The organism is Pseudomonas sp. FA-1 (genome assembly GCF_056856075.1).
Window position 1 is genome coordinate 281,350 of sequence record NZ_JBWXTH010000002.1, and the last position, 228,245, is coordinate 509,594.

Sequence of the window (228,245 nt, forward strand, 5' to 3'; positions counted from 1 at the left end):
GACCGTGACTTTTGCCCAATCCAGCGCCTCGGTGGCCAGCTTCTCGAGAAACGGTACCGGGCTACGCCCGCCCGACAGCACCACACAGGCCTGGCCCTTGCTGGCGATGGCCTGACGCAGCCGCTCGGCCACGTCCCGGGCCAGCGAGGCCGCCAATGTATTGGAGTCCGCCAGCTGATGCACCTTCACGGTCGCCGGCAATTGCAGGTCAGATATCGCCATACCAAGCCCTCCCATCGCGAGTGATCAGGGCGATCGAACTCATCGGCCCCCAGGAACCGGCCGCGTAGGGCTTGGGGGCGTCCCCGGCGTTCTTCCAGCCGGCGATCAGTTGGTCGCACCATGTCCAGGCGTATTCGATTTCGTCTTTGCGCACGAACAGGTTCTGGTTGCCGCGCATCACTTCCAGCAACAGACGCTCGTAGGCATCCGGGATGCGTGCGCTGCGCCAGGTGTCGGAAAAATTCAGCTGCAAGGGCCCGCTGCGCAATTGCATGCCCTTGTCCAGGCCTTGCTCCTTGGTCATCACCCGCAAGGAAATACCTTCGTCCGGCTGCAGGCGGATGATCAGCTTGTTACCGATCTGCAAACGCTGTTCAGGGGCGAAGATGTAGTGCGGCGTCTCCTTGAAGTGGATGACGATCTGCGACAACTTCTGCGGCATGCGCTTGCCGGTACGCAGGTAGAACGGCACGCCGGACCAGCGCCAGTTGCGAATGTCGGCGCGCAGGGCGACGAAGGTCTCGGTGTCGCTCTGGGCGTTGGCGTTGTCTTCTTCCAGGTAGCCCGGCACCGGCTTGCCGTCGCTGTAGCCGGCGATGTACTGGCCACGCACCACACGGGAGGCCAGCGCCTCGCCAGTGATCGGCGCCAGCGCCTTGAGCACCTTGACCTTCTCGTCGCGGATGCTGTCGGCGGACAGGTCGCTGGGCGGGTCCATGGCGATCAGGCACAGCAGCTGCAACAGGTGGTTCTGGATCATGTCGCGCAGTTGCCCGGCCTTGTCGAAGTAGCCCCAGCGGCCTTCGATGCCTACCTTCTCGGCCACGGTGATTTCCACGTGGGAGATGGAGTTCTGGTTCCACTGGGTTTCGAACAGGCTGTTGGCAAAACGCAGGGCGATCAGGTTCTGTACCGTCTCCTTGCCCAGGTAATGGTCGATGCGGTAGACGCGGTTCTCGGGGAAGAAACGCGCCACGGCATCGTTGACCCGGCGCGAGGACTCCAGATCATGGCCTATGGGCTTTTCCAGCACCACGCGGGTGCGTTCGGCAAGGCCGGCCTTGTCCAGGTTTTCGCAGATCGCGCCATACACGGCCGCAGGCGTTGCGAAATAGGCGATCAGCGGCAGGTCCACCGCCACCTGCCCGGCCAGGTCCTGATAGCCCTCGGCCTGGAGGAAGTCCAGACGCAGGTAGCTCAGCCGGCCAAGGAAGCGCCCCAGTACGCCGGGCTCGATATCGGTATCGGGCACGAAGCGGCGCAGGTGGGCCTCGATGGTGGCCAGGTGTTGCTGGCCCTCGCCCGCTTCGCGAGCCAATGCCAGCAGGCGGGAATCGGGGTGCAGCAAGCCAGCCCGGTCGAGCTGGTAGAGCGCGGGAAACAGCTTGCGCAATGCCAGGTCGCCCAAGGCGCCAAACAGGGCAAAGGTGCAAGGTTCTACACTGATCGCAGCCATGATGTTGGTTCTTTCCTAAAGTTGACCTAGGAATATCGCTTTCAAACGCAGTTTTCAAGGGTTAATGTAGTAAAAACTACAACATTACCGACAAATACCACAGACAAGTGGTGCGACACTGGCACCGACAGTACGATAGACACCGTGCAAACGGCCCGCTGCTCCATCAGCCGGCTGTCTTCCCGACCCAAGGACATACCATGGACCGCGTGCGAAACCTCCTGGAACAGATCCAGGGACGCCTCGACGAGCTGAACAAGGCCGAACGCAAAGTCGCCGAAGTCATCCTGCTCAACCCGCAACAAGCCACCCGCTTCAGCATCGCCGCCCTGGCCCAGGCCGCCAAGGTCAGCGAGCCGACGGTCAACCGCTTCTGTCGCTCCTTCGGCGTCAGCGGCTATCCCGAGCTCAAGCTGCAGCTGGCCCAGAGCCTGGCCAGCGGCGCCGCCTACGTCAGCCGCGCGGTGGAGCCCGACGACGACCCGGCCGCCTACACCCAGAAGATCTTCGGCAGCGCCATCGCCTCGCTGGACAGCGCCTGCCAACAGCTCGACCCGCAACAGGTCAGCCGTGCCGTGGACATGATGATCCAGGCCCGGCAGATCCACTTCTTCGGCCTGGGCGCCTCGGCCCCGGTGGCCCTCGACGCCCAGCACAAGTTCTTCCGCTTCAACCTGGCCGTGTCGGCCCACGCCGACGTGCTGATGCAACGTATGCTGGCCTCGGTGGCCCATACGGGCGACCTGTTCGTGATCATTTCCTACACCGGGCGCACCCGCGAACTGGTCGAGGTGGCCCGCGTCGCACGCGAGAACGGCGCCTCGGTGCTCGGCCTGACCGCCGCCGGCTCGCCCCTGGCCAAGGCCTGCAGCTTGAGCCTGCACATTCCGCTGCCCGAAGACACCGACATCTACATGCCGATGACCTCGCGGATCATCCAGCTCACCGTGCTCGACGTACTGGCCACCGGCATGACCTTGCGCCGGGGCGTGGACTTCCAGCCACACCTGCGCAAGATCAAGGAAAGCCTCAACGCCAGCCGCTACCCCGTCGAGGACGACGAACTCAGCTGAGGCGATGCGCCTGCAGGCTCAGGTGGGCCTGCTGCCCGGGCGCCAGGCTCAGCCCCTCACCACTGCCGCTGGCCGCTTCGACACAGACGAAACGCTGGCACTCGCGCCCGCTGACACCCACCAACGGCCGACGCCCCGGGTGCCAGACCACGGTATCGTCGCTGTCACCGGTATCGATGCACAGCTCGCGCTGCCAAGCCGGGTCCTGCAATTGCACTCGAGGCGTGCCCGGGTAGACCTTCTGGCACCCGCCCTTGAGCTTCAGCGCGCCATCCTCGCGGCAGGCCTGGCGATTCAAGCGGTCATAACCTTCGATATCCTCGAGCCCGGACAGCGCTATCTGCGCAACGTCGCTGATACGCCAATAGGCCAGCAGCGCATGGCTCAGCTGGCACGGCTCACTGTCCTGGTGCTCGGTGGTCAGGCTCAGCTCCATGCGCTGGCCCAACCGGGCATGCAGGTCGACCTGCCAGTCGCACAGCTGCAGGCGCCACGTGAGGGTCACGCCCTCCTCGTCCTCATGGCTGTCCATGAGCTTCCAGTCGAGCAACCGCGCCCAGCCATGGGCCGGCCACAGGTCTTCGCTCGGGTGACGCCCATACCAAGGCCAGCACACCGGCACGCCACCCCGAATCGCCCCCACCTGCGGCCACTGCTCGGCGCACCACAACCAGGGCCGTTCGCCCGTTGGCTGAAAGTGCAGGAGCTGCGCGCCCTGGCGGCTGAAAACCGCCTGGCAGCGGGGGTGGTCGATGATCAGTACATCGCGCTGCTGGTAACGCTCCCACTCGAACGTCGGCCGAGGCCTCTGCGCGCAAAAGAAGCGATGTAGCGGATGTTCGGGCATGGTTCCAAGCTCTTGTTGTTTGAGATAGCGCTATCTCGGCTCAGGCCTCGTTTCCACTGCGGACCAGTGGAAACGAGGAAGCCGGGAATGGATGGCGTAAATTTACAACAATTTTTCTCAGAATGACGACTGAATCTTCAAGCCTGCGACCAGCGCGTTATCCACATCGTCCACGCCGCCCGGGCTCTTGATGTATTGCAAGTTGGGCCGCACGGTCAGCCAGTTGGTGACGTGGAAGCCGTAGTAGAGCTCGGCGTTGTACTCGGTGCGCTGCAGCGGCACGAAGCCTGGGTTGTCGTAGTCATCGATGCCACTGGCTGCGTTGAGCTGCTCGGCACGTTTCTTCACGTCGTCGTTGACGTGGATGCGGGCGATGCCCAAGCCGATGTCATCCTTGGGCCGGGCGTCGAAGGGCCCCTTGTAGACCATGCCGACCTGCTGGTAGTTGTCGATGACGTTGGTGGCCTTGTCATGCACCGTGAAGTTGGCGAACAGGCTCAGGCCCCGATTGACGTCGCCGCCGTGGGCGGTCACCTGCTGTTGGGCCACCACCCACCAGCCATGCTTGCTGGAGTGGGACTTGAAGTCGTTGCCGGTGATGCCCTGGGGCTGGCCGTTGACGTCCTCGTAGACATCGTCGGCATTGGCGGTGCTGTAGTAGTAGCCCAGGCGGTACTCGCCCGGCAGGCCGTTGACCTTGGGCGACCAGACCATCTCCACCGGCAGGATGGCGCCCTTGGTGCCACTGCCGCTGAGCTTGAAGCCATTGCCGGTCTCCAGGTTCGAGGGGTTCTGTTCGAAGGCGCCCACCTGCACGAAGAATTCCGGGTTGATGTTGTACTTGACCCGCAGCGCCCACTGACTGACCGGCCAGTTGTACCAGATGCCGCCCACCCAGTTGCCCACCTGGGAGCCGCAGAACGCCAGGTTCTGGAAGTCGCAGGGGAAGCTGTTGAAGTCCTCGCCTTCGCCGAAGCGGCCGAATTTCACATCCAGGGCGCCGTCGAAGTACTTCTGCTTGATCCACATCTGGGTCAGGCGCCAGGTCTGGCCACGGCCCCAGACCTCCTGCACCGAGCTGAGATGGCCGGCCCGCGGGTCGCCGATGCGGTCGTTGGACAGGTTGCGACCGCTGCGCTCGGTGATCGCCAGCTTGAATTCGGCGTCATGCCAGCCAAGGATCTTCTGCAAGTCCAGGTGCGCGCCGAGGGCGAACTGGTCGCTGTAGCGAGCCGTCTTGTCGTCGTTGTAGCCGCCGTGCAGGTTGCCGGCCGCTTCGCCGACATAGTCAAGGGTGAAGTCGTAGCCTTTTTCCAGCAGTTCGGTGCGAACACCGCCCCAGTCGCCGGTCATCCATTTGGAGTCCGCCGAAAAGGCCTCGGCCGCCTGTGCCCCATTGCTGCCGACGATGGCCAGCATGGCCAGCGACCCCAGTGCCCTGATGCGTATGCGATGATCCATCCCTTGTTCCTCACTGTTCTTGTTATTGATGGTGTAGACGATTCAGCGCCCTTTGAAACGGGCGACATTACCGGTGGCCTGGCACACCGGCCCGGCACGTCCCAGACGCTCGCCGCTTTGTGCGTCGAACAGCAGCACCCGCGCCGGGTCGAACTGCAGGTTCAGGGTGTCACCGACCCGGCAGGCGACATCCGGCGCCAGCCGGCAGCAGACCTTGACCTGATTGAGGGTGACGAAAACCAGCAGGTCCGGCCCAGTGGGCTCGGTCACCTGCACCTGGGCGCGGATACCAGGCAAGCCGGTGCCCTCCCCCACGCCGATCTGCTCCGGGCGTATGCCCAGGACCACATCGCGCCCTTCCCATTCGCCCTCCACTCGCCCCAATGGCAGCTCGCAACGCGCCTGGCCGCTGTCGAGCAGCGCCAACAGGCGCCCTTCTTGTTTCGTCAGGCGAGCAGGGATGAAGTTCATCGGCGGTGAGCCGATGAAGCTGGCGACGAACTGGTTGGCCGGATCGTTGTAGATCTGTTGGGGCGTACCGAACTGCTGGATCACGCCATCCTTCATCACCGCGACCTTGTCGCCCAGGGTCATGGCCTCGATCTGGTCGTGGGTGACGTACACGGTGGTGGTCTTCAGGCGCTGGTGCATCAGCTTGATCTCGGTGCGCATCTCCACCCGCAGCTTGGCGTCCAGGTTCGACAGCGGTTCATCGAACAGGTAGATCTTCGGCCGCCGTGCCAGGGCACGGCCCATGGCCACCCGCTGCTGCTGGCCGCCAGAGAGCTGCCCGGGCTTGCGGCCGAGCAGGTGTTCGATCTGCAGCAGCTTGGCGACCCGCGCCACCTCTTCGTCGATGGCTGCCTGGGGCATCTTGCGGATCTTCAGGCCGAAGGCGATGTTGTCGCGCACGTTCATGGTCGGGTACAGCGCATAGGACTGGAACACCATGGCGATGTCCCGGTCCTTGGGGCTCATGGCGCTGATATCGGTGCCGTCGACCAGGATCTGCCCACCACTGATGTCCTCGAGCCCGGCGATGCAGTTCATCAGGGTCGACTTGCCGCAGCCGGAAGGCCCCACCAGGATCAGGAACTCACCCGATTCGATACCCAGGTCGATGGCCTTGAGGGTATCGGCCAGGCCACTGCCGTAGCGCTTGTTGACGTTGCGAAGTTCGAGCCGTGCCATGTGTCACCCCTTGACCGCGCCGGCAGTCAGGCCGCGCAGGAAATATTTGCCGGCCAGCACATAGACCAGCAGGGTCGGAAGCCCCGCGATCATCGCCGCCGCCATGTCGACGTTGTATTCCTTGACCCCGGTGCTGGTGTTGACCAGGTTGTTCAGGGCCACCGTGATGGGCTGGGCGTCGCCGCTGGCGAACACCACGCCGAAGAGGAAGTCGTTCCAGATCTGGGTGAACTGCCAGATCAGGCAGACCATGATGATCGGCACCGACATCGGCAGCAGGATGCGCCCGAAGATCGTGAAGAACCCCGCCCCATCCAGCCGCGCCGCCTGCACCAGGGCCTCGGGCACGCTGCAGTAGTAGTTGCGAAAGAACAGCGTGGTGAAGGCCAGGCCATAGACGATATGCATCAGCACCAGGCCCGTGGTGGTACTGGCCAGGCCCAGCTTGCCCAGGGTGAACGAGGCCGGCAGCAGGACGGTCTGGAACGGCAGGAAGCAACCGAACAGCAACAGGCCGAAGAACAGCTGCGAACCCCTGAAGCGCCACATCGACAGCACATAGCCGTTGAGCGCGCCGATCAGCGTGGACAACACCACCGCCGGCACGGTGATCTTCACCGAGTTCCAGAAGTAGCCGCCCACGGTGTCCCAGGCCTTGATCCAGCCGATGCCGGTGACCACCTCCGGCCAGCTGAGCAGGTTGCCGGCACGAATATCCTCGGGTGTCTTGAAGCTGGTGAGCAGCATCACCACCAGCGGGATCAGGTACAGCGCGCAGGCGGCCAGCAAGGTGGCATGGATGGCCAGGCGGCTGGGGGCGAACCAACGTGGGCTAGTCATGGCGCTTGTTCCTCAGTTCCGAATACAGGTAGGGCACCAGGATCGCCAGGATGGCGCCGAGCATGAGGATCGCGCTGGCCGACCCCATGCCCATCTGCCCACGGCTGAAGGTGAAGTTGTACATGAACATCGCCGGCAGGTCGGAGGCATAGCCAGGGCCACCTGCGGTCATGGCGGCGACCAGGTCGAAGCTCTTGATGGCGATGTGGGCAAGGATCATGAGGGCGCTGAAGAACACCGGCCGCAGGCTGGGCAGGACGATGCGCAGGTAGATCCTCGGCAGGCTGGCGCCGTCGACCTGGGCCGCCCGCACGATGGACGAGTCGACCCCGCGCAGCCCCGCCAGGAACAGTGCCATGACGAAGCCGGACGCCTGCCATACCGCGGCGATCACCAGGCAGTACACGACCCGCTCGGGGTCTACCAGCCAGTCGAAGCGAAAGCCCTCCCAGCCCCAGTCGCGTAGGAGCTTGTCCAAGCCCAGGCCGGGGTTGAGCAGCCATTTCCAGGCCGTGCCGGTAACGATCATCGACAGCGCCATTGGGTAGAGGTAGATGGTGCGGATGACCCCTTCGCGGCGGATGCGCTGGTCCAGCAACACCGCCAGCAAGACACCGACCACCAGGCTGATGGCGATGAACAGCCCGCCGAATACCAGCAGGTTCTTGCTGGCGACCCACCAGCGGTCGTTGGCCAGCAGCTTGAGGTACTGGGTCAACCCGGCCCACTTGTAGTTGGGCATGAAGCTGGAGTGGGTGAAGGACAGCACGAAGGTCCAGAGGATGTAGCCGTAGAAGCCCACCAGGACGATCAGCATGCTCGGCGCCAGCACCAGTTTCGGGAGCCAGCGTTGCAGGGCGTCCAGGGGGGAGGCCCGCAGGGTTGCGGTTGCTGTGTTCATGAGTGATACCGAGTCAATGGCGGCGCTGCGCACCGCATCGCGGGGCAAGCCCGCTCCCACAAAGTGAGCGCTGCCCACAGGTCATGCGGCACCTGTGGGCGCAGGCCCGTTACTGGGCCGCCTTGATCGCCGCGCCCAACTGCTTGGCCGCCTTGGCCGGGTCGGCCTTGGGGTCGTTGAGGAAGTTGGTGACCACGTCGAAGATGGCCCCCTGCACCGCCAGCGACGAGGCCATGTTGTGCGCCATGCTCGGCTGCAGGCCATCACCCTGCTCGGCTTGCTGGAAGTCCTTCTGCGACTGCTGGGTGCAGGCATCGAACTGGCTCATGTCCATGCCCTGACGCACCGGCAGCGAGCCCTTGGCCTGGTTGAAGGCAGTCTGGAAGGTCGGCTCCAGCGCGACCTTGGCCAGGTCGTTCTGGGCCTTGATGTCGTTTTCATCCTTGAGCTTGAACATTGCCAGGGAGTCGATGTTGTAGGTGAAGCTGCCCTGTGTGCCGGGGAACGGCACGCATTGGTAGTCCTTGCCGGCCACCTTGTGCGCGGCGGTCCATTCGCTCTTGGCCCAGTCGCCCATGATCTGCATACCGGCCTTGCCGTTGATGACGTCGGCGGCAGCGATGTTCCAGTCACGCCCGGCACGGTTGGCGTCCATGTAGGTGCCCAGGCGTTGCAGAGCCTTGAAGGCCTCGACCATCTGGGCGCCGGCCAGGGTGTCCTGATCCAGCTCGACGAAGGCCTTGTGATAGCCCTGAGGCCCCAGGGTCGCCAGTACCAGGTTCTCGAACACAGTGCTGTCCTGCCAGGGCTGGCCACCATGGGCCAAGGGCTGGAAGCCTGCCGCCTTGAGCGTGTCGGCAGCGGCGAACAGTTCGTCCAGGGTGGTGGGCACCTTGGCCCCGGCCTTCTCGAACACCTGCGGGTTGACCCACAGCCAGTTGACCCGGTGGATGTTCACCGGTACGGCTACGTAATGGTCGTCGTATTTCCAGATGGGGGTGAGCTTGGCCGGCAGCAGTTGGTCCCACAGGTTGGCCTGGGCCACGTCGTCGAGCTCGGTGAGCAGACCCAAGGCGCCCCACTCCTGGATATCCGGGCCCTTGATCTGCGCGGCGGCGGGTGGGTTGCCGGCGACGGCGCGGCTCTTGAGTACGGTCATGGCCGCGGCACCACCGCCACCGGCCACGGCGTTGTCCTTCCAGGTGAAACCGTCTTTTTCGACCTGCTGCTTGAGGGTATTGACGGCGGCAGCCTCACCGCCGGAGGTCCACCAATGCAGGACTTCGACAGCGCCCTTTTCTTCGACAGCCAGGGCGGTCAGTGGCATGAATGAGGCGAGGGAAACGACAGCGGCGAGACGAGTGATCGCATTCATCGTGGGGGAACCTTTCTTGTTGTTATGCATAGGCAAGTCATGGTGCTTGCGCTTGCATTGGAGTCTAACCAGACGCCCACGGCGAGCAGGTAACGAAGGGATGCACGAATGTCACTGACTGGTGACATTCGGCGGGTCACTCGGCGCTGCGCGGCAGGCTCAAGGTCACCCGCAAGCCACCCTGGCGCAGGTTCAGCAGGCTCACCTCGCCACCGTGGCTGTGGGCGATGTTGCGCGCGATACCGAGCCCCAGGCCGTAGCCTTGCTGCTGCCCGGCCAAGCGGAAATGCGGCTCGAACACCTGCTCCAGACGCTGTTCGGGAACACCAGGCCCCTGGTCGTCCACCTGCAGGACAAAGCCGGTGGCGCTATCGAGAATGCGCAGGTGCGCCCTTTCCCCATACTTGATGGCATTGTCGATCAGGTTGCCGATGCAGCGGCGCAGGGCCAGGGGCTTGCCCGGATACGGCGCCAGGGCACGGCCCTCGAGGGTGATGCGCCCATCACCCAGGTAGGGCTCGGCGAGGATCTCAAGCACCTGGTTGAGGTCGATGGGCTCGATGTTCTCGTGGATATCGGTGTCCTTCACACATTGCAGGGCCCCCTTGACCAGCAGCTCCAGCTCGTCGAGGTCACGGCTGAACTTGGCCTGCATCCGCTCGTCCTCTAGCAACTCGACGCGCAGGCGCAGGCGTGTGATGGGCGTACGCAGATCATGGGACACGGCGCTGAACAGCTGCGCACGCTCGGTCAGGTAGCGGCTGATGCGCTCACGCATGCTGTTGAACGCCCGCCCTACCTCGGCCACTTCGCTGCCGCCCCCCTCGACGACCGGTGCCACGTCGGCCCCCAGGGACATCTCCCGCGCAGCCCGGGCCAGGCGTTTGAGCGGACGGCTCTGCCAATGCACCAGCAAACCGATGAACAGCAGCAGCAATGCGGTGGTCAGGGCGATGAAGCCGATCTGCTGGCGCGGCAACCGCTCGGCCTCCAGGCTGGTGTAAGGCTCAGGCAGCAACGAGGCGATGTACAGCCACTCGCCTTCGCCCAGGCGGATCTGCGTCACCAGCACCGGCGGGTTCAGCGGCTCCAGGGTCAGCGAGTAGTGCGCCCAGGAGCGCGGCAGCTCGTCGAGTTTCAAGCCGCTGTTGAAGATGCGCAGCTCCTGGGGGCTGACGAATTCCACCGAGATCTCCATCCGCTGGCCCAGACGCTCGTGCAGCACCTGCTCGAACACCTCGATCACCGCCCGCTTGCGCGGGGTGATCGGCAGCACCGGCATGTCCAGCGGCTTGTCGTTGAGCGAGACGAAGAACCGCGTGCCACCCATGCTGCGCAACTGGTCCAGCACCATGGGCCGATAGGCGACTGGCAATGAGCGGAAGTAGCTGACGCTGGCGCTCATCGAATGGGCCAGGCTACGGGCACTGGCCTGCAGGCCCTGGAGCTGGCTGGCACGCAGCTGAGAGACCCAGATCAGGCTCGACAGCCCCTGGGCCAACAGCACCACCAGCAGCGTGAGCAGCAGCATGCGCCCGAGCAACGAGCGCGGCAGCAAGCGCAAGCGCCGCTCAGCAGGCCGGGCAGACATGGGCCGCCAGCAGGTAGCCGCTGCCACGCACGGTGCGTATCAGCCGAGGCGGTTTTTCGGTGTCGCGCAGGCGCTGGCGCAGACGGCTGACCGCCATGTCGACGATGCGGTCCAGCGGCATCGGCTCGCGTCCACGGGTGGCATTGCCGATGGTGTCGCGGTCGAGGATTTGCTGCGGGTGGTCGAGAAACAGCTTGAGCAAGGCGAAGTCGGCCCCGGAGAGGATCACCTCCTCGCCGTCGCGGTGGAACAGCCGATGGCTGATGGTATCCAGGCGCCAGTCATCGAACATCAGCACGGCCTGGCTGGGCGCCGCCTGGCCGAATTCGGCGCGGCGCAGCAAGGCCTTGATTCGCGCCTGCAGCTCGCGCGGGCTGAACGGTTTGCCCAGGTAGTCGTCGGCCCCCAGCTCCAGGCCAATGACCCGGTCGGCTTCGTCGGAGCTGGCGGTGAGCATGATGATCGGCACCCGCGCCAGACGAGGATGCTGGCGCACCCAACGGCACAGGCTGAAACCGTCTTCGTCGGGCAGCATCACGTCGAGGATCACCAGGTCGCAGGGCTCGCGCTCCAGCGCCTGGCGAAAACCCTGGCCATCAGCCTCGGCATGCACCTGGAAACCGGAGCGGCTCAGGTAGGTCTGCAACAGTTCGCGGATTTCCTGGTCGTCGTCGACCATCAGGATCGATTTGCCGGTGGAGCTCACGTTGGCCGTTCCTTTGCTATCGATAGGGGTTGCCTTGCAGCCCATCGCGGTCCGACGTGTCCCGCGATGAAGCCTACGCTTGGTTCAATGATCCAACGCCTGCTGCAGTGCCACCCCGGCTCCCAGCAACCCGGAAAACTCCGCCGTCACCAGCCACACCGGCACCCCGTCGAAATACCCGCTCATGCAGCCCTTGTCGGCGAAGCTCGCAGCAAAGCCGCTGCGCAGGAACAGCTCGGCAAAACGTGGAATCACGCCGCCGACAATATAGACGCCGCCCCGCGCACCCAGGGTCAGGACATTGTTACCAGCGACTCGCCCGAGGAAGCGGCAGAACTGCTCGACCACCGCCAAGGCCCGGGGCTCACCGCCCAGGGCGGCATCGGTGATCTGCGCCGGGGTTTTGTGTCTGGGTGTGTCGCCATCGAGCGCGCACATCGCCTGGTACAGGCGCAACAGGCCTCCGCCACTGAGCACCGTTTCGGCGCTCACATGGCCGATCTGCCCATGGATCTGCTGGTGGATCGCCGCCTCCCGTGCGTTGCCCACCGGCAGGTCGACATGCCCACCCTCCCCCGGCAAGGCCAGCCAGTGCTGGTTGTCCAGGCGCAACAGGCTGCCCACGCCCAACCCGGTTCCAGGGCCGATGACCAGGGCCGGCCGGGCAGGGTTGGCCGTACCTGCGCAGACCTGGCGGTATTCACCGTCCTGCAGGCGCGTCATGCCCAGGGCCATGGCGCTGAAGTCGTTGATCAACAGCAGGCGCTCGACCTGCAGGGCCTGGCAAAAGGCCCTGCGGCTCAGGCGCCAGTGGTTGTTGGTGAAGCGGAACTCATCGCCGCTGACCGGCCCTGCCACCGCCAGGCACACCGCCGCCAGGCCGCCGCGCGGGATGCCTTGCCCGGCGAGATAGGCCTCGATGGCCTGCTCGGGGTTGGTGTAGTCGGCGGTCGCCAGGACCTGTACCGCCTGCAGCTGGTTGTCGTGCCACAGGCCGAAGCGCGCATTGGTGCCTCCGATGTCGCCAACCAGCAAGGCCTTCATTTGAGCTGCTCCAATGCCGAGGTGAAGGCGCTGGCGCCCTGCTCGGCCGAGCTGAACGCCACGCGCATGAAGCCGAACAGCTCGCGCCCCATGCCCAGGTCGTTGCCCTGGGGAGCCGTGGGCAGGTCACGGGTTGCCAGCTCTTCGGCCGACACCATGACCTGCAGCGTGCCTTCGACACCGTCGACCCGCACGATATCACCATCGCGCACCCGCGCCAGCGGGCCGCCATCGTAGGCCTCCGGGCATACATGGATCGCCGCCGGGATCTTGCCCGAAGCGCCAGACATCCGCCCGTCGGTCACCAGTGCGACCTTGTAGCCGCGGTCCTGCAGCACGCCGAGGAACGGGGTCAGCTTGTGCAGCTCGGGCATGCCGTTGCAACGCGGGCCCTGGAAGCGCACCACCGCGACGAAGTCACGCTCCAGTTCACCGGCCTTGAAGGCATCGGCCAACGATTGCTGGTCATGGAACACCCGCGCCGGCGCTTCCACCACCTGATGCTCGGGCGCCACGGCCGAGACCTTCATGACGCCCCGCCCGAGGTTGCCGTTCATCACCCGCAGGCCGCCTTCGGCCGAGAACGGCCGGGCCACCGGGCGCAGGATGCTTTCGTCCAGGCTCTGGCGTGGGCCTTCACGCCAGACCAGCTTGCCCTCCTCCAGGAAGGGCTCCCGGGTGTAGCGGCGCAAGCCGTGGCCGGCCACGGTATTGACGTCCTCGTGCAGCAGCCCGGCGTCGAGCAGTTCGCGAATGAGGAAGGCCATGCCACCGGCGGCCTGGAAGTGGTTGATGTCGGCCTTGCCATTGGGATAGACGTGGGACAGGGTCGGCACCACTTCGGACAGGTCCGCCATGTCCTGCCAGGTCAGCTGGATGCCCGCAGCCTGGGCGATGGCCGGGATGTGCAGGGTATGGTTGGTGGAGCCCCCTGTGGAATGCAGGGCGACGATGGCGTTGACCAGGGCCTTTTCGTCGACGATCTCGCCCAGCGGCATGAAGCTGCCGCTGGCCTTGGTCATACGCGTGACCTGCTGCGCCGCCTCGGCGGTCAGGGCGTCGCGCAGCGGGGTGTAGGGGTTGACGAAGGAGGCCCCCGGCAAGTGCAGGCCCATCACTTCCATCACCAGCTGGTTGGTGTTGGCCGTGCCGTAGAAAGTACAGGTGCCCGGGCTGTGGTAGGACTTCATCTCCGATTCCAACAGCTCCTCGCGGCTGGCCTTGCCTTCGGCGTAGCGCTGGCGCACGTCAGCCTTTTCCTTGTTGGAGATGCCCGACGGCATCGGCCCACCCGGTACGAAGATAGTCGGCAGGTGACCGAAGCGCAGGGCGCCCATCATCAGGCCGGGGACGATCTTGTCGCAGATACCTAGCATCAGCGCCGCATCGAACATGTTGTGCGACAGCGCGATGGCCGTGGACAGGGCGATCACCTCGCGGCTGGCGATGGCCAGCTCCATGCCCGGCTCGCCTTGGGTGACGCCGTCGCACATGGCCGGCACGCCACCGGCGAACTGCCCGACCGAGCCGATCTCGCGCAGGGCCTGCTTGATCTGTTCCGGGAAGTGCTGGTACGGCTGGTGGGCCGAGAGCATGTCGTTGTAGGCCGAGACGATGGCCACGTTGGCGGCGTTCATCATGCGCAGGCTTTGCTTGTCCTGGGCGCCACAGCCGGCCACGCCATGGGCGAAGTTCGCACATTGCAGGCTGGCGCGCATGGGGCCGTCGCTGGCCGCGCCGCGAATCAGCTCCAGGTAGCGTTCACGGGTGGCACGGCTGCGTTCGACCAACCGTTCGGTGACCTCAAGGATGCGCGGATGCATGTACTGGACTCCAGGCTAACTGTGGGGTGGTGTCTTCGGGCATTTCCCCTCCAAACGATTGCGGCCTAGGCTCAAGGTGAGGGTGCCTGACGCGAGCAAGGGGTGGTCTGCCCGACCACTCGTTGTAGGTTTAACAAAATACTGCCATCAAAAAGGCTTGTTTTCTATCCTGCGAGGAATAATCTTGTAATTCCAATAACAAAACCGTTTCAGTGAAGTCACCTTTTTGCCACAGGCTTCACCCGGACCGCCAGAGGTAATGCCATGACCCTTCGCATCGCCATCAATGGATTTGGCCGCATCGGACGCAACGTCCTGCGCGCACTCTATACCCAAGGCTACCGCCAGGACCTGCAGGTCGTCGCCATCAACGACCTGGGCGACAGTGCGATGAACGCCCACCTGCTCAAGTACGACAGCGTGCATGGCACGTTCGAGGCCAGCGTCGAAGCCGACCAGGAGAGCCTGACGGTCAACGGTGACCGCATCTCGGTCAGTGCCATCCGCAACCCGGCAGAGCTGCCGTGGAAGGCCGAGGGCGTGGATGTAGTGTTCGAATGCACCGGCCTGTTCACCGACCGGGCCAAGGCCGCCGCGCACCTGGCCGCCGGGGCACGCAAGGTGATCGTCTCGGCACCTGCCAAGGGCGCCGACGCCACGGTGGTCTACGGGGTCAACCATGACAGCTTGCGAGCCTCGCACCAGATCATCTCCAACGCCTCCTGCACCACCAACTGCCTGGCACCGATCGCCCAGGTCCTGCACCGCGAGTTCGGCATCGAGCAAGGGTTGATGACCACCATCCACGCCTATACCAATGACCAGGTGCTCACCGACGTCTACCACAGCGACCCTTACCGGGCGCGCTCGGCCACCCAGTCGATGATCCCGAGCAAGACCGGCGCCGCCGAGGCCGTGGGCCTGGTGCTGCCGGAACTGGCCGGCAAGCTCACCGGCATGGCCGTGCGGGTGCCGGTGATCAACGTATCGCTGGTGGACCTGACCGTGAACCTCAGGCGCGAAGCCACCGCCGAGCAGGTCAACCAACTGTTCCTCGAGGCCAGCCGGCACTCCCGGGTATTGGGCTACAACGCGTTGCCGCTGGTGTCGTGCGACTTCAACCACAACCCGTTGTCGTCGATCTTCGATGCCAACCATACCCGGGCCAGCGGAAGGATGCTCAAGGTGCTGGCCTGGTACGACAACGAGTGGGGCTTCTCCAACCGCATGCTGGATAACTGTCTGGCGTTGTGCAACGCCCGCTGATCGCGGGCAGGCCCTTGTGGGAGTGGGCTTGTCCCGCGATTAGGCGGCACTGCCAATACAGTTCATGGCAAGAGCTTCGCCCTTGATCGCGGGACAAGCCCGCTCCTACAGGCATCGCCAGCAGATTCGCGCCGATAGCATGTTGGACTTGACCAATAGGGCAGATGATAAGCATTATCATTCGCCTCTCGTTGGTCAGGTTTTCCCGTGAGTCAGTCCCGCTTCGATACCGTCTTCCTCACCCAGCGCCTTACCTTGCTGCGCACACTGCAGCGCATGGTCGGCAACCCCAGCACGGCCGAGGACCTACTGCAGGAAACCTACCTGCGGGTCACCCGTGCCCTGGGCGAGCGGCCGATCGAGCACCTCGAGCCCTTCGTGTTCCAGACGGCGCGCAACCTCGCCCTGGACCACCTCCGTGCACGCAAGGTGCAGGCACGTACATTGGTCGACGATGTGCCCGACGACATCCTGTACAACGTCGCTGCCCCCACCACCAGCAACGAAGATGCCGCCCACGCCGAGCAGTTGCTCGAGCGCTTGAGCATCAGCCTCGGTCAGTTGACCCCGCGCCAACAACGTATCTTCATCCTCAGCCGCCTGCATGGCGCCAGCTACCTGGAAATCGCCGACCAGCTGAAGGTTTCGGCCAGCACCGTGCAGAAGGAGCTCAAGCTGATTATGGCGATCTGCATGGGCGTGGCCGAGCGCCTCGAATAACCGCCACTCGCCGGTCGGCCCCGGCAAGGCGCTTGCCATGGCTTCGCGCAGCCGTGATCATTTGCGAAAAGACCTACAGCAAGGATTCTTCGTGACAGACAGCCCTGCCTCTCGCCCATCACCTGCAGGGCCTGACGCCCGTGCCATGGACGAGGCGATGGACTGGCTCGTGCGCCTGCAGTGCGCCAGCGACGAGGACATCCGGGCCTTCGAAGCCTGGCTGGGTGCGACTGAGGAAAACGCCGCAGCCTATGTACGTGCCGAGGCCCTGTGGAACGGCGCTCCCTTACGCCAGGCCGCCGCGCAACTGCACCAGGCCCAGCGCCGATCCCTGGTCGCACGTCTGCACCCCCATCGCAAGCCCCTGGCTACCGCCGCTGTATTGCTGGTCGGGCTGCTCACCTTCGGCAACCTGCCGATGCGCCTACAGGCCGACCACCTGACAGTGGTCGGCGAACGCCAGCGCCTGCAACTGGACGATGGCGCCAAGGTGCTGCTCAATACCGACTCGGCCTTCGCAAGTGACCTGCGCAACGGCCAGCAGGTCGCGCGCCTGCTCAAGGGCGAGGCCTATTTCCAGGTGCCTGGCAATACCACATCGCCCCTGCAAATCCAAGCCGGCCCTTTGCGCGCGCAGGCGAGCGACACCGATTTCGCCGTGCGCTACCTCGATGGCCAGGCCCAGGTCAGGGTGCAACGCGGCGATGTGGACGTGCAGGCGCCGAGCGATCAACGCATTCGCCTCAGCGCCGGCGACAGCATCAGCGTCGGGCCCCAGGGCTTCGGCGAACGCGAGCGCGCGGACCTGCGCAAGGACCTGGCCTGGGTCGACGGGCGCCTGGTGTTCGAGAATTGCCCGCTGAGCCAGGTGCTCGCTGAAGTGCGGCGCTATTACCCAGGCTGGATCATCAACCGCAACGCACGCCTCGATCAGGTCGCGGTGACCGGCAACTACCGCCTCGACCAACCGCTGGAAACCTTGCGCGCCCTCGCCCACATCACGTCGGCACAACTGCATGAATACCCGGCGCTGGTGATCATCAACTGATCCACTGATTATTTTTACGCGATCAGCACCCTGCATCCGTCTCGTTATGGCCAATGCAACTGATTCTTGTTTGAAAACAAGAACAGTCATCACCTATAACAGTTCGCGCGTCAGGGAGCGCCTTCGATGTCCACAGGTCCAACTCGCCCGTCCAACCCGCCCCGCCGTATGGGGCAATTGTCCCTGCTGACCTTGGCCCTGCTCGCCAGCGGCGCCTGCAGCCTGCCAGCGCTGGCTGCGGAACCGGCCCAAGCCAGCAGCCCACGCATGGGCGACTACCGCTTCGCCATCGACCAGCAGCCTTTGGTTGCAGCGATCAATGCGTTCAGCCAGGTCACCGGCTGGCAGGTCGGCTTCAGCGCAGAGGTGGCCGAAGGTGTTTCCTCGCCAGGCGTGCAGGGCTCGCTGACGCCGCAAACAGCGCTGCGCCGCCTGCTGCAAGGTACCGGGCTCCAATTCCGCACCATCAGCAACGGCAACGTAGTGCTGGAGCGCCAGGCGATCGGCAACACCATTGCCCTGCAACAACTGACAGTCAGCGCCACCCGCAGCGCCCAGGACGTCAGCCAGGTGCCGAGCACGGTGACCGTGCAGACCCGCGAACAGCTCGACCGGCAGAACGTCAATACCATCCAGGACATGGTGCGCTACGAGCCCGGGGTATCGGTCGCCGGCACCGGCCAGCGCAGTGGCTTGAACGGCTTCAACATTCGCGGCATCGACCGCGAACGCATCCTGACCCAGGTCGACGGCGTCTCGATCCCCGACAGCTTCTTCTACGGCCCCTACGCGCAAACCCAACGCAACTATGTCGACCCCGAGATCGTCAAGCGCGTGGAAATCCTGCGCGGCCCGGCGTCGGTGCTGTACGGCAGCAACGCCATCGGCGGTGCGGTGAGCTACTTCACCCTCGACCCGGACGACATCATCAAGCCCGGCCAGGACCTCGGTGCCCGCCTGAAGACCGGCTACAGCTCCGCCGATGAAAGCTGGTTGAACTCCGCCACCGTCGCCGGCCGCCAGGGCGCCTTCGACGGCCTGCTGCACCTGAGCCAGCGCAACGGCCACGAGACCGAGAGCTACGGCAGGCATGGCGGCACCGGCCTGGACCGCACCGAAGCCAACCCGGTGGACGCGCGCACCACCAACGTGCTGGCCAAGCTGGGCTGGAACTACGCCGATGACTCACGCCTGGGCTTGACCTACGAGCGCTACAAGGATGACCGCGACCAGAACATGCTCAGTGCGGTAGGCGGCCCCTTCATCCCAGGCATGGGTGCCATGAACATGTACCGCGCCCGTACCGGTAACGACACCATCACCCGCGAGCGCTTCGGCATCCAACATGAGTTCGGGCTCGACAGCCTGCTGGCCGACCACGTGAAGTGGAGCCTGAACTACCAGATCGCCAAGACCGACCAAAGCACCGAGGAGATCTACGCCCCGAGAGTGCGTGAGGTACTGCGCACCCGCAGCACCACCTACAAGGATCGTCAATGGGTCTTCGATGCGCAGCTGGACAAGGCGTTCAGCCTGGGCGAAACCGAACACCTGCTGACCTACGGCACGACCTTCAAGCATGACAAGGTGACCGGTTCACGCAGCGGTACCGGTACCTGCCTGTCGGTTGGCAGGGGCTGCCCGGCCCCAGGCGCGGACAGCCCGGCAGATGGCCAGGCACTGGTCAGTGATTTCCCGGACCCGACGGTCGATACCTACAGCCTGTTCGCCCAGGATGAAATCCGCTGGAACAACTGGACCTTCCTGCCCGGCGCCCGCTACGACTACACCCGCATGAAACCGAAAATGACCGACGCGTTCCTGCGCGGCCTGGAGAACGGTGACGGCAGCGCACAGAACGTCGACGACTCGACCAAGCACTGGCATCGCCTGTCGCCCAAGCTGGGCGTCACCTATGCCTTCAACGACCATTACACCTGGTACGGCCAGTACGCCGAAGGCTTCCGCACGCCGACCGCCAAGGCCATGTACGGTCGTTTCGAAAACGCGGAGCTGGGCTACAGCGTCCAAGGCAACCCGAACCTGGAGCCCGAAAAGAGCAAGAGCTATGAAACCGGCCTGCGTGGCCACTTCGACGCGGGCAGCTTCGATGTCGCGGTGTTCTACAACAAGTACCGTGACTTCATCGACGAGGATGCGGTCAAGAGCCTGGACCTGCTGCCCACCTACCAGGCCAACAACATCAGGCATGCCACCATCAAGGGCGCCGAGGTCAAGGGCCACCTTGACCTCGGCCACTTCGGCGCGCCGCAGGGTCTGTACACCCAAGGCTCGATCGCCTATGCCTATGGCCGCAACGACGACACCGGCCAGCCATTGAACGCCGTCAACCCGCTGACCGGCGTGTTCGGGCTGGGCTACGAGCAACCGGGCTACGGCGCGCAGGTCAGCTGGACGCTGGTCAAGCGCAAGACCCGCGTCGACGACGACACCTTCTTCGCTCCGGATGGCCAGAGCACCAAGTTCCGTACACCTGGCTACGGGGTACTGGATCTGACCGGTTTCTACAAGGTGACCGACGACCTCACGGTCAACGCCGGTCTGTACAACCTCACCGACAAGAAGTATTGGCAGTGGGACTCGGTACGCCGCTACGACGGCCAGGGCGAGGCCGCCGTGACCCAGCCGGCCAACCTCGACCGCCTGACGGCGCCAGGGCGTAACTTCGCCATCAACTTGGTGTGGGATATCTGAGCCGTTCGCCGCAGCGGCCTGGGTGTCTGTGAAATCGAGCGCCGCGCGGGCGGCGCTCGATCTCACAAACAATACCTACCCAAGAGGTACGCCTCCTAAACCAAACAGAATTTTTACGTCCAGCCACCACCTCGTTCGTCTTGTCACTAGAGCCCAATTTCCCAAGGACCCACCCATGACCGCCACTTCCCTGCGCTCCCAGCGCCTGAACCAGGTCACCCACGGCCCCCACAGCGAACTCGATGCCCTGGTCAAATCCCACACACCATTCGACAGTCGCGAAAGCTTCGCCCGCTTCGTGGTTGCCCAGTACCTGTTCCAGTCCGAGCTCAAGGCCCTGTACAACGACCCGAAACTGATCGCCCTCTTCCCCGACCTGGCCGCCCGCTGCCGTGCCGAGCATGCCCGCCTGGATTTGGCCGACCTGGATACAGAAGTGCCTGCCCCGGTGCCCGGTGCCCTGCACAACCCGAGCCTCGGCCAGGCCTTGGGCTGGATCTTCGTCTCCGAAGGCTCCAAACTGGGCGCCGCGTTCCTGATCAAGCGTGCCGTGGCCTTGGAGCTGTCCGAGCGTTTCGGTGCCCGTCACCTGGGTGAGCCGGAAGGTGGCCGCGCCGAAGGCTGGAAGCAGTTCACCCGGATCCTTGACAGCCTGGCACTGTCGCCCGAAGAGGATGCCGCCGCCGAGCGTGGCGCGGTCGAGGCCTTCGAGCGTTTCACCGAGTTGCTCAAGCACGCCTATGCCGCGGATGCCGCACTGGCCTGACACGCTTCACCCGGCCATCCGCTTCGATGGCCGGGCCGTTCATTGCAGTGAGACCATGACCCGACCTGCCCGCTCGAAACTGTCCCGCCTGTTGTTCGCGCTCCTGGCCTACATCAGCCTGGGCATCGGCCTCGTGGCCATCGTCATCCCCGGCCTGCCGACCACCGAGTTCATCCTGCTCGCCGCCTGGGCCGCCACCCGCAGCTCCCCGCGCCTGAGCGCCTGGCTGGAGAGCCATCGCCTGTTCGGCCCAATCCTGTACAACTGGCGCCATGGCAAGGTGATCCAGCGCCGGGCCAAGGTCAGCGCCACCGCCAGCATGCTGCTGTGTGCCGGGTTGATGTTGGTATTTCTGGAAGCGCGCTGGCCGGTGTTCCTGGCCATCGGCGGCATGACCCTGGGCAATCTGTGGATATGGTCGCGCCCGGAACGTCCCACTCCGCCCACCTCGGGCGAAGGTTCACAAGCTCAGCACTCCTGAATAGAGCGCATAGGCGGCCAGGCCGGCCCCGGCCAGCACCGCTGCGAAGATCAGCTTCTCCCATCGGGTGAACAGCGCCTGCCCCTGCTCATGCTTGGCCCGGGCGAACAGGATCACCCCGGGCGCATACAGCAGCGCCGACAGCAGCAGGTACTTGAGCCCCCCGGCGTACAACAGCCAGACGGCATAGAGCAACGCGACCACGGCCACCAGCAGGTCCTTGCGTCGCAGCCCCTCCTGCCCGGCATAGCCCTCTGCGCGCAGCGCCAGCAGCACCGCATAGGCCGCCGACCAGAAGTACGGCACCAGGATCATCGAGGAGGCCAGGTAGATGAGGCTGGTGTAGGTGCCTGCCGAAAACAGGGTGATCAGCAGGAAGCCCTGGATCATGCAGTTGGTCAACCACAGGGCATTGGCCGGTACATGATTGGCGTTCTCCCGCGCCAGAAAGCGCGGCATGGTCTTGTCCCTGGCGGTGGCGAAGAGGATCTCGGCGCACAGCAATGCCCACGACAGCAGTGCCCCGAGCAACGACACCGCCAGCCCGACGCTGATCAGCAACGCGCCCCAGGGGCCGACGATATGCTCGAGCACCGATGCCAATGACGGGTTCTGCAAGTTGGCCAGCTCCGGCTGGGTCATCACGCCCAGCGACAGCACGTTGACCAGCACCAGCAAGGCCAAAACGCCGAGGAAACCGATCACCGTGGCCTTGCCCACGTCCGAACGATGCAGGGCCCGGCCGGAATAGACGCTCGCGCCCTCGATGCCGATGAACACGAACACGGTCACCAGCATCATGTTGCGCACCTGCTCCAGCACGCCGCCGAACTTCGGGTTGCCCAGGCCCCAGATGTCGCGGGTGAAGATATCGGCACGGAATGCGAAGGCTGCGATGACGATGAACATCAGCAGCGGCACCACCTTGGCGATGGTGGTCACCTGGTTGATGAACGCTGCCTCCTTGATGCCGCGCAACACCAGGAAATGCACCGCCCACAGCAGGATGGAGGCGCAGCCGATGGCCACGGGCGTATTGCCCTCGCCGAACACCGGGTAATAGAAGCCTAGGGTGCTGAACAGCAGCACGAAGTAGCCGACGTTGCCCAGCCAGGCGCTGATCCAGTAGCCCCAGGCCGAGGAGAAGCCCATGTAGTCGCCGAAACCGGCCTTGGCATAGGCATACACCCCGGAGTCGAGTTCAGGCTTGCGGTTGGCCAGGGTCTGGAACACGAAGGCCAGCGCCAGCATGCCCACCGCGGTGATGCCCCAACCGATCAGCACCGCCCCGACATCGGCCCGCGCCGCCATGTTCTGCGGCAACGAAAAGATACCGCCGCCGATCATCGAGCCGACCACCAGTGCGATCAACGCCCCCAGGCGCAGCTTTTGTCCCGGTTCGCTCATAGGCCTCCCCTCGGTGCGCTGTAATACGCATGAAACAACCGTCCCGCTCATATAAAAACCACAGCGCTTTTATAGTAGCCCAAGCGATCAAGACTAAAAGCTTCATAACAAGGGCGTCTATGCACTTGGTATTAATCCCGCGTTTTCCATGCGCCAAATCATTACCTGAAACTTTTAATACCGAATGTTTAGCGGAACTTGCTTCTCGGCTAAAAGCGACTAGCGTCAAAGGTCGCAGGCTACACAGAGTGTTTACTCTAGATGGACATGGAGGTGCCAGTGCGCAAGGTCTGCAGCCGGGTAGTCGGCACGCTCCAGGAGGTTGTGAGAAGGAATTTTCCTACTTCACATCGCCATAAACTGACCCAGGTCAGCGAATGGCGAAGACGTCGGATTTACGCTGAGGTCAACGTTCTCCTGGCATGGAGTTGTTAAATGTCTGATTCTCCCGGAAAACTCAAACTGGGTGCACTCGTTGCACTTGTCGTCGGCTCGATGATTGGCGGCGGCATCTTTTCATTACCGCAAAACATGGCGGCCAGCGCCGGCGTCGGCGCCGTGCTGATCGGCTGGGCCATCACCGCCGTGGGTATGTTGACCCTGGCATTCGTGTTCCAGACCCTGGCCAACCGCAAGCCCGACCTCGACGGTGGGGTATATGCCTATGCCAAAGCCGGTTTCGGCGATTACATGGGCTTCTCCTCGGCCTGGGGCTACTGGATCAGCGCCTGGCTGGGCAACGTCGGCTACTTCGTGCTGTTGTTCAGCACGCTGGGCTATTTCTTCCCGATCTTCGGCGAAGGCAATACCCCGGCCGCCGTGATCGGCGCCTCCATCCTGCTGTGGGCAGTGCATTTCCTGGTGCTGCGCGGCATCAAGGAAGCGGCGTTCATCAACCTGGTCACCACGGTGGCCAAGGTCGTGCCGCTGGCGCTGTTCGCCCTGATCTGCCTGTTCGCCTTCAAGCTCGACATCTTCACCGCCGACATCTGGGGCCAAGGCTCTCCCGACCTTGGCAGTGTGATGGACCAGGTGCGCAACATGATGCTGGTCACGGTGTGGGTGTTCATCGGCATCGAGGGCGCGAGCATCTTCTCCTCGCGGGCGGAAAAACGCGCCGACGTGGGCAAGGCCACGGTCATCGGCTTCATCACCGTGCTGCTGTTCCTGGTACTGGTCAACGTGTTGTCGCTGGGCGTGATGACCCAACCGGAGCTGGCCAAGCTGCAGAACCCGTCGATGGCCGCCGTGCTCGAGCATGTGGTCGGTCACTGGGGTGCGGTGCTGATCAGCGTCGGCCTGATCATCTCGTTGCTCGGTGCCCTGCTGTCGTGGGTACTGCTGTGCGCCGAGATCATGTTCGCCGCGGCCAAGGACCACACCATGCCGGAGTTCCTGCGTCGCGAGAACGCCAACCATGTGCCGGCCAACGCCCTGTGGCTGACCAACGCCATGGTGCAGATCTTCCTGGTCATCACCTTGTTCTCCAACAGCACCTACCTGTCGCTGATCTACCTCGCCACCTCGATGATCCTGGTGCCCTACCTGTGGTCAGCGGCCTACGCGGTACTGCTGGCAGTGCGCAGCGAGACCTACGAACAGGCCCTGGCCGAACGCAAGAAGGACCTGGTCATCGGTGGTATCGCCCTGCTGTACGCCATCTGGCTGTTGTATGCCGGCGGCGTGAAGTACCTGCTGCTCTCGGCCCTGCTCTATGCCCCCGGCGCGATCCTGTTCGCCAAGGCCAAGCGCGAGGTGGGCCAACCTATCTTCACCAGCGTGGAAAAACTGATCTTCGCAGCCGTCGTGGTTGGCGCCCTGGTGGCGGCCTACGGCCTGTACGACGGCTTCCTGACCCTTTGAACCACGTTTTCGCATTCTTGGAGGAATGAACCATGTCCACGGAAAAACAGAAGTACGGTGTCCACTCCGAAGCAGGCAAGCTGCGCAAGGTAATGGTCTGCGCCCCGGGACTGGCGCACAAGCGCCTGACCCCGAGCAACTGCGACGAGCTGCTGTTCGACGATGTGATCTGGGTCGACCAGGCCAAGCGCGACCACTTCGACTTCGTCACCAAGATGCGCGAGCGCGGCGTGGATGTGCTGGAAATGCATAACCTGCTCACCGACATCGTGCAGAACCCCGAGGCCCTGAAGTGGATCCTCGACCGCAAGATCACCCCCGATACCGTCGGGGTGGGCCTGACCAACGAAGTGCGCAGCTGGCTGGAGGGCCAGGAGCCACGCCACCTGGCCGAGTTCCTGATCGGCGGCGTGGCCGGCCAGGACCTGCCGGAGAGCGAAGGTGCCAGCGTGGTCAAGATGTACAACGACTACCTGGGCCACTCCAGCTTCATCCTGCCGCCGCTGCCCAACACCCAGTTCACCCGCGACACCACCTGCTGGATCTATGGCGGCGTGACCCTCAACCCGATGTACTGGCCGGCGCGACGCCAGGAAACCCTGCTGACCACCGCCATCTACAAGTTCCACCCCGAGTTCACCAAGGCCGACTTCCAGGTCTGGTACGGCGACCCGGACCAAGAGCACGGCCAGGCCACCCTCGAAGGCGGCGACGTCATGCCGATCGGCAAGGGCATCGTGCTGATCGGCATGGGTGAGCGCACCTCGCGCCAGGCCATCGGCCAACTGGCACAGAACCTCTTCGCCAAGGGCGCAGTGGAGCAAGTGATCGTCGCCGGGCTGCCGAAGTCCCGTGCGGCCATGCACCTGGACACCGTGTTCAGCTTCTGCGACCGCGACCTGGTCACGGTTTTCCCGGAAGTGGTGCGCGAGATCGTGCCGTTCATCATCCGCCCGGACGAAAGCAAGCCCTACGGCATGGACGTACGCCGCGAGAACAAGTCGTTCATCGAGGTGGTCGGCGAGCAGCTGGGCGTCAAGCTGCGTGTGGTCGAGACCGGCGGCAACAGCTTCGCCGCCGAGCGCGAGCAGTGGGATGACGGCAACAACGTGGTGGCGCTGGAGCCAGGTGTGGTCATCGGCTACGACCGCAACACCTACACCAATACTTTGCTGCGCAAGGCCGGAATCGAGGTCATCACCATCAGTGCCGGCGAACTGGGCCGGGGCCGTGGCGGCGGCCACTGCATGACCTGCCCGATCGTGCGCGACCCTATCGACTACTAAGCCATCCCCCCGGCTGCCCCCACAAGGTGGCAGCCGGGCCGACCCCGAATCCAAGGAGAACCGTCATGGCGTTCAATATCCACAACCGCAACCTGCTCAGCCTCGAACACCACACCACCCGCGAGCTGAAGTACCTGCTGGACCTGTCCCGCGATCTCAAGCGCGCCAAGTACACCGGCACCGAGCAGCAGCACCTCAAGGGCAACAACATCGCCCTGATCTTCGAGAAGACCTCGACCCGCACCCGTTGCGCCTTCGAAGTTGCCGCCTATGACCAGGGCGCCAACGTCACCTACATCGACCCCAACTCCTCGCAGATCGGCCACAAGGAAAGCATGAAGGACACCGCCCGGGTGCTCGGGCGCATGTACGATGCCATCGAATACCGTGGTTTCAAGCAAGAGATCGTCGAGGAATTGGCCAAGTTCGCCGGCGTTCCGGTGTTCAACGGCCTGACCGACGAGTACCACCCGACCCAGATGATCGCCGACGTGTTGACCATGCGCGAGCACAGCGACAAGCCGCTGCACGACATCAGCTACGCCTACCTGGGCGATGCCCGCAACAACATGGGCAACTCCCTGTTGCTGATCGGCGCCAAGCTCGGCATGGATGTGCGCATTGCCGCACCCCGGGAGCTGTGGCCCCATGACGACCTGGTACAACGCTGCAAGCAATACGCCGAGGAAAGCGGCGCACGCATCACCCTCACCGAAGACCCGAAAGCCGCGGTCGCGGGCGTGGACTTCGTCCATACCGACGTGTGGGTCTCGATGGGCGAGCCGGTCGAGGCCTGGGGCGAGCGCATCAAACTGCTGCTGCCCTACCAGGTGAATAAAGAACTGATGAAGGCCACCGGCAACCCGCGCACCAAGTTCATGCACTGCCTGCCGGCGTTCCATAACTCCGAGACCAAGGTCGGCAAGCAGATCGCCGAACAATACCCGCACCTGGCCAACGGCATCGAAGTCACCGATGACGTGTTCGAGTCGCCGGCATGCATCGCCTTCGAGCAGGCGGAGAACCGCATGCACACCATCAAGGCGATCCTGGTGTCGACCCTGGCTGACCTCTGACGGCCATCTCCATACTGTGGGAGCCGGCTTGCCAGCGATGCAGGCAATACGGTGCATGGCACCGGCTCCGCCGGTGATCGCCGGCAAGCCGGCTCCCACAAGGAACGAGATACGCCCCCTATCTCCAAAAGGACATTCACCATGCGTATCGTTGTTGCATTGGGCGGCAACGCCCTGCTGCGTCGCGGCGAGCCCATGACCGCCGACAACCAGCGCGCCAATATCCGTACCGCCACCGAGCAGATCGCCAAGATCCACCCAGGCAACGAACTGGTCATCGCCCACGGCAACGGCCCACAGGTCGGCCTGCTGTCGCTCCAGGGCCTGGCCTATAAACCCGACGAGGCCTACCCGCTGGATGTGCTCGGCGCCGAGACCGAAGGCATGATCGGCTACATGATCGAACAGGAGCTGGGCAACCTGCTCGACTTCGAAGTGCCCTTCGCCACGCTGTTGACCCAGGTCGAAGTCGACGCCAACGACCCGGCTTTCAAGGACCCGACCAAGTTCATCGGCCCGGTCTACAGCAAAGAGGAGGCCGAGCGCCTGGCCAAGGAAAAGGGCTGGGTGGTCAAGGCCGATGGCGACAAGTACCGCCGTGTGGTCGCAAGCCCCAAGCCCAAGCGCATCTTCGAAATCCGCCCGATCAAATGGCTGCTGGAAAAGAGCAGCATCGTGATCTGTGCCGGCGGCGGCGGCATTCCCACGATGTACGATGAAAACCGCAAGCTCAAGGGCATCGAGGCGGTGATCGACAAGGACCTGTGCTCGGCCCTGCTGGCCGAACAGCTGGAGGCGGACCTGCTGATCATCGCCACCGACGTCGACGCGGCCTATATCGACTGGGGCAAGCCCACACAGAAGGCCATTGCCCAGGCCCACCCCGACGCGCTGGAAAAGCTTGGCTTCGCAGCCGGTTCCATGGGGCCGAAGGTGCAGGCCGCCTGCGACTTCGCGCGCCACACCGGCAAGGTGGCGGTGATCAGCTCGCTGGAAAACATCGAGGACATCGTCAAAGGCACCGCCGGCACCCGCGTGAGCACCGAAAAGCCGGGTATCAGCTACCGTTGAATGCAATTGGCGGGCGCATCGCCCGCCGTTTTCAACCTTCCGGAGGACTCCGCCATGGCCCAGTACAAGCCCGGGCACGTACATATCGAGCGCACCGCGCTCAACCCGAATGACCACAGCTACGACCTGAACATCGAATACGAAGCGGCGCAGGACCCCAAGGAAGGCAGAGGCATCCAGTTCCACATGCATGGCAGCATCGAGGGCAAGGCGGTCGACGAGAAGTTCTTCCTGGCCAAGGACCAGGTCCTGCCGAGTTTTCTCATGCAGCTCAGCCGCAAGGCCCAGTCGCACCTACCGCCGCCGAAGAAGTTCGAGAACCTCGGCTCGCCGCACAAGCTCTACGACTATATGTTCGAGGACATTCGCCAGAAGCTGGACGTGAAGTCAGGCGACCCGATCAAGCCTGAGCATCTGGAGTGATGTGAGAAACCTGGGGCCGCGCAGCGGCCCCGACAATGTTGAGGCATACTACCGCCCTCCCCCGGCTACAGCCTCATCAACCCCATGCGCATCCACGTCAGCTTCATCGACCGCGTCGGCATCACCCAGGAAGTCCTGGCCCTGCTCGGTGCCCGCAACCTCAACCTGGACGCCGTGGAGATGGTTCCGCCCAACGTCTACATCGACGCGCCGACCCTGAGCCCCGCCGTGCTGGAGGAGCTTCACGACGCGCTGTTCGAAGTCCAGGGCGTGCAATCGGTCGAAGTGGTCGACATCCTTCCCGGCCAGCGCCGCCACCTGCAGCTCGACGCGCTGCTGGCCGCGATGAGCGACCCTGTGCTAGCAGTGGACAGCGCAGGCCTGGTGCTGCTGGCCAATCCCGCACTGATCGCCCTGTGCGGGCGCGAGTCCGCCGGCCGCTCGGTGGGCGACCTGTTCAACGACCCCGGGCTGCTCGAAGCCCTGCTGGAAAACAACTTCCACCTGCCGATGCGCGAGATGCAGCTCAACGGCCAGAGCCTGCTGCTCGATGCCACCCCGATCACCAACGCCGGCGGCCTGCTGACGCTCTACCCGCCGACGCGCATGGGCGAACGCCTCTCGGCGCTGCGCCACGACCACGCCGAAGGCTTCGACGCCCTGCTTGGCGACTCGCCGGCGATCCGCACCCTCAAGGCCCGCGCCCTGCGGGTGGCAGCCCTGGACGCGCCGCTGCTGGTGCATGGCGAGACCGGCACCGGCAAGGAGCTGGTGGCCCGTGCCTGCCATGCCATCAGCAGCCGCCATGCCGCCCCGTTCCTCGCCCTGAACTGCGCGGCCCTGCCCGAGAGCCTGGCCGAAAGCGAACTGTTCGGCTATGCCCCAGGCGCCTTCACCGGCGCGCAGCGCGGCGGCAAGCCAGGGCTGATGGAGCTGGCCAACCAGGGCACGGTCTTCCTCGACGAGATCGGCGAGATGTCGCCCTACCTGCAGGCCAAGCTGCTGCGTTTTCTCAGCGACGGCAGCTTCCGCCGGGTCGGCGGCGACCGTGAGGTCAAGGTCGATGTACGCATCATCAGCGCCACCCACCGCGACCTGGAGCGCATGGTCGCCGAAGGTACCTTCCGCGAAGACCTGTTCTACCGCCTCAACGTGCTCAACCTGCAAGTTCCTCCCCTGCGCGAGCGGGGCCAGGACATCCTCCTGCTGGCGCATTTCTTCATGCAGCAGGCCTGCACGCAGATCCAGCGCCCACCCTGCCGCCTGGCCCCGGCCACCCATTCGGCGCTGCTCGCCAACCCCTGGCCGGGCAATGTGCGCCAGCTGCAGAACGTGATCTTCCGCGCCGCGGCCATCTGCGAAGGCAGCCTGGTGGACATCGGCGACCTGGACATCGCCGGCACGTCCGTGGCGCGTGGCCAGGACGGCGAAGTGGCGAGCCTGGAGCAAGCGGTGCAGGCATTCGAACGCGATCTGCTGCAGCGCTTGTACCTGAGCTACCCCTCGACCCGGCAATTGGCCGGGCGCCTGCAGACCTCGCACACCGCCATTGCCCAACGGCTGCGCAAATACGGTATTCCGAGCAAGAATTGAATAGTGACGAGTGAAGTTTAACTACGATGCGGCCAAGCTGTACCTTGCCCTGCCTGTCTTCGCCGCCCCTCATCGCCGCGCGTGCTGCCAAGCTGACAAAAATGTAACCATTGCCTCAGGCAGCTGACAGCCGTCGCTGCCTAGGCTAGGACCATGAGCGAGCTGTGGCGCAAAGCCCAGCCCGACAGCCTGACCGCGCCGATGGATCGCGCAGGCTCCATTGACTCATGGGACATACACGGCATGCATTGCAAAACCTCGAGGCGAACCTTCGTCAAGGGCCTGGCCGCAGGTGGCATCCTGGGCGGCCTGGGCCTGTGGCGCAGCCCGGTATGGGCACTCACCAGCCCTGGGCAGCCCACGGTGCTGAGCGGTACCGAATTCGACCTGTTCATTGGCCAGACGCCGGTGAACATCACCGGCGCCCCGTGCACGGCCATGACCATCAACGGCACCCTGCCCGGCCCGCTCCTGCGCTGGCGTGAGGGCGACACGATCACCCTGCGCGTGCGCAACCGCCTGCAGGAAGACACCTCGATCCATTGGCACGGCATCATCCTGCCGGCCAACATGGACGGCGTGCCGGGCCTGAGCTTCCACGGCATCGCGCCGGACGGCATGTATGAGTACCGGTTCCAGGTCAGGCAGAGCGGCACCTACTGGTACCACAGCCATTCCGGGCTTCAGGAACAGGTGGGGGTATACGGCCCCCTGGTGATCGACCCGAAGGAACCCGAGCCCTTCCAGTACGACCGCGACTACGTGGTGATGCTCAGCGACTGGACCGACGAGAACCCGGCCCGGGTCATGGCCAAGCTGAAGAAACAGTCCGACTACTACAACTTCCACAAGCGCACCGTGGGCGACTTCATCAACGACGTGGGCGAGAAAGGCTGGTCGGCCACCCTGGCCGACCGCAAGATGTGGGCCGAGATGAAGATGAGCCCCACGGACCTCGCCGACGTCAGTGGGTATACCTATACCTACCTGATGAACGGCCAGGCACCGGACAGTAACTGGACAGCCATCTTCAAGCCGGGCGAGAAGATCCGCCTGCGCTTTATCAACGGCTCTGCCATGAGCTACTTCGATGTCCGCATTCCAGGCCTGAAGATGACCGTGGTCGCCGCCGACGGGCAGCCCGTCGAGCCGGTGAGCATCGACGAGTTTCGCATCGCCGTCGCGGAAACCTACGATGTGCTCGTGGAGCCTACCGCTGAGCAGGCCTACACGATCTTCGCCCAGTCCATGGACCGCACCGGTTATGCCCGCGGCACCCTGGCCGTGCAGCATGGCCTGAGCGCGGCGGTACCGGTGCTCGACCCACGCCCCCTGATCAGCATGGCCGACATGGGCATGGATCACAGCGCCATGGGCGGCATGGATCATGACATGCAAGGCGACATGGCCGGCATGGACCACAGCCAGATGGCGGGCATGAACCATGGCGCCGCCGGTGGCCAGATGCAGCAGCACCCGGCCTCGGAAAACAACAGCCCGCTGGTCGACATGCAGACCATGACCCCTACGCCCAAGCTGGACGACCCGGGCATCGGCCTGCGCGACAACGGCCGCAAGGTCCTGACCTACGCCGACCTGCGCAGCACCTTCATCGACCCGGACGGCCGCGAGCCCGGCCGCACGGTCGAGCTGCACCTGACCGGCCACATGGAGAAGTTCTCCTGGTCGTTCGATGGCATCAAGTTTTCCGACGCCGAGCCGTTGCGCCTGAAGTACGGCGAACGCCTGCGCATCACCCTGGTCAACGACACCATGATGACCCACCCCATCCACCTCCATGGCATGTGGAGCGACCTCGAGGATGAGCACGGCAACTTCATGGTGCGCAAGCACACCATCGACATGCCCCCGGGCTCCAGGCGCAGCTATCGCGTCACTGCCGACGCGCTGGGCCGCTGGGCCTACCACTGCCATCTGCTGTTCCACATGGAAATGGGCATGTTCCGTGAAGTCCGTGTGGACGAATGAGGAGAGCCGCGATGAACGAATCCAACCTGCGCAAGACCCTGTTCGGCAGCCTGCTGGCCTTCGGCCTGGCCGTGTTGTCGACGCCTGCGGCCCTGGCCGCTGATGAGCATGACGCACACCAGAAAGGCTCGGCGGGCATGATGGAGAAAATGGACCATGGGCAGATGGACCACAGCAAGATGCCCATGGACCACGGCAAGATGCCTATGGACCATGGAAAAATGATGGATCACGGCTCGATGAAGCCTGAGCCGAAAACGGACAAGGCACAAGCGGGCAAGGACAATGATCAGTAGAACCACGGCGTCATCGGCACTGGCAGCGCTTGTCTCGCTCGTGGCCCTGGGCCCGGCAAGCGCAGCCGAAGGCATGGACCACAGCCAGATGGACCATGGCCAGATGCAGGGCATGGATCACAGCCAGATGAATCACGGCCAGATGCAGGGCATGGATCACAGCCAGATGAACCATCGCCAGATGCAGGGCATGGATCACAGTCAGATGAACCATGCCTCGCCAGGCACTTTGCCAACGACCGAAAGCCGCACCCCCATCCCGGTGCTGACGGACGCCGACCGCAAAGCGGCCTTTCCCCCGCTCCCAGGGCATGGCGTTCACGACAGCGCGATCAACACCTTCTTCCTGCTCGACCAACTGGAATATCAGGACGCCGATGACGGCAGCACCGTGAGCTGGGATGCGTCGGGCTGGATTGGCGGTGATGTCGATCGCCTCTGGCTGCGCTCCGAAGGCGAACGTACCAATGGCGTGACCGAGGAAGCCGAGGTCCAGGCGCTCTGGGGCCATGCCATCGGGCCCTGGTGGGACGTGGTCACCGGTATTCGCCAGGACTTCAAGCCTGGCACCCCGCAAACCTGGGCCGCGTTCGGGCTGCAAGGCATGGCGCTCTATGCCTTCGAGGCCGAAGCGACGGCGTTCATTGGCGAAAACGGCCAGAGCGCACTGCGCCTGGAAGGTGACTACGACATCCTGCTCACCAATCGGCTGATCCTCCAACCGACGGCAGAAGTGAACGTCTATGGCAAGAACGATGAAGCACGAGGCGTAGGCTCCGGCCTGGCCAACACCGAAGTCGGCCTGCGCCTGCGTTATGAAATACGGCGCGAGTTCGCGCCCTACATCGGCGTCACGTGGAGCCGCGCATACGGCAATACCGCCGACATACTGCGCGACGAGGGCGAGGATGTGCAAGAAGCCCGCTTCGTGGCCGGTATCCGTATGTGGTTCTGAGACCCTGACATGAAAAGAACAATAAAGACGCTGAGCCTTGCAAGTGCCGCAGGTGGCGCGGCCATCCTGGGGGTGGCCTATTTCGGCCTGGTCAACGTGGGGGCCGACGACCCGCATTTCGCCCCGGTCCATGCCTTCCTGGCCATGGCCCGCGACCGCTCCATCGAGGTACGTGCGCGCAATCTCGAGGTCCCCGACCTCAAAGATCGAGCCTTGATCCGTGCAGGCGCCGGCAACTACAACGCCATGTGCGTCGGCTGCCACCTGGCGCCAGGGGTGGAAAAGACCGAACTGAGCCAAGGCCTGTACCCCGCTCCGCCGAACCTGGCCAAGCCAGGGCTGGATGCAAGCCCTGCCCTGGCGTTCTGGACCATCAAGCACGGCATCAAGGCAACGGGCATGCCGGCCTGGGGCAAGAGCATGGCAGACCCGTACATCTGGGGCCTCGTCGCGTTCCTCCAGCAATTGCCCTCTTTGGACGCCGAGCAATACCAAGCGTTGGTCGCCAGCAGCTCGGGGCACCAGCATGGCGGCGGCGAAACCCGGATGCACGATGCGCCCGGAGGCCACGGCGCCCATCATGGCACCACCCCGGTGCAGGAAGCGACCGCCCCCAACACCCACCACCATGCGGACGGCAAGAAACACGTCCACCATTGAAGGCCGGACAGGGTCTTTCGTATCGATTTCGCTACAGTGTAGCGAAATCACTCCAACGTCTTTCGGCCACCGATACGCAAGGGTTTGATCCACCATGGCTTTTCAATCGCCACCGATCTGTAGCGATTTCATTACAAACCGCTAGGGCAAACCGCCGCGTAAATCGCTGCCCGCCTTGATTTCCGGGGCCTCGCGCTGATTGGCCGCATTATTGCTAAGGGAATCGCGACCAAGAGCGCGGAACCACCGCGCCTACCTCCCCTGCTTCGAGGATTCCCCATGAGCGAGTTGCGTTTCACCGAAGATCACGAATGGCTGCGCGTCGAGGCTGACGGCAGTGTCACCGTGGGCATCACCGCCTATGCCCAGAACGCCCTCGGCGATGTGGTCTACGTGCAACTGCCAGAACTGCAGCAGTACGAAAAAGGCGCTGAAGCCTCCACCGTGGAGTCGGTGAAAGCCGCCAGCGGCGTGTACATGCCCCTGACCGGTGAAGTGATCGCGGTCAATGAAAACCTCAACGACAGCCCTGAATTGGTCAACGAAGACCCACTGGGCGAAGGCTGGTTCTTCCGCTTCGTCCCCGCCGATGCCAACGCTGTCGGCAAGTTGCTCGACCAGGCCGCCTACGACCGCCTGATCAACGAAAACGCCTGAGGAACCGCCAATGACCCTCAACCTCGGCACTGCCAACGAATTCATCGCCCGCCACATCGGCCCACGTAGCGCGGATGAGCAGGCCATGCTCGCCACCCTGGGCTTCGAGTCGCTCGATGCCATGACCGCCGCAGTCATCCCCGACACCATCAAGGGCACCAGCGTGCTCGGCAACGCCGACGGCCAGAGCGAGGCCGATGCCCTCGCCGACCTCAAGGCCATCGCCAGCAAGAACCAGCTGTTCAAGAACTACATCGGCCAGGGCTACTACAACACCCACACGCCAGCTCCGATCCTGCGCAACCTGCTGGAAAACCCGGCCTGGTACACCGCGTACACGCCCTATCAGCCGGAAATCTCCCAAGGCCGCCTGGAAGCGCTGCTCAACTTCCAGACCCTGATCAGCGACCTGACCGGTCTGCCGATCGCCAACGCCTCGCTGCTCGACGAAGCCACCGCCGCCGCCGAGGCCATGACCTTCTGCAAGCGCCTGTCGAAGAACAAGGCCGGCCACGCGTTCTTCGCCTCCATCCATTGCCACCCGCAGACCCTCGACGTGCTGCGCACCCGTGCCGAACCCCTGGGCATCGAAGTGGTAGTGGGCGACGAGCGTGAGCTGGGCGGTGTCGGCAACTTCTTCGGCGCCCTGCTGCAATACCCGGCCAGCAACGGCGACGTATTCGACTACAGCGAGCTGGTACAGCGCTTCCACGCCAGCAACGCCCTGGTGGCGGTGGCCGCCGACCTGCTGGCCCTGACCCTGCTCACCCCGCCGGGCGAATTCGGCGCCGACGTGGCCATCGGCAGCGCCCAGCGCTTCGGTGTACCGCTGGGCTTCGGCGGCCCGCACGCGGCCTATTTCGCCACCCGCGATGCGTTCAAGCGCGACATGCCCGGCCGTCTGGTCGGCGTGTCCATCGATCGCTTCGGCAAGACTGCCCTGCGCCTGGCCATGCAGACCCGCGAGCAGCACATCCGCCGCGAGAAGGCCACCAGCAATATCTGCACCGCGCAGGTGTTGCTGGCCAACATCGCCAGCATGTTCGCCGTGTACCACGGCCCGGCCGGCCTCAAGCGCATCGCCGAACGCACCCACGCCCTGACCGCCATCCTCGCCACCGGCCTGGAGCAGTTGGGCGTCAAGGTCGTTACCCGCGCGTACTTCGACACCCTGACCCTGGCCACTGGTGACGCCACCGCCCGCCTGCACGAGCAGGCCCGGGCCCAGGGCATGAACCTGCGCCAGGTCGACGCCACCCACTTGGGCCTGTCCCTGGACGAAACCTGCACCCAGGCCGATGTCGAGGCCCTGTGGCAGCTGTTCGCCGAAGGCAAGGCCCTGCCGGCCTTCGCCAGCCTGGCCGCCAGCAGCGACTCGCGCCTGCCGGCTACCCTGCTGCGCCAGTCGGCGATCCTCGAACACCCGGTGTTCAACCGCTACCACAGCGAAACCGAGCTGATGCGCTACCTGCGTCGCCTGGCCGACAAGGACCTGGCCCTGGACCGCAGCATGATCCCGCTGGGTTCGTGCACCATGAAGCTCAACGCCGCCAGCGAGATGATCCCGGTGACCTGGGCCGAGTTCGGCAACCTGCACCCCTTCGCCCCGGCCGAGCAGAGCCAGGGCTACCTGCAGATGACCCGCGAACTGGAAGCCATGCTCTGCGCCGCCACCGGCTACGACGCCGTGTCGCTGCAGCCCAACGCCGGCTCCCAGGGCGAGTACGCAGGCCTGCTGGCCATCCGCGCCTACCACCGCAGCCGCGGCGAAGGCCACCGCGACATCTGCCTGATCCCGTCCTCGGCCCACGGCACCAACCCTGCCACTGCACACATGGCTGGCATGCGTGTGGTGGTCACCGCCTGCGACGCACGTGGCAACGTCGATGTCGAAGACCTGCGCGCCAAGGCCGTCGAGCATCGTGATCGCCTGGCCGCGATCATGATCACCTACCCGTCGACCCACGGTGTGTTCGAGGAGGCGATCGGCGAGATCTGCGCGATCATCCACGACAATGGCGGCCAGGTGTACATCGACGGCGCCAACATGAACGCCATGGTCGGCCTGTGTGCCCCGGGCAAGTTCGGCGGCGATGTTTCGCACCTGAACCTGCACAAGACCTTCTGCATCCCCCACGGCGGCGGTGGCCCAGGCGTCGGCCCGATCGGCGTCAAGTCGCACCTGGCGCCGTTCCTGCCGGGCCATGCGGCCCTGGAGAACACCCAGGGCGCGGTCTGCGCCGCGCCATTCGGCAGCGCCAGCATCCTGCCGATCACCTGGATGTACATCCGCATGATGGGCGGCGTGGGCCTCAAGCGCGCTTCGCAGATGGCCATCCTCAACGCCAATTACATCGCCCGCCGCCTGGAAGAGCACTATCCTGTCCTGTATACCGGCGGCAATGGCCTGGTGGCCCACGAGTGCATCCTCGACCTGCGCCCGCTCAAGGACAGCAGCGGCATCAGCGTCGACGACGTGGCCAAGCGCCTGATCGACTTCGGCTTCCACGCCCCGACCATGTCCTTCCCGGTGGCCGGTACTTTGATGATCGAACCGACCGAAAGCGAGTCCAAGGAGGAGCTGGACCGTTTCTGCGACGCGATGATCCAGATCCGCGAGGAAATCCGCGCGGTCGAGAACGGCACCCTGGACAAGGACGACAACCCGCTGAAGAACGCCCCGCACACCGCGGCGGAGCTGGTCGGCGAATGGGCCCACGGCTATAGCCGCGAGCAGGCGGTGTACCCGCTGCCGAGCCTGGTGGAGGCCAAGTACTGGCCGCCAGTGGGCCGGGTCGACAACGTGTACGGCGACCGCAACCTGGTCTGTGCCTGCCCGTCGATCGAGAGCTACCAGGACGCCTGATGGCTTTCGTGCCCGCCACCTGACCTGTGGGAGCGGGCTTGCCCCGCGATAGCGTCAGCCGCCGTGACATGGTTGGCTGTTCCGGCGCCATCGCGGGGCAAGCCCGCTCCCACAAGGCCGCGCAACCCACGCAGGAGGTAGCAGCATGTCACTGAGCGTCTTCGACCTGTTCAAGATCGGCATCGGCCCCTCCAGCTCGCACACGGTCGGCCCCATGCGGGCGGCCGCACGCTTTGCCGAAGGGCTTCGCCGCGATGGTCTGCTCACCCGCACCGTAAGCGTCAAGGCCGAGCTGTATGGCTCGCTCGGCGCCACCGGCAAGGGCCATGGCAGCGACAAGGCCGTGCTGCTGGGCCTTGAAGGCGAGCACCCGGATACCGTCGACACCGAGGCCATCCCCGCCCGCCTGCAAGCGATCCGCGACAGCGGCCGCCTGCGCCTTTTGGGCGAACATGAAATCGCCTTCGTCGAGAAACAGCACCTGGCGATGATCCGCAAGCCCCTGGCCTACCACCCCAACGGCATGATCTTTCGCGCCTTCGACGAAGCCGGGCTGCAAATCCGCAGCCGGGAGTACTACTCGGTGGGGGGTGGTTTCGTGGTCGACGAGGACGCTGCCGGTCACGACCGGATCGTCGAGGACAGCACCGTGCTGGCCTACCCGTTTCGCACCGCCAAGGAACTGCTCGCCCACTGCAGCGAGCAGCACCTGTCGATCAGCCAGGTGATGCTGGCCAACGAAGCGGCCTGGCGGCCCGAAGCCGAGACCCGCTCGGGGCTGCTGCGCATCTGGCAGGTCATGCAGGACTGCGTCGAAGCCGGTTGCCGCCACGAAGGCATCCTGCCCGGCGGGCTCAAGGTCAAGCGGCGGGCGCCGGCGCTGTATCGCCAGCTCAGTCGTCACCCTGAAGCCAGCCTGCGCGATGCATTGTCGGTGCTCGACTGGGTCAACCTCTACGCCCTGGCGGTGAACGAGGAAAACGCCTACGGCGGGCGGGTGGTCACCGCACCGACCAACGGCGCGGCAGGCATCGTCCCGGCGGTACTGCACTACTACATGCGCTTTGTCCCTGGCGCCAGCGAGGACGGGGTGGTGCGCTTTCTGCTCACGGCGGCTGCCATCGGCATCCTGTACAAGGAAAACGCTTCGATCTCCGGTGCCGAAGTCGGCTGCCAGGGCGAGGTGGGCGTGGCCTGCTCCATGGCGGCCGGCGCGTTGTGCGAAGTCATGGGCGGCAGCCCGCAACAAGTGGAGAACGCCGCCGAGATCGGCATGGAACACAACCTGGGCCTGACCTGCGACCCCATCGGCGGGTTGGTCCAGGTGCCTTGCATCGAGCGCAACGCCATGGGCTCGGTCAAGGCGATCAACGCGGTGCGCATGGCCCTGCGTGGCGACGGGCAACACTATGTCTCGCTCGACAAGGTCATCCGCACCATGCGCCAGACCGGCGCAGACATGAAAAGCAAATACAAGGAGACTGCCCGCGGCGGTCTGGCCGTCAACATCATCGAGTGTTGACCCGAATAACAACGAGGAACCATCGATGTCCGAAACACTGCAAAAGACCCCGCTGCACGCCCTGCACCTGGAACTGGGCGCCCGCATGGTGCCGTTCGCCGGCTATGACATGCCGGTGCAGTATCCGCTGGGCGTACTCAAGGAGCACCTGCACACCCGCGAGCAGGCGGGCCTGTTCGACGTCTCGCACATGGGCCAGATCCGCCTGCGCGGCAGCGATGCCGCCAAGGCCCTGGAAACCCTGGTGCCGGTGGACATCATCGACCTGCCGGTGGGCATGCAGCGCTACGCCATGTTCACCAACGAGCAAGGCGGCATCCTTGACGACCTGATGGTCGCCAACCTGGGCGACGACGAGCTGTTCCTGGTGGTCAACGCCGCCTGCAAGGACCAGGACCTGGCCCACCTGCAAAAGCACATCGGCTCCCGCTGCGAGATCGAGCCGCTGTTCGAGGCGCGCGCCCTGCTCGCCCTGCAAGGCCCGGCGGCGGTCAAGGTGCTCGAGCGCCTGGCGCCGGAAGTCGCCAGCATGACGTTCATGCAGTTCCGCCCTGTCACCCTGCTCGGCGCCGACTGCTATGTCAGCCGCTCGGGCTACACCGGTGAAGACGGTTACGAGATCTCGGTCCCGGTAGCCAATGCCGAAGCCTTGGCCCGTCGACTGCTGGCTGAGCCCGAGGTACAGCCGATCGGCCTGGGCGCACGCGACTCGCTGCGCCTGGAGGCCGGCCTGTGCCTGTATGGCCACGACATGAACACCAGCACCACGCCGGTGGAAGCCAGCCTGCTGTGGGCTATCTCCAAAGTACGCCGCGCCGACGGCGAACGTGCCGGTGGTTTCCCTGGCGCCCATGCCATCTTCGAGCAGCAACGGCAAAGTGTTGCTCGCAAGCGCGTTGGCCTGCTGCCACTGGAACGCACTCCGGTTCGCGAAGGCGCACAGATCGTCGACGCGGACGGGCGCACGGTCGGTGAAGTCTGCAGCGGTGGTTTCGGTCCGACCCTCGGCGCACCGGTCGCCATGGGATATGTCGAGAGCGAACATGCCGCGCTCGATACCGCATTGTTTGCTGTAGTGCGTGGCAAGCAGGTGGCCTTGAAGGTCAGCAAAATGCCTTTCGTTGCGCAACGTTACTATCGTGGTTGATTGACTGTGGGCGGGTTCGTCATATTCGTTTTCGAACCTGCCCAATAACTTTTGAACATAGCGCCAGCCCAGGCGCCACGCCGTTTCCGACAATTTTGTCGGTTATCGGCAAAAGCCCGGAATCCGGTGGTCCGCAGGGCTTGTTTTTGTCGACGGAGTTAGCGTAGAGTCACTGCACTGTGTTTGCATGGGTCGCAACAGTTCGTGACCTGGGCCAGTAGCTGAATCTGCTACAACCCGTTCGACGTCTCTTACTTTCCTGCAACCCAGCCCGGTACTCTTTCCTATCCGTTGATACGAAAGAAACTGTCATCAAAATTTAAGCTTCATAGGAAACAAGACAATGGCTGAGCGTCAGAACGGTACCGTCAAGTGGTTCAATGACGAGAAAGGTTACGGCTTCATCACCCCAGAAAGCGGTCCGGATCTGTTCGTGCACTTCCGTGCCATCGAAGGTAACGGCTTCAAGAGCCTGAAAGAAGGCCAGAAAGTCTCCTTCGAGGCCGTTCAAGGCCAGAAAGGCATGCAAGCCGACAAGGTTCAGGTCATCGCCTAAGCGAGATCCAGACTTCAAAAAGCCCCTGCCAAGTGCAGGGGCTTTTTTTTATCCGTAGAATACCGGCTTCGCCATCTGGAGCCGCCCTGCATGTCCAAGCCTTTGCTCACCCCCCAGGGTGACTTCCCTCCGGTCGGCCTGGGCCGACGCCTGGCCGCGATGTTCTATGACTTTCTCTTGTGCACCGCGCTGCTGATCGTCACCGCCGGCCTCTACAAGCTGGTGCAGATGGCGATCATCGGCGAGGCGCGCATGCGCGAGCTGACCGATGCCGGTGCCCTGGATGGCGACCCGCTGCTGTCGACGATCCTGCTGTTCGCCCTGTTCGGCTTCTTCGCCAAGTTCTGGACCCACGGCGGCCAGACCCTGGGCATGCAGGTGTGGGGCGTACGGGTGCAGAACGCCGACGGCAGCGCCATCAGCCTGTGGCAGGCGTTGTTGCGCTTCGTGGTGGCCATTGCGTCGTGGCTGTGCCTGGGCCTAGGGTTTCTCTGGGCGCTGGTCGACAAGCGCAAGCGCGGCTGGCATGACATCTATTCTGAAACCCAGCTGGTGCGGGTACCCAAGCGCAAGTGAAGCCTACCCACCTGTAGGTGCGACACAAAAAAGCCGACCCTGAGGTCGGCTTCTTGTTTCAAATCAGGCACTACCCTGCCCGGCGCAGCAACCATACGCCCGCCAGGGCGCAGATCCCGGCGGGTATCACCACCGCCAGCAGCGGCGGGAAGCCGAACACCTGGCTCGATGGCCCCAAAAGGTCCTGGCCGATACGGAACACGAAGCCCACCAGCACACCGGTGAACACCCGCTGGCCGAGGGTCACCGAACGCAGTGGGCCGAAGATGAAGGAAATCGCCATCAGCACCAGGGCCGCAGTGACCACCGGCTGCAACACCTTGGTCCAGAACGCCAGCCAGTAACGTGCATTGTTCAGGCCTTGCTCGGACAGGTAGTGGATGTAGTCCCACAGGCCGGTGATCGACAGCGACTCGGGCGCCAGGATCACAGTGTTGAGCAATTGCGGCGTCACCGAGACGTCCCAGCGCTCCTGGGACGTCTTCACTACCTCGGTGTGGTCGCCACGGAAGTGGGTGGTGGCGACGTCGCTGAGGATCCAGTGGTCCTGGTTGTACTGCGCCCGGCGCGCGAAGCTCGAGGTCACGATGTGACGCTCGGCGTCAAAGCGGTAGCGGGTCACGCCCAGCAGCAGGCCATTGGGCTGCACCGAGTTGATGTGCACGAACTCCTCGCCCTGGCGGTGCCACATGCCGCGCTTGGAGCTCTGCGCATCGCCACCGCCCTGGGCCAGGGACCGGTCAGCCTGGGCCTTGTTCTCGGTGACCGGGGCCACGTATTCACCGATCAGCAGGCCGACCAGCATGAGCACCAGCATCGGCTTCATCACCGCCCAGACGATGCGCCCGATGGACACGCCAGCAGCGCGCATGATGGTCAGCTCGCTGCTGCTGGCCAGGCTGCCCAGGCCGATCAGGCAGCCGATCAGCGCGGCCATCGGCAGCATCTCGTACAACCGGCGTGGCGCGGTCAGCAGCACGAAGCGGCCGGCGTCCATCACCGTATAGGTGTTGCTCAGGTCGCCCATCTCGTCGATGAAGGCGAACAGCGAGGCCAGGCCGAGGATGATCCCCAGTACCGCCAGGATGGCCAGCAGCACGCTCTGGCCGATGTAGCGATCCAGCTTAGCCATGGGCCACCTCCGAACGACGGGCGGCGAGCTTCAGGCGCAGCGGCTCCCAGTACATCAGGCCCAGGCCTATCAGCAGGAACAGCCCATGTACCCACCACATGCCCAGGGCGATCGGGATCTTGCCCTTTTCCAGGGCGCCGCGTACGGAAATCAACATCGTCAGGTAGGCCATGTACAAAAGAATCGCCGGCAGCAGCTTGAGGAAACGACCTTGGCGCGGGTTGACGCGCGACAGCGGCACGGCCAGCAGGGTCACCACGAAGACCAGCAGCGGCAGCGACAGGCGCCACTGCAGCTCGGCCTGCTCGCGCAGCGCCTTCTTGCCGAACAGTTCGGAGGTGGGGATGGCCTCGCGGTCGGTCACCTCCTCGCTGACTTCAGGCTTGGGCAACAGCACGCCATAGGTGTCGTACTTGATCGCGCGGTAATCGGCCTGGCCCGGGTTGCCGTCGTAGCGGTAGCCGTTTTCCAGGATCAGGTAGCGATTGCCGTCGGCCTGCACTTCCTGGTGGCCTTTTTCGGCGACCAGCACCGACGGCGCGCGGTCCTTGGTCTTGTCCTGGTTGAAGCGCTTCTCGGAGATGAACACACCGCTCAGGTTGATGCGATCGTCGGTCAGCTCCTCGGTGTAGGTCACCCGCGAGCCGTCGCGAAGGGTCTGGAAGCGCCCGGGCACCAGGGTATCGAACTCGGTCAGGGCGTCCTGCTGGTTGATGATCTGCTGCACCTGAGCCACGCCTTGGGGCGCCAGGCTCAGGCTCAGCCAGGCCACCAGCAGGGCGACCAGCCCGGCCGGGGCCAGGGTCAGCAGCAGCAGGCGTTGCTGGCTCATGCCCGTGGCCGAGAGCACGGTCATCTCGCTTTCCAGGTAGAGCCGGCCGTAGGCCAGGAGAATGCCGAGGAACAGGCCCAGCGGCAGGATCAGCTGCAGGAAGCCCGGCAGGCGGAAGCCCATGATCAGGAACAGCACACTCGGGTCGAGCACGCCCTGGGCGGCCTGGGCCAGGTACTTGATGAAGCGCCCGCTCATGATGATCACCAGCAGCACGGCGCTGACGGCGCTCAAGGTCACCAGGACCTCGCGGGACAGATAACGGAAGACGATCAAACCAGACACTCCTGGGTTGTCAGGGGCGCAAAGCCGTTCAAGGGCTTCGGACAGCCAAGACCTATGCCGGTTCGCCGAAGGCGAACCTCCATGTAAAGTGCGCGCATTATCCTGTGATTGGCAGTGCCTGTCACTTGGCCGCGCATGACGGCGCATATCGGGGTTGTCATCGAGGTTGCCGCAGGCTCAAACTGGCAGCTTTTCCACTGGCACGCGAGCACGCGGCCAGGCCCGTTTCGAGCGTGTGCACGAGACCGCGCCAACTGACTGATCATTCGGGGACCCTGACATGGAACTGGTTGTAAAAAGTGTAGCCGCCGCCTCCTTGAAAACCGCCACCTTGGTATTGGCTGTCGGTGAAGGGCGCAAGCTCGGCGATATCGCCAAGGCCGTCGACCAGGCCAGCAACGGTGCCATCAGCACCGTGCTCAAGCGTGGTGACCTCGCCGGCAAGCCCGGCCAGACCCTGCTGCTGCACAGCCTGCCAGGCCTCAAGGCCGAGCGTGTGCTGTTGGTCGGCAGCGGCAAGGAGGCCCTGGGCGATCGCGCCTGGCGCAAGCTGGTCGCCAGCGTCGCCGGCGTGCTCAAGGGCCTGAACGGCAGCGACGCGGTGCTGGCCCTGGACGAGGTCGGCGTCACCGGCCGTGATGCCCACTATGGCAAGTACCGCCTGCTGGCCGAGACCCTGCTCGACGGCGAATACGTGTTCGACCGCTTCAAGAGCCAGAAGCCCGACCCTCGCGCGCTGAAGAAGATCACCCTGCTGACCGACAAGGCCGGCCAGGGCGAGGTCGAACGCGCCGTGAAACACGCCAGCGCCATCGCCGCAGGTATGGCCTTCACCCGCGACCTGGGCAACCTGCCGCCGAACCTGTGCCACCCAAGCTTCCTGGCCGAGCAGGCCAAGGAACTGGGCAAGGCGCACAAGAACCTCAAGGTCGAGGTCCTGGACGAAAAGAAGATCAAGGACCTGGGCATGGGTGCCTTCTATGCCGTGGGCCAGGGCAGCGACCAGCCGCCACGCCTGATCGTGCTCAACTACCAGGGCGGCAAGAAGAGCGATAAGCCCTTCGTGCTGGTCGGCAAGGGCATCACCTTCGACACCGGCGGCATCAGCCTCAAGCCCGGTGCCGGCATGGATGAAATGAAGTACGACATGTGCGGCGCCGCCAGCGTGTTCGGTACCCTGCGCGCGGTCCTGCAGCTGCAGCTGCCGATCAACCTGGTGTGCCTGCTGGCCTGTGCCGAGAACATGCCAAGCGGCGGTGCCACCCGCCCGGGTGACATCGTCACCACCATGAGCGGCCAGACCGTGGAAATCCTCAACACCGACGCCGAAGGCCGCCTGGTGCTGTGCGACACCCTGACCTACGCCGAGCGCTTCAAGCCCCAGGCAGTGGTCGACATCGCCACCCTGACCGGCGCCTGCATTGTCGCCCTGGGCAGCCACACCTCGGGCCTGATGGGCAACAACGACGACCTGGTCGGCCAGCTGCTCGACGCCGGCAAGCGCGCCGACGACCGCGCCTGGCAGCTGCCGCTGTTCGACGAATACCAGGAGCAGCTGGACAGCCCGTTCGCCGACATCGCCAACATCGGCGGGCCAAAGGCCGGCACCATCACCGCCGGCTGCTTCCTGTCGCGCTTCGCCAAGGCCTATGACTGGGCACACTTGGACGTTGCCGGCACCGCATGGATCAGCGGCGGCAAGGAAAAGGGCGCCTCGGGCCGCCCGGTCCCGCTGCTGACCCAATACCTGCTCGACCGCGCCAACGCCTGATGCCACCAGGCCGGTGGTGCTCGTGCGCCACCGGTTGGCAGACCTGACCATGAGCAAAGTCGACTTCTACATCCTGCCCACCGACGACCTGGCGGCGCGCCTGGATTTCGCCTGCAAGCTGTGCGAGAAGGCCTGGCGCCTCGGCCACCGGGTCTACCTGCACTGCCAGGACGCCGAGCAGCGCGCCGCGCTGGACGAGCGCCTGTGGCGCTTCAAGGGCGAAGCCTTCGTGCCCCACGACCTGGCCGAGGCCCATGCCGACGCCGTGGTGGCCCTGGGGCTGGGCGACGATGCCGGCCCCCACCGTGACCTGCTGATCAACCTGGGGGCCGACGTGCCCGGGTTCGTCGGCCAGTTCGAACGGGTGGCCGAAATCGTCGTCGAGGCACCGGCCATCCGCCTGGCTGCCCGGGAGCGATTCCGTTTCTACCGTGAACGGGGCTATGCTCTGCAAGACCACCGCTTACAGCGACTTTGACGACGATGGACAAGCATTCCCCCCTACCTGATTCCGCGCACCTGCTCGACGATCTCGAGTCGATCCGCCAGTTGCTGGGCGACGCCGACCTGCAGCCGCCGCTGCTGACCGAAACGGTCGAGCAGATTCCCCTGCTGCTCGACGAACCCGCCGGCAACCCGGCGCCGCCCGTCCAACCCGCCCCGGTGGCGCAAGAGGACGACCCGCAGACACGCCGCCAGGACACCCTGCTGCACCTGGAAGCCGACCTGCGCGCTGCCGCCCAACAGATCATGCAAGACGTGATCAACGACTTCACTCCGCACATCGAGAACGAGATCAAGCGCCGCCTGGATGCACGCATGGAACGGCTGATCAAACGCTCGGAGTAAGATCCCGGGGCCGCCTGGCGGCCCTTTCGCGGCACAAGGCCGCTCCTACAGACGCCAGGGTCCCTGTAAGAGCGGCCTTGTGCCGCGAAAGGGCTGCAAAGCAGCCCCTGCCCCTGTCGCCTCAACCCCCCAGCTTGGTTATACTTCCCGGCTTTCCCGAATTAATGCCATAGGGTCCCGCCGCGCATGGATAAGACCTACCAGCCGCACACCATCGAAACTTCCTGGTACAACACCTGGGAGTCCGAGAACTATTTCGCTCCACAAGGTGCAGGCGAGTCCTACACCATCATGATCCCGCCGCCGAACGTGACCGGCAGCCTGCACATGGGCCACGGCTTCAACAACGCGATCATGGATGCCCTGATCCGTTTCCGCCGCATGCAAGGCCGCGACACCCTGTGGCAACCCGGCACCGACCACGCGGGCATCGCCACCCAGATGCTGGTGGAACGCCAGCTCGAGGCCAAGGGCCAGAACCGTCATGACTTGGGCCGCGAAAAGTTCCTGGAGAAGGTCTGGGAGTGGAAGGAGCAGTCCGGTGGCAACATCAGCCGCCAGATCCGCCGCCTGGGCTCGTCGGTAGACTGGAGCCGCGAACGCTTCACCATGGACGACGGCCTCTCCGAGGCGGTCAAGGAAGCCTTCGTGCGCCTGCATGAAGACGGCCTGATCTACCGCGGCAAGCGCCTGGTCAACTGGGACACCAAGCTGCACACCGCCATCTCCGACCTCGAAGTGGAAAACCACGACGAGAAGGGCCACCTGTGGAACCTGCGCTACCCGCTGGCCGATGGCGCCAAGACCGCCGAAGGCAAGGACCATCTGGTGGTCGCCACCACCCGTCCGGAAACCCTGCTCGGTGACGCGGCCGTTGCCGTGAACCCGAACGACGAGCGCTACCAGGCCCTGATCGGCAAGTTCGTCGAGCTGCCCCTGGTGGGCCGCCGCATCCCGATCATCGCCGACGACTACTGCGACCCGGAGTTCGGCACCGGCTGCGTGAAGATCACCCCGGCCCACGACTTCAATGACTATGAAGTCGGCAAGCGCCACAACCTGCCGCTGCTCAACATCTTCGACAAGAACGCCCTGGTGCTGGCAAGCGCCCAGGCCTTCAACCTCGACGGCAGTGTCAACGAAAGCATCGACACCACCCTGCCCGCCCAATACGCCGGCCTCGACCGTTTCGTCGCGCGCAAGCAGATCGTCGCCGACCTGGATGCCCAGGGCCTGCTGGTCAGCATCGACGACCACGCCCTGAAGGTGCCGAAGGGCGACCGCTCCGGCACTGTCATCGAGCCGTGGCTGACCGACCAATGGTACGTCTCCACCAAGCCACTGGCCGAGCCAGCCATCGCCGCCGTGGAAGATGGCCGCATCCAGTTCGTGCCCAAGCAGTACGAGAACATGTACTTCTCCTGGATGCGTGACATCCAGGACTGGTGCATCAGCCGCCAGCTGTGGTGGGGCCATCGCATCCCGGCCTGGTACGACGAGGCCGGCCAGGTCTATGTCGGTCGCAACGAGGCCGAGGTGCGCGCCAAGCACAACCTGGGCGCCGACGTGGCCCTGCGCCAGGACGACGACGTGCTCGACACCTGGTTCAGCTCGGGCCTGTGGACCTTCTCCACCCTGGGCTGGCCGGAGCAGACCGAATTCCTGAAAAAGTTCCACTCCACCGACGTGTTGGTCACCGGCTTCGACATCATCTTCTTCTGGGTCGCCCGGATGATCATGCTGACGATGCACCTGATCAAGAACGAGGATGGCACCCCGCAGGTACCGTTCAAGACCGTCTATGTCCATGGCCTGGTGCGTGACGGCCAAGGCCAGAAGATGTCCAAGTCCAAGGGCAACGTGCTCGACCCACTGGACATCGTCGACGGCATCACCCTCGAGGCCCTGCTGGAAAAACGCACCAGCGGCATGATGCAGCCAAAGCTTGCCGAGAAGATCGCCAAGCAGACCAAGGCCGAGTTCCCGGAGGGCATCGCCAGCTACGGCACCGACGCCCTGCGCTTCACCTTCTGCTCGCTGGCCTCCACCGGCCGCGACATCAAGTTCGACATGGGCCGCGTCGAAGGCTACCGCAACTTCTGCAACAAGATCTGGAACGCCGCCCGCTACGTGCTGGACAAGGGCGAGGACTGCGGCCAGAACGGCGAGGCCTACGAGCTGTCGCTGGCCGACCGCTGGATCATCTCGCAGTTGCAGCGCACCGAGGCCGAGGTCACCCGCCAGCTCGAGCAGTTCCGCTTCGACCTGGCCAGCCAGGCCCTGTACGAGTTCATCTGGAACCAGTACTGCGACTGGTACCTGGAGCTGTCCAAGCCGGTGCTGTGGGATGAGAACGCCCCGGTCGAGCGCGCCCGCGGCACCCGTCGCACCCTGGTACGCGTGCTGGAAGTGGCCCTGCGCCTGGCCCATCCGTTCATGCCGTTCATCACCGAAGAGATCTGGCAGCGCATCGCGCCGCTGGCCGGCATCGACGGCAAGACCATCATGCTGCAACCGTGGCCGGTGGCCAACGAGAGCCGTATCGACACTGCTGCCGAAGGCGACATCGAGTGGCTGCAGCAGCTGATGGTCGGCCTGCGCAACATCCGCGCCGAGATGAACATCGGCCCTGGCAAGCCGCTGCCGCTGTTCCTCAAGAACGCCAATGCCGACGACCAGCGTCGTCTGCAGGAAAACGAGGCACTGCTCAAGAAGCTGGCCAAGGTCGAATCGTTCACCGTACTGGGCGAGCAGGACGAAGCGCCGCTGTCGGCCACCGCGCTGGTGGGCGACCTGCAGGTCCTGGTGCCGATGGCCGGCCTGATCGACAAGGATGCCGAGCTTGCGCGCCTGAACAAGGAAATCCAGCGCCTGCAAGGCGAAGTCCAGCGCGTGGGCGGCAAGCTGTCCAACGCCGCGTTCGTCGACAAGGCCCCGCCTGCCGTGATCGAGAAAGAGCGCGCCAAGCTGGCCGAGTCCGAACAGGCCCTGGCCAACCTGACCGAGCAGCATGCGCGGATCGCGGCGCTGTAACATCGAGTGAAGCCATAGCGGGCTGCCCTGCAGCCCATCGCCGGCAAGCCGGCTCTCACAGGTAAAGTGCAAACCCTGAACCTTGCACCTGACCTGTGGGAGCCGGCTTGCCGGCGATGCTTTTTCAGGACCCTACCATGACCCAGAAACCCACCCTGCACCCGCGCAACCGTCACAAGGGCCACTACGACTTCCCCAGCTTGATCAAGGCCCACCCGGACCTGGCCCGCTTCACCCTCACCAACCCCTACGGCAAGCCCAGCATCGACTTCGCCAACCCCGAGGCCGTGCGGGTGTTCAACCGCGCCCTGCTCAAGGCCCAGTACGGTATCCAGCACTGGGACATCCCGGCCGACTACCTGTGCCCGCCGATCCCAGGTCGGGCCGACTATATCCACGTGCTGGCCGACCTGCTGGCCGAAGACTGCGGCGGCGCCATCCCCCGCGGGGCCCAGGTACACGCGCTGGACATCGGCGTTGGCGCCAACTGTATCTATCCGTTGCTCGGTCATAGCGACTATCGCTGGCGCTTCCTCGGTTCGGACATCGACCCGGTCGCCCTGGCCTCGGCCAAGGCGATCGTGCAGGCCAATGGCTTGGCCAAGACGATCACCCTACGCCAGCAAGGCAACCCACGACATATCCTCGACGGGCTGCTGCAAGGCGATGAGCGTTTCGATGTGACCCTGTGCAACCCACCCTTCCATGCCTCCCGGGACGAAGCCACCCGCGGCAGCCAGCGCAAGTGGAAGAACCTGGGCAAGCAGGACCCCAAGCGCAAGCTACCGGTGTTGAATTTCGGCGGGCAGAACAACGAGCTGTGGTGCGAAGGCGGCGAGATCCGCTTCGTTAGCCAGCTGGTGGCCGAAAGTGCGCAATACGGGGAGCAGGTGCTGTGGTTCAGCAGCCTGGTATCGAAGGCCAGCAACCTGCCAGGTATCGAGGCCGCTCTGAAGAAGGCGGGCGCGAAGGCGCAACGTGTGGTCGCCATGGGCCAGGGCCAGAAGCAGAGCCGCATGGTCGCCTGGAGCTTCCAGGACGATGCCGCCCGCCAGGCCTGGCATGCCCGGCGCGAAGGCAAATCGCGGGCATGAAAAAACCGCGCCCGGGCAAGCCGGGCGCGGTTCGTTCAACGCATCAACGCATTACTTGTTGACGGCGTCGTTCAGGACCTTGGCAGGTACGAACTTGACGACTTTCTTGGCAGCGATTTCGATGGCAGCGCCGGTCGAAGGGTTGCGGCCGGTACGGGCAGGACGCTCGGAGACTTTCAGCTTGCCGATGCCTGGCAGGGTGATTTCAGCGCCGTTTTCCAGTTGGTCGGCGACGATCTGGCCCAGTTGCTCCAGGGCGTTGCGCGCGGTGGTCTTCGGCGCGTCGATGGCTTCGGCGATATCGGCAATCAGTTGGTCTTTGGTCAATGCCATGGTGGTGTTCCTTCCCTATCAAATTCAGTGATTATGCAGTGTGCCAGGTCGTAATCGGGCCAGCCCTGGGCGGCCAGGCGGGCCGCGCCAATCGCGTATGTAGATACGAAAATCAGCGTTTGGTTCGACACGGCCAGGCGATCTGCCGGCAATGCGCCACCCAAGGGGCGCAAGACCGCGCAAAGCTACCACAGGAATGGATAAATATCCGCTGCCGGCTTCGATTTTATGCAGGTTTTTCGGGGGCTTTAGCGGAAAACGCAAAAAATTGAACAAAAAACGAACAACAGGCATTTCCGCCAACATCTGGCCACTGCATCACCCCTGCCCTGGGTTAAACTGGGCGACTTTGCAGCGCGGTCCGCTACCGCCCGAGACCTATTCGAGAGATCCATGCCAATCCGTCATTGCATCGTTCACCTGATCGACAAGAAGCCCGATGGCAGCCCGGCAGTACTGCATGCGCGCGACTCCGAACTCGCCGCCTCCGACGCCATCGAAAACCTGCTGGCCGACCTCAACGACAGCTACAACGCCAAACAGGGCAAGGCCTGGGGCTTCTTCCACGGCGAGTCCGGCGCCTACCCGCTCAGCGGGTGGCTGAAACAATACCTGGACGGAGAAAAGGACTTCACCGCCTTCAGCCGTGTCGCCGTCGAGCATCTGCAAAAGCTGATGGAGGAATCCAACCTGTCCACCGGCGGCCACATCCTCTTCGCCCATTACCAGCAAGGCATGACCGAGTACCTGGCCATCGCCTTGCTGCACCACAGCGAAGGCGTGGCGGTGAACGCCGAGCTCGACGTCACCCCGTCGCGCCACCTGGACCTCGGCCAACTGCACCTGGCGGCGCGTATCAACCTGTCGGAGTGGAAGAACAACCAGAACTCCAAACAGTACATCTCGTTCATCAAGGGCAAGAACGGCAAGAAGGTCTCGGACTACTTCCGCGACTTCATCGGTTGCCAGGAGGGCGTGGACGGCCCCGGTGAAACCCGCACGCTGCTCAAGGCCTTCAGCGACTTCGTCGAAAGCGAGGACCTGCCCGAGGAAGCGGCCCGGGAAAAAACCCAGACCCTGGTCGACTACGCCACCACCCAGACCAAGCTGGGCGAGCCGGTGACCCTGGAGGAGCTGTCGAGCCTCATCGATGAGGACCGCCCGAAGGCGTTCTACGACCACATCCGCAACAAGGACTATGGCCTGTCGCCGGAGATCCCGGCGGACAAGCGCACCCTCAACCAGTTCCGCCGTTTCACCGGCCGGGCTGAAGGCCTGTCGATCAGCTTCGAGGCGCACCTGCTCGGCTCCAAGGTGGAGTACGACGAGGAAGCCGGCACCCTGATCATCAAGGGCCTGCCGACCCAGCTGGTCGACCAGCTCAAGCGCCGCAAGGATTGAGGCTGCGCCCTATCGCCGGCAAGCCGGCGATAGCTGACGCCCCCTACCCTTCTGCCCCTTTGGCATAAGCCACCACCAGCGCCTCCTTGGCCGACTTGCGCAGCTTCTTCACCAAGCGCTCCTGGCGCAATGCCTCGGCCTTGTCCGGCCATTGCTCGACATACACCAGCGCCTGGGCCGGGCTGGTCTTGAAATAGCGCGCCCCCTGCCCCTTCTGATGCTTCAGGAAACGCCGCTGGGGGTCATCGCTGATACCGCAATACAACGAACCATTCGCCGCGCGAACCAAGTAGACATACCAGGGCTTTGCTCCCTGGACCGGCATTTCTTCACTCAAGACCTGTGCTCTTTGCGTCATTAGTTTGGTGAGCCCATCCACGAAAGGGCTGCACCATGTTCAAAACCCTACCCATCGCGACCCTCGTCGCAACAACCCTCCTTACCGCCCACGCATCGCCCGGCAAAACGTCGGCACACACATCGCTCGGCCAGCGCACCGCCGCCCAGATGCAACAAAACTACGATGCCACGCCGGCGCGCTGCGAAGGCAATGCAGTTCCGGCCCATGCATGCTCCGGCGTACTGCTCAGGGCCACCAAGCCAGGGCCGGGCTACCACACCTGGCATCATAGCCCCAACACCAAGGCCAAGGGCGGTCTGTCGTTTTCCTACATTCGGGCCGATATACCGACGTCCCGGCTTGCCGCCGACGGCCGCAGCGGCTTCACGCTGTATCCACAGCTGCATCGCCCGCGAGGCTCGTCGTACTACGAAGTGCTATGCGCATGGCCAACCGATGGCGATACCTGGACGCGCAACAGCAATGGCTGTGGCGACAATTCCCAGACCCCTCAGGTGGAGCAGGCCTGCCACCAAAAAGGGATCGACACCGCCGAGCAGTGGATCGCCGAGTTCAGGCGCAGCGGCGACTACAAGCAGCAGTGCGCCTTCGATGTACGTTATGCCCGCATCCCGGGCAGGGCCGATGCGTTCCATCAGAGCCTGCGTGCCAAGCAACTGTTCGGCAAGGAACTGCCTTTCCAGTGGAACGAGCTGATCCTGCGGGCCTGGGATGAATCCACTTCAGCCAGGCTGCCGATCCAGTCGTTCTTCCACATCGAAGGGATGCCCGGGGCCTTGCAACAGGCCCAGACCGATCAGCGCGACTGGTACAAGACCAATGGCACATTCATCCCGGTGATCCGGATACGCCTGCCAAGCGAAGGGAGCAAGCAGGCCAGGTTTACCTACCATGAGCATGAGCAGGCCGTTGCGCGCTGATCTCAGGCCTGCTGGAACCCCCGCAGCCCTTTGAAGGCTTGCCGGCGCACCTTGTCCTGCAGCCATGGCGACCAGCCCAGTACCAGCCCCGGCAAACCCAGGGCCTGGCGAGACCAGCGCCAGAAATCGAAACTGTCGTCATGCTGCAGGATCAGGCCATCGCGGATCACGAAGCGCGCCTGGATGTCGTTGACCACCGTGCGGCCGGTCTGGCTGAACAGGTAGCGCGCCACCCAATGGGCGCTGGCGCTGTCCTGACTGGCTTGGACGTGGTCGAAGGTCAGGGAGAAGTCCTTGGCCCGTGTGGTCAGCATCCGCCACATGTCGCCGACGTCCTGGCCTCGTAGAGTGCCGAACACCGGATCGCTGAAGGTGATGTCTTCGCTGTAGCAAGCCACCATGGCCTCGGCGTCCAAGCGCTGGAAAGCCTGATAGAAACGGGTGATCAATGCTTGGTTGGCGTCGCTCATGGCGCAATCCGTCGAGAAGTGGAAGCCTGAACGATAATCCGTGATGCGCACTGGCGCCATGCCCGTTCGAGCCTTCGGCTAAACCCGCTCGCTGTTCACCTGCACATGCAATGCCCGCCCAGCCCCCAGGCCGAACACGATGGCCCCAATGCCCAACGCCGCAAAGATCCACCCCACGGCAGCCCAACCGCCGGTCAGGTCATGCACCAGCCCCACCGCGAACGGCCCCATGGACGCCAAGGTGTAGCCCACCCCCTGCGCCATGCTCGACAGGTTGGCCGCGACATGGGCATCCCTGGAGCGCAGCACGATCAAGGTCAGGGCCAAGGCGAAGGTACCGCCCTGCCCCAACCCGAGCACCACCGCCCAACCCCAGAGGCCGGACAGCGGCGCATACAGGCAACCGAACAACCCCGCCAGGGTGATCAGCATGACGATGACGATCGCCAGACGTTGATCCTTGCCCCGGGTTGCCAACCAAGGCGCGCTGAGCGAACTGACCAGCTGCACGATCACCGAGCCGGACAGCACCAGGCCCGCTTCCGTCGGGCTCAGGCCACGGCCGATCAGGATCGAAGGCAGCCAGCCGAACACGATATAGGCCAACGACGATTGCAGGCCCATGTACAGGGTGACCTGCCAGGCCAGTGGATCGCGCCACAACCCGCGCACCCGGTAGGCCACCTTGTGCAGGCCATGCCCCTGGCGCGCCTGGGGCAGCCATACCAGCATCGCCAGCAGCGCGGGAAGCAGCCAGAAGCCAAGCCCCACAGGCCAGCTGTCGGCGAAATGGCGGGTCAATGGCACGGTCGCACCGGCGGCCAGCGCAGCTCCCAGGCACAAGGCCATGGTGTAGACGCCGGTCAGGGTGCCGGCATGCTGGGGGAAGTCGCGCTTGACGATGCCTGGCAACAGCACGCCGATGATGCCGATACTCGCGCCGGCCATGACGCTGCCCAGAAATACCCCGGTCACGCCCAGGGCACTGCGCACGAGAATGCCCAACGCCAGGGTCAGCAAGATGCCGAGGATCACGCGCTCGCTGCCAAAGCGCCTGGCCAGCGCCGGCGCCAGCGGCGCGAACAGGCCCAGGCACAGTACCGGCAAGGTGGTCAGCAAACCAGCCTGGGCGGCATTGAGCCCCAGGCTGTCGGAGACTTGCCCCAACAGCGGAGCCAGGCTCGACAATGCCGGGCGCAGGTTCAGCGCCACCAGCACCAGCCCTAGCAGCAACAGCCATGGGCGGCGCAGGGCCACAGGCTGCTGCACCTGTTCGTCGTCGGCCTCGGCGTCGATCAACAGTTCGTCGAGTTCCGTCTCGTGGGGCGGGCTGCGGTGGGTCGTGCGTTCGTCCATGGTTCTCTCGTGGTCAGGGTTCGTTGACGGCGGCGGTGATAGGGGCAGGCTAGAGGGTGAAGATACAACGCAACCCAAGCGCCGCTGCACGAACCTACGCCTGACCCGCCCGCTTATCCAAGCGCATCGAGCAACGCCTGGTTCATCTCCGGCGTGCCGATGGTAATCCGCAGGAACTGCGCAATCCGTTCCTGCTTGAAGTGCCGGACAATCACCCCCTGCTCACGCAACCGCGCCGCGATCCCAGCGGCATCCTGCTGTGGATGCCGGGCGAAGATGAAGTTGGCTGCCGAAGGCAGTACTTCGAATCCACGGGCGCACAATTCACCGACCAACGCCTCGCGGCTGTCGATGACCTTGCGGCACGTCTCGTCGAAGTAGGCTCGGTCCTCGAACGCCGCTGCCGCCCCCACGATCGCCATACGATCGAGCGGGTAGGAGTTGAAGCTGTTCTTGATCCGTTCCAGCGCCTCGATCAGGTCCGGGTGCCCCACCGCCAGGCCAACCCGCAGGCCAGCCAGGGAACGCGACTTGGACAGCGTCTGGGTCACCAGCAGGTTGTCGTAGCGGCCCACCAGGCTGATGGCCGTTTCGCCACCAAAATCGATGTAGGCCTCATCCACCACCACCACCGAATCGCGGTTGGCCTGCAGCAATTGCTCTACCGCCTGCAACGGCAGCAGGCAGCCGGTCGGCGCGTTGGGGTTGGGGAAGATGATCCCGGCGTTGGGCTTGTTGTAGTCCGCGATGCGGATCTGGAACTGCTCGTCCAGCGCCACCGGCTCGAACGGGATGCCGTACAGGCCGCAGTACACCGGGTAGAAGCTGTAGCTGATGTCCGGGAACAGCAGCGGGCCACGGTCGTGCTGGAACAGGCCGTGGAAGATGTGCGCCAGCACCTCGTCCGAGCCGTTGCCGACGAACACCTGCTGCGCCGTCACACCGTAGTACTCGGCTACCGCCTGCTTGAGGCGATCGCCGTTGGGGTCCGGGTACAGGCGCAGGTTGTCGTTCAGTTCCCCTTGCATGGCCGCCAGCGCCTTGGGCGATGGGCCATAGGGGTTCTCGTTGGTGTTGAGCTTGACCAGGCGGGCCAGCTTGGGCTGCTCGCCCGGCACGTAGGGCACCAGGTCCTTGACGAAGGGGCTCCAGAATCGGCTCATGTTCAGTTCCCCTTGTTTTCGGTGAGGATTCGGTATTCGGCGCTGCGCGCGTGGGCGGTCAGCGATTCGCCACGGGCCAGGACCGACGCGGTGCGCCCCAGCTCGGAAGCGGCCTGTTCGGAGCAGAAGATGATCGACGAACGCTTCTGGAAGTCATACACCCCCAGTGGCGAAGAGAACCGCGCAGTGCCGGAAGTGGGCAGCACGTGGTTGGGGCCGGCGCAGTAATCGCCCAGGGCTTCGCTGGTGTGGCGGCCCATGAAGATCGCGCCGGCATGGCGGATGTGCGGCAGCCAGGCCTGCGGGTCGGCCACCGACAGCTCCAGGTGCTCTGGGGCGATGCGGTTGGCGACGTCCATCGCCTGCTGCATGTCGCTTACCTGGATCAACGCACCACGGCCGTTGATCGACTTTTCGATGATCTCGGCACGTTCCATGGTCGGCAACAGCTTGCCGATGCTGGCGGCGACGCGGTCCAGGAACGCCGCGTCCGGGCTGACCAGGATCGCCTGGGCGTCTTCGTCGTGCTCGGCCTGGGAGAACAAGTCCATGGCGATCCAGTCCGGGTCGGTCTGGCCGTCGCACACCACCAGGATCTCCGAGGGCCCGGCGATCATGTCGATGCCGACCTGGCCGAAGACGTGGCGCTTGGCGGTGGCCACGTAGATGTTGCCCGGGCCGACGATCTTGTCTACCTGAGGCACGCTCTGGGTGCCATAGGCCAGGGCCGCGACCGCCTGGGCGCCACCGATGGTGAAGACGCGGTCGACCCCGGCGATGCAGGCCGCGGCCAGCACCAGTTCGTTGACTTCGCCACGTGGGGTCGGCACCACCATCACCACCTCGGACACGCCGGCGACCTTCGCCGGGATGGCATTCATCAGTACCGACGAAGGGTACGATGCCTTGCCGCCCGGGACATACAGCCCAGCACGGTCCAGCGGTGTGACCTTTTGGCCGAGCACGGTGCCGTCGGCCTCGGTGTACTGCCAGGAATCCTGCTTCTGCCGCTCGTGGTAGCTGCGCACACGGTTGGCGGCGGTCTCCAGGGCTTGGCGCTGGGCCTCGGTGATGCGGGTCAGCGCCAGTTCCAGGCGCTCGCGGTCGAGGATAAGGTCTTCGATGCCCTTGGCATCGACCCCATCGAAGCGCTGGGTGAATTCCACAAGAGCGGCGTCGCCGCGCTCGCGCACGGCCTTGATGATGTCGAGCACGCGTTGGTTGACCGCGTCATCGGACACGCTTTCCCAGCTCAGCAGATGATCCAGATGTCGGGCGAAATCCGGATCAGCAGCGTTGAGACGGGCAATTGCAGTGGACACGGTCATGGCGAGGGCCTCGTTTTATTGGCGAATGCTCAGGCGCCCTAGGCTACCAGTCCATCCGCGCGGGCACCCGAGAAAGTTGGCTATGACGCGGATAGACGGGCGCGACGAGAAGTCGCGCGCAAAGGTCAGCCGCGGTGTCGGGACTCGACGGCCTGGCGCAGGGTGTCGATCAGGCTCTGGATGCGGGCGTGCTGCATTTTCATGGAGGCCTTGTTGACCACCAGGCGCGAGCTGATCGTGGCGATCAGTTCCTGGGGCTCCAGGCCGTTGGCACGCAGGGTGTTGCCGGTGTCGACCACGTCGATGATCTTGTCGGCCAGGCCGATCAGCGGCGCCAGCTCCATCGAGCCGTACAGCTTGATGATATCGACCTGACGGCCCTGCTCGGCGTAGTAGCGCTTGGCTACGTTGACGAACTTGGTGGCCACGCGCAGCCGGCCCTTGGGCTCCGGTGCGCCCACGGCACCTGCGGTCATCAGCTTGCAACGGGCGATCTGCAGGTCCAGGGGCTCGTACAGGCCCTGGCCGCCGTACTCCATCAGCACGTCCTTGCCGGCCACCCCGAGGTCGGCCGCGCCATGCTCGACATAGGTCGGCACGTCGGTGGCACGCACGATCAGCAGGCGCACGTCGTCCTGGGTCGTGGGGATGATCAGCTTGCGGCTCTTGTCCGGATTCTCGGTCGGCACGATACCAGCCTCAGCCAGCAATGGCAGGGTATCGTCGAGGATTCGGCCCTTCGATAGCGCGATGGTCAACATGGGAAACGTCGGTCCTTAAGCGGCTACTGCCGGCCAGGTCCTGGACCTGGCCGCATTTGATTCGTGTGTGGGAGCGAGCCTGGCCCGCTTCCACACCCAGCGCCAGTCAGATGACTAGCCCGGTACGCGGCGAATTTTCGCGCCCAGCATCTGCAGTTTTTCCTCGATGCACTCGTAACCACGGTCGATGTGGTAGATGCGATCGATCAGGGTATCGCCATCAGCGACCAGGGCCGACAGGACCAGGCTGGCCGAAGCCCGCAGGTCGGTGGCCATGACCGGTGCGCCCTTGAGTGCCTTGACCCCGGTGACGATGGCAGTGTTGCCCTCGACCTGGATCTGTGCGCCCATGCGGTGCATTTCGTAGACGTGCATGAAGCGGTTCTCGAAGATCGTCTCGATCACCGCACCTGTGCCTTCGGCGATGGCGTTGAGCGAGATGAACTGCGCCTGCATGTCGGTCGGGAAGGCCGGGTACGGAGCGGTACGCAGGTTGACGGCCTTGGGCCGCTTGCCATGCATGTCCAGCTCGATCCAGTCTTCGCCGGCAGTGACTTCGGCACCGGCTTCCTTGAGCTTCTCCAACACCGCCTCGAGGATGGTCGGATCGGTGTCCTTGACCTTCACACGGCCACCGGTCACGGCAGCAGCGACCAGGTAGGTACCGGTCTCGATACGGTCGGGCATCACGCGGTAGGTGGCCGAGTGCAGGCGCTCGACACCATCGATGACGATGGTGTCGGTACCGGCGCCCTGGATCTTGCCGCCCATGGCGTTGATGAAGTTGGCCAGGTCGACCACTTCCGGCTCGCGCGCAGCGTTCTGCAGGACGCTGCGGCCCTTGGCCAGGGCAGCGGCCATCATGATGTTCTCGGTACCGGTCACGCTGACGGTGTCGAAGAAGAAGTGCGCACCACGCAGGCCGCCTTCAGGGGCCTCGGCCTTGATATAGCCGCCTTCGACTTCGATCTTCGCTCCCATGGCCTCCAGGCCACGGATGTGCAGGTCGACTGGGCGCGAACCGATCGCGCACCCACCGGGCAGGGCGACCTCGGCCTTGCCGAAACGGGCGACCATCGGGCCGAGCACCAGGATCGAGGCGCGCATGGTCTTGACCAACTCGTAGGGTGCGACCAGGGTCTTGATGGTGCGCGGGTCGATTTCCACCGAGAGCTTCTCGTCGATCACAGGCTCGATGCCCATGCGACCGAACAGCTCGATCATGGTGGTGATGTCGTGCAGATGCGGCAGGTTGCCCACGGTGACCGGGCCGTCAGCCAGCAGGGTCGCCGAGAGAATCGGCAGGGCGGCGTTCTTCGCCCCGGAAATGCGGATCTCGCCATCGAGACGCGCGCCGCCAGTGATAATCAGTTTGTCCATTGCAATCTCGCCGCCAACGTTGGCTCAGGTGCGCTCAGCCCAGGCTGCGCTGCTGAAAAATTTCATGGTTACCGCATGGATGCTGCCATCGGCGATCCACGGATTCAGGTGAGCATAGATCGCCTGCTGGCGCTTGACCGGGCTCTGGCCGGCCAGCTCGTCGCTGATCACGTTCAACTGGAAGTTGCAGCCTTCGCCTTCAACTTCGACCCGGGTTCCCGGCAATTTCTCTTCAAGGAAGCTTTTAACTTCTACGGCCTGCATGCTCAACCTCAATCGGCGCCCAGTGCGCGCGGGTCGGCCATCATACAAAAAAGCCCCCCGCCTGCGAAGCCCATGGTGGGGCCTGCTGACCGAGGGGCCATCCCTTAACGGCGAGCCATCAGCCCGCCAGCACTTCATCGAGGTCGTAGACCTCGGCAATATCGCGCATGTCGTCGGGCATGCCGCGCAGCTCCCAGCCCTTGCCGGCGGCCTGGGCGTCACGGATGAAGCCCAGCAGCAGCGAGAGGCCGACGCTGGTTGAGCGGGCCACGGACGAACAGTCGAGTACCACCTTCGATTCGCGACAGGCGGCGATCAATGCCTTGCCTTCCTTGCGCAGGGTCGGGCCGCTGCGGTAGTCCAGTACACCGGCCAGACGCAGGACGCCCGGCTCGGTCATGGTCACGCCGGTGTCGCTCATTTCACTTCCTTGTCGGGCGATTTGTCGGCAGCTTCCTTGGCCTTGGCCACTTCGCCGGCCCAGCCGTCGATGGTCTTGTCCAGGTCGTTGCCGTTGCGCTGCATGGCATCGGCGAACTGGTCGCGGAACAGCTTGCCGATGTTGATGCCGTTGACGATCACGTTGCGCACCTTCCACTCGCCACCGAGCTTGACCAGGGTGTACTGCACCGGATAGACAGCGCCGTTGTTGCCGGTGACCTTCATGCCGACGCTGGTACGATCGCCTTCTTCACCCTTGGCCGGGTCGACAGTGATGCCTTGGTTGTTGTACTCGAGCAGCGCATTGCCATAGAACTGTATCAGGCTGCGCTTGAAGTTCTCCTGGAAGCGCTGCATCTGCTCAGGGGTGGCCTTGCGCGAGTACTTGACGGTCATGATGCTCTTGGAGACGCCATCGGCATCGACCACAGGGCCCAGGATGCGGTTGAGGGCGTCGTAGAACGCCTGAGGGTTGCTCTTGTACTGCTCCTTGTTGGCCTTCAGGTCCGATAACAGCTCGGTGGTGGTGCCCTGTACCACGTCACGGGCAGACTGGCCCGGCGCGGCCATGGCCAGCAGGGGGAAGGCCGCCAGGAGAACCAGCAGGCCGCGTCGCAGGATCGAAATCATGGAAACTCCTTAATTAGCGGGTTGGGCTTCTTTGGGTTCCTTGCCCACGGTATTGAGCAGGAACTTGCCAATCAGATCCTCCAGCACCAGCGCCGACTGGGTGTCATGGATGGTGGAACCATCCTTGAGCACGTCCTCTTCACCGCCCACGCTGATACCGATGTACTTCTCGCCGAGCAGCCCTGCGGTCAGGATCGAGGCAGTGGAGTCGGTCGGCAGGTTGTCGACGTTCTTGTCCAGCTGCAAGGTCACCCGACCGGTATAGGAGTCGCGGTCCAGATCGATGGCCGTGACCTTGCCGATGGTCACACCGGCCATGGTCACTTTAGCTCTGACCGTCAAACCGGCGATATTGTCGAAGTACGCATAAACTTTGTATGTGTCGCTGCTCGGGCTGGCGGACAGCCCGCTGACGCGCAGGGCCAGCAGCAGCAACGCCAGGATCCCGGCCAGGAGGAACAGGCCGACACCGATTTCCAGGGTGCGGTTTTGCATCAGAAATCTCCAAACATCAAGGCGGTCAGAATAAAGTCCAGACCCAGGACTGCCAACGAGGCGTAGACCACGGTCTTGGTGGTGGCACGGCTGATCCCTTCTGAGGTGGGCTCGCAGTCATACCCCTGGAATACGGCGATCCAGGTCACGACGAAGGCGAACACCAGGCTCTTGACCAGCCCGTTGAGCACGTCGTCGGTAAAGGAAACACTGTTCTGCATGTTGGCCCAGAACGAGCCTTCGTAGACCCCCAGCCAGTCCACCGCCACCCAGGACCCGCCCCAGATGCCGACCACGCTGAAGATCAGCGCCAGCAGCGGCAGTGAGATGAACCCGGCCCACAGACGCGGGGCAACGATGTACTTGAGCGGGTCGACGCCGATCATCTCCAGGCTCGAGAGCTGCTCGGTGGACTTCATGTTGCCGATCTCGGCGGTCAACGCCGAACCCGCGCGGCCGGCGAAGAGCAAGGCGGTGACCACCGGCCCCAGCTCGCGCAGCAGGGTCAGGGCGATCATCTGCCCCACGGCCTGTTCGGAGCCGTACTTGGTGAGGATGCTGTAGCCCTGCAGCGACAGCACCATGCCGATGAAGATGCCGGAGACAACGATGATCGCCAGCGACAGCACCCCCACCGCATAGAGCTGCTTGACCAACAGCTGGAAGCTGCCGCCGATGCCGCCACGCCCACCCAGGGCATGGACCAGGAACAGGCAGGAGCGACCGAGCACGGCCAGGACATCGATGGCCGCGCGGCCGAACAAGCGGATACGTTCGAGTACGGATTTTCTGCGCATCACCGCGCTCCCAGCAGGTCGGCGCGATAGTCAGGCGCAGGGAAGTGGAAAGGCACCGGGCCGTCCGGGTCGCCCTTCATGAACTGGCGGATGCGCGGGTTGTCCGAGCCCATCAGCTCGTCGGGCGTGCCCTGCCCCAGCACCTGGCCATCCCCCACCACATAGATATAGTCGGCGATGCTCGCGGTCTCGGCCAGGTCGTGGGACACCACGATGCTGGTGATGCCCAGGGCATCGTTGAGCAGGCGGATCAGGCGCACGAGCACGCCCATGGCGATCGGGTCCTGGCCGACGAACGGTTCGTCGTACATGAGAATCTGCGGGTCCAGCGCGATGGCACGGGCCAACGCCACGCGGCGCTTCATGCCGCCGGAGAGTTCGTCCGGCATCAGGTCGATGGCCCCGCGCAGGCCCACGGCCTGCAGCTTCATCAGGACGATGTCGCGGATCATCTCGTCCGACAGCTGGGTATGGACCCGCAACGGGAAGGCGACGTTCTCGAACACATCGAGATCGGTGAACAGGGCGCCGCTCTGGAACAGCACGCCCATCTGCTTGCGCGCATCGAACAGGTCGCCCCGCGACAGGCTCGGCAGGTTCTGCCCTGCGACCCAGACTTCGCCGGCCGAAGGGCGCAACTGTGCGCCCATCAGGCGCAGCAGCGTGGTCTTACCGCACCCGGAAGGCCCCATGATGCCAGTGACCTTGCCACGGGGGATGCGTATGTCCACATTGCTGAAAATGCTGCGCGAACCGCGCTTGAAGGTGACACCCTTCAACTCGACCGCGTAGGCGCTATCCACACTCATCTAGACTCCTTGCGATGCAGCCTCGTCTCAATGGACGCCTGCCCTCTTCGTGAAGGCACACGCGCCACCGGCGGGCCGAATAGCGGCGAACTATAGCACCGCTGCAACGCGCGCCCCAAGGCCATCACGCAGGCTGTTCAGGTCAACGACAGCCAGTACGACAATCGATGGATGAGCCTTTCGCACATTGCAGCTATAATCGGCGCCTTTTTATCAGACATTGCTTTTCGACATGAGCCAATCCAGCGAGCTGATCCAATCCGCCCAGCGCACCCTGCGCCTGGAACTCGAAGCCGTAGAGGGCCTGCTGCCGCGCATCGACGACAACTTCGTCAAGGCCTGCGAGCTGATCCTGGCCAGCACGGGCCGGGTCGTCGTGCTCGGCATGGGCAAGTCGGGCCACATCGGCAACAAGATCGCCGCGACCCTGGCCAGCACCGGCACGCCGGCCTTCTTCGTGCACCCGGCCGAAGCCAGCCACGGCGACATGGGCATGATCACCCGCGATGACGTCATCCTGGCCCTGTCCAACTCCGGCAGCACTGCCGAGATCGTCACCCTGTTGCCGCTGATCAAGCGCCTGGGCATCCAGATGATCAGCCTCACCGGCAATCCTGACTCGCCCCTGGCCCAGGCCGCCGAGGTCAACCTCGACGCCAGTGTCGCCCAGGAAGCCTGCCCGCTGAACCTGGCGCCCACGTCCTCCACCACCGCGGCCTTGGTCCTGGGCGACGCCCTGGCCATCGCACTGCTCGAGGCACGCGGCTTCACCGCCGAGGACTTCGCCTTCTCCCACCCGGGCGGCGCCCTGGGCCGTCGCCTGCTGCTGAAGGTGGAAAACGTCATGCATACCGGCGAGGCGCTGCCCATCGTGCAGCGTGGCACCCTGCTCAAGGACGCCCTGGTGGAGATGTCACGCAAGAGCCTGGTCGGCATGACCGTGGTGCTGGAAGCCGACGGCCGCCTGGCCGGCGTGTTCACCGACGGCGACCTGCGCCGCGCCCTGGAGCGCAACATCGATGTGCACAAGACCATCATCGACCAGGTGATGACCGTGCACGGCAAGACCGCCCGTGCCGAGATGCTCGCCGCCGAGGCCCTGCGCATCATGGAAGACAACAAGATCAACGCACTGGTGGTGGTCGACCAGAACGACCGCCCGACCGGCGCCCTGAACATGCACGACCTGCTGCGCGCAGGCGTGATGTGATGGAGGACAACACGATGAATCCGGATCTGCTGCAACGCGGCAAGGCCATCAAGCTGGCGGTCTTCGACGTCGACGGCGTGCTCACCGACGGGCGCCTGTACTTCCTCGAGGACGGCAGCGAGTTCAAGACCTTCAACACCCTCGACGGCCACGGCATCAAGATGCTCATGGCCTCGGGCGTGACCACCGCTATCATCAGCGGGCGCAAGACCCCGGTGGTCGAACGCCGGGCGCGCAACCTCGGTATCCCGCACCTGTTCCAGGGCCGCGAGGACAAACTCGTGGTGCTCGACGGCCTGCTGGCCGAACTGGGCCTAAGCTATGAACAGGTCGCCTACCTGGGCGACGACCTGCCCGACCTGCCGGTGATCCGCCGCGTGGGCCTGGGCATGGCAGTGGCCAGCGCCGCACCGTTCGTTCGTCAGCACGCCCATGGCGTGACCCAGGCGCGTGGCGGCGAAGGCGCAGCCCGCGAATTCTGTGAATTGATCATGCAGGCCCAGGGCAACCTGGACGCTGCCAACACCAACTACCTCTAAGGCCGCACATGTTCAGCAAGAAAGCCCGAAATATCGTGCTGCTCGGTGCGATCGCCGCACTGCTGGTGGCGGTCGGCTACTGGAACATCAGCCCCGAGAGCTTCCTCGACAAGCCCGTGGCCCAGGTCGACGAAAGCGCCATCGACTACTACGCGATCAACGCCCACAGCGTGCAGTTCATGCCAGACGGCAAGATGCAGTACGAGATGACTGCCGACAAGGTCGAGCACCTCAAGGCCAGCGAAGTCTCCCTGCTGACCAAGCCCGACCTGCACCTGTACCGCGGTACCCAGTACCCGTGGCACGTGCAGAGCGAGCGCGCCGAGGTCAACCCGGACGGCACCGAGGTCGAGCTCATCGAGAAGGTCCGCGTGGCCCGTACCGATGAAAAGCAGCGCGAAATGATCGTCACCACGTCCCGCATGACCGTGTTCCCGCAGAAGCAATATGCGCAGACCGAGCAAGCCGTTAGAATCGACGGCGCCGGTGGGACCACTACGGGCAAAGGAATGAAAGCGTATTTGAAAGACGGCAGGATGGACCTGCTGTCCAACGTAAGAGGACAGTATGAGGCTCGTTAAAACCCTCCCCTTTTTGCTCAGCCTGAGCGCGGCACTGGGAAGCGCGAGCGCCTTGGCCCTGCCCAACGATCGTGACCAGCCTATCCGCATCCAGGCCGACAACGCTCACCTGGACGACAAGCAAGGCGTAGCCACCTATACCGGCGACGTGATCATCACCCAGGGCTCGATGATGATCAAAGGCAACACCGTGACCATCACGCGCGCCGCCTCCGGCGATATCGACGTGGTCACCTCGGTGGGCAACCTGGCGTACTTCGAGCAGCAGCAGAGCGCCGCCAAGCCCGACAAGATGAAAGGCTGGGCCGTGACCATCCAGTACCAGGCGCAGAAGGACCTGGTGATCCTCACCGACCGCGCCAAGGTCGAGAACGAAGGCAACACCACCGAAGGCGAGAAGATCGTCTACAACACCAAGACCCAGGTGGCTACCGCCGGTCGTGGTGGCAATGTGACTTCACCCCGTCAGCGCATCGACATGGTGATTCAGCCGAAGAAGAAGGCCGAGTAAATGGCAACCCTCAAAGCCCAGCACCTGGCCAAGAGCTACAAGGGCCGCCAGGTCGTCCGCGACGTCAGCCTGTCGATCGACAGCGGCCAGATCGTTGGCCTGCTCGGCCCCAACGGCGCCGGCAAGACCACCTGCTTCTACATGATCGTCGGCCTGGTCCGCGCCGACCAGGGCCGCGTGCTGATCGACAACCTGGACGTCAGCCACCAGCCCATGCACGGCCGCGCCCGCGCCGGCATCGGCTACCTGCCCCAGGAAGCGTCGATCTTCCGCAAACTGTCGGTGGCCGACAACATCATGGCCATCCTCGAGACCCGCAAGGACCTCGACCGCGACGGCCGCCGCAAGGAGCTGGAAAGCCTGCTGCAGGAGTTCCACATCAGCCACATCCGTGACAATCTCGGCATGAGCCTCTCCGGTGGCGAACGCCGCCGCGTCGAGATCGCACGAGCATTGGCCACCGCGCCGAAGTTCATCCTGCTGGACGAACCCTTCGCCGGCGTCGACCCGATTTCCGTGGGCGATATCAAGCAAATCATCCATCATCTCAAGGCCAAGGGCATCGGTGTGCTGATCACCGACCACAACGTCCGCGAGACGCTCGATATCTGCGAGACCGCCTACATCGTCAACGATGGACAACTGATCGCCGAAGGCGATGCCGAGACCATCCTGGCCAATGACTTGGTCAAGGAGGTCTACCTGGGCCACGAGTTCCGACTCTGAGCCCGGAGTCTGCCTGGAGCACTGCCGCAAAGGTTGCAGTGCTCTAGGCAAACGCTACAATTTCAGGCATATAACTTGCTTAAAATTGGCGCCCCGGCGCCCTTCGTGTAGTGGATGGCGCATGCGCGCCGGCGAACAAGGTATTAAGCCCCAGCCATGAAACCATCGCTCGTCCTAAAAATGGGCCAGCAACTGACGATGACACCGCAGTTGCAACAGGCCATCCGTCTGCTCCAGCTCTCCACCCTGGACCTTCAACAGGAAATTCAGGAAGCGCTGGAATCCAATCCGATGCTCGAACGTCAGGAAGACGGCGACGACTTCGACAACAGCGACCCCATGGCCGACAACGCCGAGAGCAAGCCGGTCGCCGAAGCCCAGGACAACAGCTTCCAGGAAAGCACGGCCAACGCCGAAACCCTGGAAGAAGGCGAATGGAACGAACGCATCCCCAACGAACTGCCCGTCGACACGGCCTGGGAGGACATCTACCAGACCAGCGCCAGCAGCCTGCCGGCCAGCGATGACGACGAGTGGGACTTCACCACCCGCACCTCCACCGGCGAGAGCCTGCAAAGCCACCTGCTGTGGCAGTTGAACCTGGCACCGATGTCCGACACCGACCGGCTCATCGCCGTGACCCTGATCGACAGCATCAACGGCCAGGGCTACCTGGAGGACAGCCTCGAGGAAATCTGCGCAGGCTTCGACCCGGAGCTGGATATCGAGCTGGATGAAGTGGAAGCCGTACTGCACCGCATCCAGCAGTTCGAGCCTGCCGGCATCGGCGCACGCAACCTCGGCGAATGCCTGCTGCTGCAACTGCGCCAGCTGCCGGCCGACACCCCATGGATGGCCGAAGCCCAGCGCCTGGTCACCGACTTCATCGACCTGCTCGGCAGCCGCGACTACAGCCAGCTGATGCGCCGCATGAAGCTCAAGGAAGATGAACTGCGCCAGGTCATCGAGCTGGTACAGAGCCTCAACCCACGCCCGGGCTCGCAGATCGAGTCCAGCGAGCCGGAATACGTGGTACCCGACGTCATCGTGCGCAAGGACAACGACCGCTGGCTGGTGGAGCTCAACCAGGAAGCGATCCCGCGCCTGCGAGTCAACCCGCAGTACGCAGGTTTCGTCCGCCGCGCCGACACCAGCGCCGACAATACCTTCATGCGCAACCAGTTGCAGGAGGCACGCTGGTTCATCAAGAGTCTGCAGAGCCGCAACGAGACGCTGATGAAGGTCGCCACCCAGATCGTCGAGCACCAACGCGGCTTCCTCGACCAGGGCGACGAAGCGATGAAGCCATTGGTACTGCACGACATCGCCGAGGCGGTGGGCATGCACGAATCGACCATTTCCCGGGTCACCACGCAGAAATACATGCATACCCCGCGTGGTATCTATGAATTGAAATACTTTTTCTCGAGCCATGTGAGTACCGCCGAAGGCGGTGAATGCTCGTCTACGGCGATCCGCGCGATCATCAAGAAACTGGTTGCGGCGGAAAATCAGAAAAAGCCATTGAGTGACAGCAAGATCGCTGGTTTACTGGAGGCACAAGGCATCCAGGTAGCCCGTCGCACCGTCGCCAAGTACCGCGAGTCCCTCGGCATCGCACCGTCGAGCGAGCGCAAGCGACTGATGTAGCCCCTGGCTGTGCCATAGCGTTTCAGTGGCAGGTGCAATACCTGCCCTTTATGCACGGGCAACAAAGGAGAAGCTGTATGCAAGTCAACATCAGTGGACAGCATGTAGAAGTCACCCAACCACTGCGTGAGTACGTACTCGAGAAGCTCGCCCGGGTGGAAGGACATTTCGACAAGATCACCAACGTAACGGTGATCATGAAAGTCGAGAAACTGCAGCAGAAGGTCGAGGCCACGCTCCAGATTCCCGGCGGAGAAGTGGTTGCCAACGCCGAACACCAAGACATGTATGCAGCGATCGATGCCCTGGCTGACAAGCTCGACCGCCAACTGAAAAAACACAAGGAAAAACAGCAAAGCCTGCTGCAAGGTGCAGCCGCCCGCTGATCCCTCTCATCCATGATCCGACTTGAAACCATCCTGACCCCCGGCCGTTCCCTCGTGAACGTGCCGGGCGGCAGTAAGAAGCGCGCCCTGGAAAAGGTCGCCAACCTGATCGCCGAGCAAATTCCCGAACTGGAGATGCAAGACGTCTTCGAAAAGCTGGTTGCCCGCGAGAAACTGGGCTCCACCGGCTTCGGCAATGGCATCGCCATCCCTCACTGCCGGCTCGAAGGCTGCACGGCGCCCGTCAGCGCCCTGCTGCACCTGGATGCTCCCATCGACTACGACGCCATCGATGGCGCGCCCGTGGACCTGCTGTTCGTCCTGTTGGTGCCCGAGGCTGCCACCGATGCCCACCTTGAACTGCTGCGCCAGATCGCCAGCATGCTCGATCGCAAGGAGGTCCGCGATCGCCTGCGTGCCGCCGACAGCAGCGAGGCCCTGTACCAGGTAGTCCTGGACGCACAGAACGAGCACTAACATGCGCCTGATCATCGTCAGCGGCCGGTCCGGCTCCGGCAAAAGTACCGCCCTCGATGTCCTGGAAGACAACGGCTATTACTGCATCGACAACCTGCCCGCCGGGTTGTTGCCGCAACTGGCCGAAAACGCACTGATCAATACCGAGCTGTTGCAACCGAAGGTGGCCGTCTCCATCGACGCGCGCAACCTGCCCAGCCACCTGACCCGCTTTCCCGACCTGCTCGAAGAGGCCCGAAGCCGGCATATCCAATGTGATGTGCTGTACCTGGACGCCGACGAGGAGACGCTGCTCAAGCGCTTCTCCGAGACCCGCCGGCGCCACCCGCTGACCAACGCCAATCGCTCCCTGGCAGAGGCGATCCGGGTCGAAAGCGAGCTGCTCGGCCCGATCTCCGACCTGGCCGACCTGAAGATCGACACCACCAACCTGAACCTCTATCAGCTGAGGGACTCGATCAAGCTGCGCCTGCTCAACCAGCCCGAGCCCGGCACCGCGTTCCTGGTCGAGTCCTTCGGTTTCAAGCGCGGCATGCCCGTGGACGCCGATCTGGTGTTCGACGTACGCTGCCTGCCCAACCCGTACTGGAAGCCGGAGTTGCGCGAGCATTCCGGGCTGGACCAGCCGGTGATCGACTACCTGGCCACCCAACCGGATGTCGAGGAGATGTTCCAGGATATCTCCAGCTACCTGCTCAAATGGCTGCCCCGCTTCGCCGCCAGCAACCGTGCGTATGTCACCATCGCCATCGGCTGCACCGGTGGGCACCATCGTTCCGTGTACCTGACCGAGCGCTTGGGCCAGTTGCTGCAACAATCCCTGAAAAACGTCCAGGTTCGCCACCGCGACCTCTAGCCCAAGGATATCCGCCCCACGATGCCCGCCCGCGAAATCACCATCATCAACAAGCTTGGCCTGCATGCCCGGGCGGCGGCCAAGTTCGTCGGCGTGGCCGGCCGCTTCCCCTGCCAGGTCAGGGTCGGGCGTGCGCCGGACAAGCTGGTCGATGGCAAGAGCATCATGGCGGTGATGATGCTCGCCGCAGGCAAAGGTACCCAGGTACACCTGATGACCGAGGGCGAGCAGGACACCGAGGCCATGGATGCCCTGGTCGAATTGATCAACAACTACTTCGACGAAGGCGAGTAGCCCTAGCCAGCCAAACAACCGGGGCCGCGAAGCGGCCCCGGTTTTTTTTTAGCAATGCGGCAGGTATCAACTCCCCGCGACAGTCATCCGTTCGATCAGCACTGAGCCACTGTGGATGTTGCTGCGGGTTTCGATATCGCTGCCGATGGCCACGATCTGCTGGAACATGTCCTTCAGGTTGCCGGCAATGGTGACTTCCTGGACCGGGAACTGGATCTCACCGTTCTCTACCCAGAAGCCCGCCGCGCCGCGGGAATAGTCGCCGGTCACCATGTTCAGGCCATGCCCCATCAATTCAGTTACCAGCAAACCGCGCCCCATGCGACGGATCAAGGCTGCCTGGTCTTCCACCCCGTGGGTGACGAACAGGTTGTGCACACCGCCAGCATTGGCAGTGCTCGGCAGGCCCAGCTTGCGCCCCGAATAAGTACCCAGCAAATAGGAAACCAGCTCGCCCTTGTCGACGAACGGCTTGGCATAGGTGGCCAGGCCATCGCCATCGAAAGCGGCACTGCCCAAGGCGCGCGGCAGGTGTGGGCGCTCGTCGAGGGTCAGCCAGGTGGGGAACAGACGCTGGCCGATGGCACCATCGAGGAACGATGACTTGCGGTACAGGTTGCCGCCGGAGATCGCCGACAGGAAGCTGCCGAACAGGCCACCGGCCAATTCGGCAGAGAACAGCACGGGCACTTCGCAGGTAGGCACCGGGCGCGCGCCCAGGCGGCTGGCTGCGCGCTGTGCGGCCCGCTGGCCGATGCTGCGCGGGTCGGCCAGCAGGTTGCCCTGACGATTGACGTCGTACCAGTAGTCGCGCTGCATCTGCCCTTCGCCTTCGGCGATCATCACGCAACTCAAGCTATGACGCGTGGAGGCATAGCTGCCGATGAAACCATGGCTGTTGCCATAGACCCGGCAGCCTTGGTGAGTGTTCAGGGTCGTGCCGTCGGCATTGAGGATGCGCGGGTCGGCATCGAAAGCCGCTGCCTCGCAGGCCAATGCCATCTCGACGGCCTTTTCCGGCTCCAGGGCCCAGTCATGATAAAGATCGAGGTCCGGGATCTCGCGGGCCATCAATGCCGCGTCGGCCAGGCCTGCACATTCATCCTCGGAGGTATGCTGGGCGATGGCCAGCGCGGCCGCGACGGTCTCGCGAATCGCCTCCGGGCCGCTGGCCGAGGTGCTGGCCGAGCCCTTGCGCTGGCCGACGTAGAGGGTGATGCCGAAGCCTTGGTCGCGGTTGAACTCGACCGTCTCGACCTCACGCTGGCGCACCGTGGTGGACAGGCCCTGCTCCAGCGACACCGCGACCTCGCAGGCGCTGGCACCTTGGCGGCGCGCTTCTGCGATGATCGCCTCGACCTGCTCCTGCAAGGCTGGCAGGTCCTTGGGGCCTACGCTCTGGACTGCACTCATGGTTTTCTCCACTCAAAATTCTGCGTTCGGCTTGGGTCATTGTACGACCGGGCCGGACAAGCGGCCCCCGACTGGTTATCATGGCGGCGATTTCCAGCGGACTGCCACCATGGTTGATTCTTACGACGACGCCTTCGACGGCGAAAAAAGCAAAACCCAGATCAAGCGCGAGCTGCATGCGCTGGTCGAACTCGGCGAGCGCCTCACCACGCTCAAGGCCGAAACCCTGGCGCGCCTGCCCTTGACCGACGAGCTGCGCAAGGCGCTGGCCGAGGCCTCCAAGCACACGGCTCATGGCGCCCGCAAACGCCATATGTCGTTCGTCGGCAAGCTGATGCGTGTACAGGACATCGACGCGATCCACGCCGTGCTCGAGCAGATGGACAGCTCTACCCGCCAGTACAACGAGCGCTTCCATAACCTGGAGCGTTGGCGCGATCGCCTGATCGATGGCAACGACGACGACCTCGAACGTTTCGTCAACGAGTACCCCGACACCGATCGCCAGCACCTGCGTTCGCTGATCCGCCATGCCCAGCACGAGAAGGCACGGAACAAGCCACCCGCCGCCGCGCGCAAGGTCTTCAAGTACATCCGCGACCTCGACGAACTGCAGCGCGGGTTGCGCTGAGCCCTGCCGAGGGGGCCCGCAGGAGCGGGCCTGCACCGCCAAGCCGGTAATACAGTGCCGGCTGGCACCGGTTTCGCCGGTATTCGCAAGGCGCGCCCGCTCCCATATCGGCCCCCGCTGGCATCACGCGCCGGTACCACCCACAGTGATCGCATCGAGCTTCAAGGTCGGCTGGCCAACGCCCACCGGCACCGATTGCCCATCCTTGCCACAGGTCCCGACCCCGCTGTCCAGGGCCAGGTCGTTACCGACCATCGACACCCGGCTCATCGCCTCCGGACCATTGCCGATCAGGGTGGCGCCCTTGACCGGCGCAGTGATCTTGCCGTCTTCGATCAAATACGCCTCGCTGGTGGAGAACACGAACTTGCCGCTGGTGATATCCACCTGACCACCGCCAAGGTTCGCGCAATAGATGCCCTTTTTCACCGAGGCGATGATTTCCTGCGGGTCGCTCTCACCGGCGCGCATATAGGTGTTGGTCATGCGCGGCATCGGCAGGTGCGCATAGGACTCGCGACGACCGTTGCCGGTGACCGCCATGCCCATGAGCCGCGCATTGAGCTTGTCCTGCATGTAGCCTTTGAGGATGCCGTTCTCGATCAGGGTGGTGCATTCGGTCGGGGTGCCCTCGTCATCGACGCTCAGGGAACCGCGGCGGCCCTCAAGGGTGCCATCGTCGACGATGGTGCACAGCTTGGACGCCACCTGTTCACCGATACGCCCGCTGTAGGCCGAACTGCCCTTGCGGTTGAAATCGCCTTCCAGGCCGTGGCCCACAGCTTCGTGCAACAGCACGCCGGACCAGCCTGGGCCCAACACCACTGGCAAGGTACCGGCCGGTGCCGGCTTGGCCTCGAGGTTGACCAACGCCTGGCGCAGGGCCTCGCGGGCGTAGCCCATGACGCGCTCCTCGGTGAAGTAGCGGTAGTCGGTGCGCCCGCCGCCGCCCTGCCCGCCACGTTCGCGGCGGCCGTTCTGTTCGACGATCACGCTGACATTGAAGCGCACCAGCGGCCGCACGTCGGCCGCCAGGCTGCCATCGACCGCAGCCACCAGGATGCGCTCCCAGACCCCGGCCATGCTCACCGTAACCTGCTGGATACGAGGGTCCAGGGCACGGGTCGCGGCGTCCACACGCTTGAGCAGCTCGACCTTCTCGGCACGGCTGAGCACGTCCAGCGGGTTGTCCTGGGCGTACAGCGCCGTCACCTGCTGGCTGCGGAAGGCCTGCACGCGGCCCTCCTGCCCGGCGCGGGAAATCGAACGGGCGGCACGGGCCGCCGAGGTCAGAGCCTCGAGGTTGATCGCGTTGCTGTAGGCGAAACCGGTCTTCTCACCGGACTGGGCACGCACGCCCACGCCCTGGTCGAGGTTGAAGCTACCCTCCTTGACGATGCCGTCCTCCAGCGCCCAGGTTTCCGAGATCTGGCCCTGGAAATACAGGTCGGCAGAATCGATGCCTGGGCCTGCCAACTCGCCCAGCACAGCCTGCAGGCTGTCCAGGGTCAGTCCGCCCGGGGCCAGGAGCTGTTCGCTGACGGTGGATAACATCTGGCTCATAGTCACTCCGAGGTGTGCGCAGGCCGCAAGGCGTCCTGCGAGAAAAAGCGCCGGTGCTGGGCAACCGGCATTCGCGCCCTGATGGACGCCTGTTCAATGCTGTCGCGCTCGGCCAGCAATACTGCTTCGCCGCGCGCCTGTTCGGCGACGATCCGCCCCCAGGGGTCGATGATCGCTGCATGGCCATGGGTTTCCCGTGGCCCCGGGTGGGTACCGCCCTGGGCGGCAGCGAGCACGTAGCACTGGGTTTCGATGGCGCGCGCACGAACAAGCACCTCCCAATGCGCGGCCCCGGTCACCGCTGTGAAGGCCGACGGTGCGCTGATCAGTTCGGCCCCGGCGGCACGCAGTGCGCTGTACAGCTCGGGGAACCGCAGGTCGTAGCACACCGAAAGCCCGAGGCGCCCCACCGGGGTATCGGCCACCACCACCTGGGCACCATGGGCGTAGTCATCGGACTCGCGATAGCGGCCCCGGTTGTCAGCCACGTCCACATCGAACAGGTGCAGCTTGTCGTAGCGCGCCGCCACTTCCCCATGCTCATCGATCAACAATGAGCAGGCATGGGCCTTCGCGTCAGGCTGACCGACCGGCGGCAGGGGCAAGGTGCCGGCGACAATCCATAACCTGAGGTCGCGGGCGGCACGTTTCAACCATGGAAGGATCGGCCCCTGACCAAGGGCTTCGGCACGACCGATCGCCGCTGTATCGCGCCGCCCCATGGCGGCGAAGTTCTCGGGCAACACCGCCAGCCGGGCACCGCCACTGGCAGCCTGCTCCAGCAGGGCCCTGGCGTGTTGCAGGTTGGTCAGTACGTCGTCCTGGCTGACCATCTGGATGACCGCAGACTTCATTGGCGTTTCTCGAAAGGTTTCACAAAGGTGATTCTAGGCTCTTTCCAGGGCCCCTCGACGCGGTAGTGCACACTGGCGAAACGCGACACCCGATCACCGATCAGGCGATCGACCAGGAACAACGCACCGCCGACGGCCGGTGCACCGACAATCAGGGCAGCCAGTGGCAGGTTGTTGGTGACGGGCAGGCTGACCTGCAGGTTGGCATCGACGCGGTCGCGGACCAAGTCAAGGGTGCCATCGAGCTCGAAGTTGCTCGAGGGCCCGGTGATGGTGATCGGCTCACGGGTCACGTAGACCCCTTCGCTGGCGACCAGCAGGCCCTTGACCCGGTCATAGGCCAGGCCCTTGTCGAACAGGTCGGAGAAGTCCAGGCGCAGGCGGCGGCCGATGGAATTGAAATTGAGCAGGCCGAACACCCGCAGTGCCTGGGCTCCGCCCTCCACCTCGACGAACTGGCCGGAACGCAAGGCGGCATCGAGGCTGCCGGAGAAGCGCTTGAGCCCGACCCAGGCCGGCGAACCCGGCCAGCGGCCATCCACGTCCAGGCGGAAGTCGCGGCTGGTAGCGGTGGGCGCAAAGCCCCAGGCCTTGAGCACATCGGCGAGGTTGTTGCCTTCCAGGCGGCCTTTGTACCAACTGCCCGTGCTCCCCGGCTCCCCTTCCCAGCCACCGCTCCCATCGATGCGCAGCCCCTTGAGATCCAGATCGACATCATCGAATTTCATGCCGCGCGGGGTAGGCCGCAGCTTGACCGCGAAACTGCCGAACAGGTCATCACCGCGGTACAGCTTGTCGACGGTCAGATCCAGGGCTGGCACCTTGCGTGGGTCGAAGCTGCCCAAGGGGTCCGGTGCATCCTCGGGTTGCTGACCAGCAGGCTCGCCGGGGGGCAGGCGCAGGGTCTGCAACCTGACGACCATGGGCGCGGCCTTGGCATCGGGGATGCGCGCATTACCGATGACTTCGCGGCTGTCCAGGCGCAGGTCCCATGTACCGGCCCCACGCACCAGGCGCACGACAGCCTGGTTCAAGTCCATGTCGAACGCCTTGAGCCGGCCGATGCTCAGGTCCACGCCCTGCAGACGCTGCCTGGCGTTACCGCCTGGGTCCTGGCCTGCCAAGCGCTCCATCTGTGCTTGCCAGGGCGCCAGGTCCAGGGCTTCCAGGCGCCCACGAACCCGCACGCCCTGGCCTGCCGGAAGCTGTGCGCGACCGCTGCCCAGCAGCAGCTCGCCTCGCCCCTGGGCAAGGTTCTCGATGGGCGCGGCATAGGCCAGGTGCGCAAGGTCGCCGTAGCTGGCGTCCAGGCGCCGCTCGGGCCCTTGCAGGGTCATGCTGAAGCGGCTGTCCAGGGTATCCTGCGCAGCCTTGGTGAAAGGCGCAGGCAGGTCGATGGCCAGCCCTTTGAGCGAGGAGTTCACGGTCAAGCGGTTGTCGCGGCTTCCCAGGATCACCTGCAACTGGTAGGGCAGCTCGCCCGCAGCCGGCAAGGGCTGATCGAACTTCAACCAATCGGTCAGCGCCTTCAGGGCCACGGCTCCCTTGGCATCGATGCGGGTCTGGATCTGCCCGGGCTGGCCTTCGGCGAAGATCTGCGCCGTGACGGGTTTGCCGAATGCCTGGAAGGCGATGCCCTTGCCGCTCAGGCCTTTATCCAGGTCGAAGCTGAAATCACCCTTGAGCCGGCTCAGATCCAGGGTCGGCGGCGCCACCTTCAGGCGCGCGTCGGCCGTGGCGAAATCGACCACGACCTTGGGCCGCTCGCCACGGGCCAGGGGAATGTCGAGCTTGACCTTGCCCTTGAGCGGCCCCTCGCCTTCCCAGCCGGCGAAGATCTCGCCCGTGCCGATGGGCGCTTGCTGCAGGATCTTCAAACCGTCGCCCAAGCGTCCGTCGAAATCGCCGTTCAGGTACAGGTGGCTGTGCTGGCCCTCGTCGACGTGGGGAATGTCGACGCTGACATCGCGTACCTGGGTATCGAGCAACAGACCGCGCCGGGCCTTGATGCGCACGCCGCTGTCCTCGATGTAGACATCACCGTCGACCTGCTGCACCTGGGGCCAGCCAGGCTGGAAGTCCAGGGCGGCGTCATGCACCTTGAAGAACAAGCTGATGCTGCGGGCCTCAGAGGCCACACCATGGTTCAGGGAGCCCTGGTACTGGAAATAGCCCTCGTCCACGGCGCCCTTGACGATGGCACTGCGCAGCCATTCATTCAGCGCAGGGCTGAGTACTTCAGGCAGGTACTTGGCGGTATAGCGGCCGTCGCCCTCGGTCAGGCCCACCCGCAGGTCCATGTAGTCCTCGCGGCCTTCCTCGAACAGCAGGCGGATGAGGAAGTCGGCAGCGATCCGGCCCTCCTCGCCGAGCACCTTGATATAGGGCGCTACGAGGGTGAAACCTTCCTTGTCCAAGCGCCAGGTAAGCCGTGCGTTGGCCTTCTGGTAGTGCCAGGGTTTGGCGAAGATCGGGTACAGGTGCAGCATGAAGGCGTCGGTGTCCAGGCGCAGCTCGCCCTGGCCGAGATCGCCGCTGATGCTGCCGTTGACGTTTCCGGCCGCCGGGGCGTTGTGGTAGGCATCGAAGCCGACCTTCTCCAGGTTGGCAGCGAACGCCAGGCGCTGGTCGCCTTCGGCCTTGGGGCGGATATCCAGGCGCAGGTTACGCAGCGAGCCGGTGACCTTGAGCCCATCGACCACGGCCATGAGTTTGTCCGGCAGCGGCGCCAGTGCATCGACCAGGGGCGTCAACGGCGTCAGGTCCAGGCGGTCGGCCTGCACCTGCCAGCGGTCCTGGGTCGGGTCCTGCCTGACCTGCAGATGGGTCTCCCAGCGGGTGTCGCCCAGGCTCATGGCGAGCGAATCGACCACACCCTCGACACCTTTCTCGCCCCGCTGGAGCCACGCCGACACCGCCAGGTTATCCACGGTGACCGCCTTGCGCCCGGTGTAGGCACCGCGCAACTGCGGAGCGTTGAGGCGTACCACGGCGCGCTGCAGTTGGCCGTTGCGCCAGTCGACCCAGATTTCACCGCCGGCCCGCAGTGTCTCGGCCTGCCATTGCCCAAGCAAGCGCGGGGGCAGCCAGCGGGCCCAGTCGCTTTGCGGCAGGCTCAGGTAGGCCTGCACCTGGCCATCGCGCCAGGCCTTGGCAGTGGCACGGCTGCGCAGGTTGACCGCCAGGGGTTGACCGTCGGGCAAGGTGCCGCGCAGGTCCAGGGCCTGGCGCGACGGGCCGGCCTCGAGGCCAAGGCTGACATAGGTAAGGGTAAGTGGGTCGCGCTGCCAGGGATGAAGGGTGACCTGGCTGTCGAAGGCATCGACCCTGCCCAGCTGCTGCAGGCGCTGCAGGACCTGCGCGGGGTCCAGGGGAGCATCGTCCTGGCGCGGCAAGCCTTCGAGCGCCCAGGCGCCCTGCTCGTCTTCGCGCAGGATCAGTTGCAGCCCGCCGAGCTGGATACGCGCCAGGCGCAGTTCGCGAGCCTTGAGGCTGGCCCACAGGTCGGGGACCACCTTGACTTCATCCAGGCGCAACGCCGCAGCCCCTTCGCCCACCTGCAGGTCACGCACGTGCAACACTGGCGCCAGGCCGCTCCAGCGCCCCTCCAGGGCTCCCACGTGCACCGGCAGGCCCAGCGCCTGCTCGGCCTTGCTCTGGACATCGGCACGGTACTCGGCCACCAGCGGCACCAGTTCCCGACCGAGGCTGACATACAGCGCCACCAGCACCGCCAGCAGGGCGCAGACTCCCAGCCCCCAGCGGGTCAAGGCGCCTAGAACGTGGGTCAGACGTCCCATGGCCATGGCCCTCCAAGTCGTGCCTTAACTATGGCTCGGTGCCGTGGTTTTACCAGTGCCGCCGAACGCAGAAGGGTTTCAGAACGCGTCAGAGCAGCACCACATCGTATTGTTCCTGGGAATACATGGACTCAACCTGGAAGCGAATGGTTCGGCCGATGAATGCCTCGAGCTCAGCCACGTTGCCGGACTCTTCATCCAGCAGGCGGTCGACCACCTTCTGGTTGGCCAGCACCCGATAGCCCTCGGCCTGGTAGGCGCGGGCCTCGCGGAGGATTTCACGGAAGATTTCATAGCACACGGTTTCTGGGGTCTTCAGCTTGCCGCGCCCCTGGCAGGCGATGCACGGCTCGCACAGCACCTGCTCGAGGCTCTCGCGGGTACGCTTGCGAGTCATCTGCACCAACCCAAGCTCGGTGATGCCGATGATGTTGGTCTTGGCATGGTCACGCTCGAGCTGCTTCTCGAGGGTACGCAGGACCTGGCGCTGATGATCCTCATCCTCCATGTCGATGAAGTCGATGATGATGATGCCGCCGATGTTGCGCAGGCGCAGTTGCCGGGCAATGGCGGTGGCGGCCTCGAGGTTGGTCTTGAAGATGGTTTCCTCGAGGTTGCGGTGGCCGACGAAGGCGCCGGTATTGACGTCGATGGTGGTCATGGCCTCGGCCGGGTCGACCACCAGGTAGCCACCGGACTTGAGCGGCACCTTGCGCTCCAGGGCACGCTGGATCTCGTCCTCGACGCCATACAGGTCGAAGATCGGCCGCTCGCCTGGGTAGTGTTCGAGACGGTCGGCGATTTCCGGCATGAGTTCGGCGACGAACTGCGTGGTCTTCTGGAAGGTTTCCCGCGAGTCGATACGGATCTTCTCGATCTTGGGGTTGACCAGGTCGCGCAGCGTGCGCAGGGCCAGCCCAAGGTCTTCGTAGATCACCAAGGGGGCACCGCAGGTCTTGATCTGGCTGCCGATCTGCTCCCAAAGCCTGCGCAGGTAGCGGATGTCCTGCAGGATGTCGTCGGCCCGGGCGCCTTCGGCAGCGGTGCGCAGGATGAAGCCGCCGGCGTCCTTGATGTCTTCCTTTTCGACACAATCGCTGACCACCTGCTTGAGCCGCTCGCGCTCGGCCTCGTCCTCGATCTTCAGGGAAATACCCACATGGCTGCTGCGTGGCATGTAGACCAGGTAGCGCGACGGGATCGACAGCTGGGTAGTCAGGCGAGCGCCCTTGGTGCCGATCGGGTCTTTCGTGACCTGCACCACCAGGGCCTGGCCTTCGTGGACCAGCGCGGTGATGTTTTCCACCGCCGAGCCTTCGCGCTGGGAGATCTCCGATGCATGGATGAACGCAGCGCGCTCCAGGCCGATATCGACGAAAGCCGCCTGCATGCCTGGCAGCACGCGCACCACCTTGCCTTTGTAGATATTGCCGACGATGCCCCGGCGCTGGGTGCGCTCGACATGCACCTCCTGCAACACGCCGTTCTCCACCACTGCCACGCGTGATTCCATCGGGGTGATGTTGATCAGGATCTCTTCACTCATGGCAGGCTCTCGTCAAAGGTCTTGGGTAATGATGGATCGCCGTCAGGTCGCTGGCTAGCGCGAAGCTGGAACCTCATGTTGCTGCCAGCATGGGATGGAGAACTGCTCCAACAGCTGGGCGGTCTCGAACAGGGGCAGGCCGACGACGGTCGAATAGCTGCCCATCAACTCCCTGACGAACACCGCGCCCAGGCCCTGGATGGCGTAGCCCCCGGCCTTGTCCAGCGGCTCGCCGGTGGTCCAGTAGCGCTCGGCCTCTTCCCGGGTGATGGGGCGGAAATACACGAGGGTCCCGACGCAGATGTCCAGGCAACGCTGGCCGTCGGTCACCGCGATGGCCGTGATGACCTGATGATGGTCATCGGACAGTTCGGCCAGCATGGCCAAGGCATGCTCACGATCACGAGGTTTACCGAGGATCCGTCCGCCGATCGACACCACGGTGTCGGCCCCCAGCACCACGCCAGGCCCGTTCAGCTGCGCAAAACCTGCACCAGCCTTGGCCCGGGCCAGACGCACGGCGTAGGCAGAAACGCCCTCGTCGGGCAGCGGGGTTTCGTCGATGTCGGCCTTGATGGTGGTGAACGGTACGCCGATCTGGGTAAGCAGCTCACGGCGGCGTGGCGAGGCGGAGGCCAGGTACAGCGGCTTCATGTCGACATCTCCCTGTCAGTCGGCGGTGCCGTCAGTTGATGTGCAAGCGTCGGCGCAGGTCGCGCAGGGCGAAACTGATCCAGGGCCAGAGCAAGGCACTGATCACTGCCGACCAGACCAGTGCCAGCGTCGGCAGGCGGTTGCCGGTCAGGGCGCTGAGCCACAGCTGGATCAACTGGGCGATACCGAAGATCACCAGGATCACCAGGCTCTGCTGCCACATCGGGTACATGCGCAGGCGCTGTTGCAGGGACAGCACCAGGAAGGTGATCAAGGTCAGTACCAGAGCGTTTTGCCCAAGTAGCGTGCCGTACAGGACGTCTTCGGCCAGACCCAGGACGAAAGCGGTGGTCATGCCGACCTTGTTGGGCACTGCGAGGGTCCAGAAGGACACCAGCATCGCCAGCCACATAGGACGGAACACTTCCATGAACTGGGGCATCGGCGAGACGCTGAGCAACAGGCCGATCGCGAAGGTCAGCCAGATGGCCCAGCCGTTCTTGCTGCGGGAACGCGCCATCATTCTCTCCGGGGTGGGTTCGGGGCCGCTGGGGCCGATGCCGGGCTGGCAGGCGCCACGGGCGCAGGTGCAGCAGCAGGCACCGCAGGTGCAGTCGAAGGCGTTGCAGGTGCCGCGCCGGACGTTGCCGGTTCAGCGCCAGGTGTAGCGGGCGCCGGCGCGGGCGCGGTCTGCCCGTTTCCACCGGTGGCCTGGCCTTGTTCCGGTGTGCCCTTGCGGTCGGCCTCTTCCTGGGCGAGTGCAGCGTCCGTGGCCCGTTCCTCTGGCGTACGCCGGTCGCTGAACACCAGCAGCATGTAGCGGCTGCGGTTGAGTGCGGCCGTGGGAATGGCGCGGACGATGGCGAACGGCTGGCCGGAATCGTGGATCACTTCGTTGACCGTGGCCACCGGATAACCGGCCGGGAAACGCTGGCCCATACCGGAGCTGACCAGCAAGTCACCTTCCTTGATGTCGGCGGTATCCGCCACATGGCGCAGCTCCAGGCGCTCCGGGTTGCCGGTGCCGCTGGCGATGGCGCGCAGGCCGTTACGGTTGACCTGTACCGGGATGCTGTGGGTGGTATCGGTCAGCAACAACACCCGGGCGGTGTAGGGCATCAGCTCCACCACCTGCCCCATCAGGCCCCGGGCGTCGAGCACCGGCTGGCCGAGAAACACGCCGTCGCGTTCGCCCTTGTTGATCAGGATACGGTGGGTGAACGGGTTGGGGTCGACACCGATGAGCTCGGCCACTTCGACCTTCTCGTTGACCAGCGCCGAGGAATTGAGCAGCTCGCGCAGCCGCACGTTCTGTTCGGTCAGGGCCGCCAGTTTCTGCAGGCGCCCCTGCAGCAGCAGGGCTTCGGTCTTGAGTTTCTCGTTTTCCGCGATCAGCTCGGTACGGCTGCCGAACTGGCTGGCCACACCCTGCCACAGGCGCTGCGGCAGGTCGGTGATCCAATAGGACTCCATCAGCACCAGCCCCATCTGGCTGCGCACTGGCTTGAGCACGGCGAAACGCGAGTCGACCACCATCAGCGCGACCGACAGCACCACCAGTACCAGGAGACGAACGCCCAGCGAAGGGCCCTTGGAGAAAAGCGGTTTAATGGGCCGTTCCTCGTGGACGACGATTCAGGAGGTCATTGGACATGGGGCAATGCACCGGCCTGCTTGCGGGTTGAACGGAAACGACGCCCGGACGGACGCCAGCCCAGCGCATACAGGTAGCACTGTGCGTGCCACCTGTAAACCGGGCGAACACAATCCATGCATGCATGGATGGCGCAGGATCACTCGCTGGAGAGCAGGTCCATGGCGTGCTTGTCCATCATCTCCAGCGCACGGCCACCACCACGGGCGACGCAGGTCAGGGGATCTTCGGCGACGATCACCGGCAAGCCGGTTTCCTGGGCCAGCAGCTTGTCCAGGTCGCGCAGCAGCGCGCCACCACCCGTCAGCACCAGGCCACGTTCGGCGATGTCCGAGGCCAGCTCCGGCGGCGACTGCTCCAGGGCGCTCTTGACCGCCTGGACGATGGTCGCCAGGGACTCCTGCAGCGCTTCGAGCACTTCGTTGGAGTTCAGGGTGAAGGCACGCGGTACGCCTTCGGCCAGGTTACGACCACGGACGTCGACTTCGCGCACTTCGCCGCCCGGGTAGGCAGTACCGATTTCCTGCTTGATGCGCTCGGCGGTGGATTCGCCGATCAGGCTGCCGTAGTTGCGGCGCACGTAGGTGACGATGGCTTCGTCGAAGCGGTCGCCGCCAACCCGTACGGATTCGGCATAGACCACGCCATTGAGGGAGATCAGGGCGATTTCGGTGGTACCGCCACCGATGTCCACGACCATCGAACCACGAGCCTCTTCGACCGGCAGGCCGGCACCGATGGCAGCGGCCATCGGCTCTTCGATCAGGAACACCTCGCGGGCGCCGGCGCCCAGGGCGGATTCGCGAATGGCGCGACGCTCCACCTGGGTCGACTTGCACGGCACGCAGATCAGCACGCGCGGGCTGGGCTGCAGGAAGCTGTTCTCGTGAACCTTGTTGATGAAGTACTGCAGCATTTTTTCACAAACGCTGAAATCGGCGATCACGCCGTCCTTCATCGGACGAATGGCAGCGATGTTGCCAGGCGTACGGCCCAGCATGCGCTTGGCCTCGGTGCCGACCGCGACGACGCTTTTCTGGTTGCCGTGGGTACGAATGGCAACAACCGAGGGTTCATTCAGGACGATACCGCGCTCACGCACGTAAATAAGGGTGTTGGCAGTACCCAGGTCGATGGACAGATCGCTGGAAAACATGCCACGCAGTTTCTTGAACATGGGAAAGTGACCCTAGGCAAAGCGTGGGTAAAAAAGTGCGGCAAACTCTAACAATGGCAGGGATTTTGGGCAAGGAGCCAATATGTTAAATTGGCAGTTTTTCCGAGCACGCCAGCAGATGATCGTCGCCATATGACCATCAAAATGCTGGCATGTTCCTCACTTCGGACCCCATCCGTTCCGTTTCTCCTGGAGATCCCCATGGCGCTTCAACGCTGCGACGTGGAAAAGATCGCCCATCTGGCCCGCCTGGGCCTGAATGAAGGCGAACTGCCACGCATTACCGATGCCTTGAACAGTATTCTCGGGCTGGTCGACCAGATGCAAGCCGTCGACACCAGCGGCATCGAGCCCCTGGCCCACCCCCTGGAGGCCAGCCAGCGCCTGCGCCCCGACCAGGTCACCGAAAGCAACCAGCGCGACCGCTACCAGGCCATCGCCCCGGCGACCGAAAACGGCCTGTACCTGGTTCCGAAAGTCATCGAGTAAGGGAAAGAGCCTGCCATGCATCAATTGACCCTGGCCGAGATCGCCCGCGGACTCGCCGACAAGTCGTTTTCTTCCGAAGAGCTGACCGGCGCCCTGCTGGCGCGTATCAAGCAGCTCGACCCTCAGATCAACAGCTTCATCAGCGTCACCGAGGAACAGGCACTGCAACAAGCTCGCGCCGCCGACGCCCGCCGCGCCAACGGCGAAGCCGGTGCCCTGCTTGGCGCACCGATCGCCCACAAGGACCTGTTCTGCACCAGCGGCATCCGCACCAGCTGCGGTTCGAAGATGCTCGACAACTTCAAGGCACCCTATGACGCCACCGTGGTCGCCAAGCTGGCCGAAGCCGGCATGGTCACCCTGGGCAAGACCAACATGGACGAATTCGCCATGGGCTCGGCCAACGAGTCCAGCCACTATGGCGCGGTGAAGAACCCGTGGAACCTCGAGCACGTCCCGGGCGGCTCCTCGGGCGGTTCGGCCGCCGCGGTGGCCGCGCGCCTGCTGCCAGTGGCCACCGGCACCGATACCGGCGGCTCTATCCGCCAGCCGGCGGCCCTGACCAACCTCACCGGCCTCAAGCCGACCTACGGCCGCGTCTCGCGCTGGGGCATGATCGCCTATGCCTCGAGCCTCGACCAGGGCGGCCCGATGGCCCGCACCGCCGAAGACTGCGCCCTGCTGCTGCAAGGCATGGCCGGTTTCGACGCCAAGGACTCCACCAGCATCGACGAGCCGGTGCCGGACTACAGCGCCAACCTGAACGCGCCGCTCGAAGGCCTGCGCATCGGCCTGCCGAAGGAATACTTCGGCGCCGGCCTCGACCCGCGCATCGCCGACCTGGTCCAGGCCAGCGTCAAAGAACTGCAGAAGCTCGGCGCGGTGATCAAGGAAATCAGCCTGCCGAACATGCAGCACGCTATCCCCGCGTACTACGTGATCGCACCGGCAGAAGCTTCCTCCAACCTGTCGCGCTTCGACGGCGTACGCTTCGGTTACCGCTGCGAGGAGCCCAAAGACCTCACCGACCTGTACAAGCGCTCCCGTGGCGAAGGCTTCGGCGTCGAAGTGCAGCGCCGTATCATGGTCGGCACCTACGCCCTGTCCGCCGGCTACTACGACGCCTACTACGTGAAGGCGCAACAGATCCGCCGCCTGATCAAGAACGACTTCATGGCCGCCTTCAACGATGTCGACCTGATCCTTGGCCCGACCACGCCGAACCCGGCCTGGAAGCTCGGCGCCAAGAGCAGCGACCCGGTCGCCGCCTACCTCGAGGACGTCTACACCATCACCGCCAACCTGGCGGGCCTGCCGGGCCTGTCGATGCCGGCCGGTTTCGTCGATGGCCTGCCGGTCGGCGTGCAGCTGCTGGCCCCGTACTTCCAGGAAGGCCGCCTGCTCAACGTCGCGCACCGCTACCAGCAAGTCACCGACTGGCACACCCGCGCTCCTAACGGCTTCTGAGGAATTCACACATGCAATGGGAAGTTGTGATCGGGCTGGAGATTCATACCCAGCTCGCCACCCAGTCGAAGATCTTCTCCGGCAGCGCCACCACCTTCGGCTCCGAACCGAACACCCAGGCCAGCCTGGTCGACCTCGGCATGCCTGGCGTCCTGCCGGTGCTGAACCAGGAAGCCGTGCGCATGGCCTGCATGTTCGGCCTGGCCATCGATGCCCAGATCGGCAAGCGCAACGTGTTCGCGCGCAAGAACTACTTCTACCCGGACCTGCCCAAGGGCTACCAGATCAGCCAGATGGACCTGCCGATCGTCGGCAAGGGCCACCTGGACATCGCCCTGGAAGACGGCACCATCAAGCGCATCGGCATCACCCGCGCGCACCTGGAGGAAGACGCCGGCAAGAGCCTGCACGAAGACTTCAGCGGCTCCACCGGCATCGACCTGAACCGCGCCGGCACCCCGCTGCTGGAGATCGTCTCCGAACCTGACATGCGCAGTGCCAAGGAAGCGGTGGCCTACGTCAAGGCGATCCACGCCCTGGTGCGCTACCTGGGCATCTGCGACGGCAACATGGCCGAAGGCTCGCTGCGCTGCGACTGCAACGTCTCGGTACGGCCGAAGGGCCAGGCCGAGTTCGGCACGCGCTGCGAGATCAAGAACGTCAACTCGTTCCGCTTCATCGAACGCGCCATCAACAGCGAGATCCAGCGCCAGATCGACCTGATCGAGGACGGCGGCAAGGTGGTCCAGGAAACCCGCCTGTACGATCCGAACAAGGACGAGACCCGCTCCATGCGCAGCAAGGAGGAAGCCAACGACTACCGTTACTTCCCCGACCCGGACCTGCTGCCGGTGGTCATCGAGGACAGCTTCCTCGAAACCGTCCGCGCCGGCCTGCCGGAGCTGCCGCAACAGAAGGTCGAGCGTTTCCAGAGCCAGTATGGCCTGTCGGCCTATGACGCCAACGTGCTGGCCGCCAGCCGTGAACAGGCCGACTACTTCGAAGAAGTCGCTCGCATCGGTGGTGACGCCAAGCTGGCCGCCAACTGGGTGATGGTCGAACTGGGCAGCCTGCTCAACAAGCTGGGCGTGGAGATCGACCAGGCACCGGTGAGCGCCGAGCAGCTCGGCGGCATGCTGCTGCGCATCCGTGACAACACCATCAGCGGCAAGATCGCCAAGACCGTGTTCGAGGCCATGGCCGCCGGTGAAGGCGATGCCGACAGCATCATCGAAAGCCGTGGCCTCAAGCAGGTCACCGACACCGGCGCGATCGACAAGATGCTCGACGAAGTGCTCGCCGCCAATGCCGAACAGGTCGAACAGTATCGCGCCGCCGACGAGGCCAAGCGCGGCAAGATGTTCGGCTTCTTCGTCGGCCAGGCGATGAAGGCGTCCAAAGGCAAGGCCAACCCGGGGCAAGTGAACCAATTGCTCAAGGCCAAGCTCGAAGGGTAACGCGGTATTGGGGCCGCTTGGCGACCCATCGCGGCACAAGGCTGCTCCTACAGGTTCGAAGCCCTGTAGGAGCGGCCTTGTGCCGCGATCGAGGGTAACGCCCTCGCCTACTGCTTCCTTATAACGGAGCACCTGAATTGATACGCCGTTCTTTCAGCGCCCTCGCGCTCTTCTCCCTGCTGGCCGGCTGTGCCAGCCATGACATCGCTTCCCGCGACATCGATTCCCGAGGCTATGACCAGACCGGCGTCGCCTCCTATTATGGCTCCCGCCATCACGGCAAACGCACTGCCAGCGGCGAGCGCTTCAACCAACATGGCCTGACCGCCGCCCACCGCAGCCTGCCCTTCGGCAGCCGGGTGCTGGTCACCAACCTGGCCAACAAACGCAGCGTCGTGGTACGCATCAACGACCGAGGCCCGCATACCCGCGGCCGATTGATCGACCTGTCACGGGCCGCAGCAGAAAAAATCGGCATGATCCGTAGCGGAACGGCGCGCGTCCGGGTACAAGGGCTAAGCGACTGACCTGACAGGAGTCCCGACCATTTTCGACCTGGCCACCCTCCCCACCTTCAGCCTCCTGCAACTGGGCTTCGGCCTGGTGTTGCTGGTGATCGGTGCCGAGCTGCTGGTGCGCGCCGCGCTTCGCCTGGCCCTGCGCCTGCACGTGCGCCCGCTGATCATCGGCCTGAGCCTGGTGGCCTTCGGCAGCACCGCGCCACAATTGACCGTGAGCCTGCAGGCGGCCTTCCAGGGCGCCCCTGACGTCGCGGTGGGCAGCGTGATCGGCAGCAACATCTTCAATGTGCTGGTGATTCTCGGGCTGGCGGCGCTGGTTATTCCCCTGCGCGTTTCCCGGCAGTTGGTGCGCCTGGATATCCCACTGATGATCGCCGCCAGCGGCCTGGTCTACCTGCTGGCCGGCAATGGCCTGCTGGGCCGGCTCGAAGGCCTGCTGCTGGTCCTGGGCTTGCTGGGCTACCTGGGCATGCTGTGGCACCAGTCACGGCATTACGCCCGTACCTACCCTGCCCCGGAAACCGTGCACACCAGTGCCGGGCGCTTCTGGAGCGGCGCAATACTGCAGGTGCTGCTGGGCCTGGGCCTGCTGAGTCTCGCCGGCCATTTGCTGCTCGAAGCTGCCGTAGAAGTGGCCACCGACCTGGGGCTCTCCGAACGCATCATCGGCCTCACGGTGGTTGCCGTCTGCACGTCCTTGCCGGAGCTGGCCGCCGCCCTGATCGCAGCGCTGCGTGGTGAACGGGAGATCGCGGTGGGCACGGTGATCGGCAGCAACCTGTTCAACCTGCTGGCCGTGCTGGGCCTGACCGCAGTGGTCGCGCCAGAGCCTCTGTCGATTTCGCCCAACGCCCTGGACTTCGACCTGCCCGTGATGTTGGGTGTCGCGGTGTTGAGCCTGCCGGTGTTCTATTCCGGCTACCGCGTCACCCGTGCCGAAGGGCTGGTATTTCTCTGCCTCTACCTGGCCTACGGCCTGCATGTGGTGGCCTTCACCACAGGCATGCCTCTGGCCGGGCGGCTGGAACACCTGATGTTGTTCTACGTCTTGCCGGTGCTGGCTGCGGTGTTGCTGTACACCACGGTACGGGCGTGGCGGCGCCAGCACTGATTGATATAGGGCTTAGGCGGGTCTCTTAGGCGCAGAAAACCTAACGACGAACCTGACGCGCCTTCTTCATCCGGAACGCGATCCACAGCACCGCGATCCACAACGGGATCAACATCACCGAGATGCGGATCGGCGGCGTCAGGTACATCACCACCAGGATCAGTACGATGAACGCCAGGCACAGGTAGTTGCTCAACGGGTGCCACAAGCTGCGGTAGAACGGGGTGATCCCAACGGCCAGCTTGGCCTTGCGGAACTTCAGGTGGGTGATGCTGATGCTTGCCCAGTTGATCACCAGGGCCGACACCGCCAGGGCCATGAGCAGGCCGAAGGCTTCGCCCGGCATCAGGTAGTTGATCAGCACGCACAGGCCGGTGGCGAATGCCGAAACGCCCAGCGCCGTCAACGGTACGCCACGGCGGCTGACCTTGAGCAGCTGGCGTGGCGCATCGCCCTGGCTGGCCAGGCCGAACAGCATGCGGCTGTTGGCATAGACACAGCTGTTGTACACCGACAGCGCAGCCGTGAGCACCACGATGTTGAGGACGGTCGCCACCAGGTCGCTGTCCAGTTCATGGAAGATCATCACGAACGGGCTGCCGCCCTGCACCACTTTCTGCCATGGGTACAGCGACAGCAGCACCGCCAGCGCGCCGATGTAGAAAATCAGGATACGGTAGACCACCTGGTTGGTGGCCTTGGGGATGCTCTCGCGCGGGTTGTCCGCCTCGGCCGCGGTGATGCCCACCAGCTCCAGCCCACCGAAGGAGAACATGATCACCGCCAGGGCCATGATCAAGCCAGTGACGCCGTTGGGGAAGAACCCGCCGAACTGCCACAGGTTCGCCACGCTGGCATCCGGCCCGCCATGGCCGCTGCCCAACAACCAGGCGCCGAAGCCGATCATGCTGACGATCGCCACCACCTTGACCAGGGCGAACCAGAACTCCAGCTCACCGTAGACCTTCACCTGGGTCAGGTTGATGGCATTGATCACCACGAAGAAGATCGCCGCCGTGGCCCAGGTGGGGAAGTCCGGCCACCAGTACTGGACATAGATGCCCACCGCGGTCAGCTCGGCCATGCCCACCAGCACGTACACCACCCAGTAGTTCCAGCCAGAGACGAAGCCTGCGAACTCGCTCCAGTACTGGTGGGCGAAGTGGCTGAAGCTGCCGGCGACCGGCTCCTCGACCACCATCTCGCCCAGCTGACGCATGATCAAGAAGGCCATCAGGCCGGCAATGGCGTAGCCCAGCAGCACGGACGGGCCGGCCAGCTGGATGGTCTGGGCGATGCCCAGGAACAGCCCGGTGCCGATGGCCCCGCCCAGCGCGATGAGCTGGATATGGCGATTCTTCAACCCGCGCTGTAACCGCTCGGGCGTGCTCTGGTCTTGCATGAAGTGTCCTCAGGTCGGGAGGCGTGTTGTTGTAGGTGTCATGTGCAGTGAAGGATCTAGATCCAACCTCCCCACTGCAAGATGAAAATGCCGATATTGGTGGTGATCGCGGCGAGCAAGGTGGTGATCACGATGATCGAGGCCGCCAGTTCGTGGTTGCCGTTCGCCGCCCGCGCCATCACATAGCTGGCCGCCGCGGTCGGACTACCGATATAGAGGAACAGGATGCCCAGCTCGGCACCACGGAACCCACAGAGCCAGGCGCCCAACGTGCCGATCAGGGGCAACCAGACCACCTTGACCAGGCTGGCATCGATGGCCAGCCTGCCACTGTCACGCAACGCGGCCATGGACAAGGTCCCGCCGATGCAGATCAAGGCCAATGGCAAGGTCATCTGGGCGAGGTAGTCGCTGGAGGTCAGTAACCAGTTGGGCAGTGGCACCTGGCCGTAGGCCATGGGCGTAGCGAGCAGCACGCTGATGATCAGCGGGTTGCTGAAGATGCTCTTGCAGATGCTCACGGGGTCGGACTTGAGGTCCGGGCTGTAGACGGCGAGCACGATGGTGGACAAGGAGTTGTACATGAGGATCACCAGGCCGGCGAGCACCGCGCCCAGGGAGATGCCGTAGTCGCCGTACAAGCTGGCCGCCAGGGCCAGGCCGATCACCCCGTTGTTGCCGCGAAAGGCGCCCTGGGTGTAGATGCCGCGGTCGGGCCTGGGGCTGCGCCAGATGGCCAGGCCCCAGGACAGCGCGAAACTCGCCAGGGTCGCGATGATGAAATAGAGCAGCACGCCGGGTTTGACGGCAGTGGTAAGGTCGGCGTGGTAGATGCCGAGGAACAGTAGGGCCGGCATGCAGACGTTGAACACCAGCGACGAAGCGACCTTGATGAAGTTGTCGTCGATCAGGCGGATACGCTTGAGGAGCACGCCCAGGAACAGCATGGCGAACACCGGGGCCGTGATGTTCAGCGTCTGGATGAGAAGGGCGAGCATTGCGGGTCCTGAGGGGTTGCCGTTAGGGGGCTGATGATACGCGAACTGGGGGGATTTGCGGGGAACGGAGGCGTTCCGCGAAATTTCACCGGCAACGGTGGCCGCTGCTGGCAGGCTCATGCAGTTGGGTTGGCTGCCCTGGCCCTATCGCCGGCAAGCCGGCCCCCACGGAGGGGCGCCTGTCTTGGTCCCTGTGGGAGCCGGCTTGCCGGCGATGGGCTGCGGAGCAGCCCCATCACCGCCCCCCAACCACTGAACGCCCCGGTGAGTCGATCAGCGCCGCACAGGCCGCTTCTGCAACTTGCGCTGCAGCGTACGCCGGTGCATCCCCAGCGCACGCGCCGTCGCCGAGATGTTCCCATCATGCTCGGCCAGCACCCGCTGGATGTGCTCCCACTGCAACCGATCCACCGACATCGGATTCTCCGGCACCAGCGAATCCAAGTCCGCATGCTCGGACAACAACGCCGCCAGGACATCGTCCGCGTCCGCCGGCTTGCACAGGTAGTTGCAGGCCCCGCGCTTGATCGCCTCGACCGCGGTGGCGATGCTGGAATACCCCGTCAGGATCAGCACACGCATCTCCGGGTCCAGCTCCAGCAGCTTGGGCAGCAACACCAACCCCGAATCGCCATCCATCTTCAGGTCCAGGGTGGCGTAGTCAGGCACGTCCTGCTTGGCCAGCACCAAGCCCTCCTCGGCACTGGAAGCGGTGCTCACGCGGAAGCCGCGGCGGCTCATGGCCCGCGCCATGACACGGGTGAAGGTGGCGTCGTCGTCCACCAGCAACAGGTGCGGCAGCTCTTCGCCTTCGACCAGGTTTTCTTCGCTCATCGTTCATCTCCTCGCTTGCCATGGGGCAGGCGCAGCTCGGTGAGGGTGCCGCCCTGTTCATGACTATAGAGTTTCACCGAGCCGCCAGCACGGGTCACGCTGGCCTTGCTCAGGAACAGGCCCAGGCCGAAGCCTTTGCCCTTGGTGGTAAAGAAGGGTTTGCCGATCGCCTCGGCAATCGCCACGGGAATGCCTGGCCCGTGGTCACGAATGCTGATGATGATGTCCTGCTCGTCCCAGTCCAGCTGTACTTCCAGGTCGTCTGGGCAGGCATCGGCGGCATTGTTCAGCAGGTTCAACAGTGCCTGGGTCAGGTCCGGCGGTGGCGTCAGGCGTGGTACCGCGCCGTCGCGCAGGCGCTGGAAGCGGTACGTGGTCTCCGGCCGCATCAGGTGCCAACGGTTGAGCGCCTCGTCCAGCCAGGCGGTCACCTCCTGCTCCACCACGCTCATCCGGCGGTTGGCTTCGGCCGCGCGCACCAGCTGCTGCAAGGTCTCCTTGCACAGCTTGACCTGGTCCTGGAGCACCTCCAGGTCTTCCTGCAATTGCGGGTCGGTATGGTCCTGGCGCATCTCGTTGAGCAGCACGCTCATGGTCGCCAGTGGCGTACCCAGCTCGTGGGCGGCGCCTGCGGCCTGGGTGGCCACCGCCAGCAGTTGTTCGTCGCGCAGGCTCTCTTCGCGCCGGTCGGCGCGCAGCTTTTCCTGGCGGCGCAGCTCCTCGGCCATGCGCGCGGCGAAGAAGGTGATCACCCCAGCGGCCAGGGCGATGCTCAGCCACATGCCGTAGACCTGCATCTTGTCGCGCGCCATAGGCAAGGTCTCGAGCGGGTAGAACTGCACCAGCAGCAGGCTGTAGGCCACCAACGCGATGCCCGACAGCACCAGCGAGTAGATCCATGGCAAGGTCACCGCGGCAATCGCCAGCGGCACCAGGTAATAGGAAACGAAGGGGTTGGTCGAGCCCCCCGAGTAATACAGCAAGGCGCTGTGGATCAGCAGGTCGCAGGCCAGTTGGAAGGCATATTCCAGCTCGGTGACCGGCAACGACAGACGCAGGCGCAAGGCCGTGAACGCGCACAGCAGCGACGAAAGTGCCAGCGTCGCCGCCAGCGACAGCCAGGGCAACGGCAGCAGCTCGGTCCAGTAGGCCACGCCTACGGAACCGGCCTGGGCGGCCAGGACCAGGATGCGGATGAAGGTCAGGCGCCAGAGGTTCTGGCGGGTAGCGGACAGCGGGTGAACGGCAGCGAGCATGAGCTCTCCTGATGAGTGCTCCAGGACAATCGCCTGGAGTATACCGAAGCCAGGCACCGCACAGCAGCAATGCGGCAAAGCGCCACACTTTGTCACAGGTTCATGATGGCACTTAGGAACCCACTACACTGTTGCCGGTCTGATGGGCCATGCGTGGCAAGGACATCGCCCCCACGCTTTCTTTTTGCCAAGGAGTCAACCATGCAATTACCTCGTCGCAGCACTGCGCTGATCCTGTCCTGTGGCCTGTTGGCCAGCCTGCCGGCGCTGGCAGCCGAAGCGCCCCGCTACAACCAGGTATCGCTGCGCGCCGAAGTCAGCAAGGAAGTGGCACGCGACCTGATGGTCGTGACGCTCTACAGCGAAGCCCAGAACAGCGACCCCGGCAAGCTGGCCAAGGAAATCACCGAGACCATGAACAAGGCCGTGCAGCAGGCGCGCCAGGTCAAGGATGTGAAGATCAGTCAGGGCAGCCGCAACAGCTACCCGGTGTACGACAGCAAGGGCCAGAAGATCACCGGCTGGCGCGAGCGCGCGGAGCTGCGCCTGGAAAGCGCCGACTTCCCTGCCCTGTCCAAGCTCACCGGCGAACTGCTGCAGGACCTGAAGATGGGCGGCATGGATTTCTCCATCGCCCCGGCCACCCGCAAGGCCAGCGAAGACGCCCTGCTCAAGGACGCCGTCGATGCCTTCAAGGCCCGCGCACAGCTGGCCACCGAGGCATTGGGTGGCAAAGGCTACAAGGTGGTCAGCCTGAACCTCAACAGCAGCGGTTACCCACGCCCCTACCTGCGTAGTGCGCCGATGGCCATGAAAGCCATGGCGGCCGACGAAGCAGCCCCAGCACCGGACATCGAGGCCGGCACCAGCGAAGTCAGCATGAATGCCGATGGCCTGATCGAAGTACAGATGCCCTGATCGGACCTATAGGCGAAGCGACAGGTGCAACGCTTGTCGCTTCTCTGTTTACCCACATTGCTGGAACTGTCAGTTCCAAAAGACCTTTCCCACAGCGTTTAAAGCACTTTCCTATTGACTTGCAAATCAACAAATAAACGGCAAATTGCTGGCAAAAAACCATCGCAAACGTACAACTTGCGGCAAAGTTATATGGATGCGACATCCATGTACGTTGGTCCCACTATTTTGACGCCAACTATCCTTCTGCCTGTTGCATTGGCAATCTCGCCTGCATAAGTATCCGCAAGTCGGCTCACGAGGCCACCTCAATCGAAAAAGAACAATGAGGCCACCATGCTAAAACACGCAGTCATTCCGTTTCTGGTCGGCGCAGGCTTGCTCGCCGGCGCACCTTCCGCACTCGCAGCCACCAACCTGGTGTTCTGCTCCGAAGGCAGCCCTGCCGGCTTCGACCCCGGCCAATACACCACCGGAACCGACTTCGATGCCTCGGCTGAGACCGTCTTCAACCGCCTGACCCAGTTCGAACGCGGCGGTACCGCCGTCATCCCGGGCCTGGCCACCAAATGGGACGTTTCCGAGGATGGCAAGACCTACACCTTCCACCTACGCGAAGGGGTCAAGTTCCACAGCACCGACTTCTTCAAGCCGACCCGCGAATTCAACGCCGACGACGTGCTGTTCACGTTCAACCGCATGCTCGACAAGAACCACCCGTTCCGCAAAGCCTACCCCACAGAATTCCCTTACTTCACCGACATGGGCATGGACAAGAACATCGCCAAGGTGGAGAAAATCGACGATCACACCGTCAAGTTCAGCCTCAACCAGGTCGACGCCGCCTTCATCCAGAACCTGGCCATGAGCTTCGCCTCGATCCAGTCCGCCGAATACGCCGATCAGCTGCTCAAGCAGGGCAAGGCCGCCGACATCAACCAGAAGCCGATCGGCACCGGCCCGTTCGTGTTCAGCAAGTACCAGAAAGACGCCCAGATCCGCTTCAAGGGCAACAAGGACTACTGGAACCCCGACGATGTGAAGATCGACAACCTGATCTTCGCCATCAGCACCGACGCCTCGGTGCGCATGCAAAAGCTCAAGAAGAACGAGTGCCAGGTCACCCTCTTCCCACGCCCGGCGGACATCGAGCCGCTGAAGAAGGACCCGAAGCTGCAGATGCCTGAACAGGCCGGCTTCAACCTCGGCTACATCGCCTATAACGTGATGGACAAGGTCAAGGGCAGCAACGAGCCCAACCCCCTGGCCCAGCTGAAGGTGCGCCAGGCCCTGGACATGGCGGTGAACAAGCAGCAGATCATCGAGTCGGTGTACCAGGGCGCGGGCCAGCTGGCGGTCAACGCCATGCCACCGACCCAGTGGTCCTACGACACCACCATCAAGGATGCCCAGTACGATCCAGAGAAGGCCAAGCAGTTGCTCAAGGAAGCCGGCATCAAGGAAGGCACCGAGATCACCCTGTGGGCCATGCCGGTGCAGCGCCCCTACAACCCCAACGCCAAGCTGATGGCTGAGATGCTCCAGTCCGACTGGGCCAAGGTCGGCATCAAGGCCAAGATCGTCAGCTACGAGTGGGGCGAGTACATCAAACGCTCCAAGGGCGGCGAACAAGGCGCCATGCTGATCGGCTGGAGCGGTGACAACGGCGACCCGGACAACTGGCTGGGCACCCTCTATGGCTGCGATGCCATGGACGGCAACAACTTCTCCAAGTGGTGCTACAAGCCCTACGACGACCTGATCAAGCAAGCCAAGGCCACCCCCGACCAGGCCAAGCGCACCGAGCTGTACCAAAAGGCACAGCACATCCTCAAGGAACAGGTGCCGATCACGCCCATTGCCCACTCCACCGTCTACCAGCCGATGAGCGCCAAGGTGAAGGACTTCAAGATCAGCCCCTTCGGCCTGAACTCCTTCTACGGCGTGAGCGTGGAGAAATAGCGCCAGCCCCTGCGCCGCAGGCTTGACGGCCTGCGGCGAACCCAACGCCACGAACGCAATCAGCAACCAGCGCCCTCCTGATGCCGGCCGCATCGGGACAGGACCCCTGTTGCCGCGATTCAACCCATTGCGGCGAAAACAGACGGAAAAAGGACTCGCCATGCGCCACGCCACACTCCTCAGCACCTTGCTCGGCCTCGGCCTGATGACCCAAGCCCCTGCCCTGCTCGCCAAGAACCTGGTGTTCTGCTCCGAAGGCAGCCCCGCCGGCTTCGACACCGCCCAGTACACCAGCGCCACCGACAACGATGCCGCCGAACCGATCTACAACCGCCTGGTCGAGTTCGAACGTGGCGGCACCGCTGTCCAGCCCGGCCTGGCGACCCGTTGGGAGGTCTCCGAAGACGGCCTGCGCTATACCTTCCACCTGCGCGAAGGGGTGAAGTTCCACGGCAACAAGACCTTCACCCCAAGCCGCGACTTCAATGCCGATGATGTGCTGTTCACCTTCAACCGCATGCTCGACGAGAACCACCCGTTCCGCACGGCCTACCCGACCGAGTTTCCCTACTTCATCAGCATGGGCCTGGACAAGAACATCGCCAAGGTCGAGAAGACCGACCCGCTGACCGTGGTATTCACTCTCAACAGCGTCGACGCCGCGTTCATCCAGAACCTGGCCATGAGCTTCGCCTCCATCCTCTCCGCCGAGTACGCCGACCACCTGCTGGCCCAGGGCCGCCCCAGCGACATCAACCAGAAACCGATCGGCACCGGTCCGTTCGTGTTCCAGCGTTACCAGAAGGACTCGCAGATCCGCTACAAAGGCAACAAGGACTACTGGGCGCCGGAGGACGTGAAGCTCGACAACCTGGTGTTCTCCATCAACATCGACCCCTCGGTGCGTATCCAGAAGCTGCGCCGCAACGAATGCCAGGTCACCCTGCATCCGCGCCCGGCGGACCTGCAGTCGGTCAAGGCCGACGACAAGCTGCAGGTGTTGCAAAAGCCTGGCTTCAACCTCGGCTACATCGCCTACAACACCCAGCATCCGCCCTTCGACCGTCTTGAGGTGCGCCAAGCCATGGACATGGCCGTGAACAAGCAGGCGATCATCCAGGCCGTGTACCAGGAGGCCGGCCAAACGGCAGTCAATGCCATGCCGCCGACCCAATGGTCCTACGACACCAGCATCAAGGACGCCAAGTACGACCCGGAAAAAGCCAAGCAATTGCTCAAGCAGGCCGGGGTCAAGGAAGGCACCGAGCTCACCCTTTGGGCCATGCCGGTGCAGCGCCCCTACAACCCCAATGCCAAGCTGATGGCCGAAATGCTCCAGGCCGACTGGAGCAAGCTCGGCTTCAAGGTGCGCATCGTCAGCTACGAATGGGGCGAATACCTCAAGCGCATGAAGAACGGCGAACACGACATCGCCCTGATCGGCTGGACCGGCGACAACGGTGACCCGGACAACTGGCTGGGCACCCTGTACAGCTGCGATGCCATCGGCAGCAACAACTATTCCCTCTGGTGCGACCCGCAATACGACACGCTGGTCAAGAAAGCCAAGCAGGTCACTGACCGCGAGCAGCGCACCCAGCTCTACCAGCAAGCCCAGCAACGTCTCAAGCAACAGGTACCGATCACTCCGGTGGCCCACTCCACGGTCAACCAGCCGATCAGCGCCAAGGTCAACGACTTCCGGGTCAGCCCCTTCGGGCGTAACGACTTTTCCGGTGTGAGTGTCGACTGACCGGACCGCGACCCGCGAACCGGCCGAATCCATCAAAGCGCCGGCCTGGCGAGGGCTTCGCCCTCGATCGCGGGGCAAGCCCGCTCCTACACGGTCTGCGCCAGCAGCCTGATCTACCGGTTCCCCGAATTTGCCCGGCGATCCCGCGGCAAACCTGGCAGTACCGCTGTACCGCAACATGCCCGGCCCACAAGGCACGGGAATAACTAGAAAACAGAAAGGGAGCTTCACCTTGAGACGTACAACCATCACCGCACTGGCCCTGGCCATAAGCGCAGTTTCCACGGCGGCACAGGCCGACCCTGTCAGCCAGGATTTCGTGCCCATCACCCTGAAGTCCAGCAGTGAGCAGGCCGAGGCCAGCGGCTTTCTCGAAGGCCAGAGCCTGACCGGCAGCACGCGCAACTGGTACGCCCGGGAACGCGCCACCCGCGCGCCGCTGTTCAAGTACTACAAGAGCGACGGCACCCGCCACGCCACCCACAGCCGCGACAACTGGGTGCAGGGCACCATCCTCAACTACAGCTCGGGCTTCACCCAGGGCACCGTGGGCTTCGCCGTGGAAGCCGCCGGTTACAATGCCATCGCCCTGGAACGTGGCCGCGCCGCGGTGGCCGGGCCGAACAACCGTACACTCACCCATAGCGACGGCGACGTGATCGGCCAGTGGAGCAAGATGGGCTTGGCCAACGTCAAGGCGCGGGTGTCCAACACCACCCTGACCGTCGGTCGCCAGACGGTCGATACCCCGATGATGGCCTACATCGGCAACCGTGCGCTGCCGTCGAGCTTCCAGGGTGCCTTCCTGCACAGCGCCGAATTCGACAACCTGTCGTTCGACCTGGGCACCTTCGACCGCGTCTCGCCACGTACCGAACAGAGCCTGAGCAAGTTCCGCAGCGAGTACAGCGCCACTGGCGTCGAAACCGACCGCGCCAGCACCATCGGGGTCAACTACCAGCCGTTCAAGAGCCTGAACACCAGCCTCTACGCCACCAAGGTCGAGGATTTCTGGAACCAGTACTACTTCGGTGCCAACCATGTGCTGGGCGACAGCGCGGTGCTGAGCCTGACCACGGGTCTGAACTACTACAAGACCGTGGACGCCGGCAGCCGGAAGATGGGCCAGATCGACAACGACACCTACAGCCTGTCGTTCGGCCTCACCCACCAGGCCCACACGCTGTCCGCCTCCTGGCAGCAGGTCAACGGCAACGAGTACTTCGACTACCTGCACGAGACCAACGGCATCTACCTGGCCAACTCGCTGCTGTCGGACTTCAACGGCCCCAACGAGAAATCCCTGCAGATCTCCTATGTGCTGAACATGGCGCCCTACGGCGTGCCGGGGCTCAAGTTCAACGTGTACAACGCGCGCGGCTGGGGCATCGACGGCACCCATTACCGGGGCACTGCGTATGACGTCAATGGCATGGACGGCGAGACCCATTATGAATGGGGCATCGGCACCAGCTACGCGGTACAGAGCGGGCCGCTGAAAGACACCAGCATCCGCGCCACCTACACCGCGCACCGTGCCAGCAAGGCCCAGGCCGATGGCAGCCTGGACGAGCTGCGTATCGTCACCACCATTCCGTTCAACATTCTCTGAGCCAGGATGCCCGGCCCGCCCCGTGCGGGCCGCGGCAACTATGCTGGAACAATTTGCAGGGAGGTTCCATGACATCGCTACCGCTACGTGCCGCCCTGGCGGCCGTCATCCTCGGCGCCGCGACTCACCTTGCGGCCAAGCCGCTGGTGGTATGCACCGAGGCCAGCCCGGAAGGCTTCGACATCGTCCAGTACACCACCGCGGTCACCGCCGATGCCGCGGCCGAGACGATCTTCAACCGCCTGGTCGACTTCAGGCCCGGCACCACCGAGATCCAGCCAGCCCTGGCCGAACGCTGGGACATCAGCCCGGATGGGCGGGTCTACACCTTCCACCTGCGCAAAGGCGTCAAGTTCCATACCACGCCCTACTTCACGCCGACCCGCGACTTCAACGCCGATGACGTGCTGTGGAGCCTGAACCGCCAGCTGGACCCGAACCACCCCTGGCACGACAAGACCAGCGTCGGCTTCCCCTACTTCGAGAGCATGGCCTTCAAGGACCTGCTCAAGTCGGTGGAAAAAACCGACGACCACACCGTGGTGATCACCCTGACCCGACCGGAAGCGCCCTTCCTGCGCGACATGGCCATGGCCTTCACTTCGATCTACTCCGCCGAATATGGCGACCAGTTGCTCAAGGCCGGCAAGACCGGCGAGTTGAACAGCAAGCCGGTAGGCACCGGGCCGTTCATCTTCCAGCGCTACAACAAGGACGCCCAGGTTCGCTACAAGCCCAACCCGGACTACTTCCGTGGCAAGCCCCCAGCCGATGCCCTGATCTTCGCCATTGCCACAGACAGCAACGTGCGCCTGCAGAAACTGCGCGCCAACGAATGCCAGATCGCCCTGTATCCCAAGCCGGACGACGTGCCGGCGATCAAGGCCGAACCAACGCTCAAGGTCGCCGAGATCGATTCGTTGGTGACCAGCTACATCGCCATGAACACCCAACACAAGTACCTGAGCGATGTTCGCGTACGCAAGGCGATCAACATGGCGCTCGATCGCCAGCACCATATCGACCAACTGTTCGGCAAGGGCAACGCGACCGAGGCAGTCAATCCATACCCGCATACCATGCTGGGCAACAACGTGATGATCCAGAACCCGCCGCGCGACCTCGACAAAGCCCGGGCGCTGTTGAAGGAGGCCGGTGTACCGGAAGGCACCGTGATGACCCTCTTCACCCGCAACGGCGGCGGGCCGACCAACCCCAACCCGCGGCTCTCCGCCGAGATGCTGCAGGCGGACCTGGCCCAGATCGGCATCAAGCTCGATATCCGGGTGATGGAGTGGGCCGAGATGCTGCGACGCGCCAAAGCCGGCGAGGCCGACATGGTCTCCACCGGATGGGCCAGCGACAACGGCGACCCAGACAACTTCCTCGGCCCCCTGCTCAGCTGCGAGGCGGCGAAGAACGGCGAGAACTATGCCCGTTGGTGCAACGAGAAGTTCCAGGAACTGATTACCCGCGCGCGCACCATCAGCAGCGACGAAGAGCGTGGCTGGGTCTATGCCGAGGCCATGAAGGTGTACGATGACGACCAACCCTGGATCAATATGGCCCACCCGAAGACGTTTACCGCCCTGCGTGACAACGTGGAGGGCTACGTGATCAACCCGCTGACCAACAACAACTTCGCCACCACCAAGGTGAAGTAGAACAACAACGACCGCCGGCGCCCCACGAGGGCCCCGGCGGCACCGCCTGACCGGCTGATGAGGTACACCCGACGATGTTGAGTTTTATTGCCCGGCGCCTGGGCCTGCTGATTCCGACCTTCTTCGGCATCACCTTGCTGACCTTCGCGCTCATACGCCTGATCCCCGGCGACCCGGTGGAAGTGATGATGGGCGAACGCAGGGTCGACCCCGAGATGCACGCCCAGGCCATGGAGCGCCTGGGCCTGAACAAGCCACTGCCGGTCCAGTACCTGGACTACATCGGCAAGCTCGCCCAGGGTGACCTGGGCGAGTCGTTGCGCACCCGCGAGAGCGTGTGGAACGAGTTCCTCACCCTGTTCCCCGCCACCCTGGAGCTGGCCTTCGCCGCCCTGCTGTTCGCCGGCGTCGTCGGCCTGCTGGCCGGGGTGATCGCCGCGCTCAAGCGAGGTTCGCTGTTCGACCATGGGGTCATGGGTATTTCCCTGGCCGGCTATTCCATGCCGATCTTCTGGTGGGGCCTGATCCTGATCATGTTCTTCTCCGTGAGCCTGGGCTGGACGCCCGTCTCCGGGCGCATCGACCTGCTCTACGACATCGAGCCCAAGACCGGCTTCATGCTCATCGACACCCTGCTCAGCGAAGAGGAAGGCGCGTTCAAGGACGCGGTCATGCACCTGATCCTGCCGGCCATCGTACTGGGTACCATCCCGCTGGCGGTGATCGCCCGCATGACCCGCTCCTCGATGCTCGAGGTGCTGCGCGAGGACTACATCCGTACCGCCCGGGCCAAGGGCCTGTCGCCTTCGCGCGTGGTGTTCATCCATGGCCTGCGCAATGCGCTGATCCCGGTGCTGACCGTGTTCGGCCTGCAGGTCGGCACCCTGCTCGCCGGCGCTGTGCTCACCGAGACCATCTTTTCCTGGCCGGGCATCGGCAAGTGGCTGATCGAAGCCATCGGTGCCCGTGACTACCCCGTGGTCCAGAACGGCATCCTGTTGATCGCCTGCCTGGTGATCCTGGTCAACTTCGTCGTGGACATCCTCTACGGCCTGGCCAACCCACGCATCCGTCATCAGCGCTGAGGCCCAAGCCATGACTAGCTCGATTCCAAAATCCGTCACCCCGGCAAGCCCGGTGGACCAGAGCCTGCTCTACCCCTCCCCCTACAAGGAGTTCTGGCAGGCCTTCTCACGCAACAAAGGCGCCGTCGCGGGCCTGGCCTTCATGTGCCTGGTGGTGTTCTGCGCCGTGTTCGCCCCGTGGGTCGCGCCGCACAACCCGAGCGAGCAGTACCGCGACTTCCTGCTGACCCCGCCGGTCTGGCTCGAAGGCGGCACCTGGCAGTTCATCCTCGGCACCGACGAGCTGGGCCGCGACCTGCTCTCGCGGTTGATCCAGGGCGCCCGGCTGTCACTGCTGATCGGCCTGTCGTCGGTGGTGATGTCGCTGATCCCCGGCATCCTGCTGGGCCTGCTGGCCGGGTTCTCCCCGCAGATCCTCGGCCCGTCGATCATGCGCCTGATGGACGTGATGCTGGCCCTGCCCTCGCTGCTGCTGGCCGTCGCCATCGTCGCCATCCTCGGCCCTGGCCTGATCAATACTGTGATCGCCATCGCCATCGTCTCGCTGCCGTCCTACGTGCGCCTGACCCGCGCCGCGGTGATGGGCGAGCTGAACCGCGACTACGTCACCGCCGCGCGCCTGGCCGGCGCCGGCCTGCCACGCCTGATGTTCGTCACCGTGCTGCCCAACTGCATGGCTCCGCTGATCGTCCAGGCCACCCTGAGCTTCTCCTCGGCGATCCTCGACGCCGCCGCCCTGGGCTTCCTGGGCCTTGGCGTCCAGCCGCCCACCCCCGAGTGGGGCACCATGCTGGCCTCGGCCCGCGACTACATCGAACGCGCCTGGTGGGTGGTCAGCCTACCGGGCCTGACCATCCTGCTCAGCGTGCTGGCGATCAACCTGATGGGCGACGGGCTGCGTGATGCGCTGGACCCGAAACTCAAGAACGCCGCCTGAGGAGAACGCCATGTCACTGTTGCAGATCAACAACCTGAACGTGCGCTTCGGCGACGCCAACGCCGTGCCCGTGGTGGACGGCCTGGACCTTACCGTGGAGGCCGGCGAGATTCTCGCCATCGTCGGCGAGTCCGGCTCCGGCAAGTCGGTCACCATGATGGCCCTGATGGGCCTGATCGACGCCCCCGGGCGCATCACCGCCGACGTGCTCAACTTCGACGGCACCGATATGCTCAAGCTCAGCGGCCGGCAACGTCGCAAAGTGGTGGGCAAGGACATCGCCATGGTCTTCCAGGACCCGATGACCGCCCTGAACCCCAGCTACACCGTGGGCTACCAGATCGAGGAAGTGCTGCGCCAGCACCTCGGGCTCAAGGGCAAGGCTGCCCGCCAGCGTGCCCTGGAGCTGCTCAAGAAGGTCGAGATCCCGGCCGCCGAAAGCCGCCTGGACGCCTACCCCCACCAGCTTTCCGGCGGCATGAGCCAGCGCGTGGCGATCGCCATGGCCATCGCCGGCGAACCCAAGCTGCTGATCGCCGACGAGCCGACCACCGCCCTGGACGTGACCATCCAGGCGCAGATCATGGAGCTGCTGGTGAACTTGCAGAAGGAGCGCAACATGGCGCTCATTCTCATCACCCACGACCTGGCCGTGGTCGCCGAGACGGCCAGGCGGGTCTGCGTGATGTACGCAGGGCAGGCGGTGGAAGTGGGCCAGGTACCGGAACTGTTCGACATCCCCGCCCATCCCTACAGCGAAGCCTTGCTGGCGGCCATCCCCGAGCACAGCATCGGCGCCGAACGCCTGGCCACCCTGCCCGGCATCGTCCCCGGTCGCTACGACCGGCCCAAAGGCTGCCTGCTGTCACCGCGCTGCCCCTACGTGCAGGAAAACTGCCGCCAGCAGCGTCCGCCCCTCGATCCCCAGGCACACAGCCTGGTGCGTTGCTTCTATCCGCTGAACCAGGAGGTGGCGTGATGACCGTCGTCCTATCCGCCCGTGAACTGACCCGTCACTACGAAGTCTCCCGCGGCCTGTTCAAGGGCCATGCGCTGGTGCGCGCACTCAATGGGGTGTCGTTCGAGCTGGAGGCCGGCAAGACGCTGGCCGTGGTCGGCGAGTCCGGCTGTGGCAAGTCGACCCTGGCCCGCGCGCTCACCCTGATCGAGGAGCCGTCCTCCGGCTCCCTGCAGATCGCTGGCACCGAAGTGAAGGGGGCCAGCAAGGCCGAGCGCAAGCAGCTGCGCCGCGACGTGCAGATGGTCTTCCAGAGCCCCTATGCCTCGCTCAACCCGCGCCAGAAGATCGGCGACCAGTTGGCCGAGCCACTGCTGATCAACACCGCCCTGGGCAAGGCCGAGCGCCGTGAGAAGGTGCAGAAGATGATGGAGCAGGTCGGCCTGCGTCCCGAGCACTACCAGCGCTACCCGCACATGTTCTCCGGCGGCCAGCGCCAGCGCATCGCCCTGGCCCGGGCGATGATGCTGCAGCCGAAAGTGCTGGTAGCCGACGAGCCGACCTCGGCCCTGGACGTGTCGATCCAAGCCCAGGTGCTGAACCTGTTCATGGACCTGCAGAAGGAGTTCAACACCGCCTACGTGTTCATCTCCCACAACCTCGCAGTGGTGCGCCATGTAGCCGACCAGGTGTTGGTGATGTACCTGGGCCGCCCCGCGGAGATGGGCCCGAAGGAGGACATCTACGAAAAGCCCCTGCACCCGTACACCCAGGCCTTGCTGTCGGCGACCCCGGCCATCCACCCGGACCCGCTCAAACCGAAGATCCGCATCGCCGGTGAACTGCCCAACCCGCTCAACCCACCGGATGGCTGCGCCTTCCACAAACGCTGCCCCTATGCCACCGAGCGCTGTACCAAGGAAGTGCCGGCACTGCGCCAGGTGGGTACACGGCAGGTGGCATGCCATTATGCCGAGCAGTTCCTTTAACCCCTGGATAACTGGGGCTGCTTTGCAGCCCTTTGGCGGCGCAAGGCCGCTCCTACACCCGCGATAGCGCTGGCACCGGCAGCGTCTGCCCTGGCCTTGTCACCCACGCCCGGCCAGGGCACTATCCCGCCATGACCCTCCCCGACACCCCCGAGCAAACGCCGCTCACCGCCGATACCGTGCTGCGCTACCACCTGTGTTGGAAGCACCGCGACCTCGACGGCGTCATGGCGCTCTATCATCCCGACATCCAGTACCACGACTTCTTCCAGAACCGCGTACTCGGCTTCGATGAGCTGCGCGACTATGTGCGCGCCAGCCTGCCCCATGCCGCCGGCGAGGACATCGTCCACAGCGACCGTATCCGCGTGGACGGCTGCACGGCTTTCATCCAGTACCAGGTCACGGTCCAGGGCGGCGACGGGCTGGTGGCGTTCCAGTCCAGCGAAGCGATCACCGTTAAGGACGGGCTGATCTGGCGCATCAACGAATACGCCACCCTGGTACGCCGCAACGCCAAGGGCAGCGACCGCAGCAGCCCACGACCGGCCACCAGCCGCCTTGGCCTGTCGCCCCGCCAGCTGTCCACCATGGCCCAGGACCTGGAGCATTACTTCCAGCGCCAGCGCCCCTATCTCGACCCGGAACTGGACCTGCAGCAGGTCGCCGAGGCCAGCGGCTACAGCCGCAACCAGATCTCCTACCTGCTCAACCAGGTGCTGGGGCAAAGCTTCTACCGCTACGTCAACCAGGCACGCCTGCAGCACCTGCTGGCCAGCCTGGACGACAGCTGTACACGCATGCCGGTCGATGACCTGGCCTTCGCCGCCGGCTTCAACTCGCTCTCGGCCTTCTACAAGTGCTTTCGCGAACACACAGGGCTGTCGCCCAAGGCCTATGTGAAGCAAATTTCCCTGCGTGCACGCACGTAAGACAGCCATCGCCCCGTCCCACTAGGATCGCCACAGACCTTTACGGATGTGGAGCCGCAGTACCATGCTACCCTGGCGCACGATCAGCCTCTGGATGGACCAGCTCGACGAGCCCCCTTGCACCCGACCGGCCCTGGGCCAGGACCTGACGGTGGACGTGTGCATCATCGGTGCCGGCTACACCGGGCTGTGGACGGCCTACTACCTCAAGCGCCAGGCGCCGCACCTGAGCATCGCGGTGATCGACGCCCATATCGCAGGCTTCGGCGCCTCCGGGCGCAACGGCGGCTGGTTGATGGGCAACCTGCTGGGCGAGGACCGGATGCTCGCCAGCCTTTCGCCGCAACAACGCCGCGCCAGCATCGAGCTGCTGCACGGTATTCCCGATGAAGTCCACGGCATCCTGCAACGCGAAGGCATCGACTGTGACTATCGCAAGGGCGGTGTGCTGTATTGCGCGGCCCGCTACCCCGAACAGGAGCGCAGCCAGCGCGCCTACCTGGACGATCTCTACCGCCAAGGCATGACCGAGGACGACTACCGCTGGCTGGGCCCAGAACAACTCGACGGCCAGTTGCGGGTGAGCAACGCCTATGGCGCGATCTACAGCCCACACACCGCGACCATCCAACCAGCCAAGCTCGTCCGGGGCCTGGCCCGTACGGTGGAGAACCTCGGCGTTGCTCTCTACGAGAACACCCCCGCCATCGACTGGCGCCCCGGTGAGGTACGCACGCCACAGGCCACGATCCGCAGCCATTGGGTGGTGCCGGCGGTGGAAGGCTACGCCGCCAGCCTGCCCCCATTGGGCCGCCACCAGCTACCGGTACAAAGCCTGCTGGTGGCGACCGAACCGTTGCCCCTATCGACCTGGGCCCGGATCGGCCTGGCCCAGGGCCAGGCTTTCAGCGAAAGCAGCCGCCAGGTCACCTATGGCCAGCGCACCGCCGACGACCGCCTGGTGTTCGGTGCCCGTGGCGGCTACCGCTTCGGCGGGCGACTGCGGGAAGACTTCAGCCTCACCGATGCCGAGATCGCCCTGCGCCGCTACCTGTTCAGCGAGCTGTTCCCGCAGCTCAAGGACGTGCGCATCACCCACTCGTGGGGCGGCAACCTGGGCATGGCCCGACGCTTCCACCCGCACATGCTGTGCGACCGCCAGCGTGGCATCGCCCTGGCCGGCGGCTACGGCGGCGAAGGCGTCGGTGCCACCAACCTGGGCGGGCGTACCCTCGCGGCGTTGATCCTCGACCAGCACAACGCCCTCACCGCACAGCCCTGGGTGTACGACAACCGCCCGCTGTCGAGCCTGGCGACCTGGCCCCCCGAGCCGTGCCGCTGGCTGGGCTACAACGCGATCATCCAAAGCTTCGTGCACGAAGACCAGACCCTCGCCAACCCCGGCAGCGCCCCCTGGAGACGGCGCCTGGCCATCGCCCTTGCCGACTTCATGGAAGGCTTCATGCGCTGATTTCCCAAAACCGCCACACAGGATCCACGGTATGAGCATCACCCAGTTCAAACACACCGCCAGCGTCCCCCTGGCACACAGCAACCCTGTCGCCGCCCCGCTCGGTGAACCGGTCGCGGTCACCTCGGTGACCTGCGTCGAGCGCAACGATGGCGTCGAAACCGGGATCTGGGAGTGCACACCCGGACGCTGGCGTCGGCAGATCGTGCAGCAGGAGTTCTGCCACTTCGTCAAAGGCCGCTGCACCTTCACCCCCGATGGGGGCGAGCCTTTGCACATCGAAGCTGGCGACGCCCTGATGCTACCGGCCAACAGCACCGGCACCTGGGACATCCAGGAGACGGTGCGCAAGACCTACGTACTGATTTTCTGATTCACCACTCGCCTGTCGCCCTTCGATAACAACAAACCAAGCAAGGTATACCGGACATGCGCACGCTTCTTCTCGCCCCCCTGATGCTCGCCGCCTGCGCGGCCAATGCCACCGACTCAGTGAAGATCTACAACTGGTCCAGCTACATCGCCCCCGATACGCTCAAGCAGTTCCAGCACGCCACCGGCATCGTCCCCACCTACGATGTGTTCGACAGCAACGAGACCCTCGACGGCAAGTTGATGACCGGTAATTCCGGCTACGACGTGGTGTTTCCCTCCAACCATTTCATGGCCCGGCAGATCCAGGGCAAGGCGCTGAAGAAGCTCGACAGAAGCCAGCTGCCCAACTGGCACAACCTCAACCCAGTGCTGCTCAAGGCCCTGGAAGTCAACGACCCGGGCAACCAGTACGGCTTCCCATACCTGTGGGGCAGCACCGGCATCGGCTACAACATCGACAAGGTCAAGGCCGTGCTTGGCGACAACGCGCCGATCGACTCCTGGGACCTGATCTTCAAGCCCGAATACATTGCCAAGCTCAAAAGCTGCGGCGTCGCTGTGCTCGACAACGGCCCCGAACTGCTGCCGATCGCACTGCACTACCTGGGCCTGCCGCACCACAGCCGCAACCCGGCCGACTACGACAAAGCCAAGGCGCTGTTGATGCAGGTACGCCCCTACATCAGCTACTTCCATTCGTCCAAGTACACAGGCGACCTGGCCAATGGCGATGTGTGCGTGGTGGTGGGGTTCTCGGGGGATGTGCTGCAGGCGAAGAACCGGGCCGAAGAGGCACAGAACGGGGTGAAGGTGGGCTATTCGATACCCAAGGAAGGTGCACCGCTGTGGTTCGACATGGTGGCCATGCCGGCCGATGCGCCAGACGAGAAAGCCGGCTATGCCTACATGAACTACCTGCTGCAGCCAGAGGTGATGGCCGCGATCAGCGACCATGTGCAATATGCCAATGGCAACCTCAAGGCTGACGCCTTGGTGGCCCCGCAGCTCAAGGCCAACGGCATGATCTACCCCAGTGACGAGGTGCTGGGCAAGCTCTATGCCCTGGAGGCGATGCCGGCGAAGATCGACCGGATCAGGACGCGGATCTGGACCAGTATCAAAGCGGGGAATTGAATCAGAAGGGGCCGCTTTGCGGCCCATTCGCGGCACAAGGCCGCTCCTACAAGGGCATGCGGTCTCCTGTAGGAGCGGCCTTGTGCCGCGAATGGAGGGCAATGCCCTCCCCTGCAATCAATGATGCTCGCGGGTAGCGCGGAAGGTCACATCCGGCCAGCGCTCTTCCATCAGCGACAGGTTGACCCGGGTCGGGGCCAGGTAGGTCAGGTGACCGCCACCGTCGATGGCCAGGTTCTCCATGGCCTTGTTCTGGAATTCCTCGAGCTTCTTCTTGTCGTCGCAGCTGATCCAGCGTGCCGACCAGACGGTGATCGGCTCGTAGGCACACTCGACCTTGTACTCTTCCTTCAGGCGGCTGGCGACCACATCGAACTGCAGCACACCGACCGCACCGAGGATGATGTCGTTGCTGCGCTCGGGGAAGAACACCTGGGTCGCCCCCTCCTCGGCCAGCTGCTGCAGGCCCTGGCGCAGCTGCTTGGACTTGAGCGGGTCCTTCAGGCGCACGCGGCGGAACAGTTCCGGAGCGAAGTGCGGAATGCCGGTGAAGCCCAGCGCCTCGCCTTCGGTGAAAGTGTCACCGATCTGGATGGTGCCGTGGTTGTGCAGGCCGATGATATCGCCGGCATAGGCTTCCTCGAGCTGTTCACGCTCGGAGGAGAAGAAGGTCAGGGCGTCGCCGATGCGCAGGTCCTTGCCCAGGCGCACATGGCGCATCTTCATGCCCTTCTCGTACTTGCCCGAGCAGATGCGCATGAAGGCGATACGGTCGCGGTGCTTGGGGTCCATGTTCGCCTGGATCTTGAACACGAAGCCGGTGAATTTTTCTTCCACGGGCTCGACGGTCCGCTCGTGGGCGACGCGGCCCAGCGGGCGCGGCGCCCAGTCGACGACAGCATCGAGCACATGGTCGACACCGAAGTTGCCAAGCGCGGTACCGAAGAACACCGGGGTCAGTTGGCCATTGATGAACTCTTCCTGGTTGAATTCATGGCAGGCGCCCTGTACCAGCTCCAGCTGCTCGACGAACGACTCGTACTGGTCGCCCAGGTGCGCGCGAGCTTCGTCGGAATCGAGCTTCTGGATGATCTTGGCTTCGGTGCGCTCGTGGCCGTGGCCCGGGGTGTAGACCACGATGTAGTCGCCGGTCAGGTGGTACACGCCCTTGAAGTCGCGGTAGCAACCGATCGGCCAAGTGATCGGCGCGGCCTTGATCTTCAGGACCGCCTCGATCTCGTCGAGCAGTTCGATCGGGTCGCGGATGTCCCGGTCGAGTTTGTTGATGAAGCTGACGATGGGCGTGTCACGCAGGCGGCACACGTCCATCAGGGCGATGGTGCGCGGCTCCACGCCCTTACCGCCGTCGAGCACCATCAGCGCCGAGTCCACCGCGGTCAGGGTGCGGTAGGTGTCCTCGGAGAAGTCCTCGTGGCCGGGGGTGTCGAGCAGGTTGATCATGTGCTCGCGATAGGGGAACTGCATCACCGAGGTGGTGATGGAGATACCGCGCTGCTTCTCCATTTCCATCCAGTCGGAGGTGGCGTGGCGGTCGGACTTGCGCGACTTCACGGTACCGGCAACGGCAATCGCCTTGCCCATCAGCAAGAGCTTCTCGGTGATGGTCGTCTTACCGGCGTCGGGGTGGGAAATGATTGCGAAAGTGCGGCGCTTCGCGACTTCGGCGGCCTGGTTGGTCATGGGAAATCGCCTGACTGGGGATCAAAAAGGGGCAGTATCATACCTGAAGTCGAGCCGCCGGCCAAAATCCGGCGAATGAGCGGCAGCCCTGGACAGGCACTGCTGGCCCAATCGCGGCCCCCCCCCCACAGGGATCGGTCAGGGGCCGTGCAGGCCTGTAGATACAAGGAGCGGCCTTGTGCCGCGAAAGGGCCGCAAAGCGGCCCCGCTCGACATCAGAACCCTACACTGGCCTGCACATAGAACGTACGCGGCTCGCCCACATAGAGCCCGGCGTTGTTGTCGCTGGAGCGGGTGTAGTACTGCTTGTCGAAGAGGTTCTTCACGCCCGCGGCCACTTTGAGGTTCGACGCCTGCGGCCCGAAGTCGTAACCACCCCGCACATGCCAGGTCACGTAGCCCGGGATGTCGCCGTATTGCCCGTCGGCACTCGGCTCGGTGATGTAGTCGCCGTTGAAGCTGCCATCGGAATTGATCCCGGTTCCCGGCGCGCGCTGCTTCGATTGGGCATAGGCGTCGAGGTTCCAGGTCCAGCGGTTGATCTCGTAGCGCAGGCCGGCGGTGGCAACCTGGCGCGAGTAGAACGGCAGGTCGCGCCCCTTGAAGCCTGGGATCTCGCCCTCGTAGGTCGCACGGGTATAGGTGTAGCCGGCATTGGCCGACAGCCCTTGCAGGCGCGGGTCGAGGCCCGACAGGTCGTAGCGCACCGAAGCCTCGATGCCCTGGTGCTTGGTGGCGCCCAGGTTGGTCCAGCCCACATCGTTGCTGATGTACTGCAGTTCGTCGTCGAAGTCGATGTAGAACGCCGTCAGCTCACCGGCCCAGTCGCCGTTGTCATAGCGTGTACCGATCTCGTAGGTCTTGGCCTTTTCCGGCTCCAGGCCATTGGCCGTGCTGTTGCCGGTCCCGCCCTGACCGAGCTGGAAGTACTGCAGGCTGCCGAAAGAGGTCTCGTAGTTGGCGAACAGCTTCCAGGCATCGGAGAGGTGGTACATCACGCTCAGCGCCGGCAGCGGCTCGTTGCTGGTGATGCTGCGCTTCTTCTCCGCCACCGGGCGGCCGTTGGCACCGATCACCGGGCGATCGCGCCAGTCGGTATTGATATGCTCGAAGCGGATGCCCGGCGTGATGGTCCAGTTGCCGACATCGATCTTGTCGTCGATGTAGTAGGCGCTGGCCTCGGTGCCACCGCTGCGGTCCTGGAACACATGGCCGTCGGAGCCGGGTACCGGCGTCGGTACGTTGTCGACCAGCCCCAGGCGGGTCGACTGCTCGCGCATGGCTTCCTTCAGGTAGCGGTAGCCGACGCTGACTTCCTGGGTGGTGGGGCCGGCGAAGAAGATCCGCGACACCCGCGGCTCGATGGCGAAGGTGTGGTAATTGCGCGGGTAGGTCGACAGGGTCTTCATGTCCCGCGAGGCGATGGCGCTGCCGCGGAAGCTGTCGGTGTAGTAGGTCAGCACCTCGAACTGGGTGGCATCGTCGATCTGGCGCAACCACTTGAACGACACATCCTTGCGTCGACCGCTGAAATAGTCGTAGTCACGCAGCGACTGGAACGGGTCCTGGTCGAACTGGGCCTGGGTCAGCCCGCCGGGCATGTCGGCGCGGCCATCGTAGTAATGGAAGTTGAGCCAGAACTCGTCGCTGTCGGTAGGCGCCCAGTGGGTCTTGAGCATGACATCGTCGATATCGTTGTCGTTGTTGCTGCTGCGGTAGCCATCGCCATTGACGCCGGTGTACAGCAGCGCCACGCCCATGCCGTTGTCGGCGGTGCCGCCGACGAAGGCCGACTCGGTGTGCTTCCAACCACCATGCTGGGAAGTTTCCAGGGTGGTGGACAATTCACCGGTGGCCTTCTCGGGGATCGCCCGGGTGACGAAGTTGATCACACCGCCGACGTTCTGCGGGCCATAGCGCACCGAGCCTGCGCCTCGCACCACGTCGATGCTGTCCAGGTTGCCCGAGGAAATCGGCGCCATGGACAGCTGTGGCTGGCCATAGGGCGCGAAGGCTGCAGGGATACCATCGATCAATACGGTCGAGCGTGGCGACAGGCGCGAGGTCAGGCCCCGCACACCGACGTTGAGCGACAGGTCGCTGCCGCCGGTGCCGTTGGAGTCCTGCACCTGCACGCCGGGGATGCCACGCAACACGTCGCGCACGTTCATCGCGCCCTTCTCCACCATGGCCTCACGACGCACCACGGTGCGCGCGCCAGGGTGGTTTTGCACCACGCTCTGCTCGGCATCGCCCAGCCAGTCGCCCACCACCTTGATATCGGTGGGCGCCAGCTCCAGGCTGCCGGTGGTGAGCGTACCGGCGACCGGGGCCGGCTTGACCACCACGGTATCCTGGGACATCTCATACGTCAGCCCGCTGCCCTGCAACAATTGCTGCAGGGCCTGTTCCGGCGCCAGCTCGCCCGACACCGCAGGGGCCTGCTTGCCCGCCACCAGCTCGGGGCTGTAGAACAGTTGCAGGCGGGTTTGCTGGCCGAGCTGGCTCAAGGCCGAGGCCAATGGTTGGGCCTGGATCTGGATGGCCGCCGGAGCTTGTTCGGCGTATGCATTGGCAGTGGCGGCGCTGACCGCCAGGGCCAGGGCAAGAATGCGAAAACGCAGGAAGGGCTTGTTGTTCACGTCGTCGAAAGGTCCTGAAAACCGGGATAAACGCCAACCGCACGCAAATGGAAATGCTTGGCAGTTGCAGCTGGCGAGGAAGACGAACGAGCGGAAAAAAACCTGAATCTATTTCGAAATAATTTCGCTGGAGCCGTCAGGGTGGGCCTTGATCGCCACCGGCAGGATGCTTGGCAGGGCCCGCAGCAAGGCGTCGGTGTCATCGATATTGAAGGTGCTGGACAGCCTGAGCCCTGCCACTTTGCCCGGAGCCACGCGCAACGGCCGGGCCCGGTAGCGGGACACTTCGGCGACCACCTCGGCCAGGGTGGCATCGTCGAACACCAGCTTGCCCTGGCGCCAGGCGGTCAGGGCCGTCGCATTCACCGGATAGGGTTCGGCCACCTGCCCCTGCGCGCCGATGTGCGAGCCCAGGCCCGCCGTCAGTTGCGCCAACGAACCCGAAGTACCCTGCACCCGCACGGCGCCCTGCTCGACCGCCACCCGGGTCTGGCCAGGGTCCAGGCGTACATCGAAGCGGGTACCGGTCACGGTGACCGTGCCCTGGGCGGTTTCGACCACGAATGGCCGCGTGCTGTCGTGGGCGACGTTGAACATCACCTCGCCAGCCTCGAGCACGACCTGACGCTGGTCCGCGCCGAAACGCACGCCCAGGCGGGTACCGCCATTGAGTTCGAGCCGCGAGCCATCCGGCAGCTCGAGCTGGCGGCGCTCGCCCAGTGCCGTCTGCAGGTCCTGCCGGTGATACTCACGCTGGTAGTGCCAGCGCCAGCCCAGCCCCAGGGCGGCAACGCCCACACTGGCCGCCAGGGCCTGTTGCAGAAAGCGCCGGCGCGGCAGCTGCCTGGCCGGGGCAGGCTCGCACAGCGCTCGCAATCGCGCGTGCGGAACCTGGCCTGCGGCCTGCCATAATCGGCCAAGCAGATCGTATTCCTCGCGGTGACGCGGGTCGGCGTCGAGCCATTGCTGCAACTGCGCCTGCAGCCGGCTGTCTGTGGGCGCATCGTTGATGCGGGCGAACCATTCGGCGGCCTGTTCGCGCACGTCCTCGGCGCCGGGCTGTTTCATGCAAAGGGTCTCCTGACTCATCTGGTCGACACATCCAGGTGCTCACGCAGATGCCGGAGCGTGCGGATCATATACTTTTCGACCATGTTCTTGCTCAACCCCATGCGCTCGGCGATCTCGGCCTGGCTCAGCCCCTCGAGCTTCTGCCAGACGAATACCCGCCGGCAGTTGAGCGGCAGTTCGGCCAGGGCCCGCTCGACGCAGTCGGCCAACTCCAGGGCATGCACATAGGCTTCAGGGTCGCCATTGCCTGGGTGGCCGGCGTCGAGCATCCCTTCCTCCAAGGCTTGGCGCCGGTCATCACGACGGTAACCGTCCACTGCGATATTGCGAGCCGTCTGGTGCAGGTAGGCGCGCGGCTGCTCGACGGCCTGGTGTGGGTTTTCCAACACCCGCACGAAGGCATCATGGGCGAGGTCCTCGGCCTGGGGGCGACTGCGCAGCTTGCGCGTCCAGGTGCCGATCAGCTCGTGGTAGTGGTCGAGGAAGCCTTTGGGTCCGGACACAGTCGGGGGTCATCAGGGAGGCGGAGAAGGCTGCGAATAGTAATGTTTCTCATCAAGTACAGCAAATCCGTCAGTCGGCAATAAAAAATTTATGTGTCGATACAGGCACCGACGTACCAGATTGATGTGGCCATAAATATGAACACCTCTGGCTTTTTCGCGGGTGAACCCGCTCCCACGGGGAACTTGAAAACCTTGTGAGATCGGGTTTACCCACGAACAGGCGATCACCCTGCATTCCACAATTTTTTACGCCTTCCAACCCTTGGGGAACATCAGCCGGTCACATGAGTCGGTTATTCCATGAGCTGGTCGTCGATCCGCGGCCAACACGCCGGGATTGCCTGTTGATCTTGCTTTGTTCACGCCCTAAAGTGCGCGCCGAACGTCCATGCTGGAAACGATCCATCCGGCTCAAGTACTGACGACGAGACAGCAAGGTCACCCGCCGCTCCGCTTCACGGGCACGGTTGACCTTTTTGCTTTCGGCGACATGCCTTGGGAAGTAGGCGAACCAAAGTGGGGATACGGAGGACGTTCAGTTTGCTGCCACTTACCTTTTCAGTTTGCCCATGGAGTCCCTCAGCATGTCGATCCAGGTCGAAGACTATTTCGCGCGCGAAACCTTCCAGAAGATGAAGGCGTTCGCCGACAAGCAGGAAACCCCGTTCGTACTCATCGATACCCAGATCATCAGCCAGGCCTACGATGACCTGCGCGCCGGTTTCGAGTTCGCCAAGGTGTACTACGCCGTCAAGGCCAACCCGGCGGTCGAGATCATCGACCTGCTCAAGGACAAGGGCTCGAACTTCGACATCGCCTCGATCTACGAGCTGGACAAGGTGATGAACCAGGGTGTCAGCGCCGACCGCATCAGCTACGGCAACACCATCAAGAAGTCCAAGGACATCCGCTACTTCTACGAGAAGGGCGTGCGCCTGTACGCCACCGACTCCGAAGCGGACCTGCGCAACATCGCCAAGGCTGCCCCGGGCTCGAAGGTCTATGTCCGTATCCTGACCGAAGGCTCGACCACCGCCGACTGGCCGCTGTCGCGCAAGTTCGGCTGCCAGACCGACATGGCCATGGACCTGTTGATCCTCGCCCGTGACCTGGGCCTGGTGCCCTACGGCGTGTCGTTCCACGTGGGCTCCCAGCAGCGCGACATCAGCGTCTGGGACGCGGCCATCGCCAAGGTGAAGGTAATCTTCGAGCGCCTTAAGGATGAAGACGGCATCGAGCTGAAGATGATCAACATGGGCGGCGGCTTCCCGGCCAACTACATCACCCGCACCAACAGCCTGGAAACCTACGCCGAAGAAATCATCCGCTTCCTCAAGGAAGACTTCGGCGACGACCTGCCGGAAATCATCCTCGAGCCAGGCCGCTCGCTGATCGCCAACGCCGGCATCCTGGTCAGCGAAGTGGTGCTGGTGGCGCGCAAGTCGCGTACCGCGGTGGAGCGCTGGGTCTACACCGACGTGGGCAAGTTCTCCGGCCTGATTGAAACCATGGACGAAGCCATCAAGTTCCCGATCTGGACCGAGAAGAAAGGCGAGATGGAAGAAGTGGTCATCGCCGGCCCCACCTGCGACAGTGCCGACATCATGTACGAGCACTACAAGTACGGCCTGCCGCTGAACCTGGCCATCGGCGACCGCCTGTACTGGCTGTCCACCGGCGCCTACACCACCAGCTACAGCGCGGTGGAGTTCAACGGCTTCCCGCCGCTGAAGGCGTACTACCTGTAAAACAGAACGGGGCCGCAAGGCCCCGTTTTTCATTGTGCCGCTTAACGGCGTCGGTATTGGTCGAAGTTCACGAACTCCGGCACGTTCGTTTCCTGGACATCCATCCTGAAGTACAGCGTGTTCGGCCTGCCGATCCCAACATAGTGTTCATCCCATGGCGCCCGGTTGGCCACGCTCATCATCGCCTGCCCAGGCATGGCCAGCGTGACATCTTCGTAGATGCGAACTTCAGGCATCTGCAGCTTCGCCCCCTCGACCCGCACCCGCCACAGGACTGGCTTGTCACTCTTTTGGTAGTACCCTACCGACTTGTTGAAGCTCAGGTCCCAGATAGTGCGATGGGCGCTATCGTCCCCGGACATCACTGTCCGCACCTGGTATCCCGCGTCCTGCCCCTCGTAATACCCGAACCAGAAACGCTGCTGCTCTTTGACACAGCTGGGGGAGCCAATGGTCAGCCAGGCATTCTTGCGCTCCCCGGGAGTACCCTCGACCGAATCGAGTATGCCCAGATAGCCAGGCGTCACGGAGGTGAAGGTTGCGATAAAGGAGCGTTCTTGTATGAAGCGCATGGTCGTTTTCCTCAGTTGCCATGTAGGAGCGGCAACGATCCATGCTTCCCGGCAGCGGATTAAGCCTGAGCGGCTTCCCTGCATGGCAAGTGCGGCCGCAGAACAGATGGATTGCACCGCCCCTGTGGGAGCGGGCTTGTCCCGCGATTGGGCCGACCAGTCACGCTTTGCGCGTTTCCAACTCAGCGGCATAGGCTGCCGCATGCTCAGCCAGCAAAGGCCCGGCGCCAAGCAAGGTGGCCAACGCACTGCGTAAAAAGTTGTGATTGCCCTCGACACGCGCACGCTCCAGCCAAGGGCCGGCTTCATGCATCTGCCCTCGCTCGATGAGGACCATCGCCAGGCTGAACATGCCCCGGAAATCCCCCGCCTCGGCCGACCGGCGATACCAGCGAACCGCCCGTGCCGGGCTGGCTGCGGTGGCAATGCCCTGTTCCAGGTAGCGCCCATAAAGGTTCATCGACTTGGCATGCCCCAGCTGCGCGGCCTTCTCGTAACAGGCCAATGCCTGGGCCTGGTCGGCCGGCACCCCGCGCCCGGTGGCCAGCAGGTTGCCCAGGTTGTAGAGGCCCCAGTCCAACCCGGCATCGGCTGCCCAGGCATAATGAATGGCCGCCTGCGCCAGGTTGCTCGCCCCACCCCAACCCTGTTCCAGGCATCGCCCCAGCATGTTGTGCGCCATGGCACTGCCGGCCTGGGCGGCGATACCAAACCATTGACGAGCCAGGGCAGGGTCACGTTCGATGCCCCGCCCATCGAGCAGGATCTGCCCCAACAACAATTGGGCCTGCACCACGCCCTGCCCTGCTGCCGCCAGGATCGCCTGGGCAGCCTTGCCGGGGCTGTCTTCGAGCATGGCCTGCAGGCTCGCGACATCCACCACTTCCTCACGGCGCAACGGGTAGGACACCGCTCAGACCTCGGCCCAACGACGCAGCAGGTTATGGTAGGTGCCTGTCAGCTGCAGCAGCGAGGGGTGGTCGGGCACGTCGGCGGTCAATTGCTGGATGGCATTGTCCATCTCGAACAGCAGCGCCCGCTGGCTGTCCTCGCGCACCAGGCTCTGGGTCCAGAAGAACGCCGCATAGCGGGCCCCTCGTGTCACCGGGTTGACCTTGTGCAGGCTGGTACCGGGGTACAGCACCATGTCCCCGGCCGCCAGCTTGACCTGCTGCGTGCCGAAGGTGTCCTGGATCACCAGCTCACCGCCGTCGTAGCTGCCGGGGTCGCTGAGAAACAAGGTCGAGGACAGGTCGGTGCGCACCCGCTCTGGGCTGCCCTTGGGCTGACGCAGGGCGTTGTCGATGTGGAAATCGAAATTGCCGCCTTCGCGGTAGCAATTGATCAGCGGCGGGAACACCTTGTGCGGCAAGGCCGCGGACATGAACCGCGGGTTGCGCCACAGGCGCTCGATCAGGGCACTGCCGATCTCCTTGGCCAGCGCATGCCCCTCGGGCAATTGCAGGTTGTGCTTGGCCTTGGCCGACTGGTAGCCCGCCGTGACCTTGCCGTCGGCCCAGTCGGCCTGCTCCAGCGCCACGCGGATGCGAGACAGCTCGTCGGCGTCGAACAGACCGGGGATGTGAAGCAGCATGGCGGCGGCACCTGGCAGGAGGAAGTCGCCAATGATATTGATTACCTTTTACTCCCCACAAGCCCCACTCGCCGCTTCCGACGTTTCAGCTGCTTAAAACCGTAAAGAGAAATTGTAAAGATTGTAAATTCCTCACGAATGTTAACTGTTCTCAATTGTTAGTCACAATTGCTTACATTAAGATCCGCGCAGTTCATACCTTGGGGAAGGTTCATCGAAATGCGTCACGTGCCATCTGCTATGAGTTCACCTCGTCTGCTTGCCTCTGCCATTGGCGTGGCGATCAGCGCCACTTCCGCCTATGCGGCAGACCCTGCTGCCAGCAATGCCATCACCCTGGACGCCACCAGCATCAACGGCAAGGCAGAACAGGCCAATACCGAGTACAAGGTCGACAAAGCCTCCTCGCAGAAGTACACCGCTCCGCTGGTGGACACTCCCCGCTCGATCACCGTGATTCCACAGCAAGTCATCAAGGACACCAATGCCCTGACCTTGCAAGATGCCCTGCGTACTGTCCCGGGCATCACCTTCGGCGCAGGTGAAGGCGGTAACCCCCAGGGCGACCGCCCATTTATTCGTGGTTTCGATGCCCAGGGTGACACCTACCTGGACGGTGTACGCGACACCGGTGCACAAACCCGCGAGATCTTTGCCATCGAATCGGTGGAAGTGGCCAAGGGCCCGAATTCGGCCATCGGCGGCCGTGGTGCTGCAGGCGGCACGATCAACCTGGTCAGCAAGCGCGCGCACCTGGGCAACTCGCTTGATGGCGCCTGGACCTGGGGCAGCGACCAGACCCAGCGCTACACCTTCGATGGCAACTACCAGTTCAGCGACACCGTCGCCGGTCGTCTCAACCTGATGACCCACGAAAGCAACGTCGCCGGCCGCGACAAGGTCAACTATGACCGCTGGGGTATCGCACCTTCGCTGGCCTTCGGCCTCGGCACACCGACCCGGTTGAACCTCGACTACTACCACCTGGAAAGCGACGACCTGCCGGATTCGGGCATCCCATACAGCATTCCACGCGCAGGCAGCAACGCACGCACATCGGCGCACCCGAGCAAGCCCACCGACGGCGGTGACAGCGATAATTTCTACGGCCTGACCGACCGCGACTTCCGCAAGACCCGCACTGATATCGCCACCATCGCCATCGAGCACGACCTGACCGACTCGCTGACAATCAAGAACACCCTGCGCCATGGCAACAGCATGCAGGACTATGTCTTGACCCAGCCTGACGACAGCGCGGGCAACGTCAACAACAACGGTGTCTGGCGCCGCGCCAATACCCGGGTAGGCAATACCGCTACCACAACCAACCAGACCGACCTGTTCGGCGAGTTCTACGTCGGCGGCTTCAAGAACAGTTTCTCTACTGGTGTCGAGTTCACCAAGGAAGAGTCCGACCGCCAAGGTTACACGGTCTCGCCAAACAACAAGCTTACCTGCACTGGACCGAGCAACGGCGGCAGCTGCACCTCGCTGAGTGACCCGAACCCGGACGATGCCTGGGAGGGCACCGTCGAGCGCAACTACAAAGGCACCAAGACCAGCGGCAAAACCCGTGCAGTCTATGTCTTCGACACGCTGGAACTGACACCTGAATGGTTGCTGAATCTGGGCCTGCGCTATGACCATTTCGATACCAAGTTCCGTGGCTACGAGGCTGATGGTTCGACCACGGTGAACAAGGACGGTAGCCTGAATAAAGGCCGCGACAAGAGCGAGTTCTTCACCGGTCAGGTAGGTCTGGTGTGGAAACCTGCTGAGAACGGTAGCATCTATGTTTCCTATGCCACTTCCGCTACTCCGCCTGGAGCAATGCTCGGCGAAGGCGTTGAAGGTAATCAGTTGCCCGGCAGTGCGGACCGTGGCGGCAATCTTCTGAGCAGCGACCTGGAGCCGGAAGAGACCACCAACTACGAGATCGGCACCAAATGGGACCTGCTTGACGAGCGCCTGTCCCTGGCAGCAGCCCTGTTCCGGACCGAAAAGGAAAACGCCCGCGTCCAGGTCGACACCACCAGTTACGAGAACGTTGGCGAAACCCGCGTCGAGGGTATCGAGCTGTCGGCCAGCGGCAAGCTCACCGACAAGTGGCAAGTATTCGCGGGCTACACCTACATGGAAGCCCGACAGATCGATGGTGGCCCACGTGGCAAGGCCAATGATGGCAACCAGTTGCCAAACACCCCGAACAACAGCGCCAGCCTGTGGACCACCTACGCGGTCACGCCAAAGCTGACAATCGGTGGCGGTGCCTTCTATGTGGATGACGTGTACGGCAGCGTTGCCAACACCACCATGGTCGACAGCTACGTGCGCTACGACGCGATGGCGGCCTACAAGCTGACCAAGAACATCGACCTGCAACTGAACGTGCAGAACCTCACCAACGAGGTCTACTACGACAAGGCGTACTCCACCCACTTCGCCAACCAGGCAGCAGGTCGCACTGCCCTGCTGACCACCAGCGTCCACTTCTGAGGAAGCTGACCGAAAGCCCCGCCCATTCCGGTGTGCGGGGCTTTCGCGTACCAAGGCATAATGCACGCCGCGCCCTGCCCGGCGCCAAGACAAGGTGATCGATGTGGTGAAGAAGTCGCTGTTCCAATTGCACTGGTTCTTTGGCATCACCGCCGGCCTCGTGCTGGCGCTGATGGGCATCACCGGCGCGCTCTATTCGTTCCAGGACGAACTGTTGCGCCTGCTCAACCCGCACGCATTGAAGGTAGAGGTGCGCAAGGAAGGCGTGCTGCCACCGGCCGAGCTGGTACGCCGGGTCGAGGCGGCCCAGGGCGACAAGGTGGCGATGCTGTGGGTCGATACCCGCGACGGCAATGCCGCACGCATCTTCTTCACGCCCCCGCCAGGGGAGCGCCGCGGCGAGCTGCGCTATGCCGACCCATACACAGGTGAGCTCAAGGGCGAAGTGACCGGGCTGGGCTTTTTCAACCTGATGTTGCAGCTGCACCGTTTCCTGGCCATGGGTGACACCGGGCGGCAGATCACCGGCGCCTGCACCTTGATGCTGATCTTCTTCTGCCTCTCCGGCCTGTACCTGCGCTGGCCGCGCCAGGCTTTGAACTGGCGCACCTGGCTGACCTTCGACTGGGCCAAGAAAGGCCGCGCCTTCAATTGGGACCTGCACGCAGTGGCCGGCACCTGGTGTTTGCTGTTCTACCTGCTGTTCGCCCTCACCGGCCTGTTCTGGTCCTACGAGTGGTACCGCGAGGGCCTGAACAAGCTGTTGGCCGATGCGCCGGCCGCCGGGCAGCAGCAAAAACGTGGCGAAGGCCGCGGGCGTCACGGCCCACCAAAAGTGGACAAGAACGCTCCGCCATTGGTGGTCGACTACGACGCGATCTGGGCCAACCTCAAGGATGCCGCAGGCCCCGGCCTGGCCATGTACAACCTTCGCCTGCCCCCGGCGGGCGGCCAGCCGGCCAATCTGTTCTACCTGCTGGAGAATGCCGACCACCCGCGTGCGTTCAACACGCTGGTGCTGGACCCTGCCACCGGCCAGGTGAAGCGCCACGACCGCTACACCGACAAATCCTTCAAGGCCCAGCTGCTGCAGAGCGTCTATGCCCTGCATGTCGGCGAATACTTCGGCCTGCCAGGGCGCATCATCGCCACCCTTGCCAGCCTCACCATGCCGCTGTTCTTCGTCACTGGCTGGCTGTTGTACCTCGACCGTCGCCGCAAGAAACGCCAGGTCCTGGCCGCCCGCGGCAGCGTCACGCCCACTGCCACGACCACTGACAGCTGGCTGATCGGCTTCGCCAGCCAAAGCGGTTTCGCCGAGCAGCTGGCCTGGCAGAGCGCCGGGCAACTGCAGGCGGCCGGCCTGCCGGTGCAAGTGCGCCCGCTGGCCGAGCTGGGCGAGGCCGAGCTGCGCCAGGCCAGGCGAGCGTTGTTCGTGGTCAGCACCTTCGGCGACGGCGAAGCGCCCGACAGTGCGCGCGCCTTCGAGCGCAAGGCCCTGGGCCAGCCGTGGGCGCTGGACAACCTCAGCTATGCGGTACTCGCCCTGGGCGACCGCCAGTATCCGCACTTCTGCGGCTTCGGCCGCAGGCTCCAGGCCTGGCTGGCCGAACGCGGCGCCACCCGCGCCTTCAGCCCGGTGGAAGTGGACAACGCCGATCAAGGCGCACTGCAACAATGGCAGCGGGAGCTGGCACAACTGACCGGCGCCCAGCCGATCGATGCCTGGCAACCGCCGAGCTTCAGCAACTGGACCCTGCGCCACCGAACGTTGCTCAACCCTGGCAGCCAGGGCGCGCCGGTCTACCTGCTCGGCCTGCAACCACAGGCACCTCAGCCCTGGGAAGCCGGCGACCTGGTGGAAGTGCTGCCACGCAATGGCCAGCCACGCGTTGATGCCCTGCTCGCCGGCCTGGGCCTGGATGCCGCTACCCCCGTCCAGCTCGACGGCCTGACCGAACCCCTCGGGCAGGCCCTGGCCAGCCGGCAATTGCCCAGAAGCCGCGAACACCTGGTAGGCCTGCATGCCCAGGCCTTGGTCGATGCCCTGATCCCTATCACGGCCCGGGAATACTCCATTGCCTCGATTGCCAGCGACGGTGTGCTGGAACTGATCGTACGCCAGGAACTGCACCCTGACGGCACCTTGGGCCTGGGCTCGGGGTGGCTGACCGAATACCTGCCTGTGCATGGCAACGTCAGCGCGCGCCTACGGCGCAACAGCGGCTTCCGCCTGCCTGATGCGCCAGCGCCGATGATCCTGATCGGCAACGGCACGGGCCTGGCCGGCCTGCGCAGCTTGCTCAAGGCACGCATCGCCGAGGGCGAACAACGCAACTGGCTGCTGTTCGGCGAGCGCAACCGGGCCTACGACCTGTTGTGCGGTGACCAGCTGCAAGCATGGCTGGCCAAGGGTGACCTGCAGCGGCTGGACCTGGCGTTCTCGCGGGACCAGGCGCAGAAGGTCTATGTGCAGGATGTAGTGCTGCAGCAGGCCGAGACGCTCAAGCGCTGGGTCGCCGACGGGGCATGCATCTATGTATGCGGCAGCTTGAAGGGCATGGCGGCCGGTGTGGACGCGGCGCTCAACGGCATTCTCGGGAGCGAAGTGGTCCAGCAGCTGATCGAGGATGGGCGGTATCGGCGCGATGTGTACTGATATAGGCCGTACTGGCCCTGTCGCGGGACAAGCCCGCTCCTACAGGTACAACGCAGTCCATGGCGGCAGCGCGATACCTGTAGGAGCGGGCTTGTCCCGCGACAGGGCCGGTATTGTCGGTCAATGCAACTCGAAGGTATCGGCATCCAGGTTGGCCGGGAACCGCGCCCGGTAAGCGGCCAACTCCGCCGCTCGCAACACCACGGTGAACACCCCGTCGGCCTCGCCCGCGCTGAGCAGGCTCTCACCCTGGAAGTCCAGCACCTGGCTGTCGCCCGAATAGGCAAAGCCCTTGCCGTCGGTGCCCACCCGGTTCACCGCCGCCACGAAGCACAGGTTCTCGATGCCCCGCGCAGGCAACAGCCGGTTCCAGTGCTGACGACGCGCGGCTGGCCAGTTGGCGGTATACAGCAGCAGGTCGGTATCCTGGGCGTCGCGGCTCCATACCGGGAAGCGCAGGTCGTAGCAGATCAACGGGCGCACCCGCCAGCCCTTGAGCTCGAACTGCACTTGGCGCTCGCCCGGGGTGTAGTGTTTGTGCTCGCCGGCCATGCGGAACAGGTGGCGCTTGTCGTAGTGCAGGATCTCACCATCGGGCCGGGCCCAGAGCAGGCGGTTGCGGTGGCTGCCATCGGCCGCCTGGATGATCACACTCCCGGTGATCACGGTATCGTGCTTCTTGGCCTGGGCCTTGAGCCATTTATAGGTCGGCCCGTTCTCCGGCTCGGCGAGACGCTCGGACTCCATGGAAAAGCCGGTGGTGAACATTTCAGGGAGGATCACCAGGTCCGCATCGCCGGCCTGCGCCAGCAGTTCCTCGAAGTGGGCATAGTTAGCCTCGCGGTCGTGCCAGGCCAAGGTCGTCTGCACCAGGGCGATTTTCAGGTTGGGCAGTGCACTCAGATCGCGCATAGTCTTTCCGCTGCCTGACGCAGCGTCTCCTCGCGTTTGGCAAAGCACAGGCGTACCAGGCGTTGCTCGGGAATGGGTTGCTGGTAGAACACCGAGACCGGAATGGCGGCTACGCCATGCTCACGGGTCAGCCACAGGGACATCTCGACGTCGCCCAGGTCCGGGCGGATCTGCGAATAGTCCACCAATTGGAAATAGGTGCCCGGCGTGCGGGTGAAATTGAAACGCGAGCCCTGCAACAAATCGCAGAACAGGTCGCGCTTGGCTTGGTAGAAGCCTGGCAGTTCGTCGATGTGCGCCGGGTGCTCGGCCATGAAGTCGGCCAGGGCGCACTGCAAAGGCGTCACACCACAGAAGTTGACGTACTGGTGGACCTTGCGCAGCTCGGCGCTCAACGCCGGGGGCGCCACCACGTAGCCGGTCTTCCAGCCGGTGACATGGTAGGTCTTGCCGAACGAGCTGATCACGAATGCCCGTGAGTACAGCTGCTCATGGGCCAGCACGCTGGCATGGCGCACCCCGTCGTAGACCAGGTGCTCATACACCTCATCGCTGACCAGGTAGATATCCCGGCCTTCGATCAGCCGCGCCAGCTGGTCCAAGTCCTCGCGGCTGATCAGCGCGCCGCTGGGGTTGTGTGGGGAGTTGAGGATGACCATGCGGGTGCGCGGGGTCAGGGCATCGCTGAATTTCTGCCAGTCGATACGAAAATCGCCGTCGGTGAGCTGCACATGCACGCAGCGGCCACCGGCCAGCTCCACGGACGGCTCGTAGCTGTCATAGGACGGGTCGAAGACGATCACCTCGTCGCCGGCCTGGATTACCGCCTGGATGGCGCAGAAGATCGCCTCGGTGGCCCCCGGAGTGATGGTCACTTCCTGGTCGGCATCGACCTTGGCGCCATAGAGCCGGGCGATCTTGGCCGCCACCTGCTGGCGCAACGCCGGCAGGCCGGTCATCGGCGAATACTGGTTGTGCCCTGCCAGCACATGGCGGCAGACGGCATCGAGCAGCGCCTGGGGCGCGTCGAAGTCGGGGAAGCCCTGGGAGAGGTTGAGCGCACCGGTCTGCACGGCCAACTGCGACATGGTGGTGAAGATGGTCGTGCCGACGTTCGGCAATTTGCTGCGGATCATGACGCCCTCTTTCCTGGACACTGCATTCGGCACGGGGTAGAGGCCGAGCATAGCGGATCGGGCGGTCAGGAAAAAGGTTGAAACCAGATGGGGCTGCTACGTAGCCCAATCGCGGGACAAGCCCGCTCCCACAGACTTACCGCGGCTTGAGCGCGACGGTGAACCTGTGGGAGCGGGCTTGTCCCGCGATTGGTCTGTAGCAGAGCGCTAGGCTTACTTGCGCTTGTCCTTGCGCTTCTTCTCGGCCTTCTTGTGGTGCGACATCAGGCGGCGCTTCTTGTTGACCTGGCGGTCGGTGAGGGTGTTCTTCTTGCCCTCGAACGGGTTGTCGCTGCCCTTGTACTCGATGCGGATCGGCGTGCCGACCAGCTTGAGCACCCGGCGGTAGGTGTTTTCCAGGTAGCGCGAGTAGGAACGCGGGATCTTGTCGGTCTGGTTGCCGTGGATCACGATCAGTGGCGGGTTCGCACCACCGAGGTGGGCGTAGCGCAGCTTGATCCGGCGACCGTTGACCATTGGCGGCTGGTGCTCGCTGATGGCGTCCTCGAGGATCTGGGTCAGGCGGCTGGTCGGCCAGCGGGTGACGGCCGATTTGAATGCAGCCTGCACCGACTTGTACAGGTGACCCACGCCCGTACCATGCAGGGCGGAGATGAAATGGATGTCGGCGAAGTCGACGAAGAACAGCCGGCGTTCCAGCTCGGTCTTGACGTAGTCGCGCTCGCTCGGCTCCATGCCGTCCCACTTGTTCAAGGCGATGACGATGGCACGGCCGGCTTCCAGGGCAAAGCCCAGCAGGTTCAGGTCATGGTCGACCACGCCTTCGCGGGCGTCCATGACGAAGATCACCACGTTGGCGTCCTTGATCGCCTGCAGCGTCTTGACCACCGAGAACTTCTCGACTTCCTCGTGGATCTTGCCGCGCTTGCGCACCCCGGCGGTGTCGATGAAGGTGTACTTCTCGTCGTCACGTTCGAACGGGATATAGATACTGTCGCGGGTGGTACCCGGCTGGTCGTACACCACCACGCGCTCTTCGCCGAGCATGCGGTTGACCAGGGTCGACTTGCCGACGTTGGGGCGGCCGATGATGGCGATCTTGATGCCATCCTTCTCGCTCGGGCCGGGGATGCGCGTGGCCTCCTCGCCTTCGGCGACTTCCTCGTCCAGGGCTTCCTCGACCTTGTCGCGCGGGATATGGCCGAGCACGGCTTCCATCAGCGCATTGATGCCGCGGCCCTGGGAGCCGGCCACCGGAATGGCGTTGCCCATGCCCAAGGGCGAGAACTCGGCGCGGGCTACGTCCGCATCGATATTGTCGATCTTGTTGGCGACCAGGATGGCTTCCTTGTTCCGCTTGCGCAGGTGCTCGGCGATCATCTGGTCGGCAGCGGTCATGCCGGCGCGGGCGTCTACCAGGAACAGGACATAGTCGGCTTCCTCGATAGCCATCAGCGACTGCTCGGCCATTTTCTCGTCCATGCCCACTTCGTCGCCGGTGATACCGCCGGTGTCGATCAGGATGTAGGAGCGACCCTGCCAGGTGGCATCGCCATACTGGCGGTCACGGGTCAGGCCCGACAGGTCGCCGACGATGGCATCGCGGGTCTTGGTCAGGCGGTTGAACATGGTGGATTTGCCGACGTTCGGCCGTCCCACCAGGGCGATTACGGGAACCATGCGGCTCTCCACTCTTGAATTCTTGAAAATGCAAAGGCCGCTGCAAGGCAGCGGCCGGAGTTCGTGCGGCGCATCATGCGCCGCCGCTCGGGACCGAATGCGACCCCAAGCTTAGCTTCAGCGTAGGGTCAATGCCTCGAGCTTGCCGCTGTTGCCGAAGACGTAGATGGTGTCGCCGACCACCAGGGGCCGGGCGCGCAGGCCATCGCTGTCGATCTTCTCACGGCCGACGAAACGGCCATCGACCTGGCTGAGCAGGTGCAGGTAGCCTTCGAAGTCGCCCACGGCCACATAGCTGGAAAACACCTCCGGGGCCGACAACTGGCGGCGCGCCATGCTGTCGTTGCTCCACAGCGCGGTGGACGAACGCTCGTCGATGCTCTCGACGGTGCCCGACGCCTCGCTGACATAGACGTTGCCGAAGCCCTGGGCGACACCCACGTAGCTCGAAGCATCGCGCTGCCACAGCACGCGGCCGCTTTCCAGGTCCAGGCCAGCGACGCGGCCCTGGTAGGTGCTCACGTAGAGCGTGCCACCGGACAGCAGCAGGCCGCCGTCGATATCGACCACGCGATCCAGCTCGGACCGGCCCTGAGGGATGGCCACACGGCTTTCCCACACCGGTACGCCGTTGCGGATATCCACGGCGATCACCTTGCCCGAAGACAGGCCGGCAACGGCCAGGCGGTTGGTCACTACCGGCGCGCCGGTGCCCCGCAGGGTCAGTACGGCCGGGGTGTTCTCGTAGATCCACAGGCGGTCGCCGGTCGCGGCATCCAGGCCGATCAGGCGATCGTCCTGGGTCTGTACCACGACTACGTCGCCATTGTTGGCCGGCGGTGCCAGCACCTCGCTGGTCACCTGCGAACGCCAGCGCTCTTCACCGGTGCTGGCATCCAGGGCGATCACCTCACCCTTGAGGGTGCCGAGCATGACCAGGCCGTAGCCAACGCCCACAGCGCCGGAAACCGGCAGGTCCAGGTCCTGCTTCCACACCACGTCGCCGTTGATGCGGTCCAGGGCCATGACCCGGCCGTTGACGTCCGAGGCATAGATGCGGTCGTTCTCGATGGCCGGTACCAGGGTGTTGTAGGTCTCGCCCTGGCCGTCACCGATCGAGCGGCTCCATTGTTTCTTGAGCACCACTTCCTCGGTGAACTTGGTCAGTTCGGCCGGGGGCAGTTCCTTCTTGCTGTTGCTGCTGCAACCTGCCGCCAGTACGGCCAGGGTCAACACTGCTGCTTGTTTCCAACCGATCACGTCAGGCGTCCCCTTTGGCCAGGTCATCCAGCTTCAGTTGCAGGCCACCGATCGCGGCGTCGTCAGACAGCGCGGCCTTGGCTTTTTCATAGGCGCCGTGGGCATCGTCGGCGCGACCCAGCTGGACCAGCAGGTCGCCTTTGAGCTCTTCGCGGCTGGCCTGGAAGGCCTTGTCGGTATCGCCATCGAGCAGCTTCAGGGCTTCCTCGGCCTTGTCCTGGGCAGCCAGGACGCGGGCCAGGCGCTGGCGCGAGATCTCGCCCAGGGTGGCATCGGCCGGCTTGTCCATCACGCCCTTGAGCTCAGCAGCGGCGTCGTCCAGCTTGCCGCTCTCGACCGCGACCTTGGCCACGAAGAGGCTGCCGTACTGGGCGTAGGTCGAACCACCGAACTCGCTCTTGAGCTTGCCGGACAGCTCCGCGACCTTGGCCGCGTCGGGCTGGCCGTTCGGCGTCAGGCTGGTTTCCAACAGGGCCTGGTACAAGGCCGAGGCGCCCTGGGACTGGTTGGTCTGGTATTTCTGCCAGGTCTGCCAGCCCATCACCACCGCGGCGGCCAGCAGGGCACCGGTCAGCAGCGGCTTGCCGTTGCGGTTCCACCAGTCCTTGGCTGCGGCCAGGCCTTCATCATCGGTACTCGACACCCCAATACTCCTTTTCAGCAATTCGGCTGGTTGGTCCGCTTCACGCCGGGGCGAAAGCGGCTTGCAGATGCTCGGCCAGAGCATCCCAGGCAATGTTCTGTTGTTCGCCCTGGCCACGCAGGGGTTTGACGCCGATCACGCGCTGCGCGAGCTCGTCGTCGCCGAGGATCAGGGCGAACAGCGCCCCGCTCTTGTCGGCCTTCTTGAATTGGCTCTTGAAGCTGCCGCCACCAGCGTTGACCGCCAGGCGCAGGCCCGGCAGGCGATCGCGCAGGGTCTCGGACAGTCGCAGGCCAGCGAGCTCGGCCTGCTCGCCGAAGGCGCACAGGTACACATCGATCTGGCGGCTGATGGACTCAGGCACCTTGCCCAGGGTCTCGAGCAGCAGGATCAGGCGCTCGATGCCCATGGCGAAGCCCACGCCCGGAGTCGGCTTGCCGCCCATCTGCTCGACCAGGCCATCGTAGCGGCCACCGGCGCAGACGGTGCCCTGGGCCCCGAGCTTGTCGGTGACCCACTCGAACACGGTCTTGCTGTAGTAGTCCAGGCCACGAACCAGCTTGGTGTTGATCACGAACGGAATGCCGGCGGCATCCAGGCGGGCCTTGAGGCCCTCGAAGTGCACGCGGGATTCTTCGTCCAGGTAGTCCTCGAGCTTCGGTGCGTCGACCAGCACCGCCTGGGTGCCCTGGTCCTTGCTGTCGAGGATGCGCAGCGGGTTGCTCTTGAGGCGGCGCTGGCTGTCTTCGTCCAGTTGCTCGAGGCGAGCCGAGAGGAACTCGACCAGCGCGTCACGGTAGCGCGCGCGGGCTTCGCTGGTGCCCAGGCTGTTGAGCTCGAGCTTGACCGCGTCCTGGATGCCGAGCAAGCCCCACAGACGCCAGGTCAGCATGATCAGCTCGGCATCGACATCGGGCCCTTCCAGGTTGAACACTTCCACGCCGATCTGGTGGAACTGGCGGTAGCGGCCCTTCTGCGGGCGCTCGTGGCGGAACATCTGGCCGATGTACCAGAGCTTCTGCACCTGGCCGTTGCCGGTGATGCCATGCTCGAGCACGGCGCGCACGCAGGCGGCGGTGCCTTCGGGGCGCAGGGTCAGCGAGTCGCCGTTGCGGTCCTCGAAGGTGTACATCTCTTTTTCGACGATGTCGGTGACTTCACCGATGGAGCGCTTGAACAGCTCGGTGAACTCGACGATCGGCGTGCGGATCTGGCTGTAGCCGTAGGTGTCCAGCAGGCCGGCCACGGTGCCCTCGAAGTAGCGCCACAGGGGCGACTGCTCGGGCAGGATGTCGTTCATGCCACGGATGGCTTGCAGCGATTTGCTCACGAAAAATCCTTACGAATCTGGGTATCAGCCACGGGCGATCAGCGCCGCGTCGGCCTCGGCCTTTTCGGCCGCTTTCTGGCGGATGAGTTTTTCCAGCTCATCGACCAGGTTGTCATTGGTCAGCTTCTGCGACGGCTTGCCATCGATGTAGACCAGGTTCGGCGTACCGCCGGTCAGCCCCACGTGGGACTCCTTGGCTTCGCCCGGCCCGTTGACCACGCAGCCGATCACGGCCACGTCCATCGGCACCAGCAGGTCTTCCAGGCGCCCTTCCAGCTCGTTCATGGTCTTGACCACATCGAAGTTCTGCCGCGAGCAGCTGGGGCAGGCGATGAAGTTGATGCCACGTGAGCGCAGGTGCAGCGACTTGAGAATGTCGTAGCCGACCTTCACTTCCTCGACCGGGTCGGCGGCCAGGGAAATGCGGATGGTATCGCCGATGCCTTCGGCCAGCAGCATACCGAGGCCGACGGCGGATTTCACCGTCCCCGAGCGCAGGCCACCGGCTTCGGTGATGCCCAGGTGCAACGGCTGGACGATCTGCTTGGCCAGTAGACGGTAGGCTTCGACAGCCATGAATACATCGGAGGCCTTGACGCTGACCTTGAAGTCCTGGAAGTCCAGGCGGTCGAGGTGCTCGACATGGCGCAAGGCCGACTCGACCAGTGCCGCCGGGGTCGGCTCGCCGTATTTCTTCTGCAGGTCCTTTTCCAGGGAGCCGGCGTTGACGCCGATGCGGATCGGGATGCCGCGGTCACGGGCGGCATCGACCACCGCGCGCACACGGTCTTCGCGGCCGATGTTGCCCGGGTTGATACGCAGGCAGTCGACCCCCAGCTCGGCCACGCGCAGGGCAATGCGGTAGTCGAAATGGATGTCGGCGACCAGTGGCACGCTGACCTGCTGCTTGATGCGGCCGAACGCCTCGGCGGCGTCCATGTCCGGCACCGAGACACGGACGATATCGACGCCGGCATCGACCAGGCGCTGGATCTGCGCCACGGTGGCCGCGACATCATTGGTGTCGGTGTTGGTCATGCTCTGCACCGCGATGGGCGCATCACCGCCCACCGGTACATTGCCGACCCAGATCTTCCGGGATTCGCGACGTTTGATCGGAGATTCGCCGTGCATGACTTACTGTCCCAACTTCAGGCGAGCGGTCTCGCCACTGGTGAACGGAGCTACATCGACCGCTTGGCCGTTGTAGCTGACCTGTGCGCCACGGGCGAAGCCCAGGCGCACTGCGAACGGAGGCTTGCCGCTCAGGTCGAGGCTGTCGCCCTTGCGCTTGATCGCGCTGAAGAGCACCTTGCCGTTGCCGTCGGTGACCTGGGTCCAGCAATCGGCGGTGAACTGGATCTGTACCTTGCCGCTGCCGGCCGGGATTTCGGCCGGGGCAGCCTGGGGCGTGGTTGCAGCCGCAACAACGGGGGCAACCGGGGCAACCGGAGTGGCCGGGGCAACTGGCGCGGTGGTGGCGGCAGCGGGCGCACTGGGGGCCGGCGCGACCGGGGTGGCCGGTGGCGTCGAAGCCGCCGGGGCTGCGGCTTCGGCCGGTGCCGGGGCTACCGCCGGCGCGGCGGGCGCAGGCGTGGCAGCCGGCTCGGCCAGCGTCGCGCTGGCGCTGCCGGCCTCTGGCGCCGCAGCGCTTTCGGCTCGCTCCAGCGGCAGCGGTGCAGCTTCAGGCTGTTGGCCCGCGGTCACCGCCTGGTCTTCAGGCTCGTCCAGCGGGTGGATCTGGGTGGTGCCGTCGGCGCTTTCGACTTCGACATGCTCCAGGGCCATTTTGGCCAGGTCCTTGCCGCGCAGGCTGCTCTGGTCCTGCCACCAGAAGAAGCCACCGCCGACCACGACCACCAGCAGCAACAGGCTGACACCGCGCAGGATATTGTGCGAAAGGCGCACCGGCTCTTCGATACGGCCCAGCGAATGAACCTCGCTGCCCTTGGCATGGGTGCCGGTGTATTGGTCGAAAGCCTCGACCAGCGGCGCCTGGTCCATGTCCATCAGCTTGGCATAGGCACGGATATAGCCGCGGGCGAAGGTATGCCCCGGCAGCTTGTCGAAGGCGCCGTTTTCCAGGTTGTTCAACGAACTTACCGTGAGGTTGAGCTTGCGGGCCACCTCGGCTTGCGACCACGCCCGGTTCTCGCGGGCCTGGCGCAAGACCTCACCGGGATTCTGGCGAGTCGCTGCTGCTACTTCGGGGTGCGCGGCTTTCATCGTTGCTCCGACAGGTATTGCTGATATTCCGGCGTACCGGGATAAAGTCGTTGTAATTGCTGGCCCAGTTCTGCCACGGTGCCCGGCTCATCGAAGGCCCTGGCAAGGCGGCTGCCCAACAGCAGGCTTCGGGCATTCGCGTCGCTCAGCTGGCTGAAACGATCGTAGTAGTCCCGGGCCGGCACATAATGCCTGTTTTCGTAGGACAACTCAGCCATTTCCAGCAACGCTTTCGGTTGCCGAGGGTCGAGTTGCAGGGCCTTGCCCAGGTATTCGCGTGCCTGGTCACGACGTCCCAGCTTCAAGGCGACCAAGCCGAGGTTCTCGTAGACCCGCGAGCGCTCAGGATACAGGGTATCGGCCGCGGCTTGGCGAAACATCTGCTGGGCCTGGCGAAATTGCCCCTGAGCATAAAGGAAACTGCCGTAGTTGTTGCGAATTCGTGTGTCGCCCGGGCGGGCCGACAGGGCCTTGCGAAAGTGCGTCTCGGCCAGGGCCGGCTCGCCTTCGGCCTGGAACACCAGGGCCAGGGCCGCGTGGGCATCGGCGTCGTTGCCGTCGAGGGCCAGGGCCTTGACCAGCGGCGCCTTGGCCTGACCGGTCAAACCTTGTTGCAAATAACCCAGGCCCAACTGCACGTAGGCCCGACCTGCTTCCTCCCGCCCCTGGCGACTGGCCAGGGGGTCGCCCGCGCCACCGGACACGCAGCCGGCCAGCAGCGAAAGCGTCAGGATCGACAGCGCGGCGCGCAGGGTCATGGCCAGGTCCTGTCAGTGGCGCACGGCGTTGTCTTGGAGCTCCGCGTCGGCGCTCAGCTGGCGCACGGCGATGTAGCGCTCGCTACGACGGGTGCGGTCCATGACCTGGCCCACCAGCTGGCCACAGGCAGCGTCGATGTCCTCGCCGCGGGTGGTACGGGTGGTGACGTTGAAGCCGCCGTGGTGCAGCAGGTCCTGGAAGCGGCGGATGGCGTTGTTGCTCGGCCGCTCGTAGCCCGAATGCGGGAACGGGTTGAACGGGATCAGGTTGATCTTGCACGGCACGTCGCGCAGCAGCTCGATCATCTGGGCCGCATGCTCGGGCTGGTCGTTGACGTCCTTGAGCAGGGTGTACTCGACGGTCAGCACGCGCTTGCCACCCAGGGTGGACATGTAGCGCATGCACGAGTCCAGCAGGACCTTGAGCGGGTACTTCTTGTTGATCGGAACCAGCTGGTTGCGCAGTTCGTCATTCGGCGCATGCAGCGACAGCGCAAGCGACACGTCGATGTGCTTGGCCAGTTCGTCGATCATCGGCACCACGCCCGAGGTGGACAGCGTGACGCGGCGCTTGGAAATGCCATAGCCCAGATCTTCCATCATGATCTTCATGGCGGCGATGACATTGTCGAAATTCAGCAGCGGTTCGCCCATGCCCATCATGACCACGTTGGTGATGGCGCGGTCGATCTTGGCCGGAACGGTACCGAAGGATTTGTTGGCAAGCCATACCTGGCCGATCACTTCGGCGGCGGTGAGGTTGCTGTTGAAGCCCTGCTTGCCGGTGGAGCAGAAACTGCAGTCCAGGGCGCAGCCGGCTTGCGACGAGACACACAGGGTGCCGCGGTCGTCGGTGGGGATGTAGACGGTCTCGACGCAGCTGCCGGAGGCAACGCGGACCACCCACTTGCGGGTACCGTCGGCGGAAATGTCTTCGCTGACCACCTCTGGCCCCCGAATCTCGGCAACGGCCTCGAGCTTTTCGCGCAAGGCCTTGCCGACATTGGTCATGGCGGCGAAATCATCGACGCCGAAGTGGTGAATCCATTTCATGACCTGACCGGCACGAAAACGCTTCTCTCCGATGGACTCGAAGAATTTTTCCATTTCCTGCAGGGTCAGGCCCAACAGGTTGATCTTGCCAGTCATGTCACTCATGGAATCACCCAAGACCTGCTTCGCTTAGCGAATGCGGTCGCACAGCTCGGTAGCGGAGAAGAAGTAAGCGATTTCGCGGGCAGCCGAAGCTTCCGAGTCGGAACCGTGAACAGCGTTCTCGTCGATGGAAACGGCGAAGTCGGCGCGAATGGTGCCGGCAGCAGCTTCTTTCGGGTTGGTGGCGCCCATCAGTTCGCGGTTGGCCAGAACGGCGTTTTCGCCTTCCAGAACCTGAACGATGACAGGGCCCGAAGTCATGAAGGCAACCAGGTCGGCGAAGAAGCCGCGCTCTTTGTGCTCAGCGTAGAAGCCTTCGGCCTCGGCCTTGGACAGTTGCTTCATCTTCGAAGCGACGACGCGCAGGCCGGCTTTTTCGAAGCGAGTGGTGATCTCGCCGATGACGTTCTTGGCAACGGCGTCAGGCTTGATGATGGAGAAGGTACGTTGAACAGCCATGGATAACTCCAAAATTGAGTGTTGCGAAAAATTAAACCCGCGAATTATACGCGGGTTCCAGGGGATTGCCTAACCTGCAGGTGACGCTCAGTCGGCTTCTTCGATCCAGGCCGCCTGGATGGCCTCGAGCACTTTCTCACCGCCGCGTGACGGATCGTCGCTGAATTCTGGCAAGGCCAGTACCCAGCGGTGCAGATCGACGAAATTCACATAACGAGGATCGACGTCCGGCTTGCTTTCCGCAAGCTGGATGGCGATCTCAAGTACATCAATCCATTTCAGGCTCATGCTGGAACCTCAGTGCGGCGCTTCGGCGGCGTGGTTGAGCGAATATTTGGGGATCTCGATCGTCAGGTCTTCGTCGCCGACGATCACCTGGCAGGCCAGGCGCGATTGCGCTTCCAGGCCCCAGGCCTTGTCCAGCATATCCTCTTCCAGCTCATCGGCTTCTTCCAGCGAGTCGAAACCCTCGCGGACGATGCAGTGGCAGGTGGTGCAGGCGCAAACGCCACCGCAGGCGCTTTCCATCTCGATGTGATGCTCATGGGCCAGCTCCAGGATGTTGGTGCCTGGCTCCACCTCTACCACCAGCCCCTCCGGGCAGAACTTCTCGTGCGGCAGGAAAATCACCTGGGGCATCGGTTACTCCTCGATCTCATTCAGGTTGCGCCCGGCCAGTGCGGCTTTGACCGTCGAATCAAGGCGACGGGCGGCAAAAGCATCGGTCACCTGCGACAGACGCTTGGTCTGCTGCTCGATGGCCGCGCCATCGGTGCCGGTGAGCAAATCACGCAATTCTTGCATCTGGTACTCGATCGCCTCGCGCTCCTCGGCGCTGAGCAACCGCTCGCCGTCGGCATCCAGGGCGCCCTGCACCGCCTCGAGCAGGCGCTCGCCGTCAACCTGGTGCTCACGCAGCTGGCGCGCCTGCTTGTCGGAGCCGGCGTGCTCGAAGGAATCTTTGAGCATGCGGGCGATCTCGCCATCGGTCAGGCCATAGGACGGCTTGACCTGGATGCTCGATTCCACGCCAGAGCCCAGTTCGCGGGCCGAGACGCTGAGCAGGCCGTCGGCATCGACCTGGAAGGTGACGCGGATCTTCGCCGCGCCGGCGACCATGGCCGGAATGCCGCGCAGTTCGAAGCGCGCCAGGGAGCGGCAGTCGCTGATCAGCTCGCGCTCGCCCTGCAGGACGTGGATCATCATGGCCGACTGGCCATCTTTATAGGTGGTGAACTCCTGGGCGCGGGCCACCGGGATGGTGGTATTGCGCGGAATCACCTTTTCCATCAACCCGCCCATGGTCTCGAGGCCCAGGGACAGCGGGATGACGTCCAGCAGCAACAGCTCGCCACCCTCACGACGGTTGCCGGCCAGGGTGTCGGCCTGGATCGCGGCGCCGATGGCCACCACCTGGTCCGGGTCGATCGACGTCAGCGGGGTACGGCCGAACAGCCCACCTACGGCCTCGCGCACGCGCGGGACGCGGGTCGAACCGCCCACCATCACCACGGCCCCCACCTCTTCGAGCTCGACACCGCTGTCGCGCACGGCGCGGCGGCAGGCCTTGAGGCTGCGGGCGACCAGTGGTTCGATCAGGGCTTCGAAAGCGGCGCGGGTCAGCTCACCCTGCCAAGTGCCGTGGCGTACGCTGACCACGTCGGCGTCGGTCAAGGCTTCCTTGGCGGCGCAGGCGGCCTGCAGCAGCTGGCGCTGGGCGCTGGGGTCGAGGTCGGACGACAACCCGGCCTGCTCGACGATCCAGCCAGCGATGGCGTGGTCGAAGTCATCGCCCCCCAGGGCGGTGTCGCCACCGGTGGCCAGCACTTCAAAGACGCCCGCAGTCAGGCGCAGGATGGAAATGTCGAAGGTACCGCCACCCAGGTCATAGATAGCCACCACGCCCTCGGCCTTCTCATCCAGGCCATAGGCCACGGCAGCGGCGGTCGGCTCGTTGAGCAGGCGCAGCACGTTGAGGCCGGCCAGGCGTGCGGCATCCTTGGTGGCCTGGCGCTGGGCGTCATCGAAATAGGCCGGCACGGTGATCACTGCGCCCACCAGTTCGCCGCCGAGGGTTTGCTCGGCACGCTGGCGCAACACCTTGAGAATGTCGGCGGACACCTCCACCGGGCTCTTCGGCCCCTGGACGGTGTCGATGAACGGCATGTGCGACTCGCCACCGACGAAGCGGTACGGCAACTGTTCGCCCAGCTGCTTGACGTCGGCCAGGCCGCGCCCCATCAGGCGCTTGACCGACAAGATGGTGTTCAGCGGGTCGCTGGAAGCCGCTTCGCGGGCCGCCAGGCCTACGTCGATGCCGCCGTCGAGGTAACGTACCGCCGAGGGCAGGATGACATTGCCCTGCGCATCGGGCAGCGGTTCGCTGCGACCGCTGCGTACGGCGGCGACCAGAGAATTGGTGGTGCCCAGGTCAATCCCCACCGCCAGGCGGCGCTGGTGCGGTTGGGGGCTTTGACCGGGTTCGGCGATCTGCAGTAGGGCCATGCTTATCTGAGTACCTTAGGCGTCGTCACGTGCAACGCCGGGGTTAATCGTCGAGGCGCTCTTCGAGTTGGCGCACTTCCTGGGCGAGCTTGTCGAGGAACTGCATGCGGCGCATCAGGCGCTCTGCCCTGTCACGCTCGGCAGCCACATCCCAGCAGGCGGCGAAATCCTCGTTCAACGCCTCCTGGGCGGCCTTCAGGCGCTTCTTGAAGACAGCGACACCGTCGAGGTCGGCTTCGTCCTGCAGCTCTTCGAGCTCTTCGCGCCATTGCATCTGCTGCAGCAGGAAGTCCGGGTCGTGGACCGTGACTTCCTGGGGCACTTCGTGGCCGCCGATGGCCAGCAGGTAGCGGGCACGCCGTGGGGCGCTGCGCAGGGTCTGGTAGGCCTCGTTGAGGGCCGCGGACTTCTCCAGCGCGACACGCTGCTCGCGTTCGGAGGCATCGGCGAAGCGGTCCGGGTGGACCTCGCGGGCCAGCTCGCGATAGCGCGTGGCCAGCTTGTCGAGGTCCAGACGGAAGCCGGGCTGCAGGTCAAACAGGGCGAAATGGCAAGGAGTACCCACGTCAAGCCTCAGACATTGAAGCTTTCGCCGCAGCCACATTCACCGCGCACGTTGGGGTTGTTGAACTTGAAGCCTTCGTTCAACCCTTCCTTGACGAAGTCTAGCTCGGTGCCGTCGAGGTAGACCAGGCTCTTGGGGTCGATGATGACCTTCACGCCATGGTTCTCGAAGACCTGGTCTTCGGCCGCCACTTCATCGACGAACTCCAGCACATAGGCCAGGCCCGAGCAGCCGGTGGTGCGCACGCCCAGGCGGATGCCCTCGCCCTTGCCGCGCCCTTCGAGGGAACGCCGCACGTGGTTGGCGGCGGCTTCTGTCATGCTGATAGCCATCGGAACTCTTTCCTCAACTTCAGTTAGCGCACACGCGTCTTAGACCAAGCCTTTCTTCTGCTTGTAGTCGCGAACAGCGGCCTTGATGGCATCTTCCGCGAGTACCGAGCAGTGGATCTTGACCGGCGGCAACGCCAGTTCTTCGGCCAACTGGGTGTTCTTGATGGTCTCGGCTTCGTCCAGGGTCTTGCCCTTCATCCACTCGGTGGCCAGGGAGCTGGAGGCGATGGCCGAGCCACAGCCGTAGGTCTTGAACTTGGCATCTTCGATGATGCCCTGCTCGTTGACCTTGATCTGCAGGCGCATGACGTCGCCGCAGGCCGGCGCGCCGACCATGCCGGTACCGACATCCGGGTCGTCGGCGTTCATCTTGCCGACGTTGCGCGGGTTTTCGTAGTGGTCGATGACCTTTTCACTGTATGCCATGGTGCAATTCCTTCCTCATCAGGGAGCCGCTCTTGCCGGCGACTGCTTAGTGGGCGGCCCACTCGATCTTGGAGATGTCGACGCCGTCTTTGTACATGTCCCACAGCGGCGACAATTCGCGCAGTTTGTTCACCGCCTCGCAGACCTTCTGCGCGGCGTAGTCGACTTCTTCTTCGGTGGTGAAGCGGCCGAAGGAGAAGCGGATCGAGCTGTGCGCCAGCTCGTCGTTGCGGCCCAGGGCGCGCAGCACGTAGGACGGCTCGAGCGAAGCGGAGGTGCAGGCCGAGCCGGACGATACGGCGATGTCCTTGAGCGACATCAGCAGCGACTCGCCTTCGACGTAGTTGAAGCTCAGGTTCAGGTTGTGCGGCACGCGAGCAGTGCGGCTGCCATTGACGTACAGTTCCTCGAGGTTGGACACCTGCTCGAAGAAGCGGTCGCTCAGGGCCTTGATGCGCACGTTCTCGGCGGCCATCTCCTGCTTGGCGATGGCGAAGGCCTCGCCCATGCCGACGATCTGGTGGGTCGGCAGGGTACCCGAACGCATGCCGCGCTCATGACCACCGCCGTGGATGATGGCTTCCAGACGTACGCGCGGCTTGCGGCTGACGTACAGCGCGCCGATACCTTTCGGGCCATAGACCTTGTGCGCCGAGAACGACATCAGGTCGACCTTCAGCTTCTGCAGGTCGATCTCGACCTTGCCGGCGGACTGGGCGGCATCGACGTGGAACAGCACACCGCGCGAGCGGGTCAGTTCACCGATGGCGGCGATGTCATTGATCGAGCCGACCTCGTTGTTCACGTGCATCAGCGAGACCAGGATGGTGTCTTCGCGCAGGGCCGCCTCGACCATGGCCGGGGTGACGATGCCGTCTTCACCGGGCTCGAGGTAGGTGACTTCGAAACCTTCGCGCTCGAGCTGGCGAGCGGTATCCAGAACCGCCTTGTGCTCGATCTTGGAGGTGATGATGTGCTTGCCCTTGGTCTGATAGAAGTGCGCCACGCCCTTGAGGGCGAGGTTGTCGGACTCGGTGGCACCGCTGGTCCAGACGATCTCGCGCGGGTCGGCGTTGATCAGCTCGGCAACCTGGCGACGGCCGTTCTCGACGGCTTCCTCGGCCTTCCAGCCGAACACGTGGGAACGCGAGGCCGGGTTACCGAAGTTCCCGTCGACCAGCAGGCAGTCGGCCATCTTCTGGGCGACGCGCGGATCGACCGGAGTGGTCGCGGAGTAATCGAGGTAGATCGGCAACTTCATTGGGTATCTCCTATCAGGCGGTGGCGTCGCTCGTCGCTGCGATCAGTCGACGGCGGACGTCTCAATCTTGTCCATCCGGGCGGTACGGCCCGAGACGCGGCGCAGGTCCTGGCGGTGGGCGACTTCCTGCACCTCACGGCGCTCGACCAGGTCGGCCAGGCTGATGCCGCTGAGGAACTCATGGATCTGCTGGCTGAGGTCGCACCACAGGTGGTGGGTCAGGCAGGTGTCGCCGGCGTGACAGTCCCCCAGGCCCTGGCAACGGGTGGCATCGACCGATTCGTTGACCGCGTCGATGACCTGGGCCACCTGGATGGTTTCCATGCCCCGCGACAGCTGGTAGCCGCCGCCCGGGCCGCGCACGCTGGAAACCAGGCTGCCGCGGCGCAGCTTGGCGAACAGCTGTTCCAGATAAGAAAGGGAAATGCCCTGGCGCTCGGAAATGTCGGCCAAAGACACCGGCCCATGCTGCGCATGCAACGCCAGGTCAAGCATGGCGGTCACGGCATATCGGCCTTTGGTAGTCAGTCGCATGGCTAATGGGTACCACGGGAGTTACAGGATGTGTGCGAGTATGCGATTCCCGAGCATTTAAGTCAACTATTAGACCTAGTGCTTTAGTCGGGTATACATCGGGGAGGCGGGCGCGAGTCTAACAGACCAGGGGCGTGAGCACACGCCCCATATCTCATCACGCCGTAATCAATGCGCCTGGGTGTCGCTCCGCGCGGTCCGCTTGACCTCGACGAAGTCTTCCTCGGGCAGCGCTGGCAGTTCCTTGCCGCAATAGTCGCTGCCCAGCTTGGTCAACGCACCGCACATGCCTTCGAGCCGTTCGTCGACCGCCTGCAGGTGATCGAGCATCTGGCCGATGGCGCGGGCCACCGGGTCGGGCATGTCGCCACTGACACCGTAGGCATCGAAGCCGATCTTCTCGGCCATGGCCTTGCGCTTGGCCTCGACCTCGCTGTCTTCGGTCTTGACGATGATCCGCCCCGGAATCCCCACCGCCGTGGCCCCGGCAGGCACCGCCTTGGTCACCACGGCATTGGAGCCGATCTTGGCCCCGGCACCGACGGTGAACGGGCCGAGCACCTTGGCCCCCGCCCCGACCACCACGCCGTTCTCCAGGGTCGGGTGGCGCTTGCCCTTGTTCCAGCTGGTGCCGCCCAGGGTCACGCCCTGGTACAGGGTGACATCGTCACCGATCTCGGCGGTCTCGCCGATGACGATGCCCATGCCGTGGTCGATGAAGAAACGCCGGCCGATGGTGGCACCGGGGTGGATTTCGATACCGGTCAGCCAGCGGCCGAAGTTCGACACCAGGCGCGCCAGCCACTTGAACTCGCGCACCCACAAGGCATGGCCCAGGCGGTGCAGCCAGATGGCATGCATGCCCGGGTAGCAGGTCAGCACCTCGAAGGCATTGCGCGCCGCCGGGTCACGATGAAATACGCTCTGGATATCTTCGCGCAGACGTTCGAACATCTCTTTCTAGTCCTTCCGCTTATGCGGCTCGCCCCGTGCGACTTTCTGGGTCTCGGTGAGGATGCCGCGCAAAATGCTCATTTCCGAACGATTGACCGAACTGCGCCCATAGAGCCGGCGCAGGCGCGGCATCAGGTGCTTGGGCTTCTCCGGGTCAAGGAAGCCGATCTGCACCAGGGTTTTTTCCAGGTGCTCGTAGAACAGCTCCATCTCGTCCATGGTCGCCAGCTCACCGCTGCGCAGCGAGTTGGCTTCGAACTTCTCGACCTTCGTCGGCGCGCCCTGGGCCGCCAGCCAGGCCATGCGCACCTCGTAGGAGAGCACCTGGACCGCCGCGGCGAGGTTCAGCGAACTGAAGTCGGGGTTCGAGGGAATGTGCACGTGGAAGTGACATCGCTGCAGCTCTTCGTTGGTCAGGCCGGCGTGCTCTCGACCGAACACAAGGGCGATTTCCTCACCGACGCCGGCATGCTCGACGACCTTGGCACCGCATTCGCGGGGGTCGAGCAACGGCCAGGGGATGCTGCGCTCGCGGGCACTGGTGCCGATCGCCAGGCTGCAGCCGACCAATGCTTCTTCGAGGCTGTCGACGACCTGGGCGTTGTCCAGCACATCATCGGCGCCGGACGCGCGCGCCGTGGCATCCACGGCAGGGAAATCCAGAGGCTGGACCAGCACCAGGCGCGACAGGCCCATGTTTTTCATGGCACGTGCAGCGCCGCCGATATTGCCGGGGTGGCTGGTATTGACCAGAACAACACGAATATTCTGCAACAAGGTGTTGAGCTCACGGATGTGGATAACAGGGCAAACGATCTTACAGAAGCGACGGACGTAACGCCACGAAAGCACATGTCACCCTTCTGCCGAAGCAGATTTCTGATAGACTATGCGGCTTTCCTCTTTAACATCCCAGGTGAAACGCCCATGCAGCCTATGCTGAATATCGCCCTGCGCGCCGCTCGCAGCGCCAGTGAATTGATTTTCCGCTCCATCGAACGCCTGGACAGCATCAAAGTCGACGAGAAAGAAGCCAAGGACTACGTGTCCGAGGTTGACCGCGCCGCCGAGCAGACCATCGTCAACGCACTGCGCAAGGCCTACCCGAACCACTCCATCCAGGGTGAAGAAACCGGCCTGCATGCCGGTACCGGTGAAGAAGGCAAGGACTACCTGTGGATCATCGATCCACTGGACGGCACCACCAACTTCCTGCGTGGCGTTCCTCACTTTGCAGTCAGCATCGCCTGCAAATACCGCGGCCGCCTCGAGCATGCCGTCATCGTCGACCCGGTTCGCCAGGAAGAATTCACCGCCAGCCGCGGTCGCGGCGCCCAGCTCAACGGTCGTCGCCTGCGCGTCAGCTCGCGCACCAGCCTGGAAGGCGCCCTGCTGGGTACCGGTTTCCCGTTCCGTGACAACCAGATGGCCGACCTGGACAACTACCTGGGCATGTTCCGCGCGCTGACCGGCCAGACCGCTGGCATCCGCCGCGCCGGTTCCGCCAGCCTGGACCTGGCCTACGTGGCCGCCGGCCGCTTCGACGCCTTCTGGGAGTCGGGCCTGTCCGAGTGGGACATGGCTGCAGGCGTGCTGCTGATCCAGGAAGCCGGTGGCCTGGTGAGCGACTTCAATGGTGGCCACGACTTCCTCGAGAAAGGCCATATCGTCGCGGGCAACATCAAGTGCTTCAAGGCTGTGCTGACGGCTATCCAGCCGCACCTGCCCGAGTACATGAAGCGCTAAGCGCTGCGTACCTGCCACAAAAAAGCCCGCAGCGATGCGGGCTTTTTTGTGGCCGTTGTAGCGTAACACCCTGTAGGAGCGGCCTTGCGCCGCGAAAGGGCTGCAGGGCAGCCCCGGCAATTTCTGCCAAGTTCACACCCTGGGGGCGCTTCGCACCCCTTTCGCGGCGCAAGGCCGCTCCTACATAAAAGGCAGATCGCGGTTTACTGCCCAGCCTGGTTCTCGCTCAACACCAGGTTGCCGTTCTTGTCCAACGGAATGGTAGAACCCGGCTCATGATTCATCTTCACTCGGCCAACCTTATCGCCGATGGAGTAGGTCACGTTATAGCCGACCACCTTCTCGCTCAGGTCGTTGACGGTGTTGCAGCGAGTTTGCGTAGTGGTATAGGTGTCACGCTCCTGCATGCCCTCCTGCACCTTGTTGCCCGCGTAACCACCGCCCACGGCACCGGCCACGGTAGCGATCTTCTTGCCCGAACCACCACCGATCTGGTTGCCCAGCAGGCCGCCAGCAATGGCACCGACCACGGTACCGGCGATCTGGTGCTGGTCCTTCACCGGTGCCTGGCGCGTCACGGTGACGTCCTTGCACACCTGGCGTGGCGTCTTGATGGTTTCCTTGATGGGCTGCACGTCCGTAACCTGGGCGTACTCCGGCCCCTTGTTCACCAAGCTGTAGGTGGCGACAGCACCTCCGGCGGTCACACCGACAGCACCCAGTACCGCACCCACAAGCATTGATTTATTCACGTGAACCTCCTGATATACCGGCGGGGTTAGCCGCCTTCTCCCAGCCTTGGAGCATAAAAAAAGGCGCGAGTTCAATACCCGCGCCTTTCTTTGCGCCAGACGGCGGCCTGGAACAGCTTAAGGACGGTCGTCCTCGCCCTCGGCCTTGACCGGAGGGATCAGGTCTTCGCTGCTCAGGTTCAGCCAGATCAGCACCACGTTGGCGATGTAGATCGACGAGTAGGTACCGGCCATGACACCAATGAACAGCGCCAGGGAGAAGCCGAACAGGTTGTCGCCACCGAAGAACAGCAGCGCAGCGATGGCCAGCAAGGTCGACACCGAGGTGGCCACGGTACGCAGCAGGGTCTGGGTGGTCGAGACGTTGATGTTCTCGATCAGCGACGCCTTGCGCATCACGCGGAAGTTCTCACGCACCCGGTCGAACACCACGATGGTGTCGTTGAGCGAGTAGCCGATGATCGCCAGGACCGCCGCCAACACCGTCAGATCGAAGGTGATCTGGAAGAACGACAGGATACCCAGGGTCACCACCACGTCGTGGATCAGCGAAACGATGGCGCCGACGGCGAACTTCCACTGGAAGCGGAAGGCCAGGTAGACCAGGATGCCGCCCAGGGCCAGCAGCATGCCCAGGCCACCCTGGTCACGCAGTTCCTCACCCACCTGCGGGCCGACGAACTCGACGCGCTTGACCGTGGCCGGGTTGTCGCCCCCGGCCTTCTGCAGCGCCGCGGCAACGCGGTTGCCCAGTTGCGGGTCGTCGCCAGGCATGCGCACCAGCAGGTCGGTGGTGGCGCCGAAGCTCTGCACCACGGCCTCGTCGAAGCCGGACTGGACCAGCTCGGCACGCACCGCCTTGAGGTCGGCCGGGCGCTCGTAGGTCAGCTCGATGAGCGTACCGCCGGTGAAATCCAGGCCGAAGTTCAGGCCCTTGTGCCACCAGCTGAACAGCGCCAGGACGGTGAGGAGCACGGTGATGGCGAACGCGACATTGCGCACGCCCATGAAGTTGATGGTTTTCATCGCAGCTCCCTCAAACCCACAGCTTCTTGATGTCACGCCCGCCGCAGGTCAGGTTGACCAGTGCACGGGTCACCATGACGGCGGTGAACATCGAGGTGAAAATCCCGAGGGACATGGTGACCGCGAAGCCCTTGACCGGGCCGGTACCCATGGCGAACAGGATGCCGCCGACCAGCAGGGTGGTCAGGTTGGCATCGACGATCGCCGAGTAGGCGCGATTGAAGCCCTCGTGGATGGCGCGCTGCACCGACATGCCGGCGGCGATCTCTTCGCGGATACGCGAGAAGATCAGTACGTTGGCGTCCACCGCCATACCCATGGTCAACACGATACCGGCGATGCCCGGCAGGGTCAGGGTGGCGCCCAGCAGCGACATCAGCGCCAGCAGCAGGACCATGTTGCCCGCCAGGGCGATGGTGGCCAGCACGCCGAAGGCGCGGTAGATGGCAATGATGAACAGCGAGACGAACAGCATGCCCCACAGGGATGCATCGATACCCTTGGTGATGTTGTCGGCACCCAGGCTCGGGCCAATGGTGCGTTCTTCGGCGAAGTACATCGGCGCGGCCAGGCCACCGGCGCGCAGCAACAAGGCAAGCTCGGACGACTCGCCCTGGCCGTTCAGGCCGGTGATGCGGAACTGGCTACCCAGCGGCGACTGGATGGTCGCCAGGCTGATGATCTTCTTCTCTTCCTTGAAGGTCTGGATCGCCACGTCCTTCTCGACGCCGTCGACCACTTGCTTCTCGTAGCGGGTCATCGGCTTCTGCTCGATGAAGATCACCGCCATGCTGCGGCCGACGTTGCTACGGGTGGCGCGGCTCATCAGCTCGCCACCGTGGCCGTCGAGGCGGATGTTGACCTGCGGACGGCCATGCTCGTCGAAGCTGGCCTGGGCGTCGGTCACCTGGTCGCCGGTAATGATCAGGCCACGCTCGACCGCGGCGGAACGGCCGCCTTCGCGGAACTCGAAGACCTCGGTGGTAGCCTTGGAGGCGCCCGGCTCGGCCCCGAAGCGGAACTCCAGGTTGGCGGTCTTGCCCAGGATACGCTTGGCTTCGGCGGTGTCCTGCACCCCTGGCAGCTCGACCACGATACGGTTGGCGCCCTGGCGCTGGACCAGCGGCTCGGCCACGCCCAGCTCGTTGACCCGGTTGCGCACGGTGGTCAGGTTCTGCTTGATCGAGTATTCGCGGATCTCGGTCACTTTCGCCGGGGTCAGCGCCAGACGCAGCACGGCGAGCTCGTTGCGCTCGGTGGTGGTCAGGTCGAAATCATTGAAATTCTTGCGGATCAGGCTGCGTGCCTGCTCGCGGGTGGCATCGTCGGCGAAGCCCAGCATGATGCCGCCGTCCTGCTGGGGCAGGCTGCGGTAGCGGACGCGCTCTTTGCGCAGCAAGGTCTTGACCTCGCCTTCGTAGACTTTCATGCGGGCGCTCATGGCCTTGTCCATGTCCACTTCCAGCAGGAAGTGCACACCACCGGACAGGTCCAGGCCCAGTTTCATCGGGCTTGCGCCCAGGTTGCGCAGCCATTGCGGGGTGGTCTGGGCCAGGTTCAGGGCCACGACGTAATCATCGCCCAGTGCCTTGCGCACCACGTCCTTGGCCGGGAGCTGGTCTTCCTGGTTGGTCAGGCGCACCAGCGCACTGCCCTTCTCGCCCAGGCTGCCGCCCTTGACGGCGATACCGGCATCGGTCAGCGCCTTGGTGGCGCGGTCCAGGTCGGCCTGGCTCACGTGCAGCGCGGAACTCGCACCGCTGATCTGCACCGCCGGGTCATCCGGGTAGAGGTTGGGAGCGGAATAAATAAAGCCGATCGCCAGTACCACCAGGATCAGCAGGTATTTCCACAGAGGGTATTTGTTCAGCATCACGCCGCCCGTTCAAGACGCGGGGCGCGTTGCGCGCCCCGACTGGAAAAGAAAACCGGTAACTCAGATAGCCTTGAGCGTACCTTTTGGCAGGGTCGCAGCCACGGCGCCCTTCTGGAACTTCAGCTCGACGTTGTCGGACACTTCCAGAACCACGAAGTCGTCGGCTACTTTGACGATCTTGCCGGCGATGCCGCCGTTGGTGACAACTTCGTCACCCTTTTGCAAGTTGCTCAGCAGGTTCTTCTGCTCCTTGGCACGCTTGGCCTGCGGGCGCCAGATCATCAGGTAGAAGATGACCAGGAAACCGACCAGGAAGATCCATTCGAAGCCGGTACCGGCTGGGCCGGCGGCAGGGGCAGCAGCATCCGCGTAGGCGGCGGGAATCAGAAAGCTCATTGGGCACTCCAGTTGCTATAAGTTTATAAGTGCAAACAGTCAGTCCAAGGGCGGCACGGGCAGCCCGCGCTTGGCGTAGAAGGCGTCGACAAAGGCGGCCAATTTACCTTGTTGAATAGCCTCGCGTAAACCGGCCATCAAGCGCTGGTAATGGCGCAAGTTGTGGATGGTATTCAGCATGCTGCTCAACATTTCGCCACATTTATCCAGGTGATGGAGATAGGCGCGGGAGAAGTTGGTGCAGGTGTAGCAGTCACAGGTCGGATCCAGCGGCGAATCATCATGGCGATGGAACGCGTTGCGGATCTTGATCACCCCGGTATCGACGAACAGATGGCCGTTGCGCGCGTTGCGCGTCGGCATCACGCAGTCGAACATGTCGACGCCGCGGCGCACACCCTCTACAAGATCCTCGGGTTTGCCTACCCCCATAAGGTAACGAGGTTTGTCAGCGGGCATCTGGCCAGGCAGGTAATCCAGCACCTTGATCATTTCGTGCTTGGGCTCGCCCACCGACAGGCCACCGATGGCCAGGCCGTCGAAGCCGATGTTCTCCAGCGCTTCCAGCGAGCGCATGCGCAGGTCCTGGTACATGCCGCCCTGGACGATACCGAACAGCGCCGCGGTGTTGTCGGCGTGGGCGTTCTTCGAGCGCTGGGCCCAGCGCAGCGACAGCTCCATGGAGGCGCGCGCCACGTCGTGCTCGGCCGGGTACGGCGTGCACTCGTCGAAGATCATCACGATGTCCGAGCCCAGGTCGCGCTGGACCTGCATGGACTCCTCCGGCCCCATGAACACCTTGGAACCGTCGACCGGCGAGGCGAAGGTCACGCCCTCTTCCTTGATCTTGCGCATGGCGCCCAGGCTGAATACCTGGAAGCCGCCGGAGTCAGTGAGGATCGGGCCCTTCCACTGCATGAAATCATGCAGGCTGCCGTGCTTCTTGATCACCTCGGTGCCTGGGCGCAGCCACAGGTGGAAGGTGTTGCCCAGGATGATCTCGGCGCCGATGGCCTCGATGTCGCGAGGCAGCATGCCCTTGACCGTGCCGTAGGTACCCACTGGCATGAACGCCGGGGTTTCCACCGTGCCACGGGGGAAGGTCAGGCGGCCGCGACGGGCCTTGCCGTCGGTGGCCAGCAGTTCGAACGACATTCGACAGGTGCGACTCATGCTTGATCCTCGGGGCCGCGTGGCGCCGGATTGCGGGTGATGAACATGGCATCACCGTAACTGAAGAAGCGGTACCCCTGCTCGACCGCCGCCGCGTAGGCAGCCATGGTCTCGGGGTAGCCAGCGAAGGCCGAGACCAGCATCAGCAGCGTGGACTCCGGCAGGTGGAAGTTGGTGACCAGGGCATCGACCACATGGAACGGCCGGCCCGGGTAGATGAAGATGTCGGTGTCGCCGCTGAAGGCCTTCAGCTGGCCGTCACGGGCGGCACTTTCCAGCGAACGCACGCTGGTGGTGCCCACCGCGATCACCCGGCCCCCTCGGGCACGGCACGCCTGGACGGCGTCGACCACGTCCTGGCTGACCTCCAGCCATTCTTTATGCATGTGGTGGTCTTCGATCTTGTCGACCCGCACCGGCTGGAAGGTACCGGCGCCCACGTGCAGGGTGACGAAGGCCCGCTCGACGCCCTTGGCCGCGATCTTCTCCAGCAGCGCTTCGTCGAAGTGCAGGCCGGCGGTCGGCGCGGCCACGGCACCGGCGCGCTCGGCGTAGACGGTCTGGTAGCGCTCGCGGTCGGCGCCTTCGTCCGGGCGGTCGATGTAGGGCGGCAGCGGCATGTGGCCGACACGTTCGAGCAGCGGCAGCACTTCTTCGCTGAAGCGCAGCTCGAACAGGGTCTCATGGCGCGCCACCATCTCGGCTTCGCCGCCACCGTCGATGAGGATCTGCGTGCCCGGCTTGGGCGCCTTGCTGGCGCGCACATGGGCAAGTACCCGGTAGGTGTCGAGCACGCGCTCGACCAATACTTCCAGCTTGCCGCCGGAGGCCTTCTGACCAAACAGCCGCGCCGGAATCACCCGGGTATTGTTGAATACCATCAGATCACCGGGGCGCAGGTAGTCGAGCAGGTCGGTGAACTGGCGGTGCGCCAGCTCACCGCTCGGCCCATCGAGGACCAGCAGACGGCTGCCATGGCGCTCGGCCAGGGGGTGGCGGGCGATCAGGGAATCGGGGAGTTCGAAGGAAAAATCGGCGACGCGCATGATGGTGTTCGGTTCGACAGGGCCGGAAAGTTTAGCCCAAAGAGCGAAAATTGACCATGAAACCCGATTGACCGACCCACGGAGGCTCTCTATACTGCGCCCCCACAAGCCCTGATGGCGGAATTGGTAGACGCGGCGGATTCAAAATCCGTTTTCGAAAGGAGTGGGAGTTCGAGTCTCCCTCGGGGCACCAAGATCCGAAAGAAACCGACCTTATGGTCGGTTTTTTTATGCCTGGGATTCTGAGGCTCATCCGTATTGGGCTGACATGCTAGCACTGAGACTGCTTGCAGGCCTTTCACGACGCCCGCATTGGACCCAGCTGCGACATCCTCATAGTTGCCTATTACGGCGGTGAACTGCACGGCGTCTTTGTGCTGGATGACGCCACTTTCTGAGCTGCCTGTACGGCAGTGAAGGGTCGTGACGCTCACCCTCCCCTGGTCCGGGATTTCTGAGCTGCCTATACGGCATTGAACAGCTTGCTGTCCAGGGCGGCCTGCAAACCGCTTTTCTGAGCTTCCTATACGGCAGTGAACGCGTTGACAGGCCTTCAGACCATTGACGGCGTTTTCTGAGCTGCCTATACGGCAGTGAACTCGCCGGCATACGCCATCGCCGCTTCGTCCGTTTTCTGAGCTGCCTATACGGCAGTGAACCACCACCAGGGCTTGCTTGGCGCCCTGTTTCTTTTCTGAGCTGCCTATACGGCAGTGAACGCAGCTATCGCCCAGCTGGAGATCAGCGCTCATTTCTGAGCTGCCTATACGGCAGTGAACCTGCGAAGACGCCGTGTCGTAATCCTCGTATCTTTCTGAGCTGCCTATACGGCAGTGAACCCATGTTCCATTCGTCCAGGCTCATCTCCTCATTTCTGAGCTGCCTATACGGCAGTGAACGTACTGGCGAACACATCGACAATTGTTCGATTTTTCTGAGCTGCCTATACGGCAGTGAACGACATAGGGGGTAACCATGCGCTCACGAAAGTTTTCTGAGCTGCCTATACGGCAGTGAACTCATAACCGTCGTCTGCTTAGTGATGGCGTATTTTCTGAGCTGCCTATACGGCAGTGAACCTGCAGCAACGAAGGAATCGCCCAGGCCACCGTTTCTGAGCTGCCTATACGGCAGTGAACCGGGTGGGACTCGCAAATGGTCGACGACGAGTTTTCTGAGCTGCCTATACGGCAGTGAACGTGACCATGGCCAGCACGTCCTCGACCCGCTCTTTCTGAGCTGCCTATACGGCAGTGAACTTGCGTGAACCCCACCTGGTCATCCGTGTGCATTTCTGAGCTGCCTATACGGCAGTGAACATCGGGGACTTCGATTGGAACTGGATGGGCCTTTTCTGAGCTGCCTATACGGCAGTGAACATGGGGAGCAGGGCACCGGGCCAGTCTGTTCCTTTTCTGAGCTGCCTATACGGCAGTGAACCCGAAGGTGACCATTTGGCGCATCGCCTCGTTTTTCTGAGCTGCCTATACGGCAGTGAACGTCAGCACAGCGGTGGGCAATGTCCGCAATCATTTCTGAGCTGCCTATACGGCAGTGAACGTGCAAAGGCAGGTTGCCCTACCTGCCGCGAATTTCTGAGCTGCCTATACGGCAGTGAACCAGGCGCTCTATCGCCTCTGGCACATCCAGCTTTTCTGAGCTGCCTATACGGCAGTGAACTGCGTGATGAAGGGCTTGTGCGGCAGGCCATATTTCTGAGCTGCCTATACGGCAGTGAACTTCTCGACAGCCGTCTTCGACTTGCTGACCTTTTTCTGAGCTGCCTATACGGCAGTGAACACGATGCTTCTGCCGGGCTCTGGCCCGGTTGATTTCTGAGCTGCCTATACGGCAGTGAACTCGGCGGCGCTCAGGTTGGATATCACGATGGTTTTCTGAGCTGCCTATACGGCAGTGAACGTCGATGACAAGGACGCGGCAATCATCGTGGCTTTCTGAGCTGCCTATACGGCAGTGAACTAGAGCCCAAACACGTTAACCCATTGACCCATTAACAGAAATACCTTCCACCCCTCAAGAAGCCCTTTTTCAAACAATCCTCGTAAGCCTTTGATTTATATAGACCGGAATCCGAAAGAGCAAAAAAGGGTCCCCTCCAAGCACCTCCATCACCGCTCCGTTATCGACGCCTCCAGCAACACAAAACCAGCGGCATTCCCTAGCTCATTCGTATATAACGACCATCTCCCCTGCTGACGGATCTAACGCCACCATGGAAGGCATCACCTCGTCCGACCTCAAGAGCATCCTCCACTCCAAGCGAGCCAACATCTATTACCTGCAGCACTGCAGGGTGCTGGTAAAAGGCGGTCGGGTTGAGTATGTCACCGACGCGGGCAAGCAGTCGTTGTATTGGAATATCCCCATTGCCAACACCACCACCGTGCTGCTAGGTACAGGAACCTCTATAACCCAGGCAGCCATGCGGGAATTAGCCCGGGCAGGAGTCCTGGTCGGGTTCTGTGGCAGTGGCGCAACCCCCTTGTTCAGCGCCAATGAGATAGATATCGACATCGCCTGGTTTTCGCCACAAAGCGAATACCGCCCCACCGAATACCTGCAACGCTGGGTGTCCTTCTGGTTCGATAACGAGAAGCGCCTGGAAGCTGCCAGGATCTTCCAACGGGTACGCCTTGACTACCTACGCTTGCAGTGGCAGAGCAAACGGTCGTTCGACAAGATGGGCTTCAAGGTTGAAACACACACTTTGAGCAATCTGATCGAACATTCTTTGTTACGTATTGAACAGGCTAGGAATCATGAAGAGCTACTGACGGAAGAGGCCCGCCTGACCAAACATCTGTTCAGGCTCGCTGCGACTGCCACCCGTTATGGCAACTTCACGCGTGCTAAACGCGGCAGCGGCTCGGACCCTGCCAACCGGTTCCTCGATCATGGCAATTACCTTGCCTATGGTCTCGGAGCCACAGCCACCTGGGTGCTTGGCCTCCCCCATGGTCTAGCTGTTCTGCATGGGAAGACCCGTCGTGGTGGATTGGTGTTCGATGTCGCGGACTTGGTGAAAGATGGGCTGATCCTTCCGCAAGCCTTCCTCTCGGCAATGCGCGGCGACGATGAACACGCTTTTCGACAAGCCTGCATCGAAAATCTGACCCGCAACGAAGCGCTGGATTTCATGATCGATAGCCTCAAATCGGTCGCCCAACAATTAGGGGCACCGCTGGCTTGAACATTCTGCTGATCTCCCAATGTGACAAACGAGCGCTTACCGAAACTCGTCGTATCCTCGACCAATTCGCCGAACGCCGCGGTGATCGAACGTGGCAGACACCCATTACCCAAGCAGGGCTGGAAACTTTACGTCGCTTGTTGAAGAAGACCGCCCGCCGCAACACGGCAGTGGCCTGTCATTGGATACGGGGACTAGACCATAGTGAGCTGCTCTGGGTCGTTGGTGACGCCCGCCGTTTCAATACGATGGGAGCTGTTCCCACGCAAAGCACCCGTCGCAACATCCTTCGCCATGAGGATGAAAACGATTGGCACACAGCCGAGGACATCCAGCTCCTGGCGCGGATGGCGGCACTGCTGCACGATCTGGGCAAAGCCTGCGCATCGTTCCAGGCGCGACTGAAACCTGGTGTGCCACCTAGCAAGAACCTCTATCGCCATGAATGGATCTCTTTGCGCCTGTTCCAAGCTTTCGTGGGGAATGACGATGACGCAACATGGCTCAGCCGCCTGGCCACACCAAGCGTAACGGACGATGCAAGTTGGCTGGCGCCTGGTCGACTCTTCCGCGATGGCCTGGACCTGGCCTCACCATTGCCCTTCGCCAAATTGCCACCGCTTGCCGCAGCTATCGGCTGGCTGGTGGTCAGCCATCACCGGTTACCGGTACTGCCTACCGCGGAGGATACTCGACCAAAGCGTAACGCAGGGTTCGGTGCCCCAACGAACAACCTGAACCGCAGGCATCTGGATAATCTACTGGAGCGCGTCAGCCATCTATGGAACGAAAGCCTGGACTCCGATAGCTCAGAACATGCCCTGGACTATTGGCACTTCGAACACGGCTTGCCAGTCACCCAGCCAAGCTGGCGCGCCCAGGCAGCCAAAGTGGCCACCCGCCTTTTGGCCCTGAACAGTAAAGCCGGCAAGGGCGACTGGTTGGCCAACCCCTACATCATGCACTTGGCCCGTCTCAGCCTCATGCTCGGCGATCATCATTACTCCAGCCTCAGCGCGGAGTCGCCACAACGCGTCAAGGGAGATGGCAAATGCCCATTGCTCGCCAATCTGGATGCGCAAGGAAGGCCCAAACAACCTTTGGACGAGCATCTGCTCGGTGTGGCCCAGGCTTGCGCAACCATCGTTCACGGCCTGCCCCGCTTCGAACGCTACCTGCCACGCCTGGTCCAACATAAAGGGCTACGCAAGCGTAGCGCCGATGAGTACTTCCGTTGGCAGGACAAAGCTGCCGATATGGCTGGTAACCTGCGCGAAGCTGCTACAACGCGTGGCGGTTTCATCATCAACATGGCCTCCACCGGCTGCGGCAAGACACTGGCCAACGCACGCATCATGAACGCCCTGGCTGATCCTCAACAGGGTCTGCGCTGTAGCTTCGCCCTCGGCCTGCGCACCCTGACCCGTCAAACTGGCGAGAGCTATCGCAACGACTTGCACCTGAATGACAATGAGTTGGCGATACAGGTGGGAGGAGCTGCAGGTGGAGTGCTTCAGGCCTACCACGAAGCCAAGTATGAAGCACTGGGCTCCGCCTCGATCCAGAACCTTCTCGACGAAGACAGCCACGTGTTCTACGAAGGGCAAACCGAAGGGCATCCCTTGCTGGACAAGGCCATGACCGATGACAGAATCCGCTCAATGCTCGCCGCCCCGATGCTGGTGTGCACTATCGACCACCTGACACCGGCCACCGAGGCGCAACGCGCCGGCCGACAGATCGCACCGATGCTGAGGTTGATGAGCGGCGACCTAGTGTTGGACGAACTGGACGATTTCGATCTGGATGATTTGCCCGCCCTGACGCGCTTGGTGTACTGGGCCGGCATGCTCGGCAGCCGTATTCTGCTGTCCTCGGCCACCTTGCCGCCAGCGCTGTTGGAAGGCATGTTCCATGCCTACCGTGCCGGCCGTCAGCAGTACAGACGTAACCGGGGTGAGCCCGTTCACTCATCGCTGCCGGACGTTGATATCCCTTGCCTATGGGTCGATGAGTTCAATGCCGTTACCCATGATTGCCCAGACGCCGAGATCTTTAGCAAGCATCATGGACACTTCGTGACAAAGCGCGTGCAGGTTCTAGTCAAGGCCTGTGAGCAACCGGTCCGTCAAATGGCGCTATGGCCATGGAAGTTGCGTCCAACCTCGAAGGCTCATGTCCGAGAGGATTTTGCCTATCAGGCCCTTTTGGCCATGCAGCACGCTCACGAGCAACACTTCCAAGTTTGCCCACGCAGTGGCAAGCGGGTCAGCTTCGGATTGGTGCGCATGGCCAACATCGAACCTCTGTTCGAAGTGGCCCTGGCGTTGTTTAAACAAGGTGCGACCGTCGGCCAACGCATTCATCTATGCGTCTACCATTCTCGCTTCCCATTGATCCTGCGCTCGGCCATCGAAGCACGGCTGGATCGATGCCTCAACCGAAAGCAACCAGAGGCCATCTACGTTCTGCCGGAAATCCAAGAAGCACTGGATACCCATACGGAGCAAGACCATCTGTTCGTGGTACTGGGCTCCCCTGTTACCGAGGTAGGACGCGATCACGACTACGACTGGGCCATCGTCGAGCCTTCGTCAATGCGATCACTGATCCAACTGGCGGGGCGCGTACAGCGACACCGTCGAATACCTTGCAAAACGCCAAATTTGTTGGTGTTCGATACCAATGTGCGGCACTTCGAGAACATGCTGAGCAAAGACGATCAAAGCGGACCAGCCTTCATCCATCCCGGGTTCGAGATCAATCGCAAGGAACCCCAGCATGGCTTGCGCCTGAACAACCACCGGCTCGAAAACCTTCTGCATCGAGAGGACTATCTACCCTTCAGTGCACGACCCCGTATCCAGCCCAGGCCAACGTCCGAGCAGAATCCCAAACAGAACTTGGTGGACCTGGAACATGCCCGGATGGTCGCGCAGATGTTGCCAAGCACTGGCGGGGATTTGAATGCCGCCTGCGTTTGGCAATATCCACAAGCCGCACTGACCTGGGCCTTGCCGCAGCATCAGCCATTTCGCAAACAGGCCCAATCACAGGTGGAGTTGTTTTTTCTGCCTGATGAGGATGAAGAGCGTTTGGTCCTGCATCGTCTACATCAACCAGACAAGCGCAAGCCTCCCAATTACCTGCCAAGCCATAAGCTGTTGGAACTGGTCGATCTGGAGAGCAACCTCGGCAACGGCATTGCACCATGGGGACAGGCCGATCTGATGTTCTTACTGGAGGATTTGGCAACGACACAGGCACTCCCCTTAGAGGAGGTTGCACGGCGTTTTACACCGGTCAGCGTGCCTGATATCGAAGAAGGATGGCGATATCACCCGGTTTTAGGGTTTGCCCAGAAGTAAGGGCAGCTTAAAAGCTGCCCTTACTGGAGTACTACCTATTCGGTAGTTAAGTAACAAACAAGTACACAATTTTCTGAGCTGCTTTGCAGCAGATGGGTAGACGTTATACAAATAAGAAAACAATGGCAAAAAAATTTTGCTCGTCTAGCATTTAACTCGCGAAGGCTGCTGACACAGCCTCCTTGAAAGCCACCATTGCAGGCCAACGCTCGGCCCAAGGCACCCCGTGCCAAGGAGGAAACGTGTCTGGTAAGCACACACTCAGAAGAGTTTATAGGGCGTAAGCCCACTTACCCTTACCTTCAGATCCCTGCGGCAGTTGCCGTAGGGATCTTACTATCGCAGAGCTACTTGAGTATTCCCATGGACGACAAACTCACCCGACAGCAACTATTCCAGACGGCGATATCTCAATTCATCACCGAACGCCGCGATACCAAGCTCAACGGCAAGGAGGACCCCGTCACTGCTGCCAAATACGATTATTCAACCTGGCTGGCCGACGCCGCCCGCCGTGTCACACAAATCCAGGCCGTTACCCACGTGCTCAAGGCTACGCACCCGGATGCTCGGGGCAGCAGCCTGTTCGTAGAGCCCAATACCCTTACCCCTCACAACCTTGTCGGCAGCCACACGCTAGGCGAACACTTTGCCATGGACATCGTTGGCAATGCCGCCGCACTAGATGTCTACAAGTTCCTCAAGCTGGAAGTCGAAGGTCGCTCGTTGCTGAGCTGGTTGCAAGATGACGACGCGGACCTTCTCATGGCCCTGGACCAGGACGCCGGGCGAGCGGCGGAATGGGCCAACGCGTTCAAAGGCCTAGTTCGCCAGAGCATGCCATTGGCTTCGCATGAAAAGGCCAAACAACTGTATTGGTGTGTCGACGGCAATCCCACCTGTGACGACCATTTTCATCTTCTACAACCGCTGTTCCCTAGCAGCCTGGTCCATGCCGTCCATGAGGAAATCAATGATGCTCGATTCGGTGAGCGCAACAAGGCAGCCAGGCAGGCAAGGCACGATGGAAAGATGCATGAAGAAATCTATCGTGACTACCGTGAACTGGTGGCACGTAAACTGGGCGGCACCAAACCGCAAAATATCAGCCAGCTCAATAGCGAACGCGGTGGCGTGAACTACCTGCTAGCATCGCTTCCACCACGTTGGCAGTCCACCCTCCCCAAGCCACTCTACGGTCGAGACTCGGTATTCCAGCGCTTCCAGCGATTCGAAGGGGTGCAAAACCAGATCAATGCCTTGTGTCATTACCTGCAACAAGACCTCCCCTCCACGCTCCCCAACCGACAACGACGAATACGAATCGAACGTGCGCTGGGACGCGCCCTGACCGCGTTCGGGCTAAACATTCGCAGTCAAGTCCAGGCCGGCTGGACACGCAGCCCGAAATGCCAGCTCCCTCTCGACCAACAAGTCTGGCTGGACCCGGGCCGCGTTGAATTGGCCATTCGCGAGGGGCACGAGGCAGAAGACCTTGCCTTTCAGGCCGCCGCCGCACGTCAGGAGTGGGCAGACGGTGTCGCCAAGCGCTTCGCCGCCTGGCTGAACAACTTACTGATTCAACGCGGCTTCGCCGTCGGCGATGCCGAACATATCCATTGGGCAAAAAAAGCCTTGGAACACACCCGACATTTCAGCGCCCACCGGAGCCAGGAGGTGCAACATGGCTAACTGCCCTGACCTTGATGCAGTATTGGTCCTACCGCATCTGCGGGTGCAGAACGCTAACGCCATCTCCAGCCCACTCACGCATGGGTTTCCCGCCATGACAGCGTTTATTGGCCTCATGTGGGCGCTGGAGCGCAAAGCCCAGGCAGCTGGTATCGATCTTCGCTTTCCTGCCGTAGGTGTGGTGGTACACCGACACGAAGAACAGGTCTCGTCCGATCGTTACCTGAAAACCTTGCGCCTCGCTCGTCATCCCAACAACAAGGAGGGTAAGCCCTCAGCCATCGTCGAGGAAGGTCGAATACACCTGGACTTGACATTGCTGCTGGCCGCCAAAGGCGATGTACTGGACGACCAGCACCAGACCTCGCAACTGGCCCGACAACTGCTTGAGTTGCTGCAATCCATGCGTATCGCTGGTGGTAGCCTGATACCTCCGCAGCATCAAAGTGATCGACATGCTCCCTATTTCCTTTCCCTGACAGGCAATGAGGATGACCGTTTGGACGTATTCGCCTCGGCGGTGCCCAACTGGTTGCCCGGCTTTACCCTGGTCGAGCGAACGGACCTGTTGCAACAACGCCATGCAGATCTGCGCGAACGATGTCCTGATGTCAGCTCACTGGATGCCTGGCTGTCGCTCTCGCGTATCAACTGGTATGCCAAAACCAGCGAAACCGGCAAGATCGAGTGGCACAACGACCGCCAGGGCCTCGGCTGGATCGTCCCTCTCCCTCTCGGCTATACCGCGCTGACCGATCTCCAGCCTGCCGGTTCGGTCCCCTATAGCCGCGATGACAAAATACCCATGCGCTGGGTGGAAAGCGTGTATGGCATCGGCCAGTGGATCAGCCCGCACCACTTGGACTCAATCCAACAGTTGCTCTGGTACCCAACCTGCGACCCCGAGCAAGGCCTCTACCGCTGCCACAACGACTATGAGCCCGAGCCGGACTACAGCTTCGACTGAACGCCACCATTTCATTACAGAGGGATTTGCCAATGACTACCGAAAACCTGAAAACCGCTTCCGTCCTGGCGTTCGAGCGCAAGCTCGACCCTTCGGATGCGCTTTTCCATGCAGGCAACTGGCAGGAGCGCAACGAGTGGTCTGCCATCTGCGTGCGCGAGAAGTCCGTGCGTGGCACTATCTCTAATCGCCTGAAAAGCAAAGGCTCGGATAACGCCAATCTTGACGCCGAAGTCCAGAAGCCTAACTTGCAAACCATCGACGTGGCGGCCCTGCCTCACGACACCGATACCCTGCGTGTCACCTTCACCCTTCGGGTACTGGGCAACACTGGCCAGCCTTCGGCATGCAACGATGCGGCCTACCGCAAGAAGTTGCTGGCCACGGTCAAGGATTATGTCGAACGAAATAGTTTCACCGAATTGGCCTACCGCTATGCCTACAACCTGGCGAACGCTCGCTTCCTGTGGCGCAATCGTATTGGTGCCGAACAGGTCGAAGTACAGGTGGAACAACTGGTTGATGGCCAGGCCAGCGCTGCATGGACCTTCGATGCCTTCAGCTTGTCGCTGCGACACTTCGACAGCCATGGCGACAATGCCACAGCATTGCGACAACTGGCCGACGTAATCGCCAACGGCCTACTGGGTGAGCAACATGTGCTTCTGCGTGTCACCGCCTATGCACGCCTGGGTAATGGCCAAGAGGTCTTCCCATCCCAGGAGTTGATTCTGGAGCGTGAACGCGGCAGCAAGAGCCGCACGCTGTATCAGATTGATAGCATCGCCGGCCTGCACTCGCAAAAAGTGGGTAACGCCTTGCGTAGTATCGATACCTGGTACGAAGAGGCCGACACCAACGGCCCGATCGCGATCGAACCCTATGGCTCGGTCACTACCCAAGGCAAGGCTTACCGTCAGCCGCGCAATAAGGCCAAAGATGACTTCTATTCGCTGCTTGATGCCTGGGTACTGAAAGACAAAGTCCCGCCTCTGGAGCAACAACATTTCGTGATCGCTACCCTGATTCGTGGTGGCGTCTTTGGCGAGGCAGGCTGAAGCATGGACCACTACCTTGAACTTAAATTGCTGACGGACCCAGAATTCCCTCAACCAATGCTGATGAATGCGTTGCTGGCTAAGCTTCATCGTGCGCTGCATGACTTGCGGCGAGACGATATCGGTGTGAGCTTCCCCGAGGTTAGCCAGCAGCCGCCTAGCCTCGGTGGCTGTCTACGTCTACATAGCAGCCGTGAAGCGCTGGTCAATCTACAGGCGCTCAACTGGTTGAGTGGCATGTATGATCATCTGCGCATACTAGGGCCCGAACCAGTACCCTCCACTGCTCGCTATCGCCAAGTCAGCCGGGTCCAGGTTGATAGCAACCCCGAACGCCTGCGGCGACGGCTAATCAAGCGACATGGCATCAGCGAGGAAGAAGCGCGCCAGCGGATTCCTGACAGCAGGGGGGAACGATGTGACCTGCCTTTCGCACAGTTACGTAGTCAAAGTAGCGGGCAGGTATTCAGACTGTTCATCCGACATGGACCATTGCTCGATGAAGCACAAGCTGGGAGCTTTGGCGGGTATGGATTGAGTGCTCACGCAACAGTTCCCTGGTTCTGACCCTCTTTTGTTTTGTCCATCTCTGTAAATCAATGAGCTATAGAGATGGATTGGAAAAAGGGTGTCATAAGCTGCAGGTCAATATAGAACGCGGCATAGCCATTTGATTCGCGGAGCCCAGCGGCAGCGGGCTTATCCCGCGTTCAAGGTAGAAGGCCCAGCCCTAAAGCCGCGCGAAAGCTGGCCTCAGATAGGCGACACCTCTCCCGCGGGATATGACCGAACCGCCACCATGGATATGTGGCGGTTTAGCGCCAGCGCACACCCACAGGACCAACAGGGATTCGCTGAACTCATCCCGCAACAATTCCCCCATCGATTCAACAGAAGACGTTAAACATATTCTCCTGCTCAAGAATCTTGATGGGTTGCAGACATCTATGAGCGTCAAGGCCGCGGTGCAGGAGACTTTTTCACATGCCTAGGTGAGTCGACTGAACGCCCGGCTTTCTTCAAGGTATCGAACCGCATAGAGCAGGAGTCACCTATGTTCGAAGAATGGAATGAAATCCTAAAGGCTTATCGAGCAAGCCGACCCCGATATGAAAAAGCACTGAGAAATAAACCATTTTGTCGAGACACTGTCCCCTTCTGGCTTTGCGTAACCATGCTGCTCGCCATTATGGCAGTCGCTCCTTTCCACTATGAACAACCACTGGCCCCGCCTGTAATTCTCATCAGCACGGGCTTGAGCATGGTCGCGCTGATTTTTTCCCGAGAGTATCTGGCCATGTCCTACTATCGAGACCTGTACCGAAAGCATGCCATTGCCCACCACTCGCTATCGAAGCGCGAATACTTGCTACGCTACGCACTATTCCTGCATATCCTGAAAAAGAACGGCGTAACACCAGAACAGGCCGCCCGCCTCGCCGATTTTGGAAAGATATCGTCTCCTCCCGCAAAGAGCCTTAATCTTTCACAAAGCATACTTTTGCTGGGCCTCATAACGTTGCTGACGACCTTGACAGTCGAAGCATTGAAGAACAATGAATGGTGGCAATACGGGAGTGGCTTGCTATTCGTTTTCCTCACTGCGCTGGCCATTGTTGTCATTCTACTTTTCAAGCTTATGCTCAATGACATTCACCATCACAACCAGCGCATTGTCCGCTACGTGGAATGGGCCAGCCACGACTTGAACAAAACATCGCCAGCTTTCAATCTGGTATCTCCTCCCTCCCCGAATGAATGACCGCTGGGCGGCGCACCTCTCAGCGATATGGCCAAGGCGATCATGGATGACATGGACGGCCCATCGCTGAATAGCCCGCTCTCTCATAGAACGATGCATAGCCATTTGATCCGGGAAACCCTGTAGGAGCGGGCTTGTCCCGCGATCGGCCGGGCCTGGAAACGCGCCGGCATGGCAAGGGCTTCGCCCTTGTTCGCGGGGCAAGCCCGCTCCTACCAGACTGGCGTGGCATCTGCCATCGCAGCAGCTTTACCGGCGCTTCAACCAACCGGATAATGTCATTTTGAAATCACCCATCCTGCCACGATGCACGAAATGGAGTTCGAATGACCCAAGCGCAAGCCCCTGAGCTTTCCACCCGCAGCAATCAGATCACCTCGCTGGTCGCCAAGATCATGACAGGCCTTGGCGTCGTCCTCGGCGGCATGTGGGCGATCATTACATACCTGGTGCCCGACCCTAGTGTGTTTGGCTTCGGCTTCATCAATTGGCGCAATATCGTGCTGCTGGTAAGCGTGTTCACGGTATTGGGCGCACTATCGGTTTGCTGGCAGATCCGCAACCTGCCCAAGATGATCCATGGCACAGTGATGACCTTTCTGATCGCCGGTCTATCCTTCGCCTTTTTCATTCTCGGGACCGAATACGCAAAACCGTCGTTCGAGTTCGCCAAGGTGCAGTCGATGGTCATCGAAAACGATGGCAATAACCTGCTGGGCAAGCGCATGGAGGTTGTGGATAGCGTTCGTATCGAGCTGGTCGGTTGCGAAAGCATTGGCCGTTTCCCCAACTGCACGTTCACCCTGACCAACCTGGATATGGACCGTGAGTTCAGGTTCGAGAATGCCAGCAGGTTCTTCGACGAGGCAGGCGCCCCGATCCAGATCAAGGAGTTGCGGGTCGGTCAGCAACAGCAAAGTTATTGGAGCAACTTCCAACTGTTGCGTAACGTACCCACGACAGTGAGCCTCGTCTTTCAGGAAACCGATAGAAAGGTCGAGCATTCGCCTTCGATCAAGCTGATCTTCTCAACACGGGATAACGGCACACAGGCACTCAAGTTCAACGATGTATCCTTGAAGTGAGCCCCACTGATCCAAGGCATACCCCATGAAGCTGACACACCGCCCCGTGCGCCACGATGATATCGCCGCCATCTGCTGTTTCCCGCAAGGTGCGGATGAGTTGTTCTATATGTTCCCCAAGGCCACCTACCCGCTCACGCCGGACCAACTGAGCGATGCCATCGCCCAGCGCAGCGGGTCGACGGTGATCGAAGGGGATGGCGTGGTGCTGGGCTTCGCCAATTTCTACAAGGCCGAGCACGGTGGCGTATGTGCATTGGGCAACGTGGTGGTCGCTCCGGCCGCCCGTGGCCGTGGCGTAGCACGTTACCTGGTGCAGTGCATGATCGACTTGGCCCGTGAACAGTTCGCCGCGAGCGAGGTGTGGGTGTCGTGCTTCAACCACAACACGGCGGGGCTGCTGCTTTATCCACAGCTGGGGTTCGTGCCGTTTGGTATCGAGGAACGGCAGGCACCGGACGGCAGCCGGGTCGCGCTGGTACAGATGAGTCAAACGCTCATATGAGCACCTACGTCAGCGCGATACGAAATGGGGTCGTGCCAAAAGGTCGATTCCCAACGCACGAACGACCCTCAGAACGGTATCGAAGCGCGGCTTAGCACCTGGCGTTAGCGCCTTGTAAAGGCTTTCACGCCCCAGGCCGCTGTCTGCTGCGATCTTGGACATTCCCCGCGCCCTGGCGATATGCCCGAGTGCACGAATGATCTCATCGCTGTCACCATCGGCCAGCACCTGGCTCAGGTATTCACTGATGGCCTCATCGCTGTCCAGCAATGTAGCCATGCCAAAAGGGATCAGCTTCTCTTTCATTTCATCTCCTTCGCGAGCTGCCTGGCTTTGAGGATATCGGAGGCCTGAGAGGACTTGTCCCCACCTGCCAGCAGGAGGATCGTATCCCAGTGGATACAGCCCAACAAGATTTGGAAGCGGTTCACTCTGACAAGCGCTCCAGCGATGAGATAGTCAGTGCGGTTCCACGATTGGGTGAGCTTTATCGTCGCTGTTCGAGAGACATCAGATAACGGGTGCTACGCTCGATCGCGGGGCAAGCCCGCCCCCACAGGGGCACTGCCGCCCTCGAGACCAGCGCCATATCTGTGGGAGATTGTATGGGGCTGGACACGCTCAAATTGCCTTCGGTTGGTTCAATACATACTTCTCAACCATGCAGCAAATACGGCCCAGGCTCCGCTTGCTTGGTAGGAGCTGGCGACAGCCTGCGATGGGCCGCAAAGCGGCCCCTTGAGTCTGGACGGGCTCCCGCGTTTGAAGGCTTGGGGCTGCTTTGCAGCCCATCGCAGGCTGTCGCTAGCTCCCACCGAGATCGTGCCGCTCTCAAGACTTACGAAATCCATGTGGGGCCGCAAGGCAGCCCCGGGGATGGCTCAGGCGCGCACGTACCGCTGGCGCAGCACGTCGCTGAAGGCATCCACCAGCAGCACCAGCACCAGCATGCCGATGATCACGGTGCTGGCCTGGGCTTCCTGGAACAGGCTCAGGGTGGTGTAGAGCATCTGCCCCAATCCGCCGGCACCGACGAAGCCCAGCACGCTGGCCATGCGGATGTTGTTCTCCCAGCGGTACAGGCTGTAGGCAAGCAGTTGCGGCCAGAGGTTGGGCAAGGTGCCGAAGCAGAACGCCGCAGCCTGGCTGCCACCTTGCAGGCGGATGGCGGCGGCAGGCTCGGCGGGCGCGTTTTCCAGGGCCTCGGCGAACAGCCGGCCCAATACGCCTGCGGTATGCAGGGCCAGGGCCAGGGTACCGGCGTTGGGGCCCAGGCCTGCGGCGAGTACGGTCAGGGCGGCCCAGACCAGCTCAGGGATTGCACGCAAGGCGTTGAGCAGCAGCCGCGCAGCGCCCTGCAGCGGCCAGCCGAAGCGGCCAGCGGCCGGCAACGCCAGTAACAGACCGAGCACCATTGCCAGCAGCGTACCCAGGCCAGACATGGCCAGGGTCTCCAACGCGCCCTTGCCTACGGCCCGCAGGTGCTCGGCGGACAGGTCCGGGCTCAGGAAGCGGTGTGCATATTCGCCCATCTGCGCCAGCCCGCCGTTGCCGACCACCGACGCCATGTCCAGCTCGAGGTAGCCGAACGACGCCACCACGGCGGCGAGAATCGCGATGACTACCAGCAGGTTGATCATCCGGTTCATGCCAGCCTCCCCCGCAGCACGCGGCTGAGCACGTCGGCCAGCATCACCAGCACCAGGAATGCCAGCAGCATGCTCGCCACCTCGGCCCCGGCGAACATGCGCATCGACAGGTCGATCTGCTGCCCCAGCCCACCGGCACCGACGAAGCCCATCACCACCGAGGCGCGCACGGCACATTCCCAGCGGTAGACGGTATAGGACACCACCTCCGCCGCCGCACCCGGCAGAATGCCGTAGAAGAATGCCGTAAGCCGCCCGCTACCCGCCTGCAACAAAGCATGGGCTGGGCGTTGGTCCACCGATTCGAAGATTTCCGCATAGACCTTGCCCAGCATGCCGGCATAGGTGATGGCGATGGCCAGCACCCCGGCGGTCGGCCCCAGCCCCACGGCGCGGACGAACAGCAACGCCCAGACGATCTCGGGCACGCTGCGCAGGAATACCAGCAGCCCGCGCACCGGCAGGCGCAGCAGCCGCGACCACAGCCCCGGGCGCCCGCCGCGGGAGGCCGCACGCAGCGACAGTGCACGGCTGGCCAGCAAACTGGTCGGCACCGCCAGCAGTAAGGCCAGGGCCATGCCGGCCGTAGCCACGGCCAGGGTTTGCAAGGTCGCCTCGAACAGCAGCGAGAGGAAATCGGCATCATGGGCCGGCGGCCAGAACCCGCTGGCGAAGCTGGCCATCTGTTGGCGGTTTTCGGCCTGCAGCAGCACACCCGGGTTGAGCTCGCTCAGGCGCAAGCCCGGCCACAGCGCGGCCAGGGCGAGCAGGGTCAGCAACAGCCGGGGCCAAGCCGCCGGGTCGCGGGCGTCGGCCTTCAGCATCGCGGAATCTGTACCGTCAGGGTCGGCCCCGGCGTGGGCGGCGAGCCCAACTGCTCGTTGGCGTACAGCGCGTCGAGCAGGCTCTCGGTCACCGCCTGGGCCGGGCAGTCGAACGCCACCTGGCCATCGCGGATACCCACCACCCGGGGGAAATGCGCCAGCGCCAGCTCCACCGCATGCAGGCTGGCCACCAGCGTTACGCCGTTGGCCTGGGCGTGGCGGTTGAGCAGCGCCAGGCTGTGGTCAGCGAGCACCGGGTCCATGGCCGACACCGGCTCGTCGGCCAGCAAGACGTCAGGGCGCTGGTACAACGCGCGGGCAATGCCGACGCGCTGCAACTGGCCGCCGGAGAGCTGGCCGCACTGGACGAACAGTTTGTCGGCCAGGCCCAGTTCCGCCAAGGCCTGACGCGCGCCCGGCACGTCGGTTGGGTAGACCAGGTTGAGCAGGCCTCGCAACGTGCCCCACTGCCCCAGTCGCCCGGCCAGCACTGCGGTAACCACACGCTGGCGTGGCGGCAAGGGCGGCGCCTGATGCACCAGCCCCACCCGCGCGCGCAGGCGCTGCCGGGCCCTGGCCGACAGCGCCCAGGGCTGCTCGCCGAGCAGCTCCAGGCGCCCGGTGCTGGGCTGTACAGCCGTGGCCATCACATGCAGCAGGCTGGACTTGCCGGCCCCCGAGGGGCCGATGATCGCAACCCGCTCACCCTTGTCGATACGCAGGCTCACCGCATCGAGCGCGCGGACCTGGCCATGGCTCAGGCTCGCACCGTGCAGATGGATAGTCACTTGAGCAAACCGGCCTCGCGTGCGGCCTGCTCGGTGCCCACGTAGTTCTCAGGCTTGGTTTCAATGAAGCGGCTGGCGGCCTGCAGGTCGAGGATCGCCTTGTGCTCGGGGTTGGCCGGGTCCAGTGCGAGGAAGGCGGCCTTGATCTTTTCCTTCAAGGCCGGGTCCATGTTGCCGCGCACGGTCCAGTTGTAGTCGAAGTAGGTCGGCGTGGTGGCGAAGACCTTGACCTTGTTGGTATCGACCTTGTCGGCGTCGACCAGCTTCTGCCAGACGCTGGCGTTCAGTACACCGCCGTCGACCTTGCCGGCCTGGACCCAGGCGACCGTGGCGTCGTGGGCACCGGAGTAGGCCACACGGCTGAAGTAGCCTTCAGGCTTGATGTTGTCCTGCTTGAGCATGAAGTAGCGCGGCATCAGGCTGCCGGAGGTGGACGAGATCGACCCGAAGGCGAACGACTTGCCCTTGAGGTCGGCCAGGCTCTTCACATCCGGGTTGGCGGTGATGAACTTGGAGGTGAACTGGGCGTCCTGTTCACGCTGCACCAGTGGCGTGGCGGTCGGGTCCTTCAGGTGCACCTGGACGAAGGTGAAGCCGCCCAGCCAGGCCATGTCCAGGCGGTTGGACGCCAACGACTCGACCACGGCCGGGTAGTCGGCCACCGGTACGAACTTCACATCCATGCCCAATTGCTTGGAGAGGTATTCACCCAGTGGCTTGAACTTGCGCAGCAGTTCGGTCGGTGCCTCATCGGGGATGGCACTCACCCGCAGGGTATCAGCAGCCTGGGCAATGACGGCACCGCAAGACAGCACGAGGCCGGCGGCGACCGCCAGGGGACGTTTGAGCATGGGATTCTCCGGTTCAATAGCGGGGAAAGGGCCGGCGACGCGCCGACGGAGGGGAATTATAAGAGTCGCTGGCGCAAAGGCCAGCTTTGCTACAATCGCGCATCACGAAAATTCGAGGTGCGTATGAGCGAACCGATTCGCCTGACCCAGTACAGCCATGGCGCTGGCTGCGGCTGCAAGATTTCACCCAAGGTGCTGGATGTGATCCTCGCCGAGAGCGGCACCCAGGCCCTGGACCCGAAACTCTGGGTCGGCAACGCCTCGCGCGACGACGCGGCGGTCTATGCGCTGGACGATGAGCGCGGCGTGGTCTCGACCACCGATTTCTTCATGCCCATCGTCGACGACCCGTACGACTTCGGCCGAATCGCCGCCACCAACGCCATCAGCGATATCTATGCCATGGGCGGTGACCCGCTGATGGCCATCGCCATCCTCGGCTGGCCGGTCAACGTGCTGCCGCCCGAGGTGGCCCGCGAAGTGATCCGTGGCGGTCGTGCCGTGTGCGCCGAAGCGGGCATCCCGCTGGCTGGCGGCCACTCCATCGATGCCCCCGAGCCGATCTTCGGCCTGGCCGTCACCGGCGTGGTCGGCAAGCGCCACCTCAAGCGCAACGACACCGCCAGCGCAGGCTGCCGCCTGTACCTGACCAAGCCACTGGGCATCGGCATCCTCACCACCGCCGAGAAGAAGGCCAAGCTGCGCGAGCAGGACCAGGGCCTGGCCCGCGACTGGATGTGCACCCTCAACACCCCCGGCAGCCGCTTCGGCAAGCTCGACGGCGTCAAGGCCATGACCGATGTCACCGGCTTCGGCCTGCTCGGCCACCTGGTGGAGCTGGCCGAAGGCAGCGGCCTGACCGCGCACCTGCGCTACGACGCCGTACCACGCCTGCCCAGTGTCGATCACTACCTGGCCGAGGGCTGCATTCCTGGCGGCACCCTGCGAAACTTCGACAGCTATGGCCACAAGATCGGCGCCCTGAGCGATGACCAGAAGCACCTGCTGTGCGACCCGCAGACCAGCGGTGGCCTGCTGGTGGCAGTCAGCCCCGAGGGCGAGGCCGAATTCCTCGCCGTGGCGGCAGAGCTGAACCTGGCGCTCTCGCCGATCGGCGAGCTGGTCGAGCGACAGACCCACGCGGTCGAGGTGCTTTGAATGCGCAACGACTGCACCGACTACCGCCAGCTATTCCTCGATGACGTGCCGATGATGGACATGCGCGCGCCGATCGAATTTGCCAAGGGTGCCTTCCCCGGCGCCGTCAACCTGCCCTTGATGAACGACCAGGAGCGGCAGAAAGTCGGCACCTGCTACAAGCAGCACGGCCAGGACGCCGCCATTGCCCTGGGCCACCAGTTGGTCACCGGGGCCATCAAGCAGACTCGCCTGGAAGCCTGGGTGGCATTCGCCCAGGCCCATCCCGAGGGCTACCTGTACTGCTTCCGCGGCGGCCTGCGCTCGCAGCTCGTCCAGGCCTTGCTCAGGGATGAAGCCGGCATCCAGTACCCGAAGGTAGAGGGCGGCTACAAGGCCATGCGCACCTTCCTGCTCGATACCACCTTGCAAGCCGTCGACCAATGCGACTTCGTATTGATCGGCGGGCTGACGGGGACGGGCAAGACCGATGTGCTGCTGCAGTTGGACAACGTTCTGGATTTGGAAGGCCATGCCAACCATCGTGGTTCAAGCTTCGGCAAGCGCGCCACCGCGCAGCCGGCGCAGATTGACTTCGAGAACCAGCTGGCCATCGACATTCTCAGGAAACGTGCCCGTGGCATGCAGCAGTTCGTGCTGGAAGACGAAGGGCGCATCATCGGCAGTTGCTCGGTACCCCTGGAGCTGTACCACGGTATGCAGCAATACCCGCTGGTATGGCTCGAAGACAGCTTCGACAACCGTGTGGAGCGTCTGCTGCGCGACTACGGGGTAAGTCTGTTCGCCGAATTCATCGATAGGTACGGCGAAGACCAGGGGCGCCACCTGTATGCCGAACGGCTGACGCAAAGCATGGACAACATTCGCAAGCGGCTTGGTGGCGAGCGCTACCAGCGCATGTCCGAGCTGCTGCGCCAGGCACTGGATGAGCAGCTGCGCAGTGGCCAGGTGGATCTGCATCGCGGCTGGCTGGAGGTCTTGCTCAAGGAGTATTACGACCCGATGTACGCCTACCAGCGCGAGGCCAAGGCCGAGCGCATCGAGTTCGCTGGCGATGGCGTGGAAGTGCGCGAATACCTGAAGGCCCGGGTCAGGCGGGAACCCCGCTAGCGCTCCAGCGCATGCACGAACTTCCTGGTGTTGCGCAGAACCTGTAGGAGCGGCGGTCCGACTTGCCCCCCGATTGGGCCGACCCTGTCATCGCGACTGTATGGCAAGGGCTTCGCCCTTGATCGCGGGGCAAGCCCGCTCCCACAGGGGCAGCAGCATTGGCCGCTTGTTCTCTGCGCGACAGCGCAGCCCGAAGGGCTGGGTGATCTCCCACAGGACTGGCTTGTCATTGCCCTGGGCTCAGCACCCGCTCCAGCTCCGCCGCCCGCTCCCGGGTCAGGTCCATCAGGCACATGCCGCTTTCGAGCTGGCGGGCGGTGCCGCCGCTCACCTGCCCATGAAACGCGCAGTTTTCATCACGGTACTTGATCCACGTGCGCTGCACATCGCGCAGCGCCTTCTGCTGGCTTGGCTCCAGCTTGGCCATCAGTTGCTTGTAGACGCGATTCAGGCGCTCATCCTGCACCTGGGCCTCGGCTACGATGCAGTTGCTCATGGCCAGGGTGCTCATGGCCTTGTCCATGCACTGCGAGTAGGACGACGACGGCGCCTCGGCCTGGGCCTGAATGGCACAGCAGGCGAGGACGATGGCAGCCAGGGAATAGCGGGTCATGTGCGCTCCTTGTACGTTGGCATAGGAGCCAGAGCCTAGCACTCCCACCCGCTGGATCAGCCGTAGCCCGGAAAAATCGGACACGTCCTACTCTTGCGCCTGGCCCGCCTCGCACAAGGCGCGGATCCGCTCGCGCAACCATCGGTGCCCTGCATCGCCCTCGCGTCGCGAATGCCAGGCCTGGGTAAAACCAAAGGGCGCAATGGCCAACGGTGGCTCGAAGCAGCGCAAGCCCGGCGCCAGGCGGGCGCCTGCCAGGCTGCGACGGGCCACGGTAAGCACCAGGTCGGTGCCGATGATCAGCCCTTGGGCCACGCCCCAGTGCGGCAAGGTCAAGGCAATGCGACGTCGCTCGCCCAGCGCCTGGAGCGCCAGGTCGATCTCGTTGTCGATGCCCGGCCGCACGGCCACCAATACATGAGGGCGAGCCAGCCAACGATCCAGCGGCAGCCCACCTCGGGGTGGCAAGGTCTGGCGGTCGGCCAGGCACACGAAAGACTCTTCGAACAGTACCTGCACCTGAATTTCGGACGGCAATTCGGGGAATACCCCCAGGGCCAGGTCCACCTCGCCATCGATCAGTTGCCCGAGCATGGCTTCCCGGCTGCCTTGGGAAACCACCAGGTCGATCCCCGGAGCCTCGGCCCTGAGCAGAGCCATCAGCCCAGGCAATACAACCCGCGCGCCATAGTCCGACATGGCCAGGCGAAAGGTTCGCCGCGCCCGACTCGGCTCGAAGCGCGGGCTGCCCAGCAAGCCGTCCAACTGCTCCAGCGCCTGCTCGAGCGGCTCGCGCAGGGCCTGGGCCCGGCTGCTCAGGTGCAGGCGGCCGCCCCGGCGCACCAGCAGGGGATCGGAGAAGATTTCACGCAGCTGCGCCAACGCATGGCTGACTGCAGGCTGGCTGCGGTGCAGGCGCACCGCAGCGCGGGAGACATGCTGTTCGCTGAGCAAGGCATGCAGGGTCAGGAGCAAATTGAGGTCGATGCGGCGAAGATCATCCATAGTGCGAATAGAGCCTGTGCAACGTTCGAATTTCCATCATTGAAATGGATAAACAACACTGCGCCTAGTGTTTTTCCAAAGGAGTTCCCGATGCCACAGGCCTTCACGCTGTCCGCCCTCCTCCCCTTGCTCGTTGCCCTGCTGGCCGGCGCGGCGGTGCCCTTCCAGGCCGGCAGCAATGCTGCCCTGGGGCGCCTGCTGGGTCACCCGCTGTGGGCGGCCGGGGTATCGTTGATGGTCAGCTTGTTGATGCTGGTACCGGCCTTGCTGGTCATGCGCGCGCCTGCGCCGCAGCTGCAGAATCTCGCCCAGGCCCCCTGGTGGGCCTGGTTCGGTGGCGTAGCGGGCGTGCTCTACATCACCGCCGCGCTGGTACTGACACCCCGGCTGGGAGCAGCGGGGTTCATCGTCTGCGTGATCGCCGGGCAGGTGCTGTCGTCGCTGCTGATCGACCAGTGGGGGTTGATGGGGCTGCCGGAGCGGCCGGTCAATGCGATTCGCCTGGCCGGGGTGGGCATGATCGTGATCGGCATGCTGGTCGTGCAATGGGGTACGTCGCGTGCCTCCTAGCACTGCGCGCGAGCGCTACAAGGCCTGCGGCTGTTCTGGCGGCATCAGCACCTTGTCCACATCGAAATGCAGTGCAGGCATCTGGGTGCCTGCATATATCACCACAGCCAGCGCCGCGATCAGCCCGACATCGAGCCAGTGCCAGGCCGGCATGTCGTCGGCGCGCCTGGCCTTCCAGCACCACCAGGCCTGGCCCAGGCAGAACAACGCGATCGCCAGCAACCACAGGTAGAAGCCGGCACCAAAGCCGGTGACATCCTGGAACGCGTAGCTCTGGTTATCCGGCAGCCGTTCGATACCCAGGCTGCTGGCGGCCAGGTAAAGGGCCCCAAGACCCAACAGCAATGCCAGGCGGCGAAAACGCCGGTGCGCCAGGACCGCCAGCGCCAGCAATGGGTTGGCGAACCACTGGTACAGCCCGAAGGGTACGCCCCAAGGCCCGTAGAGCAGCATCTGCAGTGCGGGCATGTGCCGGCCGGCGCTGGTCAAGGCGCCGTCGAAACACAGCCCCAGCAGGTAGAGCGCCAGGCTGAAGGTGAGGTAATAGGCAGGCAACCGCGAGCTCCATCGGATAACGACAAGCCCATGACCATACCGCACCCAGCCGTCAGGTGACAGGCGGAACCAACGCCACGACCTATTTCACCCATGGCTCAGGCGACTTCGGCGCCGTCATCCTCCGGCCAATGCGGCTCATTGGCTTCCAGCGGCGGCAGCCCATAGTGAGCGCGTGCGGCATCGCAGCTGGGGTTGTGCACGCCATTGACCCAGGAGGCCTCGAACTCACGGCATGGGGAAGCGCGGTTTTCGTAGATGGTGCAGGCGACCTGCTTGCCGACCTCGCCATCCAGGGCCGTACAGCGGCAGGGCTTGGCATCGGTGCCGATCATCGCGACGCGGGTCGGGTTGATCTGCACCACCAGGTCATCGGGCACCAGGCCACCGGCGGACTGGCATTCGCCCCAGAAGAAAGACACACGGAAGTACCCGCAGCAGGCGCCGCAGTCAAGGCAAGGGTTGTATTCGGACATGATGGCACGGAGGGAAAGTTGTTGTTTTCGGGGCTGGGCCCGCGCGCCATTTTCAATCCAAGCCGGGGTGGCTGAGAAGAGGGGTAAAGCAAAAATAGTTTGCCGCTGATCCGGGAAGAACGGGGCCGTTTCGGGGCCCCGTTCTAGCCGTCACTTGCGGGTCAGGCCATCGGCCCGGAACATCTGGCGAATGCCCCGGATCGCCTGACGGATACGGTCCTGGTTCTCGATCAGGGCGAAGCGCACATGGTCGTCACCGTAGTCGCCGAAGCCGATGCCGGGCGACACGCAGACCTTGGCCTCGGCCAGCAGCTTCTTGGAGAACTCCAGCGAGCCCAGATGGGCATAGGCTTCGGGAATTTTCGCCCAGACGTACATCGAGGCCTTGGGGTTCTCGACCATCCAGCCGATCTCGTGCAGCCCCTTGACCAGCAGGTTGCGGCGCTGGCGGTATTGCTCGGCGATATCGCGTACGCACTGCTGGTCGCCTTCGAGCGCAGCGATGGCCGCGACCTGCAACGGGGTGAAGGTGCCGTAGTCATGGTAGCTCTTGATCCGCGCCAGGGCGCTGACCAGCTCCGGGTTGCCGACCATGAAGCCGATGCGCCAGCCGGCCATGTTGTAGCTCTTGGAGAGGGTGAAGAACTCCACGGCGATGTCCTTGGCACCGGGCACCTGCATGATCGAGGGGGCCTTCCAGCCGTCGTAGACGATATCGGCATAAGCCAGGTCGTGGACCACCAGTACGTCGTACTGCTTGGCCAGGGCCACCACCCGCTCGAAGAAGTCCAGTTCGACGCACTGGGCCGTCGGGTTGGACGGGAAGCCCAGGATCATCATCTTCGGCTTGGGGATGGACTCGCGGATCGCCCGCTCCAGCTCGTTGAAGAAGTCCACGCCCGGCACCAGCGGCACCGAACGCACCTGGGCGCCTGCGATCACCGCACCATAGATATGGATCGGGTAGCTGGGGTTGGGCACCAGCACCGTGTCGCCATGGTCGAGGGTGCCGAGCATCAGGTGTGCCAGGCCTTCCTTGGAGCCGATGGTGACGATGGCTTCGCTTTCCGGGTCGATCTCGACGTCGTAGCGGTCCTTGTACCAATGCGAGATGGCCCGGCGCAGGCGTGGGATACCGCGGGAGGTGGAATAGCCGTGGGTGTCTTCGCGCTGGGCGACCTGCACCAGTTTCTCGACGATGTGCGGCGGGGTGGCGCCGTCGGGGTTGCCCATGCTCAGGTCGATGATGTCCTCGCCACGACGGCGGGCCGCCATCTTGAGCTCGGCGGTAATGTTGAAGACGTAAGGGGGGAGACGATCGATGCGCGCAAAACGGCGCGGCGAACCTGGGTTGGCCATGGCTTCCTCTGAGTACGTAAGCGCCCGGAACCGTCCGAGCGACGCTGGCCGCTGCGGCGGCCTGGAACAGAAGATAGTGCCGAAACATGGACCCTGTAAAGGGCAATTTCCTGTTTTATCAGATATTTTTAGATCTATTTTTTGCAAACACTGAATAAGGAGTTTCAGGGGCGCCCTATCGCCGGCAAGCCTGCTTCTACCTGCCATGCGCTGTTTTCAGGGACACCGCCATACCTGTGGGCTGGCTTGCCAGCGATAGGGCCCGAACAGATAAAAAAAACCCCGGCAACATTGGCCGGGGCTTTTCGTGTAACAGGCGACTGTCAGCGTGCGTAGGTCATGAGCACGTCGGTAGCGGTCTGGCTGTCCACCGACATCATCACGCTCAGGGCGGTGACGGTGAGAATGGAGAAACCGAATACCTTGCGCGCCCACTTGCTGTCGTCTTCAGCCTTGTAGCCACCCCAGGCCATGTACAGCCAGTACAGGCCCATGGCGGCGGCAACGGCCAGGTAGCCAAGCCCTGCATAGCCACCAAGGGTGAGCATGAGGGTGGCCAGCACGAAGGCCAGCACGTACAGCACGATCTGCTTCTTCGCTGCCAGGATACCGCGCGCCACCGGCAGGACCGGGATGTTGGCGGCGCTGTAGTCCTTGAAGCGGAAGATGGCGATGGCGAAGCTGTGCGGCATCTGCCACAGGCTGAACATCACCAGCAAGGTCACTGCAGCCAGGTCGAAGCTGTTGCTCACGGCGCAATAGCCGATCACAGGCGGCATGGCACCGGACAGGCTGCCGACCAGGGTGCCGTGCACCGACTTGCGCTTGAGCCAGAGGCTGTAGAAGCCCACGTAGACGACGAAGCCGACCAGCGCGCAGAACGCCGACAGCGGGTTGGCCTGGACATACAGCAAGCTGAAGCCCGCCACCCCGAGCAGGGTGGCATAGGCCAGCGCGAAGGGCAGCGACATGCCACCCTGGACCATGACGCGGTTCTTGGTGCGCTCCATCTTCTGGTCGATGTCGCGGTCGATGCAGTTGTTGAACACGCATCCGGACGCGACGACCAGGGAGGTACCTACCACCACCGCCAGGAACAGGGCGAAGTCCACATGGCCCTTCGCGGCAAGGAAGAAACCGCCTGCCACGGAAAGCACGTTACCGAAAATGATCCCCGGTTTGGTGATTTGGATAAAGTGCTTCACGGACATGCAGTCTTACCTCACTTGGCCATCATTTCGATGTGGATGCTGAACATGATCCACAGCGACAGGCCGACCAGCAGAGCGATTACGAGAGTGGTGAACAGGAACGTCGACACATTGGAACGCTGCTCTTTCGAGCGGTCCATGTGCAGGAAGTACACCAAGTGCACCACCACCTGGATGACGGCCATGGCCACCACGATCAGGACGGTCAGGTTCTTCGGCAGGCTCGGGTACATCACCAGACCGAACGGAATCGCGGTCAGGATGATCGACAGGATGAAGCCGATCGCGTACGACTTGACGCTGCCGTGGTTGCCTTCGTGATGAGTGTCGTGTGCGCTAGCCATTACAGAACTCCCAGCAGGTAGACGACGGTGAAGACGCAGATCCAGACCACGTCCAGGAAGTGCCAGAACAGGCTCAGGCAGCTCATGCGGGTCTTGGCGGTCGGGGTGATGCCCTTGGTGCTGATCTGGTACATCAGGACAGCCATCCAGATCAGGCCGGCAGTCACGTGCAGACCGTGGGTCCCTACCAGGGCGAAGAAGCCCGACAGGAAGCCGCTGCGGTTCGGGCCGTAGCCTTCGCCGATCAGGTGATGGAACTCGTAGACTTCCATCGCGATGAAGCCGGCACCGAACAGGAAGGTGATGGCCAACCAGCCCAGCACGCCACCCTTGTTGCCTTTGAACATCTGCAGCATGGCGAAGCCGAAGGTGATCGACGACAGCAGCAGCAGTGCGGTTTCAACAGCTACGAAATCGAGCTGGAAGATGTCATGACCCGACGGGCCGCCGGCAAAACTGCCGGACAGCACCGCGTAGGTGGCGAAGAGCGACGCAAACAGGATGCAGTCGGTCATCAGGTACAGCCAGAAACCGAGTACGGTCATCTGGCCCGAGTCGTGGTGGTGATCGTCGTGCCCATGGTCGTGACCATGAGCGCCGGCGTGGATTACTTGACTGGACATTGATTACACCCGCTCAAACGATTCGACACGTGCGCCGGCAGGCAGAGCACCTGCTTTGGCCAGCGCTTTCATGCGCTCGCCCTCGATGCGCGCCACTTCTTCGGCCGGAACCATGTAGCCCTGGTCGTCACGCGCGGCGTGGCGAACGAAGACAGCGATGGTTGCAACCAGGCTCGCGCCTACCAGCCACCAGATGTGCCAGATGAAAGCGAAGCCGAAGATGGTCAGGAACAGGCCCATGAACAAACCGGTGGAGGTATTGCTCGGCATGTGGATCGCTTCGTACTTGGCCGCAGGCTTGTAGGCAACACCGGCTTCCTTGGCTTCGTGCCAGGCGTCCAGGCCAACCTTCTCAGGCATGTGGGCGAAGTTGTAGAACGGAGGTGGCGACGAAGTCGACCATTCCAGGGTACGGCCACCCCATGGATCGCCAGTGACGTCCAGGTTCTGGTTGCGGTCGCGGACCGATACGTACAGCTGGATCAGCTGGCAAGCGATACCGAACAGGATCAGCACGGCGCCGACGACGGCAACGTACAGGTAGGGTTCCCAAGCCGGGTTGTCCGAGTGGTTCAGACGACGGGTCATGCCCATGAAGCCCAGGGCGTACAGCGGCATGAACGCTACGTAGAAGCCGGAGATCCAGAACCAGAAGGCAGCCTTGCCCCACTTCTCGTTCAGGGTGAAGCCGAAGGCTTTCGGGAACCAGTAGGCGAAGCCGGCGATGTAGCCGAATACCGCACCACCGATGATCACGTTGTGGAAGTGGGCGATCACGAACAGGCTGTTGTGCAGAACGAAGTCAGCACCTGGAACAGCCAGCAGGACGCCGGTCATACCACCGATCGAGAAGGTGACCATGAAGCCCAGGGTCCACATGATCGGCGCGGTGAAGCGCAGACGGCCCTGGTAGATGGTGAACAGCCAGTTGAACAGCTTCACACCGGTCGGAATGGAGATCAGCATCGTCGCCAGACCGAAGAAGGTGTTGACGCTGGCGCCGGCACCCATGGTGAAGAAGTGGTGCAGCCAGACCGCGAAGCCGAGGACGGCGATCGCGCCCGATGCGTAGATCATCGAGTGGTGACCGAACAGGCGCTTGCCTGCGAAGGTCGAGGTGACTTCCGAGAACACACCGAAGGCCGGCAGGATCAGGATGTAGACCTCAGGGTGGCCCCATGCCCAGAACAGGTTGACGTACATCATCGGGTTCCCACCAAGCTCGTTGGTGAAGATGTGGAAGTCCAGATAACGGTCAACGGTCAGCAGGGCCAGAGCAGCAGTCAGGATCGGGAACGAAGCGACGATCAGCACGTTGGCCCAGGTGCAGGTCCAGGTGAAGATCGGCATGTCCATCAGCTTCATGCCAGGCGCGCGCATCTTCATCACGGTGACGAGGAAGTTCACGCCGGTCAGCGTCGTACCCAGGCCTGAGAGCTGTAGCGCCCAGATGTAGTAGTCGACACCCACGCCCGGGCTGTACTGGATGCCCGCCAACGGCGGATAGGCAACCCAACCGGTCTTGGCGAATTCGCCAACGCCCAGGGAGATGTTGACCAGCAGCACGCCTGCCAGCAGCAGGTAGAAGCTCAGGGAGTTCAGGAACGGGAAGGCAACGTCACGTGCACCGATCTGCAGCGGAACCGCCAGGTTCATCAGGCCGGTGAAGAACGGCATCGCCATGAAGATGATCATGATCACACCGTGGGCGGTGAAGATCTGGTCATAGTGTTCAGGCGGCAGGTAGCCTTCGGCGCCACCGGTAGCGGCAGCGAGCTGGGTACGCATCATGATGGCGTCGGCGAAGCCGCGCAGCAGCATGACCATCGCGACGATGATGTACATCACCCCGATCTTCTTGTGGTCGACCGAGGTCAGCCACTCGCTCCACAAGTAGGTCCACTTGCGGAAATAGGTGATAGCACCGACGAGAGCGATACCACCGAGCGCAATCATGGCAAGCGTCACCATGACTATCGGCTCGTGATAGGGTATCGCCTCCAGACTTAGTTTACCGAACATCTCTTACTCCTCTGCCCCGGCAGCTGGTTGCATACTCGACTCCACACCCTTGGTAGTGGCCAGTTCCTTGCTGCCTACTTCTTCGTGGCTCGGGCGACCGCGGTTCATGCCTTCGTACTTGTCGACGATGATCTGGAACTGGTCAGCCGAAGCCTCGCTGTACAGCGTGACTGGGTTGTTTTCGCTAGGTTTGGCCAAGGCTTCGTATTCAGCCTTATCCAGCTTCTTCGGCGACTGCTTGACTTCGGCGACCCACTTGTCGAAGTCAGCCTGGGAGGTTGCAGTAGCCTTGAACTTCATGCCGGTGAAACCGGCGCCGCTGTAGTTGGCGGAGATACCGTCGAACTCGCCGTTCTCGTTGGCGATCAAGTGCAGCTTGGTGGTCATGCCGGCCATGGCGTAGATCTGGCCGCCCAGGCCCGGGATGAAGAACGAGTTCATCACGGCATCGGAGGTCACACGGAAGTTGACCGGGGTATTGGCCGGGAAGACGATCTTGTTGACCGTGGCGATGCCCTGTTCCGGGTAGATGAACAGCCATTTCCAGTCCAGCGCGACCACGTCGATCTGCACTGGCTTCACGTCGGAATCCAGTGGACGGTAAGGGTCCAGCTTGTGGGTGGAGTGGTAGGTGACATAGCCCAGGGCGATGATGATCAGGATCGGGATGATCCAGACAGCCGCTTCGATCTTGGTCGAGTGCGACCAGTCGGGGGTGTAGGTGGCAGCCTTGTTGGAAGCACGGTACTTCCAGGCGAACGCGATGGTCATGATGATGACCGGGACGACGACCAGCAGCATCAGGCCGGTGGCGATCAGGATCAGGTTCTTTTGCTCAATGCCCACCTGGCCCTTTGGATCGAGCAGGGTCCAGTTGCACCCACTGAGTAAAAGCATGCCTAAAAAGGGCAATATGCCAAACAGTCTGGGGTAACGCTTTTTACTCATCTCACGACCTCTAGATCAGCTTGCTTCAATGCAATTTGTGTTTTGGTCGCCAACACTTCGTCCTGCCAAGCGTCAGCATTTCGGGCTCGAATTCGCTCCTGCCTGTGGTCCGACTGCTGGACCTGGGCGCGAGCGGGTTTACGGTGCTTTATGGTTCGTAGGCTAACGGCCTGTACTTCAGACCAAGTCCATTTGGTGCGGGAAAACGCGGAGGGGGGTCCGCCCGGTATCGCCGTTGGGCGAAACTTGTCGAAGTCAGCAAAAGAAAGCGCTGCGGCTTCCTCCAATCCTGCGACTCGCAAGCAGTGCCGAACGGAAATTGGGGGCGATTGTAGATAGGTCGCCCCCCCTTGACTATGACTTATTGAGCAACAGTCTTTTACCGAATCGGTAACAATACTGCTCAAAAAATCAACTTCGCGACAGTTTGTCGCACCCCGCTTGATAGCGCTGTAACCCGCATACTGCAAGGCTTTGTCGTTGATCTGGGTCAAGCGTGAGGCGAGGTAAAGATGTTATCTCGCCATGCAACAGAGGGGCCTCGAAGGGGGACTTTTGTCTAACCCCGGCGACGGTTGCGGTAGATGCCCAGCGGCACCAGGACCGTGGTGAGGACGAACGCCAGAAGTGCCCATTGCGCCAGGGACAACCCCAGGATCGGCGGGTAGGGCGTGGAGCAGAATCCATCGACCTGGAATGCCAGCGGCCACACGTGTGCCAGCGGCAGGTCGTCGACGATCGGCTGCAGGGTGTCGATACCGCAACTGACCATCGGGTGGGCGAGTATATACACATGGTTGCCGGCCGCAACGATTCCGCCGATTGCGCTGAGCACCACCAAGGCTTCGAAGAAGGTCAGGCTGCGACGCCCGGGCATGGCCGCGGCGATGAAAGCGAACACCGCGATCAACAACAGTGCATAGCGCTGGAGGATGCACAGCGGGCACGGCGCCTCGCCGAGCACCACCTGCATGTAGAGAGCGCCGCCGATCAGCGACAGGCAGATCACGCCCAGCAGCACCAGGAAGCGCCGTTCGCGGTTCAGGTGCGAGGTTTGTTCGTTCATTACCGGTTCCTTCGATGGATAGTGGCAGTGCCTGGGGGGCGTTGGCCTGCCCGGCGACAGTCTACACGTGCGTCGAGGAGCGGCGTGCTGGCACTGTGCAGGGGCTATCCGATGACGATTTCTGACCAGACGGAGCGACGTCGGTTCAACGACGACCGCCAAAAGCGACAGCCCGGATGTCAGGCAGGGGAAAGCCCCTCGACACCCGGGAGTGAAGGATACCGTGATTAATGGAAGATTAAAGATGAAATTGCGCCTGCTTATTTCATCTCCTTCTATATAAAGGAAGGCCAACAAGGCCCAATCGCTGGCAAGCCAGCCCCCGCACGTGCGATGTCACGTTCGTTTCGTCTCGATTACCCACGTTCGGGAGCACCGCGCACGAGAGCTGGCTTGCCAGCGATTGGGGACAACCCTGGCATCCGCATCGCCGGCAAGCCGGCGCCCACAGAGACACCCAATGCCTGGATCTGGGCGTTCCTGTGAGAGCCGGCTTGCCGGCGATCGGGCCACACTGTTATCGGATCGTTACTCCAGCGCCGCCGCCGGCCCGAAGAACTCGTAGCGGCTCTGCTGCTCCGGTACACCCAGGCCCTTCAGGTGGCGCTTGACCGCTGCCATGAAGCCTTTCGGGCCCAGGAAGTAGGCATCCAAGTCACGCTCGCCAGGCAGCCACTGGCCCAGTTGTTCCTGGCTCAACAGGCCCACGGCATCGGCCTCGCCATGGCCGGCCTGCTCGTAGCAGTAGAAGCGTTTGAGCTGCGGGTGACGCGCGGCCAGGCCATCGATCCAGTCGCGGAAGGCATGCACCGCGCCGTTGCGCGCACAATGGATGAAATGCACCGGGCGCTGGGTCTGCAGTGCAGCCTGGAGCATGGCCAAGGTCGGGGTGATGCCTACGCCGCCGCTGATGAGCACCAGCGGCTTGTCGCTGGCGGCCAGGGTGAAGTCCCCGGACGGCGGGAACAGCTGCAGGGTCTGGCCGACCATCAACTGGTCATGCAGGTAGTTCGAGACCTTGCCGCCCTCTTCGCGCTTGACGCTGATGCGGTACTGCTCGCCATCGCACAGGGCCGACAGGGAATAGTTGCGGCGTTGCTCGGTGCCGTCGACGAACAGCTGCAGGCCGATGTACTGGCCAGGCTCGGCCTTGAGCACCGGCTTGCCGTCCACCGGAGCGAAATAGAACGAGGTGATTTCACTGCTTTCCTGCTCGCGACGCACCAAGCGGAATTCACGGGTACCGCGCCAGCCGCCGACGGCCTCTTCCTTCTGCTTGTAGAGGTTTTCCTCGGCACCGATCAGGATGTCCGCCAGTTGGCCATAGGCTGCGCCCCAGGCGTCGATCACTTGCGGGGTGGCAATCTCCTTGCCCAGCACTTCCTCGATGGCACGCAACAGGCAGCTGCCGACGATCGGATAGTGCTCGGGCAGGATCTGCAGGGCGACATGCTTGTTGATGATCTGGCCGACCAGGCCGCCGAGCTGTTCCAGCTGGTCGATGTGGCGAGCATACATCAGCACGCCGTTGGCCAGGGCACGCGGCTGGTCGCCGCTGGCCTGGTGGGCCTGGTTGAACAGCGGGCGTACCTCGGGGTACTCGCTGAGCATCATCTTGTAGAAGTGGGTGGTCAGGGCTTCGCCGCCGCTTTCGAGCAGCGGAACGGTGGCCTTGATGATTGCACGTTGTTCGGCATTGAGCATTGCAATGACTCCTGAGCCTGTGGCTTGAACTTGACTGCCTTGGCTCTATCACCAATCGTGCCAACTTTTCCGGCCAATGAATCCGGGGGTTCCATGCACGGGAGAGTCAAAACGACATCGACAGGCGTATAGTCATATCGACCAAGAGGAGTCCTTATGACTGCAAAGCCCCTACTCACCAGCCTGCTGCCCCTGGTCAGCGACTTGTCCCGCGACCTGCCCGACCAGGAACGCTACCGCCGCCTGCTTGAAGCTATGCGCGGCCTGCTGCCATGCGATGCCGCCGCATTGCTGCGCCTGGATGGCGAATGGCTGGTGCCGTTGGCCGTCGATGGCTTGTCGGCCGACACCCTCGGGCGACGTTTCAAGGTCAGCGAACACCCCCGCTTCCAGATCCTGCTCAGCCGCAGCGAACCGACCCGATTCGCCAGCGACAGCGAACTGCCCGACCCCTACGATGGCCTGGTCAACGCGCCCCATGCCGACCTGCACGTGCACGACTGCATGGGGTGCCCCCTGATGGTCGATGAACGACCTTGGGGCCTGGTAACCCTCGACGCCCTCACTCCCGGGCAGTTCCAGAGCCTGGAACTGGACGCGCTGCAGGCATTCGCCAGCCTCGCCGCCGCCACCGTCACCGTGGCCGAACGCATCGAGGACTTGGCGCTGCGCGCCGAGGACGAACACCAGCGCGCCGAGGTCTACCGCCAGGCCAGTGGCCTGGACAAGGAGCTGATCGGCCAGAGCAAGGCACACAAGCGCCTGCTGGAGGAAATCCGCCTGGTCGGCGGCAGCGACCTGACCGTGCTGATCACCGGCGAGACCGGCGTGGGCAAGGAGCTGGTGGCCCAGGCCCTGCACCGCGCCAGCGCCCGCGCCGACAAACCGCTGATCAGCCTGAACTGCGCGGCCCTGCCGGACACCCTGGTGGAAAGCGAGCTGTTCGGTCATGTACGCGGCGCCTTCACCGGTGCCCATGGCGAACGGCGGGGCAAGTTCGAGCTGGCCAACGGCGGCACGCTGTTCCTCGACGAGGTCGGCGAACTGCCCTTGGCCGTGCAGGCCAAGCTGCTGCGGGTGCTGCAGAGTGGCCAACTGCAGCGCCTGGGCTCGGACCGGGAGCACCGGGTCGACGTTCGCCTGATCGCCGCCACCAACCGCGACCTGGCCGAAGAGGTGCGCAACGGCAACTACCGCGCCGACTTCTATCATCGCCTGAGCGTCTATCCGCTGCTGGTCCCGCCGCTGCGTGAGCGCGGTCGCGACGTGCTGCTGATCGCCGGCTATTTCCTCGAACAGAACCGTTCGCGCCTGGGCCTGAACAGCCTGCGCCTGAGTGCTGACGCCCAGGCTGCCCTGCTGGCCTACGACTGGCCGGGCAACGTGCGCGAGCTCGAACACCTGATCGGCCGCTCGGCACTCAAGGCGCTCGGCCAGCATGCCCAGCGCCCGCGTATCCTGACCCTGGAAGCCAGCGACCTGGACCTGCGCCCTACCCTGCCGGCCAACGCCGAGCCGACACCGCCCCCCGCCGCCCCGTTGGCCACCCTGCCCGAGGGCGGCCTGCGCGAGGCGGTGGACGACTACCAGCGACGCTTGATCGAAGCTTGCCTGGTCAAGCACCAGGACAATTGGGCTTCGGCGGCGCGGGAGCTTGGTGTGGATAGAGCGAACCTCAGCCGGCTGGCCAAGCGCCTAGGGTTGCGTTGACAAAAAGCAGGGCCGCAGCACAGCCCAATCGCGAGGCAAGTCCACGCCTACAGGACGGCGCCACCTGGAACCCTGTGGAGACTCTGTGGGAGCGGGCTTGCCCCAACGATTGGCCCGCCACCACCTAAAGCCTGGTCAGAACAAGCCGATAACCCGGCAACCTCCTTTATTACCGACAGACTCGAAGGTTGCCCATGGCCACGCAAAACGCCCGTGCGGACTCGTTGTCCCTGCTGCTGTTCACCCTGCGCAGCGGCAAGCTGATGGCGATCAACCTGCTCAAGGTCAGCGAAATCATCCCCTGCCCTGCGCTGACCAAGCTGCCGGAGTCGCACCCTCACGTCAAAGGCGTAGCCACCCTGCGTGGCAACCCGCTGTCGGTGATCGACCTGTCGCGTGCCATCGGCGAACAGCCCCTGGCCGACCCGGACGGCGGCTGCCTGATCGTCACCGAGATCAGCCGATCGCGCCAAGGCCTGCACGTACAAGCCGTGAGCCGCATCGTGCACTGCCTGAGCACTGACATAAAACCGCCCCCCTACGCCTCCGGTACCCGATCGTTCATCACCGGCGTCACCCGTGTGGACGATACCTTGGTCCAGGTGCTGGACATCGAGAAGGTCATCCACGCCATCGCCCCACCCGAGCCCGAGCCCCACCCCGGCGAGCTCGGCGAAGAAGACGCGAGCCTGCTGGCCGCTGCGAACATCCTGGTGGTGGATGACAGCCAGGTCGCCCTGCAGCAATCGGTGCACACCCTGCGCAACCTGGGTATCGAATGCCATACCGCGCGCAGCGCGAAGGACGCAATCAGCGTGCTGCTGGAGCTGCAAGGTACCGAGCGGGAGATCAACATCATCGTCTCGGACATCGAGATGTCCGAGATGGACGGCTACGCCTTTACCCGCACGCTGCGCGAAAGCCCGGACTTCCAGCATCTCTATGTGCTGCTGCACACCTCGCTGGACAGCACCATGAGTGCCGAGAAGGCTCGGCTGGCCGGGGCCAATGCCATTCTCACCAAGTTCTCCTCGCCAGAGCTGACCGATTGCCTGGTGGTGGCCGCGCGCACCGTGGTGTTCGCCGAGCACTGATATATCCAGTGACAAACGCCCTGGCTTGCCGCCCGGGGCGAGTCGGGCATAATTCGCGTCCCTCGGTCGTTTTCTTGCCGGATCGCGCATGAAGTTTCTCAGCCCCTTCCTGGCCACCACGCCCGCGTCAGCCCATGGAGCCCAGGTATACCGTGAACGACACCATCCGTTTCGCCTGCACCGGTTGCGGTAAGTGCTGCACCGGCCACCACGTTCCGCTGACCCTGGGTGAAGCTTGCCAGTGGGCCGCCAGCGGCGGTCAGGTGGTGGTGTTGATCGAAGGCTTCGTCGAAGACGGCCCTGGCATGCCCGTCGAACAGCGCGACCATGTGCTGCGCCGTTCCTGCCCGGTGGCCTGCGGCGAAGCCGAGCTGTGGGTCTCGGTGACCTTCGCCGCGTTCAACCCTGGCCGCTGTCGCAACCTGGACGACAACGACCTGTGCACCATCTATGAAAGCCGCCCATTGGTGTGTCGCATCTACCCGGCGGAGATCAACCCGCACCTGCCCCTGCGCCCGGAAAACAAGGACTGCCCGCCCGAGGCCTGGGCACAAGGCCCTGCGCTGATCCATGGCCAACTGCCGGTGGACCCACAGTTGGCCGCCCTGATCGAGGCCTCGCGCCAGGCCGACCGCGACGACATCGCGGCCAAGGTCGCCATCTGCCAGGCCCTGGGCATGACCACCAGCGCCCTCAAGGGCAACGGCTTCACCGCCTACCTACCGGCGATGGAGCCGTTTGCCCAGGCCTTGGCCCAAGTACCGGATGACAACCATGCGCCATGGACGCTTCACGTCGAAGCCCCTGCCCTTGCGCAAACGCTGGCCAGCCATGGGCTGCAGACCACCGCCGAAGCACCGGTGTACTACGCCTTCATCGGATTCTGACACCCCTGCCATCGGAGCTGCATGGCAAGCGCTCAACTACGCGGGTTTGCGGTGAAATCCGGTTATTTCATGGACTCGATCATTACTTTTTACGCAACAGTGCTTATCCAACTCAAGCCTGTTTCCAAGCCTATGTTAGGACTAACTTACGCCTGTCCCAATTCACACTTGCCTTGCAAGAAGGTTGTTTCAAATGTCCAACAGTATGGGTATTGCCAGCGTTTTCGTCCTGTCGTCCCTGTTGCTGTCGCCCCTGGCCATGGCTGAAGAATCGCCGGCCTTCGTAGCCCGTAACGCCGAACTTTCCGCTGTTCACCAAACCGCGCGCGACACCTATGCCGCGCAACAGGCAGATGCAGCGAAAGATGTGCAGCAGACTGCTTCCAAGGTGGTTGCCGACGATCAGACCGAAAGTTGATCGACGACTTCGTAGCTCCTGTTTTTCCCTCGGCTAGCCCGTGGGCGCCTTGTGCGTCGATATGTTAGCCTTTTAAAGCCGCTGCCGATCAGCGGCTTTTTTTATGTGCCCGAATTATCAGCCACGCTGTTACGTATCCATAAAGAAACTTGCAAAACCCGAAAACAACAACGCCTCACCGCCAGACCAAAGGAGCTCGTACCGGTGTCTTCCGCGTTTCGCTTTACCCCGTTGTTCATTGCACTTGCTGCAACGATGCCTATAGCAGCACATGCCGATGAAGCCAAGGCTGATGGCTTCATCGAAGGGGCAACCCTGAACCTGCATTTTCGCAATGCCTACTTCAACCGCAACAACCTCAACCCAGGCGTGCGTGACCTGCGCGAATGGGGCCAGGGTGCCGTGGCGCGCTTCGAATCGGGCTACACCCCAGGCGTGGTCGGCTTCGGCCTCGATGCACACGGCATCCTGGGCCTGAAGCTCGATGGCGGTGGCGGCCATGCCGGTACCAGCATCCTGCCTGAACACATCAAGGACAACGGCGAACTGGGCGCAGCCCCGCACTCATTCTCCACCGCGGGCGCGGCGGTCAAGTTCAAGGCCTTCGACACCGAACTCAAGGCCGGCGACCTGTTCCTCACCAACCCGGTGATCGCCGGCGGCGAAACCCGCATGCTGCCGCAGACCTTCCGCGGCGTGAGCCTGACCAACACCAGCATCGACGGCCTGCTGCTCGAAGGCGGCCAGGTCAGCTTCACCAAGCCCTACAACCAAAGCGGCCATCGCCGCATCGACACCTACTACGGACAACTGGCGGACGGCACCAAGAGCGACCACCTGAGCTGGGCCGGCCTGTCCTGGAACGGCACCGAGAACATCACCACCAACTTGTATGCCGCTGAACTGAAGGACATCTGGAACCAGTACTACGTCGACTTCGACTACACCTATGTGGTCAACGACCTGGTCAGCCTCAACCCCGGCCTGCACTTCTACCACACCCAGGACACCGGCCAGGCGCTGCTGGGCAACATCGACAACAACACCTACAGCCTGCACTTCACCGTCAACGCCGGCTACCACAGCATCACCGCCGCCTACCAGCGCGTGAACGGCAACACGCCGTTCGACTACATCAACCTGGGCGACAGCGTATACCTGGACAACTCGCGCATGTACTCGGACTTCAACGCCCCCAACGAGCGTTCCTGGAAGCTGCAGTATGACTATGACTTTACCGGCGTCGGCATCCCCGGCCTGAGCACCTCGGTCTCCTATTCGCGCGGCGAAGCCGACCTGACCAAGGCTGCCCAGAACGACTACTACGGCTACTACAACGCCGATGGCAAGAACGCCATGCACTGGGAGCGCGACCTGGACATCAAGTATGTGTTCCAGCAAGGCAACCTCAAGGACCTGTCGGTGCTGCTGCGCTACGCCACCCACCGCGGCAGCCAGGGCTATGCCGATATCGACGACAACAGCGACAACGATGAAGTGCGGGTGATCGTCGATTACCCCTTGAACATCTTCTGACCGCACGCCCGGCAGAACAAGGCGGGCCGCAGCGCGGCCCCTTGTTTTCCGTCGAACGAACCTTGTTCGCCCCTGCGCACTTCCCTAGAATACCGCCGCCGCGTAATGGCCCCGCCCGTGCAGTAGCGAGCATGCCCACTCGATCATCGCGTTCTTCCCTGTACAGGTCGCACCCCGAACTGATCCTCAACCTGGGCAGTTGCCTCGCCGTGCTTGCCATCGTGGCAATCGTCAGCTACCTGCTGGCCCGCGAGCGCGACAGCGTCGAGCAGTCGGCCAAACGCTCATCGGGCAATATCGTCCAGCTCATCGAAAGCGACATCCTGCGCAACGTCGAACTATACGACCAGTCCCTGCATGGGGTGATCTGGGCCGTGAAACATCCCGAGCTGCTCAACAGCTCGCCGGAACTGCGCCAGCAGATCCTCTTCAACCAGACCTTCGCCGCCCCGGTGCGCGGGGATATCCTCTGGCTCGGCGCCCACGGTGATGTACTGGGCGACTCGCTGCATGCGCGCCCGCGCCAGGCCAATTTTGCCGATTCGGTGGCTTTCCAGGCCCACCGCGACCGAGCGGACCTGGGCCTCTTCATCAGCCCACCGTTCAAGGCGCGGCTGGGCGACCTGGACTGGTGCATCAGCTTCAGCCGCCGGATTTCCGGCCCCAACGGCGAATTCGCCGGGATCGCCGCCGGCGCATTACGCCTGTCGTATTTCACCGAACTGTTCGAACGCCTCGATATCGGCAGGGGCAGCAGCATCAACCTGCTCAACACCGACGGCCAGTTGCTGGCCCGACAACCCTCGCGCCCGCAAGACCCGATGATCGGCAGCAACTACAGCGAGCGGCCCAATTTCCAACGCATCCTCAACGAGCGCAGCGGCAGTTTCACTGCCAGGTCCGAGCACGCCGGGGTGCAGCGCATCTATACCTTCGCCCGGGTCGCCGACCTGCCGTTGATCGTACTGGTGGTGGACGCCTCCGACGAGGTGTTCCAGTCCTGGCGCCGTACCGCGATCCTGGTCAGCGTCGCCACGGGCCTGCTGTGCGTCGGTATCCTCTGGCTGACCTTGCTGCTGGGGCGCGAATTGCGCCGACGCCAGGAAGCCGAGCAAGGCCTGGCAGCGCTGGCGGCCACCGATAGCCTCACCGGGCTCGCCAACCGCAGACGGCTGGATCAGGTACTGCGCCAGGAATGGGCCCGCGCCCAGCGCAACCGCCAGCCGCTGGCCATCCTCATGGTGGATGTGGACCACTTCAAGTCGTTCAACCAGCGTCACGGCCATGCCGGCGGCGACCATGCCCTGCGCGAGGTCGCCAAGACGATAGAGCGCTGCATCCGCCGCCCGGCGGACCTGGCTGCGCGCTATGGCGGGGAAGAATTCCAAGTGGTGTTGCCCGATACCGATCTGCCCGGTGCCAGGCTGCTGGCCGAACGCATACGCGCCAGCGTGGAGGCGCTGCCGCCATTCGGCAATGACGAGCAGCCGGTGACCGTGAGCATCGGCATCAGCCTGCACACCCCCGGCACCCAGCAAAACCTCACAGGCTTGCTGGGTTCGGCGGACGAGGCGCTCTACCGGGCCAAGGCCAACGGCCGCAACCGCGTAGAAGGCCCGTCGGACTAGGAGCGGGCACGCGCGGCGTCGCGCAGCGCTTTTACCTGGTCATGGTTGCGTTGCACGCCCTGCAGCTGTTTTTCCACCAAGGCATAGGTCTCGTCGCTGGCGGTGCGACCAAGCTTGACCAGCTTCTCGCGCGCGTCCTTGTAGGCCTTGAGGGCGAAGTCCTCACCGCGCTCGACCTCGTTGAGCACCGCCTCCTCGCTTTTGCCGGTGAGCATCGACTTGAAGTTGACCCAGCCCCGGTGCAGGTCGCCGCTCAGGCTGGTGGAGGTTTCCGGGTCGCCGCCCAGGCGACGCACCTCGCCCTGCAGCTCGGCGGCGGCACTGGCGCATTCGCCGGCACGCTGGACGAAAAACGCCTTGAGTTCGGTGTTCTTCACATCTTCGGCCGACTCCTTGAAGCCTTTTTCGCCGTCTTTGCTGTATTCGATCAGGTCGTTGAGTACGTCGATCACGTCTTTGTTGGGATGACTCATGGCGAGAACTCCTTGGCAGGTGATAGTCCCTTATAGAAGAGCAGGCATCGTGCCAAGCCAAGAGATAAGATAATTTCGTTTTAAAACAATAAATTACGCCCAACAAGCGCAACCCGTGACGAGGCGTTCTGCATGATTGCCGCTTGGGCGTTCGTGCACTTTGCAGTATGGTCGGCGCTTTGCACTGCCAGGCCGTCCGATGAAACCCGAATCCCTGCAACTGCTGGTTACCCGCACCATGCCCTTCGGCAAGTACCAGGGGCGCCTGATCGCCGACCTGCCGGGCGACTACCTGGCGTGGTTCGCGCGCAAGGGGTTCCCGGCAGGGGAGCTGGGCGGGTTGCTGGCCCTGATGCACGAGATCGATCACAACGGACTGGGGGAACTGCTGGTGCCGTTGCGGCGAACGGTACGCCGGTAGAGATTCGGCGCCTGTTGGATCCAGCGCCGCCCGCGCGGCGCTCGATTTGTGCCCCTTCGCACATCCCAAGCCAGGCCTCACATAATCCAGGCTTCAACCTTTTACCGGCGCCACCGCCAGCTCCACCCGCTCGCCCTTCTTGATCACCGCATATACCACCGCCGTCAGCAAACTTCCGGCCAGGATCGCCACCAAGTACAGCAACGCGTGGTTGATCGCATTGGGGATCAGCAACACGAACAAGCCGCCATGGGGTGCCATCAGCTTGCAGCCGAAGTACATCGACAAGGCACCGGTCAATGCGCCACCGGCAATGCTCGCCGGGATCACCCGCAGCGGGTCCTTGGCCGCGAACGGAATCGCGCCCTCGGAAATGAAGCACAGCCCCAACGCCAATGCCGCCTTGCCCGCCTCGCGCTCGCTCTGGGCGAACTTGCGCCGGGCCAGGAAGCTGGCGATGCCCAAGCCGATCGGCGGCACCATACCCGCGGCCATGGTCGCAGCCATCGGCGCGTAGCTCGACGACGCCAGCAGCCCCACCGAGAACGCGTACGCCGCCTTGTTGATCGGCCCGCCCAAGTCGACGCACATCATCCCGCCCAGCAGCAGCCCGAGCAGGACCGCGTTGGTCGTGCCCATGCTGTCGAGAAAGTGCGTCAGGCCCTCAAGCATGGCCGCCACGGGTTGGCCGACTACATAGATCATCACCAGGCCCGTGAACAGGCTGGCCAGCAGCGGAATGATCAGGATCGGTTTGAGCGCATCGAGGCTGCTCGGCAGGCGCGCCCAGCGGCTGATGGCCTTGGCGCTGTAGCCCGCCAGGAACCCTGCGACGATGCCGCCGATGAAGCCGGCCCCAAGGGTGCTGGCCAGCAGCCCGCCGATCATGCCGGGGGCGAGCCCGGGCCGGTCGGCGATGGACCAGGCGATATAGCCGGCGAGCAACGGCACCATCAGCTTGAAGGCCGCCTCGCCACCGATCTGCATCAACGCCGCCGGCAAGGTGCCGGGCTCCTTGTAGGCTTCGATGCCGAAGACGAACGACAGAGCGATCAGCAAGCCGCCAGCCACCACCATCGGCAACATGAACGAGACGCCCGTGAGCAAATGCTTGTAGACGCCGGCCTTCTCGCCCTTTTTCACGGCCTCGCCGGTCGCCTCACCCGCCGCCTCCACCTTGCCCTGGGCCAAGGCCTTGTCGAGGGTAGCGCGGGCCTGCTTGAGGGCGATGCCGGTGCCGCAGCGGTAGATGCGCTTGCCGGCGAAGCGCGCCGTCGGCACCTCGATGTCGGCGGCCAATAGCACCACGTCGGCCTCGGCGATGGCTTCGGCAGGCAATGGATTACGCGCGCCAACCGAGCCCTGGGTTTCCACGGTGAGCTGGTAGCCCAGCTCCTTGGCGGCGTGCTGCAACGCTTCGGCTGCCATGAACGTATGGGCCACGCCCGTGGGGCAGGCGGTGACTGCGACGAGCTTGGGCACGGCAGCAGCCGGCGGCACCTGCTCGGCGTCCAGCGGCTGCAGCACTTGGGCTTTGGCCGCGGCTTCGTCGAGGAAACTGCCGCGGTCGGCCAGGGCCTGGGCGGGCGTGCTCTGGTAGACGCGCTTGCCGACGAAGCGGGCAAGGTCCACGGCACCGGTGCTGACCACCAGCACCCAGTCGGCCTCGGCGATCTGCGCCGGGCTCAGGCAGCGTTCGGGGTGCTCGGCGTCCTGCACCTCGACGCTGGTGCTCCAGCCCCGCTGCTGGGCGGCCGCCGACAGCAGGCGCGCGCTCAGCACACTGGATACCTGACCGTTGGGACAGGCAGTGATGATGGCGATGTTCATCGGCAACCCTCTTGTTGTTCTGTCAGTTGCACGGCGCTTTCCAGGCGCGCCAGCTGTTCCCGGTCACGGATACCGAAGCCGACCTGGCTCACCGCCTGGGCAGCGATGGCAGTAGCGCGGCGCAGCGTCTGCCCGGCCGGCTCGCCTTGCAGCAGGCCGTGGACCATGCCGGCCACCAGCGAATCGCCGGCGCCGACCGTGCTGGCCACCCGCACCTTGGGCGGTTGCCCGTGCAAGGCCAGGCCTTGGGCGAACCAGCTGACGCCCTGCTCGCCCTGGGACACCACCACGTGCTCGATGCCCGACGCCAACAGGCGCTGGGCAGCCGCACGCTGGTCGGCCGGGTTGTGCATGACGATACCGAACGCCTCGCCCAGTTCCTCGGTGTTGGGCTTGACCAGCCAGGGCTCAGCCTTGAGACCTGCACGCAACGCTTCACCGCTGGTATCCAGGGCAACTTTCAGGCCTTTGCCCTTGAGCATCAGCAACAACGCCTGGAACCACTGGGCATCGACACCCCTTGGCAAACTGCCGGCCACCACCACCGCATCGTGCTCTGCCGCCACCTGTTCAAGGCGCCGCATCAGGGCGGACTGGGCGGCCTCGTCGACTTCAGGCCCCTGGCCGTTGATATCGGTGACGCGGCCATCGGCCTCGACCAGCTTGATGTTGTTGCGGGTTTCGCCAGGCACCCGAACAAAGCAGTCGGTAAAACCGCGCCAGGCGATGAGTTCTTCGAACGGCGCCAGGTTGTCGCGGCCGAGAAAGCCACCCACGGTCACGCGATGGCCCAGGTCGGCCAGCACCTGCGCCACGTTCAGGCCTTTGCCGGCGGCGTGGCTATGCTGGGCCTGGCTACGGTTGACCAGGCCCGGGTGCAGGGCCTGCAGGCTGACGGTGATGTCCAGCGCCGGGTTGAGGGTGAGGGTGAGGATCTTGGCCATTTCAGTAACGCTCCACCAGCGCCCGTACCGCGGCGGCGCTGTCTTGTTGCAGGGCCTCGCGCGCCAGGGCGCGGGCGGTCTGGTGATCGGCCTGGCGAACCAGTGCCTTGACTTCGGCGATGCTGCGGGCGGCGACGCTGAGCTCGTCCACGTCCAGGCCGAGCAGCACCGCGACCGCCTGCGGGTCGGCCGCCAGCTCACCGCACACACCGACCCACTTGCCCTGGGCATGAGCGGCGCGCACGGTCATGTCGATCAGTTGCAGCACGGCCGGGTGCAGGCCGTCGGCCTGGGCCGATAGGCTTGGATGGCCACGATCGATGGCCAGGGTGTATTGGGTCAGGTCGTTGGTGCCGATGCTGAAGAAGTCCACCTCGCGAGCCAGCTGTGGTGCCAGCAAGGCGGCCGAAGGCACCTCGACCATGATGCCGACCTGCAGGTCGGCGACCGGGATTTCCTCGCGCAGGCGATCGACCATGGCCTTGGCCTCGCGCCACTCGTGCACCTGGCCGACCATCGGGAACATGATCCGCAACGGGCGATCGTCAGCGGCGCGCAACAAGGCACGCAGCTGGTCTTCCATCACCTGTGGGCGCTGCAGCGTCAAGCGCACGCCACGCACACCGAGGAAGGGGTTTTCCTCGGCGGCGATCGGCCAGTAGGGCAACGGTTTGTCGCCGCCCACGTCGAGGGTACGCACCACCAGCGGGCGCCCGGCCAGGCCGTCGAGCACGCGGCGGTATTCGGCTTCCTGGGTGGCCACGTCCGGTGCCTGGGGGTGGGCCATGAAGATCAGTTCGGTACGCAGCAGGCCAACGCCTTCGGCGCCGTGCTCCACCACCTTGTCGATGCCGGTGCTCTCACCAATGTTGGCGCACACCTCCATGGCACGGCCGTCGCGGCTCACTGCAGGTTCGTGGCGCTTGGCCCAGGCCGCCTGCAGGCGCTGCTCGCGCAGGTCACGTTCAGCGAGGGCACGTTGCAGCTCCTCGGCGGGCGGCGCCACGCTGATCCGGCCACGCTGACCGTCTAGCAGCAAAGGCGTGCCGGGCTCCAGCAGCAGGATCGCCGCCCCTGCGCCGACCACCGCCGGGATGCCCAGGGCACGGGCGACGATGGCGCTGTGGGCGGTGGCACCGCCCTGTGCGGTGACGATACCGGCCACCCGTGCCGGGTCCAGGCGGGCCACGTCGGACGGGCCGACCTCGGTCATCACCAGCACATAAGGCTGCTGGGGCTCAGGTACGGCCTGGACCCCGCACAGTTGCGCCAGCACACGTCGGCCTATGTCACGCAGGTCGGCGGCACGCTCGGCGAGCAGGGCGTCATGCAGCGCCTCCTGCTGGCGCGCGGCGCTGTCGATGACGGTCATCCAGGCGGCCGCGGCGCTTTCGCCCTGGGCCAGGCGCAGCTCGACCTCATCGCCCAGGCCCGGGTCGGCGAGCATTTCCTGGTGGGTGACGAAGATTTCGCCGATGGCCTTGTCGCTGCGTTGCACCAGGGCCTGCAGTTCGGCATTCACCACCTCCAGGGCCTGGCGTAGCTTCTGGCGCTCCTGAGCAGGCGACTCGCCACGCAGGGGGTAGTCGATCTCGCGCTCGACATGGACATGGGCCGGGCCACTGGCGATGCCCGGCGCGGCACCGATGCCCTGGACCAGGCTGCCGGCGGGAGGGGCTTGCAGCGCTTCGACGGCAACCGGTGCAACAAGCACGGCCTGCTCGGGCAGGGGTTCCACATCTTCACCCAGGCCCTGCTCGATGGCGGCCAGCAGCACCGGCAACGCATCGCTGGCAATGTTCGGTTCGGCGATCAGCTCCAGCGCCTGGCCACGCTGGGCACCGAGGCCCAGCAGCTTGCTCAGGCTCTTGGCCGACACCGGCGGCTGGCCGCTGTCGAGCAGACGCACGCGGATCTCGCCCTCGAAGCCCTTGGCCAGTTGCGCCAGCACTTTAGCCGGCCGGGCATGCAAGCCATGGGGGTTGGCCAGGACGATGCGCGCACTGGGCCAGTCGCTCGGCGCCTCGCCGCCCAGCACCTCGAGCACGTCGCGGCTGTTGGTGGCTTGGTAGAGCATCTGCCCACGGCCTTCGATCAACACCTCGCACAGGCGCTCGAGCAAGGCCTGGTGGGCAACACCCAGGCTGGCCAGGCAGAACAGGCCGTTGAGCGGCTGGTCTCGATAGCGCAGCGGCTGCTGCGGCGTAACGAAGGCCAGGCCTGGCTGGCGCACCTGGCGTTCGCTGTGCAGCCACCACAGGCCCTCGCCCAAGGGCAGCGGCTCGGCCTGCTGCAGCACGCTGGCAAAGCCTGCCTCGACGCACCCGGCGCGCTGCAACAGGCGCGCACCACGCCAGGCCAGCTCGTCGAAATCCTCGGCCGCCAGGTTCAGGCCCACCAGCTGCGCATCGAGCGCCAGCTCTTGGGGGGCGCCCTGCAGCAGCTTGAGCAGGGCCTCGGCGGAGCTGGCCCGGCGCAAGGCCTCGGCCAGGTCGGTCTCGCCCAGGGCACGGGTCAGCAGTTGCAGCAGGCGCAGGTGTTCGTCGGAGCGGGCCGCGATGCCGATGGCCAGGTAGACGACCTGGCCGTCGCCCCAGTCGACCCCCTCGGGAAACTGCAGCAGCCGCACACCGGTGGCGAACACCTGGTCGCGGGTCTGCGGCGTGCCGTGGGGGATGGCGATACCCTGGCCGAGGAAGGTCGAGCCTTGCGCCTCACGGGCCTCGAGCCCTTGCAGGTAACCTTCGGCGACCAGGCCGTCAGCGACCAGCCGATCGGCCAGCAGGCGCAACGCCTGGGCCTTGTCGGCGGCCACCTGGCCCATGGCGATCTGCTCCTGAGCGAGCTCCAGCATGACCTTCTCCTTTTGCAGCCCCGGGGTCGGGTACTGAGGTATTGTTGTGAAATTCACGAAAAGGGCCAGTTCGACGACCTTGCGCGGATGGCAAGCCGCGACAGGAAAATCACCTGCTGAATCGTTTAACCTGACCAGGAGGCCACGTTACTCGATAATCTTGCGACGAAAAAGCCCCATCCTGTCGGACAATTGCGACAATGGTCGCCTGCGCACGGCCTGGCCCTTGGGTCACACTACCCGGTCAAGCTCTGCAGCAGCCCCGGTAATAACAAGGAAAATTCGGTGAAACTCAGCGATATCGCCCGTCTGGCCGGTGTGTCCGTGACCACCGCCAGCTACGTCATCAATGGCAAGGCCGAACAGCAGCGCATCAGCAACAGCACGGTCGAGCGCGTGCGCGCGGTGGTCGAGGCCCACGGCTTCACGCCCAACCCCCAGGCTGCCGGCCTGCGCAGCCGGCACACCCGGACCCTGGGCTTCATTCTCCCGGATCTGGAGAACCCCAGCTATGCCCGTATCGCCAAGCAGCTCGAGCAAGGAGCACGCGCTCGTGGCTACCAGTTGCTGATCGCCAGCAGCGACGACCAGCCGGACAGCGAACGGCAGTTGCAGCAACTGTTCCGCGCCCGACGCTGCGATGCGCTGTTCGTTGCCAGCTGCCTGCCGCCGGACGACGAAAGCTACCGCGAGCTACAGGACAAGGGCCTGCCGGTGATCGCCATCGACCGGCGCATGGACCCGTCGTACTTCTGCTCGGTGATCAGCGACGATCGCGATGCCAGCCGCCAACTGGCCCAGAGCCTGCTGGACACGCGCCCGCGCACCATCGCCCTGATCGGCGCACGCCCGGAGCTGTCGGTCAGCCAGGCCCGCGCCGGCGGTTTCGATGAAGCGCTGCAACCGTTCGAAGGCCAGGTACGCCGCTATCAGGGCGAGGCCTTCAGCCGTGAATGCGGCCAGCGTCTGATGCAGCAATTGATCGAGGATTTCGGCGGCCTGCCCGATGCCCTGGTCACCACCTCCTATGTACTGCTGCAAGGCGTGTTCGACACCCTGCAGGCACGCCCGGCCGATTCGCGCCAGTTGCAGCTGGGGACCTTCGGTGACAACCAGTTGCTGGACTTCTTGCCACTGCCGGTCAACGCCATGGCCCAGCAGCACGGGCAGATCGCCGCCACCGCCCTGGAGCTGGCCCTGGCCGCCATCGAAGACAAACGCTACGAGCCCGGCGTGCATGCCGTGGCGCGTACGTTCAAACAACGCATCAGCGCAGGTTGACCATGCGCCTGATCGACACCCACACCCACCTGGACTTCCCCGACTTCGACGCCGACCGCCAACGCCTGCTGGCCAACGCGGCGGCCCTCGGCGTGGAGCGCATGGTGGTGCTGGGTGTGTATCAGGACAACTGGCAACGCGTGTGGGACCTGGCCTGCAGCACGCCCAACCTGTATGCCGCGCTAGGGCTGCACCCGGTGTACCTTGACCAGCACCGCCCCGAGCACCTGGCTCAGCTGCGCGACTGGCTGCAGCGTCTGCAAGACGACCCGCGCTTGTGCGCGGTGGGCGAGTTCGGCCTGGACTTCTACCTGCCGGAACTGGACAAAGGCCGCCAGCAAGCACTGTTCGAGGCGCAACTGCAACTGGCCTGCGACTTTGCCCTGCCCGCCCTGCTGCATGTGCGCCGCAGCCACGCCCAGGTGATCGCCACCCTCAAGCGCTACAAACCCGCCCGCGCCGGCATCATCCATGCCTTCGCCGGCAGCTACGAAGAGGCTCGCGAGTACATCCGGCTGGGTTTCAAGCTGGGCCTGGGCGGTGCCGCCACCTGGCCCCAGGCGCTGCGCCTGCGCAAGACGCTGCCACGCCTGCCGCTGGAAAGCGTGGTGCTGGAGACCGATGCGCCGGACATGGCGCCATCGATGTTCCCTGGGGTGCGCAACAGCCCGGAGCACCTGCCGCAGATCGCCGGCGTGCTGGCCGAGGTGATGGGCCTCGAGGCCGAACGCTTGGCTGAGGCCAGTACCCAAAATGCCTGTGAGTTGTTCGGCTGGTAGCACCGGCCCATTGCTTAGATACGAAATGCCCCGATCAGCCGCTTGAGCTCCAGCACCTGGGCTGACAGGTTCCGGCTGGCATCCTCGGTCTGGTTGGCCCCCTGGGTCGTATCCTGGGCGGCGCGGTTGATCGCCACGATGTTCTGGTCGATATCGTGGGCCACCGCCGTCTGCTGCTCGACGGCGGCGGCGATCTGCTGGTTCTGCTCGACGATGCCACCCACCGCCCCAAGGATATTGCCCAGCGCCTGCTGCACCTGGCGAGCCTCGTCCACCGTGCCGGCGGCCATCTGGTGGCTGCTGCCCATCGCCCTGACCGCCGCGCTCACGCCTTCCTGCAGGCGCAGGATCATCTGGGCGATCTCCTCGGTGGAGTCCTGGGTGCGCCTGGCCAGGGTCCGCACCTCGTCGGCGACCACGGCGAACCCCCTGCCCTGCTCGCCGGCCCGGGCGGCCTCGATGGCCGCATTCAGGGCCAGCAGGTTGGTCTGCTCGGCAATGCTGCGGATCACTTCCAGCACCCGGCCGATGGCCTGGCTGTCGCCGGCCAGCTGGTTGACCGCGGCCACCGTGTGGTCGATCTCGCTGGCCAGGCGAGCGATGCTGCCCTGCTGGCTCTCCACCAGGCCACGGCCCGTGGCACTTTCACGATTGACCTGTTGCGCGCCTTCAGCGGCCAAGGCTGCGCTGCGCGCGACTTCCTGGGATGTGGCACTCATCTGGTTCATGGCCGCAGCCACCTGCTCGATCTGCTCGCGCTGGCCGCCGATGGCCTGGCTGCTGTGTACCGACACGGCCAGCACCTGACCGGCCTGCACCTCGACCTGGCCAACCGTGCGGCTGACCTGGCCGATCAGCTCGCGAATGCGTTGCACGGTCTGGTTGAACCCCTGGCCCAGTTCGCCCAGCTCGTCCTGGCTGCGGGAGCAAAAACAGACGGTCATGTCTCCGGCGGCGACCTTGTCCATGGCCGAGCCGAGGTTGCCCAGCGTCTGGCGGATGGAAACGTAGAAGCCACCGGCAAGGTAAATGATCAACGCGAATACCACGGCCAGCGCGCCGACCAGGGCAATCATGCGCAACCGGTGCTCACCCAGACGCGCCTGCAACTGCACCTGCAAGTGAGTGAGAATGGCGTCGTTGAGCCGGTAGGTCTGTGCCATCAGACCGCTGACCTGTTGGTAGAACCCGGCCCAGGGCGCATCCAGGGTCTCGGCCATCACCACCTGTTCTTCGAACAGGCCGGCCGCCTGCTTGATGGTCGCCTGGCTGGCCTGGGCCAGCTCGGCCAGGGCGGCCTTGGCCTGCGGGTCCGCGGCCAAGGTTTCGTCCAGTCGAATGCCGTAGTCGGCGGCCAGCCGCTCCAGCCGTTGCAGCAAGTCTTCGAAACGGGCGCTGCCAGAGGAGTCGATGAAGCCTCGACCCAGGGCCGTGGCGCCCATCGCCCGGCCCTCGCCCAGCGCCTGGGTCACCTGGCCCGTGGCGACACCCAGCACCTCGCTTAAGTGGCGCACCGAGGCCTGGCTGTCCTGGTCCAGGCCCACATGGCTGGCCACCTGCTTGGCCAGTACCTGGGCCTGCACCAGCAGTTTGTCCACCAGGGCCGCCTTGCTTTGCAGGGAAGACTCGTTGCGGGCCCGATCAAACGATTCGCCCACCTCGTCGCGCCGGGCCTGCAGTTGTGGGTCGTCGAATAGTAGCGCCTGCAGCTTCGCTGCGACCTGCTCTTGACTGTGCCCGATACGTTGCTCCAGATCGCCGGCCTGCCCCGACTGGCCGAGCATCATGTTGATCTGCAAGAGATTGCCCAGGGTTTCCAGCTCCCCGCGCAAGGCCAGGGCGCTCGCCAGAGGAGCCAGGCCCTGAAGCTCGACTCGGGTGGCATGGAACTGGTCATGGACGCCGCGCACCAGGTAGAAACTGGTGACCAGCATCGGTACGAAGAACAGGGCGCTGATCAGGCTGAACTTCAGGCCGAAGCTCAGCCGGTCCATCAGGACGATGGCCGGATAGAGCAAACGCAGCATGCGCATCTCCTTGGATTCTTTTTATTCTTTGAGGTAGCACAAGGCCATTAACGGCCAGGCGACCTGTATAGCGCAGAACGAATCCAAGGTTTGTAATTTAAGGTTAAGCAGGAGTCGAGGCTGTGTGGCTGGGCTGCACCAGCCTGTGGATATCTCGCTCGTGTAGGAGCGGCCTTGTGCCGCGAAAGGGCTGCAAGGCAGCCCCAAAACCTGCACGCCCCGTCAGACCAACACGGTCCACAGCGCAAAGCACGCGTACCACAGCACCGCACAACGCAGCAGCAGCTCCCAGAGGCTGTCCAGCCGCCCCAGCCCACGCTGGTCGTCTTCTTCCTCGGGCACCGTATCGGCCACCCGCCCGACCCGCGCCACCAGGTGCCCGGCGCTGATGTGCCAGTTGAGCAGCTCGTGCAGCATCACCCGCACCACAGCGACGAAGTTGCCGACCAAGGCAAAGCTCAACGCCAGCACCCGCACCGGCAGCCAGTCCATGGCATGGCGCAGCTGCTCGGCCCGCTCCTTGAGCGCCGGTTGCCGGCTATTGCCCGCGCACAGGGCCAGCAGGCGATAGGCCAGGGCGGCTCCAGGTCCCAGCAGGAAGTACCAGAAGATCACCGCGAAAAAGCTCTGGTACGCCTGCCACAGCAAGTGGCCCTGCACTCGGATCAACAAGCTTTGCGCATCGTCGGCGGCCAACCCCAGGTCACGCTCGGCCACATGCAGGGCGGCCTGGTCATCTCCCCGGCGCCAGGCATCCCGGAACGGCCCCAGGGCCGCTTTGGCATCGCCACGGCCGAGGCTGTAGATCAGCACCAGCAAATGCACCGGCAATGCCAGCAACCCGTAGGCCACCGGCTCCAGTACATGCAACAGCAGAGCCAGCAACGCCACCGGCGCCAGCACCAGAATGGCCAGAGTCCACCAGGGGTGTACCTTGCCGCTGCGCTCCAGGCGCACCAGCTCGCCCAGGTAGAAGCCATCACGTTGCAGCCGCTGGCGCAGGGCGGAGAATTTCTCGACCCAAAGCACCAGCACCAACACCAGGAAACTCATGCATTGTCCTCATTGCACTGCAGCGCCGCGCGATAGCGGCACCAGTCGAAGGCCGGGCCCGGGTCGGTCTTGCGTACCGGGGCGATGTCGCTGTGGCCACAGATGCGCTGCGGGCCGATCACCGGCCAGGCGCGACGAATCTCGCGGGTCAGCTGCTCCAAGGTAGCGTACTGGGCATCGGTGTAAGGCAGCTCGTCGGTGCCTTCAAGCTCGATGCCAATTGAAAAATCGTTGCAACCCTCGCGCCCGTCGAAGCTCGAGACACCCGCATGCCAGGCCCGGTCGAGCAAAGACACGAACTGGGTCACCGCACCGTCACGCTCGATGAACAGGTGCGCCGATACGGTGAGGTGGCAGATGTCTTGGAAATAAGGGTGCTCGCCTGGGTCGAGCTGGTTCTGGAAAAACTGCTGCACCTTGCCGGTACCGAAGCACGCTGGCGGCAGGCTGATGTTGTGGATGACCAGCAGGGAAATGGCTTCGCCTTCGGGGCGCGCATTGAAGTTGGGCGAGGGGCAATGGGTAACGCCGGAGAACCAGCCTGTCGCACGGTCCAATTGCATGGAGCAGTTCCTGAAAATCGCCGGGGAGGTAACCAGTATGCCCCGCACCCGATGCGCTTGCATGTAAATGATTGTTCAGCGATCCGCCTGGCGGCGCAAGCGCCCGAGCACTGCCTCCAAGGCCCGCTCGAACAACAGCCCGTCGTCCAGCAGGCGCAGTTCGCCGCGGCGCAGGGCCTGGGCCAGCCCCGCACGGTTCCACTCGCGCACCTTCATGCCGGTGCGGTTGGCGAAGACGAAGCGGTCATGGCTGTCGATCCTGGCGACCAGCTTGCAGCGCAGCAACTCGTCGTCATCCATCACCTCGACCCATGCACCGACCTTCAGCCGCTGCACCTGGGCCAGCTCCGGCCCTTGCATGTCCGGCTGCAGCAAAGGGCCGCACGCTGGCTCGTCGGCCACCGCCAGGATGACTTCCTCGGCCACCAGCACGTGCTCCACGGCACAGGCGCTGCCCGGTGCACCCACGCAGGCAGCCAGGTGCAATTGCTCCAACTGCTGGAAGAATTCGCGGGTCGCGACCGCGTCCATGACCACACCCGCCAGGCCCTCGCGCAGGGCCTTGAGCAGCCCCGGCACCTGCTGCAGCAAGCGCTCGCGCGCCGAGGGCTCGTGGTGCGGGGCAATGCTCGCCAGCAGCGCGTCCATGGTCGCCAGCCCTTCGGCCCAGGCTGCGGAACCTTCGCCGTGCTTGAGCCAGGCCAGCAGAAGGACCTGGCTCCAACCTTGGACCAGCATATGCACCACCGCCTGCGGCAGAACCCGGCCATGCAGGCGCACGTTCAGCTCTTGCTGCACCTGCAGGCGAGCCTGCAAGGCACGCGCCCTTCCCTCTTCGGCGTCACGGGTGCGTTGCTCGAGCAGTTCGTTGCGGCGGCGCTCCTGCTGGCTGAAGGCCAGAAAGTCCTCGAGCAGCTCGCTGAACAGCCGTGGGTCATCGGTGAACTCGTTGAGCAAACGCTGGACGATACGCTCCACCCGCAGTTGCAGGCTGTCGTGCAGCCCCTCGTTGCTGGTTTCCCAGCCAATGGCAGCCGCTGCGATCTCGTTGAGCAGGCGCCGGGCCGGGTGGCTAGCACGGCTGAACACGGCCTTGTCGAGCAATGCCACCTTGAGCAACGGAATGTGCAGCCGTTCGATCAGCTCACGCACGGCCGCAGGCAGGTTGTTATCTTTCTGGATGAATGCGAACAACAGGCCGACCAGGTTGAATGTGTCCTCGTCGGCGGTGGCGATGCAACGGCGCGTACCACTGCGCACGCTCACCCGCAGCAACAGCTGCTCCAACTGCTGGCCCAGATCGAAATCATCGCTCTCACAGGTGGCAGGCACGTAGTGCTGCAGATGGGAGAGCAGCCGCAACAGGTCGGTGGTACTGACCGGCTGGGCGCCGGGCACCTGCTGCACCCGAGGTGCAACGCGGCCTCGCAGTGGCGCCAGCAAGGGCGTCAGCGCGTCGAAGAATACCTGGCTGGCATCGTCGGCCTGGGGCTCGTCGGCCTTGGCCAGGCCAGTGGCCGGTCGTTCCAGATGCCGGTGGTCCTCGGCGCGGCGGCGCGGCGCAGCCTTGAGTTCAGGCAATATGCCAGCATTGGCCAGTAACTGGTTGGCCTGCTCGTACAGTTGATCGATTTCGCGCAACACATAGCGCTCGAACAGTTTCAGCAAGACCAGCTTGACCTTCGGCCCTACCCCCAGGTCGCGCCCGGCTTGCAGGAAGTGGTCGCACAATGACTCAGGCCCCAGCGCAAGCCTTTGGGCCAGAGGGGTTTCGAGCAGGACCTGGAAGCGTAACGTCAGTTGCTTGAGCGCCTGACCATCCCGGGACAATACTCGCGCGACCATCGCCTCGACAGCCGCAGAGCGCTCCAGTTGCGCAGTGCTGCGTGAGCGGTCGGCTACGCCCGATTGCCGCTCATCGGCCTGGTTGAGCCGGGCGAAGGCATCGTGAAACCGGTCGAGGAACCCGCGCTCGATGTTCTTGCGCTTGAGGCGCAGGTCGCGCATCGCCTCGAAGTACAGGTTCTGCTCGAAGCGTTCGCTGGCCTTGTCGGCCATTTCGAAGAGGGTGTCGTCGGCATTGTCGAACAGCGTCTGCAGGGCCAGGCGCAAGTGCAACGCCGCCTGGTCGCGTACCTGCAAGAGCGGAACCGGCAGGCAAGGCAAGGACGCACGCGGCCCTCGATCGATGGCCGCCGCCAGCGGCACCACCTTGCCTTCTATCTGCATCCCGGACTCCTTGATAGGGGTGATCTATTCGAATGATCTGAACCAGTCAAAACCATGACGCCAAATACTGGTCGCATTATCGGTAAAAAATCTGACAGCTTCTAGCGCGATCTGCTTACGCTCCCAACTGACCATGGGTTCGGCGAAATGCTCACTCGTCCTGACCAAAGGTCACCGGTGTGGTTGGCGCTGTACACGTCGGCCCCCTGCCCTATAATCGCCGGCACCTAGCTTGTGGAGCCGACCATGCCGAACCTACGCCTCGCCGACCTGACCGCCGAAATCGAAGCCAACGTGCGCCGTGCGCTGCTGGAAGACATCGGCAGCGGCGACATCACCGCCCAGCTGATTCCGGCCGAGCGCCTGGCCAAGGCGACCATCATCACCCGCGAAGATTGCACCATCGCCGGTACCGCCTGGGTCGATGCGGTGTTCCGCCAGGTCGACCCGCGGGTGGCCGTACACTGGCAGGTGGCCGACGGGGACCGGGCCAAGGCCAACCAGGCGCTGTTCCACCTCGAAGGCCCGGCGCGCTCATTGCTCAGTGGCGAACGCACGGCGCTGAACTTCCTGCAGATGTTGTCCGGCGTGGCTACCCGGGCGCGTTTTCTCGCCGACCTGGTGCAAGGCACCCAGGTGCGCCTGCTCGATACCCGCAAGACGCTGCCAGGCCTACGCCTGGCGCAGAAATATGCCGTGACCTGTGGCGGTTGCGACAACCATCGCATCGGCTTGTATGACGCCTTCCTGATCAAGGAAAACCATATCGCGGCCAGTGGCGGGGTAGCCGAGGCGGTTGCTGCGGCGCACAAGATCGCCCCGGGCAAACCGGTGGAAATCGAAGTGGAAAGCCTGGACGAGCTGCGCCAGGCGCTGGCAGCCGGTGCCGATATCGTCATGCTCGACGAATTGACGCTCGATGAAATGCGCGAGGCCGTGCGCATCACCGCCGGCAAGGCCAAGCTGGAGGCCAGCGGCGGCGTGAATGAAAGCACCCTGCGGGTGATTGCCGAGACGGGGGTGGACTACATCTCCATTGGTGCCATGACCAAGGATGTGAAGGCGGTGGATCTGTCCATGCGCCTTAGCCTGTAAACGACTGGGGCCGCTTCGCGGTCCTTTCACGCCACAAGGCCGCTCCTACAGGGGACCGCGTTACATACGAACATGCGGTCTGTGTAGGAGCGGCCTTGTGCCGCGAAAGGGCCGCAAAGCGGCCTCATTACGGAGCTTAGAACGACGCGTTGGCCAGGCCGTCCAGGTAGCGCTCGACGTCCAGTGCCGCCATGCAGCCGGCACCGGCGGAGGTGATCGCCTGACGATAGACGTGGTCAGCCACGTCGCCTGCAGCGAACACCCCTTCGACGTTGGTGGCGGTGGCGTTGCCTTCACGGCCACCGTTGACCACCAGGTAGCCGTCCTTGAGGGTCAGCTGGCCTTCGAACAGCGAGGTGTTCGGCGTATGGCCGATGGCGATGAATACGCCGTCGACCTTGATTTCGTCGCTGCTGCCATCGTTGTTCTTCAGGCGGGCACCGGTCACGCCCATGTCGTCACCCAGCACTTCGTCCAGGGTGGCGTTGAGCTTGAGCTCGATCTTGCCTTCGGCCACACGGGCGTGCAGCTTGTCGACCAGGATCTTCTCGGCGCGGAAGGTATCGCGACGGTGTACCAGGGTCACCTTGCTGGCGATATTGGCCAGGTACAGCGCCTCTTCTACGGCCGTGTTGCCACCGCCCACCACGGCGACCGGCTTGTTGCGGTAGAAGAAGCCGTCGCAGGTGGCGCAGGCCGAAACGCCTTTGCCCATGAAAGTCTCTTCCGACGGCAGGCCCAGGTAACGGGCACTGGCACCGGTGGCGATGATCAGGGCATCGCAGGTGTAGGTGCCGCTGTCGCCCTTGAGGGTGAACGGCTTGTTGGCCAGGTCCACGGCATTGATGTGGTCGAAGACAATTTCGGTTTCGAAGCGCTCGGCATGCTCCTGCATGCGCTGCATCAGCGCAGGGCCGGTCAGGCCGTGGGGGTCGCCTGGCCAGTTGTCGACTTCGGTGGTGGTGGTCAGCTGGCCGCCAGCCTGCATGCCGGTGATCAGCAGCGGCTTGAGGTTGGCGCGGGCGGCATAGACCGCGGCGCTGTAACCGGCAGGGCCGGAACCGAGAATGATGACGCGCGAATGACGTACTTCAGACATGTCGAACTCCTGTCGAGGCGGCCGCGGCCGGCATCGGTGTGCCGGCAGCACCGGCTGGAATTAAAAGGGATCTACGCAGCACTTGGGGAAGGCTACAACGCGTAGATCCGAAACCCAAAAGTTGAGCGCACTGTAGCGAGGTCGCAGAGATTAAGGAAATATCCTTCGACAATCCACCTTATAGAGTGCTTCTATCCAAGCTGAAAACCGATAGAAAATCTTCACTCGCTTTTGTTACAGCCCATTGCTTCTAGGATTGGCGCCTTTCGTCGTGCGGGCAAACTCGGGTAAGGTCAGCGCGTTTTCTCTTTGATCCGGAGCGTCTCGATGCAAGCCCCTGTCCTCTCTGGCCCCCAGTACCTGCGCGAAGGGCTGAAACTGGTCATGAGCCCGAACCTGCGGCTGTTCGTCCTGCTGCCGCTGGCGGTCAACCTGTTGCTGTTTGGCGGCCTCATCTATTTTGCCGGGCACCAGTTCAGCCTGTGGGTCGACGCTTTGATGCCCACCCTGCCGAGCTGGCTGAGCTTTCTCACCTACATTCTCTGGCCGCTGTTCGTCGCCTTGGTGATACTGATGGTGTTCTTCACCTTCACCCTGGTGGCCAACATCATCGCGGCGCCGTTCAACGGCTTCCTCGCGGAAAAGGTCGAGGTGGTAGTGCGCGGCGAGGACACCTTCCCCGCCTTCAGCTGGGGTGAGCTGATCGCCATGGTGCCACGTACCCTGGGCCGCGAAATGCGCAAGCTGGGTTACTTCCTGCCGCGGGCCATCGGCCTGTTCATCCTCTCGTTGATCCCGGTGGTCAATGTGGTGGCCGCACCGCTGTGGCTGATCTTCGGGGTATGGATGATGGCCATCCAGTACATCGACTACCCGGCGGACAACAACAAGATGAGCTGGCAGGACATGCTCGCCTGGCTGCGCGAAAAGCGCTGGCAGAGTCTGGGCTTTGGCGGCATTACCTACTTGGCGCTGATGATTCCGCTGGTGAACGTGGTGATGATGCCGGCGGCGGTCGCAGGTGCCACCTTGTTCTGGGTGCGAGAGGGAGCGTCCGGTAAACAGAACCCGCGGTAGTTATATACCCTAGGCAGGCTTCGAATCAGTGGCTCAATCATCGTCGGCACCCTGTGGTGCGCATCTTTGGAGGATGACCAGATGATTGACGACGATAAGTTGAAGGTGGATGTTCAGGACGAGGGGATTGATGAAAGCGTTCCCATGACGGCAGAACCTGAACAGCCTGCCGAGGCGGAACTGGAAGCACCACAAGACTCTGCCGAGCCGGAGCCTGAACATCCTGAAGAATCTGACGAGCCTGAACACGGCGAGTCGGAAGACCCTGTCGAACCTGAACGCGAAGAGCCGGAAGAACCCGTCGAACCTGAACGCGAAGAGCCGGAAGAACCTGCCAAGCTCGACCAGTCCGGTACACTCGAGATCATAGCCTCGTCAGTAGGTCCAATCGACCCACTGGGCCCGCTGGGCCTGCGTGGTCGCGTGGGTAAGGAGGGGCCGGACCTCACCAATGCGGAGCACGAAGCATTCGACAAAGTGCAGACGCATGTGCACTTCGTTTTTCAGGACGTCCTGTCGAGCCATGGTCTGGATCCTTCGGGGGATTGGCTCATCCACATCAAGGATGATTTCTCCGAGCGCTCTCCTGCCGCCATATTCCTGACCTGGGCACTGATTACCGGAAACCTGCAAAAGCCGGCACTCGTCGAGTATGAAGACCATCGTACAGGTGAGGTACTTGCCGATACCGACGGCACCTTCTGGGCCGCCCTGCAAGAAACGTTCGACATCATGATGAAGGTAGGTGTGATCGCCTGACGTCTGAAATACCCCGGGCCTGCGCGCAGTTTGCGGCGCAGGCCTTTTTCAGCGCTCGCTCAAAGGCTCAACTGGCTGGAAAATCGCCCTACCGCATCCACCACCTTCTGCGCACCTTCCTGGATCTCGACGATCACCCCACCAGTATCGGCGGCCAACGCCAACCCCTGCTCGGCCTGGCGCTTGCTGGTGTCGATGATATCCACCGCCGCCTGGGCCAGTTGCTCGTTCTGCAGAACCACCTTGGCAATCTCGTCGGTAGCCGTACTGGTACGCGAGGCCAGCTGGCGCACCTCGTCGGCCACCACCGCGAAGCCTCTACCCTGCTCGCCTGCCCGCGCCGCCTCGATAGCCGCGTTGAGCGCCAGCAGGTTGGTCTGCCCGGCGATGTCGCTGATGGTCTTGATGATCGAACCGATCACCCGAGATTGTGTATCCAGCGCCTGGATGCCTTGGGCCGCGTCCTGCATGGAACGCTCCAGGCCACGCATCACATCGACGGTCTGGGTCACCACATCCGTGGCCTTGCGCGCACTGGCATCGGTGCCCAACGATGTGTTGTAGGCGATATCCGCAGCCTCGGCAACAGCCAGCTCCTGGTTGACCTGGTCAGTGATCACGGTTGCGAACTTGACCACTTTGTAGAGCACGTCATGGGCATCGATGATCGGGTTGTAGGATGCCTCCAACCACACCACCCGACCATGGGCGTCGATGCGCTTGAACCGGTCGGCGACGAATTCGCCACGGCGCAGCTTGTCCCAGAAGGCCTGGTAGGCCGGCGAATTGGCTTCCTCAGGTTCACAGAAAATACGGTGATGCTTGCCGCGCACCTGTTCCAGGGAATACCCCATGGCCTGCAGGAAACGGTCATTGGCGGTCAGCACCTCGCCTTGCAGGTTGAACTCAATCAGCGCGGTCGAACGCATCAAGGCCTTGATCAGGCTTTCATGCTCGCGAGAGGTCTCGATGGTGCGCGTGAGGTCGCTCGAATGCAGGCTGAAATAGCGGATTCGCCCGTCGCTGCTCTTGACCGGTTGCAGGATCGAACGCAGCCAGGCTTCCTGGCCATTGCCACGCAGCAGGCGGAAGGCGCCGTTGAGGTGCTCGCCACGGGTAATGGCGCCTTTCATGCGCTGGTAGAAGTCCAGCTGCTTCACATGGGCTGGGACGATGTCCTCGATATTGCGCCCGATCAGTTGTTCGGCGCGGTAAAGCATCTCCTGCTCGAAGTTGCTGTTGACCGTCTCGATACGACCGTCGGGGCCAAGCTGCAAGACCAGCATCTCGCTGTCGAGGCTGCTCTTGACCTGCTCGACGGACATCAGATCCTCGCGCAGTTGCTGGATTTCTTTTTTGAGTTTGCTGTTGAACATGACCGCTCCCGGGAGCGCACCCCGACCGTTGGATACTTCTGCATCGGCTGGCCCCGAAGGATTCTTGAGTGCCCCGCGAGGAAATGTTCACACGGGCAAAACCCGCGTCACCAGCCAGCCACGAATCTGTCACATGAACGCAACAGCCCAGGCGGACACTTTTGTCATGAACATACCGCCCCTGCGCATCACCCTGGTCACCGAAACCTTTCCACCCGAAATCAATGGCGTGGCCAATACCCTTGGCCGCCTCAGCGATGGCTTGCGTGAACGCGGGCACCAAGTGGAGTTGATACGCCCTCGCCAGGCCAGCGACAACGCCAGTCGTGACACCGACGACCTGTTGCTCTGCCGCGGTTGGCCGTTGCCCGGCTATCCGGGCCTACAATGGGGGGAAACAACCAAGCGCACCTTGGTACGACGCTGGCGTCGGCAACGCCCGGATGTGCTCTACATCGCTACCGAAGGCCCGTTGGGGCTGAACGCCCTGCGTGCCGCGCGCCACCTGGGCATCGCTGTGGTCAGCGGTTTTCATACCAACTTCCCGCAATACTCGGGGCAATATGGCCTGGGCCTGCTGACCCGCCTGCTCACCCATTACCTGCGATGGTTTCACCGGCGCACCGCGGTCACCCTGGTGCCCAGTGCCAGCCAGCGCCTGGAGCTGGAGCGCCGGGGCTTCGAACGCCTGGGGCTGATGGCACGGGGGGTCGATGCCTACCTGTTCAACCCGGCCCGGCGTAGCCAAGCGTTGCGCCAGGCATGGGGCCTGGGGCCGGACGATATCGCCGTGATCCATGTCGGCCGCCTGGCTGCGGAGAAGAACCTGGGGCTGTTGCAGCCCTGCATGGACGCACTGCACAAGGCTTATCCACAGCGGCGCATGCGCCTGGTGGTCGTGGGCGACGGGCCACAACGCGAGCGCCTCGAGCAGTCGCTGCCCGATGCCGTGTTCTGCGGTGCGCAGCGGGGCGAAGCGCTGGCAGAGCACTATGCCAGCGGCGACCTGTTCCTGTTCCCCAGCCTGACCGAGACGTTCGGCAACGTGGTACTCGAGGCGTTGGCCTCAGGCCTGGCCGTGGTCGCCTACGACGAAGCGGCCGCCGCCCAGCATATCCGTCATGGGCATAGCGGGAGCCTGGCCATGCCGGGTGACCAGGCGGGGTTCATCGACGCGGCGTGCTGGTTGCTGGAGGAAGACGAAACCTTGCGCAGGGTGCGCCTGAATGCACGCCAGCATGCCAGTCGACAAGGCTGGCCCACGATCATCGAGCAGTTCGAGGGATATCTGGCCGGTGCGTGCCGTCAGGTTGCCAGCCAGGATGGCGGAGCAGTGAATGGTGCGTTGGCGACCAAGCCTGGCTCGACAGCACCGCACGGTTGATCACCTCAAGGCCCCATCGCAGGCTGTCGCCAGCTCCCACCGAGACTGCGCCGCTCTCTTCTGTGGGGGGGTGTCCCGCGACAGCCCCCTGGATATTCAGCCCAAGGCCTTCTCGATCGCCTGCACGACCACCGGATCATCCGGTGCGGTACGCGGTGCGAAACGGGCCAGCACGCGCCCGTCCTTGCCCACCAGGAATTTTTCGAAGTTCCAGGTGATATCCCCCGGAAATTCGGCGCCCTCGCCCGCCAGCAGGCGGTACAGCGAATGACGCTGCGGCCCGTTGACCTCGAGCTTGGCGCCCAACGGGAAACTCACCCCGTAGTTGAGGCTGCAGAATTCCTGGATGTCCTTTTCGCTGCCCGGCTCTTGCCCGGCGAACTGGTTGCACGGCAGGCCCAGGACATTGAAGCCTTTGTCCTTGTAGACCTGGTACAGGTTCTCCAGGGCCTTGTATTGCGGCGTCAGGCCACACTTGGAGGCGACATTGACCACCAACACCACCTGGCCCTTGAACGGTGCGAGGGGCAGCTCCTCGCCGTTCAGCGCCTTCAACGTCAGGTCGTGAAATGCACTCATGATGACTCCCCTCTCAGGTTCCCGATGGTCGCAGGGGCGAATCGCGCCCACTAAAAAGGCGCGCGGCCAAACCGTCGTCCTTCCCCAAGGAAGGCAAAACGGCTTGCCCGAGCGCCTGGCGACTCTCTGAGCTTAGCGCAGAAAATCAGTGGTGATGGCCACCTTCACCGTGGATGTGACGGTGAGCGATTTCTTCGTCGCTGGCGTCACGCACGTTGACTACCTTGACCTTGAAGTTCAGGCGCTGGCCGGCCAGCGGGTGGTTGCCGTCGACGGTGATGTCGTCGCCGTCGATGTCGCGGATGGTGACGATCTGCATCTGACCGTCCGGCGCCGAAGCGTGGAACTGCATGCCGACTTCCAGTTGGTCGACGCCTTCGAACAGGCTGCGATTCAGGGTGCTGACCAGCTCGGCCAGGTACTCGCCGTAGGCTTCTTCAGGTTCGATGGCGACGTTCAGCTCGTCACCGGCCTGCTTGCCTTCCAGGGCTTTTTCCAGGCCCGGGATGATGTTGGCGGCACCGTGCAGGTACACCAGCGGCGCACCACCGGCGGAACTGTCGATGACCTCCCCGGCGTCGTTGGTCAGGGTATAGTCGATGGAGACAGCCTTGTTGGCGGCGATCAGCATGGGGCAAGACCTTTTGCAAAAGAATGTAGAGCGATCAAGTGTAACCAACGCATCGCCCGATTGCGAACGCGTGTCGGGGAATGACAAATCCGTCAGTCGGATCACGGGTTTTCACCAGGACGAAGAGGGCCACTGGGTGGTCGAGCTGTCGTGCGGCCATACCCAGCACTTGCGCCACCAGCCTCCATGGCAGGCGCGGCCCTGGGTGCTGGACCCGGCCGAGCGCCAGCGCCGCATCGGCCAGGTATTTGCCTGCGGCTGGTGCGCCCAGGGGGTCGATAGCGATACCCTTGGCGGCTGACCCCTTGCACCGCTTATTTCGAGAAGCACGCATGCAGACATTTTTCATCGCGCCGACCGACTTCGGTGTCGGCCTGACCTCCATCAGCCTGGGCCTGGTGCGCACCTTGGAGCGCGGCGGGCTGAAGGTCGGCTTCTTCAAGCCGATCGCCCAGCATCATCCCGGCGATACTGGCCCCGAGCGCTCCAGCGAACTGGTGGCGCGCACCCATGGCATCCGCCCGCCAACGCCTCTGAGCCTGGCCCAGGTCGAGCGCATGCTCGGCGATGGCCAGCTGGACGAGCTGCTCGAGGAGATCATCCGCCTGTACCAACAGGCCTGCATCGGCAACGACGTGGTGGTGGTCGAGGGCATGGTGCCGACCCGCCACGCCAGCTATGCCGCGCGGGTCAACCTGCACTTGGCCAAGAGCCTGGACGCCGAGGTGATCCTGGTGTCGGCGCCGGAAAACGAAGTGCTCAGCGAGCTCTCCGGACGTGTCGAGTTGCAGGCTCAGCTGTTCGGCGGCCCACGCGACCCGAAAGTGCTCGGGGTCGTGCTCAACAAGGTGCGCACCGACGAAAGCATGGCCGCCTTCGCCGCCCGCCTGCGCGAGCATTCGCCGCTGCTGCGCGGCGACGACTTCCGCCTGCTGGGGTGCATTCCCTACCAGCCCGAGCTCAACGCCCCGCGCACCCGCGACGTGGCCGAGCTACTCGGCGCCCAGGTGCTCAATGCCGGGGACTACGAACAACGGCGCATGAACACCATCATCATCTGTGCCCGTACCGTGGCCAATACCGTGCCACTGCTCAAGCCCGGCACCCTGGTGGTGACCCCAGGCGATCGCGACGACATCATCCTCGCCGTGAGCCTGGCGGCCATCAATGGCGTACCGTTGGCCGGCCTGCTGCTGACCAGCGACAGCAAGCCGGACCCGCGCATCCTGGAATTGTGCCGAGGCGCCCTGCAGGCCGGGCTGCCAATTCTTTCGGTGGGTACCGGTTCGTATGACACCGCCAACCGCCTCAATTCGCTCAACCGGGAAATCCCGGTGGATGACCGTGAACGCGCCGAGTTCATCACCGACTTCGTCGCCAGCCACCTCGACGCGGCCTGGCTGCACCAGCGCTGCGGCACGCCGCGCGAGCTGCGCCTGTCGCCGGCGGTATTCCGCTACCAGCTGATCCAGCGCGCCCAGCAGGCGAACAAGCGCATTGTCCTGCCGGAGGGCGCCGAGCCGCTGCTGGTGCAGGCAGCGGCCATCTGCCAGGCCCGCGGCATCGCCCGTTGCGTGCTGCTGGCCAAGCCCGAGGAGGTCGAGGCGGTAGCCCGCGCCCAGGGCATCACCCTGCCGCCTGACCTGGAAGTCCTCGATCCAGAGGCGATTCGCGGGCGTTACGTCGAGCCCATGGTGGAGCTGCGCCGCAGCCGCAACCTCAACGCGCCGATGGCCGAACAGCAGCTGGAAGACCCGGTGGTGGTCGGCACCATGATGCTGGCACTGGATGAAGTCGACGGTCTGGTCTCGGGCCTGGTGCATTCCACTGCCAACACCATTCGCCCGGCCTTGCAGCTGATCAAGACCGCACCGGGCAGCAGCCTGGTGTCCTCGGTGTTCTTTATGCTGTTCCCCGAGCAAGTGCTGGTATATGGCGACTGCGTGATGAACCCGCACCCCAGCGCCGCGGAGCTGGCCGAGATCGCGCGGCAGAGCGCCGAGTCGGCCCAGGCCTTGGGTATCGCGCCACGGGTGGCGATGCTCAGCTATTCAAGCGACTCGGCGGCCAGCGACGAGGAAGTGGAGAAGGTGCGCGAAGCCACCCGTCTGGCGCAGCAGGCCGAACATGACCTGCTGATCGACGGCCCGTTGCAGTACGACGCGGCGGCCAACCCTGAGATCGCCCGCCAGCTGGCGCCGGCAAGCCCAGTGGCGGGCCGTGCCACGGTGTTCGTATTCCCGGACCTCAACACTGGCAACACGACCCACAAGGCGGTGCAGCGCAGTGCCGATTGTGTAAGCCTGGGGCCGATGCTGCAGGGGTTGCGCAAGCCGGTGAACGACCTGCCGCGGGGGGCGCAGGTGGACGATATCGTGCACACCATCGCCCTGACTGCGATTCAGGCCAGTACCGTGCGCTGACATGCAAAAAGGGGCCACTACACGCCCCGCGATTGGGCCGCATAGCGGCCCCTCGTTTCCTTGCCTTACGGGTACTGCTGCACGGTACCCTGCTGGTCATACTGCTGGCCAGGAATCGGCTTGAGGTTCACTTCCACGCGACGGTTCTGGGCACGGCCATTGGCGTCGGCGTTGCTGGCGATCGGCTGGTCCGGGCCCATGCCGCGTACGGAAACGCGCGACGGGTCGACACCCTGGGAGGTCAGGTAAGTGCTGACGGCCTGGGCACGGCGCTGGGACAGGTCCATGTTGTGCTGACGGCTGCCGGTGCTGTCGGTGAAGCCCACCACCTCGATGGTGTTCTGGTTGAACTGCTTGAACGAGTTGGCCAGATTGTTCAGCGGCGAATAGAAGCTTGGGGAGATGTTCGCCGAATCGGTGGCGAAGGTGATGTTACCCGGCATGATCAGCTTGATCTGGTCACCCTGGCGCTGCACCTCGACACCGGTGTTGGCCATCTTCGCACGCAGCTCGGCTTCCTGTTTGTCGGCGTAGTAGCCGTAGCCTGCAGCAGCGGCGCCCACCGCGGCGGCGCCGATCAGCGCGCCCTTGCCACGGTTGTCGTGATCGATGGCGGCACCGGCGATGGCACCGGCCAGCGCGCCCAGGCCGCCGTACTTGGCGGTCTTGCTCATCCCGGTGGAGCCTTGAGCCTGGCCCTGGCTGTCATAGGGGTTCTGGCCGGCACAGCCAGTCATCAGGGCAGCAGCGGTAGCGACGATAATCAGACGACGCATGGTGAACATGGACAAGCTCCTACAGATATTCGAGAGTGCAACAGGTCATGGATGGCCCTATGCCAGCCTTGGACCCGAGCGAAACGGAAAAATTCCCTGAAACCTCAGGCCCGCACGAAAGGATTTTCGCGCATCTCGTCGCCAAGGCGGGTATCCGGGCCATGGCCAGTTACCACCACTGCCTCTTCATCCAGGCAATACAGCCGCGACTTGATGGAGCGAACGATAGCCCGCTGATCGCCACCCCACAAATCGGTACGGCCGATGCCGCGGCGGAACAGGGTGTCGCCGGCGATCAACAGCTTGGCATCGGCGAACCAGAAGCTCATCGAGCCAGGCGTGTGCCCAGGAGTATGCAAGGCCACACCGCAACCGCAGGCCAGCGCCTCGTCATCATCCAGCCAACGGTCCGGCGACGGCACCGGCGTATAAGGCACCCCGAACATCTGGCATTGCATCTCCAGGTTGTCCCACAAAGGCTGGTCGTCCTTGTGCAGGTGCAAGGTCGCGCCGGTCAATTCCTTGAGCTTGCCCGAGGCGAGGAAATGATCGAAATGGGCGTGGGTGTGGATGATGCTCACCAGCGTCAGACCATGGGCCTGAAGGCGCGCCAGGATTTTCTCAGGGTCACCGCCTGGGTCGACGACGATGGCCTTCTTGCTGACCGGGTCGCCGATCAGGGTGCAGTTGCACTGCAATGGGCCTACGGGGAAGGTTTCGCGGATGAGGAGAGTGGAGGCGGTGTTCATGGGAGGCTCCTGGGGACTGCCGGCATGTTAGCGGTGTCTGCGGTGCCTGTCTTGGGTGGTTTGTCTTGGGCTATGCGGTATGACGCAGATCGAGCGCCGGCCGCCATGCGCCTGACACTAAGGCAGATACAACCGGAACAACCCACCCCCCAGCGCCCCGCCGTTGGCAATCTCGATGCGCCCGCGCACACCGTTGCGTTCGTGCAGGGCCGCGATGCGCGCGGCGAAATACAGGCCAAGGCCTGTGCTGCCAGTACGTGAATCGATGCCCTGGAGGTAGTCCTGCTGGCGTTCGAGCATGCGCTCTGGATAGCCCGGGCCGTCGTCGTTGACGCTGATGACCAGTTGCTCGCCCTGCTCCTCGATACTGATCAGCAAGGCATGTCCGGCGTGGCGGATGGCATTGGTGAGGACATTGGCCACCACCGAGGCGACCAGTTCGCGGTCGAAGAAACCCAGCGGGTTGTCGGTGTCGATGCGCCAGGTGGCGAGGATATCGCGATGCCTGAGCACCTCCTGCTGCGCCGCAAGCTGGGCCTCGATGAAATCGTCCAGCTCATGATAGTCGGGGCAGATCGGCAACTGGTTGATGCCCAGCTTGTACAGGCCCAGCAGTTGCACCAGCATGCCGTTCAAATGACGAAACTCGTGTTCTATCACGCCTTGTTCGCTGCCGCCGTGCAGCACCTCGGGCAGACGCGCCAACCACTGGTCGTGGGCCTGGATCAAGGCCGAAAGCGAATTCTTCATGTCGTGCACGGTGGAGGCGATCACCGTGGAGAAGTCCAGCCCCTTTTCGTCTCGATTCATGCGCCGAAGATCCGGATATGCAGTTTGCGGTAGCGGTCGTAGCGGCTGTCGCTGGCCGGAATGCCGGCAACGCTTTGCAGGCAGTTGCGGCATTCCTGCATGATCGCTGGCGTAGGGCTCTCGCCACCTACACGCAGCAGCGCCTGGGCGGTGTTGAGGGCGATGCTGATGTTCTTCGGCTGCAACGACAGGGCCCGACGGAACATGTCCAGGGCCTCGCCGAGCTGGCCAGCCTGATAGCTGCGTACACCCTGGCGGTTGAGGTCGACCGCCTCGGTGACCGCCCCGAGCACTGCCGGATCGTCCGTGATCTGGGCAACGCTCTGCATGACCTTCGGATCGTCGCCATAGGTTTCCACACAGCCTTTCAGGATGCTGGTGCCCGCGGCTTGCTGGCCGAGCGCCTGCAACTGCCTGGCCACACTCAAGGCGGCCTCGACCGAGAAGAACTGGTCCATTTTCTCCAGCCGCTGCAGGGCCTGCTCGGTGAGCTTGCCGGCGGTTTCGGGGTCGCCGGCCTGCTGCAGGCTGGCGGCTTTCATCAGACGGGCGCGCACTTGCAGGCCCTGGTCCTCGACATGCTCCTTGGCGACATCGCTGAGCACGCTGTTGATTTCGACGCGGGTACGCGCGTCCAAGCCATTGCCGACGTTCTTGTTCATCAGCGCCTGGACCAGGCCCAGGTTGCTCTCCGGGTCCTTGTAGCGCGAACTCTGCCCTTGGTTGACCGCATGCCGATAGGCCTTGGAGGCGCTTTCGAAATCTTCGTTGTCCAGGGCCAGCTTGCCCAATGCCGCCTGCCGGCGCACGGCCAGGGGCGACAGGCGCACCGCCTCCTCGAGCATGTGCTGGGCGCGCTTGGTCTCGCCCTGGGCCACCAACACCTCGGCCAAGCCGTCGTACAGGCTGGGCATGATCGGGAAGGCCTTGAGCGCTTGCTCGAAGACACCCTGGGCTTCGCCGTGCTGGCCGCGCTTGTGCAACAGGTTGCCCAGGGCGGCATAGACCCAAGGTTGCGGGCGGCTGGCCAGGATGGTCTTGAGGAACTTCTCCAGTTCCTCGACGCGGTTGAGGTCGCGCAGAGCATCGGCCCGATAGCGCAGGCACAGCGGTGCGAAGCGTGGGTCCTGCTTGCACAGCTCGGCGCAGGCCGCCAGCACCTCGGCCGGGCGACCACGGTCCAGGGCCTGGAGGATGGGCTTGAGCAACGTCTTGCGCTGCGCCAGCTTTTCCAGGCGCTGGGCCAGGCCCACGCGGTTGAACGGCTTGGTCAGGTAGGCGTCCGGCTCATGCTCGAGGGCACTGAGCACGATCGCCTGGCTGCTCTCGGCCGTGACCATGATGAACACGCATTCATGGCTGATCAGCTTGTCCAGCAGCAGGTCTTCGAGCACCTGCTGGCCGTTTTTCTTGCCATCGCCGAGGTGAAAGTCCTGAAGCACGAAGTCGTAGCGCTTCTGCGCGCACATGCGCAGGGCCTGTTCACCGCTGTCGGCGGTGTCCACATCGCGTGCGCCCAGCTCCCGGAGCATGGAGCGGGTCGAGGTACGAAAGTCGGTGAAGTCATCGACGATCAGAAAGCTTTTTTGCCCGTACTGCAGCATCAATACGACCTGTATTGGCAAGGGGTTGTAGAGTGGCACACGACGATGCCCGACATCGGGGCCTGGCAGTGCCGACGCATGCCGCCCGCGATGGCGTCGGCACGGCTATCCAGTAACCCGAACAGCTTATTATCGGCAGCAGGCGAGGAAAAATGAGGGCGCGATGACGCCGGCAGCGATGGCGCTCAGACTAGCAAGCCGAGCGACTTGGCCTTGGCCACCGCCTGGGTGCGCCGCTCCACGCCGAGCTTGCTGTTGATGTGACTGGCATGGGTCTTGACGGTATGCAGGGAGATGAACAGCCGCTCGCTTATCTGCTGGTTCGAGCAGCCCTGGGCGATCAGTTCGAGCACCGCCAGTTCGCGACCGCTGAGCGCTTCGGTACTTTCGTTGGCCGCCACCGGGCGCGGCAGGCTCGCCAGCAGGTCGACCTGGACGAGGCAGGCCGGGCGCGCCGCCAGTTGCTCGCGCAACCATACCGGGTGCGCCTCGAGCAACCGTTGGAAGGGCTGCAGCACCCCACCCCGCGCCGCCTCCAGCGCCTTGGGCAGCAGCGCTGCGGCCTGCGCCTCCTGGCCTTGGGCAAGCAACTGTGCCATCCAATGGCACAGCGCGCAGACCACCAGCATCAGGCCACCGCTGCCCTCGCCACGGCTCACCAGCGCCTGCAAACGCCCGCTGGCCTCCTGCGAGCGGCCTAGCACGCCATCGAGCAGGGCCTGCTGCAATTCGATATGCAATGGCAACAGCGGATGGAACTCCGGCGCCGCTGCCGGTTGTTCGCCGCCGTAGGTCTGGCCCAGGCGCAGAAGCCAGGACTCGGCGAGGTCCGTGCGCCGCTGGGCAAGCCACAGCTCACACTTCACCAGGGTGATCATGGCCAGGTAGAAAATCGGCGGCACATCCCAGATATGCATCAGCCGCTCGGCCTCGGCCAGTTCGGCGAAAGCCTCGGCAAAACGCCCTTCGCGACCGTCGAGCGAGGCGATCACGCAGTGGCCGATCAGCACGCTGATGTCGCGACAGGCCCGTGCCTCGCTGAGCCCGGCGCGCAATCGGGCACGACCCTGGGCAGGTTGCAGGCGGGTGACCAGCAGGTAGCCCTCATACAAGGTCAGCCTGGCCCGCACGGCATACAGGCGCTGGCCCGACAAGCCCTGCAGGCGCTGCAGCCCCTGGCGGACTTCGTCCAGGGCACGCAGTACCTCGCCCCGGGCATGCAGAACCCGTGCGCGGTCATAGTGGGCCAAGGCCTCGAACAACGGGTTGCCGACCCGCTGCGCCAGCTCCAGTGCCTCGCGGTTCCAGCCACGTGCGCGCCAGAAGTCACCGTCGGCGATCGCCAGGTTGGACAAGGTCGACAGGCACACCAGGCGCTGGCCGTAACGCTTGTACGGCAGGCTCTGCAGCGCTTCGCCGCAGTAGTCCAGGGTCCGCTGGCGATCCCCCCGCCCCCGGGCGATCACACCGCTCAGCGCCAGCCACTGGGCCAGCATGGATTTTTGCGCAGTGGCCGAGGGCGCCGGCAGGAAGCGGCTGAGGTGAGCGGCCAGCTCCTCGGCCGCGTCCAGCTGGCAGGCCAGGCCCAGGGCCCAGCTGTACAGCACGATCAGCCGCGGCGTGCTGATCAGCAGGCTGTCGGGCAAGTCCATCTTCCAGCGCAGCAACATGCCGACATTCTGTTCGGCCAGCAGTTGTTCCTCGGAAAGGCTTTGCACCAGGTCGGCGGCCACGTCCAGGTGGCCGGCGCGCAAGGCCTGTTCGACCGCCTCGTCCAGCAGCCCGTGGGCCTGGAACCAGCGGCAGGCCCGTATGTGCAGGGCAGCCAGCGGCTCGCTGGCCTGGCGGCTGCGCAACAGGTCGGAGAACAGATGATGGTAACGGAACCAGTGGCTATGTTCGTCCAGCGGCACCAGGAATACCTGGTGGGCCTGCAGGTAATGCAGGATGCCTAGGCTGTCGTCGCGCTCGCGCAGCGCGTCGCACAACTCGGCGCAGAAACGCTCCTGGCAGGCGGTGTCGTAGAGGAAGGCCTGTACGTGCGCCGGCAGGATCTCGATGACCTCTTCGAGCAGGTAGTCGCGAATCAACCCTTCGCCACCGTGCAAGGCCTGGGGCAAGGCGTTGTCCTCGCCCGACTCGCTGGCCGCCAGTTGCCAGAAGCGCAGCCCGGCGACCCAACCGTCGCTGCGCTGGATCAGGTTGTCCAGGGCCTGGCCGCGCAAGCCAGTAGGTTGGCGGCCGATCACCGCCAGGGCTTCGTCGGGCGTCAGGCGCAGGTCCTGCTCGTTGAGTTCGACCAATTGGCGCGACAGGCGCAGCCGCGCCAGGTGCCAGTCAGGCCGTTGACGGCTGGTGACCAGCAGCATCAGCCCGTTTGGCAGGTGGTTGAGGAAGAATTGCAGGCAGCGGTCAAGCACTGCCCCCTGGGCCAGGTGGTAGTCATCCAGCACCAGCAACACGGGCGACTCAAGCTGCAGGTAGAGGGCCAGCTCGTCGAGCAGGCCGTCGAGCCACTCTTCGAAGGCGAACGGCTGGTGGCGCTGGCGCATCTTCAGAAGGCCCATGGCCTGGCCGCCAAGTGCCGGACAGAATTGCTGGAGCCCTTCTAGCAGGCGTTCGAGGAAGCGCCCCGGGTCGGCGTCCCGCTGGCTCAGCCCGAGCCATAGGCTGCGCCAATGGGCCGGCAGGGCCTGGCAGAACTCGATGGCCAGGGAGCTCTTGCCGAAACCTGCCGGGGCATTGACCAGCAGCAGGCGCCCACTCAAGCCCGCGTGCAGCCGTTGGCACAGGCGCGACCTGGGGACGTGCCCATCCGGCAGCGGTGGCCGGAAGAAACGCCCGTCCAGCAGGCCCAGGGCCTGGCTGGCGAATCCATGCGTACGGGACAGGTCTGTCATGGCCGGCTCGTTCTGGGGTGGAGGACTATGGCAGTACGGATTGTTGCGAGACTAGCGGGTAACGCGGCGCATTTGAAGATGATGGGCGCGTCGGGCGAGGAAAAGACTACAACAAAAAGAAACAAGACCGATGGCGGAAATGGGCGGGTATTGGATGCATGAATGGGGCGTTAGGGCAGGTCTTGAGATGGGTGCCGCCTGTGCGATCGAGCGCCGCGCGGGCGGCGCTCGATCCCACAGACACCAAAGCGGCTACGGCGAACGCTTGCATCACCAAAGGGCTGCGAAGCAGCCCCGTGGCTTCACACCCTGACGAACCTCAACGCACGCCATCCTGGCGCAGCGCCGCAGGCTGGAACTCGCTGCGGCTGGCACTGAAGCCGAAGTCGTAGGCGCGCTTTTCCTCGTTCTTCATGCCCAGCGCCAGGTAGCGGCCCGATTGCAGGTCGTAGATGGCCTCCAGCGTGTACCACGGCACCTGGACGTTGTAGTAGTCCTGGGCATGGGCCTCCGATACCCGCCACAACTGGCCACGGCCGTCGTACTGGTCGATCACCGCGGCCTGCCAGGTGTCCTCGTCGATGTAGAAGTCACGCTTGGCATAGATGTGCCGCTGGCCCGGCTTCAAGGTCGCGACCACATGCCAGACGCGGCGCAGTTCATAGCGGGCCAGGTCCTGGTTGATATGCCCGGGCTTGAGGATGTCCGCATACTTGAGCGTCGGCGAGTCGAGCTTGTAGGCGTTGGAGGCGATGTACATCTCCTTCTTGCCCTCGAGCTTCCAGTCGTAGCGGTCCGGCGCCCCGTTGTACATGTCCAGGTTGTCGGAGGTGCGCAGGCCGTCGGCCGCGGTGCCCGGGCCGTCGTAGGAAACCTGCGGGGCCTGGCGCACACGTCGCTGGCCGGCGTTGTAGATCCACGCCTTGCGCGGCTCCTTGACCTGGTCGAGGGTCTCGTGAACCAGCAGCACGGTGCCCGCCAGGCGCGCCGGGGCGGTGACCTTCTGCTTGAAGTAGAACAGGATGTTGCCCGGGTTGTTCGGGTCGTAGTCCTTCATGCGGTCACGGAAGACGAACTGGTCCTGGAAGTACACCAGGCTGTACGACCCGTTCTGCTGTGGCGTGGCCTGGGTGACCAGGCGTGTGACGCTGCCGCCTCGGTAGCGGGTGATGTGGTTCCAGATCACCTCCAGGCCCGTCTTGGGAATCGGGAACGGCACCGCGGTGCGGAAGTCCTTCAGGCCGTTGCCGCCTTCGACCAGGGTGGTCTTGGTGGCGTTCTCCTTGATGGCGGCGAACACTTCATCGGGCACGGTGGCGCCGCGATGGGTCTTGTACACCGGGATCTTGTAGGTGTCCGGATAGCGCTTGAACATCGCCAGCTGGCCGGGGGACAGCTTGCTCTTGTACTGGTCGACATTCTGCGCGGTGATGGTGTACAGCGGCTGCTCGCCCGCATACGGATCGGAGAGGAACCCCTTGGCATCGGCACTGCCCGCGGTCCTGGACAGCGGCTGCCAGGGGCCGATGGTGCCGTCGGCGTTGCCGGCCTTCTCCGCGCCCATCGGGGTCAGGGTCGTGCCCAGCTTGGCCGCCTCTTCGGCGGATACCGCAGCCATGACGCTGGTCGCCAGCAGGGACAGGCCCAGCACACCGGCTTGCAGCAGACTTCTGGTCTTGTTCATTGTCGTCGTCCTGGATCAGTGTTCTTAGAAGTTCACGCCAAAGCTGAGGGCGATGAAGTCACGGTCGTCCACGGTGGTGTACTTGCCGTCGAAGAAGTTGGTGTACGACAGGCTCGCCGTATAGGTGTTCTGGTACTCGGCATCCAGGCCCAGGCTGATCGCCTTGCGGCCTTCCTCGAAGTTGGCGCCTGGGCCGGGCGAGTAGCCCGAGACGTCATGGGACCAGGCCACGTTGGGCTTGAGGTTGACCCCGGCGAAGACGTCGTTGTAGTCCCAGATGGCACGGGCGCGATAACCCCAGGAGGTGGTGGTGGCGTAGCCGTCGTTCTCGCACTTGCGGCTGAGGTTGGCAGTCGAGGTGTCCAGGCCCGAGTTGCCCAGGGTGCCGCCGTTGAGCAGCTCACAGGTATTGAACGGGCCCGTGGCCGGCAGCGGGCCGGGCCCATAGACCGGGTCGCGACCGTAGCGGGCCTTGGTCGAGCTTTCCAGGCCGCCGATATGGGTGACGCCGATTTCACCCACCACGGTGAGGCGGCTGGCGCCCATCACCTGGTCGAAGAAGTGCGTGAAGGTGGTCTGGAACTGGGTGATTTCCTTGCGCCGGTAGCCATGCAGGTCCTGGCCCGGGGTGCCGGTGAGCACCGAGGCGTTGCTGTACGGTGGCACCCCGATCGGGCCCACGCCGGCGAACAGGATATCGGTGGTGTTCAGCTGCACCGGAGCGTTGGGCCGGTAGCTCAGTTCGCCACTCCAGGCCGTACCGGTCGGCAGCGTGGTCGAGAAGCTCAGGCCGTACAGGCGGATGTCTTCGGGGTATTCGATGAAGTATTCCGAGTTGCCGGCGACGATCAGCGGCGCAAGGCCGGCGAACGGGGTACCCAGCAAGCCGCGCGCGCGGTCGTAGGTCGCCTGGGATGCGCCACTGGCACTGAAGATCGGTGCGCGGCTGTGGTAGTTCATGAAGTAGGCGCCGAACTCGGTATCCAGCGGTTCGAACATGTAGCGGAACGCGACACCGAACTGGCCGCTGTCACGGGCGTCACGGTCAGCGCCACGACGCACCAGCACGCCTTCTTCGTTGATGTCCACGCCCTGGCTGTTGAGGAACGGTACCGCGGTGGGGATCGCCCGGCTGCTGGCCAGTACGCGCAGGTTGTCGGTGCAGCCGTCGGCCACGATGTCCGGCTGGGAGAAGAAGGTGCCGCAGTTGTCGACGACGGTCTGGTCCCACTCGATCTGGTAGAAGGCTTCGGCCGAGAGGTTGTCGGTCAGGCTCTGGGACACATAGAACATGTTGACCGGAATCAGGCCTTCCTTGATTTCCGCGCCCGGGCGGCGAAACGCCGCCACGTCGATCGGGTTGACCGCGTTGATGCCGCCGCCGATGAAGGTGCTTTCACCCCAGCTGATCACCTGCTTGCCCAACCGCACCGAGCCTGGTTGATCGCCGATGGCGTAGTTGTGGTAGACGAACGCGTCGAGCAGCTCGGCGCCGGACGACTTGGCGCCTTCCTTGCGGTTGGAGTCGCTGATGTCCTTGAACTCGCGGTGTTCGTCCTTGAGTTCGAAGTCGTACCAGTACTTGCCCCGTACGAACACACCGGTGTCGCCGTACTTGAGCTCCAGGTCATGGATACCCTTGAAAATCTTCGAGAAGGTCTCGCCCTTCTTGAAGTTCAGGTGGCCATCGTCGGAGGTCTGGGACAGGCCCTTGCCCCCGTTGTTGGCACCGATCAGGTTCTTGTTCGGGTTGGCCGTGGACCAGCTGGCACCGATGGAGAGCGACGAATCGAACTGGCCTTCGATTTCACCGATGTTGAAACTGACACCGAACGCGGGACTTGCGAGCGTGGAAGCGAGGCTGACGGCCAGGGGCAGCTTGGCCCGGCGCCAGAACAGGTTTGCAGATGTCATCGACGCTACTCCATGTACTTTATTGTTATGGCAGTGAGTCCTTCCAGAAACGGCCCGGGCGACCGGTGTGCAGGCTTTCGCCCACGGCGCTGCGACTTGCACGCAGCGCCTCCCCATTCCTGAAAATCCCCTGGCCCCGACTATAGCCAGCAGGCACAGGTGCTTGATCCCTCTAAAGTGTGATTTGAATGCACCCGTTGCGGCAGCGACCTGCAGGCCACGGCAAGCATGGCGCAATTCCTGCGTTTTACAAGCCGCCAGCCGCTCTGCAATGCGGGTCACATGGCAACGCACGCGGCCGGCACGCCTGTCAGAGAGTCGACAGGAAGGTGCTGTTGCTGGCCTGCCACTGGAGGATGTCCTGGCGGATGCGCTTCTTGTCGAGCTTGCCGACGCTGGTCTTGGGAACTTCGGTAACAACGGCGATCTGGCTGGGGATCGCCCACTTGTTGATATGGCCCTGCTCGACGAACGGCTTGAGGTGCTCCTTGAGCGCCTTGGCGTCGATCGCCTGGCCTTCACGCAGTACCAGCAAGGCGAAAGGCCGCTCGCCCCATTGCGGGTCGGCGATGCCGACCACCGCCACCTCGCGGACCGCCGGGTGCCGGCTGATCAGGTCTTCCAGGTCCAGGGAGGAAACCCATTCACCACCGGTCTTGATCACATCCTTGATGCGGTCACGGATATCGATGTAGCCCATGCCATCGAGGGTGGCGACGTCGCCGGTGTGCAGCCAGCCCCCGGCCCAGAGCGCCTCGCTCTTCTGCGCTTCCTTGAAATAGCCCATGGTCAGCCACGGGGCACGCAGCACCAGTTCGCCCTGGGTTTCCCCGTCGGCGGGCAGGAAGTTGCCCTCGCCGTCGACGATCGCCGCCTCCACCAACGGGACCGGCACGCCGGCCTTGATCCGGTACGAGATACGCTCATCCTCGCTGCCGGCCTGCAGTTCGTCGTTCAGGTGCGCGCAGGAGATCAGCGGGCAGGTTTCGGACATGCCATACGCCGCGGTGAGCTGGATACCGCGGGCCAGGGCCGCCTCGTACAGCGCACGGTTCAGGGCGCTGCCGCCGATGATGATCTTCCAGCCGCCGAAGTGTTCGCCCTGGCCGGCTGGGCAGTTGAGCAGCATCTGCAGGATGGTCGGCACGCAATGGGAGAAGGTGACCTTTTCCTCGCGCCACAGCTTGAGCAGCATGTCCGGCTCGTAGCGCCCCGGGTAGACCTGCTTGAGGCCGAGCATGGTGGCGGCGTAGGGAATGCCCCAGGCATGCACGTGGAACATCGGCGTGATGGGCATGTACACGTCATTGCTGCCCAGCAGGCGCACGCTGTCGATACTGCCTGTCACCGAGGCTTCGGCCAGGGTGTGCAGCACCAGTTGGCGGTGGGTGAAGTACACGCCCTTGGGGTTGCCGGTGGTGCCGGTGGTATAGAAGGTGGTGGCCACCGAATGCTCGTCGAAGTCGGGGAAGTCGTAGTGCGGGCTGGCAGCGGCCAGCAGCTGCTCGTACTCGCCGACCAGGTTGGGCAGGTCGGCATGCTTGTCGGGGCCGTCGGTCAGCAGCAGGGTCTTGTCCACGGTGGCCAGCTGGCCGGCAATGGCCTGATAGAGCCCGACGAAGTCGCTGTTGACCAGCACGAAGCGGTCCTCGGCGTGGTTCATGGTATAGAGGATCTGCTCCGGCGACAGGCGCACGTTGATGGTATGAACCACCGCGCCGATCATCGGGATGGCGAACATGCATTCGAGGTAGCGATGGCTATCCCAGTCCATCACCGCCACGGTGTCACCGGCCTTGACCCCGGCCTCGGTCAACACGTTGGCCAGGCGCGCGATGCGCTCGACCAGCTGGGGGTAGGTCAGGCGCAACTGGTCACGATAGACGATCTCACGGGTCTTTTCGTAGCGCCCGCCCGACATCAGCAGGCGCTTGATCAGCAAGGGGAAGGTATAGGCGCCCTCGGCGGGCTGGATGATACGCGTCTGCAACATGGGTATCCCTTTTCTGCAATGCGGGCCGGACAAGTCTGGCCGTTACTGTAGAACGGTGACGCATCGGTCAAATCAGCCGAAGGAATGATTTGCCAGGCGCAAGGTATGAGTGGCCAGGTGCCGTGCGCTTGACACATCGCCCGCCGGCCGTCAGGTTGATGAACCCTGTGGGAGATAGCCCAAGGGGGCATGCGAAACCAGAACCTACCAGCCCCGGAGCCTGCCATGCCCAGCCCGCGCCGCGCCGTATTCCTTGACCACCAGTCTCTGGACCTCGGCGATCTCGACCTCTCGCCCCTGCATGCGCAGTTCGACGAGCTTCAACTGCATCCCTCGACCCGCCCGGACCAGGTCGCCGAACGCCTGCAGGGCGCCACCGCGGTGATCAGCAACAAGGTGATGATCGATGCCGCAGCGATGGAAGCCAACCCGCAGCTGCAATTGATCCTGGTCGCCGCCACCGGCACCAACAACGTCGACCTGGCCACCGCGCGCCTGCGTGGCGTCACGGTGTGCAATTGCCAAGGCTATGGCACGCCGTCGGTGGCCCAGCACACCCTGGCCCTGCTGCTGGCACTGGCCACGCGCCTGTGCGACTACCGCCAGGCCGTCACCGACGGGCGCTGGGCCGCGGCCAGCCAGTTCTGTTTGCTGGACTTTCCCATCGTCGAGCTTCAAGGCAAGACCCTCGGCCTGCTCGGCCATGGCGAACTGGGCGGCGCAGTGGCACGCCTGGCCGAGGCCTTCGGCATGCGTGTGCTCAGCGGGCAAATTCCC

The 228,245-nt window shown here is 63.7% G+C and carries 204 protein-coding genes, 1 tRNA gene, 2 pseudogenes and 1 CRISPR repeat array (2 of these 208 only partly in view); of the genes and pseudogenes, 92 read left to right on the plus strand and 115 right to left on the minus strand.

Going from position 1 to position 228,245, the window contains the following annotated elements; translation table 11 throughout:
• Both pgl and zwf read right to left on the minus strand, forming a co-directional pair.
• A protein-coding gene (gene pgl / locus AC1MHZ_RS05300) for a 6-phosphogluconolactonase (RefSeq protein WP_482966105.1) crosses the window boundary here: on the minus strand, positions 1-222 show its start. It extends 492 nt beyond the left edge of the window; the window shows 222 of its 714 coding nt (coding positions 1-222); it begins with the start codon at positions 220-222; the stop codon falls past the left edge of the window.
• Positions 209-1,678 carry a glucose-6-phosphate dehydrogenase gene (zwf, locus tag AC1MHZ_RS05305; protein WP_368829803.1) on the minus strand — a complete coding sequence of 490 codons (1,470 nt, stop codon included), beginning with the start codon at positions 1,676-1,678 and terminating at the stop codon, positions 209-211. The genes pgl and zwf overlap by 14 nt, the downstream gene beginning before the upstream one ends.
• A 209-nt stretch (positions 1,679-1,887) precedes the next feature.
• On the opposite strand from zwf, the gene hexR reads away from it, so the two are divergent.
• Positions 1,888-2,751 (plus strand): DNA-binding transcriptional regulator HexR, encoded by an 864-nt coding sequence (gene hexR / locus AC1MHZ_RS05310; protein ID WP_216356234.1) that lies wholly within the window; start codon positions 1,888-1,890, stop codon positions 2,749-2,751.
• On the opposite strand, the gene AC1MHZ_RS05315 is transcribed toward hexR, so the two are convergent.
• The 10 genes from AC1MHZ_RS05315 to edd form a co-directional block, all read right to left on the minus strand.
• Entirely contained in the window at positions 2,744-3,598 is an 855-nt protein-coding gene (locus AC1MHZ_RS05315; RefSeq protein ID WP_084856685.1) for a D-hexose-6-phosphate mutarotase, read from the minus strand. The genes hexR and AC1MHZ_RS05315 overlap by 8 nt on opposite strands.
• Before the next feature lie 117 nt (positions 3,599-3,715).
• Positions 3,716-5,017: a carbohydrate porin gene (locus tag AC1MHZ_RS05320; RefSeq protein ID WP_324814196.1), complete on the minus strand. Its 1,302-nt coding sequence runs from the start codon at positions 5,015-5,017 to the stop codon at positions 3,716-3,718.
• An 84-nt stretch (positions 5,018-5,101) separates the two neighbouring features.
• The gene (locus AC1MHZ_RS05325; RefSeq protein ID WP_084856682.1) at positions 5,102-6,250 is read right to left on the minus strand and encodes an ABC transporter ATP-binding protein; all 1,149 of its coding nucleotides are present in this window, start codon (positions 6,248-6,250) and stop codon (positions 5,102-5,104) included.
• Between the two features lie 3 nt (positions 6,251-6,253).
• A complete protein-coding gene (locus AC1MHZ_RS05330; RefSeq protein ID WP_324814163.1) occupies positions 6,254-7,090 on the minus strand; it encodes a carbohydrate ABC transporter permease in 837 nt (278 codons plus the stop codon).
• Positions 7,083-7,991 carry a carbohydrate ABC transporter permease gene (locus AC1MHZ_RS05335; protein ID WP_324814166.1) on the minus strand — a complete coding sequence of 303 codons (909 nt, stop codon included), beginning with the start codon at positions 7,989-7,991 and terminating at the stop codon, positions 7,083-7,085. The genes AC1MHZ_RS05330 and AC1MHZ_RS05335 overlap by 8 nt, the downstream gene beginning before the upstream one ends.
• A gap of 109 nt (positions 7,992-8,100) precedes the next feature.
• Positions 8,101-9,366: an ABC transporter substrate-binding protein gene (locus tag AC1MHZ_RS05340; RefSeq protein WP_482966106.1), complete on the minus strand. Its 1,266-nt coding sequence runs from the start codon at positions 9,364-9,366 to the stop codon at positions 8,101-8,103.
• Between the two features lie 136 nt (positions 9,367-9,502).
• Positions 9,503-10,957, minus strand: coding sequence for an ATP-binding protein (locus AC1MHZ_RS05345; RefSeq protein WP_482966107.1), 1,455 nt, complete (start codon positions 10,955-10,957; stop codon positions 9,503-9,505).
• Positions 10,938-11,663 (minus strand): response regulator, encoded by a 726-nt coding sequence (locus AC1MHZ_RS05350; RefSeq protein WP_084856674.1) that lies wholly within the window; start codon positions 11,661-11,663, stop codon positions 10,938-10,940. Before AC1MHZ_RS05350 ends, AC1MHZ_RS05345 begins: the two co-directional genes overlap by 20 nt.
• Before the next feature lie 84 nt (positions 11,664-11,747).
• Complete coding sequence (locus AC1MHZ_RS05355) at positions 11,748-12,707, minus strand: glucokinase (RefSeq protein WP_482966108.1); 960 nt, start codon at positions 12,705-12,707, stop codon at positions 11,748-11,750.
• Positions 12,704-14,530 carry a phosphogluconate dehydratase gene (edd, locus tag AC1MHZ_RS05360; protein WP_084856670.1) on the minus strand — a complete coding sequence of 609 codons (1,827 nt, stop codon included), beginning with the start codon at positions 14,528-14,530 and terminating at the stop codon, positions 12,704-12,706. Before edd ends, AC1MHZ_RS05355 begins: the two co-directional genes overlap by 4 nt.
• Before the next feature lie 264 nt (positions 14,531-14,794).
• Between edd and gap the strand changes: the two genes are divergently transcribed.
• The 6 genes from gap to AC1MHZ_RS05390 all read left to right on the plus strand — a co-directional run bounded on the left by gap (position 14,795) and on the right by AC1MHZ_RS05390 (position 21,526).
• Positions 14,795-15,796 (plus strand): type I glyceraldehyde-3-phosphate dehydrogenase, encoded by a 1,002-nt coding sequence (gene gap, locus AC1MHZ_RS05365; protein ID WP_084856669.1) that lies wholly within the window; start codon positions 14,795-14,797, stop codon positions 15,794-15,796.
• A 207-nt stretch (positions 15,797-16,003) separates the two neighbouring features.
• Complete coding sequence (locus AC1MHZ_RS05370; protein ID WP_084856667.1) at positions 16,004-16,516, plus strand: RNA polymerase sigma factor; 513 nt, start codon at positions 16,004-16,006, stop codon at positions 16,514-16,516.
• A 91-nt stretch (positions 16,517-16,607) separates the two neighbouring features.
• Positions 16,608-17,564 carry a FecR family protein gene (locus AC1MHZ_RS05375; protein ID WP_084856833.1) on the plus strand — a complete coding sequence of 319 codons (957 nt, stop codon included), beginning with the start codon at positions 16,608-16,610 and terminating at the stop codon, positions 17,562-17,564.
• 126 nt (positions 17,565-17,690) lie between these two features.
• Complete coding sequence (locus AC1MHZ_RS05380; protein ID WP_482966109.1) at positions 17,691-20,279, plus strand: TonB-dependent receptor; 2,589 nt, start codon at positions 17,691-17,693, stop codon at positions 20,277-20,279.
• Positions 20,280-20,454: 175 nt separating this feature from the next.
• Positions 20,455-21,045: a biliverdin-producing heme oxygenase gene (locus tag AC1MHZ_RS05385; protein WP_482966110.1), complete on the plus strand. Its 591-nt coding sequence runs from the start codon at positions 20,455-20,457 to the stop codon at positions 21,043-21,045.
• A gap of 55 nt (positions 21,046-21,100) precedes the next feature.
• On the plus strand, positions 21,101-21,526 hold the full coding sequence (locus tag AC1MHZ_RS05390; RefSeq protein WP_084856831.1) for a YbaN family protein: 426 nt from the start codon (positions 21,101-21,103) through the stop codon (positions 21,524-21,526).
• On the opposite strand, the gene arcD (AC1MHZ_RS05395) is transcribed toward AC1MHZ_RS05390, so the two are convergent.
• Positions 21,506-22,933 carry an arginine-ornithine antiporter gene (gene arcD, locus AC1MHZ_RS05395; protein ID WP_368829807.1) on the minus strand — a complete coding sequence of 476 codons (1,428 nt, stop codon included), beginning with the start codon at positions 22,931-22,933 and terminating at the stop codon, positions 21,506-21,508. The two genes, AC1MHZ_RS05390 and arcD (AC1MHZ_RS05395), sit on opposite strands and share 21 nt — an antisense overlap.
• A 435-nt stretch (positions 22,934-23,368) precedes the next feature.
• On the opposite strand from arcD (AC1MHZ_RS05395), the gene arcD (AC1MHZ_RS05400) reads away from it, so the two are divergent.
• From arcD (AC1MHZ_RS05400) to AC1MHZ_RS05475, 16 genes are all read left to right on the plus strand, one after another.
• Positions 23,369-24,796 (plus strand): arginine-ornithine antiporter, encoded by a 1,428-nt coding sequence (arcD, locus tag AC1MHZ_RS05400; protein WP_224456786.1) that lies wholly within the window; start codon positions 23,369-23,371, stop codon positions 24,794-24,796.
• 32 nt (positions 24,797-24,828) lie between these two features.
• Positions 24,829-26,082, plus strand: coding sequence for an arginine deiminase (gene arcA, locus AC1MHZ_RS05405; protein WP_084856659.1), 1,254 nt, complete (start codon positions 24,829-24,831; stop codon positions 26,080-26,082).
• A gap of 65 nt (positions 26,083-26,147) precedes the next feature.
• Complete coding sequence (locus AC1MHZ_RS05410; protein ID WP_084856658.1) at positions 26,148-27,158, plus strand: ornithine carbamoyltransferase; 1,011 nt, start codon at positions 26,148-26,150, stop codon at positions 27,156-27,158.
• A 141-nt stretch (positions 27,159-27,299) separates the two neighbouring features.
• Entirely contained in the window at positions 27,300-28,229 is a 930-nt protein-coding gene (gene arcC / locus AC1MHZ_RS05415) for a carbamate kinase (protein WP_084856656.1), read from the plus strand.
• A gap of 54 nt (positions 28,230-28,283) precedes the next feature.
• On the plus strand, positions 28,284-28,652 hold the full coding sequence (locus tag AC1MHZ_RS05420; protein WP_084856654.1) for a DUF5064 family protein: 369 nt from the start codon (positions 28,284-28,286) through the stop codon (positions 28,650-28,652).
• A gap of 84 nt (positions 28,653-28,736) precedes the next feature.
• Positions 28,737-30,245, plus strand: coding sequence for a sigma-54-dependent transcriptional regulator (locus AC1MHZ_RS05425; protein WP_084856652.1), 1,509 nt, complete (start codon positions 28,737-28,739; stop codon positions 30,243-30,245).
• A gap of 243 nt (positions 30,246-30,488) precedes the next feature.
• Complete coding sequence (locus AC1MHZ_RS05430; RefSeq protein ID WP_482966162.1) at positions 30,489-32,234, plus strand: copper resistance system multicopper oxidase; 1,746 nt, start codon at positions 30,489-30,491, stop codon at positions 32,232-32,234.
• A gap of 11 nt (positions 32,235-32,245) precedes the next feature.
• On the plus strand, positions 32,246-32,530 hold the full coding sequence (locus AC1MHZ_RS05435; RefSeq protein WP_084856650.1) for a hypothetical protein: 285 nt from the start codon (positions 32,246-32,248) through the stop codon (positions 32,528-32,530).
• Positions 32,520-33,485 (plus strand): copper resistance protein B, encoded by a 966-nt coding sequence (locus AC1MHZ_RS05440; RefSeq protein WP_084856648.1) that lies wholly within the window; start codon positions 32,520-32,522, stop codon positions 33,483-33,485. The genes AC1MHZ_RS05435 and AC1MHZ_RS05440 overlap by 11 nt, the downstream gene beginning before the upstream one ends.
• A 9-nt stretch (positions 33,486-33,494) precedes the next feature.
• Positions 33,495-34,145 carry a c-type cytochrome gene (locus AC1MHZ_RS05445; protein WP_084856647.1) on the plus strand — a complete coding sequence of 217 codons (651 nt, stop codon included), beginning with the start codon at positions 33,495-33,497 and terminating at the stop codon, positions 34,143-34,145.
• Between the two features lie 279 nt (positions 34,146-34,424).
• Complete coding sequence (gene gcvH, locus AC1MHZ_RS05450; RefSeq protein WP_084856645.1) at positions 34,425-34,802, plus strand: glycine cleavage system protein GcvH; 378 nt, start codon at positions 34,425-34,427, stop codon at positions 34,800-34,802.
• A gap of 10 nt (positions 34,803-34,812) precedes the next feature.
• Complete coding sequence (gcvP, locus tag AC1MHZ_RS05455) at positions 34,813-37,668, plus strand: aminomethyl-transferring glycine dehydrogenase (RefSeq protein WP_465001404.1); 2,856 nt, start codon at positions 34,813-34,815, stop codon at positions 37,666-37,668.
• 145 nt (positions 37,669-37,813) lie between these two features.
• Positions 37,814-39,190, plus strand: a complete 1,377-nt coding sequence (locus tag AC1MHZ_RS05460; RefSeq protein ID WP_084856641.1) for an L-serine ammonia-lyase — start codon at positions 37,814-37,816, stop codon at positions 39,188-39,190.
• 25 nt (positions 39,191-39,215) lie between these two features.
• Positions 39,216-40,337: a glycine cleavage system aminomethyltransferase GcvT gene (gene gcvT, locus AC1MHZ_RS05465; protein ID WP_084856639.1), complete on the plus strand. Its 1,122-nt coding sequence runs from the start codon at positions 39,216-39,218 to the stop codon at positions 40,335-40,337.
• A gap of 343 nt (positions 40,338-40,680) precedes the next feature.
• On the plus strand, positions 40,681-40,893 hold the full coding sequence (locus tag AC1MHZ_RS05470) for a cold-shock protein (protein WP_043210709.1): 213 nt from the start codon (positions 40,681-40,683) through the stop codon (positions 40,891-40,893).
• A 90-nt stretch (positions 40,894-40,983) separates the two neighbouring features.
• On the plus strand, positions 40,984-41,469 hold the full coding sequence (locus AC1MHZ_RS05475) for an RDD family protein (protein ID WP_084856638.1): 486 nt from the start codon (positions 40,984-40,986) through the stop codon (positions 41,467-41,469).
• Positions 41,470-41,539: 70 nt separating this feature from the next.
• On the opposite strand, the gene lptG is transcribed toward AC1MHZ_RS05475, so the two are convergent.
• Positions 41,540-42,601 (minus strand): LPS export ABC transporter permease LptG, encoded by a 1,062-nt coding sequence (gene lptG / locus AC1MHZ_RS05480; RefSeq protein ID WP_482966111.1) that lies wholly within the window; start codon positions 42,599-42,601, stop codon positions 41,540-41,542.
• A complete protein-coding gene (gene lptF / locus AC1MHZ_RS05485) occupies positions 42,594-43,709 on the minus strand; it encodes an LPS export ABC transporter permease LptF (protein ID WP_196146447.1) in 1,116 nt (371 codons plus the stop codon). The genes lptG and lptF overlap by 8 nt, the downstream gene beginning before the upstream one ends.
• 289 nt (positions 43,710-43,998) lie before the next feature.
• Between lptF and AC1MHZ_RS05490 the strand changes: the two genes are divergently transcribed.
• The 5 genes from AC1MHZ_RS05490 (at position 43,999) to rlmF (ending at position 50,465) form a co-directional block, all read left to right on the plus strand.
• Entirely contained in the window at positions 43,999-45,489 is a 1,491-nt protein-coding gene (locus tag AC1MHZ_RS05490; RefSeq protein ID WP_482966112.1) for a leucyl aminopeptidase, read from the plus strand.
• 49 nt (positions 45,490-45,538) lie between these two features.
• Positions 45,539-45,967, plus strand: a complete 429-nt coding sequence (locus AC1MHZ_RS05495) for a DNA polymerase III subunit chi (protein WP_482966113.1) — start codon at positions 45,539-45,541, stop codon at positions 45,965-45,967.
• 5 nt (positions 45,968-45,972) lie between these two features.
• A complete protein-coding gene (locus AC1MHZ_RS05500) occupies positions 45,973-46,338 on the plus strand; it encodes a DNA polymerase III subunit chi (RefSeq protein ID WP_482966114.1) in 366 nt (121 codons plus the stop codon).
• A gap of 186 nt (positions 46,339-46,524) precedes the next feature.
• Positions 46,525-49,371: a valine--tRNA ligase gene (locus AC1MHZ_RS05505; protein WP_482966115.1), complete on the plus strand. Its 2,847-nt coding sequence runs from the start codon at positions 46,525-46,527 to the stop codon at positions 49,369-49,371.
• 137 nt (positions 49,372-49,508) lie between these two features.
• The gene (gene rlmF / locus AC1MHZ_RS05510; protein ID WP_324816890.1) at positions 49,509-50,465 is read left to right on the plus strand and encodes a 23S rRNA (adenine(1618)-N(6))-methyltransferase RlmF; all 957 of its coding nucleotides are present in this window, start codon (positions 49,509-49,511) and stop codon (positions 50,463-50,465) included.
• Positions 50,466-50,516: 51 nt separating this feature from the next.
• On the opposite strand, the gene AC1MHZ_RS05515 is transcribed toward rlmF, so the two are convergent.
• Complete coding sequence (locus AC1MHZ_RS05515) at positions 50,517-50,798, minus strand: HU family DNA-binding protein (RefSeq protein ID WP_043210728.1); 282 nt, start codon at positions 50,796-50,798, stop codon at positions 50,517-50,519.
• A gap of 393 nt (positions 50,799-51,191) precedes the next feature.
• On the opposite strand from AC1MHZ_RS05515, the gene yejK reads away from it, so the two are divergent.
• The gene (gene yejK / locus AC1MHZ_RS05520; protein ID WP_084854523.1) at positions 51,192-52,199 is read left to right on the plus strand and encodes a nucleoid-associated protein YejK; all 1,008 of its coding nucleotides are present in this window, start codon (positions 51,192-51,194) and stop codon (positions 52,197-52,199) included.
• Positions 52,200-52,242: 43 nt separating this feature from the next.
• Here yejK and AC1MHZ_RS05525 read toward each other — a convergent pair whose 3' ends face one another.
• Complete coding sequence (locus AC1MHZ_RS05525) at positions 52,243-52,524, minus strand: GIY-YIG nuclease family protein (RefSeq protein WP_143515157.1); 282 nt, start codon at positions 52,522-52,524, stop codon at positions 52,243-52,245.
• Between the two features lie 182 nt (positions 52,525-52,706).
• Here AC1MHZ_RS05525 and AC1MHZ_RS05530 point away from each other — a divergent pair, with 182 nt between their 5' ends.
• On the plus strand, positions 52,707-53,480 hold the full coding sequence (locus AC1MHZ_RS05530; RefSeq protein ID WP_482966116.1) for a hypothetical protein: 774 nt from the start codon (positions 52,707-52,709) through the stop codon (positions 53,478-53,480).
• Between the two features lie 2 nt (positions 53,481-53,482).
• Here AC1MHZ_RS05530 and AC1MHZ_RS05535 read toward each other — a convergent pair whose 3' ends face one another.
• From AC1MHZ_RS05535 to AC1MHZ_RS05590, 12 genes are all read right to left on the minus strand, one after another.
• Positions 53,483-53,950 carry a nuclear transport factor 2 family protein gene (locus AC1MHZ_RS05535; protein WP_084854526.1) on the minus strand — a complete coding sequence of 156 codons (468 nt, stop codon included), beginning with the start codon at positions 53,948-53,950 and terminating at the stop codon, positions 53,483-53,485.
• A 78-nt stretch (positions 53,951-54,028) separates the two neighbouring features.
• Positions 54,029-55,306 carry a CynX/NimT family MFS transporter gene (locus AC1MHZ_RS05540; RefSeq protein WP_084854527.1) on the minus strand — a complete coding sequence of 426 codons (1,278 nt, stop codon included), beginning with the start codon at positions 55,304-55,306 and terminating at the stop codon, positions 54,029-54,031.
• A 113-nt stretch (positions 55,307-55,419) separates the two neighbouring features.
• Positions 55,420-56,469, minus strand: coding sequence for a histidinol-phosphate transaminase (gene hisC / locus AC1MHZ_RS05545; protein ID WP_084854528.1), 1,050 nt, complete (start codon positions 56,467-56,469; stop codon positions 55,420-55,422).
• Between the two features lie 2 nt (positions 56,470-56,471).
• The gene (gene hisD / locus AC1MHZ_RS05550; protein WP_324816900.1) at positions 56,472-57,797 is read right to left on the minus strand and encodes a histidinol dehydrogenase; all 1,326 of its coding nucleotides are present in this window, start codon (positions 57,795-57,797) and stop codon (positions 56,472-56,474) included.
• A gap of 125 nt (positions 57,798-57,922) precedes the next feature.
• Positions 57,923-58,558: an ATP phosphoribosyltransferase gene (hisG, locus tag AC1MHZ_RS05555; protein ID WP_043213301.1), complete on the minus strand. Its 636-nt coding sequence runs from the start codon at positions 58,556-58,558 to the stop codon at positions 57,923-57,925.
• A gap of 114 nt (positions 58,559-58,672) precedes the next feature.
• Complete coding sequence (gene murA / locus AC1MHZ_RS05560; RefSeq protein ID WP_084854530.1) at positions 58,673-59,938, minus strand: UDP-N-acetylglucosamine 1-carboxyvinyltransferase; 1,266 nt, start codon at positions 59,936-59,938, stop codon at positions 58,673-58,675.
• A 24-nt stretch (positions 59,939-59,962) separates the two neighbouring features.
• Entirely contained in the window at positions 59,963-60,202 is a 240-nt protein-coding gene (locus AC1MHZ_RS05565; protein WP_029613593.1) for a BolA family protein, read from the minus strand.
• A gap of 118 nt (positions 60,203-60,320) precedes the next feature.
• Positions 60,321-60,623 (minus strand): STAS domain-containing protein, encoded by a 303-nt coding sequence (locus tag AC1MHZ_RS05570; protein ID WP_084854531.1) that lies wholly within the window; start codon positions 60,621-60,623, stop codon positions 60,321-60,323.
• Entirely contained in the window at positions 60,620-61,273 is a 654-nt protein-coding gene (locus AC1MHZ_RS05575; RefSeq protein WP_084854532.1) for an MlaC/ttg2D family ABC transporter substrate-binding protein, read from the minus strand. Before AC1MHZ_RS05575 ends, AC1MHZ_RS05570 begins: the two co-directional genes overlap by 4 nt.
• 9 nt (positions 61,274-61,282) lie before the next feature.
• Complete coding sequence (gene mlaD / locus AC1MHZ_RS05580) at positions 61,283-61,768, minus strand: outer membrane lipid asymmetry maintenance protein MlaD (protein ID WP_084854533.1); 486 nt, start codon at positions 61,766-61,768, stop codon at positions 61,283-61,285.
• Entirely contained in the window at positions 61,768-62,565 is a 798-nt protein-coding gene (gene mlaE, locus AC1MHZ_RS05585) for a lipid asymmetry maintenance ABC transporter permease subunit MlaE (protein WP_084854534.1), read from the minus strand. Before mlaE ends, mlaD begins: the two co-directional genes overlap by 1 nt.
• Entirely contained in the window at positions 62,565-63,374 is an 810-nt protein-coding gene (locus tag AC1MHZ_RS05590; RefSeq protein ID WP_084854535.1) for an ATP-binding cassette domain-containing protein, read from the minus strand. Before AC1MHZ_RS05590 ends, mlaE begins: the two co-directional genes overlap by 1 nt.
• A gap of 232 nt (positions 63,375-63,606) precedes the next feature.
• Between AC1MHZ_RS05590 and AC1MHZ_RS05595 the strand changes: the two genes are divergently transcribed.
• The 10 genes from AC1MHZ_RS05595 to AC1MHZ_RS05640 all read left to right on the plus strand — a co-directional run bounded on the left by AC1MHZ_RS05595 (position 63,607) and on the right by AC1MHZ_RS05640 (position 70,604).
• Entirely contained in the window at positions 63,607-64,584 is a 978-nt protein-coding gene (locus AC1MHZ_RS05595) for a KpsF/GutQ family sugar-phosphate isomerase (RefSeq protein ID WP_084854536.1), read from the plus strand.
• 14 nt (positions 64,585-64,598) lie between these two features.
• Complete coding sequence (locus AC1MHZ_RS05600; RefSeq protein ID WP_482966117.1) at positions 64,599-65,123, plus strand: KdsC family phosphatase; 525 nt, start codon at positions 64,599-64,601, stop codon at positions 65,121-65,123.
• A gap of 8 nt (positions 65,124-65,131) precedes the next feature.
• Positions 65,132-65,704 (plus strand): LPS export ABC transporter periplasmic protein LptC, encoded by a 573-nt coding sequence (gene lptC / locus AC1MHZ_RS05605; RefSeq protein ID WP_084854537.1) that lies wholly within the window; start codon positions 65,132-65,134, stop codon positions 65,702-65,704.
• On the plus strand, positions 65,691-66,215 hold the full coding sequence (gene lptA, locus AC1MHZ_RS05610; protein WP_324817955.1) for a lipopolysaccharide transport periplasmic protein LptA: 525 nt from the start codon (positions 65,691-65,693) through the stop codon (positions 66,213-66,215). Before lptC ends, lptA begins: the two co-directional genes overlap by 14 nt.
• Positions 66,216-66,941 carry an LPS export ABC transporter ATP-binding protein gene (lptB, locus tag AC1MHZ_RS05615; RefSeq protein ID WP_084854539.1) on the plus strand — a complete coding sequence of 242 codons (726 nt, stop codon included), beginning with the start codon at positions 66,216-66,218 and terminating at the stop codon, positions 66,939-66,941.
• Between the two features lie 156 nt (positions 66,942-67,097).
• A complete protein-coding gene (locus AC1MHZ_RS05620; RefSeq protein ID WP_084854540.1) occupies positions 67,098-68,591 on the plus strand; it encodes an RNA polymerase factor sigma-54 in 1,494 nt (497 codons plus the stop codon).
• Between the two features lie 77 nt (positions 68,592-68,668).
• Positions 68,669-68,977 carry a ribosome hibernation-promoting factor, HPF/YfiA family gene (gene hpf / locus AC1MHZ_RS05625; protein ID WP_043213265.1) on the plus strand — a complete coding sequence of 103 codons (309 nt, stop codon included), beginning with the start codon at positions 68,669-68,671 and terminating at the stop codon, positions 68,975-68,977.
• 12 nt (positions 68,978-68,989) lie between these two features.
• Entirely contained in the window at positions 68,990-69,454 is a 465-nt protein-coding gene (gene ptsN, locus AC1MHZ_RS05630; protein WP_084854541.1) for a PTS IIA-like nitrogen regulatory protein PtsN, read from the plus strand.
• Position 69,455: 1 nt separating this feature from the next.
• The gene (gene rapZ / locus AC1MHZ_RS05635) at positions 69,456-70,310 is read left to right on the plus strand and encodes an RNase adapter RapZ (protein ID WP_482966118.1); all 855 of its coding nucleotides are present in this window, start codon (positions 69,456-69,458) and stop codon (positions 70,308-70,310) included.
• A 21-nt stretch (positions 70,311-70,331) separates the two neighbouring features.
• A complete protein-coding gene (locus AC1MHZ_RS05640) occupies positions 70,332-70,604 on the plus strand; it encodes an HPr family phosphocarrier protein (RefSeq protein WP_084854543.1) in 273 nt (90 codons plus the stop codon).
• A gap of 66 nt (positions 70,605-70,670) precedes the next feature.
• Here the strand turns inward: AC1MHZ_RS05640 and pmbA are convergent, their stop codons facing one another.
• Positions 70,671-72,017 carry a metalloprotease PmbA gene (gene pmbA, locus AC1MHZ_RS05645; protein ID WP_368829958.1) on the minus strand — a complete coding sequence of 449 codons (1,347 nt, stop codon included), beginning with the start codon at positions 72,015-72,017 and terminating at the stop codon, positions 70,671-70,673.
• Positions 72,018-72,126: 109 nt separating this feature from the next.
• On the opposite strand from pmbA, the gene yjgA reads away from it, so the two are divergent.
• On the plus strand, positions 72,127-72,648 hold the full coding sequence (gene yjgA, locus AC1MHZ_RS05650; protein WP_084854545.1) for a ribosome biogenesis factor YjgA: 522 nt from the start codon (positions 72,127-72,129) through the stop codon (positions 72,646-72,648).
• Positions 72,649-72,771: 123 nt separating this feature from the next.
• Here yjgA and tldD read toward each other — a convergent pair whose 3' ends face one another.
• The 8 genes from tldD to mreB all read right to left on the minus strand — a co-directional run bounded on the left by tldD (position 72,772) and on the right by mreB (position 83,896).
• Positions 72,772-74,211: a metalloprotease TldD gene (gene tldD, locus AC1MHZ_RS05655; RefSeq protein WP_482966119.1), complete on the minus strand. Its 1,440-nt coding sequence runs from the start codon at positions 74,209-74,211 to the stop codon at positions 72,772-72,774.
• A 2-nt stretch (positions 74,212-74,213) separates the two neighbouring features.
• Entirely contained in the window at positions 74,214-75,065 is an 852-nt protein-coding gene (locus tag AC1MHZ_RS05660) for a carbon-nitrogen hydrolase family protein (RefSeq protein ID WP_084854547.1), read from the minus strand.
• The gene (locus AC1MHZ_RS05665; protein WP_482966120.1) at positions 75,062-78,871 is read right to left on the minus strand and encodes a YhdP family protein; all 3,810 of its coding nucleotides are present in this window, start codon (positions 78,869-78,871) and stop codon (positions 75,062-75,064) included. The genes AC1MHZ_RS05660 and AC1MHZ_RS05665 overlap by 4 nt, the downstream gene beginning before the upstream one ends.
• Before the next feature lie 82 nt (positions 78,872-78,953).
• Complete coding sequence (gene rng / locus AC1MHZ_RS05670) at positions 78,954-80,411, minus strand: ribonuclease G (protein ID WP_084854549.1); 1,458 nt, start codon at positions 80,409-80,411, stop codon at positions 78,954-78,956.
• Positions 80,412-80,465: 54 nt separating this feature from the next.
• The gene (locus AC1MHZ_RS05675) at positions 80,466-81,065 is read right to left on the minus strand and encodes a Maf family protein (RefSeq protein ID WP_084854550.1); all 600 of its coding nucleotides are present in this window, start codon (positions 81,063-81,065) and stop codon (positions 80,466-80,468) included.
• A 31-nt stretch (positions 81,066-81,096) separates the two neighbouring features.
• Positions 81,097-81,585: a rod shape-determining protein MreD gene (mreD, locus tag AC1MHZ_RS05680; protein WP_084854551.1), complete on the minus strand. Its 489-nt coding sequence runs from the start codon at positions 81,583-81,585 to the stop codon at positions 81,097-81,099.
• The gene (gene mreC / locus AC1MHZ_RS05685) at positions 81,585-82,646 is read right to left on the minus strand and encodes a rod shape-determining protein MreC (protein ID WP_253249303.1); all 1,062 of its coding nucleotides are present in this window, start codon (positions 82,644-82,646) and stop codon (positions 81,585-81,587) included. Before mreC ends, mreD begins: the two co-directional genes overlap by 1 nt.
• A gap of 212 nt (positions 82,647-82,858) precedes the next feature.
• Positions 82,859-83,896, minus strand: coding sequence for a rod shape-determining protein MreB (mreB, locus tag AC1MHZ_RS05690; RefSeq protein ID WP_003255163.1), 1,038 nt, complete (start codon positions 83,894-83,896; stop codon positions 82,859-82,861).
• Between the two features lie 201 nt (positions 83,897-84,097).
• Here mreB and gatC point away from each other — a divergent pair, with 201 nt between their 5' ends.
• The 5 genes from gatC to AC1MHZ_RS05715 all read left to right on the plus strand — a co-directional run bounded on the left by gatC (position 84,098) and on the right by AC1MHZ_RS05715 (position 88,941).
• Positions 84,098-84,385 carry an Asp-tRNA(Asn)/Glu-tRNA(Gln) amidotransferase subunit GatC gene (gatC, locus tag AC1MHZ_RS05695; protein WP_084854553.1) on the plus strand — a complete coding sequence of 96 codons (288 nt, stop codon included), beginning with the start codon at positions 84,098-84,100 and terminating at the stop codon, positions 84,383-84,385.
• A 15-nt stretch (positions 84,386-84,400) separates the two neighbouring features.
• Positions 84,401-85,852, plus strand: a complete 1,452-nt coding sequence (gene gatA / locus AC1MHZ_RS05700; protein ID WP_084854554.1) for an Asp-tRNA(Asn)/Glu-tRNA(Gln) amidotransferase subunit GatA — start codon at positions 84,401-84,403, stop codon at positions 85,850-85,852.
• 11 nt (positions 85,853-85,863) lie between these two features.
• On the plus strand, positions 85,864-87,309 hold the full coding sequence (gene gatB, locus AC1MHZ_RS05705; RefSeq protein WP_084854555.1) for an Asp-tRNA(Asn)/Glu-tRNA(Gln) amidotransferase subunit GatB: 1,446 nt from the start codon (positions 85,864-85,866) through the stop codon (positions 87,307-87,309).
• Positions 87,310-87,449: 140 nt separating this feature from the next.
• Positions 87,450-87,836 (plus strand): septal ring lytic transglycosylase RlpA family protein, encoded by a 387-nt coding sequence (locus AC1MHZ_RS05710; RefSeq protein WP_084854597.1) that lies wholly within the window; start codon positions 87,450-87,452, stop codon positions 87,834-87,836.
• A gap of 61 nt (positions 87,837-87,897) precedes the next feature.
• Positions 87,898-88,941: a calcium/sodium antiporter gene (locus tag AC1MHZ_RS05715; protein ID WP_084854556.1), complete on the plus strand. Its 1,044-nt coding sequence runs from the start codon at positions 87,898-87,900 to the stop codon at positions 88,939-88,941.
• Positions 88,942-88,981: 40 nt separating this feature from the next.
• On the opposite strand, the gene AC1MHZ_RS05720 is transcribed toward AC1MHZ_RS05715, so the two are convergent.
• The 4 genes from AC1MHZ_RS05720 to AC1MHZ_RS05735 form a co-directional block, all read right to left on the minus strand.
• The gene (locus tag AC1MHZ_RS05720) at positions 88,982-90,343 is read right to left on the minus strand and encodes an amino acid permease (protein WP_084854557.1); all 1,362 of its coding nucleotides are present in this window, start codon (positions 90,341-90,343) and stop codon (positions 88,982-88,984) included.
• Positions 90,344-90,399: 56 nt separating this feature from the next.
• Positions 90,400-91,341 carry an AEC family transporter gene (locus AC1MHZ_RS05725; RefSeq protein ID WP_084854558.1) on the minus strand — a complete coding sequence of 314 codons (942 nt, stop codon included), beginning with the start codon at positions 91,339-91,341 and terminating at the stop codon, positions 90,400-90,402.
• 273 nt (positions 91,342-91,614) lie between these two features.
• The gene (locus tag AC1MHZ_RS05730) at positions 91,615-92,175 is read right to left on the minus strand and encodes a response regulator transcription factor (protein ID WP_084854559.1); all 561 of its coding nucleotides are present in this window, start codon (positions 92,173-92,175) and stop codon (positions 91,615-91,617) included.
• The gene (locus AC1MHZ_RS05735) at positions 92,172-93,431 is read right to left on the minus strand and encodes an ATP-binding protein (protein ID WP_084854560.1); all 1,260 of its coding nucleotides are present in this window, start codon (positions 93,429-93,431) and stop codon (positions 92,172-92,174) included. The genes AC1MHZ_RS05730 and AC1MHZ_RS05735 overlap by 4 nt, the downstream gene beginning before the upstream one ends.
• A 201-nt stretch (positions 93,432-93,632) precedes the next feature.
• On the opposite strand from AC1MHZ_RS05735, the gene AC1MHZ_RS05740 reads away from it, so the two are divergent.
• The 13 genes from AC1MHZ_RS05740 (at position 93,633) to AC1MHZ_RS05800 (ending at position 109,221) form a co-directional block, all read left to right on the plus strand.
• Positions 93,633-94,349 (plus strand): SIMPL domain-containing protein, encoded by a 717-nt coding sequence (locus tag AC1MHZ_RS05740; RefSeq protein WP_224456821.1) that lies wholly within the window; start codon positions 93,633-93,635, stop codon positions 94,347-94,349.
• 336 nt (positions 94,350-94,685) lie between these two features.
• Entirely contained in the window at positions 94,686-96,311 is a 1,626-nt protein-coding gene (locus AC1MHZ_RS05745) for an ABC transporter substrate-binding protein (protein WP_196143624.1), read from the plus strand.
• 160 nt (positions 96,312-96,471) lie between these two features.
• Positions 96,472-98,064: an ABC transporter substrate-binding protein gene (locus tag AC1MHZ_RS05750; RefSeq protein ID WP_482966121.1), complete on the plus strand. Its 1,593-nt coding sequence runs from the start codon at positions 96,472-96,474 to the stop codon at positions 98,062-98,064.
• 232 nt (positions 98,065-98,296) lie between these two features.
• Complete coding sequence (locus AC1MHZ_RS05755) at positions 98,297-99,676, plus strand: OprD family porin (protein ID WP_084854564.1); 1,380 nt, start codon at positions 98,297-98,299, stop codon at positions 99,674-99,676.
• 68 nt (positions 99,677-99,744) lie between these two features.
• Positions 99,745-101,340: an ABC transporter substrate-binding protein gene (locus AC1MHZ_RS05760; RefSeq protein WP_324815851.1), complete on the plus strand. Its 1,596-nt coding sequence runs from the start codon at positions 99,745-99,747 to the stop codon at positions 101,338-101,340.
• 74 nt (positions 101,341-101,414) lie between these two features.
• A complete protein-coding gene (locus tag AC1MHZ_RS05765) occupies positions 101,415-102,425 on the plus strand; it encodes an ABC transporter permease subunit (RefSeq protein WP_084854566.1) in 1,011 nt (336 codons plus the stop codon).
• 10 nt (positions 102,426-102,435) lie between these two features.
• Entirely contained in the window at positions 102,436-103,362 is a 927-nt protein-coding gene (locus AC1MHZ_RS05770) for an ABC transporter permease subunit (RefSeq protein WP_482966122.1), read from the plus strand.
• 10 nt (positions 103,363-103,372) lie between these two features.
• On the plus strand, positions 103,373-104,341 hold the full coding sequence (locus AC1MHZ_RS05775) for an ABC transporter ATP-binding protein (protein WP_084854568.1): 969 nt from the start codon (positions 103,373-103,375) through the stop codon (positions 104,339-104,341).
• Positions 104,341-105,309 carry a peptide ABC transporter ATP-binding protein gene (locus tag AC1MHZ_RS05780; protein ID WP_084854569.1) on the plus strand — a complete coding sequence of 323 codons (969 nt, stop codon included), beginning with the start codon at positions 104,341-104,343 and terminating at the stop codon, positions 105,307-105,309. Before AC1MHZ_RS05775 ends, AC1MHZ_RS05780 begins: the two co-directional genes overlap by 1 nt.
• A gap of 131 nt (positions 105,310-105,440) precedes the next feature.
• Positions 105,441-106,241 carry an AraC family transcriptional regulator gene (locus AC1MHZ_RS05785; protein WP_084854570.1) on the plus strand — a complete coding sequence of 267 codons (801 nt, stop codon included), beginning with the start codon at positions 105,441-105,443 and terminating at the stop codon, positions 106,239-106,241.
• 64 nt (positions 106,242-106,305) lie between these two features.
• A complete protein-coding gene (locus AC1MHZ_RS05790) occupies positions 106,306-107,712 on the plus strand; it encodes an NAD(P)/FAD-dependent oxidoreductase (protein WP_482966123.1) in 1,407 nt (468 codons plus the stop codon).
• 31 nt (positions 107,713-107,743) lie between these two features.
• Positions 107,744-108,085 carry a cupin domain-containing protein gene (locus tag AC1MHZ_RS05795; protein ID WP_084854572.1) on the plus strand — a complete coding sequence of 114 codons (342 nt, stop codon included), beginning with the start codon at positions 107,744-107,746 and terminating at the stop codon, positions 108,083-108,085.
• A 56-nt stretch (positions 108,086-108,141) separates the two neighbouring features.
• Positions 108,142-109,221, plus strand: coding sequence for a polyamine ABC transporter substrate-binding protein (locus AC1MHZ_RS05800; protein ID WP_084854573.1), 1,080 nt, complete (start codon positions 108,142-108,144; stop codon positions 109,219-109,221).
• Positions 109,222-109,338: 117 nt separating this feature from the next.
• Here AC1MHZ_RS05800 and AC1MHZ_RS05805 read toward each other — a convergent pair whose 3' ends face one another.
• The 4 genes from AC1MHZ_RS05805 to AC1MHZ_RS05820 form a co-directional block, all read right to left on the minus strand.
• A complete protein-coding gene (locus AC1MHZ_RS05805) occupies positions 109,339-110,922 on the minus strand; it encodes a peptide chain release factor 3 (RefSeq protein ID WP_084854574.1) in 1,584 nt (527 codons plus the stop codon).
• Between the two features lie 215 nt (positions 110,923-111,137).
• Positions 111,138-113,564: a TonB-dependent siderophore receptor gene (locus AC1MHZ_RS05810; RefSeq protein WP_482966124.1), complete on the minus strand. Its 2,427-nt coding sequence runs from the start codon at positions 113,562-113,564 to the stop codon at positions 111,138-111,140.
• 108 nt (positions 113,565-113,672) lie between these two features.
• A complete protein-coding gene (locus tag AC1MHZ_RS05815; protein ID WP_482966125.1) occupies positions 113,673-114,632 on the minus strand; it encodes a FecR family protein in 960 nt (319 codons plus the stop codon).
• A gap of 17 nt (positions 114,633-114,649) precedes the next feature.
• Positions 114,650-115,138: an RNA polymerase sigma factor gene (locus AC1MHZ_RS05820; RefSeq protein WP_324814654.1), complete on the minus strand. Its 489-nt coding sequence runs from the start codon at positions 115,136-115,138 to the stop codon at positions 114,650-114,652.
• A gap of 587 nt (positions 115,139-115,725) precedes the next feature.
• Here AC1MHZ_RS05820 and AC1MHZ_RS05825 point away from each other — a divergent pair.
• A complete protein-coding gene (locus AC1MHZ_RS05825) occupies positions 115,726-116,889 on the plus strand; it encodes a type III PLP-dependent enzyme (RefSeq protein ID WP_084854583.1) in 1,164 nt (387 codons plus the stop codon).
• Positions 116,890-116,930: 41 nt separating this feature from the next.
• On the opposite strand, the gene AC1MHZ_RS05830 is transcribed toward AC1MHZ_RS05825, so the two are convergent.
• The 3 genes from AC1MHZ_RS05830 to AC1MHZ_RS05840 form a co-directional block, all read right to left on the minus strand.
• Positions 116,931-117,461 carry a hypothetical protein gene (locus AC1MHZ_RS05830; protein WP_084854584.1) on the minus strand — a complete coding sequence of 177 codons (531 nt, stop codon included), beginning with the start codon at positions 117,459-117,461 and terminating at the stop codon, positions 116,931-116,933.
• Between the two features lie 160 nt (positions 117,462-117,621).
• A complete protein-coding gene (locus AC1MHZ_RS05835) occupies positions 117,622-118,371 on the minus strand; it encodes a tetratricopeptide repeat protein (RefSeq protein ID WP_482966126.1) in 750 nt (249 codons plus the stop codon).
• Positions 118,372-118,374: 3 nt separating this feature from the next.
• A complete protein-coding gene (locus AC1MHZ_RS05840) occupies positions 118,375-119,055 on the minus strand; it encodes a Fe2+-dependent dioxygenase (protein WP_482966127.1) in 681 nt (226 codons plus the stop codon).
• A gap of 219 nt (positions 119,056-119,274) precedes the next feature.
• Here AC1MHZ_RS05840 and AC1MHZ_RS05845 point away from each other — a divergent pair, with 219 nt between their 5' ends.
• Both AC1MHZ_RS05845 and AC1MHZ_RS05850 read left to right on the plus strand, forming a co-directional pair.
• Complete coding sequence (locus tag AC1MHZ_RS05845; protein ID WP_482966128.1) at positions 119,275-121,554, plus strand: TonB-dependent receptor; 2,280 nt, start codon at positions 119,275-119,277, stop codon at positions 121,552-121,554.
• 103 nt (positions 121,555-121,657) lie between these two features.
• The gene (locus AC1MHZ_RS05850) at positions 121,658-124,213 is read left to right on the plus strand and encodes a PepSY domain-containing protein (protein ID WP_482966129.1); all 2,556 of its coding nucleotides are present in this window, start codon (positions 121,658-121,660) and stop codon (positions 124,211-124,213) included.
• 120 nt (positions 124,214-124,333) lie between these two features.
• Here AC1MHZ_RS05850 and AC1MHZ_RS05855 read toward each other — a convergent pair whose 3' ends face one another.
• The 21 genes from AC1MHZ_RS05855 to trmJ form a co-directional block, all read right to left on the minus strand.
• Entirely contained in the window at positions 124,334-125,125 is a 792-nt protein-coding gene (locus AC1MHZ_RS05855; RefSeq protein WP_084854589.1) for an amidohydrolase, read from the minus strand.
• Positions 125,113-126,261, minus strand: a complete 1,149-nt coding sequence (locus tag AC1MHZ_RS05860) for a pyridoxal phosphate-dependent aminotransferase (protein WP_084854590.1) — start codon at positions 126,259-126,261, stop codon at positions 125,113-125,115. The genes AC1MHZ_RS05855 and AC1MHZ_RS05860 overlap by 13 nt, the downstream gene beginning before the upstream one ends.
• Before the next feature lie 213 nt (positions 126,262-126,474).
• On the minus strand, positions 126,475-127,941 hold the full coding sequence (der, locus tag AC1MHZ_RS05865) for a ribosome biogenesis GTPase Der (protein ID WP_084854591.1): 1,467 nt from the start codon (positions 127,939-127,941) through the stop codon (positions 126,475-126,477).
• Between the two features lie 117 nt (positions 127,942-128,058).
• On the minus strand, positions 128,059-129,201 hold the full coding sequence (gene bamB, locus AC1MHZ_RS05870) for an outer membrane protein assembly factor BamB (protein WP_084854592.1): 1,143 nt from the start codon (positions 129,199-129,201) through the stop codon (positions 128,059-128,061).
• Position 129,202: 1 nt separating this feature from the next.
• A complete protein-coding gene (locus AC1MHZ_RS05875; protein ID WP_482966130.1) occupies positions 129,203-129,844 on the minus strand; it encodes a tetratricopeptide repeat protein in 642 nt (213 codons plus the stop codon).
• Between the two features lie 40 nt (positions 129,845-129,884).
• Positions 129,885-131,174 carry a histidine--tRNA ligase gene (gene hisS, locus AC1MHZ_RS05880; RefSeq protein ID WP_084854594.1) on the minus strand — a complete coding sequence of 430 codons (1,290 nt, stop codon included), beginning with the start codon at positions 131,172-131,174 and terminating at the stop codon, positions 129,885-129,887.
• A gap of 24 nt (positions 131,175-131,198) precedes the next feature.
• Positions 131,199-132,308: a flavodoxin-dependent (E)-4-hydroxy-3-methylbut-2-enyl-diphosphate synthase gene (ispG, locus tag AC1MHZ_RS05885; RefSeq protein WP_084854595.1), complete on the minus strand. Its 1,110-nt coding sequence runs from the start codon at positions 132,306-132,308 to the stop codon at positions 131,199-131,201.
• A gap of 3 nt (positions 132,309-132,311) precedes the next feature.
• Positions 132,312-133,400 (minus strand): RodZ domain-containing protein, encoded by a 1,089-nt coding sequence (locus AC1MHZ_RS05890; RefSeq protein WP_324814674.1) that lies wholly within the window; start codon positions 133,398-133,400, stop codon positions 132,312-132,314.
• Positions 133,397-134,158, minus strand: a complete 762-nt coding sequence (gene pilW, locus AC1MHZ_RS05895; protein ID WP_368829175.1) for a type IV pilus biogenesis/stability protein PilW — start codon at positions 134,156-134,158, stop codon at positions 133,397-133,399. The genes AC1MHZ_RS05890 and pilW overlap by 4 nt, the downstream gene beginning before the upstream one ends.
• A 12-nt stretch (positions 134,159-134,170) precedes the next feature.
• Complete coding sequence (gene rlmN, locus AC1MHZ_RS05900; protein WP_084858484.1) at positions 134,171-135,316, minus strand: dual-specificity RNA methyltransferase RlmN; 1,146 nt, start codon at positions 135,314-135,316, stop codon at positions 134,171-134,173.
• A 24-nt stretch (positions 135,317-135,340) separates the two neighbouring features.
• Complete coding sequence (gene ndk / locus AC1MHZ_RS05905) at positions 135,341-135,772, minus strand: nucleoside-diphosphate kinase (protein ID WP_023382208.1); 432 nt, start codon at positions 135,770-135,772, stop codon at positions 135,341-135,343.
• Between the two features lie 87 nt (positions 135,773-135,859).
• Entirely contained in the window at positions 135,860-136,060 is a 201-nt protein-coding gene (gene iscX, locus AC1MHZ_RS05910) for a Fe-S cluster assembly protein IscX (protein WP_023382209.1), read from the minus strand.
• Between the two features lie 9 nt (positions 136,061-136,069).
• Complete coding sequence (gene fdx, locus AC1MHZ_RS05915) at positions 136,070-136,411, minus strand: ISC system 2Fe-2S type ferredoxin (protein ID WP_084858485.1); 342 nt, start codon at positions 136,409-136,411, stop codon at positions 136,070-136,072.
• A 3-nt stretch (positions 136,412-136,414) separates the two neighbouring features.
• Positions 136,415-138,277: a Fe-S protein assembly chaperone HscA gene (gene hscA, locus AC1MHZ_RS05920; RefSeq protein WP_324814681.1), complete on the minus strand. Its 1,863-nt coding sequence runs from the start codon at positions 138,275-138,277 to the stop codon at positions 136,415-136,417.
• A gap of 43 nt (positions 138,278-138,320) precedes the next feature.
• The gene (gene hscB / locus AC1MHZ_RS05925; RefSeq protein WP_084858487.1) at positions 138,321-138,842 is read right to left on the minus strand and encodes a co-chaperone HscB; all 522 of its coding nucleotides are present in this window, start codon (positions 138,840-138,842) and stop codon (positions 138,321-138,323) included.
• Between the two features lie 8 nt (positions 138,843-138,850).
• Entirely contained in the window at positions 138,851-139,174 is a 324-nt protein-coding gene (gene iscA, locus AC1MHZ_RS05930) for an iron-sulfur cluster assembly protein IscA (RefSeq protein ID WP_084858488.1), read from the minus strand.
• A 39-nt stretch (positions 139,175-139,213) separates the two neighbouring features.
• Positions 139,214-139,600 carry a Fe-S cluster assembly scaffold IscU gene (gene iscU / locus AC1MHZ_RS05935; protein WP_084858489.1) on the minus strand — a complete coding sequence of 129 codons (387 nt, stop codon included), beginning with the start codon at positions 139,598-139,600 and terminating at the stop codon, positions 139,214-139,216.
• Between the two features lie 46 nt (positions 139,601-139,646).
• Positions 139,647-140,861 (minus strand): IscS subfamily cysteine desulfurase, encoded by a 1,215-nt coding sequence (locus tag AC1MHZ_RS05940; protein WP_084858490.1) that lies wholly within the window; start codon positions 140,859-140,861, stop codon positions 139,647-139,649.
• Between the two features lie 42 nt (positions 140,862-140,903).
• Positions 140,904-141,395, minus strand: a complete 492-nt coding sequence (gene iscR, locus AC1MHZ_RS05945; protein WP_084858491.1) for a Fe-S cluster assembly transcriptional regulator IscR — start codon at positions 141,393-141,395, stop codon at positions 140,904-140,906.
• 168 nt (positions 141,396-141,563) lie between these two features.
• Positions 141,564-142,349 carry a serine O-acetyltransferase gene (gene cysE / locus AC1MHZ_RS05950; protein ID WP_482966131.1) on the minus strand — a complete coding sequence of 262 codons (786 nt, stop codon included), beginning with the start codon at positions 142,347-142,349 and terminating at the stop codon, positions 141,564-141,566.
• Between the two features lie 6 nt (positions 142,350-142,355).
• Positions 142,356-143,126, minus strand: coding sequence for a tRNA (cytosine(32)/uridine(32)-2'-O)-methyltransferase TrmJ (gene trmJ / locus AC1MHZ_RS05955; protein ID WP_084858493.1), 771 nt, complete (start codon positions 143,124-143,126; stop codon positions 142,356-142,358).
• Between the two features lie 150 nt (positions 143,127-143,276).
• Between trmJ and suhB the strand changes: the two genes are divergently transcribed.
• Complete coding sequence (suhB, locus tag AC1MHZ_RS05960) at positions 143,277-144,095, plus strand: type III secretion system regulator SuhB (RefSeq protein WP_084858494.1); 819 nt, start codon at positions 143,277-143,279, stop codon at positions 144,093-144,095.
• A gap of 203 nt (positions 144,096-144,298) precedes the next feature.
• On the opposite strand, the gene AC1MHZ_RS05965 is transcribed toward suhB, so the two are convergent.
• The 6 genes from AC1MHZ_RS05965 to queA all read right to left on the minus strand — a co-directional run bounded on the left by AC1MHZ_RS05965 (position 144,299) and on the right by queA (position 150,364).
• Positions 144,299-144,847 (minus strand): glycine zipper 2TM domain-containing protein, encoded by a 549-nt coding sequence (locus AC1MHZ_RS05965; protein ID WP_084858495.1) that lies wholly within the window; start codon positions 144,845-144,847, stop codon positions 144,299-144,301.
• A 117-nt stretch (positions 144,848-144,964) separates the two neighbouring features.
• Positions 144,965-145,873: a protein translocase subunit SecF gene (gene secF / locus AC1MHZ_RS05970; protein ID WP_224456847.1), complete on the minus strand. Its 909-nt coding sequence runs from the start codon at positions 145,871-145,873 to the stop codon at positions 144,965-144,967.
• Positions 145,874-145,883: 10 nt separating this feature from the next.
• Positions 145,884-147,746: a protein translocase subunit SecD gene (secD, locus tag AC1MHZ_RS05975; protein WP_084858497.1), complete on the minus strand. Its 1,863-nt coding sequence runs from the start codon at positions 147,744-147,746 to the stop codon at positions 145,884-145,886.
• Between the two features lie 63 nt (positions 147,747-147,809).
• Positions 147,810-148,145, minus strand: a complete 336-nt coding sequence (yajC, locus tag AC1MHZ_RS05980) for a preprotein translocase subunit YajC (protein WP_010223473.1) — start codon at positions 148,143-148,145, stop codon at positions 147,810-147,812.
• A 39-nt stretch (positions 148,146-148,184) separates the two neighbouring features.
• Positions 148,185-149,300 carry a tRNA guanosine(34) transglycosylase Tgt gene (gene tgt, locus AC1MHZ_RS05985; RefSeq protein WP_172403058.1) on the minus strand — a complete coding sequence of 372 codons (1,116 nt, stop codon included), beginning with the start codon at positions 149,298-149,300 and terminating at the stop codon, positions 148,185-148,187.
• Positions 149,301-149,314: 14 nt separating this feature from the next.
• Positions 149,315-150,364 (minus strand): tRNA preQ1(34) S-adenosylmethionine ribosyltransferase-isomerase QueA, encoded by a 1,050-nt coding sequence (queA, locus tag AC1MHZ_RS05990; protein WP_324814478.1) that lies wholly within the window; start codon positions 150,362-150,364, stop codon positions 149,315-149,317.
• 108 nt (positions 150,365-150,472) lie between these two features.
• On the opposite strand from queA, the gene AC1MHZ_RS05995 reads away from it, so the two are divergent.
• From AC1MHZ_RS05995 to AC1MHZ_RS06040, 10 genes are all read left to right on the plus strand, one after another.
• Positions 150,473-150,557, plus strand: a tRNA-Leu gene (locus AC1MHZ_RS05995).
• 198 nt (positions 150,558-150,755) lie between these two features.
• Positions 150,756-152,344: direct repeats of the CRISPR family, unit length 28 nt; unit sequence TTTCTGAGCTGCCTATACGGCAGTGAAC.
• Positions 152,345-152,597: 253 nt separating this feature from the next.
• A complete protein-coding gene (gene cas1f, locus AC1MHZ_RS06000) occupies positions 152,598-153,575 on the plus strand; it encodes a type I-F CRISPR-associated endonuclease Cas1f (protein WP_368829176.1) in 978 nt (325 codons plus the stop codon).
• The gene (cas3f, locus tag AC1MHZ_RS06005; protein ID WP_482966132.1) at positions 153,572-156,943 is read left to right on the plus strand and encodes a type I-F CRISPR-associated helicase Cas3f; all 3,372 of its coding nucleotides are present in this window, start codon (positions 153,572-153,574) and stop codon (positions 156,941-156,943) included. The genes cas1f and cas3f overlap by 4 nt, the downstream gene beginning before the upstream one ends.
• A 363-nt stretch (positions 156,944-157,306) precedes the next feature.
• On the plus strand, positions 157,307-158,635 hold the full coding sequence (gene csy1 / locus AC1MHZ_RS06010) for a type I-F CRISPR-associated protein Csy1 (protein ID WP_482966133.1): 1,329 nt from the start codon (positions 157,307-157,309) through the stop codon (positions 158,633-158,635).
• Positions 158,628-159,602, plus strand: coding sequence for a type I-F CRISPR-associated protein Csy2 (gene csy2, locus AC1MHZ_RS06015; protein ID WP_368829179.1), 975 nt, complete (start codon positions 158,628-158,630; stop codon positions 159,600-159,602). Before csy1 ends, csy2 begins: the two co-directional genes overlap by 8 nt.
• A gap of 32 nt (positions 159,603-159,634) precedes the next feature.
• Positions 159,635-160,660, plus strand: a complete 1,026-nt coding sequence (csy3, locus tag AC1MHZ_RS06020) for a type I-F CRISPR-associated protein Csy3 (RefSeq protein ID WP_368829180.1) — start codon at positions 159,635-159,637, stop codon at positions 160,658-160,660.
• A 3-nt stretch (positions 160,661-160,663) separates the two neighbouring features.
• Complete coding sequence (cas6f, locus tag AC1MHZ_RS06025) at positions 160,664-161,227, plus strand: type I-F CRISPR-associated endoribonuclease Cas6/Csy4 (RefSeq protein ID WP_465001421.1); 564 nt, start codon at positions 160,664-160,666, stop codon at positions 161,225-161,227.
• 487 nt (positions 161,228-161,714) lie between these two features.
• On the plus strand, positions 161,715-162,422 hold the full coding sequence (locus AC1MHZ_RS06030) for a hypothetical protein (protein WP_465001422.1): 708 nt from the start codon (positions 161,715-161,717) through the stop codon (positions 162,420-162,422).
• 326 nt (positions 162,423-162,748) lie between these two features.
• Positions 162,749-163,507 carry a hypothetical protein gene (locus AC1MHZ_RS06035; RefSeq protein ID WP_090345266.1) on the plus strand — a complete coding sequence of 253 codons (759 nt, stop codon included), beginning with the start codon at positions 162,749-162,751 and terminating at the stop codon, positions 163,505-163,507.
• 25 nt (positions 163,508-163,532) lie between these two features.
• Positions 163,533-164,012, plus strand: a complete 480-nt coding sequence (locus AC1MHZ_RS06040) for a GNAT family N-acetyltransferase (protein WP_482966134.1) — start codon at positions 163,533-163,535, stop codon at positions 164,010-164,012.
• Between the two features lie 9 nt (positions 164,013-164,021).
• On the opposite strand, the gene AC1MHZ_RS06045 is transcribed toward AC1MHZ_RS06040, so the two are convergent.
• The 5 genes from AC1MHZ_RS06045 to AC1MHZ_RS06065 form a co-directional block, all read right to left on the minus strand.
• Positions 164,022-164,318: an addiction module antidote protein gene (locus AC1MHZ_RS06045; protein ID WP_482966135.1), complete on the minus strand. Its 297-nt coding sequence runs from the start codon at positions 164,316-164,318 to the stop codon at positions 164,022-164,024.
• A 575-nt stretch (positions 164,319-164,893) separates the two neighbouring features.
• Positions 164,894-165,661, minus strand: a complete 768-nt coding sequence (gene phnE, locus AC1MHZ_RS06050) for a phosphonate ABC transporter, permease protein PhnE (protein ID WP_416767998.1) — start codon at positions 165,659-165,661, stop codon at positions 164,894-164,896.
• Positions 165,658-166,485: a PhnE/PtxC family ABC transporter permease gene (locus tag AC1MHZ_RS06055; RefSeq protein ID WP_084858507.1), complete on the minus strand. Its 828-nt coding sequence runs from the start codon at positions 166,483-166,485 to the stop codon at positions 165,658-165,660. Before AC1MHZ_RS06055 ends, phnE begins: the two co-directional genes overlap by 4 nt.
• Positions 166,479-167,273: a phosphonate ABC transporter ATP-binding protein gene (locus AC1MHZ_RS06060; RefSeq protein WP_482966136.1), complete on the minus strand. Its 795-nt coding sequence runs from the start codon at positions 167,271-167,273 to the stop codon at positions 166,479-166,481. Before AC1MHZ_RS06060 ends, AC1MHZ_RS06055 begins: the two co-directional genes overlap by 7 nt.
• Positions 167,270-168,124, minus strand: a complete 855-nt coding sequence (locus tag AC1MHZ_RS06065; RefSeq protein WP_482966137.1) for a putative selenate ABC transporter substrate-binding protein — start codon at positions 168,122-168,124, stop codon at positions 167,270-167,272. Before AC1MHZ_RS06065 ends, AC1MHZ_RS06060 begins: the two co-directional genes overlap by 4 nt.
• A 123-nt stretch (positions 168,125-168,247) precedes the next feature.
• Here AC1MHZ_RS06065 and selD point away from each other — a divergent pair, with 123 nt between their 5' ends.
• Together selD and mnmH are read left to right on the plus strand one after the other, a co-directional pair.
• Positions 168,248-169,282, plus strand: a complete 1,035-nt coding sequence (selD, locus tag AC1MHZ_RS06070; RefSeq protein WP_224456856.1) for a selenide, water dikinase SelD — start codon at positions 168,248-168,250, stop codon at positions 169,280-169,282.
• Positions 169,283-170,392 carry a tRNA 2-selenouridine(34) synthase MnmH gene (gene mnmH / locus AC1MHZ_RS06075; RefSeq protein WP_368829188.1) on the plus strand — a complete coding sequence of 370 codons (1,110 nt, stop codon included), beginning with the start codon at positions 169,283-169,285 and terminating at the stop codon, positions 170,390-170,392.
• Positions 170,393-170,618: 226 nt separating this feature from the next.
• Here mnmH and AC1MHZ_RS06080 read toward each other — a convergent pair whose 3' ends face one another.
• A complete protein-coding gene (locus tag AC1MHZ_RS06080) occupies positions 170,619-171,005 on the minus strand; it encodes a lysozyme inhibitor LprI family protein (RefSeq protein WP_084858512.1) in 387 nt (128 codons plus the stop codon).
• A gap of 87 nt (positions 171,006-171,092) precedes the next feature.
• Entirely contained in the window at positions 171,093-172,010 is a 918-nt protein-coding gene (locus AC1MHZ_RS06085) for a LysR family transcriptional regulator (protein ID WP_084858513.1), read from the minus strand.
• A gap of 90 nt (positions 172,011-172,100) precedes the next feature.
• On the opposite strand from AC1MHZ_RS06085, the gene AC1MHZ_RS06090 reads away from it, so the two are divergent.
• Positions 172,101-172,580 carry a DMT family transporter gene (locus AC1MHZ_RS06090; protein ID WP_084858514.1) on the plus strand — a complete coding sequence of 160 codons (480 nt, stop codon included), beginning with the start codon at positions 172,101-172,103 and terminating at the stop codon, positions 172,578-172,580.
• Positions 172,581-172,595: 15 nt separating this feature from the next.
• Here the strand turns inward: AC1MHZ_RS06090 and AC1MHZ_RS06095 are convergent, their stop codons facing one another.
• The 10 genes from AC1MHZ_RS06095 to hmpA form a co-directional block, all read right to left on the minus strand.
• A complete protein-coding gene (locus tag AC1MHZ_RS06095) occupies positions 172,596-173,135 on the minus strand; it encodes a hypothetical protein (protein WP_482966138.1) in 540 nt (179 codons plus the stop codon).
• Between the two features lie 98 nt (positions 173,136-173,233).
• Entirely contained in the window at positions 173,234-173,611 is a 378-nt protein-coding gene (locus AC1MHZ_RS06100; RefSeq protein ID WP_084858516.1) for a YkgJ family cysteine cluster protein, read from the minus strand.
• 150 nt (positions 173,612-173,761) lie between these two features.
• The gene (gene alaC, locus AC1MHZ_RS06105) at positions 173,762-174,970 is read right to left on the minus strand and encodes an alanine transaminase (RefSeq protein ID WP_084858517.1); all 1,209 of its coding nucleotides are present in this window, start codon (positions 174,968-174,970) and stop codon (positions 173,762-173,764) included.
• Between the two features lie 323 nt (positions 174,971-175,293).
• Positions 175,294-176,181, minus strand: coding sequence for a heme o synthase (gene cyoE, locus AC1MHZ_RS06110; RefSeq protein WP_224456863.1), 888 nt, complete (start codon positions 176,179-176,181; stop codon positions 175,294-175,296).
• Between the two features lie 11 nt (positions 176,182-176,192).
• Positions 176,193-176,525, minus strand: coding sequence for a cytochrome o ubiquinol oxidase subunit IV (gene cyoD / locus AC1MHZ_RS06115; protein WP_043208038.1), 333 nt, complete (start codon positions 176,523-176,525; stop codon positions 176,193-176,195).
• Positions 176,525-177,148, minus strand: a complete 624-nt coding sequence (gene cyoC / locus AC1MHZ_RS06120; RefSeq protein ID WP_084858519.1) for a cytochrome o ubiquinol oxidase subunit III — start codon at positions 177,146-177,148, stop codon at positions 176,525-176,527. The genes cyoD and cyoC overlap by 1 nt, the downstream gene beginning before the upstream one ends.
• A gap of 3 nt (positions 177,149-177,151) precedes the next feature.
• Complete coding sequence (gene cyoB, locus AC1MHZ_RS06125; RefSeq protein WP_084858520.1) at positions 177,152-179,170, minus strand: cytochrome o ubiquinol oxidase subunit I; 2,019 nt, start codon at positions 179,168-179,170, stop codon at positions 177,152-177,154.
• Positions 179,171-179,173: 3 nt separating this feature from the next.
• Complete coding sequence (gene cyoA / locus AC1MHZ_RS06130; protein ID WP_084858521.1) at positions 179,174-180,118, minus strand: ubiquinol oxidase subunit II; 945 nt, start codon at positions 180,116-180,118, stop codon at positions 179,174-179,176.
• Positions 180,119-180,677: 559 nt separating this feature from the next.
• Complete coding sequence (locus AC1MHZ_RS06135) at positions 180,678-181,184, minus strand: disulfide bond formation protein B (protein WP_084858522.1); 507 nt, start codon at positions 181,182-181,184, stop codon at positions 180,678-180,680.
• 528 nt (positions 181,185-181,712) lie between these two features.
• Entirely contained in the window at positions 181,713-182,888 is a 1,176-nt protein-coding gene (hmpA, locus tag AC1MHZ_RS06140; protein ID WP_084858523.1) for an NO-inducible flavohemoprotein, read from the minus strand.
• Between the two features lie 156 nt (positions 182,889-183,044).
• On the opposite strand from hmpA, the gene norR reads away from it, so the two are divergent.
• The 6 genes from norR to AC1MHZ_RS06170 all read left to right on the plus strand — a co-directional run bounded on the left by norR (position 183,045) and on the right by AC1MHZ_RS06170 (position 190,161).
• A complete protein-coding gene (gene norR, locus AC1MHZ_RS06145; RefSeq protein WP_324814410.1) occupies positions 183,045-184,598 on the plus strand; it encodes a nitric oxide reductase transcriptional regulator NorR in 1,554 nt (517 codons plus the stop codon).
• A 194-nt stretch (positions 184,599-184,792) separates the two neighbouring features.
• Entirely contained in the window at positions 184,793-185,692 is a 900-nt protein-coding gene (locus tag AC1MHZ_RS06150) for a chemotaxis protein (RefSeq protein ID WP_084858525.1), read from the plus strand.
• 152 nt (positions 185,693-185,844) lie between these two features.
• The gene (locus AC1MHZ_RS06155; RefSeq protein WP_324814407.1) at positions 185,845-186,579 is read left to right on the plus strand and encodes a YkgJ family cysteine cluster protein; all 735 of its coding nucleotides are present in this window, start codon (positions 185,845-185,847) and stop codon (positions 186,577-186,579) included.
• A 193-nt stretch (positions 186,580-186,772) separates the two neighbouring features.
• The gene (locus AC1MHZ_RS06160) at positions 186,773-186,997 is read left to right on the plus strand and encodes a hypothetical protein (protein ID WP_084858527.1); all 225 of its coding nucleotides are present in this window, start codon (positions 186,773-186,775) and stop codon (positions 186,995-186,997) included.
• A 204-nt stretch (positions 186,998-187,201) separates the two neighbouring features.
• Positions 187,202-188,533, plus strand: a complete 1,332-nt coding sequence (locus AC1MHZ_RS06165) for an OprD family porin (protein WP_465001427.1) — start codon at positions 187,202-187,204, stop codon at positions 188,531-188,533.
• 131 nt (positions 188,534-188,664) lie between these two features.
• Positions 188,665-190,161 carry a GGDEF domain-containing protein gene (locus AC1MHZ_RS06170; protein WP_084858529.1) on the plus strand — a complete coding sequence of 499 codons (1,497 nt, stop codon included), beginning with the start codon at positions 188,665-188,667 and terminating at the stop codon, positions 190,159-190,161.
• Here the strand turns inward: AC1MHZ_RS06170 and AC1MHZ_RS06175 are convergent.
• Positions 190,158-190,634, minus strand: coding sequence for a ferritin-like domain-containing protein (locus AC1MHZ_RS06175; RefSeq protein WP_084858530.1), 477 nt, complete (start codon positions 190,632-190,634; stop codon positions 190,158-190,160). The two genes, AC1MHZ_RS06170 and AC1MHZ_RS06175, sit on opposite strands and share 4 nt — an antisense overlap.
• A gap of 199 nt (positions 190,635-190,833) precedes the next feature.
• Between AC1MHZ_RS06175 and AC1MHZ_RS06180 the strand changes: the two genes are divergently transcribed.
• Positions 190,834-191,055: a DUF3820 family protein gene (locus AC1MHZ_RS06180; protein WP_482966139.1), complete on the plus strand. Its 222-nt coding sequence runs from the start codon at positions 190,834-190,836 to the stop codon at positions 191,053-191,055.
• 93 nt (positions 191,056-191,148) lie between these two features.
• On the opposite strand, the gene AC1MHZ_RS06185 is transcribed toward AC1MHZ_RS06180, so the two are convergent.
• The 3 genes from AC1MHZ_RS06185 to ptsP are packed head-to-tail and all read right to left on the minus strand — an operon-like array spanning position 191,149 to position 196,683.
• Positions 191,149-192,885, minus strand: a complete 1,737-nt coding sequence (locus AC1MHZ_RS06185) for a PTS fructose-like transporter subunit IIB (RefSeq protein WP_084858532.1) — start codon at positions 192,883-192,885, stop codon at positions 191,149-191,151.
• Positions 192,882-193,829, minus strand: a complete 948-nt coding sequence (pfkB, locus tag AC1MHZ_RS06190) for a 1-phosphofructokinase (protein ID WP_084858533.1) — start codon at positions 193,827-193,829, stop codon at positions 192,882-192,884. The genes AC1MHZ_RS06185 and pfkB overlap by 4 nt, the downstream gene beginning before the upstream one ends.
• A gap of 1 nt (position 193,830) precedes the next feature.
• Positions 193,831-196,683 (minus strand): phosphoenolpyruvate--protein phosphotransferase, encoded by a 2,853-nt coding sequence (gene ptsP / locus AC1MHZ_RS06195; RefSeq protein ID WP_482966140.1) that lies wholly within the window; start codon positions 196,681-196,683, stop codon positions 193,831-193,833.
• Between the two features lie 285 nt (positions 196,684-196,968).
• Here ptsP and cra point away from each other — a divergent pair, with 285 nt between their 5' ends.
• Both cra and AC1MHZ_RS06205 read left to right on the plus strand, forming a co-directional pair.
• Entirely contained in the window at positions 196,969-197,964 is a 996-nt protein-coding gene (gene cra / locus AC1MHZ_RS06200) for a catabolite repressor/activator (protein WP_084858535.1), read from the plus strand.
• 2 nt (positions 197,965-197,966) lie between these two features.
• Entirely contained in the window at positions 197,967-198,743 is a 777-nt protein-coding gene (locus tag AC1MHZ_RS06205) for a TatD family hydrolase (protein ID WP_465001429.1), read from the plus strand.
• 14 nt (positions 198,744-198,757) lie between these two features.
• Here the strand turns inward: AC1MHZ_RS06205 and AC1MHZ_RS06210 are convergent, their stop codons facing one another.
• The 5 genes and pseudogenes from AC1MHZ_RS06210 to AC1MHZ_RS06230 form a co-directional block, all read right to left on the minus strand.
• Positions 198,758-199,687 (minus strand): methyl-accepting chemotaxis protein, encoded by a 930-nt coding sequence (locus AC1MHZ_RS06210; RefSeq protein WP_482966163.1) that lies wholly within the window; start codon positions 199,685-199,687, stop codon positions 198,758-198,760.
• Positions 199,661-200,776, minus strand: a pseudogene (locus AC1MHZ_RS06215) (methyl-accepting chemotaxis protein); the annotation flags it as partial. The gene AC1MHZ_RS06210 and the pseudogene AC1MHZ_RS06215, both read right to left, overlap by 27 nt.
• A gap of 216 nt (positions 200,777-200,992) precedes the next feature.
• Positions 200,993-201,823 (minus strand): regulatory signaling modulator protein AmpE, encoded by an 831-nt coding sequence (ampE, locus tag AC1MHZ_RS06220; RefSeq protein WP_084858538.1) that lies wholly within the window; start codon positions 201,821-201,823, stop codon positions 200,993-200,995.
• On the minus strand, positions 201,820-202,386 hold the full coding sequence (ampD, locus tag AC1MHZ_RS06225; protein ID WP_084858539.1) for a 1,6-anhydro-N-acetylmuramyl-L-alanine amidase AmpD: 567 nt from the start codon (positions 202,384-202,386) through the stop codon (positions 201,820-201,822). Before ampD ends, ampE begins: the two co-directional genes overlap by 4 nt.
• 75 nt (positions 202,387-202,461) lie before the next feature.
• On the minus strand, positions 202,462-204,615 hold the full coding sequence (locus tag AC1MHZ_RS06230) for a DUF1631 domain-containing protein (protein WP_482966141.1): 2,154 nt from the start codon (positions 204,613-204,615) through the stop codon (positions 202,462-202,464).
• A gap of 246 nt (positions 204,616-204,861) precedes the next feature.
• Here AC1MHZ_RS06230 and nadC point away from each other — a divergent pair, with 246 nt between their 5' ends.
• Positions 204,862-205,710: a carboxylating nicotinate-nucleotide diphosphorylase gene (gene nadC, locus AC1MHZ_RS06235; protein WP_324814071.1), complete on the plus strand. Its 849-nt coding sequence runs from the start codon at positions 204,862-204,864 to the stop codon at positions 205,708-205,710.
• A 136-nt stretch (positions 205,711-205,846) separates the two neighbouring features.
• Here the strand turns inward: nadC and trxB are convergent, their stop codons facing one another.
• Positions 205,847-206,809, minus strand: coding sequence for a thioredoxin-disulfide reductase (gene trxB, locus AC1MHZ_RS06240; protein WP_224456886.1), 963 nt, complete (start codon positions 206,807-206,809; stop codon positions 205,847-205,849).
• Between the two features lie 327 nt (positions 206,810-207,136).
• Between trxB and cysZ the strand changes: the two genes are divergently transcribed.
• Positions 207,137-207,886, plus strand: coding sequence for a sulfate transporter CysZ (cysZ, locus tag AC1MHZ_RS06245; RefSeq protein WP_084858543.1), 750 nt, complete (start codon positions 207,137-207,139; stop codon positions 207,884-207,886).
• A gap of 81 nt (positions 207,887-207,967) precedes the next feature.
• Complete coding sequence (locus AC1MHZ_RS06250) at positions 207,968-208,645, plus strand: hypothetical protein (protein WP_482966142.1); 678 nt, start codon at positions 207,968-207,970, stop codon at positions 208,643-208,645.
• Between the two features lie 59 nt (positions 208,646-208,704).
• Here AC1MHZ_RS06250 and AC1MHZ_RS06255 read toward each other — a convergent pair whose 3' ends face one another.
• Both AC1MHZ_RS06255 and AC1MHZ_RS06260 read right to left on the minus strand, forming a co-directional pair.
• Positions 208,705-209,136 carry a methyl-accepting chemotaxis protein gene (locus AC1MHZ_RS06255; RefSeq protein WP_411969659.1) on the minus strand — a complete coding sequence of 144 codons (432 nt, stop codon included), beginning with the start codon at positions 209,134-209,136 and terminating at the stop codon, positions 208,705-208,707.
• Positions 209,137-209,298: 162 nt separating this feature from the next.
• A pseudogene (locus AC1MHZ_RS06260) lies at positions 209,299-210,021 on the minus strand (PAS domain-containing protein); the annotation flags it as partial.
• A 166-nt stretch (positions 210,022-210,187) separates the two neighbouring features.
• Here AC1MHZ_RS06260 and AC1MHZ_RS06265 point away from each other — a divergent pair.
• Positions 210,188-211,405 carry a glycosyltransferase family 4 protein gene (locus tag AC1MHZ_RS06265; protein ID WP_084858546.1) on the plus strand — a complete coding sequence of 406 codons (1,218 nt, stop codon included), beginning with the start codon at positions 210,188-210,190 and terminating at the stop codon, positions 211,403-211,405.
• A gap of 96 nt (positions 211,406-211,501) precedes the next feature.
• Here AC1MHZ_RS06265 and AC1MHZ_RS06270 read toward each other — a convergent pair whose 3' ends face one another.
• Entirely contained in the window at positions 211,502-211,984 is a 483-nt protein-coding gene (locus tag AC1MHZ_RS06270; protein WP_084858547.1) for a glutathione peroxidase, read from the minus strand.
• Positions 211,985-212,129: 145 nt separating this feature from the next.
• The gene (locus tag AC1MHZ_RS06275) at positions 212,130-212,615 is read right to left on the minus strand and encodes an FKBP-type peptidyl-prolyl cis-trans isomerase (protein ID WP_084858548.1); all 486 of its coding nucleotides are present in this window, start codon (positions 212,613-212,615) and stop codon (positions 212,130-212,132) included.
• On the opposite strand from AC1MHZ_RS06275, the gene AC1MHZ_RS06280 reads away from it, so the two are divergent.
• Both AC1MHZ_RS06280 and pta read left to right on the plus strand, forming a co-directional pair.
• Positions 212,614-212,916, plus strand: coding sequence for a DUF3565 domain-containing protein (locus AC1MHZ_RS06280; RefSeq protein WP_084858549.1), 303 nt, complete (start codon positions 212,614-212,616; stop codon positions 212,914-212,916). The two genes, AC1MHZ_RS06275 and AC1MHZ_RS06280, sit on opposite strands and share 2 nt — an antisense overlap.
• Positions 212,917-212,947: 31 nt before the next feature.
• On the plus strand, positions 212,948-215,038 hold the full coding sequence (gene pta / locus AC1MHZ_RS06285; protein ID WP_084858550.1) for a phosphate acetyltransferase: 2,091 nt from the start codon (positions 212,948-212,950) through the stop codon (positions 215,036-215,038).
• Positions 215,039-215,103: 65 nt separating this feature from the next.
• Here pta and AC1MHZ_RS06290 read toward each other — a convergent pair whose 3' ends face one another.
• The 8 genes from AC1MHZ_RS06290 to AC1MHZ_RS06325 form a co-directional block, all read right to left on the minus strand.
• Complete coding sequence (locus tag AC1MHZ_RS06290; RefSeq protein WP_084858551.1) at positions 215,104-215,823, minus strand: YiaD family glycine zipper/OmpA-like lipoprotein; 720 nt, start codon at positions 215,821-215,823, stop codon at positions 215,104-215,106.
• A gap of 95 nt (positions 215,824-215,918) precedes the next feature.
• The gene (locus AC1MHZ_RS06295) at positions 215,919-216,563 is read right to left on the minus strand and encodes an MBL fold metallo-hydrolase (protein ID WP_482966143.1); all 645 of its coding nucleotides are present in this window, start codon (positions 216,561-216,563) and stop codon (positions 215,919-215,921) included.
• Positions 216,564-216,680: 117 nt separating this feature from the next.
• Positions 216,681-217,373, minus strand: coding sequence for a sensor histidine kinase (locus tag AC1MHZ_RS06300; protein ID WP_084858555.1), 693 nt, complete (start codon positions 217,371-217,373; stop codon positions 216,681-216,683).
• On the minus strand, positions 217,370-218,977 hold the full coding sequence (locus tag AC1MHZ_RS06305) for a tetratricopeptide repeat-containing response regulator (RefSeq protein WP_084858556.1): 1,608 nt from the start codon (positions 218,975-218,977) through the stop codon (positions 217,370-217,372). Before AC1MHZ_RS06305 ends, AC1MHZ_RS06300 begins: the two co-directional genes overlap by 4 nt.
• A gap of 185 nt (positions 218,978-219,162) precedes the next feature.
• Positions 219,163-221,877, minus strand: a complete 2,715-nt coding sequence (locus AC1MHZ_RS06310; RefSeq protein ID WP_482966144.1) for a helix-turn-helix transcriptional regulator — start codon at positions 221,875-221,877, stop codon at positions 219,163-219,165.
• Positions 221,878-222,196: 319 nt separating this feature from the next.
• Complete coding sequence (locus AC1MHZ_RS06315; RefSeq protein WP_482966145.1) at positions 222,197-223,561, minus strand: DUF1329 domain-containing protein; 1,365 nt, start codon at positions 223,559-223,561, stop codon at positions 222,197-222,199.
• A gap of 24 nt (positions 223,562-223,585) precedes the next feature.
• Complete coding sequence (locus AC1MHZ_RS06320; protein WP_368829208.1) at positions 223,586-225,475, minus strand: DUF1302 domain-containing protein; 1,890 nt, start codon at positions 225,473-225,475, stop codon at positions 223,586-223,588.
• A 310-nt stretch (positions 225,476-225,785) separates the two neighbouring features.
• Positions 225,786-227,468, minus strand: coding sequence for a fatty acid--CoA ligase (locus tag AC1MHZ_RS06325; protein ID WP_368829209.1), 1,683 nt, complete (start codon positions 227,466-227,468; stop codon positions 225,786-225,788).
• 225 nt (positions 227,469-227,693) lie between these two features.
• Here AC1MHZ_RS06325 and AC1MHZ_RS06330 point away from each other — a divergent pair, with 225 nt between their 5' ends.
• Positions 227,694-228,245, plus strand: the 5' portion of a protein-coding gene (locus tag AC1MHZ_RS06330) for a 2-hydroxyacid dehydrogenase (protein ID WP_084858561.1). 414 nt of this gene lie beyond the right edge of the window; the window shows 552 of its 966 coding nt (coding positions 1-552); the start codon lies at positions 227,694-227,696; its stop codon lies off the right edge, out of view.

Excerpts from the sequence above, each read along its gene's own strand:
- AC1MHZ_RS05445 (WP_084856647.1), top strand. The coding sequence starts at position 33,495 with ATGAAAAGAACAATAAAGACGCTGAGCCTTGCAAGTGCCGCAGGTGGC.
- gcvH (WP_084856645.1), top strand. The coding sequence starts at position 34,425 with ATGAGCGAGTTGCGTTTCACCGAAGATCACGAATGGCTGCGCGTCGAG.
- selD (WP_224456856.1), top strand. The coding sequence starts at position 168,248 with ATGAGCGAACCGATTCGCCTGACCCAGTACAGCCATGGCGCTGGCTGC.
- hmpA (WP_084858523.1), bottom strand. The coding sequence starts at position 182,888 with ATGCTCAATGCCGAACAACGTGCAATCATCAAGGCCACCGTTCCGCTG.
- AC1MHZ_RS06185 (WP_084858532.1), bottom strand. The coding sequence starts at position 192,885 with ATGAACATCGCCATCATCACTGCCTGTCCCAACGGTCAGGTATCCAGT.
- hpf (WP_043213265.1), top strand. The coding sequence starts at position 68,669 with ATGCAAGTCAACATCAGTGGACAGCATGTAGAAGTCACCCAACCACTG.
- mlaD (WP_084854533.1), bottom strand. The coding sequence starts at position 61,768 with ATGCAAAACCGCACCCTGGAAATCGGTGTCGGCCTGTTCCTCCTGGCC.
- cas1f (WP_368829176.1), top strand. The coding sequence starts at position 152,598 with ATGGAAGGCATCACCTCGTCCGACCTCAAGAGCATCCTCCACTCCAAG.
- ndk (WP_023382208.1), bottom strand. The coding sequence starts at position 135,772 with ATGGCTGTTCAACGTACCTTCTCCATCATCAAGCCTGACGCCGTTGCC.
- lptC (WP_084854537.1), top strand. The coding sequence starts at position 65,132 with ATGTTCAGCAAGAAAGCCCGAAATATCGTGCTGCTCGGTGCGATCGCC.
- AC1MHZ_RS06265 (WP_084858546.1), top strand. The coding sequence starts at position 210,188 with ATGAACATACCGCCCCTGCGCATCACCCTGGTCACCGAAACCTTTCCA.
- AC1MHZ_RS05815 (WP_482966125.1), bottom strand. The coding sequence starts at position 114,632 with ATGAAACAGCCCGGCGCCGAGGACGTGCGCGAACAGGCCGCCGAATGG.
- AC1MHZ_RS06055 (WP_084858507.1), bottom strand. The coding sequence starts at position 166,485 with ATGCTGAAGGCCGACGCCCGCGACCCGGCGGCTTGGCCCCGGCTGTTG.
- suhB (WP_084858494.1), top strand. The coding sequence starts at position 143,277 with ATGCAGCCTATGCTGAATATCGCCCTGCGCGCCGCTCGCAGCGCCAGT.
- AC1MHZ_RS05860 (WP_084854590.1), bottom strand. The coding sequence starts at position 126,261 with ATGATCCGCAGCAAATTGCCGAACGTCGGCACGACCATCTTCACCACC.
- gcvT (WP_084856639.1), top strand. The coding sequence starts at position 39,216 with ATGTCCGAAACACTGCAAAAGACCCCGCTGCACGCCCTGCACCTGGAA.
- AC1MHZ_RS06305 (WP_084858556.1), bottom strand. The coding sequence starts at position 218,977 with ATGCTGCAGTACGGGCAAAAAAGCTTTCTGATCGTCGATGACTTCACC.
- AC1MHZ_RS05535 (WP_084854526.1), bottom strand. The coding sequence starts at position 53,950 with ATGAGCGACGCCAACCAAGCATTGATCACCCGTTTCTATCAGGCTTTC.
- pmbA (WP_368829958.1), bottom strand. The coding sequence starts at position 72,017 with ATGAGTGCAGTCCAGAGCGTAGGCCCCAAGGACCTGCCAGCCTTGCAG.
- AC1MHZ_RS05385 (WP_482966110.1), top strand. The coding sequence starts at position 20,455 with ATGACCGCCACTTCCCTGCGCTCCCAGCGCCTGAACCAGGTCACCCAC.
- ptsP (WP_482966140.1), bottom strand. The coding sequence starts at position 196,683 with ATGCTGGAGCTCGCTCAGGAGCAGATCGCCATGGGCCAGGTGGCCGCC.
- iscA (WP_084858488.1), bottom strand. The coding sequence starts at position 139,174 with ATGGCTATCAGCATGACAGAAGCCGCCGCCAACCACGTGCGGCGTTCC.
- AC1MHZ_RS05740 (WP_224456821.1), top strand. The coding sequence starts at position 93,633 with ATGCAATTACCTCGTCGCAGCACTGCGCTGATCCTGTCCTGTGGCCTG.
- AC1MHZ_RS05735 (WP_084854560.1), bottom strand. The coding sequence starts at position 93,431 with ATGCTCGCTGCCGTTCACCCGCTGTCCGCTACCCGCCAGAACCTCTGG.
- AC1MHZ_RS05745 (WP_196143624.1), top strand. The coding sequence starts at position 94,686 with ATGCTAAAACACGCAGTCATTCCGTTTCTGGTCGGCGCAGGCTTGCTC.
- AC1MHZ_RS05600 (WP_482966117.1), top strand. The coding sequence starts at position 64,599 with ATGAATCCGGATCTGCTGCAACGCGGCAAGGCCATCAAGCTGGCGGTC.
- AC1MHZ_RS05470 (WP_043210709.1), top strand. The coding sequence starts at position 40,681 with ATGGCTGAGCGTCAGAACGGTACCGTCAAGTGGTTCAATGACGAGAAA.
- AC1MHZ_RS05460 (WP_084856641.1), top strand. The coding sequence starts at position 37,814 with ATGTCACTGAGCGTCTTCGACCTGTTCAAGATCGGCATCGGCCCCTCC.
- AC1MHZ_RS05800 (WP_084854573.1), top strand. The coding sequence starts at position 108,142 with ATGCGCACGCTTCTTCTCGCCCCCCTGATGCTCGCCGCCTGCGCGGCC.
- AC1MHZ_RS06085 (WP_084858513.1), bottom strand. The coding sequence starts at position 172,010 with ATGGATGATCTTCGCCGCATCGACCTCAATTTGCTCCTGACCCTGCAT.
- iscR (WP_084858491.1), bottom strand. The coding sequence starts at position 141,395 with ATGCGACTGACTACCAAAGGCCGATATGCCGTGACCGCCATGCTTGAC.
- AC1MHZ_RS05785 (WP_084854570.1), top strand. The coding sequence starts at position 105,441 with ATGACCCTCCCCGACACCCCCGAGCAAACGCCGCTCACCGCCGATACC.
- AC1MHZ_RS05500 (WP_482966114.1), top strand. The coding sequence starts at position 45,973 with ATGGACAAGCATTCCCCCCTACCTGATTCCGCGCACCTGCTCGACGAT.
- AC1MHZ_RS05595 (WP_084854536.1), top strand. The coding sequence starts at position 63,607 with ATGAGCCAATCCAGCGAGCTGATCCAATCCGCCCAGCGCACCCTGCGC.
- hisG (WP_043213301.1), bottom strand. The coding sequence starts at position 58,558 with ATGTTGACCATCGCGCTATCGAAGGGCCGAATCCTCGACGATACCCTG.
- AC1MHZ_RS06250 (WP_482966142.1), top strand. The coding sequence starts at position 207,968 with ATGATTGACGACGATAAGTTGAAGGTGGATGTTCAGGACGAGGGGATT.
- AC1MHZ_RS06135 (WP_084858522.1), bottom strand. The coding sequence starts at position 181,184 with ATGAACGAACAAACCTCGCACCTGAACCGCGAACGGCGCTTCCTGGTG.
- AC1MHZ_RS06205 (WP_465001429.1), top strand. The coding sequence starts at position 197,967 with ATGCGCCTGATCGACACCCACACCCACCTGGACTTCCCCGACTTCGAC.
- iscU (WP_084858489.1), bottom strand. The coding sequence starts at position 139,600 with ATGGCATACAGTGAAAAGGTCATCGACCACTACGAAAACCCGCGCAAC.
- AC1MHZ_RS06065 (WP_482966137.1), bottom strand. The coding sequence starts at position 168,124 with ATGCTCAAACGTCCCCTGGCGGTCGCCGCCGGCCTCGTGCTGTCTTGC.
- AC1MHZ_RS05805 (WP_084854574.1), bottom strand. The coding sequence starts at position 110,922 with ATGACCAACCAGGCCGCCGAAGTCGCGAAGCGCCGCACTTTCGCAATC.
- AC1MHZ_RS05440 (WP_084856648.1), top strand. The coding sequence starts at position 32,520 with ATGATCAGTAGAACCACGGCGTCATCGGCACTGGCAGCGCTTGTCTCG.
- AC1MHZ_RS06150 (WP_084858525.1), top strand. The coding sequence starts at position 184,793 with ATGGCCACGCAAAACGCCCGTGCGGACTCGTTGTCCCTGCTGCTGTTC.
- mreD (WP_084854551.1), bottom strand. The coding sequence starts at position 81,585 with ATGGCGCGTTCCCGCAGCAAGAACGGCTGGGCCATCTGGCTGACCTTC.
- arcC (WP_084856656.1), top strand. The coding sequence starts at position 27,300 with ATGCGTATCGTTGTTGCATTGGGCGGCAACGCCCTGCTGCGTCGCGGC.
- gap (WP_084856669.1), top strand. The coding sequence starts at position 14,795 with ATGACCCTTCGCATCGCCATCAATGGATTTGGCCGCATCGGACGCAAC.
- AC1MHZ_RS05790 (WP_482966123.1), top strand. The coding sequence starts at position 106,306 with ATGCTACCCTGGCGCACGATCAGCCTCTGGATGGACCAGCTCGACGAG.
- pta (WP_084858550.1), top strand. The coding sequence starts at position 212,948 with ATGCAGACATTTTTCATCGCGCCGACCGACTTCGGTGTCGGCCTGACC.
- AC1MHZ_RS05380 (WP_482966109.1), top strand. The coding sequence starts at position 17,691 with ATGTCCACAGGTCCAACTCGCCCGTCCAACCCGCCCCGCCGTATGGGG.
- AC1MHZ_RS05345 (WP_482966107.1), bottom strand. The coding sequence starts at position 10,957 with ATGTCTGCCCGGCCTGCTGAGCGGCGCTTGCGCTTGCTGCCGCGCTCG.
- pilW (WP_368829175.1), bottom strand. The coding sequence starts at position 134,158 with ATGACCCTGCGCGCCGCGCTGTCGATCCTGACGCTTTCGCTGCTGGCC.
- csy2 (WP_368829179.1), top strand. The coding sequence starts at position 158,628 with ATGGCTAACTGCCCTGACCTTGATGCAGTATTGGTCCTACCGCATCTG.
- AC1MHZ_RS05750 (WP_482966121.1), top strand. The coding sequence starts at position 96,472 with ATGCGCCACGCCACACTCCTCAGCACCTTGCTCGGCCTCGGCCTGATG.
- AC1MHZ_RS06080 (WP_084858512.1), bottom strand. The coding sequence starts at position 171,005 with ATGACCCGCTATTCCCTGGCTGCCATCGTCCTCGCCTGCTGTGCCATT.
- ispG (WP_084854595.1), bottom strand. The coding sequence starts at position 132,308 with ATGCACGGCGAATCTCCGATCAAACGTCGCGAATCCCGGAAGATCTGG.
- pfkB (WP_084858533.1), bottom strand. The coding sequence starts at position 193,829 with ATGGCCAAGATCCTCACCCTCACCCTCAACCCGGCGCTGGACATCACC.
- AC1MHZ_RS05770 (WP_482966122.1), top strand. The coding sequence starts at position 102,436 with ATGACTAGCTCGATTCCAAAATCCGTCACCCCGGCAAGCCCGGTGGAC.
- AC1MHZ_RS06030 (WP_465001422.1), top strand. The coding sequence starts at position 161,715 with ATGTTCGAAGAATGGAATGAAATCCTAAAGGCTTATCGAGCAAGCCGA.
- mnmH (WP_368829188.1), top strand. The coding sequence starts at position 169,283 with ATGCGCAACGACTGCACCGACTACCGCCAGCTATTCCTCGATGACGTG.
- AC1MHZ_RS06320 (WP_368829208.1), bottom strand. The coding sequence starts at position 225,475 with ATGACATCTGCAAACCTGTTCTGGCGCCGGGCCAAGCTGCCCCTGGCC.
- cyoD (WP_043208038.1), bottom strand. The coding sequence starts at position 176,525 with ATGGCTAGCGCACACGACACTCATCACGAAGGCAACCACGGCAGCGTC.
- gatA (WP_084854554.1), top strand. The coding sequence starts at position 84,401 with ATGCATCAATTGACCCTGGCCGAGATCGCCCGCGGACTCGCCGACAAG.
- alaC (WP_084858517.1), bottom strand. The coding sequence starts at position 174,970 with ATGGCCAACCCAGGTTCGCCGCGCCGTTTTGCGCGCATCGATCGTCTC.
- AC1MHZ_RS05410 (WP_084856658.1), top strand. The coding sequence starts at position 26,148 with ATGGCGTTCAATATCCACAACCGCAACCTGCTCAGCCTCGAACACCAC.
- AC1MHZ_RS06280 (WP_084858549.1), top strand. The coding sequence starts at position 212,614 with ATGGGGCAAGACCTTTTGCAAAAGAATGTAGAGCGATCAAGTGTAACC.
- gatB (WP_084854555.1), top strand. The coding sequence starts at position 85,864 with ATGCAATGGGAAGTTGTGATCGGGCTGGAGATTCATACCCAGCTCGCC.
- csy3 (WP_368829180.1), top strand. The coding sequence starts at position 159,635 with ATGACTACCGAAAACCTGAAAACCGCTTCCGTCCTGGCGTTCGAGCGC.
- AC1MHZ_RS06270 (WP_084858547.1), bottom strand. The coding sequence starts at position 211,984 with ATGAGTGCATTTCACGACCTGACGTTGAAGGCGCTGAACGGCGAGGAG.
- rlmF (WP_324816890.1), top strand. The coding sequence starts at position 49,509 with ATGACCCAGAAACCCACCCTGCACCCGCGCAACCGTCACAAGGGCCAC.
- AC1MHZ_RS06230 (WP_482966141.1), bottom strand. The coding sequence starts at position 204,615 with ATGCAGATAGAAGGCAAGGTGGTGCCGCTGGCGGCGGCCATCGATCGA.
- fdx (WP_084858485.1), bottom strand. The coding sequence starts at position 136,411 with ATGCCCCAGGTGATTTTCCTGCCGCACGAGAAGTTCTGCCCGGAGGGG.
- AC1MHZ_RS05570 (WP_084854531.1), bottom strand. The coding sequence starts at position 60,623 with ATGAGCGACACCGGCGTGACCATGACCGAGCCGGGCGTCCTGCGTCTG.
- cyoB (WP_084858520.1), bottom strand. The coding sequence starts at position 179,170 with ATGTTCGGTAAACTAAGTCTGGAGGCGATACCCTATCACGAGCCGATA.
- phnE (WP_416767998.1), bottom strand. The coding sequence starts at position 165,661 with ATGAACCGGATGATCAACCTGCTGGTAGTCATCGCGATTCTCGCCGCC.
- AC1MHZ_RS05340 (WP_482966106.1), bottom strand. The coding sequence starts at position 9,366 with ATGAATGCGATCACTCGTCTCGCCGCTGTCGTTTCCCTCGCCTCATTC.
- yjgA (WP_084854545.1), top strand. The coding sequence starts at position 72,127 with ATGGTTGATTCTTACGACGACGCCTTCGACGGCGAAAAAAGCAAAACC.
- yajC (WP_010223473.1), bottom strand. The coding sequence starts at position 148,145 with ATGAGCTTTCTGATTCCCGCCGCCTACGCGGATGCTGCTGCCCCTGCC.
- hisC (WP_084854528.1), bottom strand. The coding sequence starts at position 56,469 with ATGAGCCGATTCTGGAGCCCCTTCGTCAAGGACCTGGTGCCCTACGTG.
- hscA (WP_324814681.1), bottom strand. The coding sequence starts at position 138,277 with ATGGCCCTACTGCAGATCGCCGAACCCGGTCAAAGCCCCCAACCGCAC.
- AC1MHZ_RS05420 (WP_084856654.1), top strand. The coding sequence starts at position 28,284 with ATGGCCCAGTACAAGCCCGGGCACGTACATATCGAGCGCACCGCGCTC.
- AC1MHZ_RS05890 (WP_324814674.1), bottom strand. The coding sequence starts at position 133,400 with ATGAAAGCCGCGCACCCCGAAGTAGCAGCAGCGACTCGCCAGAATCCC.
- AC1MHZ_RS06180 (WP_482966139.1), top strand. The coding sequence starts at position 190,834 with ATGAAACCCGAATCCCTGCAACTGCTGGTTACCCGCACCATGCCCTTC.
- zwf (WP_368829803.1), bottom strand. The coding sequence starts at position 1,678 with ATGGCTGCGATCAGTGTAGAACCTTGCACCTTTGCCCTGTTTGGCGCC.
- gcvP (WP_465001404.1), top strand. The coding sequence starts at position 34,813 with ATGACCCTCAACCTCGGCACTGCCAACGAATTCATCGCCCGCCACATC.
- AC1MHZ_RS05515 (WP_043210728.1), bottom strand. The coding sequence starts at position 50,798 with ATGGCATTGACCAAAGACCAACTGATTGCCGATATCGCCGAAGCCATC.
- cyoE (WP_224456863.1), bottom strand. The coding sequence starts at position 176,181 with ATGTCCGTGAAGCACTTTATCCAAATCACCAAACCGGGGATCATTTTC.
- AC1MHZ_RS05830 (WP_084854584.1), bottom strand. The coding sequence starts at position 117,461 with ATGCGCTTCATACAAGAACGCTCCTTTATCGCAACCTTCACCTCCGTG.
- AC1MHZ_RS05355 (WP_482966108.1), bottom strand. The coding sequence starts at position 12,707 with ATGAAGGCCTTGCTGGTTGGCGACATCGGAGGCACCAATGCGCGCTTC.
- AC1MHZ_RS06210 (WP_482966163.1), bottom strand. The coding sequence starts at position 199,687 with ATGACCGTCTGTTTTTGCTCCCGCAGCCAGGACGAGCTGGGCGAACTG.
- AC1MHZ_RS05940 (WP_084858490.1), bottom strand. The coding sequence starts at position 140,861 with ATGAAGTTGCCGATCTACCTCGATTACTCCGCGACCACTCCGGTCGAT.
- AC1MHZ_RS05505 (WP_482966115.1), top strand. The coding sequence starts at position 46,525 with ATGGATAAGACCTACCAGCCGCACACCATCGAAACTTCCTGGTACAAC.
- secD (WP_084858497.1), bottom strand. The coding sequence starts at position 147,746 with ATGCTGAACAAATACCCTCTGTGGAAATACCTGCTGATCCTGGTGGTA.
- AC1MHZ_RS05730 (WP_084854559.1), bottom strand. The coding sequence starts at position 92,175 with ATGAGCGAAGAAAACCTGGTCGAAGGCGAAGAGCTGCCGCACCTGTTG.
- ptsN (WP_084854541.1), top strand. The coding sequence starts at position 68,990 with ATGATCCGACTTGAAACCATCCTGACCCCCGGCCGTTCCCTCGTGAAC.
- trxB (WP_224456886.1), bottom strand. The coding sequence starts at position 206,809 with ATGTCTGAAGTACGTCATTCGCGCGTCATCATTCTCGGTTCCGGCCCT.
- AC1MHZ_RS05435 (WP_084856650.1), top strand. The coding sequence starts at position 32,246 with ATGAACGAATCCAACCTGCGCAAGACCCTGTTCGGCAGCCTGCTGGCC.
- queA (WP_324814478.1), bottom strand. The coding sequence starts at position 150,364 with ATGCGCGTCGCCGATTTTTCCTTCGAACTCCCCGATTCCCTGATCGCC.
- rapZ (WP_482966118.1), top strand. The coding sequence starts at position 69,456 with ATGCGCCTGATCATCGTCAGCGGCCGGTCCGGCTCCGGCAAAAGTACC.
- AC1MHZ_RS05765 (WP_084854566.1), top strand. The coding sequence starts at position 101,415 with ATGTTGAGTTTTATTGCCCGGCGCCTGGGCCTGCTGATTCCGACCTTC.
- nadC (WP_324814071.1), top strand. The coding sequence starts at position 204,862 with ATGCCGAACCTACGCCTCGCCGACCTGACCGCCGAAATCGAAGCCAAC.
- AC1MHZ_RS05665 (WP_482966120.1), bottom strand. The coding sequence starts at position 78,871 with ATGGCCATGGGACGTCTGACCCACGTTCTAGGCGCCTTGACCCGCTGG.
- AC1MHZ_RS05660 (WP_084854547.1), bottom strand. The coding sequence starts at position 75,065 with ATGAAGTCTGCGGTCATCCAGATGGTCAGCCAGGACGACGTACTGACC.
- AC1MHZ_RS05840 (WP_482966127.1), bottom strand. The coding sequence starts at position 119,055 with ATGCTGCTTCACATCCCCGGTCTGTTCGACGCCGACGAGCTGTCTCGC.
- arcA (WP_084856659.1), top strand. The coding sequence starts at position 24,829 with ATGTCCACGGAAAAACAGAAGTACGGTGTCCACTCCGAAGCAGGCAAG.
- tldD (WP_482966119.1), bottom strand. The coding sequence starts at position 74,211 with ATGAGCCAGATGTTATCCACCGTCAGCGAACAGCTCCTGGCCCCGGGC.
- arcD (WP_224456786.1), top strand. The coding sequence starts at position 23,369 with ATGTCTGATTCTCCCGGAAAACTCAAACTGGGTGCACTCGTTGCACTT.
- yejK (WP_084854523.1), top strand. The coding sequence starts at position 51,192 with ATGCCAATCCGTCATTGCATCGTTCACCTGATCGACAAGAAGCCCGAT.
- AC1MHZ_RS05795 (WP_084854572.1), top strand. The coding sequence starts at position 107,744 with ATGAGCATCACCCAGTTCAAACACACCGCCAGCGTCCCCCTGGCACAC.
- AC1MHZ_RS05675 (WP_084854550.1), bottom strand. The coding sequence starts at position 81,065 with ATGAAGCCGCTGTACCTGGCCTCCGCCTCGCCACGCCGCCGTGAGCTG.
- AC1MHZ_RS05315 (WP_084856685.1), bottom strand. The coding sequence starts at position 3,598 with ATGCCCGAACATCCGCTACATCGCTTCTTTTGCGCGCAGAGGCCTCGG.
- norR (WP_324814410.1), top strand. The coding sequence starts at position 183,045 with ATGACTGCAAAGCCCCTACTCACCAGCCTGCTGCCCCTGGTCAGCGAC.
- mreB (WP_003255163.1), bottom strand. The coding sequence starts at position 83,896 with ATGTTCAAGAAACTGCGTGGCATGTTTTCCAGCGATCTGTCCATCGAC.
- mlaE (WP_084854534.1), bottom strand. The coding sequence starts at position 62,565 with ATGCGCAGAAAATCCGTACTCGAACGTATCCGCTTGTTCGGCCGCGCG.
- AC1MHZ_RS05575 (WP_084854532.1), bottom strand. The coding sequence starts at position 61,273 with ATGATTTCGATCCTGCGACGCGGCCTGCTGGTTCTCCTGGCGGCCTTC.
- AC1MHZ_RS05775 (WP_084854568.1), top strand. The coding sequence starts at position 103,373 with ATGTCACTGTTGCAGATCAACAACCTGAACGTGCGCTTCGGCGACGCC.
- cas6f (WP_465001421.1), top strand. The coding sequence starts at position 160,664 with ATGGACCACTACCTTGAACTTAAATTGCTGACGGACCCAGAATTCCCT.
- AC1MHZ_RS05320 (WP_324814196.1), bottom strand. The coding sequence starts at position 5,017 with ATGCTGGCCATCGTCGGCAGCAATGGGGCACAGGCGGCCGAGGCCTTT.
- murA (WP_084854530.1), bottom strand. The coding sequence starts at position 59,938 with ATGGACAAACTGATTATCACTGGCGGCGCGCGTCTCGATGGCGAGATC.
- lptG (WP_482966111.1), bottom strand. The coding sequence starts at position 42,601 with ATGGCTAAGCTGGATCGCTACATCGGCCAGAGCGTGCTGCTGGCCATC.
- AC1MHZ_RS06090 (WP_084858514.1), top strand. The coding sequence starts at position 172,101 with ATGCCACAGGCCTTCACGCTGTCCGCCCTCCTCCCCTTGCTCGTTGCC.
- hisD (WP_324816900.1), bottom strand. The coding sequence starts at position 57,797 with ATGACCGTGTCCACTGCAATTGCCCGTCTCAACGCTGCTGATCCGGAT.
- ampD (WP_084858539.1), bottom strand. The coding sequence starts at position 202,386 with ATGCAATTGGACCGTGCGACAGGCTGGTTCTCCGGCGTTACCCATTGC.
- AC1MHZ_RS05640 (WP_084854543.1), top strand. The coding sequence starts at position 70,332 with ATGCCCGCCCGCGAAATCACCATCATCAACAAGCTTGGCCTGCATGCC.
- AC1MHZ_RS06160 (WP_084858527.1), top strand. The coding sequence starts at position 186,773 with ATGTCCAACAGTATGGGTATTGCCAGCGTTTTCGTCCTGTCGTCCCTG.
- AC1MHZ_RS05430 (WP_482966162.1), top strand. The coding sequence starts at position 30,489 with ATGCATTGCAAAACCTCGAGGCGAACCTTCGTCAAGGGCCTGGCCGCA.
- AC1MHZ_RS06170 (WP_084858529.1), top strand. The coding sequence starts at position 188,665 with ATGCCCACTCGATCATCGCGTTCTTCCCTGTACAGGTCGCACCCCGAA.
- tgt (WP_172403058.1), bottom strand. The coding sequence starts at position 149,300 with ATGTCGTTCGAACTGCTGGCCACCGACGGCAAGGCCCGTCGCGGCCGC.
- gatC (WP_084854553.1), top strand. The coding sequence starts at position 84,098 with ATGGCGCTTCAACGCTGCGACGTGGAAAAGATCGCCCATCTGGCCCGC.
- AC1MHZ_RS06175 (WP_084858530.1), bottom strand. The coding sequence starts at position 190,634 with ATGAGTCATCCCAACAAAGACGTGATCGACGTACTCAACGACCTGATC.
- AC1MHZ_RS05325 (WP_084856682.1), bottom strand. The coding sequence starts at position 6,250 with ATGGCACGGCTCGAACTTCGCAACGTCAACAAGCGCTACGGCAGTGGC.
- AC1MHZ_RS05475 (WP_084856638.1), top strand. The coding sequence starts at position 40,984 with ATGTCCAAGCCTTTGCTCACCCCCCAGGGTGACTTCCCTCCGGTCGGC.
- AC1MHZ_RS05330 (WP_324814163.1), bottom strand. The coding sequence starts at position 7,090 with ATGACTAGCCCACGTTGGTTCGCCCCCAGCCGCCTGGCCATCCATGCC.
- arcD (WP_368829807.1), bottom strand. The coding sequence starts at position 22,933 with ATGAGCGAACCGGGACAAAAGCTGCGCCTGGGGGCGTTGATCGCACTG.
- AC1MHZ_RS05725 (WP_084854558.1), bottom strand. The coding sequence starts at position 91,341 with ATGCTCGCCCTTCTCATCCAGACGCTGAACATCACGGCCCCGGTGTTC.
- AC1MHZ_RS05490 (WP_482966112.1), top strand. The coding sequence starts at position 43,999 with ATGGAACTGGTTGTAAAAAGTGTAGCCGCCGCCTCCTTGAAAACCGCC.
- AC1MHZ_RS06325 (WP_368829209.1), bottom strand. The coding sequence starts at position 227,468 with ATGTTGCAGACGCGTATCATCCAGCCCGCCGAGGGCGCCTATACCTTC.
- AC1MHZ_RS06045 (WP_482966135.1), bottom strand. The coding sequence starts at position 164,318 with ATGAAAGAGAAGCTGATCCCTTTTGGCATGGCTACATTGCTGGACAGC.
- AC1MHZ_RS06040 (WP_482966134.1), top strand. The coding sequence starts at position 163,533 with ATGAAGCTGACACACCGCCCCGTGCGCCACGATGATATCGCCGCCATC.
- cysE (WP_482966131.1), bottom strand. The coding sequence starts at position 142,349 with ATGTTCGAACGTCTGCGCGAAGATATCCAGAGCGTATTTCATCGTGAC.
- rng (WP_084854549.1), bottom strand. The coding sequence starts at position 80,411 with ATGAGTGAAGAGATCCTGATCAACATCACCCCGATGGAATCACGCGTG.
- AC1MHZ_RS05390 (WP_084856831.1), top strand. The coding sequence starts at position 21,101 with ATGACCCGACCTGCCCGCTCGAAACTGTCCCGCCTGTTGTTCGCGCTC.
- AC1MHZ_RS05565 (WP_029613593.1), bottom strand. The coding sequence starts at position 60,202 with ATGCAGGCCGTAGAAGTTAAAAGCTTCCTTGAAGAGAAATTGCCGGGA.
- AC1MHZ_RS05590 (WP_084854535.1), bottom strand. The coding sequence starts at position 63,374 with ATGAGTGTGGATAGCGCCTACGCGGTCGAGTTGAAGGGTGTCACCTTC.
- iscX (WP_023382209.1), bottom strand. The coding sequence starts at position 136,060 with ATGAGCCTGAAATGGATTGATGTACTTGAGATCGCCATCCAGCTTGCG.
- AC1MHZ_RS05495 (WP_482966113.1), top strand. The coding sequence starts at position 45,539 with ATGAGCAAAGTCGACTTCTACATCCTGCCCACCGACGACCTGGCGGCG.
- csy1 (WP_482966133.1), top strand. The coding sequence starts at position 157,307 with ATGGACGACAAACTCACCCGACAGCAACTATTCCAGACGGCGATATCT.
- cysZ (WP_084858543.1), top strand. The coding sequence starts at position 207,137 with ATGCAAGCCCCTGTCCTCTCTGGCCCCCAGTACCTGCGCGAAGGGCTG.
- cyoA (WP_084858521.1), bottom strand. The coding sequence starts at position 180,118 with ATGAGTAAAAAGCGTTACCCCAGACTGTTTGGCATATTGCCCTTTTTA.
- lptB (WP_084854539.1), top strand. The coding sequence starts at position 66,216 with ATGGCAACCCTCAAAGCCCAGCACCTGGCCAAGAGCTACAAGGGCCGC.
- AC1MHZ_RS06100 (WP_084858516.1), bottom strand. The coding sequence starts at position 173,611 with ATGTCCGAATACAACCCTTGCCTTGACTGCGGCGCCTGCTGCGGGTAC.
- AC1MHZ_RS05720 (WP_084854557.1), bottom strand. The coding sequence starts at position 90,343 with ATGCAAGACCAGAGCACGCCCGAGCGGTTACAGCGCGGGTTGAAGAAT.
- der (WP_084854591.1), bottom strand. The coding sequence starts at position 127,941 with ATGGTTCCCGTAATCGCCCTGGTGGGACGGCCGAACGTCGGCAAATCC.
- secF (WP_224456847.1), bottom strand. The coding sequence starts at position 145,873 with ATGAAAACCATCAACTTCATGGGCGTGCGCAATGTCGCGTTCGCCATC.
- AC1MHZ_RS06035 (WP_090345266.1), top strand. The coding sequence starts at position 162,749 with ATGACCCAAGCGCAAGCCCCTGAGCTTTCCACCCGCAGCAATCAGATC.
- AC1MHZ_RS05425 (WP_084856652.1), top strand. The coding sequence starts at position 28,737 with ATGCGCATCCACGTCAGCTTCATCGACCGCGTCGGCATCACCCAGGAA.
- AC1MHZ_RS05845 (WP_482966128.1), top strand. The coding sequence starts at position 119,275 with ATGCGTCACGTGCCATCTGCTATGAGTTCACCTCGTCTGCTTGCCTCT.
- edd (WP_084856670.1), bottom strand. The coding sequence starts at position 14,530 with ATGCATCCGCGCATCCTTGAGGTCACCGAACGGTTGGTCGAACGCAGC.
- AC1MHZ_RS06290 (WP_084858551.1), bottom strand. The coding sequence starts at position 215,823 with ATGTTCACCATGCGTCGTCTGATTATCGTCGCTACCGCTGCTGCCCTG.
- AC1MHZ_RS05335 (WP_324814166.1), bottom strand. The coding sequence starts at position 7,991 with ATGAACACAGCAACCGCAACCCTGCGGGCCTCCCCCCTGGACGCCCTG.
- AC1MHZ_RS06315 (WP_482966145.1), bottom strand. The coding sequence starts at position 223,561 with ATGAACAAGACCAGAAGTCTGCTGCAAGCCGGTGTGCTGGGCCTGTCC.
- AC1MHZ_RS06310 (WP_482966144.1), bottom strand. The coding sequence starts at position 221,877 with ATGACAGACCTGTCCCGTACGCATGGATTCGCCAGCCAGGCCCTGGGC.
- AC1MHZ_RS05525 (WP_143515157.1), bottom strand. The coding sequence starts at position 52,524 with ATGCCGGTCCAGGGAGCAAAGCCCTGGTATGTCTACTTGGTTCGCGCG.
- rlmN (WP_084858484.1), bottom strand. The coding sequence starts at position 135,316 with ATGAGTGACATGACTGGCAAGATCAACCTGTTGGGCCTGACCCTGCAG.
- AC1MHZ_RS05855 (WP_084854589.1), bottom strand. The coding sequence starts at position 125,125 with ATGCGCGATCTGAGTGCACTGCCCAACCTGAAAATCGCCCTGGTGCAG.
- AC1MHZ_RS05540 (WP_084854527.1), bottom strand. The coding sequence starts at position 55,306 with ATGGACGAACGCACGACCCACCGCAGCCCGCCCCACGAGACGGAACTC.
- AC1MHZ_RS06295 (WP_482966143.1), bottom strand. The coding sequence starts at position 216,563 with ATGAACACCGCCTCCACTCTCCTCATCCGCGAAACCTTCCCCGTAGGC.
- AC1MHZ_RS05530 (WP_482966116.1), top strand. The coding sequence starts at position 52,707 with ATGCAACAAAACTACGATGCCACGCCGGCGCGCTGCGAAGGCAATGCA.
- cyoC (WP_084858519.1), bottom strand. The coding sequence starts at position 177,148 with ATGTCCAGTCAAGTAATCCACGCCGGCGCTCATGGTCACGACCATGGG.
- AC1MHZ_RS05760 (WP_324815851.1), top strand. The coding sequence starts at position 99,745 with ATGACATCGCTACCGCTACGTGCCGCCCTGGCGGCCGTCATCCTCGGC.
- lptA (WP_324817955.1), top strand. The coding sequence starts at position 65,691 with ATGAGGCTCGTTAAAACCCTCCCCTTTTTGCTCAGCCTGAGCGCGGCA.
- AC1MHZ_RS05620 (WP_084854540.1), top strand. The coding sequence starts at position 67,098 with ATGAAACCATCGCTCGTCCTAAAAATGGGCCAGCAACTGACGATGACA.
- AC1MHZ_RS06300 (WP_084858555.1), bottom strand. The coding sequence starts at position 217,373 with ATGAATCGAGACGAAAAGGGGCTGGACTTCTCCACGGTGATCGCCTCC.
- AC1MHZ_RS06275 (WP_084858548.1), bottom strand. The coding sequence starts at position 212,615 with ATGCTGATCGCCGCCAACAAGGCTGTCTCCATCGACTATACCCTGACC.
- AC1MHZ_RS06255 (WP_411969659.1), bottom strand. The coding sequence starts at position 209,136 with ATGCGTGGCCTGGAGCGTTCCATGCAGGACGCGGCCCAAGGCATCCAG.
- AC1MHZ_RS05780 (WP_084854569.1), top strand. The coding sequence starts at position 104,341 with ATGACCGTCGTCCTATCCGCCCGTGAACTGACCCGTCACTACGAAGTC.
- ampE (WP_084858538.1), bottom strand. The coding sequence starts at position 201,823 with ATGAGTTTCCTGGTGTTGGTGCTGGTGCTTTGGGTCGAGAAATTCTCC.
- AC1MHZ_RS05825 (WP_084854583.1), top strand. The coding sequence starts at position 115,726 with ATGTCGATCCAGGTCGAAGACTATTTCGCGCGCGAAACCTTCCAGAAG.